This window comes from Streptomyces sp. NPDC093065 (assembly GCF_044754585.1).
GTDB lineage: Bacteria > Actinomycetota > Actinomycetes > Streptomycetales > Streptomycetaceae > Streptomyces.
Map to the genome: position 1 here is coordinate 1 of NZ_JBIVPJ010000002.1, position 224189 is coordinate 224189.

207 protein-coding genes, 3 tRNA genes, 1 rRNA gene, 1 pseudogene and 1 riboswitch (1 of these 213 running past the window's edge) are annotated in these 224189 nt (G+C 71.7%); of the genes and pseudogenes, 133 read left to right on the top strand and 79 right to left on the bottom strand.

The window, feature by feature from the left end; translation table 11 throughout:
• The first annotated feature begins 157 nt into the window (after positions 1-157).
• The 10 genes from rrf to ACIQFU_RS02855 all read left to right on the top strand — a co-directional run bounded on the left by rrf (position 158) and on the right by ACIQFU_RS02855 (position 8089).
• A 5S ribosomal RNA gene (gene rrf / locus ACIQFU_RS02810) occupies positions 158-274 on the top strand.
• Positions 275-337: 63 nt separating this feature from the next.
• Complete coding sequence (locus tag ACIQFU_RS02815) at positions 338-985, top strand: HAD family hydrolase (RefSeq protein ID WP_402548491.1); 648 nt, start codon at positions 338-340, stop codon at positions 983-985.
• Positions 986-1061: 76 nt separating this feature from the next.
• Positions 1062-1787, top strand: coding sequence for a VC0807 family protein (locus ACIQFU_RS02820; RefSeq protein ID WP_402548493.1), 726 nt, complete (start codon positions 1062-1064; stop codon positions 1785-1787).
• A gap of 23 nt (positions 1788-1810) precedes the next feature.
• Positions 1811-3061, top strand: coding sequence for an MFS transporter (locus ACIQFU_RS02825; protein ID WP_402548495.1), 1251 nt, complete (start codon positions 1811-1813; stop codon positions 3059-3061).
• A complete protein-coding gene (locus tag ACIQFU_RS02830) occupies positions 3012-4184 on the top strand; it encodes an acetoin utilization protein AcuC (protein ID WP_402548497.1) in 1173 nt (390 codons plus the stop codon). Before ACIQFU_RS02825 ends, ACIQFU_RS02830 begins: the two co-directional genes overlap by 50 nt.
• A gap of 247 nt (positions 4185-4431) precedes the next feature.
• The gene (locus ACIQFU_RS02835) at positions 4432-5247 is read left to right on the top strand and encodes a phosphatase (RefSeq protein WP_402548498.1); all 816 of its coding nucleotides are present in this window, start codon (positions 4432-4434) and stop codon (positions 5245-5247) included.
• Between the two features lie 129 nt (positions 5248-5376).
• Positions 5377-5589: a helix-turn-helix domain-containing protein gene (locus ACIQFU_RS02840; protein WP_004984898.1), complete on the top strand. Its 213-nt coding sequence runs from the start codon at positions 5377-5379 to the stop codon at positions 5587-5589.
• Between the two features lie 109 nt (positions 5590-5698).
• Positions 5699-5797 carry a 30S ribosomal protein bS22 gene (locus tag ACIQFU_RS02845; RefSeq protein ID WP_003948845.1) on the top strand — a complete coding sequence of 33 codons (99 nt, stop codon included), beginning with the start codon at positions 5699-5701 and terminating at the stop codon, positions 5795-5797.
• Positions 5798-5972: 175 nt separating this feature from the next.
• A complete protein-coding gene (locus ACIQFU_RS02850) occupies positions 5973-7034 on the top strand; it encodes an NAD-dependent epimerase/dehydratase family protein (protein ID WP_402548499.1) in 1062 nt (353 codons plus the stop codon).
• A gap of 14 nt (positions 7035-7048) precedes the next feature.
• A complete protein-coding gene (locus ACIQFU_RS02855; RefSeq protein WP_402548500.1) occupies positions 7049-8089 on the top strand; it encodes a lysophospholipid acyltransferase family protein in 1041 nt (346 codons plus the stop codon).
• Positions 8090-8271: 182 nt separating this feature from the next.
• On the opposite strand, the gene ACIQFU_RS02860 is transcribed toward ACIQFU_RS02855, so the two are convergent.
• The 3 genes from ACIQFU_RS02860 to ACIQFU_RS02870 form a co-directional block, all read right to left on the bottom strand.
• Positions 8272-9519 (bottom strand): DUF5667 domain-containing protein, encoded by a 1248-nt coding sequence (locus ACIQFU_RS02860; protein ID WP_402548502.1) that lies wholly within the window; start codon positions 9517-9519, stop codon positions 8272-8274.
• Between the two features lie 235 nt (positions 9520-9754).
• Positions 9755-10549, bottom strand: a complete 795-nt coding sequence (locus ACIQFU_RS02865) for an ECF subfamily RNA polymerase sigma factor, BldN family (protein ID WP_402548504.1) — start codon at positions 10547-10549, stop codon at positions 9755-9757.
• 314 nt (positions 10550-10863) lie between these two features.
• Positions 10864-11805 carry an HAD family hydrolase gene (locus ACIQFU_RS02870; protein ID WP_402548506.1) on the bottom strand — a complete coding sequence of 314 codons (942 nt, stop codon included), beginning with the start codon at positions 11803-11805 and terminating at the stop codon, positions 10864-10866.
• 129 nt (positions 11806-11934) lie between these two features.
• On the opposite strand from ACIQFU_RS02870, the gene ACIQFU_RS02875 reads away from it, so the two are divergent.
• The 7 genes from ACIQFU_RS02875 to ACIQFU_RS02905 all read left to right on the top strand — a co-directional run bounded on the left by ACIQFU_RS02875 (position 11935) and on the right by ACIQFU_RS02905 (position 19595).
• Complete coding sequence (locus ACIQFU_RS02875; protein ID WP_402548508.1) at positions 11935-12237, top strand: glutaredoxin family protein; 303 nt, start codon at positions 11935-11937, stop codon at positions 12235-12237.
• Positions 12238-12511: 274 nt separating this feature from the next.
• Entirely contained in the window at positions 12512-13282 is a 771-nt protein-coding gene (locus ACIQFU_RS02880; protein WP_402548509.1) for a redox-sensing transcriptional repressor Rex, read from the top strand.
• Positions 13279-15051 carry a glutamyl-tRNA reductase gene (locus ACIQFU_RS02885; RefSeq protein WP_402548510.1) on the top strand — a complete coding sequence of 591 codons (1773 nt, stop codon included), beginning with the start codon at positions 13279-13281 and terminating at the stop codon, positions 15049-15051. The genes ACIQFU_RS02880 and ACIQFU_RS02885 overlap by 4 nt, the downstream gene beginning before the upstream one ends.
• Positions 15048-16007, top strand: a complete 960-nt coding sequence (gene hemC / locus ACIQFU_RS02890) for a hydroxymethylbilane synthase (RefSeq protein ID WP_402548511.1) — start codon at positions 15048-15050, stop codon at positions 16005-16007. Before ACIQFU_RS02885 ends, hemC begins: the two co-directional genes overlap by 4 nt.
• A complete protein-coding gene (locus ACIQFU_RS02895; protein WP_402548512.1) occupies positions 16004-17701 on the top strand; it encodes a uroporphyrinogen-III synthase in 1698 nt (565 codons plus the stop codon). The genes hemC and ACIQFU_RS02895 overlap by 4 nt, the downstream gene beginning before the upstream one ends.
• Before the next feature lie 182 nt (positions 17702-17883).
• Positions 17884-18426 carry a DUF3291 domain-containing protein gene (locus ACIQFU_RS02900; RefSeq protein WP_402548514.1) on the top strand — a complete coding sequence of 181 codons (543 nt, stop codon included), beginning with the start codon at positions 17884-17886 and terminating at the stop codon, positions 18424-18426.
• 263 nt (positions 18427-18689) lie between these two features.
• Positions 18690-19595 carry a nitroreductase/quinone reductase family protein gene (locus ACIQFU_RS02905; RefSeq protein WP_402548516.1) on the top strand — a complete coding sequence of 302 codons (906 nt, stop codon included), beginning with the start codon at positions 18690-18692 and terminating at the stop codon, positions 19593-19595.
• On the opposite strand, the gene ACIQFU_RS02910 is transcribed toward ACIQFU_RS02905, so the two are convergent.
• From ACIQFU_RS02910 to ACIQFU_RS02920, 3 genes are all read right to left on the bottom strand, one after another.
• On the bottom strand, positions 19592-20005 hold the full coding sequence (locus ACIQFU_RS02910; RefSeq protein WP_402548517.1) for an SRPBCC family protein: 414 nt from the start codon (positions 20003-20005) through the stop codon (positions 19592-19594). The two genes, ACIQFU_RS02905 and ACIQFU_RS02910, sit on opposite strands and share 4 nt — an antisense overlap.
• Positions 20006-20079: 74 nt before the next feature.
• The gene (locus ACIQFU_RS02915) at positions 20080-21333 is read right to left on the bottom strand and encodes an MFS transporter (protein ID WP_402548519.1); all 1254 of its coding nucleotides are present in this window, start codon (positions 21331-21333) and stop codon (positions 20080-20082) included.
• A gap of 46 nt (positions 21334-21379) precedes the next feature.
• Positions 21380-21970, bottom strand: a complete 591-nt coding sequence (locus ACIQFU_RS02920) for a malonic semialdehyde reductase (protein WP_402548520.1) — start codon at positions 21968-21970, stop codon at positions 21380-21382.
• Positions 21971-22085: 115 nt separating this feature from the next.
• Between ACIQFU_RS02920 and ACIQFU_RS02925 the strand changes: the two genes are divergently transcribed.
• Complete coding sequence (locus ACIQFU_RS02925; protein WP_402548522.1) at positions 22086-22592, top strand: MarR family winged helix-turn-helix transcriptional regulator; 507 nt, start codon at positions 22086-22088, stop codon at positions 22590-22592.
• A 69-nt stretch (positions 22593-22661) separates the two neighbouring features.
• On the top strand, positions 22662-23654 hold the full coding sequence (gene hemB, locus ACIQFU_RS02930; protein ID WP_402548523.1) for a porphobilinogen synthase: 993 nt from the start codon (positions 22662-22664) through the stop codon (positions 23652-23654).
• Between the two features lie 49 nt (positions 23655-23703).
• On the opposite strand, the gene ACIQFU_RS02935 is transcribed toward hemB, so the two are convergent.
• On the bottom strand, positions 23704-24420 hold the full coding sequence (locus tag ACIQFU_RS02935) for a DUF4232 domain-containing protein (protein WP_402548525.1): 717 nt from the start codon (positions 24418-24420) through the stop codon (positions 23704-23706).
• A gap of 211 nt (positions 24421-24631) precedes the next feature.
• Here ACIQFU_RS02935 and ACIQFU_RS02940 point away from each other — a divergent pair, with 211 nt between their 5' ends.
• From ACIQFU_RS02940 to ACIQFU_RS02950, 3 genes are all read left to right on the top strand, one after another.
• Positions 24632-25942 carry a helix-turn-helix domain-containing protein gene (locus ACIQFU_RS02940; RefSeq protein ID WP_402548526.1) on the top strand — a complete coding sequence of 437 codons (1311 nt, stop codon included), beginning with the start codon at positions 24632-24634 and terminating at the stop codon, positions 25940-25942.
• Positions 25943-26129: 187 nt separating this feature from the next.
• Positions 26130-27365: a PLP-dependent aminotransferase family protein gene (locus ACIQFU_RS02945; protein ID WP_402548528.1), complete on the top strand. Its 1236-nt coding sequence runs from the start codon at positions 26130-26132 to the stop codon at positions 27363-27365.
• 49 nt (positions 27366-27414) lie between these two features.
• Positions 27415-28254, top strand: a complete 840-nt coding sequence (locus tag ACIQFU_RS02950; protein WP_402548530.1) for an arylamine N-acetyltransferase — start codon at positions 27415-27417, stop codon at positions 28252-28254.
• A 6-nt stretch (positions 28255-28260) separates the two neighbouring features.
• Here the strand turns inward: ACIQFU_RS02950 and argS are convergent, their stop codons facing one another.
• Entirely contained in the window at positions 28261-30021 is a 1761-nt protein-coding gene (gene argS, locus ACIQFU_RS02955; RefSeq protein ID WP_402548531.1) for an arginine--tRNA ligase, read from the bottom strand.
• A gap of 174 nt (positions 30022-30195) precedes the next feature.
• Between argS and lysS the strand changes: the two genes are divergently transcribed.
• On the top strand, positions 30196-31971 hold the full coding sequence (gene lysS / locus ACIQFU_RS02960) for a lysine--tRNA ligase (RefSeq protein ID WP_402548533.1): 1776 nt from the start codon (positions 30196-30198) through the stop codon (positions 31969-31971).
• Positions 31972-32050: 79 nt separating this feature from the next.
• Here lysS and ACIQFU_RS02965 read toward each other — a convergent pair whose 3' ends face one another.
• The 3 genes from ACIQFU_RS02965 to ACIQFU_RS02975 form a co-directional block, all read right to left on the bottom strand.
• Positions 32051-33376 (bottom strand): DUF2637 domain-containing protein, encoded by a 1326-nt coding sequence (locus tag ACIQFU_RS02965; protein WP_402548535.1) that lies wholly within the window; start codon positions 33374-33376, stop codon positions 32051-32053.
• An 89-nt stretch (positions 33377-33465) separates the two neighbouring features.
• Positions 33466-34344 (bottom strand): DUF3558 family protein, encoded by an 879-nt coding sequence (locus ACIQFU_RS02970; RefSeq protein WP_402548536.1) that lies wholly within the window; start codon positions 34342-34344, stop codon positions 33466-33468.
• Between the two features lie 117 nt (positions 34345-34461).
• Complete coding sequence (locus ACIQFU_RS02975; RefSeq protein WP_402548538.1) at positions 34462-35343, bottom strand: DUF3558 domain-containing protein; 882 nt, start codon at positions 35341-35343, stop codon at positions 34462-34464.
• A 215-nt stretch (positions 35344-35558) separates the two neighbouring features.
• On the opposite strand from ACIQFU_RS02975, the gene ACIQFU_RS02980 reads away from it, so the two are divergent.
• Positions 35559-36752 carry an RtcB family protein gene (locus tag ACIQFU_RS02980; protein WP_402548539.1) on the top strand — a complete coding sequence of 398 codons (1194 nt, stop codon included), beginning with the start codon at positions 35559-35561 and terminating at the stop codon, positions 36750-36752.
• A 35-nt stretch (positions 36753-36787) separates the two neighbouring features.
• On the opposite strand, the gene ACIQFU_RS02985 is transcribed toward ACIQFU_RS02980, so the two are convergent.
• The gene (locus ACIQFU_RS02985; RefSeq protein WP_402548540.1) at positions 36788-37570 is read right to left on the bottom strand and encodes an SDR family NAD(P)-dependent oxidoreductase; all 783 of its coding nucleotides are present in this window, start codon (positions 37568-37570) and stop codon (positions 36788-36790) included.
• A gap of 56 nt (positions 37571-37626) precedes the next feature.
• The gene (locus ACIQFU_RS02990) at positions 37627-37965 is read right to left on the bottom strand and encodes a YnfA family protein (protein WP_007387504.1); all 339 of its coding nucleotides are present in this window, start codon (positions 37963-37965) and stop codon (positions 37627-37629) included.
• 138 nt (positions 37966-38103) lie between these two features.
• On the opposite strand from ACIQFU_RS02990, the gene ACIQFU_RS02995 reads away from it, so the two are divergent.
• The 4 genes from ACIQFU_RS02995 to ACIQFU_RS03010 all read left to right on the top strand — a co-directional run bounded on the left by ACIQFU_RS02995 (position 38104) and on the right by ACIQFU_RS03010 (position 47670).
• The gene (locus ACIQFU_RS02995) at positions 38104-39216 is read left to right on the top strand and encodes an LLM class flavin-dependent oxidoreductase (RefSeq protein WP_402548541.1); all 1113 of its coding nucleotides are present in this window, start codon (positions 38104-38106) and stop codon (positions 39214-39216) included.
• Positions 39213-39863 carry an FMN reductase gene (locus tag ACIQFU_RS03000; protein ID WP_402548542.1) on the top strand — a complete coding sequence of 217 codons (651 nt, stop codon included), beginning with the start codon at positions 39213-39215 and terminating at the stop codon, positions 39861-39863. Before ACIQFU_RS02995 ends, ACIQFU_RS03000 begins: the two co-directional genes overlap by 4 nt.
• 489 nt (positions 39864-40352) lie before the next feature.
• The gene (locus ACIQFU_RS03005) at positions 40353-42386 is read left to right on the top strand and encodes an SPFH domain-containing protein (RefSeq protein WP_402548544.1); all 2034 of its coding nucleotides are present in this window, start codon (positions 40353-40355) and stop codon (positions 42384-42386) included.
• A 100-nt stretch (positions 42387-42486) separates the two neighbouring features.
• Positions 42487-47670, top strand: a complete 5184-nt coding sequence (locus ACIQFU_RS03010) for a DNA repair ATPase (protein WP_402548545.1) — start codon at positions 42487-42489, stop codon at positions 47668-47670.
• 15 nt (positions 47671-47685) lie between these two features.
• Here the strand turns inward: ACIQFU_RS03010 and ACIQFU_RS03015 are convergent, their stop codons facing one another.
• Positions 47686-49782 (bottom strand): SpoIIE family protein phosphatase, encoded by a 2097-nt coding sequence (locus ACIQFU_RS03015; protein WP_402548547.1) that lies wholly within the window; start codon positions 49780-49782, stop codon positions 47686-47688.
• 130 nt (positions 49783-49912) lie between these two features.
• Here ACIQFU_RS03015 and ACIQFU_RS03020 point away from each other — a divergent pair, with 130 nt between their 5' ends.
• The gene (locus ACIQFU_RS03020) at positions 49913-50680 is read left to right on the top strand and encodes a cobalt-precorrin-6A reductase (RefSeq protein WP_402548549.1); all 768 of its coding nucleotides are present in this window, start codon (positions 49913-49915) and stop codon (positions 50678-50680) included.
• Between the two features lie 27 nt (positions 50681-50707).
• Here the strand turns inward: ACIQFU_RS03020 and ACIQFU_RS03025 are convergent, their stop codons facing one another.
• Positions 50708-51358 (bottom strand): precorrin-8X methylmutase, encoded by a 651-nt coding sequence (locus ACIQFU_RS03025; protein WP_402548550.1) that lies wholly within the window; start codon positions 51356-51358, stop codon positions 50708-50710.
• Positions 51359-51527: 169 nt separating this feature from the next.
• Here ACIQFU_RS03025 and ACIQFU_RS03030 point away from each other — a divergent pair, with 169 nt between their 5' ends.
• Positions 51528-51938 (top strand): four-helix bundle copper-binding protein, encoded by a 411-nt coding sequence (locus ACIQFU_RS03030; protein WP_402548552.1) that lies wholly within the window; start codon positions 51528-51530, stop codon positions 51936-51938.
• A 28-nt stretch (positions 51939-51966) separates the two neighbouring features.
• Here the strand turns inward: ACIQFU_RS03030 and ACIQFU_RS03035 are convergent, their stop codons facing one another.
• The gene (locus ACIQFU_RS03035; protein ID WP_402548553.1) at positions 51967-52473 is read right to left on the bottom strand and encodes a DUF4396 domain-containing protein; all 507 of its coding nucleotides are present in this window, start codon (positions 52471-52473) and stop codon (positions 51967-51969) included.
• 186 nt (positions 52474-52659) lie between these two features.
• Here ACIQFU_RS03035 and ACIQFU_RS03040 point away from each other — a divergent pair, with 186 nt between their 5' ends.
• The 4 genes from ACIQFU_RS03040 to ACIQFU_RS03055 all read left to right on the top strand — a co-directional run bounded on the left by ACIQFU_RS03040 (position 52660) and on the right by ACIQFU_RS03055 (position 56300).
• Entirely contained in the window at positions 52660-54102 is a 1443-nt protein-coding gene (locus ACIQFU_RS03040) for an NAD(P)/FAD-dependent oxidoreductase (RefSeq protein WP_402548554.1), read from the top strand.
• Between the two features lie 64 nt (positions 54103-54166).
• Positions 54167-54451: an acyl carrier protein gene (locus tag ACIQFU_RS03045; protein WP_402548555.1), complete on the top strand. Its 285-nt coding sequence runs from the start codon at positions 54167-54169 to the stop codon at positions 54449-54451.
• 3 nt (positions 54452-54454) lie between these two features.
• Positions 54455-55261, top strand: a complete 807-nt coding sequence (locus tag ACIQFU_RS03050) for an alpha/beta fold hydrolase (protein WP_402548556.1) — start codon at positions 54455-54457, stop codon at positions 55259-55261.
• A gap of 22 nt (positions 55262-55283) precedes the next feature.
• Positions 55284-56300 (top strand): zinc-binding dehydrogenase, encoded by a 1017-nt coding sequence (locus ACIQFU_RS03055; RefSeq protein ID WP_402548558.1) that lies wholly within the window; start codon positions 55284-55286, stop codon positions 56298-56300.
• A 54-nt stretch (positions 56301-56354) separates the two neighbouring features.
• Here ACIQFU_RS03055 and ACIQFU_RS03060 read toward each other — a convergent pair whose 3' ends face one another.
• The 4 genes from ACIQFU_RS03060 to ACIQFU_RS03075 all read right to left on the bottom strand — a co-directional run bounded on the left by ACIQFU_RS03060 (position 56355) and on the right by ACIQFU_RS03075 (position 60460).
• Complete coding sequence (locus ACIQFU_RS03060) at positions 56355-56846, bottom strand: MaoC family dehydratase (protein WP_402548560.1); 492 nt, start codon at positions 56844-56846, stop codon at positions 56355-56357.
• Between the two features lie 15 nt (positions 56847-56861).
• Positions 56862-58880 (bottom strand): acetoacetate--CoA ligase, encoded by a 2019-nt coding sequence (locus tag ACIQFU_RS03065; protein ID WP_402548562.1) that lies wholly within the window; start codon positions 58878-58880, stop codon positions 56862-56864.
• A gap of 5 nt (positions 58881-58885) precedes the next feature.
• Positions 58886-59473: a 4'-phosphopantetheinyl transferase family protein gene (locus tag ACIQFU_RS03070; protein WP_402548563.1), complete on the bottom strand. Its 588-nt coding sequence runs from the start codon at positions 59471-59473 to the stop codon at positions 58886-58888.
• A gap of 192 nt (positions 59474-59665) precedes the next feature.
• The gene (locus ACIQFU_RS03075; protein WP_402548565.1) at positions 59666-60460 is read right to left on the bottom strand and encodes a BTAD domain-containing putative transcriptional regulator; all 795 of its coding nucleotides are present in this window, start codon (positions 60458-60460) and stop codon (positions 59666-59668) included.
• A gap of 558 nt (positions 60461-61018) precedes the next feature.
• Here ACIQFU_RS03075 and ACIQFU_RS03080 point away from each other — a divergent pair.
• On the top strand, positions 61019-62410 hold the full coding sequence (locus tag ACIQFU_RS03080; protein ID WP_402548566.1) for a cation:proton antiporter: 1392 nt from the start codon (positions 61019-61021) through the stop codon (positions 62408-62410).
• A gap of 107 nt (positions 62411-62517) precedes the next feature.
• Complete coding sequence (fabG, locus tag ACIQFU_RS03085) at positions 62518-63315, top strand: 3-oxoacyl-ACP reductase FabG (protein ID WP_402548567.1); 798 nt, start codon at positions 62518-62520, stop codon at positions 63313-63315.
• Between the two features lie 218 nt (positions 63316-63533).
• Here fabG and ACIQFU_RS03090 read toward each other — a convergent pair whose 3' ends face one another.
• Positions 63534-64490 carry a CPBP family intramembrane glutamic endopeptidase gene (locus ACIQFU_RS03090; RefSeq protein WP_402548568.1) on the bottom strand — a complete coding sequence of 319 codons (957 nt, stop codon included), beginning with the start codon at positions 64488-64490 and terminating at the stop codon, positions 63534-63536.
• Positions 64491-64601: 111 nt separating this feature from the next.
• On the opposite strand from ACIQFU_RS03090, the gene ACIQFU_RS03095 reads away from it, so the two are divergent.
• Entirely contained in the window at positions 64602-65933 is a 1332-nt protein-coding gene (locus ACIQFU_RS03095; RefSeq protein ID WP_402548570.1) for a histidine kinase, read from the top strand.
• The gene (locus tag ACIQFU_RS03100; protein ID WP_402548571.1) at positions 65921-66571 is read left to right on the top strand and encodes a LuxR C-terminal-related transcriptional regulator; all 651 of its coding nucleotides are present in this window, start codon (positions 65921-65923) and stop codon (positions 66569-66571) included. Before ACIQFU_RS03095 ends, ACIQFU_RS03100 begins: the two co-directional genes overlap by 13 nt.
• A gap of 58 nt (positions 66572-66629) precedes the next feature.
• Here ACIQFU_RS03100 and ACIQFU_RS03105 read toward each other — a convergent pair whose 3' ends face one another.
• Positions 66630-68462, bottom strand: coding sequence for an alkyl/aryl-sulfatase (locus ACIQFU_RS03105; RefSeq protein ID WP_402548572.1), 1833 nt, complete (start codon positions 68460-68462; stop codon positions 66630-66632).
• A 231-nt stretch (positions 68463-68693) separates the two neighbouring features.
• Positions 68694-69320 (bottom strand): hypothetical protein, encoded by a 627-nt coding sequence (locus ACIQFU_RS03110; protein WP_402548573.1) that lies wholly within the window; start codon positions 69318-69320, stop codon positions 68694-68696.
• Positions 69321-69638: 318 nt separating this feature from the next.
• Here ACIQFU_RS03110 and hemL point away from each other — a divergent pair, with 318 nt between their 5' ends.
• From hemL to ACIQFU_RS03150, 8 genes are all read left to right on the top strand, one after another.
• The gene (hemL, locus tag ACIQFU_RS03115; protein ID WP_402548574.1) at positions 69639-70955 is read left to right on the top strand and encodes a glutamate-1-semialdehyde 2,1-aminomutase; all 1317 of its coding nucleotides are present in this window, start codon (positions 69639-69641) and stop codon (positions 70953-70955) included.
• Positions 70952-71644 carry a histidine phosphatase family protein gene (locus ACIQFU_RS03120; protein ID WP_402548575.1) on the top strand — a complete coding sequence of 231 codons (693 nt, stop codon included), beginning with the start codon at positions 70952-70954 and terminating at the stop codon, positions 71642-71644. Before hemL ends, ACIQFU_RS03120 begins: the two co-directional genes overlap by 4 nt.
• A 173-nt stretch (positions 71645-71817) precedes the next feature.
• Positions 71818-73119 (top strand): hypothetical protein, encoded by a 1302-nt coding sequence (locus ACIQFU_RS03125; protein ID WP_402548577.1) that lies wholly within the window; start codon positions 71818-71820, stop codon positions 73117-73119.
• Positions 73120-73185: 66 nt separating this feature from the next.
• A complete protein-coding gene (locus tag ACIQFU_RS03130; protein ID WP_402548578.1) occupies positions 73186-73845 on the top strand; it encodes a TlpA family protein disulfide reductase in 660 nt (219 codons plus the stop codon).
• 1 nt (position 73846) lies between these two features.
• Complete coding sequence (locus ACIQFU_RS03135; protein ID WP_402548579.1) at positions 73847-74617, top strand: cytochrome c biogenesis CcdA family protein; 771 nt, start codon at positions 73847-73849, stop codon at positions 74615-74617.
• A 3-nt stretch (positions 74618-74620) separates the two neighbouring features.
• Positions 74621-76363 (top strand): cytochrome c biogenesis protein ResB, encoded by a 1743-nt coding sequence (locus ACIQFU_RS03140; RefSeq protein ID WP_402548580.1) that lies wholly within the window; start codon positions 74621-74623, stop codon positions 76361-76363.
• Positions 76360-77499 carry a c-type cytochrome biogenesis protein CcsB gene (ccsB, locus tag ACIQFU_RS03145; protein WP_402548581.1) on the top strand — a complete coding sequence of 380 codons (1140 nt, stop codon included), beginning with the start codon at positions 76360-76362 and terminating at the stop codon, positions 77497-77499. Before ACIQFU_RS03140 ends, ccsB begins: the two co-directional genes overlap by 4 nt.
• Positions 77500-77588: 89 nt before the next feature.
• Positions 77589-78011: a hypothetical protein gene (locus ACIQFU_RS03150; RefSeq protein ID WP_402548583.1), complete on the top strand. Its 423-nt coding sequence runs from the start codon at positions 77589-77591 to the stop codon at positions 78009-78011.
• Here the strand turns inward: ACIQFU_RS03150 and ACIQFU_RS03155 are convergent.
• The 3 genes from ACIQFU_RS03155 to ACIQFU_RS03165 all read right to left on the bottom strand — a co-directional run bounded on the left by ACIQFU_RS03155 (position 78002) and on the right by ACIQFU_RS03165 (position 81641).
• Entirely contained in the window at positions 78002-79429 is a 1428-nt protein-coding gene (locus ACIQFU_RS03155) for a condensation domain-containing protein (RefSeq protein WP_402548584.1), read from the bottom strand. The genes ACIQFU_RS03150 and ACIQFU_RS03155 overlap by 10 nt on opposite strands.
• A 235-nt stretch (positions 79430-79664) precedes the next feature.
• Positions 79665-80888, bottom strand: coding sequence for a hypothetical protein (locus ACIQFU_RS03160; protein ID WP_402548585.1), 1224 nt, complete (start codon positions 80886-80888; stop codon positions 79665-79667).
• A gap of 150 nt (positions 80889-81038) precedes the next feature.
• Positions 81039-81641, bottom strand: a complete 603-nt coding sequence (locus ACIQFU_RS03165; protein WP_402548586.1) for a TetR/AcrR family transcriptional regulator — start codon at positions 81639-81641, stop codon at positions 81039-81041.
• 202 nt (positions 81642-81843) lie between these two features.
• Between ACIQFU_RS03165 and ACIQFU_RS03170 the strand changes: the two genes are divergently transcribed.
• A complete protein-coding gene (locus tag ACIQFU_RS03170) occupies positions 81844-83724 on the top strand; it encodes a protein kinase (protein WP_402548587.1) in 1881 nt (626 codons plus the stop codon).
• On the opposite strand, the gene ACIQFU_RS03175 is transcribed toward ACIQFU_RS03170, so the two are convergent.
• The gene (locus tag ACIQFU_RS03175; RefSeq protein ID WP_402548588.1) at positions 83721-84581 is read right to left on the bottom strand and encodes a LysR family transcriptional regulator; all 861 of its coding nucleotides are present in this window, start codon (positions 84579-84581) and stop codon (positions 83721-83723) included. The genes ACIQFU_RS03170 and ACIQFU_RS03175 overlap by 4 nt on opposite strands.
• A gap of 81 nt (positions 84582-84662) precedes the next feature.
• Here ACIQFU_RS03175 and ACIQFU_RS03180 point away from each other — a divergent pair, with 81 nt between their 5' ends.
• Together ACIQFU_RS03180 and ACIQFU_RS03185 are read left to right on the top strand one after the other, a co-directional pair.
• Positions 84663-85178 (top strand): cupin domain-containing protein, encoded by a 516-nt coding sequence (locus ACIQFU_RS03180; RefSeq protein ID WP_402548589.1) that lies wholly within the window; start codon positions 84663-84665, stop codon positions 85176-85178.
• Complete coding sequence (locus ACIQFU_RS03185; RefSeq protein WP_402548591.1) at positions 85175-85537, top strand: DoxX family protein; 363 nt, start codon at positions 85175-85177, stop codon at positions 85535-85537. The genes ACIQFU_RS03180 and ACIQFU_RS03185 overlap by 4 nt, the downstream gene beginning before the upstream one ends.
• Before the next feature lie 28 nt (positions 85538-85565).
• On the opposite strand, the gene ACIQFU_RS03190 is transcribed toward ACIQFU_RS03185, so the two are convergent.
• Positions 85566-86609 (bottom strand): helix-turn-helix transcriptional regulator, encoded by a 1044-nt coding sequence (locus ACIQFU_RS03190; protein WP_402548592.1) that lies wholly within the window; start codon positions 86607-86609, stop codon positions 85566-85568.
• Between the two features lie 117 nt (positions 86610-86726).
• Here ACIQFU_RS03190 and ACIQFU_RS03195 point away from each other — a divergent pair, with 117 nt between their 5' ends.
• Positions 86727-87134, top strand: a complete 408-nt coding sequence (locus ACIQFU_RS03195; protein ID WP_402548593.1) for a VOC family protein — start codon at positions 86727-86729, stop codon at positions 87132-87134.
• 58 nt (positions 87135-87192) lie between these two features.
• A complete protein-coding gene (locus ACIQFU_RS03200) occupies positions 87193-88962 on the top strand; it encodes a LamG-like jellyroll fold domain-containing protein (RefSeq protein ID WP_402548594.1) in 1770 nt (589 codons plus the stop codon).
• Positions 88963-89116: 154 nt separating this feature from the next.
• Here ACIQFU_RS03200 and ACIQFU_RS03205 read toward each other — a convergent pair whose 3' ends face one another.
• Entirely contained in the window at positions 89117-89500 is a 384-nt protein-coding gene (locus tag ACIQFU_RS03205; protein WP_402548595.1) for a PLD nuclease N-terminal domain-containing protein, read from the bottom strand.
• Positions 89501-89588: 88 nt separating this feature from the next.
• On the opposite strand from ACIQFU_RS03205, the gene ACIQFU_RS03210 reads away from it, so the two are divergent.
• The 11 genes from ACIQFU_RS03210 (at position 89589) to ACIQFU_RS03260 (ending at position 98711) form a co-directional block, all read left to right on the top strand.
• Complete coding sequence (locus ACIQFU_RS03210) at positions 89589-91046, top strand: menaquinone biosynthesis decarboxylase (RefSeq protein WP_402548596.1); 1458 nt, start codon at positions 89589-89591, stop codon at positions 91044-91046.
• A complete protein-coding gene (gene mqnP / locus ACIQFU_RS03215; RefSeq protein ID WP_402548597.1) occupies positions 91043-91948 on the top strand; it encodes a menaquinone biosynthesis prenyltransferase MqnP in 906 nt (301 codons plus the stop codon). The genes ACIQFU_RS03210 and mqnP overlap by 4 nt, the downstream gene beginning before the upstream one ends.
• Positions 91949-92003: 55 nt before the next feature.
• Positions 92004-92654, top strand: a complete 651-nt coding sequence (locus tag ACIQFU_RS03220) for a UbiX family flavin prenyltransferase (protein WP_402549235.1) — start codon at positions 92004-92006, stop codon at positions 92652-92654.
• A gap of 97 nt (positions 92655-92751) precedes the next feature.
• Positions 92752-93207, top strand: a complete 456-nt coding sequence (locus tag ACIQFU_RS03225) for an Lrp/AsnC family transcriptional regulator (protein ID WP_402548599.1) — start codon at positions 92752-92754, stop codon at positions 93205-93207.
• 61 nt (positions 93208-93268) lie between these two features.
• On the top strand, positions 93269-94432 hold the full coding sequence (gene mqnE, locus ACIQFU_RS03230; RefSeq protein WP_087789939.1) for an aminofutalosine synthase MqnE: 1164 nt from the start codon (positions 93269-93271) through the stop codon (positions 94430-94432).
• A gap of 230 nt (positions 94433-94662) precedes the next feature.
• The gene (locus ACIQFU_RS03235; RefSeq protein ID WP_402548601.1) at positions 94663-95304 is read left to right on the top strand and encodes a UdgX family uracil-DNA binding protein; all 642 of its coding nucleotides are present in this window, start codon (positions 94663-94665) and stop codon (positions 95302-95304) included.
• Between the two features lie 16 nt (positions 95305-95320).
• Complete coding sequence (locus ACIQFU_RS03240; RefSeq protein WP_402548602.1) at positions 95321-95845, top strand: GNAT family N-acetyltransferase; 525 nt, start codon at positions 95321-95323, stop codon at positions 95843-95845.
• 101 nt (positions 95846-95946) lie between these two features.
• Positions 95947-96246 carry a DUF4229 domain-containing protein gene (locus ACIQFU_RS03245; protein ID WP_402548603.1) on the top strand — a complete coding sequence of 100 codons (300 nt, stop codon included), beginning with the start codon at positions 95947-95949 and terminating at the stop codon, positions 96244-96246.
• Between the two features lie 140 nt (positions 96247-96386).
• On the top strand, positions 96387-96488 hold the full coding sequence (locus ACIQFU_RS03250) for a putative leader peptide (protein ID WP_402548605.1): 102 nt from the start codon (positions 96387-96389) through the stop codon (positions 96486-96488).
• A gap of 74 nt (positions 96489-96562) precedes the next feature.
• The gene (locus tag ACIQFU_RS03255; protein WP_402548607.1) at positions 96563-97921 is read left to right on the top strand and encodes a dicarboxylate/amino acid:cation symporter; all 1359 of its coding nucleotides are present in this window, start codon (positions 96563-96565) and stop codon (positions 97919-97921) included.
• A 106-nt stretch (positions 97922-98027) separates the two neighbouring features.
• Complete coding sequence (locus ACIQFU_RS03260) at positions 98028-98711, top strand: TetR/AcrR family transcriptional regulator (protein WP_402548609.1); 684 nt, start codon at positions 98028-98030, stop codon at positions 98709-98711.
• A 436-nt stretch (positions 98712-99147) separates the two neighbouring features.
• Here ACIQFU_RS03260 and ACIQFU_RS03265 read toward each other — a convergent pair whose 3' ends face one another.
• Together ACIQFU_RS03265 and ACIQFU_RS03270 are read right to left on the bottom strand one after the other, a co-directional pair.
• On the bottom strand, positions 99148-100020 hold the full coding sequence (locus tag ACIQFU_RS03265) for a MaoC/PaaZ C-terminal domain-containing protein (RefSeq protein ID WP_402548611.1): 873 nt from the start codon (positions 100018-100020) through the stop codon (positions 99148-99150).
• Entirely contained in the window at positions 100020-101315 is a 1296-nt protein-coding gene (locus tag ACIQFU_RS03270) for a 3-oxoacyl-ACP reductase (RefSeq protein ID WP_402548612.1), read from the bottom strand. The genes ACIQFU_RS03265 and ACIQFU_RS03270 overlap by 1 nt, the downstream gene beginning before the upstream one ends.
• A 136-nt stretch (positions 101316-101451) precedes the next feature.
• On the opposite strand from ACIQFU_RS03270, the gene ACIQFU_RS03275 reads away from it, so the two are divergent.
• Complete coding sequence (locus ACIQFU_RS03275) at positions 101452-102738, top strand: acetyl-CoA C-acetyltransferase (protein WP_402548614.1); 1287 nt, start codon at positions 101452-101454, stop codon at positions 102736-102738.
• Between the two features lie 223 nt (positions 102739-102961).
• Positions 102962-104920, top strand: coding sequence for an AMP-dependent synthetase/ligase (locus ACIQFU_RS03280; RefSeq protein ID WP_402548616.1), 1959 nt, complete (start codon positions 102962-102964; stop codon positions 104918-104920).
• On the opposite strand, the gene ACIQFU_RS03285 is transcribed toward ACIQFU_RS03280, so the two are convergent.
• Both ACIQFU_RS03285 and ACIQFU_RS03290 read right to left on the bottom strand, forming a co-directional pair.
• Complete coding sequence (locus ACIQFU_RS03285) at positions 104904-105548, bottom strand: class I SAM-dependent DNA methyltransferase (RefSeq protein WP_402548618.1); 645 nt, start codon at positions 105546-105548, stop codon at positions 104904-104906. The genes ACIQFU_RS03280 and ACIQFU_RS03285 overlap by 17 nt on opposite strands.
• A gap of 131 nt (positions 105549-105679) precedes the next feature.
• Positions 105680-105883, bottom strand: a complete 204-nt coding sequence (locus tag ACIQFU_RS03290; protein WP_003992177.1) for a cold-shock protein — start codon at positions 105881-105883, stop codon at positions 105680-105682.
• A gap of 293 nt (positions 105884-106176) precedes the next feature.
• On the opposite strand from ACIQFU_RS03290, the gene ACIQFU_RS03295 reads away from it, so the two are divergent.
• Together ACIQFU_RS03295 and ACIQFU_RS03300 are read left to right on the top strand one after the other, a co-directional pair.
• Complete coding sequence (locus tag ACIQFU_RS03295) at positions 106177-107025, top strand: menaquinone biosynthetic enzyme MqnA/MqnD family protein (protein ID WP_402548619.1); 849 nt, start codon at positions 106177-106179, stop codon at positions 107023-107025.
• A 91-nt stretch (positions 107026-107116) separates the two neighbouring features.
• Complete coding sequence (locus tag ACIQFU_RS03300) at positions 107117-108862, top strand: serine/threonine-protein kinase (RefSeq protein WP_402548621.1); 1746 nt, start codon at positions 107117-107119, stop codon at positions 108860-108862.
• Here the strand turns inward: ACIQFU_RS03300 and ACIQFU_RS03305 are convergent.
• Both ACIQFU_RS03305 and ACIQFU_RS03310 read right to left on the bottom strand, forming a co-directional pair.
• Entirely contained in the window at positions 108855-109490 is a 636-nt protein-coding gene (locus ACIQFU_RS03305) for a hypothetical protein (RefSeq protein WP_402548622.1), read from the bottom strand. The two genes, ACIQFU_RS03300 and ACIQFU_RS03305, sit on opposite strands and share 8 nt — an antisense overlap.
• Before the next feature lie 3 nt (positions 109491-109493).
• Positions 109494-114068, bottom strand: a complete 4575-nt coding sequence (locus ACIQFU_RS03310) for an FtsK/SpoIIIE domain-containing protein (RefSeq protein WP_402548624.1) — start codon at positions 114066-114068, stop codon at positions 109494-109496.
• A 286-nt stretch (positions 114069-114354) separates the two neighbouring features.
• On the opposite strand from ACIQFU_RS03310, the gene ACIQFU_RS03315 reads away from it, so the two are divergent.
• Positions 114355-114657, top strand: coding sequence for a WXG100 family type VII secretion target (locus tag ACIQFU_RS03315; protein WP_030401685.1), 303 nt, complete (start codon positions 114355-114357; stop codon positions 114655-114657).
• Between the two features lie 544 nt (positions 114658-115201).
• Here ACIQFU_RS03315 and ACIQFU_RS03320 read toward each other — a convergent pair.
• From ACIQFU_RS03320 to ACIQFU_RS03350, 7 genes are all read right to left on the bottom strand, one after another.
• A complete protein-coding gene (locus tag ACIQFU_RS03320; RefSeq protein ID WP_402548626.1) occupies positions 115202-115819 on the bottom strand; it encodes a hypothetical protein in 618 nt (205 codons plus the stop codon).
• A complete protein-coding gene (locus ACIQFU_RS03325) occupies positions 115816-116487 on the bottom strand; it encodes a hypothetical protein (protein ID WP_402548628.1) in 672 nt (223 codons plus the stop codon). The genes ACIQFU_RS03320 and ACIQFU_RS03325 overlap by 4 nt, the downstream gene beginning before the upstream one ends.
• On the bottom strand, positions 116477-116887 hold the full coding sequence (locus ACIQFU_RS03330; RefSeq protein WP_402548629.1) for a hypothetical protein: 411 nt from the start codon (positions 116885-116887) through the stop codon (positions 116477-116479). The genes ACIQFU_RS03325 and ACIQFU_RS03330 overlap by 11 nt, the downstream gene beginning before the upstream one ends.
• Positions 116888-116900: 13 nt before the next feature.
• On the bottom strand, positions 116901-118151 hold the full coding sequence (locus tag ACIQFU_RS03335) for a hypothetical protein (protein ID WP_402548631.1): 1251 nt from the start codon (positions 118149-118151) through the stop codon (positions 116901-116903).
• Between the two features lie 131 nt (positions 118152-118282).
• Positions 118283-118573 (bottom strand): hypothetical protein, encoded by a 291-nt coding sequence (locus ACIQFU_RS03340; protein ID WP_402548633.1) that lies wholly within the window; start codon positions 118571-118573, stop codon positions 118283-118285.
• A 283-nt stretch (positions 118574-118856) separates the two neighbouring features.
• Positions 118857-119372 (bottom strand): hypothetical protein, encoded by a 516-nt coding sequence (locus ACIQFU_RS03345; protein WP_402549236.1) that lies wholly within the window; start codon positions 119370-119372, stop codon positions 118857-118859.
• Positions 119373-119598: 226 nt separating this feature from the next.
• Positions 119599-120378, bottom strand: a complete 780-nt coding sequence (locus ACIQFU_RS03350; protein WP_402548634.1) for a hypothetical protein — start codon at positions 120376-120378, stop codon at positions 119599-119601.
• Between the two features lie 393 nt (positions 120379-120771).
• Here ACIQFU_RS03350 and ACIQFU_RS03355 point away from each other — a divergent pair, with 393 nt between their 5' ends.
• Complete coding sequence (locus ACIQFU_RS03355) at positions 120772-121050, top strand: hypothetical protein (protein WP_402548635.1); 279 nt, start codon at positions 120772-120774, stop codon at positions 121048-121050.
• Here the strand turns inward: ACIQFU_RS03355 and ACIQFU_RS03360 are convergent.
• The 3 genes from ACIQFU_RS03360 to ACIQFU_RS03370 all read right to left on the bottom strand — a co-directional run bounded on the left by ACIQFU_RS03360 (position 121032) and on the right by ACIQFU_RS03370 (position 123845).
• Positions 121032-121697 (bottom strand): hypothetical protein, encoded by a 666-nt coding sequence (locus tag ACIQFU_RS03360; RefSeq protein ID WP_402548637.1) that lies wholly within the window; start codon positions 121695-121697, stop codon positions 121032-121034. The two genes, ACIQFU_RS03355 and ACIQFU_RS03360, sit on opposite strands and share 19 nt — an antisense overlap.
• A 64-nt stretch (positions 121698-121761) precedes the next feature.
• Positions 121762-122499: a hypothetical protein gene (locus tag ACIQFU_RS03365; protein WP_402548639.1), complete on the bottom strand. Its 738-nt coding sequence runs from the start codon at positions 122497-122499 to the stop codon at positions 121762-121764.
• On the bottom strand, positions 122496-123845 hold the full coding sequence (locus tag ACIQFU_RS03370; RefSeq protein ID WP_402548641.1) for a putative T7SS-secreted protein: 1350 nt from the start codon (positions 123843-123845) through the stop codon (positions 122496-122498). The genes ACIQFU_RS03365 and ACIQFU_RS03370 overlap by 4 nt, the downstream gene beginning before the upstream one ends.
• Positions 123846-123949: 104 nt before the next feature.
• Between ACIQFU_RS03370 and ACIQFU_RS03375 the strand changes: the two genes are divergently transcribed.
• On the top strand, positions 123950-124546 hold the full coding sequence (locus ACIQFU_RS03375; protein ID WP_402548642.1) for a hypothetical protein: 597 nt from the start codon (positions 123950-123952) through the stop codon (positions 124544-124546).
• Between the two features lie 4 nt (positions 124547-124550).
• Here ACIQFU_RS03375 and ACIQFU_RS03380 read toward each other — a convergent pair whose 3' ends face one another.
• From ACIQFU_RS03380 to ACIQFU_RS03390, 3 genes and pseudogenes are all read right to left on the bottom strand, one after another.
• Entirely contained in the window at positions 124551-124856 is a 306-nt protein-coding gene (locus tag ACIQFU_RS03380; RefSeq protein WP_402548643.1) for a hypothetical protein, read from the bottom strand.
• A gap of 22 nt (positions 124857-124878) precedes the next feature.
• Positions 124879-125085 (bottom strand): annotated as a pseudogene (locus tag ACIQFU_RS03385) (hypothetical protein); the annotation flags it as partial.
• A gap of 80 nt (positions 125086-125165) precedes the next feature.
• Positions 125166-126029 (bottom strand): hypothetical protein, encoded by an 864-nt coding sequence (locus ACIQFU_RS03390; protein ID WP_402548644.1) that lies wholly within the window; start codon positions 126027-126029, stop codon positions 125166-125168.
• 533 nt (positions 126030-126562) lie between these two features.
• On the opposite strand from ACIQFU_RS03390, the gene ACIQFU_RS03395 reads away from it, so the two are divergent.
• The 11 genes from ACIQFU_RS03395 to ACIQFU_RS03445 all read left to right on the top strand — a co-directional run bounded on the left by ACIQFU_RS03395 (position 126563) and on the right by ACIQFU_RS03445 (position 135023).
• Positions 126563-127282, top strand: coding sequence for a hypothetical protein (locus ACIQFU_RS03395; RefSeq protein WP_402548646.1), 720 nt, complete (start codon positions 126563-126565; stop codon positions 127280-127282).
• An 18-nt stretch (positions 127283-127300) separates the two neighbouring features.
• Positions 127301-128203: a hypothetical protein gene (locus ACIQFU_RS03400; RefSeq protein WP_402548647.1), complete on the top strand. Its 903-nt coding sequence runs from the start codon at positions 127301-127303 to the stop codon at positions 128201-128203.
• Positions 128200-129507, top strand: coding sequence for a CpaF family protein (locus ACIQFU_RS03405; protein WP_402548648.1), 1308 nt, complete (start codon positions 128200-128202; stop codon positions 129505-129507). Before ACIQFU_RS03400 ends, ACIQFU_RS03405 begins: the two co-directional genes overlap by 4 nt.
• Before the next feature lie 61 nt (positions 129508-129568).
• A complete protein-coding gene (locus tag ACIQFU_RS03410; RefSeq protein WP_402549237.1) occupies positions 129569-130570 on the top strand; it encodes a type II secretion system F family protein in 1002 nt (333 codons plus the stop codon).
• Entirely contained in the window at positions 130567-131490 is a 924-nt protein-coding gene (locus ACIQFU_RS03415; protein WP_402548650.1) for a type II secretion system F family protein, read from the top strand. The genes ACIQFU_RS03410 and ACIQFU_RS03415 overlap by 4 nt, the downstream gene beginning before the upstream one ends.
• Positions 131491-131547: 57 nt before the next feature.
• A complete protein-coding gene (locus tag ACIQFU_RS03420; protein WP_402548651.1) occupies positions 131548-131799 on the top strand; it encodes a hypothetical protein in 252 nt (83 codons plus the stop codon).
• A 30-nt stretch (positions 131800-131829) separates the two neighbouring features.
• Positions 131830-132291 (top strand): TadE family protein, encoded by a 462-nt coding sequence (locus ACIQFU_RS03425; RefSeq protein ID WP_402548652.1) that lies wholly within the window; start codon positions 131830-131832, stop codon positions 132289-132291.
• Entirely contained in the window at positions 132292-132792 is a 501-nt protein-coding gene (locus tag ACIQFU_RS03430) for a TadE/TadG family type IV pilus assembly protein (RefSeq protein WP_402548654.1), read from the top strand. It abuts the gene before it with no gap.
• On the top strand, positions 132789-133250 hold the full coding sequence (locus ACIQFU_RS03435; protein ID WP_402548655.1) for a pilus assembly protein TadG-related protein: 462 nt from the start codon (positions 132789-132791) through the stop codon (positions 133248-133250). The genes ACIQFU_RS03430 and ACIQFU_RS03435 overlap by 4 nt, the downstream gene beginning before the upstream one ends.
• Positions 133251-133308: 58 nt before the next feature.
• The gene (locus tag ACIQFU_RS03440; RefSeq protein ID WP_402548657.1) at positions 133309-133974 is read left to right on the top strand and encodes a hypothetical protein; all 666 of its coding nucleotides are present in this window, start codon (positions 133309-133311) and stop codon (positions 133972-133974) included.
• A complete protein-coding gene (locus tag ACIQFU_RS03445) occupies positions 133974-135023 on the top strand; it encodes a hypothetical protein (protein ID WP_402548658.1) in 1050 nt (349 codons plus the stop codon). The genes ACIQFU_RS03440 and ACIQFU_RS03445 overlap by 1 nt, the downstream gene beginning before the upstream one ends.
• Positions 135024-135048: 25 nt before the next feature.
• On the opposite strand, the gene ACIQFU_RS03450 is transcribed toward ACIQFU_RS03445, so the two are convergent.
• Entirely contained in the window at positions 135049-136953 is a 1905-nt protein-coding gene (locus tag ACIQFU_RS03450) for a serine/threonine-protein kinase (protein WP_402548660.1), read from the bottom strand.
• Between the two features lie 254 nt (positions 136954-137207).
• The gene (locus tag ACIQFU_RS03455) at positions 137208-137549 is read right to left on the bottom strand and encodes a hypothetical protein (RefSeq protein ID WP_402548661.1); all 342 of its coding nucleotides are present in this window, start codon (positions 137547-137549) and stop codon (positions 137208-137210) included.
• Positions 137550-137897: 348 nt separating this feature from the next.
• Between ACIQFU_RS03455 and ACIQFU_RS03460 the strand changes: the two genes are divergently transcribed.
• The 4 genes from ACIQFU_RS03460 to ACIQFU_RS03475 all read left to right on the top strand — a co-directional run bounded on the left by ACIQFU_RS03460 (position 137898) and on the right by ACIQFU_RS03475 (position 143594).
• Complete coding sequence (locus ACIQFU_RS03460) at positions 137898-140915, top strand: BTAD domain-containing putative transcriptional regulator (RefSeq protein WP_402548662.1); 3018 nt, start codon at positions 137898-137900, stop codon at positions 140913-140915.
• Complete coding sequence (locus ACIQFU_RS03465; protein ID WP_402548664.1) at positions 140912-141709, top strand: prepilin peptidase; 798 nt, start codon at positions 140912-140914, stop codon at positions 141707-141709. Before ACIQFU_RS03460 ends, ACIQFU_RS03465 begins: the two co-directional genes overlap by 4 nt.
• A gap of 78 nt (positions 141710-141787) precedes the next feature.
• A complete protein-coding gene (mqnC, locus tag ACIQFU_RS03470; RefSeq protein WP_402548666.1) occupies positions 141788-142987 on the top strand; it encodes a cyclic dehypoxanthinyl futalosine synthase in 1200 nt (399 codons plus the stop codon).
• A gap of 7 nt (positions 142988-142994) precedes the next feature.
• A complete protein-coding gene (locus ACIQFU_RS03475; RefSeq protein WP_402548667.1) occupies positions 142995-143594 on the top strand; it encodes a hypothetical protein in 600 nt (199 codons plus the stop codon).
• A 7-nt stretch (positions 143595-143601) separates the two neighbouring features.
• On the opposite strand, the gene ACIQFU_RS03480 is transcribed toward ACIQFU_RS03475, so the two are convergent.
• Positions 143602-144618, bottom strand: coding sequence for a chitinase (locus ACIQFU_RS03480; RefSeq protein WP_402548669.1), 1017 nt, complete (start codon positions 144616-144618; stop codon positions 143602-143604).
• Positions 144619-145420: 802 nt separating this feature from the next.
• Here ACIQFU_RS03480 and ACIQFU_RS03485 point away from each other — a divergent pair.
• The 4 genes from ACIQFU_RS03485 to ACIQFU_RS03500 are packed head-to-tail and all read left to right on the top strand — an operon-like array spanning position 145421 to position 149868.
• Positions 145421-145771: a hypothetical protein gene (locus ACIQFU_RS03485; protein ID WP_402548670.1), complete on the top strand. Its 351-nt coding sequence runs from the start codon at positions 145421-145423 to the stop codon at positions 145769-145771.
• Positions 145768-148032: a bifunctional polysaccharide deacetylase/glycosyltransferase family 2 protein gene (locus ACIQFU_RS03490; protein WP_402548671.1), complete on the top strand. Its 2265-nt coding sequence runs from the start codon at positions 145768-145770 to the stop codon at positions 148030-148032. Before ACIQFU_RS03485 ends, ACIQFU_RS03490 begins: the two co-directional genes overlap by 4 nt.
• Positions 148032-149123 carry an acyltransferase gene (locus ACIQFU_RS03495; protein WP_402548672.1) on the top strand — a complete coding sequence of 364 codons (1092 nt, stop codon included), beginning with the start codon at positions 148032-148034 and terminating at the stop codon, positions 149121-149123. Before ACIQFU_RS03490 ends, ACIQFU_RS03495 begins: the two co-directional genes overlap by 1 nt.
• Before the next feature lie 49 nt (positions 149124-149172).
• Positions 149173-149868 (top strand): demethylmenaquinone methyltransferase, encoded by a 696-nt coding sequence (locus ACIQFU_RS03500; RefSeq protein ID WP_402548673.1) that lies wholly within the window; start codon positions 149173-149175, stop codon positions 149866-149868.
• Here ACIQFU_RS03500 and ACIQFU_RS03505 read toward each other — a convergent pair.
• Together ACIQFU_RS03505 and ACIQFU_RS03510 are read right to left on the bottom strand one after the other, a co-directional pair.
• Positions 149855-150151, bottom strand: a complete 297-nt coding sequence (locus ACIQFU_RS03505) for a PASTA domain protein (protein WP_402549238.1) — start codon at positions 150149-150151, stop codon at positions 149855-149857. The two genes, ACIQFU_RS03500 and ACIQFU_RS03505, sit on opposite strands and share 14 nt — an antisense overlap.
• A 138-nt stretch (positions 150152-150289) precedes the next feature.
• Entirely contained in the window at positions 150290-150814 is a 525-nt protein-coding gene (locus ACIQFU_RS03510; RefSeq protein WP_402548675.1) for a GNAT family N-acetyltransferase, read from the bottom strand.
• 97 nt (positions 150815-150911) lie between these two features.
• Here ACIQFU_RS03510 and ACIQFU_RS03515 point away from each other — a divergent pair, with 97 nt between their 5' ends.
• The gene (locus ACIQFU_RS03515; RefSeq protein WP_402548676.1) at positions 150912-152204 is read left to right on the top strand and encodes a geranylgeranyl reductase family protein; all 1293 of its coding nucleotides are present in this window, start codon (positions 150912-150914) and stop codon (positions 152202-152204) included.
• 33 nt (positions 152205-152237) lie between these two features.
• On the opposite strand, the gene def is transcribed toward ACIQFU_RS03515, so the two are convergent.
• Together def and ACIQFU_RS03525 are read right to left on the bottom strand one after the other, a co-directional pair.
• Positions 152238-152861 (bottom strand): peptide deformylase, encoded by a 624-nt coding sequence (gene def / locus ACIQFU_RS03520; RefSeq protein WP_402548677.1) that lies wholly within the window; start codon positions 152859-152861, stop codon positions 152238-152240.
• 150 nt (positions 152862-153011) lie between these two features.
• Positions 153012-153845, bottom strand: a complete 834-nt coding sequence (locus ACIQFU_RS03525) for a C40 family peptidase (RefSeq protein ID WP_402548678.1) — start codon at positions 153843-153845, stop codon at positions 153012-153014.
• 776 nt (positions 153846-154621) lie between these two features.
• On the opposite strand from ACIQFU_RS03525, the gene ACIQFU_RS03530 reads away from it, so the two are divergent.
• The 14 genes from ACIQFU_RS03530 to nuoN are packed head-to-tail and all read left to right on the top strand — an operon-like array spanning position 154622 to position 170796.
• Positions 154622-154981, top strand: coding sequence for an NADH-quinone oxidoreductase subunit A (locus tag ACIQFU_RS03530; protein ID WP_003974383.1), 360 nt, complete (start codon positions 154622-154624; stop codon positions 154979-154981).
• A 12-nt stretch (positions 154982-154993) separates the two neighbouring features.
• Positions 154994-155548 (top strand): NADH-quinone oxidoreductase subunit B family protein, encoded by a 555-nt coding sequence (locus tag ACIQFU_RS03535; RefSeq protein WP_031035164.1) that lies wholly within the window; start codon positions 154994-154996, stop codon positions 155546-155548.
• On the top strand, positions 155545-156300 hold the full coding sequence (locus tag ACIQFU_RS03540) for an NADH-quinone oxidoreductase subunit C (RefSeq protein ID WP_402548679.1): 756 nt from the start codon (positions 155545-155547) through the stop codon (positions 156298-156300). The genes ACIQFU_RS03535 and ACIQFU_RS03540 overlap by 4 nt, the downstream gene beginning before the upstream one ends.
• Positions 156297-157619 carry an NADH-quinone oxidoreductase subunit D gene (locus ACIQFU_RS03545; protein ID WP_104632443.1) on the top strand — a complete coding sequence of 441 codons (1323 nt, stop codon included), beginning with the start codon at positions 156297-156299 and terminating at the stop codon, positions 157617-157619. The genes ACIQFU_RS03540 and ACIQFU_RS03545 overlap by 4 nt, the downstream gene beginning before the upstream one ends.
• Positions 157616-158488, top strand: a complete 873-nt coding sequence (gene nuoE / locus ACIQFU_RS03550) for an NADH-quinone oxidoreductase subunit NuoE (protein ID WP_402548681.1) — start codon at positions 157616-157618, stop codon at positions 158486-158488. The genes ACIQFU_RS03545 and nuoE overlap by 4 nt, the downstream gene beginning before the upstream one ends.
• Entirely contained in the window at positions 158485-159834 is a 1350-nt protein-coding gene (gene nuoF, locus ACIQFU_RS03555) for an NADH-quinone oxidoreductase subunit NuoF (protein ID WP_402548682.1), read from the top strand. The genes nuoE and nuoF overlap by 4 nt, the downstream gene beginning before the upstream one ends.
• Positions 159831-162362, top strand: coding sequence for an NADH-quinone oxidoreductase subunit G (locus ACIQFU_RS03560; protein ID WP_402548683.1), 2532 nt, complete (start codon positions 159831-159833; stop codon positions 162360-162362). Before nuoF ends, ACIQFU_RS03560 begins: the two co-directional genes overlap by 4 nt.
• Positions 162359-163738, top strand: coding sequence for an NADH-quinone oxidoreductase subunit NuoH (gene nuoH / locus ACIQFU_RS03565; RefSeq protein WP_402548684.1), 1380 nt, complete (start codon positions 162359-162361; stop codon positions 163736-163738). The genes ACIQFU_RS03560 and nuoH overlap by 4 nt, the downstream gene beginning before the upstream one ends.
• On the top strand, positions 163731-164426 hold the full coding sequence (gene nuoI, locus ACIQFU_RS03570; RefSeq protein ID WP_402548685.1) for an NADH-quinone oxidoreductase subunit NuoI: 696 nt from the start codon (positions 163731-163733) through the stop codon (positions 164424-164426). The genes nuoH and nuoI overlap by 8 nt, the downstream gene beginning before the upstream one ends.
• Complete coding sequence (locus ACIQFU_RS03575) at positions 164423-165292, top strand: NADH-quinone oxidoreductase subunit J (RefSeq protein WP_402548686.1); 870 nt, start codon at positions 164423-164425, stop codon at positions 165290-165292. The genes nuoI and ACIQFU_RS03575 overlap by 4 nt, the downstream gene beginning before the upstream one ends.
• Positions 165289-165588, top strand: a complete 300-nt coding sequence (nuoK, locus tag ACIQFU_RS03580) for an NADH-quinone oxidoreductase subunit NuoK (RefSeq protein WP_121405432.1) — start codon at positions 165289-165291, stop codon at positions 165586-165588. Before ACIQFU_RS03575 ends, nuoK (ACIQFU_RS03580) begins: the two co-directional genes overlap by 4 nt.
• Before the next feature lie 14 nt (positions 165589-165602).
• The gene (gene nuoL / locus ACIQFU_RS03585; RefSeq protein WP_402548689.1) at positions 165603-167567 is read left to right on the top strand and encodes an NADH-quinone oxidoreductase subunit L; all 1965 of its coding nucleotides are present in this window, start codon (positions 165603-165605) and stop codon (positions 167565-167567) included.
• 5 nt (positions 167568-167572) lie between these two features.
• Positions 167573-169144: an NADH-quinone oxidoreductase subunit M gene (locus tag ACIQFU_RS03590; RefSeq protein WP_402548691.1), complete on the top strand. Its 1572-nt coding sequence runs from the start codon at positions 167573-167575 to the stop codon at positions 169142-169144.
• Positions 169141-170796 carry an NADH-quinone oxidoreductase subunit NuoN gene (nuoN, locus tag ACIQFU_RS03595; protein ID WP_402548692.1) on the top strand — a complete coding sequence of 552 codons (1656 nt, stop codon included), beginning with the start codon at positions 169141-169143 and terminating at the stop codon, positions 170794-170796. The genes ACIQFU_RS03590 and nuoN overlap by 4 nt, the downstream gene beginning before the upstream one ends.
• 89 nt (positions 170797-170885) lie before the next feature.
• Here the strand turns inward: nuoN and ACIQFU_RS03600 are convergent, their stop codons facing one another.
• Positions 170886-171485, bottom strand: a complete 600-nt coding sequence (locus ACIQFU_RS03600; RefSeq protein WP_402548693.1) for a Uma2 family endonuclease — start codon at positions 171483-171485, stop codon at positions 170886-170888.
• A 232-nt stretch (positions 171486-171717) separates the two neighbouring features.
• On the opposite strand from ACIQFU_RS03600, the gene recQ reads away from it, so the two are divergent.
• Positions 171718-173745 carry a DNA helicase RecQ gene (gene recQ, locus ACIQFU_RS03605; protein WP_402548694.1) on the top strand — a complete coding sequence of 676 codons (2028 nt, stop codon included), beginning with the start codon at positions 171718-171720 and terminating at the stop codon, positions 173743-173745.
• Positions 173746-173784: 39 nt separating this feature from the next.
• Here recQ and ACIQFU_RS03610 read toward each other — a convergent pair whose 3' ends face one another.
• From ACIQFU_RS03610 to fahA, 8 genes are all read right to left on the bottom strand, one after another.
• Entirely contained in the window at positions 173785-176505 is a 2721-nt protein-coding gene (locus ACIQFU_RS03610) for a fumarate reductase/succinate dehydrogenase flavoprotein subunit (RefSeq protein ID WP_402548696.1), read from the bottom strand.
• Positions 176506-176516: 11 nt separating this feature from the next.
• Positions 176517-177407, bottom strand: a complete 891-nt coding sequence (locus ACIQFU_RS03615) for an ABC transporter ATP-binding protein (protein WP_402548698.1) — start codon at positions 177405-177407, stop codon at positions 176517-176519.
• On the bottom strand, positions 177385-178302 hold the full coding sequence (locus tag ACIQFU_RS03620) for an ABC transporter permease (RefSeq protein ID WP_402549239.1): 918 nt from the start codon (positions 178300-178302) through the stop codon (positions 177385-177387). The genes ACIQFU_RS03615 and ACIQFU_RS03620 overlap by 23 nt, the downstream gene beginning before the upstream one ends.
• A complete protein-coding gene (locus ACIQFU_RS03625; RefSeq protein WP_402548700.1) occupies positions 178272-179648 on the bottom strand; it encodes an ABC transporter substrate-binding protein in 1377 nt (458 codons plus the stop codon). Before ACIQFU_RS03625 ends, ACIQFU_RS03620 begins: the two co-directional genes overlap by 31 nt.
• A 14-nt stretch (positions 179649-179662) precedes the next feature.
• Complete coding sequence (locus ACIQFU_RS03630; RefSeq protein WP_030145386.1) at positions 179663-179890, bottom strand: ferredoxin family protein; 228 nt, start codon at positions 179888-179890, stop codon at positions 179663-179665.
• Positions 179891-179932: 42 nt separating this feature from the next.
• On the bottom strand, positions 179933-180721 hold the full coding sequence (locus ACIQFU_RS03635) for a GntR family transcriptional regulator (RefSeq protein WP_402548701.1): 789 nt from the start codon (positions 180719-180721) through the stop codon (positions 179933-179935).
• A 231-nt stretch (positions 180722-180952) separates the two neighbouring features.
• Positions 180953-181891 carry a M56 family metallopeptidase gene (locus ACIQFU_RS03640; RefSeq protein WP_402548702.1) on the bottom strand — a complete coding sequence of 313 codons (939 nt, stop codon included), beginning with the start codon at positions 181889-181891 and terminating at the stop codon, positions 180953-180955.
• 406 nt (positions 181892-182297) lie between these two features.
• Positions 182298-183524, bottom strand: coding sequence for a fumarylacetoacetase (fahA, locus tag ACIQFU_RS03645; RefSeq protein ID WP_402548704.1), 1227 nt, complete (start codon positions 183522-183524; stop codon positions 182298-182300).
• Between the two features lie 423 nt (positions 183525-183947).
• On the opposite strand from fahA, the gene ACIQFU_RS03650 reads away from it, so the two are divergent.
• A complete protein-coding gene (locus ACIQFU_RS03650) occupies positions 183948-184757 on the top strand; it encodes an HAD family hydrolase (RefSeq protein ID WP_402548705.1) in 810 nt (269 codons plus the stop codon).
• A gap of 82 nt (positions 184758-184839) precedes the next feature.
• On the opposite strand, the gene ACIQFU_RS03655 is transcribed toward ACIQFU_RS03650, so the two are convergent.
• Complete coding sequence (locus ACIQFU_RS03655; RefSeq protein WP_402548707.1) at positions 184840-185331, bottom strand: transglycosylase SLT domain-containing protein; 492 nt, start codon at positions 185329-185331, stop codon at positions 184840-184842.
• A gap of 1 nt (position 185332) precedes the next feature.
• A riboswitch (cyclic di-AMP (ydaO/yuaA leader) is annotated at positions 185333-185488 on the bottom strand.
• 707 nt (positions 185489-186195) lie between these two features.
• On the opposite strand from ACIQFU_RS03655, the gene ACIQFU_RS03660 reads away from it, so the two are divergent.
• From ACIQFU_RS03660 to ACIQFU_RS03675, 4 genes are all read left to right on the top strand, one after another.
• Complete coding sequence (locus tag ACIQFU_RS03660) at positions 186196-187206, top strand: polyprenyl synthetase family protein (RefSeq protein WP_402548708.1); 1011 nt, start codon at positions 186196-186198, stop codon at positions 187204-187206.
• A gap of 282 nt (positions 187207-187488) precedes the next feature.
• On the top strand, positions 187489-188712 hold the full coding sequence (locus ACIQFU_RS03665; RefSeq protein ID WP_402548710.1) for an outer membrane lipoprotein carrier protein LolA: 1224 nt from the start codon (positions 187489-187491) through the stop codon (positions 188710-188712).
• A 52-nt stretch (positions 188713-188764) separates the two neighbouring features.
• Positions 188765-189748 carry an ABC transporter ATP-binding protein gene (locus tag ACIQFU_RS03670; RefSeq protein ID WP_402548711.1) on the top strand — a complete coding sequence of 328 codons (984 nt, stop codon included), beginning with the start codon at positions 188765-188767 and terminating at the stop codon, positions 189746-189748.
• A complete protein-coding gene (locus tag ACIQFU_RS03675; RefSeq protein WP_402548713.1) occupies positions 189735-190667 on the top strand; it encodes an ABC transporter permease in 933 nt (310 codons plus the stop codon). Before ACIQFU_RS03670 ends, ACIQFU_RS03675 begins: the two co-directional genes overlap by 14 nt.
• Positions 190668-190686: 19 nt before the next feature.
• Here the strand turns inward: ACIQFU_RS03675 and ACIQFU_RS03680 are convergent, their stop codons facing one another.
• Positions 190687-191220, bottom strand: a complete 534-nt coding sequence (locus ACIQFU_RS03680; protein WP_402548715.1) for a DUF6668 family protein — start codon at positions 191218-191220, stop codon at positions 190687-190689.
• Between the two features lie 269 nt (positions 191221-191489).
• On the opposite strand from ACIQFU_RS03680, the gene ACIQFU_RS03685 reads away from it, so the two are divergent.
• Entirely contained in the window at positions 191490-192794 is a 1305-nt protein-coding gene (locus ACIQFU_RS03685) for a tetratricopeptide repeat protein (protein WP_402548717.1), read from the top strand.
• Between the two features lie 27 nt (positions 192795-192821).
• On the opposite strand, the gene ACIQFU_RS03690 is transcribed toward ACIQFU_RS03685, so the two are convergent.
• Positions 192822-193775 (bottom strand): M28 family metallopeptidase, encoded by a 954-nt coding sequence (locus ACIQFU_RS03690; protein ID WP_402548718.1) that lies wholly within the window; start codon positions 193773-193775, stop codon positions 192822-192824.
• 164 nt (positions 193776-193939) lie between these two features.
• Entirely contained in the window at positions 193940-194410 is a 471-nt protein-coding gene (locus tag ACIQFU_RS03695) for a VOC family protein (protein WP_402548719.1), read from the bottom strand.
• Between the two features lie 90 nt (positions 194411-194500).
• Between ACIQFU_RS03695 and ACIQFU_RS03700 the strand changes: the two genes are divergently transcribed.
• Positions 194501-195130 (top strand): CGNR zinc finger domain-containing protein, encoded by a 630-nt coding sequence (locus tag ACIQFU_RS03700; protein ID WP_402548720.1) that lies wholly within the window; start codon positions 194501-194503, stop codon positions 195128-195130.
• 40 nt (positions 195131-195170) lie between these two features.
• Here ACIQFU_RS03700 and rarD read toward each other — a convergent pair whose 3' ends face one another.
• The 7 genes from rarD to ACIQFU_RS03735 all read right to left on the bottom strand — a co-directional run bounded on the left by rarD (position 195171) and on the right by ACIQFU_RS03735 (position 204318).
• Complete coding sequence (gene rarD / locus ACIQFU_RS03705) at positions 195171-196223, bottom strand: EamA family transporter RarD (RefSeq protein ID WP_402549240.1); 1053 nt, start codon at positions 196221-196223, stop codon at positions 195171-195173.
• 137 nt (positions 196224-196360) lie between these two features.
• A complete protein-coding gene (locus ACIQFU_RS03710) occupies positions 196361-197215 on the bottom strand; it encodes an SDR family oxidoreductase (RefSeq protein ID WP_402548721.1) in 855 nt (284 codons plus the stop codon).
• Between the two features lie 166 nt (positions 197216-197381).
• Positions 197382-198440: a 2-oxoacid:ferredoxin oxidoreductase subunit beta gene (locus ACIQFU_RS03715; RefSeq protein ID WP_402548722.1), complete on the bottom strand. Its 1059-nt coding sequence runs from the start codon at positions 198438-198440 to the stop codon at positions 197382-197384.
• On the bottom strand, positions 198433-200370 hold the full coding sequence (locus tag ACIQFU_RS03720) for a 2-oxoacid:acceptor oxidoreductase subunit alpha (protein ID WP_402548724.1): 1938 nt from the start codon (positions 200368-200370) through the stop codon (positions 198433-198435). Before ACIQFU_RS03720 ends, ACIQFU_RS03715 begins: the two co-directional genes overlap by 8 nt.
• 271 nt (positions 200371-200641) lie before the next feature.
• Positions 200642-201301 carry a response regulator transcription factor gene (locus tag ACIQFU_RS03725; protein ID WP_007443820.1) on the bottom strand — a complete coding sequence of 220 codons (660 nt, stop codon included), beginning with the start codon at positions 201299-201301 and terminating at the stop codon, positions 200642-200644.
• Positions 201302-201610: 309 nt separating this feature from the next.
• A complete protein-coding gene (locus ACIQFU_RS03730; RefSeq protein ID WP_402548725.1) occupies positions 201611-202978 on the bottom strand; it encodes a sensor histidine kinase in 1368 nt (455 codons plus the stop codon).
• Between the two features lie 113 nt (positions 202979-203091).
• A complete protein-coding gene (locus ACIQFU_RS03735) occupies positions 203092-204318 on the bottom strand; it encodes a sensor histidine kinase (RefSeq protein WP_402548727.1) in 1227 nt (408 codons plus the stop codon).
• 204 nt (positions 204319-204522) lie between these two features.
• Between ACIQFU_RS03735 and ACIQFU_RS03740 the strand changes: the two genes are divergently transcribed.
• From ACIQFU_RS03740 to ACIQFU_RS03805, 14 genes are all read left to right on the top strand, one after another.
• A complete protein-coding gene (locus ACIQFU_RS03740) occupies positions 204523-204963 on the top strand; it encodes an NADH-quinone oxidoreductase subunit A (protein ID WP_402548728.1) in 441 nt (146 codons plus the stop codon).
• A complete protein-coding gene (locus ACIQFU_RS03745; RefSeq protein ID WP_402548730.1) occupies positions 204954-205568 on the top strand; it encodes an NADH-quinone oxidoreductase subunit B in 615 nt (204 codons plus the stop codon). The genes ACIQFU_RS03740 and ACIQFU_RS03745 overlap by 10 nt, the downstream gene beginning before the upstream one ends.
• Positions 205568-207064 carry an NADH-quinone oxidoreductase subunit C gene (locus ACIQFU_RS03750; RefSeq protein ID WP_402549242.1) on the top strand — a complete coding sequence of 499 codons (1497 nt, stop codon included), beginning with the start codon at positions 205568-205570 and terminating at the stop codon, positions 207062-207064. Before ACIQFU_RS03745 ends, ACIQFU_RS03750 begins: the two co-directional genes overlap by 1 nt.
• On the top strand, positions 207061-208029 hold the full coding sequence (locus ACIQFU_RS03755) for an NADH-quinone oxidoreductase subunit H (protein WP_402548731.1): 969 nt from the start codon (positions 207061-207063) through the stop codon (positions 208027-208029). The genes ACIQFU_RS03750 and ACIQFU_RS03755 overlap by 4 nt, the downstream gene beginning before the upstream one ends.
• Complete coding sequence (locus ACIQFU_RS03760) at positions 208029-208616, top strand: NuoI/complex I 23 kDa subunit family protein (RefSeq protein ID WP_402548733.1); 588 nt, start codon at positions 208029-208031, stop codon at positions 208614-208616. Before ACIQFU_RS03755 ends, ACIQFU_RS03760 begins: the two co-directional genes overlap by 1 nt.
• Positions 208613-209221 (top strand): NADH-quinone oxidoreductase subunit J, encoded by a 609-nt coding sequence (locus tag ACIQFU_RS03765; protein ID WP_402548735.1) that lies wholly within the window; start codon positions 208613-208615, stop codon positions 209219-209221. The genes ACIQFU_RS03760 and ACIQFU_RS03765 overlap by 4 nt, the downstream gene beginning before the upstream one ends.
• A complete protein-coding gene (nuoK, locus tag ACIQFU_RS03770) occupies positions 209221-209613 on the top strand; it encodes an NADH-quinone oxidoreductase subunit NuoK (RefSeq protein WP_164251126.1) in 393 nt (130 codons plus the stop codon). The genes ACIQFU_RS03765 and nuoK (ACIQFU_RS03770) overlap by 1 nt, the downstream gene beginning before the upstream one ends.
• The gene (locus ACIQFU_RS03775; protein ID WP_402548737.1) at positions 209610-211604 is read left to right on the top strand and encodes an NADH-quinone oxidoreductase subunit L; all 1995 of its coding nucleotides are present in this window, start codon (positions 209610-209612) and stop codon (positions 211602-211604) included. The genes nuoK (ACIQFU_RS03770) and ACIQFU_RS03775 overlap by 4 nt, the downstream gene beginning before the upstream one ends.
• A 6-nt stretch (positions 211605-211610) precedes the next feature.
• Positions 211611-213215, top strand: a complete 1605-nt coding sequence (locus ACIQFU_RS03780) for an NADH-quinone oxidoreductase subunit M (protein WP_402548739.1) — start codon at positions 211611-211613, stop codon at positions 213213-213215.
• Positions 213212-214762, top strand: a complete 1551-nt coding sequence (locus tag ACIQFU_RS03785; RefSeq protein WP_402548740.1) for an NADH-quinone oxidoreductase subunit N — start codon at positions 213212-213214, stop codon at positions 214760-214762. Before ACIQFU_RS03780 ends, ACIQFU_RS03785 begins: the two co-directional genes overlap by 4 nt.
• A gap of 260 nt (positions 214763-215022) precedes the next feature.
• Positions 215023-215886, top strand: a complete 864-nt coding sequence (gene htpX / locus ACIQFU_RS03790; protein ID WP_356366366.1) for a zinc metalloprotease HtpX — start codon at positions 215023-215025, stop codon at positions 215884-215886.
• On the top strand, positions 215883-216296 hold the full coding sequence (locus ACIQFU_RS03795) for a YccF domain-containing protein (protein WP_402548742.1): 414 nt from the start codon (positions 215883-215885) through the stop codon (positions 216294-216296). Before htpX ends, ACIQFU_RS03795 begins: the two co-directional genes overlap by 4 nt.
• 97 nt (positions 216297-216393) lie before the next feature.
• Positions 216394-216963, top strand: coding sequence for an SMI1/KNR4 family protein (locus ACIQFU_RS03800; RefSeq protein WP_402548744.1), 570 nt, complete (start codon positions 216394-216396; stop codon positions 216961-216963).
• Positions 216964-217189: 226 nt separating this feature from the next.
• Positions 217190-217456 carry a GlsB/YeaQ/YmgE family stress response membrane protein gene (locus ACIQFU_RS03805; RefSeq protein WP_402548746.1) on the top strand — a complete coding sequence of 89 codons (267 nt, stop codon included), beginning with the start codon at positions 217190-217192 and terminating at the stop codon, positions 217454-217456.
• Between the two features lie 111 nt (positions 217457-217567).
• Here ACIQFU_RS03805 and ACIQFU_RS03810 read toward each other — a convergent pair whose 3' ends face one another.
• Positions 217568-218056 (bottom strand): YajQ family cyclic di-GMP-binding protein, encoded by a 489-nt coding sequence (locus ACIQFU_RS03810; protein WP_402548748.1) that lies wholly within the window; start codon positions 218054-218056, stop codon positions 217568-217570.
• A gap of 222 nt (positions 218057-218278) precedes the next feature.
• Here ACIQFU_RS03810 and ACIQFU_RS03815 point away from each other — a divergent pair.
• Positions 218279-218360: transfer RNA gene (locus tag ACIQFU_RS03815), tRNA-Tyr, on the top strand.
• Positions 218361-218486: 126 nt separating this feature from the next.
• The gene (locus tag ACIQFU_RS03820; protein ID WP_402548749.1) at positions 218487-218705 is read left to right on the top strand and encodes a hypothetical protein; all 219 of its coding nucleotides are present in this window, start codon (positions 218487-218489) and stop codon (positions 218703-218705) included.
• A 54-nt stretch (positions 218706-218759) separates the two neighbouring features.
• Here ACIQFU_RS03820 and ACIQFU_RS03825 read toward each other — a convergent pair whose 3' ends face one another.
• Positions 218760-219416: an SDR family oxidoreductase gene (locus ACIQFU_RS03825; protein ID WP_402548750.1), complete on the bottom strand. Its 657-nt coding sequence runs from the start codon at positions 219414-219416 to the stop codon at positions 218760-218762.
• A 144-nt stretch (positions 219417-219560) separates the two neighbouring features.
• Positions 219561-220883, bottom strand: a complete 1323-nt coding sequence (locus ACIQFU_RS03830; RefSeq protein ID WP_402548752.1) for a hydrolase — start codon at positions 220881-220883, stop codon at positions 219561-219563.
• A gap of 223 nt (positions 220884-221106) precedes the next feature.
• On the opposite strand from ACIQFU_RS03830, the gene ACIQFU_RS03835 reads away from it, so the two are divergent.
• The 5 genes from ACIQFU_RS03835 (at position 221107) to ACIQFU_RS03855 (ending at position 222651) form a co-directional block, all read left to right on the top strand.
• A tRNA-Thr gene (locus ACIQFU_RS03835) sits at positions 221107-221179 on the top strand.
• A 46-nt stretch (positions 221180-221225) separates the two neighbouring features.
• A tRNA-Met gene (locus tag ACIQFU_RS03840) sits at positions 221226-221298 on the top strand.
• Positions 221299-221387: 89 nt separating this feature from the next.
• Positions 221388-221552, top strand: coding sequence for a 50S ribosomal protein L33 (gene rpmG, locus ACIQFU_RS03845; RefSeq protein ID WP_003948671.1), 165 nt, complete (start codon positions 221388-221390; stop codon positions 221550-221552).
• Between the two features lie 129 nt (positions 221553-221681).
• The gene (locus ACIQFU_RS03850; protein WP_402548753.1) at positions 221682-222134 is read left to right on the top strand and encodes a MaoC family dehydratase N-terminal domain-containing protein; all 453 of its coding nucleotides are present in this window, start codon (positions 221682-221684) and stop codon (positions 222132-222134) included.
• A gap of 7 nt (positions 222135-222141) precedes the next feature.
• The gene (locus ACIQFU_RS03855) at positions 222142-222651 is read left to right on the top strand and encodes a MaoC family dehydratase (RefSeq protein WP_402548755.1); all 510 of its coding nucleotides are present in this window, start codon (positions 222142-222144) and stop codon (positions 222649-222651) included.
• Positions 222652-222756: 105 nt separating this feature from the next.
• Here ACIQFU_RS03855 and ACIQFU_RS03860 read toward each other — a convergent pair whose 3' ends face one another.
• Positions 222757-223590 (bottom strand): class I SAM-dependent methyltransferase, encoded by an 834-nt coding sequence (locus tag ACIQFU_RS03860; protein WP_402548757.1) that lies wholly within the window; start codon positions 223588-223590, stop codon positions 222757-222759.
• A gap of 75 nt (positions 223591-223665) precedes the next feature.
• On the opposite strand from ACIQFU_RS03860, the gene ACIQFU_RS03865 reads away from it, so the two are divergent.
• Positions 223666-224189: the 5' portion of a TetR/AcrR family transcriptional regulator gene (locus ACIQFU_RS03865; protein WP_402548759.1), read on the top strand. 82 nt of this gene lie beyond the right edge of the window; 524 of the gene's 606 nt are visible here — the first part of the coding sequence; the start codon lies at positions 223666-223668; its stop codon lies off the right edge, out of view.

Sequence of the window (224189 nt, forward strand, 5' to 3'; positions counted from 1 at the left end):
GTTGATAGGCCGGATCTGGAAGCACCGTGAGGTGTGGAGGTGACCGGTACTAATAGGCCGAGGGCTTGTCCTCAGTTGCTCGCGTCCACTGTGTTGGTTCTGAAACCACGAACAACCCCACGTCCACAGCGTGGTGCGGTTGAGAGTTTCATAGTGTTTCGGTGGTCATAGCGTAGGGGAAACGCCCGGTTACATTTCGAACCCGGAAGCTAAGCCTTACAGCGCCGATGGTACTGCAGGGGGGACCCTGTGGGAGAGTAGGACGCCGCCGAACAATTATTACGGGAAAGCCCCGCACCGGGAACGGTGCGGGGCTTTCTGCGTTTAGGGTCGAAGTATGCGCTACGACCTGGTTATCTTCGACAACGACGGTGTTCTCGTCGACAGTGAGCCGATCTCCAATCGGCTGCTCGCCGGCTATCTCACCGAGCTGGGGCACCCGACCTCCTACGAGGACTCGCTGCGGGACTACATGGGTGGCGCGATGCACCGCGTGCACGACCTTGTGCTGGAGCGGACGGGGCGGCGACTGCCCGAGGACTTCGACGACGTCTTCCACGGGCGGGTGTTCGCCGCCTTCGAGCGGGAGTTGGAGCCCGTTCCGGGCGCCGTCGGTGTGCTGGAGAAGCTCGCGGCGGACGGGGTGGCGTACTGCGTGGCGTCCTCCGGGAGTCACGAGCGGATTCGGGTGGGGCACCGGAAGGCCGGGCTCGACCGCTGGTTCGACGACGGGCGGATCTTCAGTTCCCAGGACGTGGGGCGGGGGAAGCCCGCCCCGGATCTGTTCCTGCACGCGGCTGAGCGGACGGGGGTGGCGCCGGAGCGGTGTGCCGTCGTCGAGGACAGTCCGCTCGGCGTACAGGCCGCGGTCGCCGCCGGGATGGACGTGTACGGGTTCACCGCGATGACGCCGGCCACGAGGCTCGCCGGAGCCACCCGACTCTTCGCGGACATGGGGGAGTTGGCCGACCTGCTGCGCGGCTGAGGCCTGACAATTGTCATGCGCGGTCCTGGACGGTTGTTTCTACTGCGGGACCCTGCCCCGGCGCGAAGCTGAGTGCATGACCAAGCCTCGTAAGTCCCGTACGTGCGTGTCGCTGCTCCTGGACGTGGGAGTACCCGTCGGGTCGTACTACCTGCTGAAGGGCGCGCTCGGGATGAGCGCGGTCGCGGCGCTCGGCTGGAGCAGCGTCGTGCCCGTGCTGCGGATCGGGTGGGGATTGTGGAGACAGCGGGAGGTGAACGCGCTTCCCCTGCTCATCCTGCTGGCCAACCTGATCGGGCTGCTGCTCGGCTTCGGTACGGGGGACGCCCGGCTGCTGCTGGTCAAGGACAGTGCGGTGGGGAGCCTCGTCGGGTTCGCGCTGCTGGGGTCGGTGGTGCTGGGGCGGCCCATGATGACGGCGACGCTGAAGCCGTGGCTGGTGAAGGGGGACCCGGGCCGGGAGGCGGCCTGGGTGAGGCTGGGGAAGGAGTCGTCGGCGTTCCGGCGGGCGGAGCTGCGGTTCTCCGCGGTGTGGGGGACCGCCTTCGTCGGCGAGTGTGCGCTGCGGGTCGTGGGCGTCTACACCTTCCCGGTCGACACGATGGTCTGGCTCGGGACGGTCGTCATGGTCGCCACGATGGTGTTGGCGTTCGTGGTCAGCGGTGCGCTGGGGGCGGGGCCCATGGCCCACATGATCGGAGCCGCCGTGGCCGCGGACCGCGCCCCCGAGAGCGGCACCGCCGTCGCCGGTCCCCGGGAAGTTGAGAAGAATTCACCTTTGGCTGGATCTACCCACCGGTAAGCCGGGGCCCTACGCTCGCCGCCATGACTGATGTGCTGCGGCGCGGCAGGGCCTCGCTGGCGTTCGGCTTCTTCGCCCAGGGGGTCGCCTTCGCCCTGCTGGTGACGCGTATCCCGGCCATCCAGGACCGGTACGGCGTCTCCGACGCGCTGCTGCCCGTCTTCCTCGCCGCCGTGCCGATCCTGGCCGGGGTCGGGAGCGTGGTGAGCGAGCGGCTGGTGCGGCGGGTGCGGCCCAGCCGGCTGCTGCGCTGGTCCCAGCCGGTGGTGCTGCTGGCGCTGCTCGGCGTGGGGGCGGGGGACCGGGTGGCGGTGCTGGCCGTCGCGCTGGCGGTCTTCGGGCTGTCAGTGGGGGCGCTGGACGCCTCGATGAACATGCTCGGGGTGAGCCTGCAACGGGCCTACGGGCGCAGCATCATGCTCGGGTTCCATGCGACGTACAGCCTCGGCGGGATTCTGGGGGCCTCGCTGGCGTGGGCGGGGGCGCACTGGGACCTGGCGCTGTGGGTGTCGTACCTGCCGGTGGTCGTCGTGCTGCTGCCGGCCGCGCTGGTGGGGAGCCGGTGGTACGTCGACGGGGACGGGGGTGATCCGGCGGAGGCCGCTGACCAGGGCGCGGGCCGGAGGGCGGCCGGGGCCGGGGTCGGCTTCAAGGTGCTGTTGCCGCTGTGTCTGGTGATGACGTTCGCGTACATCGGGGACTCGACCGTCTCCAACTGGAGCGCGAAGTACCTCCAGGACGTGCTGGGGAGTTCGGAGCAGCTGGCCACCGTGCCGTACAACGTCTACATGGTGACCACGCTGGTGGGCCGGGCCCTCGGGGACTTCGGGGTGCGGCGGTTCGGGGCCGTGGCGGTGGTGCGGGGCGGGGCCGTGGTCGCGGCGGGCGGGTTCGCCGTGGTGGCGTCGGCTCCGGGGGCCTGGGTGGGGATGCTCGGTTTCACGCTGCTGGGCCTCGGGCTGTGTGTGCTGGTGCCGCAGACGTTCGCGGCGGCGGGGCGGCTGGCGGCGGAGCGGGGTGGTGGTCCGGGGGCGTCCGACGCGGCGGTGGCGCGGCTCAACGTGTTCAACTACGTCGGTTTCCTGATCGGTTCGCCGCTGGTGGGGGCGCTCGGGGACGCCTGGAGCTATCGCGGGGCGATGCTCGTGCCGATGGTGTTGGTGCTGGTGACGGTCGTGTACGCCAGGTCGTTCGGGGCTCAACCGGACCGATACGGTGGCGGGCATGAGCGGCCGCGCACAGCTGATGTGGGACGAGGCAGTAACGGGCTATGACTTCGGTCCCGAGCATCCGATGGATCCGGTCCGGCTCGCGCTGACGCGAAGCCTGGTCGGTGCCCTCGGGATCGACCGGGAGGTGGAGGTCGTCGCGGCGCGGTCGGCCGGGGAGTCGACGCTGCGGCTCGTCCACCGGGAGGACTACATCGACGCGGTGAAGGCGGCGTCGGCGGATCCGGGCGCGGCCGACGGGTCGTACGGGCTCGGGACCGTCGACGATCCGGCCTTCGCGGGGATGCACGAGGTGTCCGCGCTGATCGCCGGGCAGTCGGTGGGGGCGGCGGAGGCGGTGTGGCGCGGGGACGCGCTGCACGCGGTGAACTTCGCGGGCGGGCTGCACCACGCGATGCCGGGCGCGGCGTCCGGGTTCTGCGTGTACAACGACGCGGCGCTGGCGATCGCGCGGCTCCTTGAGCTGGGGGCCGAGCGGGTCGCGTACGTGGACGTCGACGTGCACCACGGGGATGGGGTGCAGGCGGCGTTCTGGGAGGACCCGAGGGTGCTGACGGTGTCGCTGCACGAGCATCCGCGGACGCTGTTCCCGCAGACCGGGTGGCCGGAGGAGACCGGCGCGGAGTGTGCGGAGGGGACGGCGGTGAACGTCGCGTTGCCGGCGGGGACCGGGGACGCGGGGTGGGTGCGGGCGTTCCACGCGGTGGTGCCGGAGGTGCTCGCGGAGTTCCGGCCGCAGGTGCTGGTGACGCAGCACGGGGCCGACACGCACTTCGAGGATCCGCTGGCGCATCTCGCGGTGTCGCTGGACGCGCAGCGGGCGGTGCAGGTGGCGTGCCACGACTTCGCGCACGAGTACGCCGGGGGGCGTTGGGTGGCGCTGGGGGGTGGCGGCTATGCCGTGGTGGAGGTGGTGCCGCGGTCGTGGGCGCACCTGGTGGGGATCGCCGCGGGGCGGCCGGTGGAGCCGGAGACGGTGATTCCGGAGGGGTGGCGGCAGGAGGTGTACGCGCGGACGCGGCAGCTTGGGCCGATGCGGATGACTGATGGGCGGTGGCCGGTGTCCTGGGCCTCGTGGGAGGCGGGGTACGACCCTGCGGATCGGTTGGATCAGGCGGTGCGGGCTGCTCGGCGGGCGGTGTTTCCGTTGCGGGGGCTTCTGCCGTAGGGGCGGTTTCCTGGTGGTCCGGCGTCGGGGCGCCTCGGGGGTGGGGTGCGCGGCCCGGCGTTGCGGGGTGCCGCTGCGCCCACCCGTGCCCCCCAGCGGCACGACTGCCCGCAGCGGGGGGCGGGGCGGGGGGAAAGAAGGCGTGGCGCGGCTGGCCGCGGCTGGGTGGTTTTTGCGGTTACGCCGACCGTGGGGGGTTGTGCCGTTTGCTGGTCGTTGTGGTGAGGGAAGCGGCAGCATCGGAGGGGTGCTGACCCGTGGAGCTCTTCGGGCTCATCTTCTTGATGTCCGGCTGGCCGGGGTGGTGGCGACCTCCCGGGAGGTGAGTCTGCGGAGTTATCGGTTGTTCGCCGCGCGGGATCCCCGGGTGCTGATCGGGATCGATCCGGGAGGGGAGTGGCGGCAGCGGGAACTGCTCGGGCTGATGGCGGAGAGGTGTGGGGTTTCGGCCGATCCGCGCGACACCTCCGGCCAGGACGTGATCGACCCCGACCGGACCCTCGTGGCCCTGGACGCCTTCGCCGGCCGGCTCGCGGCGGTCGCCGAACGGCGGGCTCCGGTGCTGCTCGGCACCGGGCACCCGCATCGGCTGCTCGGCTTCTACGTCGCCTTGGCCGAGGCGCTGTCGGCGGCGGGATGTACTGTCCTCACCCCTGCGCAGGGTCGCTCTGTCGACATAACGACCCGGTTCGGTCTACGCACGTACAACCTCGACTACGTCCGCGGAGTCGCGTTGGTGCGGGAACCCGGCGCCGGGCACGCCGGTGGTGAGCCCGGCGCACACACGCACTCGCCGCTGCCGGTTCGTACGGCGCTGGAGGCCGCGGCCGAGGGGGGCGGGCCGCTTCCCGAGTTGGTGATCGGAGACCACGGGTGGGCCTGCGGGGCAGGTCAGCTGGGGTTCGAGGCCATCGGTCCGGCCGATACGGACGACCCCGCGCTTTTCGTCGGGGAGGCCGAGGGGGTCGTGTCCGTCGCCGTTCCACTCGATGACGCCGTGCGAGCCGAGTACTACCGACCGCTTACCCGCTACGTACTCAATCGGGCGTGTCTGTCACGGTAGGGAAGCGATGGGTGCACCTCTTCCCCATTCGCATCACCCGCCCCTACATTGGGGAGTGAGCACGCAGCGACGAAGAGTCACCGGAAGGGGAAGCCGGTGGCCGTCGAGTGCGGAAGGTTCAGGTGTGTCATGGCTGCAGCTGGCGAAAGGCCTCTGAACGAGGTTCAGTTCCTTACCGTGGCGGAGGTCGCCTCGGTGATGCGCGTCTCCAAGATGACCGTGTACCGGCTGGTGCACAGCGGTCATCTGCCCGCGATCCGGGTGGGACGGTCGTTCCGTGTCCCGGAGCAAGCGGTTCACGAGTACCTCCGCGAGAGCTACGTGGGGGTGGAAACGGCCTGACGGACCTCGATTACGACCTCAGCGCTCGGACGGGTAGGCTGGCCCCTCGTAGGTCGTGTGGGCCCATGGCGCTCACCAACCGAGTGATGAGAAGTGAGCGAGGATAGTCGTGGGCTCTGTTATCAAGAAGCGGCGCAAGCGGATGGCCAAGAAGAAGCACCGCAAGCTGCTGAAGCGCACGCGCGTTCAGCGTCGCAACAAGAAGTAGGCGACGCCGCGCCGTCAGCGTGGTCTGTGGCCCCCCACCGCATCCGGTGGGGGGCCACAGTCGTAGGGCGGCCCTTTTTCGTCATCCGCCGTGTCCGTCGGTCATCACCGCGCAACACCTACCGGCTAAGTTGGCCGGAGCAGGGCTGGAGCAGGCGGGAAGGAAGGCGCGGATCTTGGGCAAGGTCGTGCTCGTGACCGGAGTGGCCCGGCAGCTGGGCGGCCGGTTCGTCCGGCGCGTCCAGCGTGACCCCGACGTGGAGCGGGTCGTCGGTGTGGACGCCGTCGTGCCCGAGCACCATCTGGGCGGCGCCGACTTCGTCCAGGCGGACATCCGGCAGTCCGCGATCGGCCGGGTGCTCGCCGAGACCCGGGCGGACACGGTCGTCCACCTGGACGTGACGGGGACGCCGCTGGGCAGCGGCAGCCGCACGTCGGTGAAGGAGACCAACGTCATCGGCACGATGCAGCTGCTCGGCGCCTGTCAGAAGTCGCCCACGGTGCAGCGGCTGGTGGTGAAGTCCAGTACGAACGTCTACGGGTCCGCGCCGCGCGACCCGGCCGTCTGCACCGAGACCACCGCGCCCAAGTCCCTGCCCAGCGGCGGCTTCGCCAAGGACGCGGTCGAGGTCGAGGGGTATGTGCGCGGGTTCGCGCGCCGCCGGCCGGACGTGTCGGTGACCGTGCTGCGGTTCGCCAACATCCTCGGTCCGGCCGCGGACACGCCGCTCGCCTCCTACCTCGGACTGCCGGTGCTGCCGACGGTGTTCGGCTACGACCCGCGGCTGCAGTTCGTGCACGAGGACGACGTGATCGAGGTGCTGCGGCTCTGCTCGCACGAGCCGCGGCGGGGCACGCTGAACAGCGGGACGTTCAACATCGCCGGTGACGGTGTGCTGCTGCTCTCCCAGTGCTCGCGGCGGCTCGGCCGGCCCACGGTGCCGTTGCTGCTGCCGGCGGTCACCTGGGCGGGTTCGCTCGTGCGTACGCTGGGGATGACGGACTTCTCCCCCGAGCAGATCCGGCTGCTCACCCACGGTCGGGTGGTGGACACCACGCAGATGCGGGAGACGCTGGGCTTCCGGCCGGCGTACTCGACGGCCGGGGCGTTCGCGGACTTCGCACGCGGCCGGGGCGGTGGGCTGCTGCCGCCCGAGGCCCTCGCGGAGGCCGTCGACCGGATCGCGGAGCTGTCCCGGCGGGGCAGCGGCCACCTCCCGACGCAGAGCGCCAACTGAGGAGCGCAGCAACGATGGCGGACGCCAAGGTCATTCCGTTCGACGACGACCGGTCGCGGGGGAACCGGCGCAGGGCAAAGGCGGAGTCGGCGCCGGCGGGCGAGGTGCAGCCGCTGCCGCTGCGGGGGGCCGCCGCGCGCGGGGACGACCCCGTGGTGCCCGGAGCGCAGGAGGCGTCGGTGGAGCCGTCGACGGGGGACGACGGCGCCGGGGACGGCGCTCTGGAGCGACGGGTCGCGGCCGGGCTGTCCTTCCTGCGCCGCCGCCTCACCGGGGACTACGAGGTCGACGACTTCGGCTACGACGCCGAACTGACCGACCAGGTGCTGATGTCGCTGCTGCGCCCGGTGTACGAGAAGTACTTCCGGGTCGAGGTGAAGGGCGTGGAGAACATCCCCGCCGAGGGCGGAGCGCTGATCGTCGCCAACCACTCCGGGACGCTGCCGCTGGACGGGCTGATGATGCAGGTCGCCGTGCACGACCACCATCCGGCCGACCGGCACCTGCGGCTGCTGGCGGCGGACCTGGTGTTCGTGCTGCCGGTCGTCAACGAGCTGGCGCGCAAGCTCGGGCACACACTGGCCTGCGCGGAGGACGCCGAACGGCTGCTCGCCCAGGGTGAGCTGGTCGGGGTGATGCCGGAGGGCTTCAAGGGCATCGGGAAGCCGTTCGGGGAGCGCTACAAGCTCCAGCGGTTCGGGCGGGGCGGTTTCGTGTCCACGGCGCTGCGGCAGGGGGCGCCGATCGTCCCGTGCTCGATCGTCGGGGCGGAGGAGATCTACCCGATGATCGGCAACTCCAAGACCCTGGCCCGGCTGCTGGGGTTCCCGTACTTCCCGCTCACGCCGACCTTCCCGTGGCTGGGGCCACTGGGTGCGGTGCCCCTGCCGACGAAGTGGACGATCCAGTTCGGCGAGCCGATCCCGACGGACGGCTACGCGCCGGAGGCGGCCGAGGACCCGGTGCTGATGTTCAACCTGACCGACCAGGTGAGGGAGCAGATCCAGCACACCCTCTACAAACTGCTGGTGCAGCGGCGGTCGGTGTTCTTCTGACGCGAAGCGGGGCGTGGCGGCGGCATGTGGTGAGTCGGCGGACGGAGTCCGGCGCAGCTGGCCGAAGCCCGCGAAGCGGTGCGAGGGCAGCAGACAGGGGGGCCAAACTGCTGGTGCAGCGGCGGTCGGTGTTCTTCTGACGCGAGGCGGGGCGCCCCCGGTGATGGGGCGCCCCGTCGTGCTCAGTCCGCGTCCTCCGCCTCGATGCCCAGGCCGGGCAGCAGGCCCGGGAGGAGGGGCGGGAGGGTGACCTCCGGCTCCGCGGGCGGGGTGTTGCCGCCGGTGGGCGGGGAGGTGGTGCCGCTGTCGTCCTTGGGCGGGTCGAGCAGGCCGCCGGTGCCGCCGCCGAGCAGGCCGTCGTTCTCGTCGCCGGAGTGGGCGGACTCGCTGGGCCGGCCGGACTGGGAACGCCCGCGCTCGGACGTGCCGTCGTCGCCGGTACGCGGGGCCGACGGGTGACCGGAGCCGGGGGTGCCGGGGGTCGCCGAGCCGGAACCGCCCGGCCGGCCGCCGTCCCCGCCGTCGTCGTCCTGGGCCGGTGACGAGGGCAGCATGGACTCCAGCGGAGCCACGTCGTCGTCTATGGCGTCGAACACCGACGACACCTGCTCACTGACGTCCCCGAGCTGCACGGGCAGCCGCTCGCGCAGCGCTCCCCAGGTCTCCCGGTGGGACTGGGAGAAGGCCGAGAGCGCCTGCATCGGGGCCAGCGAGTCGGGATCGTGGGCGTAGGCCGCGCTGAGCAGGCGGTGACCCTCGGAGGCGTCGTGCCGCATGCCGGACAGGGCACGCCGGACCTCGCCGAGGGACTCGTGGTCGAGGGGGCCGCTGCGGCCGCGCTCCATCAGCCGGCGTGCCTCGCTCAGCCGGGTCGAGGCGAGGTCCAGGTAGGCCCGGCCCCGCTCGTCGTTGCCGTCGGCGAGGCCGAGGCGGAAGTCCTCTATGCCGCGCTTGAGGCCGTAGAGCGAGTCGCCGGGCAGGGCGTCCGAACTGGCGGCGGCGACTCCGCCGAAGGCTCCCGCGGCCACGCTCACGCTCAGTCCGCCGGCGGTGAGGCCCTTGGCCAGCCGCGAGCGGGGCCGGAACCTGCTCAGCGGGGCCGCGCGATGGGCGCCACGCGCCCGGCGCTGCTCCGGTACCGACGTGTCCGCCGCCCCGCCGCTCGCGGTGCCCTCTTGCAGCATGGCCTCGAAGGCCGCCACGAGCTGGGCCCGCTGGACGACCTTGACCTCGGGATCCAGCTCGGGCCGGGGCAGCGTCTCCAGACCGCGGGCGAGGGCCGTCAGACGGCCCTGCTCGGTCGGTTCCGCGGTGGCCCCGGCGGTCGCCGGCCCTCCGGACTGCTCGGCCGCCGCCCCGGGATCGGACTGCTCCTCCAGAGCCTGGGCGAAGGCGTTCGCCCGCCGGTGCGCCGATACGTTCGCGATCACTGGCGGCACCTCCTCTCGTCATCACGGTCGACTCCCCAGGGGGTCCTGAGGGTTGCACGCCCTGATCGAAACCATCCGATCGGGTGATCGGAGCCGGCCAGGGAGTGACCACAGGGAGCCTGCATCCCGCACAACGAGCGGCGCGGCACTTGGGTTACGGACGGCGGATGATCGGACCGCGGACTCAACAGACTCTCACCGAAGGTGACTTGGGGAATGCGAGAAGTGAACGCCCTCAGCGGGCGTCTTCCGGGAGCAGCCGGGCGAGGGTGCGCACGGCCCGGTACTGGAGCGTCTTGATGGCGCCCTCGTTCTTGCCCATCACGCGGGCGGTCTCGGCGACGGAGAGGCCCTGGAGGAAGCGCAGCGTCACGCACTCCTGCTGCTGCGGGTTGAGCCGTCGTACGGCCTCCAGCAGGGCGGCGTTGGAGAGGGATTCGAGGACGGAGTCCTCGGGGGACCGCTCGACCTCGTTGGCGTCGAGCATCTCGCCGGTGGTGACCTCGAGGCGGAAGCGGCTGGACTTGAAGTGGTCGGCGACCAGGTTGCGGGCGATGGTCACGAGCCAGGCGCCGAAGTCGCGCCCCTGCCAGGTGAAGGTGCCGATGCGCCTGAGGGCCCGCAGAAAGGTCTCGCTGGTGAGGTCCTCGGCGGTGGCCTTGCCGCCCACGCGGTAGTAGATGTAGCGGTACACGGTGTCGCTGTACTGGTCGTAGAGCCGGCCGAAGGCGTCGGCCTCGCCGGCCTGGGCCCGCTCGACCAGCTCCATCATGCGGGCGCTGTCGCTGTCCGCGGCGGGGCGGCGGTGGGTGGTGGCGGCGGCCCCGGACGAGGACGACCGCGCGCGTCTGCCGACGGCGGCGCTTCCTTCGGCCAGTGCGTAGCACGGACCGGCGGGCACGGCGGCCGCGGCGAGGGCGGGGACGGCATACGCGGTGGGGACGAAGCCGCGCAACAGGTCTTGGGCTGATTTGACCGTTGCGCGCAGCGTAGCCAGGCCCGAGGCGTCAACCCCGACGTGTGGGTACACGAGACTCCCAGAGGCAGAGCTTCCATCACGTGCAGTACGGAACCATTCACCCGTCGTAGCGAAGGTGGGGCACCGGAATGCGTCTGAGGAGAATAACGCTTCGTGCAGGCACTGCTACGCCCAGTTGCTCAAATCATCGATTACGTCGCTTCCGTGCCCGATTGACGCCCGGTCAGCTGCCACATAGTGATCGGTAATTGACCGAAACGGTTCGGAATCCGTGTGACTACAGAGCGTGTTGTGGTCGATGTGCGCAAGGGGGACTGGAGAGCCCGTCCCGGGGGTACGTCATCCCGATTGGGGCGACGACCGGATCAACGGCGGCGCCGGTGCAGCGCGATGGCCGCCGCGGTGCCGCCCGCCACCGCGCCGACGCCCGCGGCCGCGGGGATGCCGACCTTGGCCGCCTTGCGGCCGGTGCGGTAGTCGCGCAGCCGCCACTCCAGCTCGCGGGCGTGCTTGCGCAGCTTGGAGTCGGGGTTGATCGCGTACGGGTGTCCGACCAGCGACAGCATCGGGATGTCGTTGTGGGAGTCGCTGTAGGCGGCGCAGCGGGACAGGTCCAGGGCCTCGGCCGCGGCCAGTGCCCGGACGGCCTCGGCCTTCGCGGGGCCGTGCAGCGGTTCGCCGACCAGCTTGCCCGTGTAGACGCCGCCGATCGACTCGGCCACCGTGCCGAGCGCGCCGGTCAGGCCCAGGCGGCGGGCGATCACCTGGGCGATCTCCACCGGGGCCGCGGTGACCAGCCAGACCTTCTGGCCCGCGTCCAGGTGGGCCTGCGCGAGGGCGCGGGTGCCGGGCCAGATCCGCTCGGCCATGTACTCGTCGTAGATCTCCTCGCCGATCGACCTCAGCTCGGAGACGCGGTGGCCCTTGACGATGGAGAGGGCGGAGTCGCGGGCGTCCTGCATGTGCTCCGGGTCCTCGAAGCCGGCCAGCCGGAACCACGCCTGCTGCCAGGCGAAGCGGGCGAGGTCGCGGGTCTCGAAGAACTTCCTCTTGTACAGGCCCCGGCCGAAGTGGAAGATCGCGGCGCCCTGCATGACGGTGTTGTCGAGGTCGAAGAAGGCGGCGGCCCGGTCGTCGCCGTGCACCGGGAACTCCGGCTCCGCGACGGAGTCGGTTTCCTCAAGGATCCCGGCGGTCCCGGCGGCCTCCGCGGACTTGCGTGCCGCCTCCGCGGAGGCCTCGCCTGCCAACACGCTCCGCGCCGTGGCGGAGCGCCTACGGGGAGTGAGCCATCGAAGAGCGGCCATGCCCGTGAGCATAGCCAGTTTGTTCGGGTGCTTCGGAGCCGGGAGGTTTGCGGACTGTGAACTCCGGGCGACCGCACCGTGCGACGTCCTCCCGCCGAAGAGGCGCCCACGCGCGGGAGAATGGCCTGCATGAGCCCCCTGTTCCGCCGGAAACCCGCGCAGCCCGAGCCCCCTGAGCACTCCGAGAACCATCTCGTCACCCTCATCCGCAAACCCGGCTGTCATCTGTGTGATGACGCACAGCTCGTCGTCGAGAAGGTCTGCGCCGAACTCGGCGTCCCCTGGGAGGGGAAGGACATCACCGAGGACCGCCAACTCCACGACCAGTACTGGGAGCAGATTCCGGTCGTGCTGGTCGACGGACGGCAGCACACCTTCTGGCGTGTGAACGAGGAACGGCTGCGCAAGGTACTGACCGATCAGTACAAGTAGTCCGTATGGTCGCTTAGGATCGATGGCGACCAGGTCTCGGGGGCGTTGATCGTGAGGAGTGTGTGCGGCTTTGCCCCCGATGAGTGAGGGACGAAGGTCTGTATGCGCCGGTTCCCGTTCCGTGCGCCGGGGGCGCGTGACCCCGGTCACGTTGGCCGGGCAAATCGGACACCATCTTTGTGCACGCGTTCACAAAGACATAGCCTGCATTCGACGGGGCGGTCATGTAGGGACGTATGACCGCCTACAGCCCCGCTCTACCCGCAGGAGCACCGTGGCAACTGGCCGAGCACACCGACCGGCGACCCGCAGCCGAGGGATTCCCGAGGCCACCGTCGCCAGGCTTCCGCTGTACCTCCGCGCGCTGACCGCGCTCTCCGAGCGCTCGGTGCCCACGGTCTCCTCCGAGGAGCTGGCCGCGGCGGCGGGGGTCAACTCCGCGAAGCTGCGCAAGGACTTCTCCTACCTGGGCTCCTACGGGACTCGTGGCGTCGGCTACGACGTCGAGTATCTCGTCTACCAGATCTCGCGCGAACTCGGCCTCACCCAGGACTGGCCGGTTGTGATCGTAGGAATCGGCAACCTCGGCGCCGCGCTCGCCAACTACGGCGGGTTCGCCTCCCGCGGTTTCCGGGTCGCCGCGCTGATCGACGCCGACCCGGGGATGGCCGGAAAGCCCGTCGCCGGCATCCCGGTGCAGCACACCGACGAGCTGGAGAAGATCATCCAGGACGACGGTGTCTCGATCGGCGTGATCGCGACCCCCGCCGGTGCCGCCCAGCAGGTGTGCGACCGTCTCGTGGCCGCCGGTGTCACCTCCATCCTCAACTTCGCGCCGACCGTGCTGAACGTCCCCGAGGGCGTCGACGTGCGCAAGGTCGACCTCTCCATCGAGCTGCAGATCCTCGCCTTCCACGAGCAGCGCAAGGCGGGCGAGGAGGCCGCGGGCGACACCGGCGCCGTGCCGCCCGTCGCCGCCCGCAAGCAGCAGCCCTCCACGGACCAGGGGCCCGACGGGGACGTACCCGCCGTGATGCCGGCATGAGCCTCCTCGTCGTCGGACTGAGCCACCGCAGCGCGCCGGTGAGCGTGCTGGAGCGGGCGTCCCTGAACGCGGACGCGCAGCTCAAGCTGCTCCAGGACACGGTCGCCGCCGAACCGGCCGCCGAGGCCGCGGTGCTGGCCACCTGCAACCGCATCGAGCTGTACGCCGACGTGGACAAGTTCCACGCCGGTGTCGCCGAGCTGTCCACGCTGCTGGCCCAGCACAGCGGGGTCGGCCTGGAGGAGCTCACTCCCCACCTCTACGTGCACTACGAGGACCGGGCCGTCCACCACCTGTTCTCGGTGGCCTGCGGGCTCGACTCGATGGTGGTCGGCGAGGGCCAGATCCTCGGCCAGATAAAGGACTCCCTGGCCCGCGCCCAGGACCTGCACACCGCCGGACGGCTCCTGAACGACCTGTTCCAGCAGGCCCTGCGGGTCGGCAAGCGCGCCCACTCCGAGACCGGCATCGACCGCGCCGGGCAGTCACTGGTCACCTTCGGCCTGGAGCAGCTGTCCGCCGGGGCCGACGTCCAGCAGTGGGCGCGGGGCAGGAAGGCGCTGGTCATCGGCGCCGGTTCGATGTCCTCGCTGGCCGCCGCGACGCTCGCGCGGTCCGGGGTCGCCGAGATCGTGGTCGCCAACCGCACCTTCGAGCGCGCCGAGCGCCTCGCACAGATCCTTTCCGAGGGCGACGACACGGACGTGCTGGCCCGCGCGGTACCGATGGACGCGGTGCCGGGCGAGCTGACACGTGCCGACGTGGCCGTCTCCTGCACCGGTGCGACCGGGCTGGTCCTCACGGCGGACGCCGTGGCGGCGACGGTGGAGGGGCGCACCGGCGCGCCCGCCGTCGAGTCCGGCGCCGGTTCCGCCGGGGTACGGGACGCCGGTCCGGCCGGTGTACGGGAGGCCGGGCAGGGTGCGGAAACGCCACTGCCGGGCGCCGGTACCGCTGCCGCCACCGGCACCGGTGGCGACGAGAACTGCCCCCTGGACCTGTCCCCGGTGTCCTCCGTCCCGTCCGGCTTCTCCGTCATGGGCGAGGCCGCCGTGGCCGGCATGGACGCGGCGACGCTGGAGCAGCACGGGGCCTGGGCCGCGGGCGGCACGGCGGTGGACCGGCCGCGCGAGACGGGCCGGCCGGGACCCGAGGCGGACGCCGAGCTGATCGGCGCGCTCGCCGCGACGGCGACCCGCGTCGGCCGCATCCCCGAGCGCCGCCGTCCGGAGCCGGTCGCCGAGGTGCCGCGCCCCGAGCCGGTGCTCTTCCTCCTCGACCTGGCGATGCCGCGCGACGTCGACGCCGCCGTGCACCGGCTGGCCGGCGTACGCCTGGTGGACATCGAGTCGCTCGCGGACGCCTCCGCCGACGCACCGATGGCCGCCGACGTCGACATGGTCCGCCGGATCGTCGCCGACGAGGTCGCGGCCTTCGGCGCCGCCCAGCGCGCCGCGCACATCACGCCCACCGTGGTCGCGCTGCGCAGCATGGCCGCGGACGTCGTGGCCGGCGAGATCGCCCGCCTGGAGGGGCGGCTGCCGGGGCTCGACGACAAGCACCGCGCCGAGATCACCCAGACCGTCAAACGTGTGGTCGACAAGCTGCTGCACGCGCCGACGGTGCGGGTCAAGCAGCTCGCCGCCGAACCCGGCGGCGCCGGGTACGCGGACGCGCTGCGCACCCTGTTCGACCTCGACCAGGAGACGGTGGCCTCCGTCTCCCGGGCCGGGAACAGCACCACTGAGAAGAACCGAGGGCCGGCATGACTGAGAAGGCACTGAGGCTGGGGACCAGGCGGAGCAAGCTCGCCATGGCCCAGTCCGGGCAGGTGGCGGACGCCGTGAGCCAGGTGACCGGTCGGCCCGTTGAGCTGGTCGAGATCACCACGTACGGCGACACGTCGCGGGAGCACCTGGCGCAGATCGGCGGCACGGGCGTGTTCGTCGCCGCGCTGCGCGACGCACTGCTGCGGGGAGAGGTGGACTTCGCGGTTCACTCGCTCAAGGACCTCCCCACCGCGCAGCACGAGGGCCTGGTCGTGGCGGCCGTGCCGCTGCGCGAGGACCCGCGGGACGTGGTCGTCGCCCGGGACGCGCGCAAGCTGACCGACCTGCCGCGCGGCGCGCGCATCGGCACGGGCTCGCCGCGCCGCATGGCGCAGCTGAACGCGTACGCCCGTACCCACGGCATGGAGATCGAGACGGTCCCGATCCGGGGCAACGTCGACACGCGCATCGGATACGTCCGCAGCGGCGAGCTGGACGCGGTCGTGCTGGCCGCCGCCGGACTGAACCGGGTGGGGCGCATCGACGAGGTGACCGACTTCCTGTCGGTCGACACGGTTTTGCCGGCCCCCGGCCAAGGGGCACTGGCGATCGAGTGCCCCGCGGACAACGCGGACCTCATCGCCGCGCTCGCCGAACTCGACGACCCGTTCACGCGGGCCGCCGTAACGGCCGAGCGGTCACTGCTCGCCGCCCTGGAGGCCGGCTGCAGCGCACCCGTCGGGGCGCTGGCCGACCTTCTGGCCGACGGGCAGACTGTCAAGGAAATGCGCCTGCGCGGCGTCGTCGGCACGACCGACGGCTCGACGCTGGTGCAGCTGTCCACCACCGGTCCCGTGCCCGAGACGCACGAGGCGGCGCTGGCACTCGGTCGCGAACTCGCCACCGAGATGCTCGCCCAGGGCGCGGCCGGTCTGATGGGGGAGCGAGCACATTGAGCCCCACCACCTTTCCCGCCGGTCCGGAACACGGGCACGTCACCTTCCTCGGTGCCGGACCCGGAGATCCGGGACTGCTGACTCTGCGCGCCGTCGAGGCGCTGGCGCACGCGGACGTCCTCGTCGCCGAGCACGAGGTGCTCGACGTCGTACGCACGCACGCGAGGCAGGGCGTGTCGGAAGTGCACACGGATGCCGATCCGTCGGATCCGGGCACAGGCGCGCCCCAGCTGACGGTTGTTGACGGTGCGTCAACGACCCTCGGCGCCCCCGCTGTGCGGGATGCCGCACATCTTGTCATGGAGGCCGCGCGGGGCGGCAGGCGGGTCGTGCGTGCGGTGACCGGGGATCCCGGGCTCGACGCGTACGCCGCCGAGGAGATGCTGGCGTGCGCCGCGGCCGGGGTGCCCTTCGAGGTCGTCCCGGGCATCGCGAACGCCGTCGGCGTGCCCGCGTACGCCGGTGTGCCGCTGCGGGACGCGGAGGGCGCGGACGTCCGGTTCGTGGACGCCCGTACGGCGTCGGACCGCTGTTGGACCGAGGTGGGCGCGTCCGACGGCACGGTGGTCGTGTCGACGACGCTGGACTCGGTGGCCGCGGCGGCCGGCGAGCTGGTGTCGGCGGGCCGCAAGCCGGACACCCCGCTGACGGTGACGATCGCCGGTACGACGACCAGGCAGCGCACCTGGTCCGCCACGCTCGGCACGGTCGCCCAGACCCTGAAGCAGGCGAAGGTGCTGCCGTCCCCGGACGGCGGCCGCCCGGTGATAGCCGTGGTCGGCGAGCGCAGCGCCTCCGCCCGGCGCGACCAGCTCTCGTGGTTCGAGTCCAAGCCGCTGTTCGGCTGGAAGGTCCTCGTCCCGCGCACGAAGGAGCAGGCGGCGTCGCTCTCCGACCAGCTCAGGTCCTACGGCGCGGTGCCGCACGAGGTCCCGACCATCGCCGTCGAACCCCCGCGCACCCCGCAGCAGATGGAGCGGGCCGTCAAGGGCCTGGTGACGGGCCGCTACGAGTGGATCGCGTTCACGTCGGTCAACGCGGTGAAGGCGGTCCGGGAGAAGTTCGAGGAGTACGGCCTGGACGCCCGCGCCTTCGCGGGCATCAAGGTCGCGGCGGTCGGCGAGCAGACGGCGAACGCGCTGATCGCCTTCGGTGTGAAGCCGGACCTGGTCCCGAGCGGTGAGCAGTCGGCCGCCGGTCTCCTGGAGGACTGGCCGCCGTACGACCCGGTCTTCGACCCGATCGACCGCGTCTTCCTCCCCCGTGCTGACATCGCCACGGAGACCCTGGTCGCCGGTCTGATCGAGCTGGGCTGGGAGGTCGACGACGTCACCGCGTACCGCACGGTGCGCGCCTCGCCGCCCCCGGCCACGACCCGGGAGGCCATCAAGGGCGGCGGCTTCGACGCGGTGCTCTTCACCTCGTCGTCCACGGTCCGCAACCTGGTCGGCATCGCGGGCAAGCCGCACAACGTCACGGTGATCGCCTGCATCGGTCCGGCGACGGCCAAGACGGCCGAGGAACACGGCCTGCGCGTCGACGTGATGTCCCCCGAGCCGTCCGTCACCAAGCTGGCGGAGGCCCTGGCCGACTTCGGCCTGCGGCGCCGGGCGGCGGCCCTGGAGGCGGGGGACCCGGTGACGCGGCCGAGCGAGCGTCGGCCGGGGTCCCGGAGACGGCGGTCCTCGACCTGAGGTGCATGCGGGGCGTCCCTGGTTCCAGGGGCGCCCCGTCGTCGTCTCCGGGCACGCCGCCCAGGTGGCGAAGGGCCCGGAACGCCCTGTACGGAAGCCACTTGGGCAGGGAAAACGCAACTTCGACATGGCCCGCAGAGGCAGCTACCTTCGTCCGGTCTTCGGCGACCAGGGAGCGACACATGCCTCATCTCGCGCTGTACACGTTCGGTGTCCTCAAGGCACCCCTCGCTGATCCCGCACCGCTCACGGTCGACTTCTACGAGACCGGTGAGGCCGTCTACCGGGAGATCAGCCGGCAGCCCGGGTACCTCGGCCATGCCGAAGCGGCGGCCGGCGGCCGGGGCGGACACTTCGACCTGGACTGGGGCGCCTGGGGAGAGTTCGCCGTACCCGCCTGGTACGACAGGGGCCGCACGGCGGAAACCGTCGCCCTGGCCGCGTCCCTCTCCCTGTGGAGCGGCCTGCGCCCGGCCTTCGACGCCGTGTACACGGGGCTGCACCGTCAGGCGCTGAACAGGCGTCACGACTGGTTCGAGAGGACGGAACACCCGGGTCACGTGTTCTGGTGGGTCGCCGAGGGCGTGACACCCACGTGGCGGGACGGCGTCTGCGGACTGGAACACCTCCACGACCACGGCCCCGCACCGCGCGCCTTCACCTTCCAGCACTCCTTCGGCCCGGACGGAACTCCGGCCGGGAGCGGGCGTTCCGGGCCGCGTTGACAGTGCGGCGGGCCGGTGCGTGTAATGAGGGTGGTGCCGCGTGGCGCCGGTCAAAGAGCGGTGGGCCGGCCGGCGATCGGGCGAGCGCCCTTCATTCAAGGGGTACGTGATGCGTTCATACTCCGCGCCCTGATTCCGGGATCCCGAGACTCCGACGCAGCGCTTCCGCACGTCGTGCTCGTGCTCGTCCCGTCCTTCGTTCTTCGCACGCCGTGGCATGAGCCCTTGCCCCGGCCTGCCGTCCTGGAAAGACACAGAACCGTATGCCCACGTCGTTCCATCAGTCCGTCATCGACGAGTTCCGCGCCAACGAGGGGAAGGTCGGCGGCCCCTTCGAGGGCGGTGACCTGCTTCTGCTGACCACCACCGGTGCCCGGTCGGGCGCCTCTCGGACCACGCCCCTCGGTTACGTCCGCCACCACGACTCCCTGCTCGTCGTCGGGTCCAACCTCGGTGGCCCCCGGCATCCCGGCTGGTACCACAACCTGCTCGCCCGTCCCGTGGTCCGGGTCGAGGTGGGCACGTCGAGCTTCGAGGCGCTCGCGGTGCCCGCCGAGGGGGCGCGGCGCGAGGAGCTGTTCGCGCATGTCGTGCGGGCGGCGCCCGGGTACGGCGACTACCAGGCCCGTACCACCAGGCACCTGCCCGTCGTCGTGCTGGAGCGGGCCGAACCCGAGGAGTGGGAGGGGCGGCCCCGGGAGGTGCGGACCCTCGCCGACAAGCTTCTGGAGGTGCACGCCTGGCTGCGGGGGCAGGTGCGGCAGGTGCGGGCCGAGACCGAGGCCCACTTCGCGGCACCGCGGGCGGCGGACGCGGTCCCGGCCCTCGGGCTGCAGATACGGCAGCGGTGCCTGGCGTTCTGCCAGGCGCTGGAGTTCCACCACGACGGCGAGGACGGGCACCTCTTCCCCGGGATCGCCCGTCACCATCCCCACCTGGGCGACGTCTTCGGCCGGCTCGCCGACGAGCACCGCACGGTCGCCCGCATCCAGGGGGAGCTGGCCACCCTGCTGGCGGGCATCGCCGTCGCCGAGCCGAGGCGCTTCCGGGCCGCGCTGGAGGAGATGGCCACGCGGCTCGACGCGCATCTCGACTACGAGGAGGAGGTGCTGCTGCCTCTGCTGGCCGACGTGCCGTGGCCGCCGGCGGGTCCGGCCGGGACGCCCTAGGCGGACTCCAGCAGCTCCTTGAGCCGGGTCAGGTCGGCGGTGACCATGCCGGCGTCGCGCTCGAAGTCGGCGTCGGTCGCCTCCGGCTGCCGGCGGAGGGTGAAGACCACCTCGCACCCCGGGGCGTCGGCGATCACCCGGACGGGGTTGTAGACGGTCTTCCCCGAGGGCAGCGTCACGTAGTGGTCGAGTACGCCCAGGTCGTTGCGCGGGGCGAAGGCGACCCTGACCCGGCCCAGGGGGGAGGAGTCCGCGATCCATGCGCCGTCCGCGGCCTTCTCGACGGAACCGCCGAGACCGTGGGCCCAGGCCGGCAGGTTGGCCGGGTCCGAGGCGTAGGCGTAGACGTCGGTGGCAGAGCGGTCGATGTGGACGCCGAGGTGGCGTGACCCGCCGGCGGTGCTGTTCATGCCGGTGACGGTAGCGGGCGGCCGTCACCGCTTTCTTGAACGAATCGGACATCGCGGGCCGGTGGGCCGGCGGGTCACCCGGTCAGCACCAGGGCCGTGGCGAGGGCCGGGCCCAGGGCACCGCCCAGTTGGTAGCAGAGGGTGAACAGGCCGATGGCCGTGGGGCGGTGGGACTGCGGCACGGCGGAGGCGGCGTCCATGGACTGGGTGCCGTTGGCGCCGGTCGCGCAGAAGACGGCGGCCCCGGCGACCATGAGCAGGAGGGCTCCCGAGCCGGCGAACGCCGCGGTGACCGGGGCCAGGACGCCGACCGTGAGCAGGACCGCGCGGGTCCGGGTCCGGCCCAGCCGCCGGGACAGGGCGGCGAAGAAGAGGGACAGCACGGAGCCGCAGAGCAGGGCGAACAGCAGTCCCGTCGCCACCGGGCCGTCCGCCCAGCCGGCTCGCTGCCCGATCAGCCGGGGCACGGCGAACAGCAGCGTGAAGTACGACGTCGACAGGGCCAGGGTGAGGAGCGTCGCCGTGCGGAAGACGGGGGTGCGCAGGACGGCGACCGGCAGGAAACCTTCCGGGCGGCGGCGTACGTGCAGGGTCAGTGCGGTCGAGGCGAAGAGGGCGGTGGCCGATCCCCACAGGGGTTGGGAAGGCAGCAGGATCACGCCGGTGGCGAGGGCGGTGAGCAGGACCGCGCCGCGGGTGTCGACGCGGTCCCGGGCCGTAGGGGCCGCCGCTCCGGTGTGCCGGGTGACGGCGGGCACCGCCGTCACCGCGACCACGGAGACGGCCAGCGCCACCCGCCAGGACGTGGTGTGGGTCAGGAACCTGCCCAGCAGCGGTCCCACCGCGCCGAGCATGCCGAACCCGGCGCTGATCACGCCCATCCGGCGGGCGTCACCGGCCAGGTTCATCGCCACCGCGATCAGGCCCGCACCGCCCGTCGCCTGGGCGGCCCGGCCGAGGAAGACCAGCGGCAGCCAGGGCGCGGCCGCCACCAGGGCGGTACCGGCGACCACGAGGACGGCGCCGAAGCGCAGCGTGGTCCGGGTGCCGCGGTGCCGCAGCAGGGTCGCGAGGACCGGTCCCCCGACGGCCATCGCCCACGCGAACGCGGTGACCACCCATGCGGCGGTGGCCGTGCCGACCCCGAGGGAGCGGCCCACGTCGTCGAGGATGAGCACCGGGGCGTTGGCGCCCGCGGCGACCGGGGTCGCCAGCAGGGCCAGCCAGGCTATGGGCACCCGGTGACCGGACGATGTGCCGGTGCCGGTGCCGGTGCCGGTGCGTGTGCCGGTCCGCTTCCGAGGGCCGGTGGCGGCGGCTGTGTGCATGGTTCCCCCCAGGGATGGTGTGTGGTGTGCGGCGGCGGGTGCGGGCTCAGAGCGTCGTGACGACCTGCTCGTAGCGCAGCCGCGGCAGCCGCGGGTACCAGGCGTCCGGGCCCGGGCGGCCGATGTTGACGACCATCAGCGGGGTGTGGTCGTCGTCCAGGAACTCCTTGCGCAGGCCCTCGGGGTCGTAGCCGGTCATCGGGCCCGCGGCCAGGCCCGCCGCGCGGATCCCCAGCAGGAAGTAGGCGGCCTGCAGGGCGGCGTTGAGCGAGGCCTCGGTTTCGCGCCGCGGGCGGTCGGCGAAGACGGTGTCCTTCAGCGCGGGGGCGTGCGGCACCAGCTGCGGCAGCTCTTCGTGGAACTCGAAGTCGGCCGCCAGGACGGCCACCAGGGGAGCCGTCGCCGTCTTGGCGCGGTTGCCCTCCGCCAGGTGCGTCAGGAGCCGCTCGCGGGCCTCGGGCGTGCGGATCAGCAGGACGCGCAGCGGGCTCTGGTTGAACGAGGTCGGGCCGTACCGGATCAGGTCGTAGACCGCCTGGACCTGCGCGTCGGTCACCGGCTCGTCGGTGAAGGCGTTCGCGGTGCGGGCCTCGCGGAACAGCAGGTCCTGGGCCGCGGGGGCGAGCAGCAGGGGCATGACGGACTCCCGTGATTTCTCTCAAGGTTGAGTCTCTCAACGTTAAGATAAATCGTCGGCAGCCGGTCCCGTCAAGTGTCTTAACATTGAGATATCTCGTGGAGAGGAACCCGCCATGTCCGACGCCGTGGATCTCATCGTCCAGCAGTGGGAGAAGGAACGGCCGGACCTGGCCGATCAGCTCTGGTCGGTGCAGGTGCTCGGCCGGGTGCAGCGGATGCAGCGCATCATCGAGCGGTCGCTGAAGAGCTTCTGCGCCCAGTACGGCCTGGAACCGGGCGAGTTCGACGTGCTCACCACGCTCCGCCGCTCGGGGCCGCCCTACGCCATGACCGCCGGCGCCTTCCTGAAGGCGGCCATGGTGACCTCCGGGGCGATCACCAACCGCATCGACCGGATGGAGGACAAGGGCCTGGTCCGGCGGGAGCGGGACGGCGCCGACCGGCGCAGCGTCCGCATCTGCCTCACCGAGCACGGCCGGGACCTGATGGAGGCGGTGATGACGGCGCACCTGCGCAACTACGCCGAGATCCTGGGAGCCCTCGACCGCGAGGAGTGCGAGCGGATCGCCGCTGGTCTGCGCAGGGTCCTGGAGGACCACGGAGACGACTCCATCGGCTGAGCCGGACCCGCCGCCGGGCCGACTCCCCGTCGGCAAAGGCACGGTCGGGGCGGGCGTAGCGTAGGTGGTATGACGACGTACGGATCCTTTCCCGGCACCCGGCCCCGGCGGCTGAGGACCACCCCCGTGATGCGTCGGATGGTCGCCGAGACCCGGCTGCACCCCGCCGACTTCATCCTCCCCGCCTTCGTCCGCGAGGGCGTGGGTGAGCCGGTGCCGATCGCCGCGATGCCCGGCGTCGTGCAGCACACGCGGGACACGCTGAAGAAGGCGGCCGCCGAGGCGGTGGAGGCCGGGATCTCCGGGATCATGCTCTTCGGGGTTCCGGAGGACGGGAAGAAGGACGCGGCCGGGACGGCGGGGACCGATCCCGACGGGATCCTCCAGGTCGCGCTGCGGGACGTGCGGGCCGAGGTCGGGGACGAGCTGCTCGTCATGTCCGACCTCTGCCTCGACGAGTTCACCGACCACGGGCACTGCGGAGTCCTCGACGACCAGGGGCGGGTCGACAACGACGCCACCCTCGAGCGGTACGCCGAGATGGCGCAGGTCCAGGCCGACGCGGGCGCCCATGTCGTGGGACCCAGCGGGATGATGGACGGGCAGATCGGGGTCGTCCGGGACGCCCTCGACCAGATCGGGCGGGAGGACGTCGCGATCCTCGCGTACACCGTCAAGTACGCCTCCGCCTTCTACGGGCCCTTCCGCGAGGCCGTCGGCTCCTCGCTCAAGGGGGACCGCAAGACCTACCAGCAGGACTCCGCCAACGCGCGCGACGCGATGCGGGAGCTGGCGCTGGACCTGGAGGAGGGCGCCGACATGGTGATGGTCAAGCCGGCCGGGCCCTACCTCGACATCCTGGCCGAGGTCGCCGAGGTCTCGGACGTGCCCGTCGCCGCCTACCAGATCTCCGGCGAGTACTCGATGATCGAGGCCGCCGCCGAGAAGGGCTGGATCGACCGCGACCGGGCCATCCTGGAGTCCCTCACCGGGATCAAGCGGGCGGGCGCGCGCAACATCCTGACGTACTGGGCGACCGAGGTCGCCCGCACGCTGCGCTGAGCGACCTGTGCCTGCCCTTCGTGCACGGGGTGCGGGTGCGCTGACCCCTTCAGTACTCGAGCGCGTTCGACGCGTCGGTCTGCCAGTAGGTGACCGTCAGCGCGGTGTCGACGTACACGCCGCCGGAGGGCAGCTCGACCCTGGCGATGGAGCCGTCCTCGAAGGGGACCGTGAGGGCGGTCGTCTCGTAGCCGTTCTCGCCGCTGCCGTCGCCCGACGACAGGCGCACGCCGGCGTAGCCGGACTCGCCGGGGGCCAGCGTCGTCAGCGACTGCGGCTTGCTGGACTCCGCGACCGGCGGCACCGCCTGGGCCTCGCCGAACCGCGCCGCCGGGTACGGCGGCAGCGCGCACGTCTTCGAGCCGGTGTTGGTGGCGGTCAGCAGCAGGTGGTTGATCGGGCGGGGCGCCTTCGCCGCGGTGATCCGTACGTCGGACGCGGAGCACTTGCCGGGGAGATCCGAGTCGGAACCCCCGGAGCCGCCGGAGCCGCCGGAGGTACGGGAAGCGTCGTCGGTGCCGGAACCGGAGCCCGGGCTCGACGCGTTGTCGTCTCCGGTGGATCCGGTCGAGCCCGTCGACGCCTTGTCCCCCTTCGCGCCGCCCGCCGGCGCGGGGCTGTTCCCGTCCGCCGACGCGGAGGTGGAGGAGTCGGGCGCCGGGGAGCCCGTGAGCTCGTCGCCCTCGCAGGCCGTCAGGGAGAGCGCGGCCAGCGCGACCGTGGTGGCGGCGAACAGACGGGTACGGGTGAGACGGCGTGCGGACATGGAAGTTCTCCTTCGGATGCGGGAGTCGGGGCGAGCCGCTCGACCGTCGACCGGGAGCGGCTGCTTTGATGACCACAGCATGCGGCCGTGATCGTCCCGGCCGCCGGCATCGGGGGAACATGCGGGACGGTGGGACGCCGGGAACGCCCTGACCTGCGGGAACGATGTCCCTCTGGGATGCGCTACGGGGATGCGAGAAGAGGGAGGAACGGTGGCGGGGGACGACTTCGCGGGACTGCTTCGGGAGCTGAAGGAGCGGTCCGGACTCAGTTACGGGGCACTCGGCAAGCGGCTGCACATGAGCGGCTCGACCCTGCACCGGTACGTCAGCGGAGAGGTGGTGCCGGTCGAGTTCGCGCCCGTCGAGCGGCTCGCCCGCGTGTGCCGGGCGACCCCCGACGAACTGCTCGAACTCCATCGCCGCTGGATCCGCGCGGATGCGCTGCGCGGCGTGAAGAAGGAGGACGACGAGGGCGGCGGCGAGGATGTCGGCAAGGCCGAGGGCACGGAGGGTGTCGAGGGCACGGAGGGTGCGGTCGCGGACAGTGCCCCGCCCGCCCCGTCGGCTTCGGCTTCGGCGTCGCCGGCCCCGGACGCGCCGCCCGCCCTCAACGCACCCGTCCCGCCCCGCCGCCGCGTCCCGCGCGCCGCGCTCTACGCCGCGACCGGTGTCGTCGCCGTCAGTGCCGCCGTGGCGCTCGTGGCGAACCTCGTGTCGTCCCCGGACGGCACCGACGGGAGCCGCGGTCCCGCCGGGGCCGTCGCACGGACCTCCGCGTCGCTGTCCGCGACCGCCACCGCACCGGCGTCCCCGAGCCCGAGCGCGTCGTCACCGTCCGTCTCCGCCTCGCCGTCCGGATCCCCCTTGGCGCCACCGTCGCGTGCGGGCGCCGCCACGCCGAGCCGTCAGGCACCGCCCACCGGGACCCCGTTCACGGTGTCGACCAACCCCTACTACTGGTACCTGCCCTGCGACCACGCCTTCCTGGTCGACCGCAGCCCGGAGAACGTGCCGAAGCCGCCGCCCCAGCAGGGCGCCGTCGGCTGGGCCGTTCCGCTCAAGGCGGTCTCCGCGAACCGGCAGGAGGCCGTCCTCACCGTGCAGGGCACCGGACCGGAGACGGTGATCCTGGAGGACCTGCACGTCCGGGTGGTGAGCAGCGGGCCGGCGCTGGACTGGAACCAGTACGTGATGGGCAACGGCTGCGGCGGCCAGGTGGACACCAAGTCCTTCGACGTGTCGCTCGACCTGGGCACCCCGACGGCGACGCCGATCGGAGGCCAGCGGGACTTCCCGTACAGCGTCACCGAGTCCGACGCGGAGGTCTTCCACGTCACCGCGCACACCAGCGGGCAGGACGTCAGCTGGTACCTGGAGCTGGAGTGGTCCAGCGGCGGCCGGCACGGCATCACGCGCGTCGACGACCACGGCCGGCCGTTCCGCACCAGTGCCTCCCGGGACGCCTCCTATTACGCGTACCCGCTCGGCGGCAAGGGCTGGGAGCTGGTCGAGGGCGACTGAGGGACCGGACAGGTGCGCCGGGTGGTCGCCGAGCAGGCCGGGTGCATTGGTCGTTGGCCGTGCCCCGGCCATCACTCCGGTTCGTTTCGGCGGACGGCGGACGGCGGCCGACGCCCCGGCGGTCGCACGGGTGTCCGGATCGCGGAAAGTCACCTGTAGGCGGCACGTAGTTCTCTACGCTGCGCGCATGACCGTGACCGAGAACGCGTCCGCCGCCACCGCCGTGACCGCTCCGCTGCCGCCGCTCGCCGCGCGGGCCCGCTCGATCGGCGGTTCGCCGGTACGGGACATCCTCGCCGTCACCGCCCGTCCCGAGGTGATCAACTTCGCGGGCGGACTGCCGGCCCCCGAGCTGTTCGACGCCGACGGCATCGCCGCCGCGTACCGGGACGTACTCGCCGAGGCCCCCGCGCGGGCCCTGCAGTACTCCACCACCGAGGGCGAGCCCGCCCTGCGGGCCGCGCTCGCCGCCCGCAACTCGGCGCGCGGACTGGCCACCGAAGCCGACGACATCCTCGTCACGACCGGTTCGCAGCAGGCCCTGTCGCTGCTCGCCACCGCCCTGCTCGAACCGGGCGACACCGTCCTCGTCGAGCGCCCCTGCTACCTGGCCGCGCTCCAGGCCTTCGGTTTCGCGGGCGCCCGGGTGGTGGCCGTGCCCGGGGACGAGGACGGGATCGATCCCCAGGCGCTGGAGGAGCTGGTGGTGCGCGAGCGCCCCAAGCTGCTCTACACGGTCCCCACCTTCTCCAACCCCACCGGCCGCACCATGCCCGCCGCCCGCCGCGCCGCCGTGGCCGAGACCGCCGGACGGTGCGGCCTGTGGATCGTCGAGGACGACCCGTACGGCGAACTGCGCTTCGAGGGCGAGCGCGTGCCGTGGATCGCCTCCTACGAGGGCGCCCGGGACCGGACCGTGCTGCTGGGCTCCTTCTCCAAGGTCATGGCACCCGGCCTGCGCCTGGGCTGGCTGCGGGCCCCCGCCGAGCTGCGCCGGGCCTGCGCGGTCGCCAAGCAGGCCGCCGACCTGCACACCCCCACCGTCAACCAGCTCGCCGCCGCCCGCTACCTCGCCGACCGGGACCTGGACGCCCACGTCGGCCGCGTCGCCGCCGCCTACGGCTCCCGCCGGGACGCCATGCTCGCCGGCCTGGCCGACACGCTCCCGGCGGGCTCGGCGTGGACCCGGCCCGAGGGCGGCATGTTCCTGTGGGTCCGGCTGCCCGAGCCGTACGACACCACCGCCCTGCTCCCCGGCGTCGTCCGGCACGACGTGGCGTACGTCCCCGGCGCTCCCTTCTACGCCGGTGAGCCCGACCGGGCCACGCTGCGGCTCTGCTTCGTCACCCAGACCCCGGACGAGATCGCGGAGGGGCTGCGGAGGCTGGGGGAGGGGCTGGCCGAGGTGCGTCCGGCGGTCTAGGACCAATTGCGGAGGGCGAGGGCGTCGTCGCCGCACGTACGGTGAGGGCATGTCTGACAGTGCACGGACGGCACCCTTCTCCCTGGACGCCTACCTCGAGCGCATCGGCTGGGAGGGCGGGCGGCGGCCCGACGCGGCCACCCTGCGCGGCGTGCAGCTCGCCCACCTGAGGGCAGTCCCGTTCGAGAACCTCGACGCCCTGGGCGGCCGGGCCCCGTCCCTGGACCTTTCCGACCTGACGGCCAAGCTGGTCCAGGGCCGCAGGCGCGGGGGCTACTGCTACGAGCACAACACCCTGTTCGCGGCGGCCCTGGAGGCGCTCGGCGTCCGGGTGACCCGGCTGACCGCACGGGTCGTCGTCGGCGCCGACCGCTTCGAGGACCGCCCGCGCACCCACATGGCCCTCCTCGCCGAGTTGCCCGGCGATCCGCGGCCCCACCTCGTCGACGTCGGTTTCGGTGCCGTCGGCTCGCTGCTGGAACCGGTGCCGCTGATCGTGGACACCGAGTTCCACGACGCCGGACGCCGGCACCGGCTGGTGCACGCGCCGGGCCGGGGGCCGCTGGCGACCTGGGTGCTCCAGGCGTACCTCGCGGGTGGCTGGGAGGCGCAGTACGCCTTCACCGTGGAGCCGTTCGAGCCGCCCGACTACGAGGTGATCAACTGGCACGTCGCCACGAACCCGCGGTCCCCGTTCGCCCGGCGCCTCTACGTGCAGCGCCTCACCCCGGACGCGCACCTGCTCCTCGACGGCGACCACGTCACCGTGACGCGCACCGACGACGGCACGGTCACCGAACGGAAGCTGCCCGACGAGACGGAGGCCCGCCGGGCACTGGCGGACGAGTTCGGCATCGACGCCCCCGAGGGGCTGACGCTGCTGCGGTGAGGGTGCTCAGAGCCGCTCGGGCGTCCGGATGCCCAGCAGGGCCATGCCCCGGTGCAGGGTGCGGGCCGTGAGGTCGCACAGGAACAGGCGGTTCTCCACCTGCGCGGGCGTCTCGGCCTTCAGGACCGGGCACTTGTCGTAGAACGACGTGTACAGCGACGCCAGCTGGTACAGGTACGCGGCGAGCTTGTGCGGGGCGTACTCCGCGGCCGCCTCGAAGACCGTGTCCCCGAACGCGTCCAGGTGCAGGCCCAGCGCGCGCTCCGCCTCGTGCAGCGCCAGCTCCGGGTGGGCGGCGGGGCGGACCTCGCCGGCCTTGCGCAGGATGGACTGGATACGGGCGTAGGCGTACTGGAGGTAGACGCTGGTGTCGCCGTTGAGCGAGACCATCTGGTCCAGGTCGAACTTGTAGTCGCGGTTCGGCGACGTCGACAGGTCCGCGTACTTCACGGCGCCGATGCCGACCTGCACCGCCCGCTCCCGGATCTCGTCCTCGGTGAGGTCCCGCGCCTTCTCCCGCACGACCTGCGCGGCCCGCTGCACGGCCTCGTCCAGCAGGTCCTCAAGGCGTACGGATTCGCCCGCGCGCGTCTTGAAGGGCTTGCCGTCCGCGCCGAGCACCGTGCCGTAGGCCATGTTGTGCGCGGTGACCTCGTCGCCGAGCCAGCCGGCCCGGCGGGCGGTCTCGAAGACCATCCTGAAGTGCAGCGACTGGCGTACGTCGACGACGTACAGCAGCGTGGTGGCGTGCAGGTCCTGGACGCGGCCCCGGATCGCGGTCAGGTCGGAGGCCGCGTAGCCGAAGCCGCCGTCGGCCTTCTGCACGATCAGCGGGACCGGCTGGTCGTCCTTGCCGCGGATCTCGTCGAAGAAGACCACGAGCGCGCCCTCGGAGCGCACCGCGACCCCCATCTCCTCAAGGAGGCGGGCGGTCTCGGGCATGCCGTCGTTGTACGCGGACTCGCCGACGATCTCCTCGTCGCGGATCTCCATGTCGAGCTTGTCGAAGACGGAGTAGAAGTAGACCTTCGACTCGTCCACGAACTGCTGCCACAGCTCCAGCGTCTCCTTGTCGCCGGACTGCAGGGCGACGACCCGCTTGCGGGCCCGCTCCTTGAACGCGTCGTCCCCGTCGAAGAGGACACGCGACGCCTTGTACACCCGGTTCAGGTTCGACATGGCCTGCTCGCCGTCGACGTCCTCGGCCGGGGCCAGCTCGCCGGGGTGCTCGAACAGGTACTGGATGAGCATGCCGAACTGGGTGCCCCAGTCACCGATGTGGTGCCGGCCGATCGTCTTCTCGCCGGTGAAGTCGAGCATGCCGCGCAGCGCGTCGCCGATGACGGCGGAGCGCAGGTGGCCGACGTGCATCTCCTTCGCCACGTTCGGCTGGGCGTAGTCGACGACCGTGACGCCCGCGTCCGCCTTCAGCGGCACGCCGAGGCGCTCGCCGTCCGCGAGACGCGCGGCGAGGTTCGCGGTGATCGCCCGGTCGGCGACGGTGATGTTGAGGAAGCCGGGGCCGGAGACCTCGACGTCCTTGATCAGCTCGTCACCGGTGGTGATCCGCGCGACGACCTCGGCCGCCAGCTCCCGCGGGTCGGCCTTCGCCTTCTTGGCCAGTGCGAGGATGCCGTTGGCCTGGTAGTCCGCCCGGTCACTACGTCGCAGCAGCGGGTCCGCGCCGGCGGCCTCCGGCCGGGTGGCCGTGAGGGCGGACGCGAGGTGCTGCTGGACGGAGTCGCTGAGGGACGTGACCGAGGCCATGGAGTGGCTGCCGTTCTGCTCGGGTTCGTGGAAGGAGTACAGAAACCGAGTATCCCATGCGGTGAAAAGCGGTTTTCGCGGATGCGGGCCGGGCTGGGAGAATGAAGCGGTCAGCCGTGCGACCGTACCGGCTGCCTCCGGAGCAGTTGCCAGAGAAGTTTCAGGGAAGAGGACGTGCCGATCGTGGCTCAGAGCACAGAGACCACCGACTGGGTCTCCCGTTTCGCGGACGAGGTCGTCGCCGAGTCGGAGCGTCGTGCCCCGGGCGCGAAAACATCAGTCGCTACCGCTCCGGGCGGTGTCGTCGTCGCCTCCGGACTCTCCCCCTCCGGCCCCATCCACCTGGGCAACCTGCGCGAGGTCATGACCCCGCACCTGGTCGCCGACGAGATCCGCCGCCGGGGGTACGAGGTGCGGCACCTGATCTCCTGGGACGACTACGACCGCTACCGCAAGGTGCCGGCCGGTGTCCCCGGCGTGGACGAGTCCTGGGCCGAGCACATCGGCAAGCCCCTGACCTCGGTCCCGGCACCCAAGGGCTCCCCGCACCCGAACTGGGCGGAGCACTTCAAGGCCGCGATGGTGGCCTCGCTCGCCGAGATGGGCGTCGAGTTCGACGGCATCAGCCAGACCGAGCAGTACACCTCCGGCGTCTACCGCGAGCAGATCCTGCACGCCATGAAGCACCGGCGGGACATCGACGCGATCCTCGACCAGTACCGCACCAGGAAGGCACCGGCGAAGAAGCCGCAGAAGTCCCAGAAGCCCGTCGACGAGGCCGAACTGGAGGCCGCCGAGGGCTCCGGAGCCGCCGCCGAGGACGACGGCGGCTCCGGCTCCGCCGGGTACTTCCCGTACAAGCCGTACTGCGGCAACTGCGAGAAGGACCTGACGACGGTCACCGCCTACGACGACGACTCGACCGAGCTGACCTACACCTGCACCGCCTGCGGCTTCTCCGAGACCGTGCGGCTGAGCGAGTTCAACCGCGGCAAGCTGGTCTGGAAGGTCGACTGGCCGATGCGCTGGGCCTACGAGGGCGTGATCTTCGAGCCCAGCGGCGTCGACCACTCCTCGCCCGGATCGTCGTTCCAGGTCGGCGGGCAGATCGTCGGCATCTTCGGCGGCAAGCAGCCGATCGGGCCGATGTACGCCTTCGTCGGCATCAGCGGCATGGCCAAGATGTCCTCGTCCAAGGGCGGCGTGCCCACTCCGGCCGACGCGCTCCAGATCATGGAGCCGCAGCTGCTGCGCTGGCTGTACGCCCGCCGCCGCCCCAACCAGTCCTTCAAGATCGCCTTCGACCAGGAGATCCAGCGGCTGTACGACGAGTGGGACCGCCTCGACGCCAAGGTCGCCGACGGCAGCGCCCTGCCCGCCGACGCCGCCGCCCACGCGCGCGCCGTCGGCACCGCCGCCGGCGAGCTGCCGAAGACGCCCAGGCCGCTGCCGTACCGCACGCTGGCCTCCGTGGCCGACATCACCGCCGGCCACGAGGACCAGGCGCTGCGCATCCTCGGCGAGCTGGACCCGGCCGACCCGATCGCGTCGCTGGACGAGGCCCGGCCGCGTTACGACAGGGCCGAGGCGTGGATCAACACCCACGTCCCCGCCGACCAGCGCACCATCGTGCGCAAGGACCCCGACGCCGAGCTGCTGGCGTCCCTCGACGAGCCGAGCCGGCAGTCACTGCGGCTGCTGCTCGACGGGCTGGCCGAGCACTGGTCCCTGGACGGGCTCACCCACCACGTCTACGGCGTCCCCAAGGTCCAGGCGGGCTTCCCCGCCGACGCCACGCCCAAGGAACTGCCGCCGGAGATCAAGACCGCCCAGCGGACGTTCTTCGCGCTGCTGTACCACCTGCTCGTCGGCCGCGACACCGGCCCGCGCCTGCCCACGCTGCTGCTCGCGGTGGGACAGGACCGGGTGCGGACCCTGCTCGGGGAGTAGCAGGCAGTAGCAAGCACGGTCGTACGGCGAAGGGGCGCCCGGTTTCCCACCGGGCGCCCCTTCGCCGTACCCGGCGCCGTCAGGCGATGTGGTCCTCCTCCAGCTCCGCGCTGTGGCGGTTGGTGAACTGGGTGACCAGGCGCTTCGCCTCGTGGTCGGCCAGCGGCGTGCCGTAGGTCGCCTCGACGTTGTCGCCGAACTCCCGCGGGGTCGGATAGCTGCCGTTGATCGACTGCTTGAAGACCTGGTAGTACCCGTCCTCGTCCGGCGCCTGCGGCTGCGCGGGCCCGCCGCCCTCGCCCAGCTCGCGGGTGCGTCCCCCCGGGACGACCGGTATCGGGAAGCTGCCCGTCTCCTCCGGCGAGGGCTCCTGGAGCGGGGGCTCCTCCTCGTACTGGTCCCGGTACTGGTCGGCCTGCTGCTGCTCCTCGTACCACTGGGCGTACTGCTCGGCCGGGTCGTAGGTGGGGTCGTAACCGCCCTGGTAGGCGACCTGGCGGGTGTTGAACCAGGGGCTTTCCTCGGGGCCGCCCTCCTCCCCGGCACCGTGCGGCGGCCGCTCCGCGGTCCCCGGCCGGCCGGCGGGCCCGGACTGGTCCGAGGGCCGGGCCCGGTCCGCCTCGGGGCCCTTGACCAGCTCGGCACGCTGCTCGCCCGCGGGAGCCGCCTGCGGGCCCGCCTCCTGGAACTCCTGGACCGGCGGCAGCAGGGCCGGTTCGATGCCGGCCGCGGCCAGGCCCGACGGGGCGGTCTGCGCCAGCGGGACGCCGTAGCGGGCCAGTCGCAGCGGCATCAGGGACTCGACGGGCGCCTTGCGCCGCCAGGCGCGGCCGAAGCGGGACCGCAGCCGGGCCTGGTAGACCAGCCGCTCCTGCTCCAGCTTGATCACCTGTTCGTAGGAGCGCAGCTCCCACAGCTTCATGCGCCGCCACAGCAGGAACGTCGGCACCGGCGAGAGCAGCCAGCGGGTGAGGCGGACGCCCTCCATGTGCTTGTCGGCGGTGATGTCGGCGATCCGGCCGATCGCGTGCCGGGCGGCCTCCACCGACACCACGAACAGGATCGGGATCACGCCGTGCATGCCCACGCCCAGCGGGTCGGGCCAGGCCGCCGCGCCGTTGAACGCGATGGTCGCCGCGGTCAGCAGCCACGCCGTCTGCCGCAGCAGCGGGAACGGGATGCGGATCCAGGTCAGCAGCAGGTCCAGGGCCAGCAGCACGCAGATGCCCGCGTCGATGCCGATCGGGAAGACGTAGCTGAAGTTTCCGAAGCCCTTCTGCAGGGCCAGCTCCCGCACCGCCGCGTAGGAACCCGCGAAACCGATCCCGGCGATGATGACGGCGCCGAAGACGACCATGCCGATGAGAACGCGATGCGCCCGTGTCAGCTGAAGTGGCGCGGCCACCCGTACTCCCCTCCCAGTGCCTGTTGTTGCGCGCAACAGAGTGGCACATGTGTACGGGGAACGGGCGGCCGGTGGGTCGAAGAGACCTCTCAGCCCGACTTGGCGGGGGACGCGGAGGCCGACTGGGACGCCGCGTCGGAGGGGGACTTCGGGGCCGACGGCGTGCCGCTCGACCTGCCGCCGGGCTGGTCGGAGCCGGTGGTGCCGTTGGCCTTCGTCACCGCGGCCACCGCCTCCTTGGCCGCCTTCTGCGCGTCCTTCACCAGGTCGTCGGCGTCCGGGGTCTTGTCGCCCGCCAGGCCCGCGCCGTTGTAGTCGACGGTGACGACGACGTTCTCGACCCGCGCCACGACCGTCTGCTGCTTGAAGGTGCCTTCCTTCTTCTTCAGGTCGTAGCGCACCACCGACGCCTCGTCGCCCGTGCCGCTCACCGGCGCCGTCTTGACGCCCTTCGCGCCCTCGGTACCCTGCACGTCCCCCAGCTGCTTCTGGTAGTAGTCACGCGCCAGCTTGTCGCCCTCGCCGCGCGTCACGTCCGAATCGAAGCGCAGCATCGACACGCTCAGCCAGCGGAACTGAGAGCCCTTCACGCCGTTGTCGTCGAGACTGTCCCAGGAGCAACTGACCCGGGCCGACGTGTCGTTGGACGAGCCCTCCTTGCCGGAGTCGCCCTTCGGCACCAGGTCGTCCAGCGTCTTCTTCGACACCGCCGAGCACGGCTCGGGAAGCTTCCGGAACGCCGCCGCCCGCACCGTCGGGGACGGACTCGCCGACTTGGACGCCGCGGACTCCTGCGCGCCCTTGTCCTTGCCGTCGCCTGAGCCGGAGTCCGAGGAGCAGCCGGCTGCCACCAGCATCACGGGTACGGCGGCCGCGCCGACAAGGACGCGGGTGAGTCGCTTCGCTCGCTTCGCTCGCGGGTCTCGCTGGTCACGCTGGGCTCGTAGCTGCATGGTTCCTTCACTCATGGCACTCGTGGTTCCTGCGTTCGGAACTGGTCCGAGGGGCCACGGTACGCGGTGAGGAAAACGCGCGGTCCCGCTTCGGGCGCACCGCGCGAGGGCGCGGACGGGCCCGGGACGGGCTCAGCCGCTCAGCGAACCCGCCAGCTGGGAAGCCAGTTTCCGCGCCATGTCCTGCATTTCCTCACTGTCCGGCACGACTCCGAGCGTCGCCGACTGCTCCGCGTACTCGATGGTCACCATGACGTTCGACGTGCGGAACGCCACAGTGACGGTGCGTCGCTTCGCCGTCGAGCCGGAGCTGCTGAGCGCGTCGTCCACGAACGCCTCGTCGCCCAGGTCGTCCAGGAGCCGTGGCTGGACCTCGGCGGGGGACGCGCCGGCCGACGAGGAGGACGAGGACGAGGGGGAGGAGGAGGGCGCGGAGGCCGACGACGAGGGTGTGCCGCCCGCGCCGGCGGCCGGCTCCCCCGATCCCCCGGGTTCCCCCGCGGACGAGGAGGGGCTGCCGGACGGGGAGTCCGAGGCGGGGGACCCGGACCCGGTGACGACCGGTTCGGGCAGGTCGGCCGCCTCCACCTGCTTCGCGAACAGCTGCTCGGCCTCGCTGTCGTCGCTCACGGCGCCGTCGTACGACACCACCCGCTCGAAGTCGACGAAGAGGTGGTCGGTGGCCTCGGCGGACTCCACCTTCCAGCGGCAGCCCACCTTGCGGTCGGTGTCGTAGGCGAGCGTCGGCTCGCCCGCGTACGCCTTCTCGCGCTGCTCCTCGTCGGTGATCTCCTCGATGCCGGGCAGGAGGGTGTCGAGCGTCTTGTGGCCGACCGCGCCGCAGGGCTCGGGGAGGGTGCGGTACTTGCCGGGCTCGGCCGCCTCGGTGGCCACGCCGGGCTGCCCGGGGTTCGAGTCGTCCGCCGTCGCACCGCCCTGCGCGCCGCCGGTGCAGCCGGCCAGCAACGCCGCCAGGAGGGCGGCGACGCCGGGTACGTAGGCCTTGCGCTGCACGGTGCGGCTCCTCTCGCCGGGGTGGCTGTGGTTCGGGAGGGTACGGGATTCCAGTGTCCCCGCTGGTTATTCGCTTGCCGCACGGGGGCGCTCCCTGCAGACAATGTGTATCGCACGCGCTGCCGTGAACGCCGGTCGACCGTCCCTTTGGCCGACTTCGGCGCCGGATCTGCGCTTCGATACTTCTGTATGTTTTCCGGGGGAATGAGGACGATATGTCGTACGTGGAGATACCGGGCGCGAAGGTGCCGATCCGGATGTGGACCGACCCGGCGACGGTCGAGGAGGGCGCGCTCCAGCAGCTGCGCAACGTCGCGACCCTGCCGTGGATCAAGGGCCTCGCGGTCATGCCGGACGTCCACTACGGCAAGGGTGCGACGGTCGGCTCCGTGATCGCGATGCGCGGCGCGGTGTGCCCGGCGGCGGTGGGCGTCGACATCGGCTGCGGCATGTCGGCGGTGAAGACGTCCCTGACGGCGAACGACCTGCCCGGTGACCTGTCCCGCCTCCGCTCGAAGATCGAGCAGGCGATTCCGGTGGGCCGGGGCATGCACGACAGCCCGGTCGACCCGGGCGGCTTCCACGGGCTGGCGACGGCAGGGTGGGACGACTTCTGGGGGCGGTTCGAGGGGGTCGCCGAGGCGGTCAAATTCCGTCATGAGCGGGCCGGGAAGCAGATGGGAACGCTCGGAAGTGGCAACCACTTCATCGAGTTCTGCACGGATACGACCGGTTCCGTCTGGCTGATGCTGCACTCCGGTTCCCGCAACATCGGCAAGGAACTGGCCGAGCACCACATCGGCGTCGCCCGGCAACTCCCGCACAACCAGGGCCTGGTCGACCGCGACCTCGCCGTGTTCGTCGCGGACACCCCGCAGATGGCGGCGTACCGCAACGACCTGTTCTGGGCGCAGGAGTACGCGAAGTACAACCGCACCCTCATGATGGCGCTCTTCAAGGACGTGGTCCGCAAGGAGTTCAAGAAGGCCAAGCCGGTCTTCGAGCCGGAGATCAGCGCGCACCACAACTACGTGGCGGAGGAGCGCTACGAGGGGATGGACCTGCTCGTCACCCGCAAGGGCGCGATCCGGGCCGGGTCCGGTGAGTACGGCATCATCCCCGGCTCCATGGGAACGGGCTCGTACATCGTCAAGGGCCTCGGCAACGCCAAGTCCTTCAACTCCGCCTCCCACGGTGCCGGCCGGCGGATGAGCCGGAGCGCCGCCAAGCGCCGCTTCTCCACCAAGGACCTGGAGGAGCAGACGCTGGGCGTGGAGTGCCGCAAGGACTCCGGCGTCGTGGACGAGATCCCGGGCGCGTACAAGCCGATCGACCAGGTCATCGACCAGCAGCGCGACCTCGTGGAGGTCGTCGCCAAGCTGAAGCAGGTCGTCTGTGTGAAGGGCTGACGTCCTGACGCGGCGGGTGCACCGGGGGAGCGGGCCTACGCCTCCCGGTGCACCTTCGTGTTCGAGGCCTGGGCGCGGGGGCGGACGACCAGAAGGTCGATGTTGACGTGGGCGGGGCGGGTGACCGCCCAGGTGACGGTGTCGGCGACGTCGTCTGCGGTGAGGGGGGCGGCGACGCCCTGGTAGACCTTGGCGGCCTTGTCCTGGTCGCCGCCGAAGCGGGTCAGGGCGAACTCGTCGGTCTTGACCATGCCGGGCGCGATCTCGACGACCCGGACGGGGCGGCCGACGATCTCCAGGCGCAGGGTCTCGGCGAGGACGTGCTCGCCGTGCTTGGCGGCGACGTAGCCCGCACCGCCCTCGTAGGTGGACAGGCCCGCGGTGGAGGAGACGACCACGACCGTGCCGTCGCCGCTCGCCTCCAGCTTGGGCAGCAGGGCCTGGGTGAGGTTGAGGGTGCCGATGACGTTCGTCTCGTACATGCGGCGCCAGTCGTCCGGGTCGCCGGTGGCCACCGGGTCGGCGCCGAGCGCGCCGCCCGCGTTGTTGACCAGGACGCCGACCGTCTTGAACGCGGTCGCGAACTCGTCGACCGCGTCGCGGTCCGTGACGTCCAGGGGGTACGCCGTTGCCTTGTGGCCGGCGGCCTCGATCTCCTCGGCCAGCGCCTCGATGCGGTCCTTGCGGCGCGCGGTGAGGACGACGCGGTATCCGGCCGCGGCGAGCTGCCGGGCCGTGGCGGCACCGATGCCGCTGCTCGCGCCGGTGACGACGGCGATGCGGGATGCGGCGGACGGGGCGGCTGCTGCGGTGGCCATGGGCTGCTCCTCGGTCGGTACGGCGGGTCGCCGCCCAGGGTAGTCAGCCGCCGAGGTCAGCCGCCGTTGCGCGGTGCCCACATGATCACGGCCATCCCGGCGAGGCAGACCAGGGCCCCGGCGATGTCCCAGCGGTCGGGCCGGTAGCCGTCGGCGACCACGCCCCACAGGATCGAGCCGGCGACGAAGATCCCGCCGTACGCGGCGAGGATGCGGCCGAAGTGGGCGTCGGGCTGGAAGGTGGCGACGAAGCCGTAGGCGCCGAGGGCGAGGACCCCGCCCGCCGCCCACAGCCAGCCGCGTTGCTCGCGCACCCCTTGCCACACCAGCCAGGCGCCGCCGATCTCGAACAGGGCGGCGACGACGAAGAGGGCGGCGGAGCGGAGGACGAGCATGCGGGCAGCTTCGCACGCCGTGCACACCCGGTGGCCGCCCCGGGTACCCGCCCGGCGGTGGACCTGCGGAATAACGACCGGGGGCGCTCCGTTCCACGGATATAGTTGAAGCGTCAACAACCTGGAGGTTGAGCGATCATGCAGTTCGGCATCTTCACCGTCGGCGACGTCACGCCCGACCCGACCACGGGCCGTACGCCGACCGAGCGTGAGCGGATCAAGGCCATGGTCGCCATCGCGCTCAAGGCCGAGGAGGTCGGGCTCGACGTCTTCGCCACCGGTGAGCACCACAACCCGCCCTTCGTGCCCTCGTCGCCGACGACCATGCTCGGCTACGTCGCCGCCCGCACCGAGCGGCTGGTGCTGTCCACCTCCACCACCCTGATCACCACGAACGACCCGGTGAAGATCGCCGAGGACTTCGCGATGCTCCAGCACCTGGCCGACGGCCGGGTGGACCTGATGATGGGGCGCGGCAACACCGGGCCGGTCTACCCCTGGTTCGGCAAGGACATCCGTGAGGGCATCAACCTGGCGATCGAGAACTACGCGCTGCTGCACCGCCTGTGGCGCGAGGACGTCGTCAACTGGGAGGGCAAGTTCCGCACGCCGCTCCAGGGCTTCACGTCCACCCCGCGTCCGCTGGACGGCGTCGCGCCCTTCGTGTGGCACGGCTCCATCCGCTCTCCGGAGATCGCCGAGCAGGCCGCCTACTACGGCGACGGCTTCTTCCACAACAACATCTTCTGGCCCGCCGACCACACCAAGCGCATGATCGAGCTGTACCGGGCCCGCTACGCCCACTACGGGCACGGCACGCCCGAGCAGGCGATCGTCGGCCTCGGCGGCCAGGTGTTCATGCGGAAGAACAGCCAGGACGCGGTCCGCGAGTTCCGGCCGTACTTCGACGAGGCGCCGGTGTACGGACACGGACCGTCGCTGGAGGACTTCACCGCGCAGACGCCGCTCACCGTCGGCTCGCCGCAGCAGGTGATCGAGAAGACGCTCGCCTTCCGCGACTACGCCGGCGACTACCAGCGCCAGCTGTTCCTGATGGACCACGCCGGGCTGCCCCTGAAGACCGTCCTGGAGCAGCTCGACCTGCTCGGCGAGGAGGTCGTCCCGGTGCTGCGCGAGGAGTTCGCCAAGGACCGTCCGGCCAACGTCCCGGACGCGCCGACCCACGCGTCCCTGCTGGCCGCGAAGGCCGCCGGCCAGGAGGAGCAGGAAGAGGAAGGAGCGCGCGCATGAAGCTCGTCGTCGTCTCCGCGGGGCTGAGCGTCCCGTCGTCCACCCGGCTGCTCGGCGACCGGCTGGCCGCGGCCGCCGCACCGGCCGCCACCGCGCCCGAGCCCGCTCCGGCCGACGTCCGGGTGATCGAACTGCGCGACCTCGCCGTGGAGATCGCGCACACCTTCACCAACGGGTTCCCGGCGCCCGCGCTCGCGGACGCGTTCGCCGAGGTCGCGGCGGCCGACGGGCTGATCGTCGTCACGCCGGTGTTCTCGGCGTCGTACAGCGGGCTGTTCAAGTCGTTCTTCGACGCGCTGAGCGTCACCGACGAGGACGCCCTCACCGGGAAGCCGGTGCTGATCGCCGCGACCGGCGGCACCGCCCGGCACTCCCTGGTGCTGGAGCACGCGCTGCGGCCGCTCTTCGCCTACCTGAAGGCGGTCGTCGTCCCCACCGGGGTGTACGCCGCCTCCGAGGACTGGGGCGCGGAGGGCCTCGACGCCCGGATCGGGCGCGCCGCGAGCGAGCTGGCCGCGCTGATGGCGGGACTGTCGGGACCGTCCGCCGCGCGCCGCCCGCCCCGGCGGGACTCCTTCGAGGAGGTCACGCCCTTCGAGCAGCGGCTCGCCGCGCTGAGCGTGCCGGGTCCCAGCCCGGCGTCCTGAGAGGGGACCGCCGCACCGCCGCACCGCACATCGAGCGCACGGCACCGTGAGCCGTCGCCGGGTTCCGCACGAGCCCGGCGACGGCTCACCGGCATTCAAGCCCCGGTGAACGCTTCCGGAAACCGGCAATGCGCATAGGTGGCATGTTCACGCATCATGAGTGCACGGGGAGCACTGCGGAAGGGGGCGGACGATGACGACGACGGTGACGACACACAGTCCCTACGTCCGTCCGCTCCACCCGCTCAACCGGCTCCGACCGGACGAACCCGGCCACGCCTCTCGCGTCGCCGGTGCCGCGGCACAGGACCGCCGCGCCGTCTGACACCCGCCTTTCGCCCCCTGCCGGGGCCCGGCGCGGGCGCGGCCGAGACCCGCCCTCCCGGAACCACGCCCGTCCGCACGGGCGTCACCACACCAACAACCGCGGCGGCCGGCCGCGCTCGACCGGCCGCCCGGCAGCCGTCTCATGCCGTAAGGACGTGTCCCATGGAAGTCATCGGTGTCCTCGCCGTCGTCTGCGTGCTCCTGATCGTCATCGTGCTGTTCGGAGTCTCGCGGCTTTTCCGCAAGGTCGAGCAGGGCAAGGCGCTGATCGTCTCCAAGATGCGCAAGGTGGACGTGACCTTCACCGGTCAGGTGGTCCTGCCGGTGCTGCACAAGGCCGAGGTGATGGACATCTCGGTGAAGACGATCGAGATCACCCGGGCCGGCAAGGAAGGGCTGATCTGCCGGGACAACATCCGCGCGGACATCCGCATCACGTTCTTCGTCAAGGTCAACAAGACCATCGAGGACGTCGTGAAGGTCGCCCAGGCGGTCGGCACGGCCCGCGCCAGCGACCGGGACACGCTCCAGGAGCTGTTCCACGCGAAGTTCTCCGAGGCGCTGAAGACCGTCGGCAAGCAGATGGACTTCACCGACCTCTACACCAAGCGCGAGGAGCTGCGGTACCGCATCATCGAGGTCATCGGCGTCGACCTCAGCGGGTACCACCTCGAGGACGCGGCGATCGACTTCCTGGAGCAGACGCCGCTGACCCAGCTGGACCCGGCCAACGTCCTCGACGCCCAGGGCATCCGGAAGATCACCGAGCTGACGGCCGTGGAGCACGTGCGCACCAACGAGGCGCGGCGCACGGAGGAGAAGGAGATCACCCGGCAGAACGTCGACGCGCGCGAGGCCGTGCTGGAGCTGGAGCGCCGGCAGGCGGACGCCGAGATCAAGCAGAAGCGCGAGATCGACACGAGCCGGGCCCGCGAGGAGGCCGAGACGGCACGGGTGGTGGAGGAGGAGCGGCTGCGGGCGCAGACGGCCTTCCTGCGCACGGAGGAGCAGCTCGGCGTGCAGCGCGAGAACCAGGCCCGCGAGGTCGCGGTCGCCGCGAAGAACCGCGAGCGGGTCATCGCCGTCGAGAACGAGCGCATCGAGAAGGACCGCATGCTGGAGGCCATCGGCCGCGAGCGGGAGACCCAGCTGACCCGGATCGCCGCCGAGAAGGAGGTCGAGGCGGAGAAGCGGGACATCGCCGAGGTCATCCGCGAGCGCGTCGCGGTGGACCGTACGGTCGCCGAGCAGGAGGAGTCCATCAAGAAGCTGCGTGCCGTCGAGGAGGCGGAGCGCAACCGGCAGGCCGTTGTCATCGCCGCCGAGGCCGAGGCGCAGGAGCGGCTGGTCAAGGACATCAAGGCCGCCGAGGCGGCGGAGGCGGCGGCCACCCACCGTGCCGCCGAGGAACTCACCATGGCCGAGGCCCGGCTGAAGAGCGCCGACCTGGAGGCGCAGTCCAAGCTGCGGATGGCCGAGGGAATCCAGGCCGAGGCCGCCGCGGAGGGGCTGGCCGCGGTCCAGGTCCGCGACAAGGAGGCCGACGTCATCGAGAAGGCGGGCCGTGCCGAGGCGGAGGCGACCCAGGCCCGGATGCGTGCCGAGGCCGAGGGCGCGCGGGCCAAGGCGCTCGCCGAGGCCGAGGCCATCGGCGGCAAGCTGAAGGCGGAGGCCGCCGGACTCACCGAGAAGGCCGCGGCGATGGCCGCCCTGGACGACGCCTCGCGCGGCCACGAGGAGTACCGGCTGCGCCTGGAGGCGGAGAAGGACATCCGGCTGGCCGGGCTCGACGTGCAGCGGCAGGTCGCCGAGGCCCAGGCCACGGTGCTCGCGACGGGTCTGGAGAACGCGGACATCGACATCGTGGGCGGCGACTCGGTCTTCTTCGACCGCCTGATGTCCTCGGTCGCGCTCGGCAAGGGCGTCGACGGGTTCGTCAAGCACTCCGAGACCGCGCAGGCCCTCGCCGGGCCCTGGCTGGACGGCTCGTCGAACTTCACCGACGACCTGACCCGCGTACTGGGCTCCGTCTCCACGGCCGACGTGCAGAACCTGACGGTGTCCGCGCTGCTGATGAAGCTGATGAAGTCGGGCGGCACGGACGCCGGGCAGGTGCAGCGCCTCCTGGACCACGCGGGTGAACTGGGCCTCGCCGACACGCCGCTCACCGCGCTGAACGGCACGGCCAGGGGCTGACCGGCCACCACGACCGGCCACCACAGACCGGGTGCCGAGGCCGCCGTACGGGGGTCGGCGGCTTCGGCACCCCCCGCTTCCTGGAAGGGACCAACCGCTCATGGGCACCGCTGCGGAGACGGCTACGACGGACACGACGGCTGCGACGGGCCCCACGGGCACGTACGACACCGCCGACGCCGGCGCGTACGAGGTGCTGCGCGACCGCCTCGCCGCGCAGAGCGCCGACCTGGCCCGCCGGGCCGAACTCCTCAACGCCCGCCGGGTCGAGGAGTTCGGGTCGGCCCGGCTCGAACTGGCCTCCACCGAGCGGCTGCGCACCGAGCACCCGGTCGTGCCCTGCGACATCGCCGCCGTCGGCGACGCCCTGCTGCTCGGCTCCACCGGCCGCCCGGGCCACCGCGACCGGACCGCCGTGGCGGACGTCTTCACCCTTTACGACCGCGACCTGAACCCGCTGCCCGAGTCGGCCGTGCCCGGCCTGCTCGACGACCCGTCCTTCGTGCGGGAGTTCACCGACCTGCACCGCTACTACCGGCAGGCCCGGCTGCTGCGGCTGCGTCCCGTCGACGGCAGGCTGCTGGCCGTCTTCCGCACCGGCGAGAAGGCCGACGACATCCGCGTCCTGCGCTGGGAGCTGACCGAGGACGGCCGGGCCGCCTTCCTGGACGCGCGGGGCGAGCGCGACGACGTGTTCCCCCCGGCCCACGACTTCGAATGGACCGCCGCCACCCGCGAGGACCACGTCCTGGGCCGTCACCCGCACGTGTCCGTGCGCGGCGAGTTCCACGTCAGCGCGGTCGGCGGCACCCTCACCGTCAAACTGGACGACGACACCGAGACGGCCGACGGCATCCACTCCGAGCCCGTCGACGAACCCCTCCAGTCCCTGGCCGACGCCGACATCGCGCACGCCCGGGTCGGCGCCCTGATCCTGCTGCGCGTGCGCCCCTACAAGGAGGACACCGACCGCCACCTGGTGTTCAACACCCTCACCAAGTCGGTGGTCCGCCTGGACGGCATCGGGCTCGCCTGCCGTCGCCTGCCCGACGACCAGGGCATCGTCTTCCCCGGCGGCTACTGCCTGGCCACGGGCGCCCACAAGACCTACGAACTCGGCGCGGACGGCCTGGAGTTCGAGCGGGAGATGCGCTCACCCAACGGCGAGGACGTGCTGTACGCCTTCCACGCGCGCGGTGCGAGCCGGCGCCTGCTGCTGTCGTACAACACCATCCGCAAGGAGGTCGCCAATCCGCTGCCCTGCCGGGGCTGGGCCCTGTCCGGGGACGGCACCGTCACGGTGCTGCGCGCGGACGGCGACGAACCGGCCAAGGTGCACCCGGTGCAGCTGTGGCACTCGCCGTACGTCTCCGACACCTACGCGGCGGGCGCCCCGACCGGGAGCGGCCCCCTGGCCCGCGTGGGCAACGCCGACCTCGTGCGCGGCATCTCCGCCTGCCTGTCCGTCGCCGGGGCGGTCGGCGAGGGCATCACGACCGCCGAGGGCTACCGGGCGCTCGCCGCGTCCTGCGTGCGCGCGTCCGACGGCCACCACTGGCTGGACGAGGAGGAGCTGGGCGACCTGGCCGGCGCGCTGGCCGCCGTACGGGAGACCGCCGAGCAGGTGCTGGCCGAGTTCGCGACCGTACGCGACCTGACCCGGCGGGCGGCCGAGGCCCGCGACGAGGCCGCCGAGCGGATCGCGGCGGTGGTGCGGCGGCTGCGCGGCGAGGCGCCCAAGGAGGCCGCCGCCTGGGTGCGCGGCCTGACCGAGCTGCGGCACGCCCACGGGCACCTGCTGAACGTCAAGGAGATGCGGTACGCCGACCTCCCCGGCATCGACGCCCTCGCCGAGGAGGCCGAGGCCTCCCTCGCCGACCTCGGGCGGCGGGCCGTGGCCTTCCTCGCCCGCGAGGACGCCTTCGACGCCCAGCGCGAGGACGTCGAAGCGCTCGTCGCGGACGCCGAGGCCATCGCCACCGTCGCCGAGGCCGGCCCCGTCGCCGCCCGGCTCGACGAACTCGCCGACGGGCTGCGCACGGTCACCGACGTCGTCGCCGAACTCGACATGGGCGACGCCACGGTCCGCACCGCCCTGCTGGAGCGCGTCGCCGGCGTCCTGGGCGGCGTCAACCGTGCCCGTGCCACCCTCGACGCCCGCCGCCGCGCCCTGCTCGACCACGAGGGCCGCGCCGAGTTCACCGCCGAGACGGCCCTGCTCGGCCAGGCGGTCACCGCCGCGCTCGCCGCCGCCGACACCCCCGAGCACTGCGACGACCAGCTGGCGCGGCTCCTCGCCCGCCTGGAGGACCTGGAGTCCCGCTTCGCGGAGTTCGACGGCTTCCTGACCGAACTCGCCGACAAGCGCACCGAGATCTACGACGCGCTCGCCGCCCGCAAGCAGGCCCTCTCCGACACGCGTGCCCGCCGGGCGGAGCAACTCGCCGCCTCCGCCGCCCGCGTCCTGGAGACGATCACCCGGCGGTGCGCCACGCTCGCCGACGCCGACGCGGTCAGCACGTACTTCGCCTCCGACCCCATGCCGGCCAAGGTCCGCCGCACCGCCGACGAACTGCGCGCCCTCGGCGACACCGTCCGCGCCGAGGAACTGGACGGACGCCTCAAGTCGGCCCGCCAGGAGGCCGCCCGCGCCCTGCGCGACCGCACCGACCTGTACGCCGACGACGGCCGCACCCTGCGCCTGGGCGCCCACCGCTTCGCCGTCAACACCCAGCCCCTGGACCTCACCCTCGTCCCCGACGGCGACGGACTGGCCTTCGCCCTCACCGGCACCGACTACCGCTCGCCGGTCACCGACCCGGCCTTCGCGGCCACCCGCCCCCACTGGGACCGCACCCTCCCCTCGGAGTCCCCCGGCGTCTACCGCGCCGAACACCTCGCCGCCCGCCTGCTGCGCCAGTACGGCGCGAACACCCTCGCCACGGCCGACGACCTGCCCGCCCTCGTCCGCGAGGCCGCGCAGGAGGCGTACGACGAGGGGTACGAGCGGGGTGTGCACGACCACGACGCCACGGCCGTCCTGACCGCGCTGCTGCCCCTGTACGAGCGGGCCGGGACCCTCGTCCACGAGCCGGCCGCCCGCGCCGCCGCCCAGCTCTTCTGGGCCCACGGCACCACGCCGGAAGCACGCGAGGCGTGGACCCGGCGCGCCCGCTCCCTGGCCCGGGCCAGGGACACCTTCGGCCTCGCGGGCGCGATCGGCGACCTGGAGGAGGAGCTGGCGGGCGCCGTCGCCGCGTGGACGCGGACGGGGCCGGGGCCGGGTACGGGCCCGGGGTCGAGGTCGGGGTCGGGGTCGGGGGAGACGGTGGCCGGTCGCGCGGGTGCCGCCGGTGGCGGCCTCGCGCGGGCGGCGGGCCCGGCCGACGCCGACGCCGGTCCGGCGACCGGGGCGGCGGGCACGGTCCGCTCCGCCGAAGGCACCGTGGGCACTGCGGGGACCGCCGGCGGCCCTGCGCCGACGGCGACGGGCGGCGGCGAGACGGCCGAGGACACCGCCCGCGCGGGTGCCGCGTACCTCTTCCACGAACTGACCACCGCACCCGACGGCTTCGTCCTCGGCGCGGGCACGCGCACGCTCCTGGAGAAGTTCCGCCGCACGGTGGGCACCCCGGCCTACGACGAGGACCTGGCCGCGCTCGACGACCCGGCCGCCCGCGGGCAGCTCGCCGAGGCGTGGATCTCGTCGTACGCCGCGGCGACCGGTACCGACCTCACCCCGGGCGACCTGGCCGAGGCGGTCGCCGCCGAGCTCTGCCCGGACCTGCCCCGCTACGACGGCGACGCCCCGCCGACGGCCACCGCGGAGGGCCTGCTGGGCACCCACCCGCGCATCACGGGCGGCCGGCTGCCGCTGCGCCTGGACGAGTTCCTCGCCCGCACCGCCCGCTTCGCGGCCGAGGACGTCCCGGCGTTCCGCGCCTACCAACGGCGCCGCACCGCCCTGGTGGGCGCCGAACGCGAGCGCCTGCGCCTGGACGACCACCGTCCGCGCGTCATGTCCGCCTTCGTCCGCAACCGGCTCGTGGACGAGGTCTACCTCCCGCTCGTCGGGGACAGCCTGGCCAAGCAGCTCGGCACCACCGGCGACGGCAAGCGCACCGACACCGGCGGCCTGCTGCTGCTCCTCTCCCCGCCCGGCTACGGCAAGACGACCCTGGTCGAGTACGTCGCCGAGCGCCTCGGCCTGATGCTGGTGAAGATCAGCGGGCCCGCGCTCGGCCACTCGGTCACCTCGCTGGACCCGGCCGACGCCCCGAACGCCACCGCGCGCCAGGAGATCGAGAAGATCAACTTCGCGCTGGCGTCCGCGAACAACACGCTGCTGTACCTGGACGACATCCAGCACACGTCGCCCGAACTCCTCCAGAAGTTCATCCCGCTGTGCGACGCCACCCGTCGCGTGGACGGCGTGCGGGACGGCCGCCCCCGCACCTACGACCTGCGCGGCAAGCGCTTCGCCGTCTGCATGGCCGGCAACCCCTACACGGAGTCCGGCGCCCGCTTCCAGGTCCCCGACATGCTCGCCAACCGGGCCGACGTCTGGAACCTGGGCGACGTACTGACCGGCAAGGAGGAGGCCTTCGCGCTCAGCTTCCTGGAGAACGCGCTCACCGCGAACCCGGTCCTCGCCCCGCTCGCCGGACGCGACCGGGCCGACCTGGAGCTGCTCGTCCGACTCGCCGCCGGGGATCCCACCGCACGCGCCGACCGCCTCGCCCACCCCTACCCGCCGGCCGAGCTGGAGCGCGTCCTGTCCGTGCTGCGCCACCTCGTCGCCGCCCGCGAGACGGTACTGGCCGTCAACGCCGCCTACATCGCCTCCGCGGCCCAGTCGGATGACACCCGTACGGAACCCGCGTTCCGGCTCCAGGGCTCCTACCGCAACATGAACAAGATCGCCCAGCGCATCCGCCCCGTCATGAACGACGCCGAGCGCGCCGCCGTCCTCGACGACCACTACACCGCCGAGGCGCAGACCCTCACCCACGGGGCCGAGGCCAACCTCCTCAAGCTCGCCGAGCTGCGCGGCACGCTCACCCCGGAGGAGGCCGACCGCTGGGCCGAGGTGCGCACCGCCCACGTCCGCGCCCGCACCCTCGGCGGCCCCGACGACGACCCCCTCGTCCGTGCCGTCGCCGCCCTGGGCCTCCTCGCGGACCGCGTCGCCGCCGTGGAGTCCGCCATCACCCGCGCCGCCGACCCCCGTCACCTGCTGGCCAACCCGCAGGCCCGGCACGCCGCGGGCGGACCGGAGCGGTGACGCCCCGGGAGGGCCTCACGGCTCCGCCGCGTCCGGCACGTCGAAGGCGTCCATCAGGTCCGCCGCATCCGCTGCCGAGCCCGCGCCCAGCCGCTGCTCGGACCAGATGGTCTTGGCGTGGCGGCTGTGCCGCACACCCCAGTGGGTGCTGAGCCGCATCACGATGTACAGGCCGCGCCCGCCCTCGTCGTTCTCCCGGGCGCGGCGCAGATGGGGGCTGGCGCTGTTGGCGTCCGTGACCTCGGTCAGCAGCCGCCCCCGGTCGCGGATCAGCCGCAGCCGTACCGGGCCCTTGCCGTAGCGGATGGCGTTGGTGACGAGTTCGCTGACGACGAGTTCGGTGGTGAACACCGCGTCGTCGAGGTCCCAGGCGGCGAGCTGCCGGTCGACGAGCCGCCGCGCGGTGCCCACGACGGAGGCGTCGGCGGGCAGCGTCCAGTCCGCCACGTGTTCCGTGGGCAGGGCACGGGTGCGCGCGAGCAGCAGGACGGCGTCGTCGCGGCGGGAGGGCGCCATGTGGTAGACGGCCGTGTCGCACAGCTCCTGCAACGGCCGCGTGGTGGAGGCGAGGATGTGTTCGAGACGGCGCCGGGCGGCGTCCGGCTCGTCGCCGTCGCCGCTGGTGAGGCCGTTGGTGTGGAGGGCCAGCAGCGTGCCCGGAGCCAGCTCGAGCACGGCCGGGGTGAAGACGTGGCCGCCGCCGGTCCCGAGCGGCGGGCCCTGCGGAACCTCCACGGAGCGGGGGACGCCGTCGGGGTCGATGACGACGGGGGCGGGGTGTCCCGCGCGGACCATGGTGCAGTGCCGGGAGACAGGGTTGTAGACGGTGACCGCACAGCTCGCCACCGGGGTGTTCGGACCCGGCCCGGAGGCGTCGGCCAGCTGGGCGGCGACCTCGTCCAGGTAGGTCAGCAGCTCGTCCGTCTCCAGGTCCCGCAGGGCGAGGGTGCGCAGGGCGAGGCGGAGCTGGCCCATCGTGGCCGCCGCCTCGATGCCGTGGCCGGTGACGTCGCCGACGACGAGGGCGACACGCGTACCGGAGAGGGGGACGACGTCGAACCAGTCGCCGCCGGCGCTCTCGGGCAGGTACACGTGGGCGGTCTCCACCGCCGAGAGCCGGGGGATCTCGCCGGGCTGCAGCCTGCGCTGGAGGGCGGCCGCCGCGGTGTGCTCGCGCCGGTAGCTGTGGGCGTTGTCCAGGTGCACGGACGCGGTGAACGCCGCCTGCCTGGCCACGTCCAGATCGGCCTCCTCGAAGGGGTCGGTCCGGTGCCGGTACAGGGTCAGCAGCCCCAGCACGGTGCCCCGGGCCATCAGCGGGGCGACGATCATCGAGTGCACGCCCGCGCGGACCAGCGGCTCGAAGCCCTCCGGGTCGGTGGACAGCCAGGGGTCGTCGGAGGAGACCCGCACCAGGCGGGCCCGCATGTCGTTGAGGACCTGGGTGTACGGGGTGGGGAAGGGGAACGGACGGCTGTCGCCCTCCCTCCGGCTCACCCGCGCGCTCTGCGGGGCGAAGGACACCCGGCGCAGCGGTACCCCCGTCGGCGGGGGACCGGACGGGCGCTCGGCGGCGACGGTGCCGTCGTCCAGCAGGTCGACGGTGGCCGCGTCGGCCAGGCCGGGCACCAGGGCCCGTACCAGCTCGTCCGCCGTGGTCCGTACGTCCAGCGTGGAGCCGACGGTCGCGTGCACCTCGCTGAGCACGGCGAGCCGGTCCGCGGCGGCCTGCCGCTCGGTCACGTCCTCGACCACGCCCACCAGGCCGGACCGGCCGTCACCGGGTTCGTGCAGCGGGAAGAGGGACACCTCGACGGCGAGGGTGCGGTTCGGGTCGGACGGCGACCTGCCCCGGACCAGGCGGCCCCGCATCGGCTCGCCGGTCGCCAGCACCTCGTCGATCAGGGCCTGGAGTTCGCCCGCCTCGAACCCGAGGGCGAAGTCGGCGATGCCCTGTCCGACGACGTCCTGCTCGGACAGCCCTCGCACGCCCCGGCCGGCGGGGGTGTAGCGGGTGACCTTCTGCTCGGAGCCGAAGACGAACAGCCCCTGGGGCGAGTTGGCGAACAGCGCGTTGAGCACCGCGGTGTCGCCGACGGGATCGCCTGTCACCGCACGCTCCCTTCGCGGCCGGGTCCTTTCCCTCACCTTCTCGCATCGGCTCCGCGCGGCAACTCGGCCGGACGGTGTGCTTGGGTCGACGGGTCCGACGGCGAGAACGCGGGAAGGGAGACGGATTGCCGTGCACGTGCTGATCCTCGGCGGTACCACGGAGGCCCGGCGTCTGGCCGGACTGCTGGCGGCCGGGCCGGTCCCGGTGCCGCGTGTGACGACCTCCCTGGCCGGGCGGGTCTCCGCCCCCAGGACGCCACCGGGCGAGGTGCGCGTCGGCGGCTTCGGCGGCGCCGGAGGACTCGCCGCCTGGCTTCGCGAACACGCGGTCGACCTGCTCGTCGACGCCACCCACCCGTTCGCCGGCACCATCACCCGCAACGCGGCACACGCCGCCGCCACCGTCCGGGTGCCCCTCCTCGTCCTGCGCCGCCCGGGCTGGCGGAGGGGCGAGGGAGACGTCTGGCACGACGCCGGCTCCCTCGCGGAAGCCGCCGCGCTGCTGCCCGCCCTCGCCGCCCGGCGGGTCTTCCTGACCACCGGCCGCATGGGCCTGGCCGCCTTCGCCCCGCTGACGGACCCGTGGTTCCTCGTACGCTCCGTCGACGCGCCCGAGGGGCCCCGCCCGCCCCGCACGGAGGTGCTGCTGGACCGGGGACCCTTCACCCTCGACGGGGAGCGCGAGCTGCTGCGCCGGCACCGGATCGACGTCCTGGTCACCAAGGACAGCGGGGCAGCGGCCACCGCACCGAAGCTGACGGCCGCCCGCGAGGCCGGCCTGCCCGTGATCGTGGTGCGCAGGCCCCCGCTGCCCGAGGGGGTGCCGGTCGTGACGGAACCCGAGCAGGCGGCGCGGTGGATCGCGGAGGCCCGCACGAGGCGCTCGCGGAACCCCTAGATCACGTACGGCCCGCCGCCCCGCGGCTCACTCCTCCTCGCAGGCGAGCGCGTTGATCGCGGCGGCGGCCAGCGCACTGCCCCCGCGACGGCCCCGTACGACGAGGTGCTCCACGCCCGAGGGGTGCGCGGCCAGTGCGTCCTTGGACTCGGCGGCACCGACGAAGCCGACGGGGACACCGATGACGGCGGCCGGACGGGGCGCCCCCTCGTCGATCATCTCCAGGAGCCGGAAGAGCGCGGTGGGCGCGTTGCCGACGGCGACGACGGCCCCTTCCAGCCGGTCGCGCCACAGCTCCAGCGCGGCGGCGCTGCGCGTGGTGCCGAGCCTGGCCGCCAGTCCGGGGACGGCGGGGTCGGACAGGGTGCACAGGACGTCGTTGTCCGCCGGCAGCCGCCTGCGCGTCACGCCGCTGGCCACCATCCGCACGTCGCACAGGACGGGCGCACCGGCCCGCAGGGCCTCGCGGGCACGGGAGACGACGCCGGGAGTCCAGGACAGGTCGCGGACGAGGTCGACCATGCCGCAGGCGTGGATCATCCGGACCGCGACCCGGCCGACGTCGGCGGGCAGACCCGAGAGGTCGGCCTCCGCGCGGATGGTCGCGAAGGACTGGCGGTAGATGGCCGCGCCGTCCTTCTCGTACTCGTACTCGTTCTTGGAGTCGTCCGGGGTCACGGTGCTCTTCTCGCTGCTCTCGGTCGGCTGACGGCCACGGCGGGGAGCTTACCGACAGGGCTCCGGCACCGGTTTGTGGTGTGCCGCACGGTGAAACCCGGCAGGCACCGACGACGTACGGCACAGGACGACGTACGACACCCGTGGAAGCGGAAGGGGAGCGGCCACCATGACGACCACCGTGAACGACCTACTCCGTACCTACCCGGCCGACCTGGGCGGCGTGGACCGGGACGCCATGGCCAGGTGCATCGAGGAGTGCCTCAGGTGCGCCCAGGCGTGCACCGCGTGCGCCGACGCCTGCCTGTCCGAGGAGAGGGTCGCCGATCTGACCAAGTGCATCCGCACGAACATGGACTGCGCCGACGTCTGCGACGCCACGGCCGCGGTCCTGTCCCGGCACACGGGCTACGACGCCAACGTCACCCGGGCCGTGCTCCAGGCCTGCGCGACCGTCTGCCGGGCGTGCGGCGACGAGTGCGCGAGCCACGCCGGCCTGCACGAGCACTGCCGGGTCTGCGCCGAGGCCTGCCGCAGCTGCGAGCAGGCCTGCGGGGAACTGCTCGCCGGCCTGGGCTGAGACCCGGCGAACGGCGTGCCGGGGGCCGTCAGTGGTAGGCGTGGGCGACGGCGTGGCCCCTGCCGCGGCCGATCATCCACTTGTTGACCGGCGTGGTGATCGCGAACGCCACGACGAAGCCCCCGAGCAGGGTGTACCAGAACAGCCCGTCCGACAGGTGTGCGTCGATCGCCCCCGGCACGAGGGCGACGATCCCGTTGTCGACCAGTTCCATCACGGCGATGGAGACGGTGTCGGCGGCCAGCGCGACCTTGACCGCCGCCTTCATGGACACCCCGGCGCGCACCACGGCGAACAGCGTGAAGGAGTAGCCGAAGACGAAGGCCAGGACGATGGCCAGCACCATGGTCGGCGCGTTGCCCCACATCAGCGCGGTGCCGACGACCATGCCGAGGATCTCGCCGACGGCGCACCCGGTGAGGCAGTGCAGCGTCGCCCGCATCGCCGTCCCCCAGGTGGCGCCGTGTCCGTGACCGTCGCCTGCGGGGGCGGAGCCGTGGTGCCCGGTGCCCGAGTGGTGCGCGCTGTGGTCCATGACGCCCACTGTATACCCCTGAGGGGTATCGATCCATGAAACGGACCGCCACGGAATTCGGCCCACCGTGACGAAGGATCGAGATTAAGGGCCCCTTTAGAAGTGATGCGGCCACCCCTTAACCATCGCGTGGTTGTGTGTCGTCGGGGCCCTTCCCGACAGCCATGCGAAGTGAGGGGATCATAGATGTCGAAGGTTCTGGTAATAGGCGGTGGGCCGGGAGGTTCGCTGGCCGCAATGCTGCTGGCCCGCGCCGGTGTCGACGTCACTTTGCTGGAACGGGAGACATTTCCCAGATACCACGTCGGCGAATCGCTCACCTCGTCGTGCAGGGTCATGATGGATATCGCCGGCGTCCTGGACAAGGTGGACGCCGCCGGATTCACCAGTCGCCGGGGTGCCCTGCTGAGGTGGGGCGCCGAGGACTGGACCATCGACTGGGCGCAGCTCTTCGGCCCGGACGTGCGCGGCTGGCAGGTGGAGCGCGCCGAGTTCGACGAGATCCTGCTGCGGCACGCGCAGGAGCAGGGGGTCGAGGTCGTCGAGGGTGCCCACGTCAAGAAGGTGGCCTTCGACGGAGACCGTCCGGTGGCCGCGGAGTGGGTGGACACGAAGCACGGCAACGCCCAGCGGGTGACCGAGTTCGACTTTCTCGTCGACGCCTCCGGCCGCTCGGGAGTCCTCGCCGCGCAGCACTTCCGGAACCGCCGGGCCCACGAGATTTTCCGCAACGTCGCGATCTGGGGCTACTGGGACGGTGGCGAGCTGTTGGAGGGCACGCCCCCGGGCGGCCTCAACGTCGTGTCCACGCCCGACGGCTGGTTCTGGGTCATTCCGCTGCGGGACGGTGCGTTCAGCGTCGGGTTCGTCACGCACAAGACGCGCTTCATCGAGCGGCGCAAGGAATTCACGTCGGACGACGAGATGCTCCTGGCGCTGGTCCAGGAATCCGAAACGGTGCGCGGCCAATTGGCGGACGCCAAATTCACCGGACCCACGCGCGTCGAGCAGGACTACTCGTACGTCGCCGACAGTTTCTGCGGCCCCGGCTATTTCCTGGTCGGGGACGCCGCCTGTTTCCTCGACCCGCTGCTGTCCACCGGAGTGCACCTGGCCATGTACAGCGCGGTGCTCGCGGCCGCGTCCGTGATCGGCGTCGACGGCGGACAGATCAACGAGCGTGAGGCGCAAGGGTTCTACGAGTCCCTGTTCCGCAACGCCTACGCCCGCCTCATCGTGCTGGTGTCCGGCGTCTACGAGCAGTACAAGGGCACCGAGAGCTACTTCTGGCTGGCCCAGCGGCTGGTCAGGGAGAAGGAGCGGTACGACCGCCCGAACGGGGCCTTCGCCGAGATATCCGCAGGGCTCAGCGACCTCAGGGACGCGGCCGACTCGCGGGGCACGAGCGCCATGCCGGAGCTGATCGAGGAGGCGGACCAGGCACGGCAGCGTGCCGACGAGAACGCCCCGGAGGGGCAGACGGCCAATCTCAGTGCCCTGCGCATCGAGCCCAGCGATCTCTACGACGACGCCTCGGGCCTGTACCTGGTCACGCACCCGGCCCTCGGTGTCAAACGCGCGCGGCCGGCCGCCGCGCCCTCCGGCGACCACGCGGAGGCCGGCCGCTGAGCCCCGGCGTCCCGGTAGACCGCCCAGGGGCCGCACCCCCCCGTTCAGACGAAGGAGAACAAGCATGGCTGCGCTGCCACCCGAGGTGTTGACGTGGATCTACGAGCAGAACCCGGACTTCGAGGACATAGACCCCGACCTCGACCTGTTCGACACCCGACTGGTCAACTCCCTCTCGCTGATCGAGTTCGTCGTGGTCATCGAGAGGGCCAGCGGGCAGGTCATCGACCGGCGACAGCTCAAGACCGAGGACTTCCAGACCCTGCGCACGATTCAGGAGAGGTTCTTCGGCGGGCCGGCGGAGTCGGCCACGGCCGCCGCGTCGGCCACTGCGACGGAGGCCGGCTGAGTCGTGCCCACGGCCACAGTCAACGGGATCCGAGTCTCCTACCGCGTTCAGGGTGAGGGCGATCCGCTGCTCCTGATCGGCCCGGCCGCTTCACCGGCGGCCGTCTGGGACCGGCACCAGGTCCCGGATCTCGTACGGGCCGGATTCCGGGTCATCACCTTCGACCTCCGCGGCAGCGCCCCCTCGGACGCCCCGCCCGGCCCCTACGCGCTCGACGACCTCGTCACCGACACGGCGGAGCTGATCCGCCGGCTGGGGATCGCACCCTGCCTGGTGGCAGGAGTCTCGATCGGCGCGATGATCGCCCAGGAGCTGGCCAGGGAGCATCCGGCGCTGGTCGGCGCGCTCGCGCTCCTGGCGACCCGGGGCCGCTCGGACGCCTTCCGGGACGCACTGGCGCGGGGCTGTGCGGACGCCATGCGGGCCGGTGACGCGGTGCCCGTGGGGTTCTCGTCGGTGGCCACGATGAGCCAGTTGTTCGCCGCCGGGACCCTGGCCGACGACAAGTTCACCGACGACTGGCTGACGACCCTCTCCCTCTTTCCGCAGCGGGGAGAGGGGTTCGCGGCCCAGTACGAGGCCACCGTCACCGACGACCGGCTGCCGGGGCTGCGCGGCATCCGGTGTCCGTCGCTCGTCCTCGCGTTCGCCCACGACATCGTCATGCCGCCCGCCATGGGGCGTGCGGTGGCCGGTGCCATCCCGGGCTGTCGCTTCGAACTGCTCGAAGAATGCGGCCATTTCGGGTTCCTCGAGCGCCCCGAGGAGGTCAACCGCATCCTCGTTGACTTCTTCCGCACCGCAGTGTGACGCAGTCTCCCCGGAGGGACCCATGGAACGCCTGTACTCGACACACGCCGTCAGACGCCGGGCCCCCCGCGTGGAGCTGCGTCAACGGCGCCCCGCCGAGCTGGACTTCGAGATGGCCGCGGTCGATCCGGAGCCACCGCGGCCCGGCGAGGTGGCGGTCCAGGTGTTCGCCGCCGGGCTCAACTTCCCCGACGTACTGACGGCGATGGGGCTCTCGGCCGCGTACTTCGAGGACCCGCCGCGGCCGGGCCTGGAGTGCGCCGGCGTCGTCGCCGCGGTCGGGCCGGGCGTGACGGCGTTCGAGGTCGGCGACCGTGTCGCGGCCGTGATCGAGGGGGCCTTCGCGTCCGAGGTCAACGTGCCGACGACAAGCGTCATGCCCGTGCCCGACCACATGGACTTCGCGCAGGCCGCCACGGTGCCCGTCGCGTTCCTCACCGCCTGGTACGGCCTGGTGCGCATGGCCGGCCTCCGGCGCGGTGAGCGGCTTCTCATCCACTCCGCGGCCGGCGGGGTGGGGTCGGCGGCACTGGCGGTCGCGAGGGCACGGGAGGCCGAGGTACTGGCGACCGCCGGAACCCCCGAGAAGCGGACATACCTGCATGAGCGGGGCGTGCGGCACGTCATGGACTCGCACAGCACGAAGTTCGGGGACGAGACTCTCGCCGCCACCGACGGTGAGGGAGTCGACGTCGTCCTCAACTCCCTCACGGGGGAACTGCTGCGCCGCGGCCTGGAACTGCTCCGGGTCCGCGGCAGGTTCGTCGAGATCGGCAAGCGCGACATCATGGCCGACGCCGCGCTCGGACTGGGTCCCTTCCGCAACAGCCTCAGCATGCACAGCGTGGATCTCCGGCTGCTGATGGACCAGTGCCCGGAACTCGTCGGCGAGCTCCTGGGGGAACTGGCGCCGCTGTTCGCCTCGGGCGTCCTGGCGCCGTTGCCCTACACCCCGTTTCCGGCGACCCGGGCCGACGGCGCGTTCCGGAAGATGATGGGCGGACGGCACATCGGGAAGATCGTGCTGACGTTCGCGTAGCGGTGCCGGGGCCGCGGTGGAGCGGACCCGCGGGCCGTGGCGGTGCTCCGGCCGCTACGGCCTGCGCCGCAGCATGTTCATGATGGTCATGGTCAGCACCGGCTCCCCGTGCTGGTTGAGCACTTCCACGTCGGTGTGCACCAGGCCGCGGTCGGGCTTGGACCGGGACACCCGGGCCCCGGTGACCGTCGCCCGGACCGAGAGGGTGTCGCCCGGCCGCACCGGCCGTTGCCAGCGCACTTCGTCCACGCCGGGGGACGCGAGCGACGCGACGCTGCTGAGGTAGTGGTCGGCGTACATGCGCATCATGACGGCAGTGGTGTGCCAGCCGCTCGCGATCAGTCCCCGGAACGGTCCGTCCTGCGCCGCCACCGGATCCGTGTGGAAGCTCTGGGTGTCGAAGCGCCGGGCGAACTCCAGGATGTCCTGCTCGGTGAGGGTGCTGCTGCCGAAGACGTGCACGGTGCCCGGCACGTAGTCCTCGAAGTACCGGTCGTCGATGGGGGTGGCGAACTTGTCGGTGGTGGCCGGGGTGGTCGTCGACACGGGTGCGGTGCCCTCTCACTTGGTTCCACGGCTGGGTCCGGTGAGGCTCTGCGGACGGTGCCGGGTACGGTATCGGACCGCCGCGTCCTGGAAGGCGCCGAGTGATCCGGGATTGGCCAGGGCGCCCCGGGCCACCACGAGTCCGGGATCGGCGCCGGCCAGGATGTGCTTGACCGGGACCTCCAGCTTCTTGCCCGACAGGGTGCGGGGGACGGCCGGAACCTGGACGATGTGATCCGGGACGTGGTGCTCGGACAGCGCGGTGCGCAGCGCACGGCTGATCCGCTCGCGCAGTGGTGCGTCCAGGGTGCTCTCCCCGCGCAGTTCGACGAAGAGCATCAGTTTGTCGGCGCCGGTCTCCGTCCCCTCCACGTGGACGACCAGGGAGTCGGCGACGTCGTCGACCTCCTCCACCACGGCGTAGAACTCCGCGGTGCCCAGGCGTACCCCGCCGCGCTTCAGCGTCGCGTCCGAGCGCCCGCTGATCACGCAGGTGCCCCGGTCGGTGAGGCTGATCCAGTCGCCGTGGTGCCACACCCCGGGGAACCTCGCGAAGTACGATGCGTGGCGCCGCGAGCCGTCGGTGTCTCCCCACAGGGCGACGGGCATGCTGGGCATGGGCCGGGTCACCACGAGCTCCCCGGTGCGGCCGGTGACGGGCTGCCCGGCGGGGTCGTACGCCTCGATCCTCGCCCCCAGGCAGCGGCAGCTGATCTCGCCTTCGACGACGGGCAGCAGCGGGACTCCGCCGACGAATCCGGTGCACACGTCGGTGCCGCCCGACAGCGACGTGAGCATGGGAGCGGGCGCCTTGCCGTCGGCTGCCGCCTCGTACACCCAGCGGAATCCCTCCGCGGGAAGGGGGGCGCCCGTCGAGCCGACGCCGCGCAGCCGGGAGAGGTCCAGGTCCCGCCACGGAGTGATCCCGGCCTTGCGGCAGGCCATCAGGTACGGCGCCGAGGTACCGAGGTACGTCGTCCCGGACTCCGCGGCGAGCCGCCACAGGGCACCGAAGTCGGGGTACGTCGGGTTGCCGTCGAAGAGCACCACCGCGCTGCCCACGGCGAGTCCGGAGACGAGGTAGTTCCACATCATCCAGCCCGTGGTGGTGAACCAGAGGAAGCGGTCTCCCGGTCCCAGGTCGTGGTGCAGGGCCAGCATCTTCAGGTGTTCCAGCAGGATGCCGCCGTGGCCGTGCACGATGGGTTTGGGCAGCCCCGTCGTCCCCGACGAGTACAGCACGTAGAGCGGGTGGCCGAAGTCCACCGGTTCGAAGGCGAGTCCGTCGCTCTCGGCGAGCAGTTCGTCCCAGGACAGCGCGGAGTCGGCGCCGGAACCCGCGTACGGCACGGTCACGGTGTGCGTCAGGCTCGGCAGGGCGGCCCGGATCGCCGCGACCTCCGGCGCGCGGTCGACGAGCCGGTCACCGGAGCGGTAGCCCGTGACGGCCACCAGAACCTTCGGCTCGATCTGGCGCCAGCGGTCCTGCACGGAACGGGCGCCGAACTCCGGGGCGCACGAGGAGAAGACGGCGCCGAGACTCGCGCAGGCGAGCAGCAGCACCAGGGCCTCGGGGATGTTCGGCAGATAGGCGGCCACCCGGTCTCCGCGCCCCACCCCGAGGCCGCGCAGCCCGCGCCGTGCCCGCGCGACCCGGTCGCGGAGCTCGTCGGCGGTCAGCACGACGGGCTCACGCGTCTGCGAGTGCCCGAACACCATGGGAGTCGAGCCCACGGCACCCGGCATGCTCAGGACCCGTTCGGCGTAGTTGAGCCGCGCACCGGGGAACCACTGGACGTCCGGCATGGCGGGCGCGTCGGCGAAGGCGGTGGCCGGGGTCTCCGGCGTCACCTCGAAGTACTCCCACAGGGACGACCAGAAGCCGTCCAGGTCGGTGACCGACCAGTGCCACAACTCGTCGTAGCCCGCGAAGCGGAGCCCGCGGTGGGGGCCGAGCCAGCGCAGGTAGTCGCCGATGCGGGAGTGGTCGAGAACGTCATGGGGCGGGAGCCACAGAGGGGTGTCGGCAGTCATGTTCGTCACCTCGTGCGGAGTGAAGGGCCGGGTGGGCGTGGGCTGACGAGCAGCACCACGCAGCAGGTGTGGCCGGGTTCCGGCTCCAGATGGATGTCGGCCCAGGTCGAGCCGCGGCCGTGGTGGTCGCCGCCGATGTCACGCAGGCCGGCCCCGGTGGCCTTCACGTAGGCCTCGCGCCGGGTCCAGGTGCGGTACCAGAGGGCGGTCCTGTCCGCCGTGCCGGCCGTGGACCAGCGGTCGTACTCGGCCGGTGAGAAGAAGCCCGCCGCGACCCCGTCGAAGTCCCGTTCCACTGTGGTCTGTTCGACGTCGATGCCCACTCGGGCCCCTCGGGTCACCGCGAGTACCGTCAGACGCCCGGAGTGCGAGAGGTTGAAGTCGACCTCCGGGCACGGCGGGTCGGCCAGGAACGGCCGCCCCGTCCCGGTGGTCCCGAGGAGGATGCGCGACATCGGCACCCCGAGCCGGCGGGACAGGGCCCGCCGGGCCAGGGCCCGACCCGTCACGTACCGGGCGCGCGCGGTGCCGGTGGCGATGCGGGCGATCTGCGCACGTTCTTCGGGGGCCAGTTCCGCCGCGTACGCCGCCACGCGGGGATCGTGCGGGAGAGGGGCCTGTGCCGCCCATACCTCCACCGGGTGGCCGAACGGACGGTATTCGCCGAGCAGTCGTGTGCGGCACTTGTCGATGTCCATTGTCGATCGCTTCGGTGTGATGGCGCGTCAAAGGACGGGAGGCGGGGCATGGCGATCGGTCGCTGTGACGCCCGTGTCCGGTGGTGTTCACGAGGCGTATGCGGAGGACAGCGGCCGGCTCGGGTCGTCCAGCCACGGCTCCCGGGCGAGAATCGCGCGATGCAGATTCCGCAGCCGGTTGCAGGGTTCCATGCCCAGGTCGTCGTGGAGAGTGCCGCGGATGCGCTGGTATGCCTCCAGACACTCGGGTATTCGTCCGCTGCGGTACAGGGCGATCATCAGGAAGGCGTGCACGTTCTCCCACATGGGGTGTTCCTGCGCGAGGCCGTAGAGCTCGCCGATGAGCTGACTGTGACGGCCCAGCCGGAGTTCCAGGGTGAGCCACTGTTCGTGCAGGGCGTTGCGCCGCTCGTCCAGTTGCTGGGCGTAACCGTCCAGCGCGGGCGTGGTGCGCACGTCGGCGAGCGCCGGTCCCCGCCAGAGCCTCAGCGACTGGGAGAGCAGCCGGGCGGCCTCCTGGGGCCGGTCGGTGTGGATGGCCTGCTGGGCCATGGCCGCGCTGGATTCGAAGAGGGTGAGGTCGAGGCAGTGCCCGTCGAGCCGCATCCGGTAGCCGGACGATGTGGTGGTGATGAGGGTGGGGCCCGCGCCGGCCTGGGTGAACTGCCCGCGCAGCTTGGAGACATAGACCTGGAGCGCGGTGGCCGCGGTGCGAGGCGGCGTCCCGGCCCACAGGGCGCCGATGAGCCGCGCGGGGGAAATGACGTGGCCCGAGTGCATGCACAGCATGGCCAGCAGCGACCGGATTTTGAGCGCCTGCGGGGTGACTGTCTCGCCGGCGTCCGTCTCCACCTCTACCGGACCCAGAATGCTAAACCTCATACGCCTTCCCGCTTCAATTTCCGGAGGCTATTCCTGTCGAAGTAGTGCGTCACTGCTTGCGAGTGACTTGAATCATGGATGGCGGCTCGGGGAGCGGTCAAGCCTTTAAGGATTGGGTCAGGTTACCTGGCTGAATCCGTTGCGTGGGCTGCTGTATATACAACAGGCAGATCGCTGCGTATAATCGAATCCCAGCCCACCCCTAAATATATTTATATCATGATATCTCGCCAGATTATGCAGCGGAAATCGAGGGGTGTCTTCGTGTGTGATCGCGTGCGGATTCGAAATCAGCACATCCCTACTCCTCGGTAGGTGAAATTGTCGCAAAGGGGAGCGGGGTGGCGGGTGCCGGGCCACGGCTTAAGGCTGGCGCAACGATTCAATGATCCTTAGGCGTGGCTTTAGCTGAGCTTGCCCGCATGCAGGCCTGCGGGCGTGGAGGGTCCAATACGGCGACGGTGTCCGGGGGCCGGCACTTTGGGGATCCTTAGGGGCTTCTTCAGTACGGAGTGGCAGGCTCGTGCGACGTGTCCCACACGCGAGCCAAGGGGTTTCATGCCATATCTTGCCTTCTATTCTCCGAGTGACCCGAACCTCGAACTGACCCTCAAGGTAATACTCGCCATTCTCGCTATTCTCGCCGCATCGGCATGCTGCGGGAAGCTCGCCCTCATGGTTAATCAGCCGCGAGTTCTCGGTGAAATGATCGCCGGTGTTCTCCTCGGTCCCACGCTCCTGGGGCTTCTGCTGCCCGGAGTGCAGAAGTCACTCTTTCCTGCGGATGTGAAGCCGATTCTCTATGTGCTCAGCACTATGGGGCTCACGCTGTACATGTTCCTGGTGGGCGCCGGACTCGATCACGGAAAGAAGGACAAGGGAAGAGGGGACAGGGGCAAGGGTGCGGCCGGCGAGGGCGCCGACGGGCAGGGACGGCACGCGGTGCTGCTCGCCGTGTCGGGCATAGTCCCCTCGCTCGTGCTGGGCATCGGGGCGGGACTGCTGTGGTACCCGCAACTGTCCAGGCATGACGTCTCCCGCATCGAGTTCGCCGTCTTCATCGGCGGCGCGCTGTCCCTGACGGCGTTCCCGATGCTCGCCCGCATCCTGTACGAACGAGGTCTGGAGAACTCGCGGCTGGGCAGGCTGACGCTGATCGCCGCCTCCATGGACGACGTGGCCGCCTGGTGCTTCCTCGCGGTGCTGTCGGCCGTGCACGCCGGCTCGGGTCCCATGAGCGCGCTGCAGAGCATTCTGCTCGCCGGGATCTTCACCGCCGTGATGCTCTTCGGGGTGGCGCGCCTGCTGCGCCCCCTCGGCGACCGGGTGGCGCGGACGAAGAGCTTCACGCCCGGCCAGATGTACGTCGTGGCGTTCGTCGTTCTCGGGGCCGGCTGGTTCACGGACCGCATAGGCATCTACTCGGTCTTCGGGGGGTTCGTCGCCGGGCTCGCGATGCCCCGGGGCGCCGCCTTCCGGGAGGCGCTGCACAGCCGGATGATGGACTTCGTCAGCGTCTTCCTGCTGCCGATCTTCTTCGCGTTCTCCGGTCTGAACACCAAGCTCGACAGTGTGACCGGGGGCGCCACGCTGCTCGCCCTCGGGACCTTCCTGGCCGCCGGGTTCTTCGGGAAGTACGTCGGCTGCGGGCTCGCCACGCGGGCGGTGGGCTTCTCCTGGCGGGAGTCCTGGGCGGTGGGCGGTCTCATGAACGCCCGGGGCCTGATGATCCTGATCTTCATCAACATCGGTCTGAGCCAGCGCATCATCTCCCAGGAGGTCTTCTCGATCCTGGTGCTCGTCGCGGTGGTGACCACGGCCGGAGCTGTGCCGCTCTACCGGTGGGCCCTGCCGCCGGGAGTGGAAGTGCGCCTCGGACTCCGCTCCTCCGGCGCCGTCGGCCCGCCGCGGAACGACCAGGCACGTGAGATGGCGGCCGACGTCTCCTGACAACGGCGTTATTCGGGTGGCGAGTTACCGCCCTTGGGGAATTAAGTGCCCCTTTGGGACCCGATGCTTTCCTGGGGTGCCACAGTGCCGCGACTCGGGGAGAGACCTTGCCCAACGACATCGCTGAGACCGGACCGCACACGACACGGGACACGGAACGCGAGCCGGACGACCGGCGCTGCGCCCTGGTGACCGGGGCGGCCCGCGGGATCGGGCGGAGCATCGCCCTCAGGCTCGCGGCGGAGGGATACGACGTCGTCGGCTGCTACCGCTCCGAGAGCAAGGAGGCGCGGGCGACCCGGGAGGAGATCGAAGCCCTGGGTGCCCGGGCGCTGTTCACGGAGTGCGACGTGCGCGACCGCGACGCCGTCGAGGAGACGGTGGCCCGCGCGGAGGACGAGCTGGGCCCCGTCACGGCGCTGGTGAACAGCGCGGGGATCACCAGGAACGGTCCCATGCCCCTGCTGGCCGGTGAAGCATGGGACGACGTCATCGACACCAATCTCACCGGCACGTGGAACGTGTGCCAGTCCGTCCTGTACCGCTTCCTGCGGCGCAAGTCCGGTGCCTGCGTCAACATCTCTTCGATCGTCGCCCTGAGCGGTTTCGTGACCATGAGCAACTACGCCGCCAGCAAGGCGGGCATCATCGGCATGAGCAAGTCGCTCGCGCGGGAAGTCGCGGGCCACGGTGTCCGGGTCAATGTGGTCGCTCCCGGCATCACCGACACGCAGATGATGGAGGACATCCCCGTACCGATGCGGGAGAAGATGCTGGAGCGCATCCCGCTCAAGCGGTTCGGCCGCCCCGAGGACACCGCCGACCTGGTCGCCTACCTCCTTTCGGACCGTGCGACGTACATCACCGGCCAGGTGATCCGGGTGGACGGCGGGGCGGCGCTGTGACGCACCCGGTGCCACCGGCTTCGACGCCTTGTCCGGCCGGGTCGTCGAGCTCCCGGCCGAGGTAGCGCCTTCCGGTGGGGGATCGCCCCGGACCGGCCGTACGCCACCGTCTGAAGAAGCTCCGCGAGGCCGGCCGTTCGACGCCCCTGACACCCGGCAGCGCGACGGAGGCGGTCGCCGCTCCGCGCCCGGTTCGCAGCCCGTCCGGCTCGCGGCGCCTACGGCAGCGGACGCGTCGAGGCGCGCCCCGGCGGGCGGCGGTCGCGTTCCGTGGCGGAGGCCGGCACCTCCGACGGCGGCGGAGCCACCGGAGCCGAGGGCCCGGTCGCGGCCCCGCGCCGCCGGTGGCCCAGCCAGACGACGAGCACGGCCAGGACGCCGGCCGGCCAGGTGGAGACGCCCAGCGGTCCGGCGAGCAGCGGGTCGACGAGGCGGGCCGAGACGTCGCCCGTCAGCGGCAGCGCGAACTCGTTGAGCGACAGGTGCGCCGCGACGGCCGCCCACACCGACCCGGTGGACAGCCGGACGGCGGCGATCACCGTCCCGAGCAGCGTGGCGGTCACCACGGCGACCGGTATGCCCAGCAGCACCGGATGGCCGGGGTAGCTTCCACCGAGCGCGGTCATCGGGACGTGCCACACCCCCCACACGGCGCCGCCGATCAGCAGGCCGCGGATCCTGCCGTGGCGGAGCAACCGGGGCAGCAGGTAGCCCTGCCAGCCGAGTTCCTCGCCGAAGTACAGCGGGACCGACACCAGCGCGCTCAGCACGAGGGGCGCGATCGTGGCGGGCCCGGGCAGGTGCGCGGGGGTGTACCAGCCGACCGGTGTGGCGAGGGCCAGGCCACATGCGGTGAGGGCCGGCGGGATCGTGAGCGCGACGGCGACGGAGCGGGCTTCGTGCCGCCAGGGGGTGGCCCTGGTGAGCCCGAGGACCCGCACGGCCTCGCGCGGCCCCCGGCTGCGCGCGGTGAGACCGAAGGCGGTCAGCGCCGGCACCAGCATCATGAGGATCATGCACAACGCCGCGAGCCGCGGCGTCCCTTGCCCGGCGCTCGTCCGGCGCAGGCCCTCGAGCCAGAGCGGGAGCATGGCGACCCACGCGCCGACGAAACTGATCACCAGGAAGGGGACGAGACCGGGGCCCGAACGGCCCGCGGGGTTCGTTGGATTCATGGCCGTGACGCTAGGAACCACGCGGTGACCGGGGCGATGGTGCACGCTCGCCGCCCCATGGTGTAGCGGGCTCCACTGCGCCGGGGAGCGGAGGGGGGAAGACTGGCCGTCGTGAGTACCTGGTCGAAACCACGAGCCGGACTGCGAGCCGGAAAGCGAGCCGGACTGCGAGCCGGAAAGCGAGCCGGACTGCGAGCCGGAAAGCGAGCCGGACTGCGAGCGAGCACGGCGCGCTCGGCCCGTGCCGCCGGATACTGCGCGGTCGCGGTCGTCCACGGACTGACCCTGGTCCTGCTGGTGCCCGTGCTGATCTACTCGGCCGTCCTGTGCCTGGTCGGCGTGGGCCTGCTCGTCCTGCCCCTCGAACTGCGGCTGCTGCGCAGGCTGGCCGATCGCGAGCGCGACCGGCTCGGACACTGGGCGGCGGCCCCCACCGCACCGGCCGGTCCGCACGCGCGGCGGCGCCTGACGGCGGTGCTGTCGGACCCGGCGACCGGCCGCGACCTGCGCTGGGCGCCCGGCACGATGGTCGCCGGCACCGTACTCGGGCTCATCGGCGTGTCACTGTTCCTCTTCCCGGCGGCCGTGCTCGTTCTCGTGGCCCTGTGGTGGCTGTTCCCCGCGGACGATCCGGTCCGGCTCATGCTGAACATCCCGATCGACGGCTGGGGTTCGGCGGTGTACGCCGGAGCTCCCCAGTTCCTCCTGAGCGTGCTGTTCGCCCTGTTCGGGCCGCCCCTGCTGGCCAGGGCGGCGGCGTCGGTGAGCCGGTGGCTGCTCGCCCCCTCGGCCGCAGCGGTGCTCGCCGAGCGCGTGGTGACGCTGGACCGGACGCGCACCGGGGCGATCGACGCACACGGCAGTGAGCTGCGCCGCATCGAGCGGGACCTGCACGACGGCACCCAGGCACGGCTGGTGTCCCTCGCCATGCAACTCGGCCTGGCCGAACGGACGCTCGGTACCGACCCCGCCGCCGTGGGTCCGCTGCTGACCCGGGCCCGGGAGGGCGCCGAGGAGGCGATGGCCGAACTGCGCGACGTACTGCGCTCCGTCTACCCGCCGATCCTCGCGGACCGGGGCCTCACCGGCGCGGTCTCGGCGGTCGTGGCACGCTGCCCCGTACCGGCCACCGCGGAACTCGGCGAACTGGCCGACGTACCGGCTCAGGTGGAGGTCGCCGTGTACTTCGCCGTCAACGAGGCGCTCACCAACGCGGTCAAGCACAGCCGGGCCGAGTCCGTGTCGGTCGTCCTGTCCAGGACCGGCGGCGCGGTCCGTGCGGTGATCACCGACGACGGCCGGGGCGGGGCGGCCGAAGGGGGCGACGGCACCGGGCTGCGCGGGATACGGCAGCGCGTCGAGGCGGTCGACGGCGTACTCGGGGTGCGGAGCCCGCCCGGCGGACCCACGGTGATCACGGTGGAGTGCCCGTGCGCATCCTGATCGCCGAGGACAACGCGCTGCTCGCACAGGGACTCTCCGCCATGCTGGAGGCCCTCGGCCACGAGGTGCTCGCCACGGCCGAGGACGCCGAGTCCTTCGTGCCGGCCGCCGTCGCCCACCGCCCGGACGTGTCCGTGGTGGACGTCCGCCTCCCCCCGACCTTCACCGACGAGGGCATCAGGGCCGCGCTGCGCGCCAGACGACGCGTGCCCGGCCTGCCGGTCCTCGTGCTCTCCCAGTACGTCGAGGACACCTACGCCCGCGAACTGCTCGCCGACGGCACCGGCGTCGGCTACCTGCTCAAGGACCGGGTCGCCCGAGTCGACGACTTCGTCGAGGCGCTGCACCGGGTGGCGGCCGGCGGCACGGTGCTGGACCCCGAGGTGGTCCGACAACTGCTCACGACGCGCGGCGACCCCCTGTCCCGGCTCACCGGACGCGAACGCGAAGTACTCGCGATGATGGCCCAGGGACACGGCAACTCCGAGATCGCCGACCGCCTCGTGGTCACCGAGCGGGCCGTGCACAAGCACGTCGGGAACATCTTCCTGAAACTCGACCTCCCACCCGAGGAGAGCGGCCACCGACGGGTCCTGGCGGTCCTCACCTACCTCGGCGCTCCCCAGCGCGAGCCCTGAGGCCCCGGAGAACCGGAGCCCGGACGGGCGGGGCCCGTCCGATCCACGGCGAACGGGCTCACGGGGTGACGATGGGGAAGTTCGGGTCGGGCTCGTCCAGGGCCGACAGCAGGGTCCGGAGCACGGCCGGGTCCCCGGTGTACTCGATGCCGTCGAGGCCGGCCCCGCCCGCGAGCAGGCCCGCCAGCTGGGGCCTGGTCGGGGTGAGCGCCAGGTCGGTGCTCTCGTCGGGGTGCCCGGTGACGTAGTGGACGAGGACGCCGTTGCGAAGGACCACCTGGTGGCGTTCACCGAGGTCGGTGACGTGCCAGTGCGTGGACACGGTGTGCTCCCACGCCTCCGGGCCGTTGACCCGGATGGCGAGCGAGTCGAGGATCTGGTCCACGCTCAGCGCCGACGCCATGCTGCCGGCCGCGATCGGGACCTGCCGCACGCCCTCGCGCAACTCCTGCGCGGCCGTGAGGTAGTTGTTGCGCCATGTCCCGCACTCCGCGCCGTGGCCGAGACGCTCGAAGACCTGCGCCAGCAGCTCCTTGGCCTCGGTACTGTCCGGCGCGGCGAACGTGGCGTGCTTGAGGAGCTGGGCGGCGAAGCGCAGGTCACCGGCGTCGGCGTAGGAGCGGGCCTTGGCCAGGACGGCGTCCGGGCCGCCCATGCAGTCGACGTACCGCTTCGCGCTCGCGGTCGGCGGGTGCTCCCACAGGGAGGACGGGTGGCCGTCGTACCAGCCCATGTAACGCTGGTAGATCGCCTTGACGTTGTGGCTGACCGACCCGTAGTAGCCCCGCGCGTGCCATGACCTCGCGAGTGCGGGCGGCAGCTCGATCATCTCGGCGATCTCGGTGCCGGTGTGGCCCTGGTTGGTCAGCCGCAGGGTCTGGTCGTGCAGATAGGCGTACAGGTCGCGCTGCTCGGACAGGAACCGCTCGATCCGGTCCGTGCCCCAGGTCGGCCAGTGGTGCGAGGCGAACAGGACGTCGGAGCCGCTGCCGAAGAGCTGGATCGCCTCGGTGAGGTAGCGCGACCAGACCCGGGCGTCGCGGACCACGGCGCCGCGCAGGGTCAGGATGTTGTGCAGGTTGTGGGTGGCGTTCTCGGCCATGCACAGCGCACGCCGCTCGGGAAGGTGGAAGTTCATCTCCGAGGGCGCCTCGGTGTCCGGCGTGAGCTGGAACCGGAACAGCACCCCGTCCAGCCGCTCCTCCTGTCCGGTCCGGGTGATCTCCAGCGTCGGCGGCAGCAGGCTCGGCAGCCCCTGCGAGGCGGAGAAGCCCAGCCCGACCCCGATCAGTCCGTCCGGGCCCGCGGGCAGATCGCCGCCGGTGTGGTAGACACCGCGCCGCAGCATGGCCGTCCCCGCGTACACGTTCTCCGCGACCGCGTGCTCCATCAGCCCCTCGGGCGCGACGACCGGCACGTCCGCGCCCTCGTCGACGACGCCGAGGGTGCCGCCGAAGTGGTCGATGTGCGAGTGCGTGAACACCACCGCCGTGACCGGCCGCTCCCCGCGGTGCGTCCGGTACAGCGCCAGCGCCTCGCGCGCGCACTCCGCCGACACCAGCGGGTCGACCACGACGACCCCGCGCTCGCCCTCGATCAGCGACATGTTGGACAGGTCGAAGCCGCGCACCTGGTAGACCCCGTCGGTCACCTCGTACAGCCCCGCGCGTGCGCACAACTGGGACTGCCGCCACAGGCTCGGGTTCGCGGTCCGGGGGCAGTCGCCGTCCAGGAAGCCGGTGGCCCGGAAGTCCCACACCACCCGCCCGTCCGCACCGGTCACCGTCGCACGCGCCGGCGGTGCGACCAGCCCCCGGTCGGCGTCCTCGAAGTCGGTACGGTCCGCGAAGTCGGGCAGCTCGGAGGCGTTGGGCCGACCGGAATCGCTCACGTGGACCTCCTGGAGGCGTGGCCGTCACGGCAGACGGCCGCCGTCACCTTCGTCTTCGTCCGCCCCATCTTCGACACGACGCCCGAGCCCGGCCCGCCGAACGGGGCCGGGTGGGTTACCGGGGGAGAGCGTCAGGCCGCTCTCCGAATACCCCGGCCGCGGGGCCCGGTTTCTCCGCCACCAAAAAGGGCGAGGCCCGAAGACCTCGCCCGATCCGCAAGAAACCCAGGCTCAGGGCCACACCAGGCAGTACGGCTGATGCCCCGCCTCGTGCAGCCGATGGCTGAAGTCCTGCCACTCGTGCAGCAGCTGGTAGACGTTGAACGCGTCCCGCGGGCCGCCCCGGTCAGGGACCGTCGACCAGATGAAGGCGGCCGCGCCGACCGCCTCCTCGCCGATGCCGCGCAGGGGGTCGACGACGGTCATCGGGAGCTTCACGACCGCGTAGTCGGGGTGCAGGACGACCAGTTCCAGCGGGGGCACCTTGTGCAGGGGGACGCCCTCGATGCCGGTGAGGACCATGGCGGCCATCGTCTCCGGCTTGATCTTGGTGAACATGCCGTTCATCCCGAGCTCGTCGCCGCCCAGTTCCTCGGGGCGCATCGAGATCGGGACGCGGGCCGCGGTCGCGCCGTCGGGCGCGCCGAAGTACTTGTAGGTCACCCCCACCCGACCACCATTCCTGCTCCCCGCCCCCGGCCGGTCGGCCCGCCGGTCGAGCCGGTCGGGCTCGCCCGGGGTGCCGTGTCCATGACGTGCTTCGGACGCTTCCTCCGCCTCGCGTCGGTGCCTTCCCCGCCGGGCACGTCGAGGACCCAGGTCGTCGGTCCCCTCGCCCAGTCCGCCACCGCGATGCATATCTCCACCCGACTGCTTTTCTAGGACGCGTGGCCCCCGCCGCGCAACCCGATCATCGTGTCAGTGACCTCCCCCACGGCCGCTCGCCGAAACGTGCGGTGAAACATATGTACGTCATATGTCCGTCGTGCGTTCGCGGGGCGGCCGGCAGTCGCATCCGCGCCGTCCCGGTGAGCTGCGTGGATGGGTTCCAGTCTGGCAGACGGCACGGCATTCGGGGCGGTTGTCTACCCTTGACGAAGTCACCCTGGGCAACAAGAGGCCGCGCAGGGTCCGATACGTCGGAGAAGGTCGAGAAGGTCGGAGAAGTCGCAGGTCATGAGCGAACTGGCATATCCATACGAAGCACCGGCCTCGCAGGCTCTGTTCGACCGCGCGGCGGCCGTCACGCCCGGCGGCGTGAATTCCCCGGTGCGCGCCTTCCGCGCGGTCGGCGGCACGCCCCGGTTCATGGTGTCCGGCACCGGGCCGTACCTGACCGACGCCGACGGGCGCGAGTACGTCGACCTCGTCTGCTCCTGGGGGCCGATGATCCTCGGGCACGCGCACCCCGAGGTGATCGCCGCCGTGCAGGAGGCGGTCGCGCGCGGGACGTCCTTCGGTACGCCCGCCGAGGGCGAGGTCGCGCTCGCCGAGGCGATGGTCGAGCGCGTCGCGCCGCTGGAGGAGGTGCGGCTCGTCTCCAGCGGGACCGAGGCCACCATGTCCGCCATCCGGCTCGCCCGCGGGTTCACCCGGCGCACCAAGGTGATCAAGTTCGCCGGGTGCTACCACGGTCACGTCGACTCGCTGCTGGCCGCCGCCGGTTCCGGCGTCGCCACCTTCGCGCTGCCCGACACCCCCGGCGTCACCGGCGCCCAGGCGAGCGACACGATCGTGCTGCCGTACAACGACCTGGAGGCCGTGCACGCCGCCTTCGCCGCCCACCCCGGCGAGATCGCCTGTGTGATCACCGAGGCGTCGCCCGGCAACATGGGCGTCGTGCCGCCGCTGCCCGGGTTCAACCAGGGGCTCAAGGACGCCTGCGCGGCCAACGGCGCGCTGTTCGTGTCGGACGAGGTCATGACCGGCTTCCGGACGAGTCGCGCCGGGTGGTTCGGGGTGGAGGGGGTCGTGCCCGACCTCATGACCTTCGGGAAGGTGATGGGGGGTGGGTTCCCCGCCGCCGCGTTCGGCGGGCGTGCGGACGTCATGGCGCACCTCGCCCCGGCCGGGCCCGTCTACCAGGCCGGCACCCTCTCCGGGAATCCGGTCGCCACCGCCGCCGGGCTCGCCCAGCTGCGGCTCCTCGACGACGCGGCGTACGAGACCGTCGACGCGGTGTCCGCGCAGATCCAGGGGCTCGTCACGGAGGCGCTCGCCAAGGAGGGCGTCGCGCACACGCTCCAGAACGCCTCCAACATGTTCTCCGTGTTCTTCACCGACCGCCCGGTGCACGACTACGAGGACGCCAAGGCGCAGGAATCCTTCCGGTTCACCGCCTTCTTCCACTCGCTGCTCGCCAACGGCGTCTATCTGCCGCCCTCCTCCTTCGAGTCCTGGTTCGTGTCCACCGCCCACGACGAGCGGGCCGTCCAGCGCATCGCCGACGCCCTCCCGGCGGCGGCCCGAGCTGCCGCGGAGGCCACGGCATGAGCAACCAGGAACGCGACGAAGAGCTGACCGTCGTCCACGTCATGCGGCACGGCGAGGTCGAGAACCCCACCGGCGTCCTCTACGGGAGGCTGCCCGGCTACCACCTCTCCGAGCTGGGCCGGCGCATGGCCGAGCGGGTCGCCGAGCACCTCGCGCCCCGCGACGTGACGTACGTCGTCGCCTCCCCGCTGGAGCGGGCGCAGGAGACCGCGACGCCGATCGCCAAGACGCACGGGCTCGACCTCGACACCGACTCCCGGCTCATCGAGGCGGACAACGTCTTCCAGGGCAAGACCTTCGGCATCGGCGACGGCGCGCTGCGCCGGCCCGCCAACTGGAAGCACGTGGTCAACCCGTTCAAGCCGTCCTGGGGCGAGCCGTACGTCGACCAGGTCGTGCGGATGAAGGGCGCGATCGACGCCGCCCGCGACCGGGCCCGCGGGCACGAGGCCGTGGTCGTCAGCCACCAGCTGCCGATCTGGATCCTGCGGTCCTACGTCGAGCGGCGGCGGCTGTGGCACGACCCGCGCAAGCGGCAGTGCACGCTGGCGTCCCTGACGACGTTCACGTACCGCGGCGACCGGATCGTCTCCGTCGGCTACACCGAGCCGGCCCGAGACCTCGTCCCGGCCCACCTCCTCGCGGGGGCCAAGCCGGTGAAGGGGCAGGGGAAGGCGTACGGAGCCTGACGGCCTGATGACCTGACGGCCCCCTGCCCCCCGCCCGTACCGTCGCCGCGGAACCGTTTCTGTGGGTCCGCTGTCCACTGTTACCCAACCCGCACAAATTTCCGGAACCCGCTCGTTCGTCGCGTCCTCTCACCTAGTGACCACCCAAGGACGACGCGACGAACGAGGTTGCGATGCGCACTACCAACCGCACTCTCACCCGCAGGGGGATGCTCGGACTCGGCGCGGGGGCCGCGGCGGCGGTCGGGCTCGCGGGCTGCGGCACCGGTTCCCACTCCTCGTCGGAGGGCTCGCACCAGGCCGGTGACGGCGGCAAGCCGTCGCCGTCCGGGAGCGGCAAGCCCCCGGCGAAGCCCATCGGCGACGGCTCCACGTCGTACACCGGCAAGCAGCCGCACCAGCCGGACGCCCCCGTGCCGCTGGAACCCTGGCAGACGCCGCCGCAGTTCGTCGTCTTCTCCTGGGACGGGGCCGGCGAGGTCGGCAACGGGCTCTTCCCGCGCTTCCTGGACCTCGCCCAGGAGCACGGTGCGCACATGACCTTCTTCCTCTCGGGCCTGTACCTGCTGCCCGAGTCGAAGAAGCGCCTCTACGACCCGCCGAACAACCCGCGCGGCGCCTCCGACATCGGCTACCTCACCGACGAGCACATCAAGGCGACGCTCACCAACGTCCGCCGGGCCTGGCTGGACGGGCACGAGATAGGCACCCACTTCAACGGCCACTTCTGCGGAGGCGGCGGCAGCGTCGGCAACTGGACGCCCGCGCAGTGGCGCAGCGAGATCGACCAGGCCAAGTCCTTCGTCAAGGAGTGGAAGACCAACAGCGGCTGGACCGACCTGCCCGCCCTGCCCTTCGACTACGACAAGGAACTGGTCGGCGGCCGCACGCCCTGTCTGCTCGGGCAGGACAACCTGCTGCCCACCGCCCGCGAGCTGGGCTGGCGCTACGACGCCTCCTCGCCCGGCGGCCGCCAGGTGTGGCCGGTGAAGAAGGACGGGATCTGGGACTTCCCGCTGCAGCAGATACCGTTCCCCGGCCACTCCTTCGAGGTCCTCTCGATGGACTACAACATCCTCGCCAACCAGTCGGTCAACTCGACCAAGGCGCCCGCGCACAACTACCCGGGATGGCGCGAACAGGCCACGAAGTCGTACATATCGGGCTTTAAGCGGGCGTACGAGACGAACCGGGCGCCCTTCTTCATAGGCAACCACTTCGAGGAGTGGAACGGCGGCATCTACATGGACGCCGTCGAGAACGCCCTCAAGCACATCGCGCGGGAGAAGGAGAAGGGCGAGGACATCCGGCTCGTCTCCTTCCGGCAGTTCACCGACTGGCTGGACGTGCAGAAGCCCGAGGTGCTGGCCAAGCTCCGTACGGTCGACGTGGGGCAGCGGCCCGCCGGCGGGTGGAACGCCCTCCTCAAGGACACCTCCTCCGCGAGCTCGACACCCACCGGGAACGCCGCCTGAAATGCGGGTTTCCGCCCGTGAGGGGGGTGCGCAAGATCCTCGGAACGGACATGCGAAACTTTTCACATGAGTGCCGCCAGCCGCGCCCCCCTGCGCTCGAACCGCACCGCCGCCCGCGCGTCCGGCCCCGCCCGGGCCCGCGTCCGTAGCCGGGCCGTCCTCGCCGTCGGCGCAGCCGCCGCGGCGCTGCTCGTGTCCGCGTGCAGTTCCGGCGGCACCTCGGGCGGCGGCGGTCAGACGGGCTTCATCACCGGCTCGGACGGCATCGCCACCGCGAAGGAGGGCGAGCGCGCCGACGCCCCCGACCTGTCCGGCGAGACCGTCGACGGCGGCCAGGTCGACGTCGCCGACTACAAGGGCAAGGTCGTCGTCCTCAACGTGTGGGGCTCCTGGTGCCCGCCCTGCCGGGCCGAGGCCAAGAACTTCGAGAAGGTCTACCAGGACGTCAAGGACCAGGGCGTCCAGTTCGTCGGCATCAACACCCGCGACACCTCCACCGGCCCGGCCCGCGCCTTCGAGAAGGACTACGGGCTCACCTACCCGAGCCTGTACGACCCGGCCGGCAAGCTGATGCTCCGCTTCGAGAAGGGCACCCTGAACCCCCAGGCCGTCCCCTCCACGCTCGTCATCGACCGCAAGGGCAAGGTCGCCGCGCGCACCCTCCAGGGGCTCAGCGAGGAGAAGCTGCGCAAGATGCTGAAGCCGTACCTCACGGACGGCTCGTGACGTGTCCGCAGTGACCACGCTCGCCGCCGACGGCTTCAACGGAACGGTGCTCAACGGCGCCCTGCTGGTGGCCCTCCCCATCGCACTGCTCGGCGGCCTCGTCTCCTTCTTCTCGCCCTGCGTCCTGCCGCTCGTCCCCGGCTACCTCTCCTACGTGACCGGCGTCACCGGCACCGACCTGGGCGAGGCCCGGCGCGGACGGATGGTCGCCGGTGCCTCCCTCTTCGTCCTCGGCTTCACCGCGGTCTTCGTGTCCAGCGGGGCGCTCTTCGGCTTCTTCGGCTCCACGCTCCAGGAGGAGCGGGGCGTCCTGTCCAAGGTGCTCGGCGCGCTCATGATCCTCATGGGCGTCTTCTTCGTCGGCCTGATGCCCTGGTTCACCCAGCGCGAGTTCCGCTTCCACAAGCGGCCGGTGACCGGGCTGGTCGGCGCTCCCCTGCTGGGCGCCCTGTTCGGCATCGGCTGGACGCCCTGCATCGGCCCCACCCTCGCCTCCGTCCTCGCCCTCTCCGCAGACCAGGGCACCGCCGGGCGCGGCGCCATACTGACGGTCGCGTACTGCGTCGGCCTCGGCGTCCCCTTCGTCCTCGCCGCCGTCGCCTTCCGCAAGGCGCTCGGCGCCTTCGGCTGGATCAAGCGCCACTATGTGTGGGTGATGCGGATCGGCGGCGTCATGATGATCGCGACCGGTCTCCTGCTGCTGACCGGCGTGTGGGACGGCATCGTGCAGGACATGCAGACCTGGTCCAACGGCTTCACTGTGGGGATCTGACCGATGAGCAACACCACGACGGACACGCCCACGACGCCCGACGGCGGCGACCGGGATCTCGGCGCCGCCGGCTCCCAGCTCTCCACCGCCCCCGCGGAGGAGGCCCCGAACCTCCCCTCGCTCGGCGTGATCGGCTGGGCCCGCTGGTTCTGGCGCCAGCTCACCTCGATGCGCGTCGCGCTGGTGCTGCTCCTGCTGGTGTCGCTGGGCGCGATCCCGGGGTCGCTGATCCCGCAGGACGGCGTCGACGCCGTGAAGGTCGAGGAGTTCCGCCAGAACCACGACGTCCTGGCGCCGGTCTACGACAGGCTCGGCCTCTTCCACGTCTACGGCTCGGTGTGGTTCTCCGCGATCTACATCCTGCTGTTCGTCTCCCTCATCGGCTGCATCGTCCCGCGCACCTGGCAGTTCGTCGGCCAGCTCCGCGGCCGGCCGCCCCGCGCCCCCCGGCGCCTGGACCGGCTGCCCGCCTACACCACCTGGCGCACCGGGGCGGAGCCCGAGGAGGTCCGCGAGGCCGCGCGGAAGCTGCTGAAGAAGCGCCGCTTCCGCGTGGACGCCGCCGGTGACGCCGTCGCGGCCGAGAAGGGCTACCTGCGGGAGGTCGGCAACCTCGCCTTCCACGTCGCGCTGATCGTGCTCCTGGTCGCCTTCGCCTGGGGCCAGCTGTTCAAGTACGAGGGCAACAAGCTGATCCTCGAGGGCGACGGCTTCGCCAACACCCTCACCCAGTACGACGACTTCAAGTCCGGGAACCTCTTCGACCCGGACCACGACCTGGCACCCTTCAGCTTCACCCTCAAGGACTTCCACGGCACCTACGAGGCGACCGGCCCCAACCGCGGCACCCCGCGCGTCTACGAGGCCAAGGTCACCTACAGCGAGGGCGCCGACGGCACCGAGAAGTCGAAGACCGTCGAGGTCAACAAGCCGCTGAACATCGACGGCTCCAAGGTGTACCTGGTCAGCCACGGCTACGCCCCGATCCTCACCGTCAAGGACGCCAAGGGCGAGGTGGTGATGGACAAGCAGGCGGTGGCCCTGCTGCCGCTGGACGGCAACGTCACCTCCTCCGGCGCCGTCAAGGTCATGGACGGCTACCGCAACGCCGAGGGGGAGAAGGAGCAGCTCGGCTTCAACGCGTTCTTCCTGCCGACCTACGGCGGCAAGGGCAGCGGCATGCAGTCCACCTTCCCGGCGCTGATCAACCCGATGCTCGCGCTCTCCGCCTACCACGGCGACCTCGGCGTGGACGCGGGCATCCCGCAGAGCATCTACCAGCTGGACAAGACCAACCTGGAGGAGTTCAAGGGTTCCGACGGCAAGCTGTTCAAGCAGCAGCTCAAGGTCGGCGACACCATGACCCTCCCGAACGGCGCCGGTTCGGTCACCTTCGACGGCGTCCAGGAATGGGCCGGCTTCCAGGTCACGCAGCAGCCCGGCAGCGGCTGGGCGCTCGGCGGCGCCGTCGTCGCCATCCTCGGCCTGGCCGGCTCCCTGTTCATCCAGCGCCGCCGGGTCTGGGTGCGGGCCGTGCGGGGTGCCGACGGCGTCACCGTCGTGGAGATGGCCGGCCTCGGCCGCAGCGAGTCCGCGAAGGTCCCCGAGGAACTCGGCGACCTCGCCGGGGTCCTGTACGACCAGGCACCCGACGCACCCGACGCACCCGACGCGCCCGAGAACGACGACACCCCCGATTCCCCCGACACCACCCACGTCGTACCTGCCGAAGGGGCTGAGAAGTGACTCTCGCCGCCGCAACCGAGTTGGCCGCCGCGACCAACGAGCATCTCGCGAACGTCAGCAACACGCTGATCTACTCCGCGATGGCCGTCTACACCCTGGCCTTCTTCGCGCACATCGCCGAGTGGCTCTTCGGCAGCCGCAGCAAGGTCGGCCGTACCGCCGCCGCGCTCACCGCCGCGGGCCGGTCCAAGGCGCGCGCCGGGTCCGGCCCGGCCGTCACCGTGAAGAAGGGCGGCGGCACCGCCGTACTCGAACGCCCCGAGGTCGTCGTACGCGCCGCCTCCGGCTCCCGCGACGTGCCCGACGGGCCGGGCGCACACGGCGGCACCGAGAAGGGCGACCTCTACGGGCGCATCGCCATCTCGCTCACCGTCCTCGCCTTCGCCCTGGAGGCGGGCGGCGTGGTCGCCCGCGCGCTGTCGGTGAAGCGGGCGCCGTGGGGCAACATGTACGAGTTCAACATCACGTTCACGACGGTCGCCGTCGGCGTGTACCTCGTGCTGCTCGCCCTGAAGAAGAACATCCGCTGGCTCGGCCTGCCCCTGGCCACCACCGTCCTGCTCGACCTCGGTCTCGCCGTCACGGTGCTCTACACGGCGAGCGACCAGCTGGTGCCCGCCCTCCACTCGTACTGGCTGTACATCCACGTCTCGACCGCGATCCTGTGCGGGGCGGTCTTCTACGTCGGCGCGGTCGCCACGGTCCTGTACCTCTTCAAGGACAGCTTCGAGGGCAAGCTGGCCTCCGGCGGCAAGCCCGGCCGCTTCGCCAACTCCGTCCTGGACCGGCTGCCCGCCGCCGCCTCCCTCGACAAGTTCGCCTACCGCGTCAACGCCGCCGTCTTCCCGCTGTGGACCTTCACGATCATCGCGGGCGCGATCTGGGCGGGCGACGCCTGGGGCCGGTACTGGGGCTGGGACCCCAAGGAGACCTGGTCCTTCATCACCTGGGTCGCCTACGCCTGCTACCTGCACGCCCGTGCCACCGCCGGCTGGAAGGGCCGCAAGGCCGCCTACCTGGCCCTGGCCGCCTTCGCCTGCTGGCTGTTCAACTACTACGGCGTCAACATCTTCGTCTCCGGCAAGCACTCCTACGCGGACGTCGGCCTGGGCGCCCTGCGGTCGGTCGGTTTCTGAACCCGCACATTTCCCGCCGTGACAGCCGCCGAACCCCTTTGAGAGCCTGAAAGAGCAAGTCCGCAAGGCGTATTGACAGGGGGAAGACGATGCTCTCCGCGCTCTCCGCACGACGCCCGGCGACGGGAGTCGCGGTCGCGGTCACCGCGGCCGCGCTCGCACTGTCCTTCGCACCGGCCGCCGCGGCCGCACCGGCCGGCGGCGGCTCGTGGGACGACCTGGGGACCCGCGACGCGTACTACCAGAGCGAGTACCGGACGAAGACCGTGAAGTCGGCCGGCGGCGACTTCCGGGCCTGCATCACCACGTCGGCCACCACCAAGGAGTCCTACAGCCTGTACGAACAGGACGCCGAGTCCTACAACGCCAAGCGGGTGGCCACCGTCAAGGGCGCCGGCTGCTGGGTCTTCCGCGACATCGGCGACTACGTGGACGGGGACAACAACCGCGCCGAGTTCTACATCGGCACGGAGGACGACCCCGAGATGGTGCGCGTCCACTACTACGACTGAGGCACGTACGACGACCGGGGCACGTCCCCGCGGGCGACGCCCGTGACGATGTCCCGCAGCCGTTCGACGTACAGCCGCAGGTTCTTGTGGGCGACGTCGGTGTCCGGGTAACGGCTCGCGAACCACAGGCCCTCCGGGAGCCGGGTCACCCAGGCGCACACCTGGTCGCCGTAGGAGACCCGGAGCAGCGCGTACGCCGTCCGGTCCGGCCAGCTGTCGGCGCCGGGGACGTCACGGGCGTCGACGTACGACACGATCGAGTACAGGTCGGGTGAGGTCGGCCGGAAATCCGTGCCCAGCAGGCGCAGCACCCGGTCGATCGGCATGCGGGACAGCCGCCGGTTGGCCTGGAGTTCGGCGCGGACGGTGGCGAGGGCGCTGGGGAGGTCGTGGGCCCGGTCCGCCGGGACCTCGATCGGCGCGCCGCCCACGTACCAGCCGACGGACTCCGTCCACAGGGACCGCGACCGGGTGTGGAAGGGCACGACCGTGCGGTAGACGGGCTCGCCGCCGATCTCGTGGACGATCAGCGCGGTCGCGGCCAGGACGCCGACGAGGCTGCCGCCGTAGGGGCGGCAGTACGCCTCGAACGCGGCGGCGTCGGCCGCGTCCACCAACGGCTCGCGCAGCAGCCGCTGTTCGGGCAGCGCGCCGCCGGGCCGGACACCGAGGTCGACGGGGAAGGACGGCAGCCGTCCGTCGCAGCGCCGGATGAACTCCCGCCAGCGGGCGACGATGTCGTGGCCGCCGTCGATCCGGTCCGCGTCCGCCCGCTCCGCCTCGCAGAAGTCGACGTAGGAGCCGACCCGGGGGCGCGGCACGGCCCGCCCCGCGACGCAGGCGGCGTACAGCTCGCCCACCTCGGCGGGGATGCGGTAGATGGAGTAGGCGTCGACGTTGCTGTGGTCGAAGGCCATGTAGACGCTGACGCCGTCGTCGCGGACGACCGCCGTGTAGATGAGGTTGGGCCAGCGCAGGGCGTCCGCGACCCGGTCGAAGCGGTCCTGGAGGTGCCGGGCGAGGTCCGCCGCGTCGGGAAAGTCCCCGACGTCCTCGCGGTGCAGGGCCACGGCGTCCGCGTCGAGCGTGAACCGGCGCATGGTGTCACCGCTTTCGCCGCTCCACCGGAAGCCGCTGCGCAGCGTCTCGTGCCGCAGGGTCCAGGCGCGCAGCGCCTCCTGGAGCACGTCGAGGTCGACCGGGCCCGGGATGTCGAAGGCCGCGCCGAGCCAGGTGGGCACGAACAGCCCGTCCTCGCGCACCGACCGTGCCGTCCGGATGTGCGACTCCTGGATGTACGCGGGCGGCCGCGTGTCCTCGGGCAGCGCCGCCGCGATGTCGAGCGTGCCGGGGCTGAGCGTCCACTCGACGAGGCGCCCGGGACGGATCTCGCAGCGCTGGATGTCGGTCATTCGCACGAGGAGGTCTCCGTTCGCAGATGTACAGACCCGACCAAGGGAATGCCGTCTCCGCGACCGAGCACCGGGTGTGTCGACACTGTTCAACGGAACGGATGGCCTCTCGAACGCCGATCCGCCCCTGCGGCCGGCCGCCCCTTCACCCTTCCCCCCTGCGGCCTTCACCCGTCACTCCTGGTGTGCGCGCAGGGCGCCCGCTCCCGCCGGCCCCGCCGCACCCCGGACCTCGCGGCGATCACCGGGCCGGGGCGTCTCCGCGCCGGGTGTCGACCAAGGACGCGAGGAGGGCGTAGTACGCCGTGGGCCTGGTGGCGAAGTCGGCCCGCGCCGCCAGGCCGTCCGGGTCGGGGTCCCCGCCCCTCAGGAGGTCGACCGAGGCCTGGGCGAACCGCTCGGCCAGGCTCTCCCGTTCGGCCCCGGCCAGCAGCGCGCGCAGCGCGGCCACCGCAGCCGGTACCCGGGCGCGCTCCTCACGTCCCGCCTCCAGCATGTGCCTCCACCCGGCGGCGGGCGCGGCGTCGGCCAGCTCCCGGTCCAGCGCCGCGGCCAGCCGGCCTCCGGCCTCCGCCGCGCTGCGGGCCGCCGGTCCGGCCTCCACGAGGACACGGAGGGCGCCCAGCAGTGCCGCGGTCCGCGGATCGGTGCCGTCCGCGTCCAGCCGTACCGCCGTGTCCCGGTCCACGGCGTCGGCGGCCGACCGCGCGGCCTCCCACGCCTTCTCGCCCTGACGCCGCCTCACCCCGCAGGTGTGGGTCACACCCCAGGCTCCGGCGTCCAGCACGTCGCGCACACTGCGGATGCCGTGCGCCGTCAGCTGCCTGGTCGGCAGGCGGGTCCGGGACGACTTGCGCAGCCGCGCGACCGGCAGCCGGGCCAGCCGCTCACGCACCAGCTCCTCGTGCAGCGGTGCCCACGCCTCCCGGACCGTGTCCTCGGCCCGCGCGCAGTCCTCGGCCACCCCGGCGGCCGCGTCCCGCAGCCGCCGCGCACGACGGACGAGCACGGGACGCGTCCCGCACAGCCGCGCCACGGAACGGATGTTGCCGCCGACGACGCCGACGGTCGTCACGAGCAGGCCGACGGCCACCAGGGCGTCGGACGCGTCGGTCGACGCCTCGATGTCCTCGTCATCGTCCGTCGAGTACAACTCGCCCCGGTGCGGCCCCTCCGCCAGCACGTAACCGGTGTCCCAGCCCGAGGCGGTGCCGGTCTCGCGGGCCGGCCCCTTCAGTGTGGCGGGCCGGTAGGGATCGCACTGGTACGGCCCCGTGCGCTCGGCGAGTTCGTACGGATCCAACCACCGGACTTCGCAGGATCCGTCGGGTTTCTCGTGAACGACGGTCAGTTCGACGACTTCCAGCTCGGGATACTCCGGACTCGCCATGTACACCGCCACCGAACAGCCGATCAGGACCAGACCCACTGCGACGACCCACCTGAAGAACGGTACGTGCTTCACCCCGGGACCCCCTGCCGCTCGTCCGTCGTGCAACCGACCGGCGCCGAGTCTGTCCGCCTCCGGACTCCGCGACAAGGACGGAGACCGGCAACCGCACCGCCGCCGCGGCTTCCGGAACCACGACAGGGACGGGAGGGGACGGCGGCCCTCCTAGGCCCCGTCCGCGCGGATCGACCGCCAGATCCGCTCCGGCAGGATCCGCGCCGCCTCGTCGAGGTCGACGTCCCGGACGCCGGACAGCCGGCGTCGGGCGACCGCGACGACCGGGCCGAGGACCAGCGTCTCCAGCAACGGCATGGGGAGCGGGGCGACTTCGCCCGCGTCGATGCGGGGCTGGATCCACAGGGACATCGCCGAGACGGCCGGTTGCTGCTCGTCCCGCGTCTCCCGGCCCCGGGCCATCAGGCGCCGGTCGGCGCGCGGGGAGTGGACGAGGAGCGCGGCGCCGGGGTGGTCGCGGACGAAGGCCAGATAGGCCTCGACCACGGCCCGGATCCCCTCGCGGGCCGTCTCGGTGCCGGTCAGCGCGGTGACCAGTTGCCCGAGCAGCCGCCCGGTCCAGCGCTCGGTGAGCGCCGTGAGCAGACCGTCGAGGCTGCCGAAGTGGTGGTAGAGGCTGCCGAGGCTGACCCCGCTGGTCCGGGTGACGGCGGTGACGGTGACGCCCTGCTCGCCCGACTCCGTGTACAGGCGGAGCGCGGCGTCCAGGAGGAGATCCGAGGTGACCTCACCGCGGTGCTGTTTGGGGCTCATGGGCAGGCGCGCTCTCGTCGGTCTTCGTCCGGGGTGCTGCTCTTTCCCCGTTTCTAGAACATTTTTCTAGAAGCTCCTTCCAATCCTATGCCCGTCTGGCCCAGACTGACTCCTGCGGGACGCGCGCGTCCGCCCGGACTTCGGAGGGGAGCGGGCGGGCCGCGGGTCCCGGTCGTCGGGGCAACGGGGAGACGGGGCAGACGTGTTGGAGCTGGGCGGCGGCGGAGCGGAACCGCTGGAGGACGGGGACCCGCGGTGGATCGGGCCGGTCCCGCTGGTCGGACGCCTCGGCGCCGGCGGAATGGGCCGGGTCTTCCTCGGCGTCCACGAGGGCCGGTACGCGGCCGTCAAGCAGGTGCTGCCGTCCGTCGCCGCCGAGGACAAGGGCTTCCTGCGCCGCTTCGGGCACGAGCTGGACAACCTCGCCCGGCTGCCCGAGGGCGTGACCGCGCCGCTGCTCGCGGGGGACCGCGAGGCCAACCCGCCCTGGTTCGCCACCACTTACGTACCGGGCATCACCCTGTCCCAGGCGCTGGAGACGCACGGCGGCCCGCTGCCCGCCGGGGCGTTGTGGCTCGTTCTGCGGGAGACCGCCAAGGCGCTGGTGGCGGTGCACGCGTTGAGGATGGTGCACCGGGACCTGAAGCCGTCGAACGTGATGCTGACGGTGGAGGGGCTGACGGTCATCGACTTCGGGGTGGCCAGGGCCGCTGATCAGAGCCAGTTGACGACGGTGGGGAAGGTGGTGGGGACGCCGGCCTACATGTCGCCGGAGCAGGCGTCCGGTAGCCGGACGCCCACGGGGGCGGTCGACGTCTTCGCGCTGGGCGGCGTGCTGGCGTACGCGGCGACGGGGCACCCGCCGTTCGGTGACGACTCGGCGTTGCCGGTGCTGAACCGCATCCTGACGAAGGAGCCCGACCTCCAGTCCCTCAGGGACCTGGACGGCGAACTCGCCGATGTCGTCGCGTCCTGTCTCGACAAGGACCCCGAGGGACGGCCGGGCGCGGCCGAGCTGCTCGCCGTAGCCGAGCGGCACGGACCGTACGAACCGCCGCTCTGGCCGCGCGCCGTGGCCGAGGTGCTGGCCGAACGGGCCGCCTTCGTCACCGGGTTACCCGATCCGGCGGACCTGCCCGCCCCGGAGCCCGGCCGCGCCCCCGAGTCCGGGGCGACGGCTCCGCAGAGCGAGGAGCCCCGACGGCGCGGCAACCGCCGCCGTACCCGGATCTTCCTCGGTGTCGTCCCGGTCGTGGTGGCGACGGGGGCGACCCTCGCCGTCCAGCTCCTGCCGTACGCCACCCACGACAAGGCGGAGGCGGACACCCCCGCGTCACCGTCCGCCTCGGCACCCCCGGACCCGACGGACCCGCCCTCGGCGGCGGCGAAGAACCGGCCGTCCCCGAGCGCGCCGCCGTCGGCCGGCAAGGGCGACGAGAGCGGGAAGGGCGACGAGAGCGGGAAGGGCGGCAAGGACGGAGCGGGCGGCGGGGACGGGGAAGCCGGCCGGGGCGGTGGTACGGCCGCCGGCGGCGCAGGCCAGGACAGCGGCGCCGGCGGCGCGGGCGGGGCAGCCGGCGGGGCAGGCGGCTCCGAAGAGTCCGGCGGGGCGAAGGACTCCGGAGGCTCGGGAGAGTCGTCGGGCTCGGGCGGATCGTCCGGGCCGGGAGACAGCGCGTCCGGTGGCGGTGGCGCGGACACCGGTGCTCCCTCCGGCACGTTCGCCCTCAAGAACGGCGGCAACGGCAAGTGCCTGGTCCCGGACTTCACCGGGTGGGCGGCCACGGGGTCCTGCACGGCGGCGTCGGCCTCCTGGTCGTTCAAGAGCGCCTCCGACGGCAGCGTGAGGATCGTCAACAACTCCTCCGGCAAGTGCCTGACCGCGTCCTTCGTCGGCCAGGTGGCGACGACCGAAAGCTGCGCCCCGATGGGCTTCGAGTCCGCAGTGCTGTGGCGCACCGGGTCGGGCGGGGTGTTGCGGAGCGTCTTCAACGACGGGTGTCTCACCCGGGCCGACGACGGCTCCGTCAGGGCGCAGAGCTGTTCCCCCGGGACGGCGTCGCAGCGGTGGACGCGTACCTAGGGACGGGGACCGTCGAATACGGCGATCGCGGTCCGGACGAACGAGCGGACCAGCGGGGTCGGGTCCGCCCGCGGCCACGCCAGCACCACCCGGCTCGGCGGCAGGCCCGTCAGCGGGACCACGGTGAGCCCTTCGGCCGGCACGTGGGAGGCGAGGGTCATGCCGACGGTCCCGTTCCACAGGACCGCCTGCTGACACTCCCGGACCGTGCGCACCACCGGCCCCGGGCGCGGCTCCCCGCCGTTCCAGTACGCCTGCCACCGGGGATCCGTGCCCTCCGGGAACCGGAACCAGCGGCGGTCGGCCAGCTCGGCCGGGGTCAGGCTCGCGCGGCCGGCCAGCGGGTCGTCGGCGCGCAGCAGGGCGCCCACCGGGTCGGCGCGCAGGGCGTGCGTGGTCAGGCCGGTCGGGTCGAAGGGGCCGCGGGTCAGCGCCACGTCGACCAGTCCGGCGTGTAGCCCGCAGGTCGGGTCGGTCAGGTCGGTCTCGCGGACGGTGACCTCGACGTGCGGGTGGCGCCGGCGGTAGACGTCGGCGAGCCGCAGCACGTCCGGGTCGGCGCTGTCGCCGAGGATGCCGACCGCGAGGGTGGCGGCGCCGGCCGCGGCGGCCACGCGGGCGGGCACCCGTCCGGCCCGGTCGAGCAGGGCGCGGGCCTCGTCGAGCAGCACCGCCCCGGCGTCGGTGAGGGTGACGCCGGCGGAGGTGCGGTGGAACAGCGTGGCGGCGAGTTCCGTCTCCAGCGCCTTGATCGCCCGGCTCAACGGTGGCTGGCTCATGTGCAGCCGGACGGCCGCCCGGCCGAAGTGGAGTTCCTCGGCGACCGCCACGAAGTAGCGCAGCGTACGTAGCTCCATCCTGCGACGATACCCGTACGGTATCGAGCGGGCGGAACAGGTCTTGGACGCCCTCGCCGCCCCGGCGGTGCAATCGGGGGCATGACCGACGAACCGCAGAACGCAGCGCCGTGCGCAGACCCCGCCGTGTCGGTGGTCGGCCCGCACGACGGCGAGACGATCCTGCTCGGCACCACCCGCATGCGCGTCCTCGAGGACGGCAGCCACACCGGCCACCGCCTCGGGATGGCCGAGTCCGTACTCGCCCCGCACACCCCCGGACCGCCCCAGCACCGGCACGCGAGGCACGACGAGGGCTTCTACGTCCTGTCCGGCACGGTGCGTTTCACCGTGGGGGACGAGGACATCGACGCCGTGGCGGGCACGCTCGTGATGGTCCCGCCCGGCGCCCCGCACACCTTCGCCAACACCACCGGCGAACCGGCCCGCATGCTCAGCACGTTCACCCCCGACCTGTACGTGCGGTACTTCCACGACCTGCGCGACCTGTACGCCGACGGCCGCAGCCCGACCCCGCGGGAGAGCCTGCGGACCATGAGCCGCTACGCGACCGAGCCGGCCACCGACTTCGCCCGGCACCGGGGGGCCGGCTCGTGAACGTCGCGTACTGGCTCGTCGCCGGACTCCTCGCCGCCTTCTACCTCTACGGGGGCGGGCTGAAGCTGGTGCGGAGCCGTGAGCGGCTCCGGCCGATGATGGCCTGGGTGGACAGCACCCCGATGCCGGCCGTCCGCGCCGTCGGGCTGCTCGAAGTGCTCGGCGCGGCCGGTCTGGTCCTGCCGCCGCTGACCGGAGTCGCGCCCGTACTGGCCGCGGCGGCCGCCGTCGGTTTCGTCGTCCTGCAGGTCGGCGCGACCGCGGTCCACCTGCGCATGGGGGACCGCCGGGTCGCCCTCAACCTCACCCTCCTGGCCACCGCCGCCGTCACCGCCCGGCTCGCCACGACCTGGCTGTGACCCGCGCCCGTCGTCAGCCGCTCGGCCGTCAGCCGCTCGGTCGTCCGTCGCTCGGTCGCCCGTCGCTCGGCGGGGAGGGCCGGACCGCGTCCAAGAGCCGGTCCGCGAGGTCCGCGACGAGAGCGCGCAGCTCGTCCGGCCGCTCGACGACGAACGGGCGGCCCATTGAGGCGAGCAGCCCCGGCAGCCAGTCGAGGCGCTCGGCCCGGATCTCGACACGGCACCAGGGTCCGGCACCGAGCCCGGCCGGGGGAGGAGCGTCGTCCCCGCCCGCCTCCGCGGCCACGACCGCCACGCTGCCCGGCAGCAGGGCGCGGACCTCCCCTGCCGTCCCCCGCACCCGTACCGTCACCCCGTAGCGGTGAGGGGCCGTGGCCAGCGCCGTCAGCACCCGCTCCGCCGGATCCGGACCGGGCGGCGGTTCGAAGGTGCCGGGCAGCACCCGCGCGCCGGCGATGCGGTCGAGGCGGAACGTCCGGTCGGCGGCGACCGAGAGGTCCCAGCCGGTCACGTACCACCGGCCCCCGTGCGCGACAAGCCCGTACGGGTACAGGGTCCGTTCGCCGCCCCGGCCGCTGCCGCCGGTGTAACGGACCGACACCGGCCGGTGATGGCGCACCGCGTCGGCGATCGGGAGCAGCACCGCGGCCTCGGGCGCGGCGGACTCGGCCGGGGCGGTCGTGAAGGTGAGGGAGCCGAGCACCGCGTCCAGCCGTTGGCGCAGCCGCTCCGGCAGTACCCGCCGGACCTTCGCCGCCGCCGTCTCGCCCGCGGTGCCGGCCGCCGCCGTGATCCCGGTCCGCCGGCCGGCGACCAGGCCAAGGAGTACGGCCAGTGCCTCGTCGTCGCTCAGCATCAGCGGGGGCATGCGGTGGCCGGGGGCGAGCCGGTAGCCGCCGTAGCGGCCGCGCACCGACTCCACGGGGACGTCGAGGTCGACGAGGTGGTCGACGTACCGGCGCACCGTGCGCTCGCCGACGCCGAGCCGGCCGGCGAGTTCGGCCACGGTCCGCACACCGCCCGCCTGGAGCAGTTCGAGCAGGGTCAGCACACGGGACACGGGACGGGACATGCGGGAAAGTCTGCCGCCGATACCGGCCGGATAGTGACCGGTATTGCTCCTAGCGTGAGGCCCGAAGCAGCAGGCCGCATGCGACCCGCGTGCGGCGTCCCGTCAGGAGGAATCCCCATGAACCTCGTCTCGCTCCGCGTCATCACGAGCGACGTCGCCCGTCTCGTCGGCTTCTACGAGCGCGCCACCGGTCTGCGCGCCGCCTGGGCCACCGAGGACTTCGCCGAACTGCGCACCCCCTCGGGCACCCTCGCGATCGGCAGCACCCGCACCGTGCCGCTCTTCGCCCCCGGCTCCGCCCGCCCGGCCGACAACCGCAGCGTGATCGTCGAGTTCCTCGTGGCGGACGTGGACGCCGTGCACCGGAACCTGACCGGGTCCGTCGCGGAGTTCGTCAAGGAGCCCACGACCATGCCCTGGGGCAACCGCGCCCTCCTGTGCCGCGACCCCGACGGCAACCTGGTCAACTTCTTCACCCCGGTCACCCCGGCCGCCGTCGAGAAGTTCGCCGGCGTGGCACGCTGACGGCCCGCCTATGCTGGACCCGCCCGCAGGGGCGAGTACCGCACGCCGGGAGGGATCTGTGTCAGCGCTGGAGCCGGACGACCCGCGCTCCGTCGGGGAGTACCGGCTGCTGGGCCGGCTGGGTGCGGGCGGCATGGGCCGGGTCTTCCTCGGCCGGTCCCCGGGCGGACGGCTCGTCGCGGTCAAGGTGGTGCACGCCGAACTGCTGCGCAGGCCGGAGTTCCGCGACCGCTTCCGGCGCGAGGTGCAGGCGGCCCGCGCGGTCAGCGGCGCCTTCACCGCCCCCGTGATCGACGCCGACCCGGACGCGCCCCTGCCCTGGCTGGTGACCAGCTACATCGCCGGGCCGTCGCTGGAGCAGGCGGTGACCGAGCGCGGCGCCTTCGAACCGCAGGCGGTGCTCACCCTGGCCGCAGGACTGGCCGAGGCCCTGGTCTCGATCCACGCCGCGCACCTCGTCCACCGCGACCTCAAGCCCTCCAACGTGCTGCTCGCCGAGGACGGGCCGCGCGTCATCGACTTCGGCATCGTCCGCAGCGTCGACGCCGACTCCCTCACCGGCACCGGGCACATGGCCGGCTCCCCCGGCTTCATGTCCCCCGAGCAGGTCAACGGGGACGAGGTCACCTGGGCCAGTGACGTCTTCTGCCTGGGCGCGGTGCTGGCCTTCGCGGCGACCGGCGCGGGCCCCTTCGGTGCCGGGCCGACGCCCGCGCTGCTCTACCGCGTCGTGCACAACGCCCCCGACGTGGACGCCGTCGCCGACCCCGCCCTGCGGTCCCTGATCGCCGACTGCCTCGCCAAGGACCCGGCCCGCCGCCCCGCCCCGCGCGAGATCCTGGCCCGCATCGGTCCACTGGGCGGCGACAGCGCGACGGCCCTGCCGCACGCCCACCAGTGGACACCGGCCGGGCGGCCCCGCGCGGACTCCGTGCCCACCCTGGTCGTCCCGCCGCCCGCCGCGCCCCCGGCGCACCCGCGGACCCGGGTCGACACCACACGCCCCCCGGCGCCCGCACCGGCGGACGTACGCCCGACGCGGGCCGGGGGCGACGGCCGCCGCGGCCGACGGGCCTTCCTGCTCTCCGGCGCGGGCGCGCTCGCCGCCCTCGGCGTCGGCACCGGGTTCTGGCTCAACCGCCCGGCCGCCCCGGACCGGTCGGACGGCTCCCCACCCGCACCCTCGCCGTCGCCCTCCTCCGCGACCCCGCCACTACCGGTACCGGTCGGCCGCTGGCCCCTGGACGAGGCCTCCGGCCGGGTGGCGCGGGACACCGCGGGCGGTCACGACGGCACCGCGACCGGCGTCGCCTGGCAGGACGCCGGGGGAGGTGCCCTCTTCGACGGGACCGGCAGCCAGATCGTGACCGACGGCCCGGTGCTGAAGACCGGCGAGGGCCGCAGCTTCACCGTCGCCGCCTGGGTCCGCCTCGCCGTCGTGCCGGGCACCTTCGCCACCGCCGTCAGCCAGGACAGCGCCGACGCCAGCGGCTTTTACCTGCAGTACTCCAGCGAGGACAACGGCTGGGCCTTCTCCCGCCCCGGCCTGCGCGCCGTCGGCCGCACCGCGCCCGCCGCGCACGTCTGGACCCACCTGGCCGGCGTCTGCGACGGCGCGGCCCGCAAGCTGCACCTGTACGTCAACGGTGTCCGGGAGGCGGTCGTCGAGGACACCGCCCCGGCCCCCGCCACCGGCGCCTTCGTCATCGGCCGGGCCTCCTTCGGCGGACGGCCCCGCGACTTCTTCCCCGGCGCCGTCCGCGACGTCCGGGCCTTCGACCGGGCGCTGGGGCCGGCACGGGTCGCCAAGCTCGCCGCCACCGGCTGACGTGACATCACCGGCGTTGCGCGGGCGGCAGTTGGGGCTCCCGTGCCGAAGACGTAGCTTCCGAGGAGTGGCCGCGGCTTCATGATCGACTGACGACCCGACGTGCACCGGCTCCGCCTCCCAGCGCTGGGCCAGGATCTGACGGAGCGGAGCCTCAGGGCTCGTCCCGCCGGCCGCCGCTGCGGTCCTCCTCGTCCTCGGGGCCGCCGCGGCCGGTGTCGTCCCCCGGGCCGTCCCCGGTCCGGTCGTCGGCCGCGCCGCGGGGCTGGTCGCCCAGCGACTTCAGGAAGTCGGGGTTGTCGTCCGGCGCCACCCACTGCCGCCGCCCGCCGCCCTGCCAGGGCGAGGAGCCGGCGGGCTGCCGCTTCTTGCCGGCGATGATCCAGGAGATCGAGCCGACCAGCGGGAAGAGCAGCACGAGGATCGCCCACAGCGGCTTGGGCATGTGGCGGATGTCGGCGTCCTTCGTGCTGATGCAGTCGATGAACGCGTAGACGCTCAAGGCCAGTGGCACGAGGAACATCAGCACCCGGAGCATGGGCTTCTCCAGCTCAAGCGAGGGGGTGGGGACGCGTCAGGGCCCCCAGGTACAGGGCCAGGGTAGCCGCTCGGGGATACTGGACGGCATGGCTTACGACGATCTTCGCTCCCTGCTCAGGGCGCTGGAGCGCGAGGGCGACCTCAAGCGCATCAAGGCCGAGGTGGACCCGTACCTGGAGGTCGGGGAGATCGTCGACCGGGTGAACAAGGCCGGCGGCCCCGCCCTGCTCTTCGAGAACGTGAAGGGCTCCGACCTGCCGCTGGCGATGAACGTCTTCGGCACCGACCGCCGCCTGCTCAAGGCCCTCGGCCTCAAGTCGTACTCCGACATCTCCGACAAGATCGGCGGGCTGCTCCGCCCCGAGCTGCCCCAGGGCTTCGTCGGCGTGCGCGAGGCCTTCGGGAAGCTCGGCACGATGACGCACGTACCGCCGAAGAAGGTGAAGCCGGGCAGCGCGCCCGTCCAGGAAGTCGTCCTCACCGGCGACGACGTGGACCTGGACCGCCTCCCCGCCCTCTTCACCTGGCCGGACGACGGCGGCTCCTTCTTCAACCTGGGCCTGACCCACACCAAGGACCCGGAGACGGGCATCCGCAACCTGGGCCTGTACCGGCTCCAGCGCCACGACAAGCGCACCATCGGCATGCACTGGCAGATCCACAAGGACAGCCGCAACCACTACCAGGTCGCCGCCCGCCGCGGTGAGCGCCTGCCGGTCGCCATCGCCTTCGGCTGCCCGCCCGCCGTGACCTACGCCTCCACCGCCCCGCTCCCCGGCGACATCGACGAGTACCTGTTCGCCGGGTTCCTGCAGGGCAAGCGGATCGAGATGGTCGACTGCAAGACGGTCCCGCTCCAGGTCCCCGCGCAGGCGGAGGTCGTCATCGAGGGCTGGCTGGAGCCGGGCGAGATGCTCCCCGAGGGCCCCTTCGGCGACCACACCGGCTTCTACACCCCGCAGGAGCCCTTCCCCGCCCTGAAGATCGACTGCGTGACGACGCGGAAGCGCCCGCTGCTCCAGTCGATCGTGGTCGGCAGGCCCCCGACGGAGGACGGGCCCCTCGGGAGGGCCACGGAGCGCTTCTTCCTCCCGCTCCTCAAGATCATCGTCCCGGACATCGTGGACTACCACCTCCCCGAGGCCGGCGGCTTCCACAACTGCGCGATCGTCTCGATCGACAAGAAGTACCCCAAGCACGCCCAGAAGGTGATGCACGCCGTCTGGGGCGCGCACATGATGTCCCTGACCAAGCTGATCGTGGTCGTCGACTCCGACTGCGACGTCCACGACCTGCACGAGGTCGCCTGGCGCGCGCTCGGCAACACCGACTACGGCCGGGACCTCACCGTCGTCGAAGGCCCGGTCGACCACCTCGACCACGCCTCCTACCAGCAGTTCTGGGGCGGCAAGGCGGGCATCGACGCGACGCGGAAGCTACCCGAGGAGGGGTACACGCGCGACGGGGGCTGGCCGGACATGGTGCTGTCCGACCCGGATACGGCGGCGAAGGTCGACCGCCGCTGGAAGGAGTACGGACTGTGACGTCGGCTTCCGCCGCCCTGCCGCAGCAGCCGGGGCGCACCAAGGCATTCCTGCGCCTGGTGATGATCGAGCACTCGGTGTTCGCGCTGCCCTTCGCCTACATCGCCGCGCTGACCGCGATGTACCTGTGGGACGGGAACATCCACTGGGGCCAGCTGCTCCTGGTCACGATCGCGATGGTGGGTCTGCGCACCTTCGCGATGGCGGTCAACCGGATCATCGACCGCGAGATCGACGCCCGCAACCCCCGCACCGCCCACCGCGAACTGGTCACCGGCGCCATGTCGGTCAAGCACGCCTGGACCGGCGCGCTGATCGCCCTGATCGTCTTCCTCGGCGCGGCGGCCCTGCTCAACCCCCTGTGCCTGGCCCTCGCCCCGGTGGCCGTCGTGCCGATGGTGGTCTACCCGTACGGCAAGCGGTTCACGAACTTCCCGCAGGCCATCCTCGGCCTCGCCCAGGCCATGGGCCCGATCGGCGGCTGGCTCGCGATCACCGGCTCCTGGTCCTGGGAGGCCGTGATCCTCGGCCTCGCGGTCGGCATCTGGATCGGCGGCTTCGACCTGATCTACGCCTGCCAGGACGTCGAGACCGACCGGCAGGTCGGCGTGAAGTCCGTCCCGGCCCGCTTCGGCGTCCCGGCCGCCGTCTGGGGCGCCCGCGCCTGCCACACGGTCACCACGGCCCTGTTCGTCTGGTACGCCCTCGCCACCGGCGCCGGCGCGTTCTTCTGGCTCGGCCTGGTGATCGTCGCGGGCGCCTTCCTCTACGAGCACACCATCGTGCGACCCACCGACCTGACCCGCCTCAACAGGGCGTTCTTCAGCGTCAACGGCTTCATCGGCATCGCACTGTTCGTGTGCGCGCTGCTGGATCTGCTCGTAAGGGGCCTCACGGTCTGAAAACCCTGAGCCTGCGACTAGGCTCGGCATCATGAAGCCAGGACAGACGCAGCGCGTGCCTTGGATCGTGGGGGTGTCCGGGGCCTCCGGCACCCCGTACGCCGCCGCCGTGCTGCGGGCGCTGCTCGCCGCCGGCGAGAGCGTCGACCTGGTGGTCAGCCGGGCCTCGCGACTCACCCTGCTCGACGAGACCGGCATCTCCTTCCGCGACGCCCACTGGCAGCACGACCTGCGAGAGTGGCTGGCCCGCGGAGCCGACGGAAAGCCGGACACGTTCGACGCGGACGTCTCCGGCGTACGGCACTGGAGCGCGGGCGACCTCGCGGCCGGGCCGTCCTCGGGGTCGTACCCGACGAAGGGCATGCTGATCGTGCCCGCCTCCACCGCCTGCGTCGCGGGCGTCGCGCTGGGACTGTCCAAGGACCTGCTCCAGCGCACCGCGAGCGTGACGCTCAAGGAACGCCGCAGGCTCGTCGTCGCCGTACGGGAGACCCCGCTGGACGGCCGGACGCTGCGGCACCTGGTGACCCTGGACGACGCAGGCGCGAGCGTGGTCCCCGCCTCCCCGGCCTTCTACGCCGGGGCGACGCACATCCAGGACCTGGTGGACTTCATCGCCGGACGCGTACTCGACGCGGCGGGTGTCGGGCACGATCTCTACCGCCGCTGGCGCGGCGACCTCGGCGGGGCCCGGCCCACCGGCTGAGCGGCGCCGCAGCACCGCCTCCCTCCCCCACATTGTTCGTGAACCACACGTTTGTTACCCACATCTTCAGAACTCTTCAGTGGAAGGCTTCGATCGCATGGACGCGGTGGACAGGCAGCTCATCCAGGCCCTGAGGGAGAACGGCCGGGCCTCCTACGCGGAGCTGGGGCGCCTGGTAGGACTCTCCGGACCCAGCGTCACCGACCGCATCAACCGGCTGGAGGCGGCCGGTGTCATCACCGGCTACCGGGCCACCGTCGACTCCGCCTCGCTCGGCCTCGGCGTCACCGCCCTGATCGGCGTCTCGCTCTCCGACGCCGCCGACCACGAGGACGTGGCCCAGCGCCTCAAGGAACTGCGGGAGATCGAGGACTGCTGGTTCATCGCCGGCGAGGACTCCTACATGCTCAAGGTGCGCGCCGCCGACGTGGACGGCCTGGAGAGCATCATCCGGCGGCTGTCGGGCACCAAGGGCGTGTCCCGGACCCGTACCACCATCGTTCTCTCCACCAAGTGGGAGAACCGGGTGGGCGAACTGCCCGAAGAGGTCTAGTCACCGGACCCCGATGGCCGGGGCGTACGGTTTACCCGTCTGTCTCAGAAAGAGGTATCGCATGGACGCCGGGCTCAAGCGCGAGCTGGAGCAGAAGGTCCGCTCCGGTGAGCGGCTGACCCGCGAGGACGGCATCGCGCTGTACGAGTCGGACGATCTCGCCTGGCTCGGCGGCCTCGCGCACGAGGTGCGGACGCGGAAGAACGGCGACGTCGTCCACTTCAACGTCAACCGCCACCTCAACATGACCAACGTGTGCACCGCCTCCTGCGCGTACTGCTCCTTCCAGCGCAAGCCGGGGGAGAAGGACGCGTACACGATGCGCATCGAGGAGGCGGTGAAGCTCGCCAAGGCGATGGAGGGCGAGAACCTCACCGAGCTGCACATCGTCAACGGCCTGCACCCCAACCTGCCGTGGCGCTACTACCCGCGCTCGCTCAGGGAGCTGAAGGCCGCGCTGCCGGACGTCTCGCTCAAGGCCTTCACGGCGACGGAGATCCACCACTTCGAGACCATCTCCGGGATGTCCGCCTCCGACATCCTCGACGAGCTGATCGACGCCGGTCTGGAGTCCCTCACCGGCGGCGGCGCGGAGATCTTCGACTGGGAGGTGCGGCAGCACATCGTCGACCACCGCACCCACTGGGAGGACTGGTCCCGCATCCACCGCCTGGCGCACGAGAAGGGCCTGAAGACCCCGTGCACCATGCTCTACGGCCACATCGAGGAGCCCCGCCACCGCGTGGACCACGTGCTGCGCCTGCGTGAGCTGCAGGACGAGACCGGCGGCTTCCAGGTCTTCATCCCGCTGCGCTACCAGCACGACTTCGTGGACATGAAGGACGGCAAGGTCAGGAACCGCCTCCAGGCGCGCACGCAGATGGCGACCGGCGCGGAGGCCCTGAAGACCTTCGCGGTCTCCCGCCTGCTCTTCGACAACGTCCCGCACGTCAAGGTCTTCTGGGTCATGCACGGCGTCCAGACCGCCCAGCTGGCCCTCCAGCACGGCGCGGACGACATGGACGGCTCGGTCGTCGAGTACAAGATCACCCACGACGCGGACGACTTCGGCACGCCGAACAAGCTGACGCGGGAGGACCTGCTGGACCTGATCCGCGACGCCGGGTTCCGCCCGGTCGAGCGGAACACGCGGTACGAGATCCTCCGGGAGTACGAGGGTCCCGACCCGGCGCGGCGTGAGTCGCCGCAGCCGATGCGGGTGTGACAAGGGGCGGTCCGGTTGTCCGCCGGGCGCGGGCCGGTCGGGGCTGGTCGCGCCCACGCCCCGGAGCCGCACATCGACACAGCCCCGCGCCCCTGAGGGCATGCGCTCACGCCGCCCGAACAGGCGCCGGGGGCTGTCCCGGCCCAGGGGCGCGGGGAACTGCGGGAGCACCGACCCACCCACTCGCACCCGGCACGGGTCCGCAGGGCAACGGCGGGTACCCCCACCGCATGGCCGGTACCGAGGACGCTTACACCGCCGAACCCTTCGTCCCAAGGCGCGGCGGCCTCCCCGCCCTGCGCGAGGCGGCGGCCGGATGCCGCGGCTGCCCCCTGCACCGGGACGCCACCCGGACCGTCTTCGGCGCCGGCGAGGCGTCCGCCCGCGTCATGCTCGTCGGCGAGCAGCCCGGCGACCAGGAGGACCGCCAGGGCGAACCCTTCGTCGGCCCCGCCGGCAAGCTCCTCGACCGTGCGTTGACGGACGCCGGCATCGACCCGGCGGACGCGTACGTCACCAACGCCGTCAAGCACTTCAAGTTCACCCGGGCCGAACCCCGCAAGCGCCGTATCCACAAGGCGCCCACCCTGCGCGAGACGGCCGCCTGCGGCCCCTGGCTGGCCGCCGAGCTGGACCGGGTGGAACCCGAACTGATCGTGGTGCTGGGCGCCACGGCCGGCAAGGCACTCCTCGGCTCGTCCTTCCGGGTCACGCAGGTGCGCGGCACGGTGCTGGAGGAGGAGATCCACGGGCACCCGGAACGCCTCGTGCCGACCGTGCACCCGTCGGCGGTGCTGCGGGCCGACGACCGGGACGGGGCCTACCGGGGGCTGGTCTCGGACCTGAAAGTCGCCGCGGAGAGACTCGCGTAATAGTTACTATTGCACTGTGTCCCTTACTTTCACTTTCGATCCGGCCCTCACCCCCGACCTCCGCGACGGCGTCCTCGACCTGTGGACCGACGTCTCCAACGCCGGCGGCTCCGTGGGCTTCGTGCCGCCGGTCACCCGGGAGGACATCCGCCCCGAGCTGGTCAAGCACATGGTCGGCATGGCCGAAGGGCGTACCCGGCTGCTCGTCGGCCTCGACGGGGAGGGGCGGGTGGCCGCCACCGCGTTCCTCGCCCTCAACACGCACCGGCTGATGAGGCACTGGCTGTGGCTCTACACGGTCATGGTCCACCCGCGCCACCAGGGCCGCGGTTACGGCCGGGACCTGATGGCCGCCGCCGCGGACGCCGCCCGCACCTGCGACGGCATAGAGGCGGTCCGGCTCACCTGCCGGGGCGGGCTCGGTCTGGAGCGGTTCTACGAGTCCTGCGGCTACAAGGAGGTCGGCCGGGTCCCCGGCGCGATCCGGGTCGCGCCCGGCGACGACCGCGACGACGTCGTCATGCTGCTGACCCTGGGCTGACCCCCGGCCCGCCCCCCGGCCCACCCCCCTGCAAGATCGACGGTCCGGCATGTTTCACTGGACAGTGCCTCTTTGTGCCAGAAACGGAAGAGTGGATTGAGATGCTCCGCTACACGCTGATGCGCCTCGGGATCTTCGCAGGCTGCCTCGTGGTCGTCTGGGGGCTCGTCTACGCCGGAGTGTTCCCGCGCGGTCTCGGCGATTCCAACGGCATGTGGATCCTCCTGCTCTCCCTGCTGATCTCGGCCCCCATCAGCTACGTCGCACTGCGCAAGGAGCGGGACCGGGCCTCGGAGCAGGTCTCCGGCCGCGTCACCCGCATGAAGGCCAACCTGGAGGCCAACCGCGGCCAGGAGGACACCGCCGACGACACGGCACGGGCGCAGGGTCAGACCTCGTAACGTCCGTCACGTACGCGCACGCCCCGGCTTCCGAAATCACCGGAAACCGGGGCGCTTTGCATTTCGCGGGCAGTAGTGCACTCCAGCCTCTCAAAGTATGGCTTTGAGTGTCTCAAAGCATGGGTGTTAAAGTCGTGTGCATGAAGCAAGCAGTCGCGCCCTCCACACCGCAGCGCCTCGCGCTCGTGGCGCGCCTGCACGTGGACCTCTGCCGGAACGCGTCCGCGAACTGTCGCCCCTGACGTTCCCCCCCTCATCCAGTCGTCCCCACGTCAGCTCAGCGCGTCCCATCCCGCGTCCCGTCCCCCTACGGAGCATGTCCGTGTCCTCAGAGTCTTCAGCGTCTTCCGCGGCGAAGCCCACGAAGCCCACGAAGTTCCCGCAGTACCTCAAGGTGCCCTTCTGGGCCCAGATACTCGCCGGTCTCGTCCTCGGCGTCCTGCTGGGCTGGCTGGCCCGCAGCCAGGACATATCCTGGCTGGTCACCACCCTGGAGAAGGTCGGTGACACCTTCATCGGCCTGCTGAAGCTGGCCGTCGCGCCGCTGGTCTTCTTCGCGATCCTCGTCTCGATCACCAACCTGCGGAAGGTCAACAACGCGGCCCGCCTGGCCTCGCGCACCCTCCTCTGGTTCATGATCACGTCGCTGATCGCGGTGGCCATCGGCCTCGTCATCGGTCTGGTCACCAACCCCGGCGCGGGCACCGGCCTCACGGCGGCCGACGGCGCCAAGCCCGAGCACACCGGTTCCTGGATCGACTTCCTGACCGGCATCGTGCCGACCGACGTCATCACGCCGTTCACCGAACTGAACGTCCTGCAGATCGTCTTCATGGCCGCCGTCGCCGGTATCGCCGCCCTCCAGCTCGGCGAGAAGGCCCAGCCGATCCTGAACCTGAGCGAGTCGGTCCTCGAACTCCTCCAGAAGGCCCTGTGGTGGGTCATCCGCCTCGCCCCGCTCGGCACCGTCGGCCTCATCGGCAAGGCCATCGCCACCTACGGCTGGGACCTCATCGGCAAGTACGCCACCTTCACCGCCGACATCTACGTCGGCTGCGCCATCGTGATGTTCGTGGTCTACCCGACGCTGCTCGCCACCGTCGCCAAGGCCAGCCCGCTCCAGTTCTTCAAGGGCGCCTGGCCCGCCATCCAGCTGGCCTTCGTCTCCCGCTCCTCGGTCGGCACCATGCCGCTGACCCAGAAGGTCACCGAGCGCCTCGGCGTCCCGAAGGAGTACGCGTCCTTCGCCGTGCCGTTCGGCGCGACGACCAAGATGGACGGCTGCGCCGCGATCTACCCGGCGATCGCCGCGATCTTCGTCGCGCAGATCTTCGACATCCAGCTGGGCATCGGCGACTACCTGCTGATCGCCTTCGTCTCGGTGGTCGGCTCCGCCGCCACGGCCGGCCTCACCGGCGCCACGGTCATGCTCACCCTGACCCTCTCCACCCTGGGCCTGCCCATGGAGGGCGTCGGCCTCCTCCTCGCCATCGACCCGATCCTGGACATGATGCGGACGGCCACGAACGTCGCGGGACAGGCTCTCGTACCGGTGATCGTCTCGGCCCGTGAGGGACTGCTCGACCGCAAGGCGTACGACGAGGCGCACGCCTCGCCGATCGACGAGCCGGAGCGGGACAAGCAGACGCCGGAGCCGGTTCCGGTCGCCGCCTGACCGCCGACCGCTGACCGACGGAACGAAGGACGCCCCGCGCACCTGGTGCGGGGCGTCTTTCAGTTGACGTCCTGGACATCGCCGCACGGACCGTACGCTGATTCGCATGGGTGCAGGGAAGACCAAGCGGATGCCGCGTGCCGTCCGTGAGCAGCAGATGCTGGACGCCGCCGTGAGCGTCTTCGGCAGGCGCGGGTACATGGCGGCGTCGATGGACGAGATCGCCGAGCTGGCGGGCGTGTCCAAGCCGCTGGTGTATCTGTACCTGAACTCGAAGGACGACCTCTTCAGCGCCTGCATCGGCCGCGAGTCCCGCGCCCTCACCGAGGCGGTGCGGGCCGGTGTGCGGCCGGGGCTGCCCGCCGACGGGCAACTCTGGTCGGGGCTGCGGGCGTTCTTCAGCCACACCGCGAGCCACCCGGACGCGTGGCGGGTGCTGCACCTGCACGCCCGTACGCACGGCGAGCGGTTCGCCGCCGAGGTCGCGGCGATGCGCGAGGAGATCGTCGCGTTCGTGACGCAGCTGATCGCCGCCGCGGCCCGCGACGCGCACCGGGACCCGCACCTGCCCGAGGGCGAGGTCGCCGGGCTGGCCGAGGCGCTGGTGGGCGCCGCCGAGTCGCTCGCCGACTGGGCGGGCGGCACCGAGGGGGTCACCGCCAAGCAGGCGGCGGCGACCCTGATGAACTTCGCCTGGGCCGGCCTGGGCGACCTGATGACCGGGCGGCCGTGGTCCCCACCGGAGGAACCCGAGCCGACGGACCAGCCGGTCCCGGCCCAGGCCGGGTAGTTCCCGGCCCAGACCGGGCCGGCTCCGGTTGAGACCGGAGGGGGCTGGCCGTGGCGGACGGGTTCCGGCCCGGGGCGGGTGGGTTCTGGTTCGGGCTGGGTGGGCTCTGGTTGGGCGGGAGGGGGCTGGCCGTGGCGGACGGGTTCCGGCCCGGGTCGGGTGGGTTCTGGTTCGGGCTGGGTGGGCTCCGGTCGGGGCGTGAGAGGGCTGGCCGTGCCGGACGGGCTCCTGCGCAGGTCGGGGAGTTCCCGGCCCAGGTCGGGCAGTTCCCGGCCCAGGTCGGGGACTTCCCGGCCCAGGTCGGGGACTTCCCGGCCCAGGTCGGGCAGTTTCCGGCCAGGCCGGGTTCGGTTCAGGCCGGACGGGTTCTCGTTGAGGCCGTGTGGGTTCCGGCCCACGTCGCGTGGGGACCGGTTCGGGTCGGGTGGGCTTCGGGTCAGGCTGGGCGGGGCTCGACCGTGCCGGACAGGTGCAGTCGGCCGTCGCGGGCGCCGCGCAGTTCGAACCGGCCGCCCTCGCCGGCCCCGTACGTCACCGTCCCCGGCAGCAGCACCGGCGCCCGGAACTCCGCCCGCACCGCCGTCGCGTCCGGCGTCCCGTGCTCGGCGAGGCACCGGGCCACGGTCCACATGCCGTGCGCGATGGCCCGCGGGAAGCCGAACAGGCGGGCGGTGAGCGGGTGCAGGTGGATGGGGTTGCGGTCACCGGACGCGGCACCGTAGCGCCGTCCGGTGTCACCGGCGAGCGGCCACTCGGCGCGGACCGGGAGGGGCTCCCGGTTTCCCGCGGGGGCCTCCTCGGCGGGGGGCCGCGCGGCGGTGCGGTGCCGGGCCAGGTACGTGCTGCGGGACTCCCACACGACGTCGGCTCCGGCGCGCAGCTCCGTGACCACCGACGCCTCGGTGCCGCGCCGGTGCGGGGCCAGCCCGTCGACGTACACGGTGAGTTCGTACTCCGCGGTCGCGGGCATGGCACTCCGCCGGGTGACGGCGATGGAGGTGTGGACGAGCCCGAGCAGGGGCAGCGGGAAGTCCCGGCCGCTCATCAGGCGCATCGCCACCGGGAAGCCCAGCACGTGCGGATACGTCACCGGAAGCGCGTCCGCGCCGGTCGGGAACCCGCACACCCGCTCGTACGCGGCGAGTCGCGCGAGGTCCACGCGCAGGCCGGGCAGGACCAGCCGGGTGCGGGGGAAGTCCGCGTCCGGGCGGGGGCGTTTGAGGGGTGACAGCAGTGCGCCGCGCGCGAGGAGCGGGGCGAGGGCGGGGAGGCCGGTCAGGGTGCCGGTGGTCGGGCTCGCGGTGGTCATCACGCCCCCAGCAGGCTCTGGCCGCAGACCCGTACGACCTGGCCGTTGACCGAGCCGGAGGCCGGGTGGGCGAGCCAGGCGGTGGTCTCGGCGACGTCGACGGGCAGGCCGCCCTGCGCGAGTGAGTTCATACGGCGGCCGGCCTCGCGGATGAAGAGCGGGACCGCCGCCGTCATCTTCGTCTCGATGAACCCGGGCGCCACCGCGTTCACCGTCACCCCGTGCCCGGCGAGCGCGCTCGGCGCCAGGGAGCGGACCAGGCCGACGACGCCCGCCTTGCTCGCGCCGTAGTTGGTCTGGCCCGCGTTGCCCGCGAGCCCGGCGATGGAGGCCGTCGCCACGATCCGGCCGCCCCGGTTGACCGCGCCCGCCGCGAGCAGCGCGTCCGTGGTGCGCAGGACGCTCGCGAGGTTGACGTCGAGCACGGAACTCCAGCGGTCGGCGGGCATGTTGACCAGACGCCGGTCGCGGGTGATGCCCGCGTTGTGGATGAGGACATCGAGCCCGCCGGGCAGCGCGGCGGCGATGCGCTCGCCCGCGTCCGCCGCCGTGATGTCGAGCGCGAGGGCGGTGCCGCCGAGGCGTTCGGCGGCCCGGCGTGCCGCGTCTTCCGCCTGCGGCACGTCGAGGACGACGACGTGGGCGCCCTGTCCGGCCAGCGTCTCGGCGACCGCCGCGCCGATGCCCCGCGCGGCCCCGGTGACCAGGGCGGTGCGCCCGGCGAGCGGCAGCGCCCAGTCGTCGGGGTCGGCGCCTTCGGTCTGCTCGGGCCCGACCTCGATCACCTGGCCGCTGACGTAGGCGGAGGCGGGGGAGAGGAGGAAGCGCAGGGTGGACTCGGCGGGTGCCGGGTCGGTGAGCCGTACGAGGTTGACCGTCCTGCCCCGCCCGATCTCCTTGCCGAGCGAGCGCGTGAACCCCTCCAGGGCCTGCTGGGCGGCGGCCTGGTGGTGGTCGGCCGGGTCGAGCGGGGCGCCGAGCACGACCACGCGGCCGCTGGCGGCGACGGACCGTACGACGGGGTGCAGTGCGGCGTGCACCTCGGCGAGCGTGTCGACGTCCCGTACGCCGGTGGCGTCGAGGACGACGGCGGCGGGGCGGCCGTCCTCGTCCCGGGCCAGGCCCGTGCGGGCCAGGACGGGCGCGAGGTCGAGGTCCGACTTGCCGGCCGTGAGGTGGAGCAGGCCGCCGTCGAGCGCGTCCCGTCGCAGCTCGGCGGGTTGCGGCAGGCCCAGCCGGCGGGTGAGGAATCGGCCGGGCGCGGTGCCGGTGAAGCTGAGGTAGCGGTCGGCCATGTCTGTCTCCCAGGCGGCTGCGACGTGGTCCAGAGGCCGGCTGCGAGGCTCACCGAGCTCACCGTGCCCACAACTGCTTACTCTGGAGTAAGGTTACCGGAGGTAAGCCTATGGCACGGGTGAGGAGCAGGTCGAGATGAGCCCTCTGGCAGCGCAGCCCACGCGCCGCGTCGCGGTCCTCGGCGGCGCGCGCATCCCCTTCGCCCGTTCCGACGGGCCGTACGCCACCGCCTCCAACCAGGAGATGCTCACCGCTGCCCTCGACGGCCTGGTCGAGCGGCACGGGCTCCGGGAGCCGGGCGCGGTGGGCGAGTTCGTGGCCGGCGCGGTCCTCAAGCACAGCCGGGACTTCAACCTCGCCCGCGAGACGGTCCTCGGCTCGGCGCTCGACCCGCGCACCCCCGCCTACGACATCCAGCAGGCCTGCGGGACCGGGCTCCAGGCCGTGATCGCCGCCGCCAACAAGATCGCCCTCGGCCAGACCGAGTCGGCGATCGCGGGCGGCGCCGACACCGCGAGCGACGCGCCGCTCGGCGTCAACGACCGGCTGCGCCGCATCCTCCTGGAGGCCCGCCGGGCCAAGTCCACCGGCGCCCGGCTGAAGGCGCTGGCCAAGGTCCGCCCGGGGCACCTGGTCCCCGACATCCCCCGCAACGCCGAACCGCGCACCGGCCTGTCGATGGGCGAGCACGCGGCGGTCACGGCGCGCGCCTGGGGTGTCTCCCGCGAGGAGCAGGACGCGCTGGCCGCCGCGAGCCACCAGCGGCTGGCGGCGGCGTACGAACGCGGGCTCTTCCAGGACCTGGTGATCCCCTTCCGGGGCCTGGCCCGCGACCAGAACCTGCGCCCCGGCTCGACGGTGGAGAAACTGGCCGCGCTGGGGCCGGTCTTCGGCGTCGACGCCCCCGGTGCCACCATGACGGCCGGCAACTCCACGCCCCTGACCGACGGCGCCGCCACGGTGCTGCTGGCGAGCGAGGAGTGGGCCGAGGCCCGGGGCATCGAACCCCTCGCGTACCTCACGGCGTACGAGACGGCGGCCGTGGACTTCGTCGGCGGGGACGTGGCCGACGGGGAGGACGGGCTGCTGATGGCCCCGGCGTACGCGGTCCCGCGGATGCTGGAGCGGGCCGGGCTGGGAATCGGGGACTTCGACCTCGTGGAGATCCACGAGGCGTTCGCCTCCCAGGTGCTGGCCACGCTGGCCGCCTGGGAGAAGCGGGGCCTGGAGCCGGTGGACCGGGCCCGCCTGAACGTGGCAGGCTCCTCCCTCGCCACCGGCCATCCCTTCGCCGCGACCGGCGCCCGGATCGTGGCGACCCTGGCCACGCTGCTCGCCGAGCGCGAGGGGCCGGGGCACGGCCTGATCTCCGTCTGCGCGGCGGGCGGCCAGGGCGTCACGGCGATACTGGAACGAACATGACTTACCTTCAGGTAACTCCCAAGTTTGCACACACCCGGCCCGGGACCATTCCCGAACACGCACCAACTCCCCACGTGGGCGCCGTACGATCCCGGAACTGACCGCCGGTAACCCCTGTCCGCGGGACCGGTGATGAACGCCTCGGCGCGCGAGGCACGTACGTCATGCAGCAGAGCAGCGACAGCAGAAGCAGTGTCTTTGCTGCACGTCCCAGGAGCCGCCCGTGTCCACCCCGCTTCCCTCCTTCGCCGCGTCCGCCGCCTACGCCGACTCGCCCGGCCCCACCCTGGTGGCGCCCGAGACGCGGATGCTGGACGGGGCCGTACGGGAGGCGTACGTACCGCCCTTCGCACCCCCGGTGCGCCGCGGCTCCCTCGCCGACCTGCCCTTCGACAACGCGGCGGCGGTGCCGGACCAGGTGGTCCTCAGCCGCAGGTCGCCGCAGGGCGACTGGTCCGACGTGACGGCGGCCGGGTTCGCCGGGCAGGTGCTGGCGGTGGCCAAGGGCATGATCGCGGAGGGCCTGACGCCGGGCGACCGCATCGCGATCATGGCGCGGACGACGTACGAGTGGACGCTGCTGGACTTCGCCGCGTGGGCGGCGGGCCTGGTCACCGTCCCCGTCTACCCGACCTCCTCCCTCTTCCAGACCCGCTGGATCCTCCAGGACTCCGGTGCCGTCACCCTGGTCACCGAGACCACCGCGCAGGCCGCCGCCCTCGGCCCCGAGCTGGACCGCATGCCCGATCTCAAGCACCTGTGGGTCATGGAGAAGGGGCACGTGGAGCGGCTCGCGGAGCTGGGCGCGCGGGTGCCCGACGCGGAGGTGGAGGTGCGCCGCGGCATGCTCGGCCCGGGCACGCTGGCCACCCTGATCTACACCTCGGGGACGACCGGCCGCCCGAAGGGCTGCGTGCTCACCCACGGCAACTTCTTCGCCGAGGTCGACAACGCGATCGAGCTGCTCTACCCCGTCTTCAAGGCGGAGACCGGCGAGGAACCCTCGATCCTGCTCTTCCTGCCCATGTCCCACGTCTTCGGCCGCATGGTCGCCGTGGCCTGCGTCCGCGCCCGGGTCCGCCTCGGACACGCGCCCAGCCTGAAGGCTCAGGACCTGCTGCCCGACCTGGCGGCCTTCCGCCCGACCTGCCTGCTGACCATCCCGTACATGCTGGAGAAGGTCTTCAACAGCGCCCGCGCCAAGGCCGAGTCCGGCGGCCGGGCCTCGGCCTTCGACCGGGCGGTCTCGGTGGCGGTGCGCTACGGCGAGGCCAGGGAGGCCCGTCAGACGGGCACCGGCGGCGGTCCCGGCCGGGGCCTGAAGACCGCCCGTTCCTTCTACGACCCGCTGGTCTACCGGAAGATCCGGAGCGCCATGGGCGGCCGGGTGAAGTACGCCATCTGCGGCGGCTCCCCGCTGGGCCGCCGCCTGGCCGCCTTCTACGCCGGGGCCGGCATCGAGATCTTCGAGGGCTACGGCCTCACCGAGACCACCGCCGCGGCCACCGTCACGCCCCCGCTCAAGCCGCGACTGGGCACCGTCGGCTGGCCGCTGCCCGGCACCCGCGTCCGCATCGCCGCCGACGGCGAGATCCTCGTCGCCGGCGAGCAGGTCCTGCACGGCTACTGGGACCCGCAGGCGGGCGGTGTCGTCCAGGCCGCACCCGACGGCTGGTTCGCCACCGGCGACCTCGGCAGCCTGGACGACGAGGGCTACCTGACGATCACCGGCCGCAAGAAGGAGCTGCTGATCACCGCGGGCGGCAAGAGCGTCGCCCCGGCCCCGCTGGAGAACTGGCTGCGCTCCCACCCCCTGATCTCCCAGTGCATGGTCCTGGGCGACCGCCGCCCCTACGTCTCCGCCCTGTTCACCCTCGACCCCGACGGCCTCACCCACTGGCGCCGCATGAACGGCAAGCACCCGGTGCCGCCGGAGCTGCTGACCGACGACGAGGAGGTCCGCGCGGTGCTCCAGCGTGCCGTCGACGAGGCCAACAAGCTGGTCTCCCGCCCGGAGTCCATTCGCCGCTTCGCGATCCTGCCCCGGGACTTCACCGAGTGGGAGGGCCATCTGACCCCGTCCATGAAGCTCCGGCGCGAGGCGATCATGCGGGACTTCGCGGGAGCCGTGGAGGGGCTGTACGAGGGGCGGGACGGCGGGGGGATCAGCGGCGGGCGATGAGGCAGGCCTGCGGGACCTGCGCGGAGGCGTCCGCCTCCTGTACGCGCACCGTCCTGGACAGCACGGTGAACCCGGCCTGCGCCAGCAGCCCGGCCATCGGCTCCGGCTGCCGGCGTTCGAAGTCCAGGGCGACCGGGTGGCCCCACGGCCGGTCGTGGTGGCGGGGCTCGTCGCCCACCTGGAAGCCGAGCAGAAGGTGCCCGCCCGGGGCCAGCACGCGCCGTATCTCGCCGAAGAGGTCCGGCAGCCGCTCCCACGGCGTGTGGATCGACGAGTACCAGGAGACGGCCCCGGCGAGTGCGCCGTCGGGCAGGTCCAGCTCCAGCATGGACCCCTGCTCGAACCGCAGCCCCGGATTCTCGCGGCGCGCGATCGCGAGCATCGAGGCGGACAGGTCGAGGCCGAAGACCCGCAGCCCCAGCGAGGCGAGGTACGCGGTGACCAGGCCGGGCCCGCAGCCGAGGTCGGCCACCTGTCCCCCGGGACCCACCAGCTCGGCGAAGGCACCCATCAGCGCCCGGTCCAGCGGGGCGTCGTCGAGCACGGTGCGGAAGCGGGCGTGGTAGTCCTCGGCGACGGCGTCGTAGAAGGTCCGGGTGGTGGCGACGAAGGCGGGGTCGATGGTCATGGGCGGACCCTAGTGGCAGCCACTGACAGCCGACAGCCCGGCGGCTCCGGCGGGCGAATTCACGGAGCATTCACAAGGGCAGGAGCCCCGTCGCCGAAAACGGCGCGGGGCTCCTTGGGTACTGCTGTCAATCAGACAGGAGTGACATTCTCGGCCTGCGGACCCTTGGGGCCCTGCGTGACGTCGAAGGACACCTGCTGGTTCTCCTCGAGGGAGCGGAAGCCGCTCGCATTGATCGCGGAGTAGTGGACGAAGACGTCGGGGCCGCCGCCTTCCTGGGCGATGAATCCAAAGCCCTTTTCGGCGTTGAACCACTTCACGGTTCCGGTAGCCATAAGCCCTCCTTGGGCCCAAAGGGTTGCCCTGCTCCAGAACCCAGCAAGTGTGAAGACTTTGAATGCCGCACAACTGCATACGTCTGAGAACGACGAGAGCCCGCGGTCACATGCTCCGCAGGCTCTGTACTGCAAGGGAAACCAAACTGCAACTTGCTGTGAGCCTAGCACGCAGGGACCCCGGCGCAACAGAGGTCAAGATCACTTCACCCGGACGTTTGAACACCTGCGCCGTTCGGCTGACGCCGGGGGTCGGCGACGGGCGGACCACGGAGGAGGGCTAGCCTCGCGATGTGGACAATTTTCGCACCCGGCCGCGCGTCGGCCACATCCAGTTCCTGAACTGCCTGCCCCTCTACTGGGGGCTCGCGAGAACAGGCACGCTCCTCGACTTCGAGCTGACGAAGGACACCCCGGAGAAGCTCAGCGAGCAGCTGGTGCGCGGCGATCTCGACATCGGTCCCGTCACCCTGGTCGAATTCCTCAAGAACGCCGACGACCTCGTCGCGCTGCCCGACATCGCCGTCGGCTGCGACGGCCCGGTGATGTCGTGCGTGATCGTCTCCCAGGTCCCGCTGGACCGCCTGGACGGCGCCCGCGTCGCCCTCGGGTCGACCTCGCGCACCTCCGTGCGGCTCGCCCAGCTCCTCCTGGCGGAACGGTTCGGCGTCCAGCCGGACTACTACACCTGCCCGCCGGACCTGAGCCTGATGATGCAGGAGGCCGACGCGGCCGTCCTCATCGGGGACGCGGCCCTGCGCGCCAACATGATCGACGGCCCGCGCTACGGCCTCGACGTGCACGATCTGGGTGCCCTGTGGAAGGAGTGGACGGGTCTGCCGTTCGTCTTCGCGGTCTGGGCGGCCCGGCGCGACTACGTGGAGCGCGAGCCGGTCATCGCCCGCAAGGTGCACGAGGCCTTCCTCGCCTCCCGTGACCTCTCCCTGGACGAGGTGGAGAAGGTCGCGGAGCAGGCCGCCCGCTGGGAGGCCTTCGACGAGGACACCCTCGCGAAGTACTTCACCACGCTCGACTTCCGCTTCGGGGGCCCGCAGCTGGAGGCGGTCACCGAGTTCGCCCGCCGCGTCGGCCCCACCACCGGTTTCCCGGCGGACGTGAAGGTCGAGCTGCTGCGGCCCTGATCCGCACCGGGCCCCTTTCTCCCTGGGGCCTTCCGGGGGCGGCCCACTACCCTGCTGACAGGTATCGGCGTACGGGGGAGGGGTGGGCGCGATGCGGCCGCTCGAAGACGACGAACCCACCGTCGTGGGGCCCTACCGGCTGCTCGGCCGGCTGGGCTCCGGCGGCATGGGCCGGGTGTACCTGGGCCGCAGCGCGGGGGGCCGCACGGTCGCGGTGAAGATCGTGCACCCGCACTTCGCGCTGGACGAGGAGTTCCGGGCCCGGTTCCGGCGCGAGGTGGACGCCGCGCGCAGGGTCGGCGGCGCCTGGACCGCGCCCGTACTGGACGCGGATCCCGAGGCGCGCGTGCCGTGGGTCGCCACGGCGTACGCGGCCGGTCCCTCCCTCACGGCGGCCGTGGCGGACGGCGGCCCGCTGCCCGCCCACTCGGTACGGGTGCTCGGCGCGGGCCTCGGCGAGGCGCTGGCCGCGGTGCACGAGCTGGGCCTCGTCCACCGCGACGTGAAGCCGTCCAACGTCCTGCTCACCCTCGACGGCCCCCTCCTGATCGACTTCGGCATCGCCCGTGCCACGGAGGGCACCGCCTCCCTGACCTCGACGGGCGTCTCGATCGGCTCGCCCGGCTACATGTCGCCCGAGCAGATCCTCGGCAAGGGCGTGACCGGGGCGGCGGACGTCTTCTCGCTGGGCGCGGTCCTGGCGTACGCGACGACGGGGCAGCCGCCCTTCCCCGGGGACTCCTCGGCAGCGCTGCTCTACAAGGTCGTCCACGAGGAGCCCCGGCTGGACGGCCTGGACGGGGAGCTGCGCGAGCTGGTCGCGTCCTGCCTCGCGAAGGACCCGGCCGCCCGTCCCGCCCCCGGCGAGGTGGCCCGGCGCCTGGCCCCCGAGGGCGCGGCCCGCCTGGTGACCGGCGGCTGGCTGCCTGGGCCGCTGGTGGAGCGGGTCAGCCGCGGCGCCGTACAGCTGCTGAACCTGGAGGCGGCGGAGTCGGGGGCGCGTGCGGGGGAGGCGTCGGGGCCGGTGGGGTTCAGCCGGCCGTCGGTCACGGGGGGCGGCGTCCCCGGGGCGGACGCTCCCCGGGAGCCGGAGGGGCAGGCGCCGGTTCACACCGCCGGTGCCTTCGGGCCGCCGCCGGTGATGCCGGCGCCCCCGTCCGTCTCGCCCGCACCCTCGTATCCGCCCTCCTCCGGGAGCGTGCCCTCCTCCCTCCCCGGCCCGAGGGATGCGGAACCCGGCGCGGACCCGGGTGCCACGCATCCTCCGGGCAGGCTCGCGCTCTCCGTCGCGGCGGCCTCCACGCAGGGCGCGGGCGGGCGGGGCCGGCGGCTCAGCTGCACGGTGGCCCTGGCGGTGGCGGGGGCGCTGGCGGCGGTGACGGTCGGTTCGGTGTTCGTCCTGGACCTGCTGCCGGGTTCGGGCAAGGACACGAACAACGCGGGCGGCGACGACGGCTCCCACGAGCCCCCCGCCGCCACCGCCGGCGCCCTGCCCCAGCGTTACGTCGGCACCTGGGAGGGGCAGGCAGCCGCCCTGGACGGCAAGCTGCCGCTGGGCACCTTCCGTATCGGCATCAAGCAGGTGAACGTCGGCGAGGAGCTGGGCCGGCTCCGCCAGACCGATGCGCTGGGCGGCGTCTGCGTCGACGTGATCACGCTCAAGAAGGTGACGGAGAAGCAGATCGTCGCCGGGTCCGTCGGCGCCGAGGGCAACCACGACGGCTGCAACCCCGCGCCCACCACGGTCACCTTCACCCCGGTCGGCGACGACCTCGACTACGCGTCCGAGAGCGAGGAGTCGGGGCGGCCGAAGGCGAGGCTGTCGAAGATCAAGTAGCCGGGCCGGCGCCGGGCGGCACGGACTTTTCGCGCTCCTTGCGCATGACGTGGCGCACGAGCAGCGCGATCAGGACGGCGGACACGGCCACGGTGGCCGCCAGCCCGACGGCCCCCAGGTACGGGAACCGCTCGTGCACCCAGCAGGCGCCGCCCTCGCGGTAGCAGGCCCCGTCCCAGTCCCGGCGCTCCCGGGGCCGCCAGGACGCGCCGATCACGCCGAGCACCAGCCAGCCGGCCGCGAGCCCGGGCAGCGCGGCGAGGACCCGGGCGAGCGAACGGAGCCTGCTCCTGCGCCACTTCATCCGGGTCAGCGGCGCCACGAGCGCGGCGGCCGTCAGGGGCAGCAGTGCGCCGAGGGTCGCGCCGAAGGCGTACACCCCGCCCGGCCAGGCGGGGGCCACGTCGCCCCACGCCCGGTGCCCCCACCGCATGTCGATGGCGACCAGCGGCCCGATGAGGGCGAGGAACGCGGCGACGGAACCGACGACCAGCAGGCAGCCGGACACCACACCCCCACGCCGGGAGCCGGGCGGGCGGACGGACGACCGCCCGTCGCGCCGGTGCTCGTAGCGCAGGGCGGGCCCCGCCGCCCTGCGCCGCCCCGGTTTCGCCGATCCGCCGCCCACCGGTCAGCCCGGCACCACGACGGTGCGCAGTTCCCCGTCGCCGAGGTGCAGCATGCCCTTGCCCGGCGTGACCTGGCCGCCGACCATCTGGCGCGAGATGCGCAGGCCGACGAGGTCGCCGCTGGAGGACTCCTGCGGGGAGAGCAGGATGCCGCGGCGGGCCTTCTTGGCGTCGACCTGCCAGCCGGAGAAGCCGCTGCACACGTCCTCCTCGTCACCGGCGATGACGAGGGCGAGGCCGCGTTCGGCACCCCGCGAGACGATCTTCTTCATGTGACTCTCGGCGTCGCAGTCCTCAAGGATCTCGCCGTCGTCGATCAGGACGGCGATCGGCTCCTCCGGGCTGGCCCGGTCGATCAGTTCCTCGAACTCGTCCTCGTCGATGTCGTCCCCGGTGAAGACCTTCAGCACGCCCTCCACACCGTCCAGTTGACGCACCGGCGACTGGCGGGGCGCCGCGACGACCAGGCGGGTGCCCCGGGCGAGGAGGGACTGCGCGACGTTCATCAGCACCGTGGAGCGGCCCGACTTGGCCGGCCCCGCGATGACGAAGGACGGCACGCCGTCGGCGAGGTCGGGACCGAAGCCGACGATCTCGTCGCCGCCGATGCCGATCAGCGCCCACAGCTTGGAGCGGGACGCCTCCGGATCGCGCATCTCCCACGCCTCGGGGAAGGAGATCCGGCTGGGCAGGCTGTCGACGCGGAACGGACGCCGGGTCCGCGGGACGCCGGCGTCGCGCGCGGTGGCGGCCTCGCCGATCGCGGTGATCGCCGCCGCCTGGCCCTGACCGGTGGTGTCCTCGGAGAGCAGCGCGAACTGCGTCTCCGTACCGGCCTCGTTGCGGAAGGCGCGGCCCGGCGGGATCTCCTCGGGCACCTTGCGGGACGGGATGCCGAGCGAGGCGAAGTCGCTGCGGTCGGCCAGACGCAGGCCGTACTTGTCCTCGGTGAGCGTCGCGATGCGGCCCACGAGCAGCGTGCGGTCACCGGTGAGGACCAGGTGGATGCCGACGCTGGCGCCCTCGCGCATCATCGTCTGCAGCTCGTCGGTCAGCGAACCGTGGTCGACCTCGCCGAGGGTGGGCACCCACCCCTCCCAGCGGTCCAGCAGCACGACGATGTGCGGCAGCCGCTCGTCCTGCGCCACCGAAGCCCGCTGCTCGCCGATGTCCGCGAACCCCGAGTCCGCCAGCAGGTCCTGACGGCGCGACAGCTCGCCCTTGAGCCGGTTCACCAGCCGTACGACCCGCTCGGTCTGGTTGCGGCCCACGACCGCGCCGCAGTGCGGCAGCCGGGTCAGCGCGTTGAGCGCGCCGTTGCCGCAGTCGATGCCGTACAGGTGGACGTCGGCGGTGGAGTGGGTGCGGGCCAGCGAGCCCGCGATGGTGCGCAGTACCTGGGAACGGCCGCTGCGCGGCGCACCGCCGATCATCAGGTGCCCGAAGTTCGAGAAGTCGACGACGACCGGGCGGCGGGCCTGGTCGGAGGGCAGGTCCTCGATGCCGTACGGGGCGGGCGGCAGCTTGCCCGGGGCGGCGCCGGCGAGCGCCGGGACCTCGATCTCGTCCAGCAGCAGCGTCTCGTCCAGCGCCGGCAGCCAGGGGCTGTGCTGGGCGGGGATGCCCATCGACCGGTTGGCGTCGCGCACCGCGTCGACCAGCACCTTGAGGTCGGTGATCTCGTCGTCCTCGCGGGACTGGGTCTTCGGCTTGGTCAGCGCCGCCCGGCCCAGGTCCTCCCAGCCCAGCGGCCCCACCCAGGGTGCGAGTGCGGCGGGGTCGGCGGCGCCGGGCCTGCGGCCACCGACCCGGCCCGACTGGAAGGGAACGAGGGAGGAGTGGCCGAGCCGTACGTAGGCGCGGCCCGGGGTGTTCTTGGAGATGTGCCCGGCCTCGGGCGAGTCGATGACGTCGGACGACTCGCCGCCGTCGGTCACGCGCAGCGCGATCCGGAGGTTGGTGTTGGCGCGGATCTCGGGGGAGACGACACCGCTGGGCCGCTGTGTGGCGAGCAGCAGGTGGATGCCGAGGGAGCGCCCCCGCTGGGCGATGTTGACGAGTCCGGTGACGAAGTCGGGCAGGTCCCGCACCATGGAGGCGAACTCGTCGATGACGATGAGCAGCCGGGGCACCGGAGCATGCGAGGGGTCCCGCCGCACCAGGTCCTGGTAGTCCTCGATGTCCTTGGCGTCGGCGGCGGCGAGGATGTGCTCGCGCCGCTTCAGCTCGGCCCCGAGGGACTCCAGGGCGCGCTCCACGAGGTGCGCGTCGAGGTCGGTCACCATGCCGACGGTGTGCGGCAGCTTCACACAGTCCTTGAACGCGGACCCGCCCTTGTAGTCGACGAGGACGAAGGTCATGTTCTCGGGCGTGTTCGCGACGGCGAGGGCCGCCACGATGGTCTGCAGCAGCTCGGACTTGCCGGAACCGGTGGTACCGGCGATGAGGCCGTGCGGCCCGTCCTTGCGCATGTCGATGCCGAAGGGCCCGTCGTACGACTCGCCGATGACGGCCATCGTCGACTGGCCGCCCATCCGCCACCGCGCGCCGATCGCGTCGGCCGTCGGCGGCTCCAGCTGGAGTACGTCGAGCAGCCGGCTGGCACCGGGCAGCGCGGAGTCCTCGGTCTCGCCGCTGATGTCGCGCAGCGCGGACAGTGAACGCGCCAGCCGCAGGCACCAGGCGGGCGTGACGAAGTCGGGCCGCACGCCGGTGATCCGCTCGACCCCGGCCTCCTCGACCCGCAGCCGCAGCTTCTCGGTACGGGCCTGCTGCTGGGGCTCGGCGGGGGAGTCGGCGTGCCAAGCCTGGAAGGACGGAAACCCTCCGGCGACCTGCCGGACGGGCTGCCGCTCGTCCTGCCCCGCCCGCCCGCTCTCCTCGGCCCTGGGCTCGGCGACGACGAACGCCTGGCACTCACCCGGCAGGAACCGCTCCTCGGCGTCGAGGCAGACGGCGAACACGGACACGGCGGGCCCTTCCCGCAGCAGCCGTACGACGCCCGGCAACGACCGCAGCCGTCGCGACCCGTCCCATACGACGACGATGTCGGGATCGGAGAAACTGGACCCCTGGGCGCCGCCGCCCTTCTGCTCGGCGGCCTTCTTGCGGGCGTCGAGGATCTGCGTCAGCTCGCCGATGCGGGCGCCGACGGTCTCGGCGTCGGTGCCGATCAGTACGTTGACGTCCTGCCCGCCCGAGGGCCGGGAATGCGGCAGCCACCGCATCCAGTCCCACTCGCTCTGCGCGGAGTTCTCGCTCAGCACGTAGAACTGCACGTCCATCGGGCTGTGCAGCGCGGCGGTCTGGGCGACGGCCCAGCGCCCCAGCGACCGTGCCGAGTCCCCGGGCCCGGCGATGCCGACGACCCCGAGCCCGCGCAGTGACAGCGCGACGGGCGCGTCCTCGATCTTCCAGGTGACCTGCCGCCGGTGGTCGTCCTGCTCGGGATCGTCCAGCACGACCTCGGAGGGCAGCCGCCCGGTCCCCACCCGCAGCAGCAGATGGTCCCGATCGGTCCGCCGCCGCTCCCAGAGCCGGGTGCGCGGCCCGGTCCCGACGGACAGCACGACCGCCGGGTCCGGAATGGCCTGCCGCCGCTCGTCCCGCTCGGCGACCAGCGCGTCCTGCGCGTCCTTCTCGATCCGCGCCTTCTGCTCCTCGTACTCCTTGACCTGCTTGGCGTGGGACTTGCGCCCGTGCTTCTTGTCGTTGAAGTAGTTGGCGAACAACAGGATCGGGCTGAGCCCCGCCATGATCAGGTAGTACCAGCGCTGGAACACCAGCACGGCGACCACGGAACCGACGAGCGGCGTCAACGCCATCAGCCAGGGCAGCGGACGGGCCTCGTAGTCGCGGGGCGGCGAGGGCAGGCGGAAGGTGGTCTGCCGCTCCGGCGGACGCAGCCGCGGCGGCCGGTTGTAGTCCAGCCCGACCCCGTCCTCGGACCACTTCAGCGCGGCGTTGGGCGGCGCGTACCGGGCCAGCTCGACGAGCGAGTTCCCGACCGCCATCTGCCCCCCGAGCGGCCAGTCGTCACCCTCCCGTTCCTCGACGGACTCCCCGTCGAGAGTGACGCCCTTCTTGTCCCCGTGTACGGCGACCTTGCAGGTCCCGTCGGTGGCGACGGAGAGGGTGAGGGCACGGGCGTCGACCTCGGGATCCTCGATCCGGACGTACGCGGCCGGCCCGCTCCCGATGTCGTACTTCCCGACCCCGAGCCGGTGCACGAACCCGGCCCCCGGTCCGCCGGCGACCCGCAGCTCCACGAGTCCGGTGGGCTCCCCGGGCAGGCACCCGGACGGGTCCTGGAGACTGACGACGGCGCCCTCGCGCAACGGCGACCCGACGACCGTGGCGGACGGATCGACGGCGTACCCGTCGACGTAGACGAGCGGCGCGCCGCCGGCCCCCGCCTGGCCCTGGTGCCCGATCGGAATGACCTGCGCACCCGCGACCCCGACCTGCTTGGCCAGCTCCTCGGCGATGTCCCCGACGGTGGACTCGGGATCGGCGTCGAGCACGACGTCGGCGGTGCCGCCGCCGTACGGGTCGACGACGGTCAGGGTCAGTCGCACGCTTGTCCTCCCCAGGCGAGCCCCCGCGGCCGCTTCCACAACACGGCTCACAGTCCAGGCGACGATATCCGCTGGGTGTCGCGGTCCGGCAACAGGGCGGTGACCGGACGTTCCCGTTGGCAACGCAGGGATGTGACACCAGTGGCCCCGGCCGTAAGCTGCTGCCTCAAGAGCGGACGATCACACCGGTCGTGACACACGACCGGCCCGACCGGTGCGCCGGTTCGGTCCGCAAACGAGGAGCCACGGGGGTTGGCCCTGCGGCATTGTGAGAGGAAGCGGCTTCATGCCCAAAGATCTTGACATCACATATCAGGACATGCGGGATGCCGCCAAGCATGTCGTGAAGGAGAAGGAAAAGCTCCAGGAGAAGCTCGACGGCCTCCGCAAGTACATCGCGAACCTGGTCGAGTCGGGCTACGTCACGAAGTCCTCCTCCAAGGCCTTCGACGACAACTTCGACGAGTTCACCCGCGGTGCCAAGGACACCCTCGACGGCCTCGACGGCATGGGCGACTACCTGACCACGGCCGCCGACAAGTTCGAGCAGATCGACGACGAACTGGCGAAGCAGGCGCGGAGCAAGTAGCGCCCCACGCCCGTCCGGTGTGCGCGGCTTCACGGGCGTGTGCCGGGCGGGCGGTCACCGGGTGAGTCCTCGGCCGTCCGGAGAAGGCCGTGCTCCCGGCCCCGTGCTCCTGGCGATGCTCCCGGCCACCACGGGTAGTTCGCTGAGGTTCTGGCCGACGGGGGCGTCGATTTGAACAAGCTCTTCCGCAGGCGCAGGTCTCCGACGGACAGGTCCTCCGAGCGATGGCCGTCCATGTCCACCTCTCGCTCGATGCGGTAGCAACCGCGGCCGTTCCCCGACGACCAGCGGAGGTGTGGCGCCAGGGCCGTGTCCGGCCGGGAAGGCCTCGCAGGCCTCACGAAGTGCGGGCGTCGGAGAACCCGGTGGCACGATGGAGGCCGATCGGCGAGTTGGCGCATGGGGGACCCACGCCACAGGGAGGTCCTGACTTCGGCTGGGGAGTGCGGGCCACGATGAGCGCTCCCCTACGGCCAGCCCCGAGATCTCGACGCGGCCGACACCGCTCCGACGCCGGTGGACCGAGATTCCCACGCGGCGTTTCTCAAGGTACGAAGATGGCCAAGGAACGGGCCAATTCCTCCACATCGTCAGCTGCGTTGAGGATGCGAGCGACGTCTTCGGTCCCTGTCCAAATGACGATATCTGCACCGTGCTCTTCCACCTGCCATGCATATCGGACACATGCGGCGAGGTGTGGGGAATCTTCCTGTACAACGTACCGGAATGTTGTTGTGCCCGCTCCTAGACAAGGAGAGATGAAGGATTTCACAACAGGTGGTTCGACGGCTGTGGTGTCGTCGGCCTCAGTGAGCGTTCGCAGAGTGGCCTCGCGTGGATCACGGGCTGGCCCAATGGCCGCGCACACGGGAAGTGGGATATCTGTTGGGTGGTCGAGATGCAGGAACAGCCAGTGCTCCGAGCCCGGAGGGCACAATGCCTCGGCGTAGCGCGCCAGCGTTTCCCCCACGAAAGGAATCCCACCAGGACCGGGAGTCAGCTGCCTGTCCGCCCACAGGTCCTCGGCGCGTTCCAGACACCAGCCATGGATGTCCTCCCACTCTTCGAAAGGGGCGGATATCCCCGCTCGCGGAGGAATAATAACCCACGCGTAGGCGTCGACATACTCGATGTCGATGATCGGCCAGAATGTTTCGCTCACGCATACCTCCAGCGAAAGGTAGCCATGACCGCGTCGAACCATTCCACGAGAGCCTCCGCCAGTTCGTCCCTCGGGTCGCCCCCGCCGACTGTAGAGAACGCTGCAACAAACCATCGGTCAGGATCTCCCGGCACGGAGACCATGTATTCGACGCGACGAGACCCTGCTGCTGCTCCTCGGTCAGGTGCTGCGGCGGCAACGTGTTCACGTCGGACAGCCAGGGCGCCGTCGACCTCGCCGGAGCTGAGGTCGCCGCCCTCCACACCGTTGTTGGTCAGTAGCTGAACGGCTGTCTCGCCGGGGGGCGTCCGAGGCCCGTGAGGGTTACGCACGGGCAACATGGTCTCGGTGACGAGGATCGAAGCGCCCAGGTTGAACTCCTCATCTCCCACAGGTTTTACGGGAAGGTAGAGGTCGAGAGCACTGCGTTCCTGGGCTCCGGCGACCGCTGCGCGGAATCGGCGAGTCAGCTCGCGCTTGTAGGGGCCGATCTTGTCTGGAGGAGCATCCGCGGGGATGCGTGCGTATGCCTCCTGCAGAATTGCCTCGACGGCTTCCTCCGTGCCCTGGCGCAGAGGGATCTGCGCCCACTGGGAAGGGAGGAGTAGGCGGTATCCCGTGGCCGGCGCACCTGCCCGGCCTGCAGCCGCACTCTGCTCAGCTGTCATGGACGGGCTCCTTCCGGTTGAGGAGGTGTATGGCCACAAGGCCGACGAGCCCGGCAAGGACGGACGCCCACAGGACTGCCTTGCCCTGGAGTGCCGCGAACGCCAGGCCGTACACGAGGTAGAAGGTGAGCGCGATGCGCAAGATGGTGAGCTCGCCGGACAGCGCGGACCAGTCGACCGGTCGACGCGCCAGCAGGACGAGCAGCGTAGGGGTCGCGGACGCCAGGGCCCAGTCCCACGTCGGCATCGGCAGCCACTGTTCCCCGAACATCTCCTCGGAGAAGGGCGTGGAGAGGAGACGGAAGACTGCCAGGATGAAGACGATCTTTACCCCTGCGACGCCGTACGGCAACCAGGGGACTGCGTGGCCCGTGCCTTCGGTATCACGGGTTGCGGTCATCGTTCGGTCTCCTTCACCACTGTGAGCCGACAGGTGCGGTCATGCGGTCTTTCATCCGGCTGTATCCGTCGTTCGTAACTGCATCCGCGCTCTTGTCCGCGGCGTCGAGCCCCGTGGAAGCAGCCCACGCCCCCTGGACCGCATCCTTGTGGCGCTGCGCCTGACTGGCGTTTGAGGCGAGCGTAGGGTTGTCGGGGTAGGCGTCCCGCCACTTGTTGATGTCCTTCATCTGTTTGGCCAGGGCCTTGTCTCCAATGGCGCCGGCCTTCTCCGCCGCTGTGATCTGTGGCATCTCGGCGTCGCGGACCTCGTTGGACGCACGCTTGCCTGCCGTCCGATTCTCACCTTCCATGCGAAGCCGCTTCGCCCTGGCGCGCTCGCGATTTTTCCGGGAAGTGCCGCCCCGCTTGCGCTCGGCCCGCACGGCTGTCTTACGAGCACCCGCGTTCGCCCGCCCGGCCTGAGACTTCGCCTGTCCCTCGGCCAGGCCGGCAGCGGTCTTGCGAGAGCTCTTCTGGAGAGCCTTTACGGCTTTTGCTGCCTTCATCCCTGTGCGTGCAAGTTTTAGTGCGCCGAGATCCATGACCACATCGAACCATGAGCCGTTTCCGGTTATGTCCTGCGTGATGTGGATCGCGGCAACGGCAACCGTTAGAGCCAAGGCGATGACGCCTACGGCCGGGAAGAACATGGCCACGACCCCGACGGCGGTCGCTGCCCAACTGGCCCAGTCCGCGATGTCGCCGAGCCAGTCGGCGTCGGCGACCCATCCCTTGAAGTCGTTCCACCAACTGTCCTTCATGTCGTCGTCAATAGACGACCGGATCTTTCCGGCGTAGTGGTTGGCTCGCTCCTGGTAATCGCCCTCGGTTGTATTGAGGCGCCGACGTGCGTCCGCCAGGTCTTCCTTGGCCCGCTTCAGGGCCGGATCCTCGTCGGCCGACGCGTCAGCGTCATCATTCTTTTTGTCGCCAGTGGGCTTTTTACCGCCCTTGCCCGACTGGCTGTCGATGATCCGCTGAGCGTCCTGAGCGTCCTCGAGTGCTTTGTCGGCAGCCTTCTGGAACTCCTCCAATTCGTCTGCCCAACCGGAGAGGTGCCCCTTGACCTCGCGGTACCGGTCTTCCGCCAGGTCGAGTTTGCGGCCCAAACCGCGAGCGTTTTCTGCCAGCTCGTCGGCGTACTTCCCTTTGAGGTTGTCGGCATCTGCCATGGCAGTAAGTGACTTCGCCTGTGTCCGCAAGTATTCGGCGATCTTTTTCATGTGCGTAACTTGGCCGCGGACGCCTACCGGATCGCCGGGTACAGGGTCGCTCTCGCGGAGTGGCTGCCAGTCCCTGGGCCTCACCGTTTCTCCCCCTGGATCATTAACGTGGTACGTGTACTGGTATATAGCTACTTGTGCTTCTTCTTGCCGGACTTGGCCAACTCGTCGTCGAGACCCTTGAAGGCGTCGCGTGTTCCTTCCACCATCTTTCCGACTTCCTCCAGCGATTCAACCAAGCGTTTTCGATTGTCGTCCCAGTTGTCGATGAAGTCCGTCATGGCGCTCCTGAGTTCGGAGGCTCCCACCACTGATGTGATGTCATCTTTCCAATCGTCGAGGTCTTTGAACTCCCTGCGAATTGCATTCAGTTGCTTCGAGGAGGTTTTCAATAGTTCGAAGTCGACAGTCAAGTCCGACATGATCGTTAGTCCCGTCTGTCATGGTCACGAAATGCGTTGCAGTCGATAGCTTGCGAGGACGACTATCAGGTCCGCGGCGCCCATACAGGTTCCTTTCCCCGTGGTTGATCTGGCTGCGTCGTGTGTCGTGCGACGTGAGAAAAGATTCGGTCAAGGCGACTAACGCTAGTGGTCGGGTTATCAGGTTCGCCAGAGTGAACTTTCCAAGAACCAGGACATGTGCGGATGTAAGGTTCGCTCGGTGGGGTGGTTGTGCCCTGTTCGTGTTGCGTACGGCAAGGACTCAGGAGACCGTGCGGAGCCTTCGCATCAGGTGCTTGTGGACCTCGCTGCGTGCTTCGTCCGTGATGACGGTCAGCCATGACCCGTCGGAGAACACGATGCGGAGCCTGTCACTGGGGTGGACGCCGAGGAGTGGGTCCTCAACGCGGGCCTGTGATGCCGGAATGCGGGCGACGACCACCATCCGCTCCGTCTGCCGGACCGACACCCGCTTTGGAGGAGCGGCCAGCGTGATGCCGTCCGGCGTCAGTACGAGCAGGCGCGTGGGGTGCGACGAGTGCCCGTACCAGCGCAGCAGCAACTGTCCGGCCGCCGCCGTCCAGTCCCCGTCGAAGAGCTTGTCCAGCGCATGGGCCCCAACGGCCTCCTTCCGCTCCTCGTCGTCCCGGGCACGAGCACGAGTCCTGGCGCGCTCCTCGGAGCTCAGGAGCCACTCCGCGGCCTCCTCCAGGAAAGCGAGCAAGGCCAGAAGCGCCCCGAGGGGCCAGAGGATCACTGTCAGTGCCACGCCCAGCATGCCGAGCGGGCGGATGTACGCAGGGCGTAGCGGCGCTCCGTCCGGGGCACTCCGTATTTCAGCGGGCGGGTCCGGGATCTTGTCGATTCGGCACCAGGTGGCACAGTCGGCCTCGAGGCCGAGTCGCGTCTTGGCGGTCTTCGAGAGGCCTGTGGATCTCATCGGTGACTGACCGCCCGCGTTCCCAGGAGGGCGAGCGCGGCGGCAGCGGACATGGAGCGGCGCATCAATGTGAGCTCCCTGTGGGACAGAAGGCGGGCCAGGTCCTCTCCTCCGAGATTCTCGCCCGGGCTTCGCGCAGCGCCCACGTGTAGTGCCGCAGCCCCTTGCCCACGCCCCAGAGACCGAGAGCGGCGATCGCGGCGCCCGCCCCTGCCACGGCCACCTGGGCGTAGGCAACGCCGTTCTCCTGGCCGAGGTCCCCCGTCAGGGCGACCAGGGCCAGGACGATCCCGGCCATGAGCGGCGCGACGGGCACCGTCATCCACAGGAGTGACTTGCCGGACAGGAACACCAGGTACCGGCGTCCGTCCACCGGGACGGTGTGCTTCCAGGGCTGCCCCGCGCGCATCAGGTCCCATGTCGTGGCGAGTGACTGCGGGATGGCCCCGGGAGGCAGCGCGCGGGCCGGGGGGAGTCGGTCGAGCGCCGTCCACGCTTCCAGCAGCCGTTGCGTGGAGCGACCCCGCCGGGCCACGCGCCCGAACGCCACGGCGGCCGTTGCCGCTGCCAGGAGCGAGACGATCGCGAGCGCGGCGGCCACGAACAGGTCCGCTTCTCCGGGATCGTCCAGGTCGAGGTACCCGCCGAGCCCCACCCACGCGAGGCACCAGCCGCCCGCAACCACCGCCGTGGCCGGCCAGGTCCACAGCATGTTCCGCAGCGCCATACTGCGCGGGGCCAGGACCTCCAACGCGGCGGCCCGGGCGGTCAGGAGCGCGGCACGGTCGTACCAGCTCAGTGCTCGCGGGTCCGGGGGCAGGCCCGGCCAGGTTTCGGGGTTCACGACGACTCACGGTCCTCGGTCGGTTCCGGCGCCGACGGTCGGCGGTCGGCAATGACGGCCGGCCGTCGTACGGCCCGTCGAAGGGGTCGGGGTCGGCGTACGGACAGGGCTGGTCCAGGTGGTTTGACCGGCAGTGCACAGGCGATGAGTGCGAGGACGAAGCCCGTCCTGATCATCGCGGCGTGTGACAGCTCTTGCCCGGATTCCGAGAGCTTCTTGCTCAGGGAGCGCGCCGCGGAAGAGGTGTTGGGGTTCATGAGTGTTTCGCCGGACTCATGCCACCGGCCTCCGCTTCACCTGGTTCCTGAACACGACCGGGCCGCACCCCCTCCGTGTCGGGTACGGCTCCGTGTACGCTACCCCGCCCCGTGCGAGCCGAAGGAGGAGGCGGTCATGGACGAACGGCGTCTCCTGAACGAGCTGATGAAGGCGGTCGGGGAGGAAGCGGAAGAGTTCTCGGTCAGACCGCGTTTTCCCGGGTTGAACAATCCCCTTTTTCTCTTCCTGCACATGCCCGATGCTCATGAGCGGGCCGACGCAGACAGGACTCCACTGCCGGGAATGCTCCCGGGACTCGGTCTCACGCCGGTTCCGGAAGCGTGGCCCCAGGTGGAAATTCTCTGCTCACGGATGGTCGTCGACGCGAGCGGTCGTCAGTCGGACTCGTCGTGACCCGGCTCCGTCGGGCGAGGCACCTCGCGCGGCTTTCCGTGGTGCTGGGCGAGTGAGGGGTCCGGGGGCCAGTCGACCCTGGAGTCCCGGAGTACGCGGCTGTATTGCGCGTATCGGTGCCGTGCGATGACGAGGCCCGTCAGCCACAGGGCGGCGAAGAACAGCCAGACGGCGCCGCACACGAGCAGCGAGGGGGTGCTGAAGCCGGTCTGGGAGAGGGGGATGAGCATGGCCACCAGGAGGACCAGCAGGGCGGTCAGTCCTCGCCGCCGGTGGGTGCGGCTGTAGTCGACCATGATGCGGGCGTGCAGGAGATCGACGTCGTGCCGCACCTCGGGCAGCGGCCGCAGGCGGCTGCCCCCGGGGCGCATGCCGGGCAGCGGCCCGCTGTCCGGCGCGGCGGTGTGGTGCTGTGCGTTCCACGCCGCCCGCTCCGGCGCGTCCGGCAGCCGGCGGAAGGCGAAGTACGGGTTCGGACTCCCCTCGGGGGAGAGCGGGGACAGCCCGTCGTACCGGTATCCGTACTGCTCGGCGACGTAGGCGAAGGCGGCGAATCTGCGCCACGAGAGCTGAAGGTTGCGGGCGTCATGCTGCTCCAGGCCCTGCGAGCCGTCCCTCAGCAATGCTGCGAGCTGTGGCTTCAGCACATCGGCCGCCTCGGGCGCGGGCCTCGCGTGCTGATGGGACGGCGGCATCGGGGTGGTCGTGTGCTCATCCCGCGTCCTCGGACGGCTCGCCGAATCCGAGTGTGCGGCCTATGTGCGCCAGACGTGCGCTGTAGGAGTCCAGCAGGAAGACGGACGGCGTGGAGATGGTGACGTACACGCAGTAGCTGTGGGGTGCGGGGACGATCAACTGCAGAGCCGCCATGGGAAGCGGAGGTACGGCGATCCCGGCCTCGATGGGAGGCAGCCCAAGTGTGCGCAGGGACGTCGACATCACGCCCGGCCCGCACGGAAGCTTCGTGGCGAGCACCATGTCCTGCGGACCCTGCAGCCCTTCTCCCAGCGGGAAGCTGATCTCTTCCAGGCGGTCCTCGGCGACGTTGCGGAAGAACTTCTTGGCGGTCGCCTGGTAGATGCCCTCAGCGGTGAAGAGGCGCTGGACGGGACTGTGCTCGCTCGGGCGGACGGTAACGGCGAGCAGGCCCATGGACAGGCGCTCACCGCCGTCCACCTCCTCGGTGCCGACGCACATGGCGGTGAGGAGCACGTTCTCCCTGGCGCTCAGCAGGGGCAGCTGGCGGCGAAGTCCCTCGCTGGCGGCGTCCTGTGCCTCCGTGTCCGCTCCCGGCAGCAGTTCCGCCATGGCCTCGCGCCAGCCGTCGGATTCCGTCGGTTCCGGAAGCCTGACGAACTCGTCGGGCACGTCGTGGTGGAAGGCGTAGTGGAAGGGAGCGGTTGTGCTGCGTCCGACGTCTTCGGTCGGGCCGTGGGAGATCGCGCTCATGCGGCCGTACCCAGCTGCGAGGGGTCGAGGTGCTTGGTGAAGGTGCCGCCCGACGAGCTGAGGGCGGTCTGCGTGTCGAAGGTGGGGGACGTCGGCCCGGGTGCCATGACCTCGCGGTCGTCGGTGGGACCGAAGTAGTCCGTGAACGGTCCGACGACCGGAATGTCACCGATCTTGAATTCGCCGTCCGTCCACCGCCCCTGGTCCCACGTGCCGTTGTGCATGTTGGAACCGATCGCCAGCGCGGCACCGGTCCAGGTCGCCGCCTTGTCGACGGCGGTACCGGCGGCGACGAACGACCAGCCCTTGCCGGCCATGCCCAGTCCCCGCGCGGAGTTGGCGACACCGCTGGGCAGTCCGCGCAGGCCGTTGAGGATGTTGCCGAACCGTACGTTGCCCAGTGCCTTCATGAAGCCGGAGGACAGCCGCAGTTCCCGGCCGGCGTTGACCAGGGCACGACCGGACTGCGCGAGCCGGGCGCCGGCCAGGCTGAGACCGCCGGCGAACACACCGACGGCGTCCCAGGCGATGGTCTCCCAGGTCACGTCGGCCCCGCCGGCTTTGGCGGCCAGGTGGAAGGCGAGCGCGAGCCCCGCGATGACGAACGCGGCCATCCCCAGGCCGGAGAAGAAGAGCGCCAGGACGCCGACAACCATGGCGATGTCCGCCAGGATGTCGCCGATCAGCTTCCAGAAGTTCGGGTCCGTGATGGTGTCCCAGGCGTCCGAGAGCAGGTCACCCACCGCGTCCAGCGCCTCCTCGAACCAGCCCGGCTCGGGGGGTGCGTCGTCGGCGGCGCCCTTGACCCGGCGCGTGATGTCCGCCGCGGCCTGCCCGTGCTCGTTCTGGAGCGTGTGCGCCCGGCTGCGGATCGCGGACAGTTCGCCGGTGGCGGTCTCCAGGGACTTCTTCTTCTCCTTGGACTCCTTCTCGTGCTGCTTCACGTCGTCGTCCGACAGCCCCGCGGTAGAAGTAGGCAGCAAATCCACCGCGCTCTGGGCGGAGTTGACCTTGCGAGCCGCTTCCGCCGCCTCTTCCTCCAGCTTCCGCGCCCTGGACTGGAATCCGTCCAGCTGTGTTTCCCAGCTGCTCAGAGCCCGGTGAGCGGTGTCCAGTGATCCCAGGGCCTTCTTCAGATACGGGGGAACGGGAGAGTAGGTGTCCTGGAACGCCGTGGCGGCCTTGCCCGCCCAAATTCCGTCCGCGGTTCCCATCTTGCTCAGCTCCGTCTGGGCCGTGTCACTACCGCTGGTGACACGGCCCACCGCCTTCGCCAGATCCCGGACGGCCTCAAGATCGCCGGGCGCTGGATCGAACCCCAGATTCGGGTACTTTTCGGAACTCATCGGACTTCTCCCCGTGCTTTTGTGCTGGCTGAGCCGGTAAGTTACCAGCGGCGCCCGTGTGTCACGATGGGGCCGCCCCCGTACGAGCCGAGGAGGAGGCGGTCATGGATGAACGGCATCTCCTGAACGAGCTGATGAAAGCTGTCACGGAGGAGGCGCGCGAGTTCACGGTCAGACCGCATTTCCCCGGCCTGAAGAAGTTCGCGGCCTTCGCGTACGTCGCCGAGAGTTTCGGGTATCGCTACGTCGGACACGCTCCCGGTAACGCGGCCCTGAACAATCCGTTCTTCCTGTTCGTCCGCATGCCTGACGCTCGGGAGCGGGCCGCTGCGCTCCAGGCCGCCCAGCAGCAGGCTGCGGGCAGGAGGCCGCTGCCGGGCATGCGGCCGGGGCTCGGTCTCACTCCGGTCCCAGAAGCGCGGCCCCAAGTGGAACTGCTCTACTCGCAGATGGTGGTTGACGCGAGTGGCCGGTACAACCCGCGCGTTCTGAGCAACATCCTCATTCTGCCGGTCGTCATGGCGATCTTCCTCATCTTCCCTGGCTACACGGTGAAGAACGTCCTCATCGCGGCGGGGATCTGGCTCGCGTTCTTCGTCCTTTATCTCGTCGGTCTCGGTGTGGCACGGCAGCGGAGGCGTACGCATTTCAACCGGCTGTCCGCGGCAGGCGTGGAGTGGCCGCCGCGAATCGAGGCGTGAGCAGTCACTTCTTCGCCTTTGCCGCTGACTTCTTCAGCTCGTCGTAGAGCGCCTGGTCCATCTTGAGGAACTCATCGGACGCCTTGTTGGCGAACTTGGAGACACCCTTCGTCAGCTTGGACAGCTGCCCGAAGCCGTAGTCCCAGGAATCGGCGAAGTCGTCGCAGGCCGACTGGAGTTCGGAGTGGCCGACCTGGCTGGAGTCGGCCCGCTTCATTTCCTGCGATGCCTCTTTCATACGGCTTCCGCTGTTCTCGAGAGTCTTCGCCATCTCCTTGACATCGTCGGAGAAGAACTTGAGGAAGGACATGTGCGCCTGCTCTGTGTGGTGGTCAGCGGTTGACGGACTGGATCTCCTGGGCGGTGACGGCCTGTGCGTTCTCGAAGGTGCCGTCTCCGGATGAGCGGAGGTACATGATGCCGCAGGGCGGGGTCCGGTCGGCCCTGCCCTTGGCGTAGGGCTCGCCGATGGACGCCGTGGCCCGGGCCTCGTGGAAGTCGGCGTTGTCGAGCCAGGCCCAGGTCGGCAGGTTGATCTTGGCGGGCATCTCCATCTTGAAGTCCTTGGCACCGAGGTAGGGGGCGTACCAGCAGGGTGGCGGAGACCGGTTGGGCGGGGTCAGTCGCCGTCGACCAGTGCGCGCAGTTGTGGGGACAGCTCCGGTACGTGGGCGCCCGTCGCCTGGGCCTGCTCCAGTGCCTTGACGTACCGCAGGGCCTGCTCCCGCAGCTCCTCCTTCTCGCGGCCCTGGCGACGGCCCGCCAGCCAGATGGACAGGGCCGCGGGAACGAGGAGGAGGGCCGCGTATCCGACCGGGGAGCCCGCCGTCGCGGCCCAGGTCGCGCCGCCGGCGCCGGCGAGGACGAGGAGGCAGCCCGCCTCGTCGTGCCAGCCGCCCGCGTCCGCCATGCGCTCGTAGTGCGCGACGGCCGGGGGCTTCGGAGGTACGGGTGGTACGGATGCGGGGGCGGAGGGTGATGGTGCCGCGTTCGTCTCGGGTGTGGTTTCCGGTGCCGGATCCACCGGTGGGTACGTCGGGACAGGGGCCGCGCCCCTCCCGCCGCCGCTCGTCGTCCGGCCCTCCAGCCACGGCGGTATGTGCGCCAACGGGATGCCGTGGGCGCGCGCGACGCCGAGGACCACGCGGTAGCCGGCCAGGGGGCCGGTGCGCAGGGCGCGCTTCCATTGGGTTCGCGCGTGTACGAGCAGGGCCGCGCCGACGACCGTCAGGCCGCCCGCGGCACCCAGTACGGCGAACTGATGGGCTTCCAGGGCCGGGGAGACCGACAGTCCGAACGGCAGGAACAGGCCCGCCGTCAGCGCCAGCAGGCCCAGCCAGGCCGCCGGTCGGCGTTGCTGTGCCTCCAGGGACTTCCGGCCCTCCGTCAGAAGAGCGGTCACGGCCGCGTCGTCGGTGTAGTCGACGCCGTACCGGACGCCGATGTCCCGCGCGGCCTCCGCCACCCGGGGGTCGGCTCTCAACGCCGCTCCGTTCACCGGAAGTAGACCCATCCCGTATCCCCCGCTCCCGCCGCGTACCCGTCCGGTCACCGGTCCGAGCGAAGATCATGGCACGGGCGGCCGGATCCCTCGTGGGTGAATCGTGCAGGGCCCGTGGGCGCACAGTGACGAATGGCACTGCGGCGACGTCCGGCACTGGCCGGTTTTGATTCGCGCGAGCACAGTGGGAGGGGCTGCCCGGCGAGCGGTGCTCAAGCGGGTTCCACGCGTGCGAAGTTGCAGATGAGTAACGGTGGACGGGGTGAGCGGGCGGGGGGCGGACGTGCCTTGAGGGGCCTATGTGCGGCTGATACGGTGCGATGGCTTGACGCTCGCCTTACTACTGGCTATTCACCCAGGTCGGGCGGGTGCGTCAGGGATTGCCCCGGGACGCCACCGGTCGGGCGGGCGCGGGCGAAGTATCCGAAATTGCAGATGATTCTGCCTACTTGGGCGATCGACGTCCGAGTCGGTACGTGGCAGACAATTCTCTTGGCTGTACGGGGAGCGGTTGCGTGAAGATCCAGGAGCGTACGGGGGCGGGCGCGGGACGTTCCGCGGCTCCGGCTCAGCCGTCGGTCGGCGACCGGCTTCCCAGCCCTCCTCGCGAGCGCAAACCGGCGCTGGCCGCGCTGGCGGTACTGCTGATCCTGCTGGGCGCGCTCGGCGCGACGATGCTCGTGCTGCAGGTCGGTGACCGGGTCGAGGCGATCCAGGTGACCGAGGACGTCAAGCCCGGTGCGTCCATCACCGAGGACAACATCAAGGTCGTCATGGTGAACGACGACTCCGGCGCCAACTTCGTGTCGTGGGACCAGCGCGCGAGCCTGATGAAGCTCCAGGCCAAGTCCACGATCTACAAGGGCACCGTCGTCGTCGGTGAGATGTTCGCCGGCAAGGTGCAGATGCCCGCCGGCAAGGCGTCCGTCGGTCTGGCGCTCAAGGAGGGCCAGTACTACGCCGACATCAAGGGCGGTGACACGGTCGCCGCGTACCGGGTCGGCACGAGTGGCTCCAGTGGCTCCGACGCGTCCGACAAGGACTCCTCGTCCTCCTCCGCCGGCAACGGGTTCATCGCCAACGCCTCGGTGGAGAACGCCAGGGGCGAGGGCGACTCCACCGTGAGCACCGGCAGCAAGTCCATCACCCTCCTCGTCGACGAGGGCGACGCCGCCGCTCTCGCGTCGGCCGCGTCCGCCGGCGAGGTCGCCCTCGTGCGCGTTCCCGCCAAGTAGAAGGCGACCGAAGAAGCCATGGCTCTCATCGCCCTCGCCGCGGACAAGGGTTCCCCCGGCGTCACCACCGCGGCCGTCGCCCTCGCGGCGGTCTGGCCGCGCCGTGTCCTGCTCGCCGAGACCGACCCGGCGGGCGGCGACCTGGTGTACCGGTCCGCCGCCGCGCACGGCGGTCCGCTGAACCCGAACACCGGCATGCTGTCGATCGCCGCTACCGCCCGCCGAGGCCTCGTGCCCGACCAGCTCTGGGACCACGTACAGCCGCTCAGCGGTGGCCTGGAGGTTCTCGTCGGACTCGGCATCTCCGAGCAGGCCGCCGGTCTCGCGGGCCTGTGGCCCACCCTGGGCAGGGCCTTCGCCTCCCTCGCCGACTCCCCGAACGCCCCCGCCGACGTCATCGCCGACTGCGGCCGGGTCAGCGGGGACTCCCCGGCGACCGAGCTGTTCCCGCACGCCTCCCTCGTCCTCCTCCTCTCCCGTACCGAGCCGGAGGCCATCGCCCGGGTCCGGGACCGTGCTGCCGCGCTGTCCAACAAGCTGCACGGCGGAGCGCGCGGCGCCGCGAGCCTCGGCCTGCCGCTGATCGGCGTCGTCCTCGTCGCCGACACCAACAACGCCGCCAAGCTCTCCGGCCAGGTCAACGACATGCTGGTGCACGCCCAGACCGGCGCCCGCGTGGTCGGCACGATCGCCGACGACCCGGCCGGCGCCGACCAGCTGGCCGGGCGCAGGCGCGGGCGGCTGGACAAGTCGCTGCTCATCCGCTCGGCCCGCAAGGTCGCCTCGGACCTGTACCAGCAGTTCGGCGCCGCCTGGTCCGTGCCCACCGCTCCCGGCGCCGCAGGGCCTGCCGGGCCGGCCGGGTTCGCCGGTCCCGCCGGTCCCGCCGGGATGTCCGGTCACGCGGGGGCCGGGCGATGACCGCTGTCGACCACTCGTTGGTCAAGCGGTTCCGGCAGGACGCCGGCGACCGCATCGCCGAGCAGCGCCGCCAGGACCAGGCCGCCGGCGTCACCCCGATGTCCAACGAGGACGAGCGGCACTACGCCCGCGCCGTCATCGCGCAGATACTCGAGGAGTACGCCCGCGCCGAGATCAACGCCGGACGTACGCCGCTGGACGCGGAGACCGAGGAGGCGTACGCGGCGGCCGTGCACGCCGCGCTCTTCGGCGTGGGACGGCTCCAGCCGCTGCTCGACGACCCCGAGGTCGAGAACATCGACATCAACGGCTGCGACCACGTCTTCGTCGGCTACTCCGACGGTCGCGAGGTGCGCGGCGAGCCGGTCGCCGAGACCGACGAGGAGCTCATCGAGCTGATCCAGATCCTCGGCGCCTACTCGGGCCTGTCCTCCCGCCCCTTCGACTCCGCCAACCCGCAGCTGGACCTCAGGCTGCCCGACGGTTCGCGTCTGTCGGCGGTCATGGACGTCGCCCGGCGCCCGGCGCTCTCCATCCGCCGCGCCCGCCTGGGCAAGGTCTTCATCTCCGACCTGGTCGGCAACGGCACCCTCACCCCCGAGCTGGGCCACTTCCTGGCCTGCGCGGTCCGGGCCCGCAAGAACATCATGATCGCGGGTGCCACCAACGCCGGAAAGACGACGCTGCTGCGCGCCCTGGCCAACGAGATCCCGCCGCACGAGCGGCTGATCACGGTCGAGCGGGCACTGGAGCTGGGCCTCGACACCTTCGCCGAACTCCACCCCAACGTCGTTGCGTTCGAGGAACGGCTGCCCAACTCCGAGGGGCAGGGCGCCATCAGCATGGCGGAACTGGTCCGCCGTTCGCTGCGCATGAACCCCTCCCGCGTCATCGTCGGCGAGGTGCTCGGCGACGAGATCGTCACCATGCTCAACGCGATGTCGCAGGGCAACGACGGCTCGCTCTCCACGATCCACGCCAACAGCTCGCACGAGGTCTTCAACCGCATCTCCACGTACGCCCTCCAGGCGACCGAGCGGCTGCCGATCGAGGCCAGCCAGATGCTGGTGGCCGGCGCCGTGAACTTCGTCGTCTTCGTGCAGCGGCGCAACGACTTCCAGAGCGGCGGCCGCCTCCAGCGCACGGTCACCTCGGTCCGCGAGGTCAACGGCGTCGACGGCCGCGTGCTGTCCAGCGAGGTGTTCGCCGAGACCGGCGACGGCCGGGTCGTACCGCACGCCCCCATCGCCTGCCTGGAGGAACTCATCGCCTACGGCTACCGGCCCAACGGAACCTGGGGGTGAGACGGACATGAGCGACCCGAACGGCACGAGCACGCTCGCGGCACTGAACTCGTTCGGCTCCATGAGCGGACTGTTCTCCACCACGGTCCTGTCCGCCCTCGCCTGCGGCGTCGCCGCCGGCGGCGGCCTCGCCCTGCTCCTCGTCGCCGTACGCGGGCTGCCCGCCAAGCCCGAACACGAGAAGCGGCAGGCCGGCGAGCGCGTCAACGAGCTGATCCGCTGGGCGGGCCGGCGCGGCTCCGCCGCGGCACTCGTCGGCCTCGTCGTCCTGCTCCTGACCCGCTGGGCGGTGCTCGGCATCGCGGCCGGTGTCCTCGTCTTCTTCTGGGACCGCCTCTTCGGCGGCGCCGCCGAGGAACGCGCCGCCATGAAACGGGTCGAGGCACTCGCCTCCTGGACGGAGTCGCTGCGCGACACCATCGCGGGCGCGGTCGGCCTGGAGCAGGCCATCCCCGCCTCGGCCCGCGCCGCCGCCCCGGTCCTGCGCCCCCACCTGGACGCCCTCGTCGACCGGCTGCGCTCGCGCACCCCGCTGCCCGACGCGCTCCAGCACCTCGCCGACGAGATCGACGACGCGTCCGCCGACATCATCGTCGCCGCGCTGATCCTCAACGCGCGGCTGCGCGGCCCCGGCCTGCGCCAGGTTCTCGGCGCGCTCGCCAAGTCGGCCCGTGAGGAGGTCGACATGCGCCAGCGCGTGATGGCCCAGCGCGCCTCGACCCGCCGCTCGGTCCAGATCGTCGTGGCGGTGTCGGTGCTCTTCGTCCTCGGCCTTTCCATCTTCAACCGGGACTTCGTCGAGCCGTACGGCTCACCCGTCGGCCAGCTCGTCCTGGCCTGCGTGTGCGGCCTGTTCGCGCTGGGCTTCTGGTGGATGCGCAAGCTGTCGACCATCGAGACGCCGGAACGCTTCCTGGTCCGGGACGGCTCCGACGTCCAGTTCGTACGGCCCCGCCCGCCGGGCCCCTCCGGCCGGCCGGGACAGCCCGTACAGCCCGTACAGCGCCTGCCGCAACCGGCACAGCCGTCACCGGCGTCTGGGGACGAGGGGGTACGACGATGAACCTGACAATGCCGGTCCTGGTCGGCGCCGTCATCGGCCTGGGCATCTACGCCCTGGTCCGCGCCCTGATGCCGAGCAGACGCAGCCCGATCCAGCAGGTCGCCCGGATCGACGCCATGCGGGCGCGCGGGGCGGCGTACGAGTCGTCCTCGCGCAGGGCCGAGGACACCGGCCGTCTCGACTCGCTGCGCGCCCGGGTCGGGGCCCGGGTCGCCGAGCTGTACCTGCAGCAGGGCTGGCAGCAGCGCTCGCTGCGCGCCGACCTGGCGGTGCTCGACCGCAGCTGGGAGAAGTTCCTGGCGACGAAGGTGCTGCTCGCCGTGGGCGGCCTGTTCTTCGGTCCGCTCCTGTTCGCCATCGTCTGGCAGCTGGGCTTCGGCAGCAGCCCGATCATCCCGGTCTGGCTGGCCCTGCTCTGCGCGGTGGTCTTCTTCTTCCTCCCCGACCTGGAGGTACGCCGGGACGCCGCCGACAAACGCCGTGACCTGCGGCGCGTGATCGGCGCCTACCTGGACCTGGTCTCCATGAGCCTGGCCGGCGGCCGCGGTCTGCCGGAGGCCCTGATGGCGGCGGCGGAGGTGTCGGACGGCTGGGCCACCAACCGGATCCGCAACGCCCTGTCCGACGCGCGCATCACGGGCATCAGCCAGTGGCAGGCCCTCGGTCACCTCGGCGAGGAACTGGGCGTCGAGGAGCTCAAGGACCTGTCCACCTCGCTCGCCCTGGTGGCGGACGACGGCGCCAAGGTCCGCGAGTCCCTTGCCTCCCGCGCCGAGACCATGCGGCACCGCGAACTCGCCGAGATCGAGGGCAGCGCGGGTGAGAAGTCCCAGTCGATGCTCGTGGCCCAGCTCCTGCTGTGCGCCGGGTTCCTGGTGTTCCTGATCTACCCGGCGGCGATGCGGGTGTTTCAGGTGTGACTCAGCTCCTCCAGCTCCGAGCCGCTTCCAGAATCTGATTCGAGAGGACACATCACCATGAACGGACGGAACTTCCGCACCGGTATCCCGGCCGTGGACTTCCTGGTCACCTTCCTGCAGGGCCGCGTGCAGCGCGTCCGCTCCGGAGAACTCGACCGCGGCGCGTCCGCCGTCGAGTGGGTCATCATCTCGGCGGTCGTCGTCGCGCTCGTCGGCGTGGTGGCCGCGATCATCACCAAGGCCATGAAGAAGGGCGCCGAAGGCGTCGGCGACTGCATCGAGGGCGCCGACGCGAGCGGCACCTGCTGAGGCCGCTCGGACGTAACGGGGTACACGGGGATGCCGGCAAGCGTACTCGGACGGGTACGCCGCAGGGTGGCGAGCGCGCGTGAAACGGCGGCCACCCGCGGCGATTCCGGCATGACCGCGATCGAGTTCGTGTTCCTCACGCCGGTCCTGTTCTTCATGATCTTCGCGACGGTGCAGTTCGGTCTGTACTTCTTCGCCGACCACGTGGCACAGGCAGCGGCCCAGGCGGGTGCGCGCAAGGCCCGTGCGACGGCGCACGACCAGCCCGGCGGCTGGCGGGGCGAGGCGCGGGACGTGGTCGACAGCTACATCCGCCAGCTGGGCCCCCAGCTGGTCCTGGCACCGGACGTGAAGACCCTCCAGCCCGAACAGGACACGGTCGGCGTGGAGATCACCGCCCGCGTCCCCACGGTCTTCCCCGGCCTGGACCTGACGGTGCACGCGCAGTCGTCGGGGCCGGTGGAGCGTTTCGTGCAGGAGGGGGAGAACTAGATGACCGCCTCCCGCCCTCGCACCGGATTCCCCGCGCGAACGACCGGGACCGGCGCCCTCGGGACCGGCGACTTCCGAACCGGCGACTTCCGAACCGGCGGCCTCGGGACCGACGACCGGGGCCTGTCCACCATCGAGGTGGTGATCCTCGCCCCGGTGATGATCCTCTTCATCCTCGTCCTGGTGGGCTTCGGCCAGCTCGTCGAAGGCCGCGGCGCCCTCGACGGCGCGGCCCGGGACGCGGCACGCGCGGGCTCGATCCAGAAGGACCACGGCACGGCGATGGCAGAGGCGAGGAAGGCGGCCCGGGCCGACCTGGCGGACGTCTGCTCCGGTCCCGTCTCCGTCGTCCAGAAGAGCGCGGGCTTCGAGCCGGACACGCTCTTCACGGTCGAGGTCAGCTGCGAGGTGCGCGGCCTGTCGATGCTCGGCCTCGACATCCCGACCACCCTCTCGGCGAGCTTCAGCTCCCCGCTGGACCCGTACCGGAGGACGGCGTGAGCATCCGTGTCCCCGACCGGCCGGCGAAGCTCCGCGCCCGCCTGGACGACCGCGGCTCCGGCGCCGGCGCGGTCATCGTCTTCGCCCTGGTCTTCCTCGCCCTCTCGGCCTTCGTCGTCGACGGCGGCTTGTCCATCTCCCAGCGCGAACGCGCCGCGGACATCGCCGAACAGGCCGCCCGCTACGCCGCCCAGGACATCGACCGCGAGGCCCTCTACGACGACGTGGGCGGCCCCGCCCCCATCAACTACGGGAACTGCGACGCCCGGGTCAAGGCCTTCGCCGCCGAGATGAACATGACCGGCGGCGACATCGCCGCGACCCACTGTGTGACGGCCGACGCCGGACGGGTGCAGGTCGAGGTCCAGCTCACCTACTCCCCGGTGTTCACGGGGGCGTTCTACGGCGGCGACGTGGTGGTCCACGGTCGGGCGGTGGCGGAGAACGAGGTGGGCTGACCGATGCCGCCCCGCACGTAACCGCCATCCATCCCCCCACAACGGAGGTACGACTCACATGCGCACACGTACGACGACCGCCGCCGCTGCCGCCGCTCTGACGGCGGCGGTGGCCCTGCTGCTCACCGGCTGCGGCGGCGGCTCGGACTCCGACGACTCGGGCAAGGACGAGATCGCGGGCGCGGACACGGGGGCTTCGGCGTCCGCGTCGCCGTCGCCGTCCGCGAGCGAGGACGGTGTGGACCGGCCGGAGGTCAAGCTGCCGAAGGACATCGAGAACGTCTTCGAGGGTGGTGCGACGGGCGATGCGAAGAAGGACGCCGTACTGGCGGACAACGAGAGGCGCGTCAACTCGATCGACGAAGCGATCGTCGTGGACGCCGAAAAGCACCCGGCGCTGGAGTTCTACTCCAAGGACGACGCTCTGATGTCGGCCGCCACCTACATCAAGTCCTTCTACGACAACAACCGCAGCTTCACCGGCAAGACCCGGTACTACGAGCGCGAGGTCACGTTCGCGAAGGACGGGTCGGCGACGGTCTCGTACTGCATGGACAGCACCGACACCTACCCGAAGGACCGCAAGACCGGCAAGGTGGACCGGTCGGTCAAGGCGTCTCCCAACGACTACGTCTTCTACAACACCCGGCTGGAAAAGAGTGCCGAAGGTGTTTGGCAGACCACGAGTGTGTCGTCGACCGAGGCGGCGAAGAGGTGCATGTGATGCTCACCAACGCCTCGAAGCGCCTGCTTGTCGTCCCTGCCCTGGCTCTCGTACTCAGCGCCGTACCGTCCGCGGCCCACGCCGGTGGCGGCCGCACCGCGGGCGGTGGAACGGAGGGCAGTGGCGGGGGCTCCGCCAAGGGTCCCGTCATCACGGCCGAGACCAAGGTCAGGACGACCGTGAACGGCAGCTCCCGGACGGGCGGGACCAGCACACTCACGCCGGAGAACAGTGACTGGACGCCACCCGCCTGCTGGTACGAGCCCGCCTTCTCGCCCAAGGAGATCGAGACCACGGTGAAGTTGTGGCGGAGCATCGACGGCGTGCCCTTCCTGGGCGGTGTCGGGAGGTTCGTCGGTGACACGCTGGACGCGTACTACAAGGACGGGGAGCCGTACAAGGACTACAACCTCGACAAACAGGGCGAGGGGATGTTCTGGGCCGCGGTGAAGAACCCCAACCGCAAGGACGACCCCGAGGCCAACTCCTGCAACAAGCAGCCGTTCTGGGTGGACGAGGGGAACACGCCGGACGAGCCCCTCGCCGTGTCGCCGAAGGTGCTCGCCGAGTACGCCTACGACGAACTCCCCGTCCCCGGCACGGAGATCGAGATGCGGCCCGCCGGAGCCACGAAGGTGAACCTCCCCACCTGGATCTGGCTGGACAGGGCCAGGTTCAAGAAGATCTCGGTCACCGCGAGCCTCCCCGGCACCGGCCTCTCCGCCACCACCACCGCCGAACCCGTCGCCCTGCACGTCGACCCCGGCACGAGCGAGGCACGGACGCACCCCGCCTCGGGCGACTGCCGGATCAACGCCGACGGCAGCATCGGAGAGCCGTACGCGGAGGGCAAGGCGAACAAGACCCCGCCCTGTGGCGTCACCTACCTCCGCTCCTCCGGCACCGACGGCTCGTACCCCTTGCGGGCCACCGTCACCTGGAAGATCTCGTGGACCAGCACCACGGGCGAGGGCGGCGCTCTGCCCGACGGCACGTTCGGCGCGACGCAGGACGTGAAGGTGCAGGAGATCCAGTCGGTGAACCGCTAGAACGCGGTCACGGCCGCGCTCACGGTCACTCGGGCTTCCACTGGGTGGCCGTGAGGACGTACGTGCGCAGGTTGTCGTTCTCGGGGCCCTCGTCGTTGGCCCTGGTGATCCAGAGCTGGGTCACCGCCCCCTGGCCGGACTCGATGCACAGCGCGGTGCCCACCTCGAGCAGCGAGTCGTCCCTGATCCTGCTGAGCGGGATCGGGTTCGGCAGCGTCGCCGCGCGGGCGGCGTCGCGGCACTCGGTGGGTGTGGGGCGGCGCTCGGCCAGCACGCCGAACGATCCGCCGCCGTCGGCGAGGCGGATGCCGTTCACCTTGATCGGGTCGGGGCAGTCCGTGTACGTCAGCCACCGCCCGGAGGTCGGGACGTAGGACCCGTTGGTCTTCAGGTCGAGGTCGTCGACGTCGAGCGTGGTGACGTCGGAGGGGTTGCACAGCGTGCCCGAGCCGACGTCCTGGGCGTTCGCGTAGTACTTGGGCGCCCGCAGGACGAGGTTCTTGTCCCGAACGCTGACCTGCCATCCGGCCTCGGTCTTCGGCGCGTCACCGGCCGAGGACGCACCGGCCCCGGGGTCCTGCTCGACCGCGCCGGCACCGGCGGGCCCGGTCTCGGAGCCGGCGCCGGCATCGGCACCGGAGGAGGCCGGGTCCGTGGCACTGCCGGACGCCGCCCGGTCCTTCCGGCCGGAGTCGTCGTCCGCCGTCAGCTGGTAGGCGAGGACCGAGCCCCCGCCGACGGCGAGAACGCCGACGACGGCGAGAGCGGCGACCAGCGGCCCGCGTCGGCGCCCGGGCGGCGTCCCGGGCCCCTGATGGGCCCGGCCGTCCGGCTGCGGCGGCTGGGCCGGAGCCGGGGGCGCCGAGGCCATGAACGCCTCACCCGGCGCGCCCGCGGGCCGCGTGGGCGCCGCCGCGGCGAACGCGGCCTGCGGGGAGAGCCCGGGCTGCGTCGGCACGGGCGGGGCGGCCGGCATGGGGGCCACGGGGTGCGCGGGCTGCGGGACGGCGTCGGCCGGGCCGGGAGCGGCAGCCGAGTACAGGCGCAGCGTCTGCTCCTGCTGCGCGATCTGCCGGGAAACGGCCGTCGGCAGCCACCACCCCTCCTGGCGGGCCAGCCCCGACGTCCCGGCCAGCGTGTGGCACGCCTCGACGAGGTGCGCGGGAGTCGGCCGCGCGCCCGCCTCCTTCGCGAGACAGGCACCGACGAGACCGCGCAACTCCTCGGGGCAGGCGGTCAGATCGGGCTCGTTGGACACGATCCGGTACAGCAGCGCGTGGGAGGACCCCTCGCCGAAGGGATGCCGTCCGGTGGCCGCGAAGCAGGCGACGAGTCCGAGCGCGAAGACGTCCAGGGCGGGGGTGACGTCACCGCCCACGGCCTGCTCGGGCGCCATGTACGCGGGCGTACCCAGCCGCACGTCCGTCCCGGTCAGCGCGGTGGTGTCGGCGGCGCGGGCGATCCCGAAGTCGATGACGCGGGGCCCGTCCGAGGCGAGGAGCACGTTGGACGGCTTCAGGTCGCGGTGGACGACACCGGCGGCGTGGATGGTCTGCAGGGCCTCGGCGATGCCGGCGACCAGTTGCAGCACCGTGGGCAGCGGCAACGGGCCGTGCTGGTACACGGCGGAGGCGAGGGAGGGCCCGGGCACGTACCCGGTGGCGAGCCAGGGCTCGGGCCCGTCGGTGAGACTGTCGAGCACGGGCGCGGTGTACGGGCCCTGCACCCGTCGGGCCGCCGCCACCTCGTGGGCGAAACGCCTGCGGAACTCGGCGTCCTGGGCGTAGTCACGCCGTACGACCTTCAGCGCGACCGGCTGCCCGCCGCGCGTGTGCGACAGGTACACGACCCCCATGCCGCCCTCACCCAGCCGCGCACGCAGCCGGTAACCGGCTATCTCCCGGACGTCGTCGGCTGACAGGGCTTCCATCGGGGGAGTCCTTCCGCGGGTGGGCTGAGTGAGCCATGGTACGGAAGTGATCGGCCGGCACGGCCGGGCGGGGACGTCGGTCTGTGCGTCCGTCTCGGCCCAGGTTCGGGTGCCTTGCCGGAGACGGCCGACGATCCGGTCCTCGTCGGCGACCGCCGACGGCCTCACCGCATCGGTACCGGACGTAGTCGGCCCACGCGGGAGACCAGACCCGATGACCGTCGGTCACGATGCGAAGGGACCCAGGCCATGGGCTACTTGTCGGCGCCCCTACGGCCCTTGCCGCCCCGCTTGTCCTCCGTCTTCACGGCGTCGTTGACCTGCTTGGTGAGTTCGTCGTCGAGCTTCTTGAACTCGCGGACCACGGCGTCCGACATGCTCGCGAGGGCGTCGAGCTGCTGGGTGATGTCCTCGCGGCCGTCCTCCCAGTTGGACTCGAAGTCGCCGAGGGCGTCGTTGACGCTGCCGTCGCCGATGTCGTCCTTGTAGGACTCGAAGAGCTTCTTGGTGTGGTTCAGCCGCGTCTTGAGTGACCGCAGCCGGCGCCCGTAGTCCTCCAGCTCGGTCAACGGCAGCGCGAGGTCGCTCTTGCCCATGGCCCGAAGTCCTCTCTGCGGATCAGACGACAAGGATGTACGTCTGCGTCAGCACCATACGAAGGGTACGGCTGTCGCCGGGCACGACGGGTACGACAGGGAACGAAGTCGTTCAGGGGTGCCTGCGCGGCCTCTGACCGGTTTTCGGGGATTGTGTGCGGGGTGTGAAGAGGGCGCCCGAGGGAACGGGCAAAGGGGGTGAAGCGGGCGGAAGTTGTGAGGTGGGCCCCTCTTGCCCCTTCGCCGCTGTCGGTGGGAGTCCATAAGATCTCTGTAGGCTCAGCACACCCCTCATACCGGACGCCCCCGCGGCCCCTCCGCCGACGACCACGACCCAGGACTCCGCCCATGCCGCGACGCCGCACATCAAGCTCCTCAAGCTCGACGGCTCCCTCGGCACCCTCTGCTCCGAGGAACCGCACGCCGCAGCCGGTGCGGGTACGGCGGCGGTCGTTCGGGGACTTCGTCAAGGCGTTCCTGGCCTTCGCCGTGCTGCTGGTGCTGGTCGTCGGGGTGCCCCTCGCGCTGGCCACCCAGATCGGCTGGCCGTTCCCCGACGGTGCGCCCGGCCTCGACTGGCTCCAGCGCGAGATCACGGTCCACACCTTCCTGTCCATCCTCACCGTCGTCGTCTGGCTCGCCTGGGCGCAGTTCACCGCCTGTGTGCTCGTCGAGGTCAGGGCCGCGGTGTCCGGTGTCGGCGTGCCGGGGCGGGTGCCGGGGTCCGGGCCCAGTCAGCTGCTGGCCCGGCAGCTCGTCGCCGCCCTGCTCCTCGTCGGTGCCACCGCGGCGAGCCTCACTCCGGGGCTGTCGCAGCTCGGGCAGAGCCTGGAGGGCAACCAGAAGCCGGCCGTGGCCGCCGCCCAGCAGACGCCGGGACTCTTCGCGCAGCAGCAGCAGCAGGAGCAGGCCGCCGCCACCGCGGGCGCCCTCGCCGAGCAGGCGGGTCAGGCCGGGCAGTCCGCGGCCCGGGCCGACGGCGGTGCCGCCGCCGCGCACGGCGACACGAAGTACTACCGGATCCAGCCGCCCGAGGGACGTCACCACGACTCCCTGTGGGAGGTGGCCGAACGGCACCTCGGTGACGGGCGGCGGTACAAGGAGATCTTCGAGCTCAACAAGGACCGTGTGCAGCCGGACGGGTCCCGCCTGTCCGAGGCCTCCCTCATCCGGCCCGGCTGGATCATGGAGATGCCCGGCGACGCCCGCGGCGGCGAGCTGGTCGAGATGCCCGACGAGGCGCCGAGCGTCTCCGAGCAGGTGCGGCAGCAGATCAGCGACTACGCCCGCACCGGCGATCACGCCCAGGGCGGCGGAGCCCAAGGCGGCGGGGACGCCCGGGTGTCCCTCCCCGAGCAGCGGCCGGCGCCCACGCCCGCGAACCCCGTCACACCGGTCACGCCCGCGACCCCGGCGCCCAGCGCGGGCCAGGAGCACGCCGCCCCCGCCGCCGGACGGGCCGAGGACTCCTTCGGGCTGTCCGAGGCGCTCCTCGCCGCGCCCCTCCTCGCCGCCGGGCTCCTCGGCGCCCTCGGGCGCCGGCGCCGGCAGGCGCTGTGGCAGTCGGCGCTCGGCGCGGTCGGCGGACGGCGCGGCATGGAGCCGCCCACGCCGACCGGTGACGCCCAGGACGTGCAGGACGCGCTGCTCGTCGGCGCCGACCCCGAGGGCGTACGCCTGCTCGACCGGTCGCTGCGCGGGCTGGCCGCCTCCCTCGCCGCCGAGTCCCGCCCGCTGCCCGTCGTCTACGCGGCCTGGATGAGCGGTGACGGCGATCTGCACCTCCAGCTCGCCCAGCCAGCCGGGAAGCCGCCATCGCCCTGGCAGCAGGGGCAGGACCAGACCTTCTGGATGCTGGCCCGCTCCGACGCCGGGGGTTACGAGGACGCGGAGACCGCCGCGCCCTACCCCGGGCTCGTGAGCCTCGGCACCATGGACGACTCCCGGCTGCTGCTCAACCTGGAGGCCGTGCCCGGCATCGTCTCGCTCAGCGGGACCGAGGCCGACCGGGCCGCCGTGTTCGCGTCGGTCGCCGCCGAGCTGGCCACCAACGGCTGGTCCGACCGCATGACCATCACCCTGGTCGGGTTCGGGGACGACCTCACCCCGCTCGCGCCGAACCGCATCCGTCACCTCGACGGGTTCGAGGACCTCTTCGAGACCATGTCGGCCGAGACCCGGCAGCGGCGCGGCGCGCTCGGCGCCGCCGGGCACGACTCCGTGCTCACCGGCCGCACCGGGCCCGCCCAGCACACGCGTTGGGCCCCGCACCTCGTCCTGCTCGCCGCCCAGCCGTCCGACGAGGAGGCCCTCCAGCTCGCGGAGCTGGCCGCCGACGCGGGCCGGCTCGGCATCGGCTACCTCGTCGGCACCGAGGGCACCGACCTGCCCGGCGCGGCCTGGGAGATGGAGATCACCGGCGCGGGGCGGCTGCTCGCGCCGCTGCTCGGGCTCGAGCTGGAAGCCCAGCTGCTGCCGACCGCCCAGCAGCGTGCCGTCGTCGAGCTGTTCACCGACGCCGACCCGGAGCGCGGCCCCGGCGGGCCGGGAGGACCGGCCAACACCCCGCCGTTCCTCGTCGACATCAGCGAGCAGGGCCGGCCCGCCGTGTACGCCCGTCTCGTCGGACCGTACGAGATCATCGGCCTGGACGCGCCCGACGGCGAGCGCAGCGTCCTGCTGCACGAGGCGCTGGCGCTGCTCCTGCTGCACCGCGAGGGGGTCCACCCGCGCGTGCTGTCCTCCGCGCTGTGGCCGCGCGGTGTGACGGCGGACGTGCGCGACGCGCTGATGGAGCGGCTGCGGGCCTGGCTCGGCACCGACACCGACGGCACGCCGCGGCTCACCACCGACGCCACCGGCCGGCTCACCCTCGCCAAGTCCGTCGTCTCCGACCTCGACGTGCTGCGCTCCCTCTACCACGAGGCCACGCAGGGCCGCGGCGTGGACAGCCGTCAGGTGCGCGGGCGGCTGCTCACCGACGCGCTGGTGCTGGTGCGCGGACCGCTGCTCGCCGACCGGCCGGAGGGCCGCTACCGCTGGCTCACCCACGAGATCGTCGACGCCCAGCTGCCCCTGCTCGTCGCGGACACCGGGCTCGCGCTCTCCGGGTTCCACCTGGAGAAGGACCGCGCGGAGAAGGCCATCGAGGCGCTGAACGCCGCCCTGCGCACCGCCCCCGCCGACGAGCGCCTGTGGCACGAACTGCTGCGCGCCACGCACAGCACCGACGACCCCGACCGGCTGCGTGCCCTCGCCGCCGACCTCGTCGACCGCAGCGGCGCGCGCGGACTGCCGCCGCGCACCGAGGCGCTGCTCGACGAGCTGCTGCCGGCCTGGCGCGAGGGCGTCGCCGCCACCGGATGAGCATCGACAGCGGCACCGTCATCGGCATCGGCACCGTCATCGGCACCGACCAGGACATCGACGTCGATCTCGTGGTCGTGCTCGTCGGCGCGCTCTGGGGCGCGCTGACGGGCGCGCTGCTGCCGCGGGCCGCCTACCGCTTCTGCGTGCCCGCCGGGGAGGCGTGGCGCGACCTGTGTCCGTGGGAGCACCCCGTCCGGGGCTGGCTCGGCCCGGCCAGGTGCGGGCGGTGCGCGGCCGGCCACACCTCCTACGGCCCCCGTGCCGCGTCCCTCGCCGTCGTCACCGCCCTCGTCTGCGCCGCCCTCGCCGCCGCCACCGGGACCCGCCCCGAGGTCGCCGTCTGGCTGCTGCTCGCCCCGGCCGGCGTGCTGCTGGCCGCCGTCGACCTGAAGGTGCGGCGGCTGCCCGACCCGCTCACCCTGCCGCTGGCCGGCGCCGCGCTCGTCCTGCTCGGGCTGACCTCGCTCGTGCCCGAGCACGCGGGGGAGTGGACCACCGCCCTGCTGGGCGCCCTCGCCCTCGGCGCCGGCTACCTCGTGCTGTTCCTCGTCAACCCGGCCGGCATGGGCTTCGGCGATGTCAAGCTCGCCCTCACGGCCGGTGCCGTCCTCGGCTGGTACGGCTGGCCCACGCTGATGCTGGGCACCTTCGCCGGGTTCCTGCTCGGGGCGTTGTACGGCGGCGCGCTCCTCGTCGCCCGGCGCGCGGACCGCAAGACGGCCATCCCCTTCGGCCCGTTCCTCATCGCCGGTGCCTTCCTCGGCGTCCTGGCCGGGGCCTACGCGGCCTGACCACGAGCGCGTGAAACGCCTGGCGTAGGCTGGGCAGGTCTGTCCACAACCCTTACGAACCTTGCGAAAGGGACGCCGGTGACCGAGAAGGCCGACCTTCAGCCCATCCTCGACCGCGCCGCCGCCGGTGGGCGGATCACCCCCGAAGAGGCGCTCGACCTGTACCGCGACGCCCCGCTGCACGCGCTGGGCGCCGCCGCCGACGCCGTACGCAGGCGCAGGTACGCCGGTACGGAGCACATCGCGACGTACATCATCGAGCGCAACATCAACTACACGAACGTGTGCGTCACGGCGTGCAGGTTCTGCGCCTTCTACGCCGCGCCCAAGGACACCGCCAAGGGCTGGACCCGCGACCTCGACGACATCCTGCGCCGCTGCGCGGAGACGATCGAGCTGGGCGGCACGCAGATCATGTTCCAGGGCGGCCACCACCCGGACTACGGCGTCGAGTACTACGAGAAGCACTTCGCCGCCATCAAGAAGGAGTTCCCCGAGCTCGTCATCCACAGCCTGGGGGCGAGCGAGGTCGAGCACATGGCGCGGATCTCGAAGGTGTCGGTCGAGGAGGCCGTCACCCGCATCCACGCCGCCGGGCTCGACTCCTTCGCGGGTGCCGGCGCGGAGCTGCTGCCCGAGCGGCCGCGCAAGGCCATCGCGCCGCTCAAGGAGTCCGGCGAGCGCTGGCTGGAAATCATGGAGATCGCGCACGGGCTGGGTGTCGAGTCGACCTCCACCATGCTCATGGGCACCGGCGAGACCAACGCCGAGCGCATCGAGCACCTGCGCATGATCCGGGACGTGCAGGACCGCACCGGCGGCTTCCGCGCCTTTATCCCGTACACCTACCAGCCCGAGAACAACCACCTGAAGGGCCGCACCCAGGCCACGCTCTTCGAGTACCTGCGGATGATCGCCATCGCCCGCGTGTTCCTCGACAACGTCGCCCACATCCAGGGCTCCTGGCTGACCACCGGCAAGGAGGTCGGCCAGCTCTCCCTGCACTACGGCGCCGACGACCTGGGCTCGATCATGCTGGAGGAGAACGTCGTCTCCTCCGCCGGTGCCAAGCACCGCTCCAACCGGATGGAGATCATCGACCTCATCCGGAAGGCGGGGCGGGTGCCCGCCCAGCGGGCCACCACGTACGAGCACCTCGTCGTGCACGACGACCCGGCCAACGACCCCGTCGACGAGCGGGTCGTCTCCCACATCTCGTCCACGGCCATCGAGGGCGGCACGGCCCACCCCGAGCTGAAGCTGCTCGCCTCCAACTGACGCCGCCGTGCTGACGATCCACGTCTGTGAAGCATCGCCCGAGGCGGCCGTCGTGGTCGACGGCGCGCATCTCGCCGCCGTCGGCCCGTACGAGGCGCTGGCCGCCGACCACCCGCGGGCACGGGTGCGCCGGTGGCCCGGACTCCTGACGCCCGGACTGCTCAACCCGTACGGTCCGGAACTCCTGGAGCAGGCCTACCACCCCGATCCGCGCGAAGCGGCCCGGCTCGGTACCGAGCCGGTCTTCGGGCCACGCGCGCTCGCGCTCCTTGCCGCTAACCCGTCCGCCCGGGGCGCCAGCGCGCGCCGCGGAGTACAGCGCATGCTGGCGCACGGCACGGTCGCCGTCGCCGGTGAACTGCGGGGCCGCGCGGCCCTGGACGCGGTGCGCGGAGCGGGGCTCGCCCTGGCGGGGCGTCCGGCCGGCCTGCCCGGGCCCGCGTCGTTCTCACCGGTGCCGCTCGTGCTGCTCCCCGGGCTCGCTCCCGGGAAACCCGCGCGATTCGCGGTGTTCGACGTGCCCGACCGGGCCGCGCTCGTGCGGGACGGCGCGGCCACGTGCGTGGCGACCGTCGTAGCGGGCCGGATCGTGTACCGGCGACGCTGAGCGCGCGCTATCCCGCGAACGCCTCCGCGAAAGCGCCGCTCTCCTGCTCCACCCCGCTGCAGTCGGTCAGCGCGTCCTGCGCGGAGGCGTCGTCCCCGCACTGCCGGTCCCGGAACGCCGCCCACATCGACACCCACGCGATGCCCTTCTCCTCGGCGAAGGCGCGGACCTCGGCGGCGTCCGCGAGCGTGAACGTCTCCCCGGCGACGTCGTTGACGCCGAGCATCGAGGTGAGCGCCATGCCCCGCCAGGCGTCCGCGTCGGAGGTGCCGAAGACGGTCCTGAGCTGGGCGTGGGCGGCCTTCGCCGCGGTGAGGGCGTAGTCGCCCATGTCGCCGGTGTACGACTCGCCGTAGTTCATGGTCATCAGGTTGACCGTGGAGACCTGTACGCCGTGATCGTTGGCGGACGCCAGCAGGGCCAGGCCGTCGGTGTCCAGACCGGAGGGCATGACCGGGAGGGTGAAGGAGACCTCCAGGTCCGCCCGTTGCTCCTGGAGCAGCGCGATCGCCTCCGAACGCAGGGCGCGGGACTCGGCGTCGGCCAGTTCGCCGCCCTCGACGTCGAAGTCCGCCCGCGTCGCACTGGCCGCGTCCAGGGCCGCGCCGTACGCCTCGGCCAGCGCCGACGCGCTGTCGCAGGCCGCCGCCAGCTCCGTGCCGGAGGCGCCGCCGAAGGAGACGCGGACGGTGGCGCCGGACTCCTTCAGCTTCCCGGCCCTGGCGGCGACGGAGGCGTCGTCGATGTCCTGGACGCCGTTCCAGCGCGGGACGCAGTCGTCGCCCGAGGAGATGACGAACGCCAGGTTGTACGCCGCCGGGGAGCCCGCCGTGTCGGTGGCGCAGGCGGTGGTGGCGCTGACGTAGGGGGCGTAGGCGGTGGCCGGCGCCGACGACGGCGACTCGGACGGTGCGGCCGGGGCCGCGTCGGTGGTCCCGGCGGAGTCGTCCGTTCCCGCGCAGCCCGCCACTGCCAGGGTGAGCAACAGGGCGCACCCGGCCGCCGCCTTCCGGTAAGCCCTCATGTGCGTACGCTCCCGATCTCGTCGGTCTCTGTGTCCGGAGGAGCGAAGATGGCATGCCGGCCTGGGTCTTCGCTGAGGAAACGGCGGCGTCGGGCGCCATCTCCCAGGAAACGGACAGGATCGGCCGCTTTTCACCGGGACCTCTCAGGAACCTGCCAGGGCGCGGCAGGCAAGGCTCCCTAACGTCCGGGGCATGCACTCCAATCCTGCCTCCGCACCCCGCGACGCACCACCTGCCGCCGGGCCGCCTGACATCGGGTTGCCTGCGGGTGGGGCACTCGCTGCCGGGTCGCCTGGCGTCGGGTTGCCTCGGGCTGGGGCACCCGCCGTCGGGCCGTCCGCTGCCGGCTCGCCTGCGGGTGGGTCGCCTGGCGTCGGGTTGCCTGGCGTCGGGTCGCCTGCGGGTGGGGCACCCGCTGCTGGGTTGTCTGACGCGGGGTCGCCTGGCGTCAGGTTGCCTGGGGCTGCTGGGGCACTCGCTGCCGGGTTGCCTGCCGCCGGGCCGCCTGCGGGTGGGTCGCCTGCCGCCGGGTTGCCTGCCGCCGGGTTGCCTGCCGCCGGGTCGCCTGGCGTCGGGTTGCCTCCGGCTGGGGCACCCGCCGTCGGGCCGCCCGCTGCCGGCTCGCCTGCGGGTGGGCCGCCCGCTGTCGGCTCGCCTGTGGGTGGGTTGCCTGCCGTCGGGGCGCCTGCGGGTGGGTCGCCTGGCGTCGGGGCGCCTGACGCTGGGGCGTCCGCCGTCGGGGCGCCTGCCGTCGCGCGCGGTCGGCGTCGCAGGCGCGGCAAAGGGGCCGCCGAGGGGCCCGTGTTCGTCGACAGCACCGGACGCCGGGCCCGGCTGCTGCGCCGGCTGGGGCTCCTGCTCGGGGCCGTGTGCGTCGGCTACACGGCCGTCCTGGGCCTGGCCTTCATGGGCGTCGGCATCTCGGTCAGCCCCTCCTCGCTGCTGCCCTTTGGCGTCGGCGGCGGGGGTGCGCCCGAGGGCGGCCCCGGTCCGGGGGGCGGCACGCGTCCACAGGGCGGCGACGTCGCCCCCACGGGCGTGCCGCCGGGCCCGGCACCCTCGGTCTCTCCCACCGCGATCCCCAGCACCGATCCCACGGCCGCCGCTCCCACCACCGCCCTCACCGACCGACCGGACGCCCCCACCTCATGACCACGCCCCCCACCCCGCCCGCGCGGGGCCGCCGCCGTGCCCCCTCCCGCATGGAACGGGCCGCAGGCCGGGCCGCTGCGCTGCAACGCCCGCGCGTCCTGCTCGCCCTGCTGCTCCTGCTCGCGCTGACCTGCGTGATGCTCCTCGACGGCTATCTGCGCGCGGAGGTCGGCGGCGACCAGCGCGTGCGCACCGGCGCCTCGGCGAGCGACGTTCCCGACGACGTGCTCGACGGCGGGCCGATCCTCTCCTTCCCCGGCGGACAGGCCACCACCGTCTCCGTGCCCGACAAGACGATCGTGCTGACCTTCGACGACGGCCCGGACCCCACCTGGACGCCGCAGGTGCTGGAGATCCTCGACGAGTACGACGTGCCCGGCACGTTCTTCCTGGTCGGCTCGATGGTCGCGCGCCACCCGGGCATCGTGCGGGACCTGGTCGAGCAGGGCAACGAGGTGGGCGTCCACACCTTCACCCACGTCGACCTCTCCTACCAGAGCCAGGCCCGCGTCACCCGCGAGATCGAGCAGACCCAGCTCGCCCTGGCGGGCGCGGCCGGCATCACCACCACGCTGTTCCGGGCGCCCTACTCCTCCGAGACAAACGCCATCGACAACTACAGCTGGCCCGTCTACGAGAGCCTCGGCGAGGACGGCTACACCAGCGTCTTCATCGACACCGACAGCGACGACTGGAAACGGCCCGGCGTCTCGAAGATCGTCGAGTGGGCCACGCCGGAGGACGACGAGGGTGCGTCCGTCCTCTTCCACGACGCCGGCGGCGAGCGGTCGCAGACGATCGAGGCGCTGCCGAAGTACATCGAGAAGATGAAGGCGAAGGGCTACACCTTCACCACGGTCAGCGGCGTCATGGCCGAGCAGCAGCCCTCCGCGGACGCCCCCGCCGGGGCGGGCTCCGCACCCGGTTCGGCAGCCGGTTCCGCAGCCGGTTCCGAGGGCGGCGGCCTCCAGGCCGCCCACCACAAGGCCACCGGCGCCACCCTCTACGAGGGCAGGGCGCTGATCGCGGCCGTCGCCGTCGCCGAGTGGACGGTGCCGGCGCTGTCGGCCGGGCTCGTGATCGTGGGCGTGGCCGTCATGGGCCGCTTCGCGATGATGCTGGTCCTCGCCCGCCGCCATCACCGGCAGCGCAACAGACGCCGCTTCAGCTGGGGCCCGCCCGTCACCCGGCCGGTGAGCGTGGTCGTCCCGGCGTACAACGAGAAGGAGTGCATCGAGGCGACCCTGAGATCGCTCGCCCGCAGTACGCACCCCATCGAGATCGTCGTCGTGGACGACGGTTCGACGGACGGTACGGCCGAGATCGCCGAGTCCCTGGGACTGCCCGGCGTCCGCGTCGTGCGGCAGGCCAACGCGGGCAAGCCCGCCGCCCTCAACAACGGCGTCCGGCACGCCCGGTACGACATCGTCGTGATGATGGACGGCGACACCGTCTTCGAGCCGGACACCGTACGGCACCTCGTGCAGCCCTTCGCCGACCCGTCCGTCGGCGCGGTCGCGGGCAACGCCAAGGTCGGCAACCGGCGCACCCTCATCGGCGCCTGGCAGCACATCGAGTACGTGATGGGCTTCAACCTCGACCGGCGCATGTACGACCTGTTGCGCTGCATGCCGACCATCCCGGGCGCGATCGGCGCGTTCCGGCGCGAGGCGGTCCTCGAAGTCGGCGGCATGAGCGACGACACCCTCGCCGAGGACACCGACATCACCATCGCCCTGCACCGCGCGGGATGGCGGGTGGTCTACGAGGAGCACGCCCGCGCCTGGACGGAGGCGCCCGGGTCGCTCGGCCAGCTCTGGTCCCAGCGCTACCGCTGGTCGTACGGCACGATGCAGGCGCTGTGGAAGCACCGCCGCTCCCTGACGGACAAGGGGCCCTCGGGCCGCTTCGGGCGGGTCGGGATGCCGCTGGTCGTGCTCTTCCAGGTGGTCACGCCGGTCTTCGCCCCGCTCATCGACGTGTTCACCGTCTACTCGATGCTCTTCGTCGACTTCCGCGCGGCGCTCCTCGCCTGGCTCGCAGTGCTGGGCGTGCAGCTGGTGTGCGCGGCGTACGCCTTCCGGCTCGACCGGGAGAAGTACCGCTACCTGCTGATGATGCCGCTCCAGCAGCTGGCGTACCGGCAGATGATGTACCTCGTCCTCATCCACTCCTGCGTCACCGCACTGACCGGCGGACGGCTGCGCTGGCAGAAGCTCAAACGGACGGGCGAGGTGGGGAACCCCGCGGGGACCGGCTGATGGGGGCGCACAGCAAGGGCGCCGTGCGGGCGGTGCGGGCCGAGGGGGACGCCGTCCCGGCGGCGCGGGACCGGTACTTCGACACCCTGCGCGCCCTCGCCCTCGTCCGGGTCGTCGCCTACCACGCCTTCGGCTGGCCCTGGGCCGGGCTGGTCTTCCCCTCCATGGGGGTCATGTTCGCCCTGGCCGGCACCCTGATGGCCCGGTCGCTGCAGCGGCCCGCCGCGACGGTGCTCCGGAGCCGGCTGCGCCGCCTGCTGCCGCCGTTCTGGTGCTGGGGCCTCTTCGTGGTCGGCGCGATGCTGGTGCGCGGCTGGATGCCGGGGTGGCAGATCGTCTACTGGGTCGTGCCGCTCGGCGACCCGCCGGGCAGCGCCTGGGGCGAGCAGGCCTGGGAGATCCTCTGGTACCTCAGGACGTACCTGTGGTTCGTGCTGCTCTCCCCGCTGCTGCTGCGGGTCTTCCGGCTCGCGCCCGTGCCGGTGCTGCTGCTGTCCCTCGCGCCGATCGTCGCGTTCCAGTTCCTCCGGCAGCCGCCGGAGAACCGCTTCGGCACCGGGCTGCTCGACCTCGCGACGTATCTCTTCTGCTGGATCCTCGGCTTCGCGCACCGTGACGGCGTGCTCGCCCGCCTGCGACCGGCCGCCGTCGTCGCCCTGTCGCTCGCGGCCCTCGCCTGCGGCGCCTGGTACGCCTTCGCGCACCGGGGCGAGTACGGCACCTACGACCTCGACGACATCCCGTTCGCGCAGGCCCTCTGGTCGGCCGGGTTCGTGACGCTGCTGATGTACGCCAAGGCGCGGCTCGGGACCGGCTTCCCGGGGCTGGTCCGGCTGCGGCGGCTGGACCGGCTGGTGACCGTGTTCAACGCCCGCGCGGTGACCGTCTACCTCTGGCACGAATTGGCCCTCGTCCTGGCCGTGCCGCTGATCGACCGGCTCTGGGAGGTGCCCGCCTTCGAGGCGTACCTGCCGCTGGAGAGCCAGTGGTTCCTGCTGGCGGTGGGGTGGGTCCTCGTCGCGTTGTTCGTGCTGCTGTTCGGGTGGGTGGAGGACGTCGCCGCGCGGAGGCGACCGCGGCTGCTGCCGTGAGGTGGGGATGCGACGCGGGATCACGGCACGGTGCTGCAACAATGGGCCCGTGACCCGCGCTTCCCTGAACAAGCAGCCGCACGAAGTCGCCTCGATGTTCGACCACGTCGCGGAACGGTACGACCTGACGAACGCCGTGCTCTCGCTCGGCCAGGACCGGGCGTGGCGCAAGGCGGTCGCCCAGGCCGTCGACGCCCGCCCCGCCCAGAAGGTCCTGGACCTCGCGGCGGGCACGGCGACCTCCTCGCTGCCCTTCGCCCGCACCGGCGCCTACGTCGTCCCCTGCGACTTCTCCCAGGGCATGCTGAAGGTCGGCAAGGAGCGGCACTCCTGGCTGCCGTTCACCGCGGGCGACGCGACCCGGCTGCCGTTCAGGGACGACGTCTTCGACGCCGTCACCATCTCCTTCGGGCTGCGCAACGTGCAGGACACGGACGCCGCGCTGCGCGAGATGTACCGGGTGACGCGGCCCGGCGGCCGGGTCGTCATCTGCGAGTTCTCCCACCCGACCTGGGCGCCGTTCCGCACCGTCTACACCGAGTACCTGATGCGCGCCCTGCCGCCGGTCGCCCGCGCCGTGTCGTCCAACCCCGACGCGTACGTCTACCTCGCCGAGTCCATCCGCGCCTGGCCCGACCAGGCGGCGCTCGCCGCGCGGCTGGGCGGGGCCGGCTGGTCCAGGGTGGCGTGGCGGAACCTGACGGGCGGCGTGGTGACGCTGCACCGGGGGTTCAAGGACAGCTGAGGGTCGCACAGCGCGGCGGCGGGTCCTCGCCGGGCTCGGCCAGCTCCCGCCGGAGCCCGCCGTGCGGCGGCCGGGGCAGCCGGGGCTCGCGGATGCCTCCGCCGCCCTCGCCCTCCCCGAAGTCGAACCACACGTACACCATCGACTCCCGCGGCACCCGCGCGCCGGGCTGCGGGTACTGGCGTACGACGTGGTCGACGAGGGCGAGCCGGAGGTCCGGCCGGTCCGGCGCGTGCAGGGACAGGCCCCGCTCCAGGACCGTCTCCCGCGCGTCCACGGCCATCAGGCCGACCAGGCGCGGTACGCGTACGTCGGATGTGTCGGGTACCAGGCGCACGGACGTCACCCCCCAGCGGTACCGGGCAGAGTAGCCCCGCGGGGCACCGCCGGGAAGCGCCAAGTGGCTTACTGTGACAGTCGACTACTCTCCGTCACGTCTCTGCAGGGGGAGTCGGTAGCAGTGCCCCTGCTGCTGCGAGACCGGGGTCGTGAAGACCTCGGAGAGCCGCATGCCCAGTCGTTCGGTGACCGCGATGGACCGGATGTTGCGCGCGTTGACCATCGCGACCACCTCCGCCACACCCGCGCCGCGCACCCGCTCCAGCGTCTGCCGGGCCGCCGCCGTGACGTACCCCTTGCCCCAGTGCGCCCGTCCGAGCCGCCAGCCGATCTCGATCTCGCCCTTCGGACCCCAGTCGCCCGGCCAGGGCTGGGCGCCGGTGAACCCCACCACCTGCCCGGACTCGTCCACCATGGTCCACAGGCAGAAGCCGTGCTCGGCGTCGTGCCGGCGCTGGCGGGCGGTCAGCTCCTCGTAGACGGACAGCTCCGCGGACCTCCCGCCGTGGAACTCCATGACGTCCGGGTCGTCGAAGATCCGGTGCCAGGCGACGGCGTCCTCGTCGGTGGGGACGCGCAACCGTACAACGGGGAGAGGTCGCTTCACTGGGCAGCCCTTCAGCCGGGTGATCGGTGACGCTGAATAGACTGCCCATGACCAGTGCCGGTCGGCACGCAGATTTCGAACTTGGGGAGATCCCGCCGTGACCGTCGAGACCGAGCCGCTCTCCGAGAACACCGCCGACGTCATCGTCGTGGGCGCGGGGCCGGCCGGCTCCACCACCGCGTACCACCTGGCCAGGTCGGGACTGGACGTCCTGCTCCTCGAAAAGACCGCGTTCCCCAGGGAGAAGGTCTGCGGCGACGGCCTCACCCCGCGCGCGGTCAAACAGCTCGTCGCCATGGGCATCGACATCTCCGAAGAGGCCGGCTGGCTGCGCAACAAGGGCCTGCGCATCATCGGCGGCGGCTCCCGCCTCCAGCTGGACTGGCCGGATCTGGCCTCCTTCCCGGACTACGGACTCGTCCGCAAGCGCGACGACTTCGACGAGCAGCTCGCCCGGCAGGCCCAGAAGGCCGGGGCCCGGCTGTACGAGCGCTGCAACGTCGGCGCGCCGATCGTCGACGACCGCACCGGCCGCATCACCGGCGTCCACGCCAAGCTGGGCGAGGACAAGCGCGAGGTCACCTTCCACGCGCCGCTGGTCGTGGCCGCCGACGGCAACTCCACGCGGCTGTCCCTGGCGATGGGCCTGCACCGCCGCGAGGACCGGCCCATGGGCGTCGCCGTCCGCACGTACTTCACCTCGCCCCGCCACGACGACGACTACCTGGAGTCCTGGCTGGAGCTGTGGGACCGGCGCGGCGCGCAGGACCGCCTGCTGCCGGGCTACGGCTGGATCTTCGGCATGGGCGACGGCACCTCGAACGTCGGCCTCGGCGTCCTCAACACCTCCGCCGCCTTCAAGGAGCTGGACTGGCGCGAGATCCTCAAGGCCTGGTGCGCGTCCATGCCCGAGGACTGGGGCTACACCCCGGACAACATGACCGGCCCGATCCGGGGCGCCGCCCTGCCCATGGCCTTCAACCGCCAGCCCCACTACACCAAGGGCCTGCTCCTCGTCGGCGACGCCGGCGGCCTGGTCAACCCCTTCAACGGCGAGGGCATCGCCTACGCCATGGAATCCGGCCAGATCGCCGCCGACGTCGTCGTGCAGGCCCACGCCCGGGCGACGCCGAGCCAGCGCGAGATCGCCCTGCAGCGCTACCCGCGCGTCCTGAAGGACACCTACGGCGGCTACTACAACCTGGGCCGCGCCTTCGTGAAGCTCATCGGCAACCCGAAGGTCATGCAGATCGCGACCCAGCGCGGCCTCACCCACCCGATCCTGATGAAGTTCACCCTGAAGATGCTCGCCAACCTGACGGACCCCACGGGCGGCGACGCGATGGACCGCATCATCAACGGACTGAGCAAGGTCGCGCCGAAGGCCTGACCAGGCGCCGGCCGTGCCGTCGGCGGCCCGACCTCAGGCGAAGGCCGCGGCGTTGGCGGCCCGGCGCGCGAAGACCTCCTCGCGCCGGGCCGCCGACTGCCGCAGCGCCGCCTTGCGTTCCCGGCCGGAGAGCCGGTCCAGGTAGACCCGTCCGTTCACGTGGTCGGTCTCGTGGGCGAGGCAGCGCGCGAAGTAGCCGGTGCCCTCGACGAGGAGCGGCGCGCCGTCCTTGTCCAGGCCCCGCACGACGGCCCGGTCGGGCCGCGGTACGGCCATGACGGCGCCCGGCACCGACAGGCACCCCTCGCCCTCGTCCAGCAGCCGCCGAGCGGCCGGCGCGAGGGGCTCCAGCACCGGGTTGACGATGTGCCCGACATGTCGGACACCGTCGTCGTCCGGGCAGTCGTAGACGAACAGGCGCAGGCCGACGCCGACCTGACTGGCCGCCAGTCCGGCCCCCTCCGCGACGTACATCGTGCGGAACATGTCGTCGATCAGCGCCGCGAGGTCGGGCCCGAACTCGGTGACGTCCCGGCACGGCTTGTGCAGCACCTCCTCGCCGACCTCGGTGACGCGCCGCACCGATCCCCGTCGGGCCTCGGGCGCGAACGGGGGAAAGGAGGCGGTGGGCCGCCCCTGAACGAACACACTGGGCATGATGTCGGCTCCTTCGGCTCGTGGACGGGCCGGAGGGGACCGGCCCGCGCCCGAGCATGCCAGGAGCCCGCGAAGGGCCGCAGCCCCTGAACGGCTGCGGCCCTCTCGCGCGGACGTGCGTCCGCGTTGTACGTGATGTGCGGGTGCGGGTCAGAGCACGCGCACCGCGCCGCTCGGCGGGTCGTACGACAGCGGCTTCTGGACGACACCGGTGGAGGAGTTCTGCGCGCCGACGAACATGCCGTCGCCGACGTAGACGCCCACGTGGTACGCGCTGCCCGCGCCGCCCCAGTAGAGGATGTCGCCCGGCTGGAGGTTGTCCAGCCCGACCTGGGTGCCGGCCGTCGACTGGGCCTGGGAGACGCGCGGCAGGCTGATGCCGACCTGCTTGAAGGCGGCCTGTACGAGACCGGAGCAGTCGTAGGCGGACGGGCCGGTGGCGCCGGAGACGTACGCCTTGCCGACCTGGGCCTGCACGAAGGAGACGACGGCGGCGGCCGAACCGGTGGCCGTCGAGGTGCCGGTACTGGTGCCGCTGCTCGCACCGGTGGACGAACCGGTGTCCGCGGAGGCGCTCAGGGTGGCGCGCTCGGCGGTGCGGGAGGCGCGCTCGGCGGCCTCCTTGCGCGCGGCCTCCTCTGCCTTCTTCTTGGCTTCCGCGGCCTTCTTCTTGGCCTCGGCGAGGTCCGCCTTGGCCTGCTTGGCGGCCTTGGCGGCCGCCGCGTCACGCTCGGCCTGCAGCTGGTAGCTCGCGGCCGCCTGCTGCGTGACGTCCGCGGACTGGGCGACCTGAGCGGCCAGGTCGGCCGTCAGGGTGGGCAGTTCAAGGGTCTGCGTCACCGGTTCGGCCGCGTGGGCCGCCCCCGACGCACCGGCCACTGCCAGGGTGCTGAGGACGCCACCGGCAACTCCGGTCCGCATCGCGATCGTCGACGCGCTGCGGCGGGGCTTCCGGTGGCTGCGTATGTGAGCGGTGTGGGACATAGGGACAACCGGTATCAGTAGCTCCTCCATACCTTCAAGAAACGTGTGCTGCGCCACAGTTGTTCAATCGGGCCGCCAAATCCCGGGCGTGTCGCTCTTTATTGACGCCGTAACGGACATAGTGGACGGGCCGTAACCGGCCTGTGATCACGGTCTTTGATCGTTACGCCCGAATTGCCCCGCGCTTACCACTTGTTGGGACACTTGGCCAAGCCCGGTTCTCAGACGCCTCTCATGAATGTGGCACAGGTCACGGAACGGTTACCCCGGCCCCCGCGTCCGTCGCGTGCGAGGCGGCCGGTCCGCCGTTGCTCGCGAACGGCCGCGCGCTCGTGAACGCGTGCACGTGTCCACATCGCCTCCGGTGCTCCCTCCGACGTGTGAACGTCTCCTCTATCAAGGGCGTGCGTCCAGCACCAATTTGCATGCAAGGGAACCATCTTGATATTGAGACGCACTTCGCTGAAGTCCTCTGGCCAGCAGTGACGAGCGAAAATGTCACCTCTGGTGATCAGGTGAACGCTTCTTGTGTGAAGATCACTGCTCATCCGACTTCATGATCGTTCGTCAGGTGGTGGAGATCACAAAGCTTGTGCAATACCCCGTGTCGCAGATCACAGAGTGTCGGGCATAGGATGCGAGGCAGTTGGGCTTGTGACCTGCTTCACATGTTCGCGATCTTCGTCGGGACGGGCGGGGCTCGTGGGGCTGTTGGGGCGGCTGTGAGTCCAGTGCAACCGCCAGCAGTCAGTGCCGACTGAGAGGAGCGAGGAGCGGTGAACGCGTATGCGCCCATCCTCGTACTGGGAGCCCTCGGGGCAGGCTTTGCGATCTTCTCCGTGGTGATGGCCACGCTGATCGGTCCGAAGCGATACAACCGGGCGAAGCTCGAGGCCTACGAGTGCGGCATCGAGCCGACCCCCACGCCGGCCGGCGGCGGGCGCTTCCCCATCAAGTACTACCTGACGGCGATGCTCTTCATCATCTTCGATATCGAGATCGTCTTCCTCTACCCCTGGGCCGTCACCTTCGACGCCCTGGGGATTTTCGGGCTCGTGGAGATGCTGCTCTTCGTGCTCACCGTCTTCGTCGCGTACGCGTACGTATGGCGGCGCGGCGGCCTGGAATGGGACTGAGGGGCCTTTGACATGGGACTCGAAGAAAAACTGCCGAGCGGCTTCCTGCTGACCACCGTCGAGCAGGCCGCGGGCTGGGTGCGCAAGTCGTCCGTCTTCCCGGCCACGTTCGGCCTCGCCTGTTGTGCCATCGAGATGATGACCACCGGCGCCGGCCGCTACGACCTGGCGCGCTTCGGCATGGAGGTCTTCCGCGGCTCGCCGCGGCAGGCGGACCTGATGATCGTCGCGGGCCGGGTCAGCCAGAAGATGGCGCCGGTGCTGCGGCAGGTCTACGACCAGATGCCGAACCCGAAGTGGGTCATCTCCATGGGGGTCTGCGCCTCCTCGGGCGGCATGTTCAACAACTACGCCATCGTCCAGGGCGTCGACCACGTCGTCCCCGTCGACATCTACCTCCCCGGCTGTCCGCCGCGGCCCGAGATGCTGATGGACGCCATCCTCAAGCTCCACCAGAAGATCCAGGGCTCCAAGCTCGGTGTGAACGCGGAGGAAGCGGCCCGCGAGGCGGAGGAGGCGGCGCTCAAGGCCCTGCCCACGATCGAGATGAAGGGGCTGCTGCGGTGAGCGACGCGAACAACACCGCGGGTGACTCGGGCGACGTCAACCCCGAGAAGGACCTGTCCGCGGAGAACCTCCCCGGCCAGCGGGGCCAGGGCGGCGAGGAGATCCGCGTCCAGCGCGGCATGTTCGGCGCCAACAACGGCGGCGACACCTCCGGCTACGGCGGCCTGGTCCGCTCCGTGCGGCTCCCCGGACCGGCGGCCCGCCCCTACGGCGGCTGGTTCGACGAGGTCGCCGACGAACTCGAGGGCGCGCTGGAGGAGCAGGGGCTCCTGCCGGACAACGCCATCGAGAAGACGGTCGTCGACCGCGACGAGCTGACCTTCCACATCGAGCGCGAGCACCTGGTCCGCGTCGCCCGCACCCTGCGCGACGACCCGGCCCTGCGCTTCGAGCTGTGCACCGGCGTCAGCGGCGTCCACTACCCGCACGACAAGGGCCGCGAGCTGCACGCCGTCTACCACCTGCGCTCGATCACCCACAACCGGCTGATCCGCCTCGAAGTCAGCGCCCCCGACGGCGACCCGCACATCCCGTCGCTGGTCCCCGTCTACCCGACGAACGACTGGCACGAGCGCGAGACGTACGACTTCTTCGGCATCGTCTTCGACGATCACCCGGCCCTGACGCGGATCATGATGCCGGACGACTGGCAGGGCTTTCCGCAGCGCAAGGACTACCCCCTCGGCGGCATCCCCGTCGAGTACAAGGGCGCCCAGATCCCGGCTCCGGACCAGCGGAGGTCGTACTCGTGAGCACTTCCCACGCCTCCCCCAGGGAGACGACCGAAGGCACCGTCTACACGGTCACCGGCGGTGACTGGGACGAGGTCGTCCAGTCCGCGGCCCGCGCCGACGACGAGCGCATCGTCGTCAACATGGGCCCCCAGCACCCGTCCACGCACGGCGTGCTCCGCCTCATCCTGGAGATCGACGGCGAGACGGTGACCGAGGCCCGCTGCGGCATCGGCTACCTGCACACCGGCATCGAGAAGAACCTCGAGTACCGGAACTGGACGCAGGGCACCACGTTCGTGACGCGCATGGACTACCTGACGCCGTTCTTCAACGAGGCGGCGTACTGCCTGGGCGTCGAGAAACTCCTCGGCATCGAGGACCAGATCCCGGACCGGGCCACGATCATCCGGGTCATGCTCATGGAGCTGAACCGGCTCTCCTCGCACCTGGTGGCCATCGCCACTGGCGGCATGGAGCTGGGCGCCACCACGATCATGATCTACGGCTTCCGTGATCGTGAACTCATTCTCGACATCTACGAGCTGATCACCGGCCTCAGGATGAACCACGCGTACATCCGCCCCGGCGGACTCGCCCAGGACCTGCCGCCGGGCGCGGTGGACCAGATCCGCGAGTTCGTGAAGAAGATGAACAAGAACCTCCCGGAGTACGACAAGCTCGCCACCGGGAACCCCATCTTCAAGGCCCGCATGCAGGACGTCGGCTACCTCGACCTGGCCGGCTGCATGGCCCTCGGCGCCACCGGCCCCGTCCTCAGGTCCACCGGCCTCCCGCACGACCTGCGCAAGACCCAGCCGTACTGCGGCTACGAGACGTACGACTTCGACGTCCCGACCGCCGACACCTGCGACTCCTACGGCCGCTTCCTGATCCGGCTGGAGGAGATGCGCCAGTCCCTCAGGATCGTCGAGCAGTGCCTGGACCGGCTCCAGCCCGGTCCGGTCATGGTCGCCGACAAGAAGATCGCCTGGCCCGCCCAGCTCGCCCTGGGACCGGACGGCCTGGGCAACTCCCTCGACCACATCAAGAAGATCATGGGCACCTCCATGGAGGCCCTGATCCACCACTTCAAGCTGGTCACCGAGGGCTTCCGGGTGCCGCCGGGACAGGCGTACACGGCGGTCGAGTCGCCCAAGGGCGAGCTCGGGGTGCACGTCGTCTCCGACGGCGGCACCCGCCCCTTCCGGGTCCACTTCCGCGACCCGTCCTTCACCAACCTGCAGGCCATGGCGGCGATGTGCGAGGGCGGCCAGGTCGCCGACGTCATCGTCGCGGTGGCGTCCATCGACCCCGTGATGGGAGGCGTCGACCGGTGACCACCTCTTCTTCGGAGCGGGGCGTCAGCCTGGGCATGCCGGAACTGCCCGCGCCCGCCTACCCGGACGACGTCCGCGCCCGGCTGGAGACCGACGCGCGCGAGATCGTCGCCCGCTACCCGGACTCCCGGTCCGCCCTCCTGCCGCTGCTGCACCTCGTGCAGTCGGAGGAGGGACACGTCACGCGCACCGGGATGCAGTTCTGCGCGGACATGCTGGACCTCACCACCGCCGAGGTCACCGCGGTCGCCACCTTCTACACCATGTACCGGCGCAGGCCGAGCGGCGACTACCAGGTCGGCGTGTGCACCAACACGCTGTGCGCGGTGATGGGCGGCGACGCCATCTTCGAGTCCCTCCAGGACCACCTGGGCGTCGGCAACGGTGAGACGACCGAGGACGGCAAGGTCACCCTGGAGCACATCGAGTGCAACGCGGCCTGCGACTTCGCGCCGGTCGTGATGGTCAACTGGGAGTTCTTCGACAACCAGACGCCGGCGAGCGTCAAGGCCCTCGTCGACGACCTGCGCGCGGGACGGCCGGTGACGCCCACGCGCGGTGCGCCGCTGTGCACCTTCAAGGAGACCGCCCGGATCCTGGCGGGCTTCCCCGACGAGCGGGACGGCGCCGTCGCGGCCGGCGGCAGTGCGGGTCCCGCCTCCCTGGCCGGCCTCAAGCTGGCCAAGGGCGAGGCGCCCGCCGCGCGCGTGGTGCACCCGCGGGACGGCGGGCCGCACGACGCGTCGCAGGACCGGGCCGTGCACGACCCGTCCCCGACGGAGCACCTCAGCTCGCACGACGCGCCGCAGGACACGTCGGCATCCGACCCTGCCCACCCGGCAGGGCCCACCGCCGAGGAGGGGGAGTGATGACTGTGGCAGCCGAGATCAAGGGCAGCAGCCCGGAGAAGCTGCTCGCACCCGTGCTGTCGGCCTTCTGGGACGAGGACGAGTCGTGGACTCTCGACGTCTACCGGAGGCACGAGGGGTACGAGGGGCTCCGCAAGGCGCTGGCCATGGCGCCGGACGACCTGATCGCGTACGTCAAGGAGTCCGGTCTGCGCGGACGCGGCGGTGCCGGGTTCCCGACCGGGATGAAGTGGCAGTTCATTCCCCAGGGGGACGGCAAGCCTCACTATCTAGTTGTCAACGCCGACGAGTCGGAGCCGGGGACCTGCAAGGACATCCCGCTCCTCTTCGCGAACCCGCACAGCCTCATCGAGGGCATCGTCATCGCGTGTTACGCCATCAGGTCTTCGCATGCCTTCATCTACCTGCGTGGTGAAGTCGTCCCAGTGCTGCGGCGGTTGCACGAGGCCGTGCGCGAGGCCTACGAGGCGGGCTTCCTCGGCGAGAACATCCTGGGCAGCGGACTCGACCTGACCCTCACCGTGCACGCGGGCGCGGGCGCGTACATCTGCGGTGAGGAGACCGCACTGCTCGACTCGCTCGAAGGCCGCCGGGGTCAACCGCGGCTCCGTCCCCCCTTCCCTGCCGTCGCGGGCCTCTACGCGTGCCCGACTGTGGTGAATAACGTCGAATCCATCGCTTCAGTTCCCGCGATCCTGAACAAGGGCAAGGACTGGTTCAGGTCGATGGGCAGCGAGAAGTCCCCGGGCTTCACGCTCTACTCGCTCAGCGGCCACGTCGCGGGCCCCGGCCAGTACGAGGCCCCGCTCGGCATCACGCTGCGCCAGCTCCTCGACATGAGCGGCGGCATGCGCCCCGGCCACCGCCTCAAGTTCTGGACGCCCGGCGGGTCCTCGACGCCGATGTTCACCGACGAGCACCTCGACGTCCCCCTCGACTACGAAGGAGTGGGCGCCGCCGGTTCCATGCTCGGCACCAAGGCGCTCCAGTGCTTCGACGAGACGACCTGCGTCGTGCGCGCCGTCACCCGCTGGACCGAGTTCTACGCCCACGAGTCCTGCGGCAAGTGCACACCCTGCCGCGAAGGCACGTACTGGCTCGTCCAGTTGCTGCGCGACATCGAGGCCGGCAAGGGACAGATGGCCGACCTCGACAAGCTGAACGACATCGCCGACAACATCAACGGCAAGTCCTTCTGCGCCCTCGGCGACGGTGCCGCCTCGCCGATCTTCTCCTCGCTCAAGTACTTCCGCGAGGAGTACGAGGAGCACATCACGGGCCGCGGCTGCCCCTTCGACCCGGCCAAGTCGACGGCCTGGGCCGACCGCACGGAGGTGAAGGCATGACCGTGACCACCAACACTCCCTCGGGAGGGGGAGCAGCGGCGGTCCCCCCGGAGGATCTCGTCACGCTGACGATCGACGGCGCCGAGATCAGCGTGCCCAAGGGCACCCTGGTCATCCGGGCCGCCGAGCAGCTCGGCATCGAGATCCCCCGGTTCTGCGACCACCCCCTCCTCGACCCGGCCGGCGCCTGCCGCCAGTGCATCGTCGAGGTCGAGGGCCAGCGCAAGCCCATGGCGTCCTGCACCATCACCTGCACCGACGGCATGGTGGTGAAGACGCAGCTCACCTCGCCCGTCGCCGAGAAGGCCCAGCACGGTGTGATGGAGCTGCTGCTCATCAACCACCCGCTGGACTGCCCGGTCTGCGACAAGGGCGGCGAGTGCCCGCTGCAGAACCAGGCCATGTCGCACGGCCAGGCCGACTCCCGCTTCGACGGCAAGAAGCGGACCTACGAGAAGCCCGTACCGATCTCCACGCAGGTTCTGCTCGACCGCGAGCGCTGCGTGCTGTGCGCCCGCTGCACCCGCTTCTCCAACCAGGTCGCGGGCGACCCGATGATCGAGCTGATCGAGCGGGGCGCGCTCCAGCAGGTCGGCACCGGAGAGGGCGACCCCTTCGAGTCGTACTTCTCCGGCAACACCATCCAGATCTGCCCGGTCGGCGCGCTGACCTCGGCGGCCTACCGGTTCCGTTCCCGCCCCTTCGACCTGATCTCCTCGCCGTCGGTGTGCGAGCACTGCTCCGGCGGCTGCGCGACCCGCACCGACCACCGGCGCGGCAAGGTCATGCGGCGCCTCGCGGCCAACGAGCCCGAGGTCAACGAGGAGTGGATCTGCGACAAGGGGCGCTTCGGCTTCCGCTACGCCCAGCAGCGCGACCGGCTCACCACGCCGCTGGTGCGCAACGCGGAGGGCGAGCTGGAGCCGGCCTCCTGGCCGGAGGCGCTGCAGATCGCCGCGCAGGGACTGCTGGCCTCCAGGGGCCGTACCGGCGTCCTGACCGGCGGACGGCTCACCGTCGAGGACGCCTACGCCTACAGCAAGTTCGCGCGCGTGGCGCTCGACACCAACGACATCGACTTCCGCGCGCGCGTGCACAGCGCCGAGGAGGCCGACTTCCTGGCCGCCCACGTCGCCGGCCGCGGCCGGGACCTCGGGGGCACCTCCCGGACGGAGTCCGGGGGAGGCACGGGCGTCACGTACACGTCGCTGGAGAAGGCCCCCGCGGTCCTGCTGGTCGGCTTCGAGGCCGAGGAGGAGGCGCCCGGCGTCTTCCTCCGGCTGCGCAAGGCCTGGCGCAAGCACGGGCAGAAGGTCTTCTCGCTGGCCACGCACGCCACGCGGGGCCTGGAGAAGGCCGGCGGCACCCTGCTCCCCGCCGCCCCCGGCACCGAGACCGAGTGGCTGGACGCCCTCGCGAGCGGTGTCGGCCTTGAGGAGGGCGGCGCCCAGGCGGCCGAGGCACTGCGCGCCGAGGGCGCCGTGATCGTCGTCGGCGAACGGCTGGCCTCCGTGGCCGGTGGCCTCACCTCCGCCGTACGGACCTCGGCGGCGACCGGTGCCCGGCTGGTGTGGATCCCGCGCCGGGCCGGGGAGCGCGGCGCGATCGAGGCGGGCGCGCTGCCGTCGCTGCTGCCCGGCGGACGCCCGGCGACCGACCCGCGCGCGCGTGAGGAGGTCGCCGCGCTCTGGGGCATGGCCGACCTGCCGCACCGCTACGGCCGCGACACCGGCGAGATCGTCGAGGCCGCGGCCCGGGGCGAACTCCAGGCGCTGCTCGTGGCGGGCGTGGAGGTCGCCGACCTGCCCGACCCCACGCGCGCGCGTGCGGCACTCGACGAGGCCGGGTTCGTGGTGTCGCTGGAACTGCGGCCCAGCGAGGTCACCGAACGCGCCGACGTCGTCCTGCCCGTCGCCGCGGTCGCCGAGAAGCCCGGCACCTTCCTCAACTGGGAGGGCAGGGTGCGCTTCTTCGAGGCCGCGCTCAAGCCCGACCAGATGACCCGCCGCCTGGCCCCCACCGACGGCCGCGTGCTGCAGATGCTGGCCGACGCCATGGACGTCCACCTCGGCCTGCCCGATCTGCGCACCACGCGCGCGGAGATCGACCGGCTCGGCGCCTGGGACGGGCCGCGGGCCGGTGAACCGCTGCAGACCGCGAGCGCGCTGCCGCGGCCGGCCGCCGGGGAGGCCGTACTGGCCGGGCACCGGCTGCTGCTCGACCGGGGCCTGCTCCAGCAGGGCGACGAGGCGCTGGCCGGCACCCGGCACGCCGCACGCGCGCGCGTGTCGGCCGCCACGGCCGCCGAGGCGGGCGTCAAGGACGGCGACGTCCTCGCCGTGACCGGACCCGCCGGGTCCGTCGCCTTCCCGCTCCAGGTCACCGAGATGCCCGACCGGGTGGTCTGGCTCCCGCTGAACTCGGCCGGCACCGGCGTCGCCTCCGACGCCGGGGTACTGCCCGGAACCCTCGTCCGCATCGGTCCGGCGACGCCCGAGGGCGCCGCCCCCAAGGAGGTGGAGGCATGAGCCCGTACCTCGCCGCTGAAGACCTCTCGATGTTCGGCACCGACCCCTGGTGGCTGGTCGTCGTCAAGGCGGTCTTCTGCTTCGCCTTCCTGATGGTGACCGTGCTGTTCTCCATCGTGTGGGAGCGCAAGGTCGTCGCCTGGATGCAGCTGCGCATCGGCCCGAACCGGCACGGCCCCTGGGGCATGCTCCAGTCGCTCGCCGACGGCATCAAGCTGATGCTCAAGGAAGACGTCGTCGTCAAGCGCGCCGACAAGGCGGTCTACATCCTCGCGCCGGTCGTGGCGGCCATCCCGGCCTTCATGGCGATCGCGGTGATCCCCTTCGGGCCGGCCGGCAACGAGATCTCGATCTTCGGCCAGCGCACCGCCATGCAGCTGACCGACCTGCCGATCGCCATGCTGTTCATCCTGGCGGTCGCCTCGGTCGGCATCTACGGCATCGTGCTCGCCGGCTGGAGCTCCGGATCGACGTACCCGCTGCTCGGCGGACTGCGCTCCTGCGCCCAGATGATCTCCTACGAGATCGCGATGGGCGCCGCGTTCGCCTCGGTGTTCCTCTACTCCGGTTCGATGTCGACCTCGGAGATCGTCGCCCAGCAGGACGACCGCTGGTACATCGTGCTGCTGCCGGTCTCCTTCATCCTCTACATCGTCACGATGGTCGGCGAGACCAACCGCGCCCCCTTCGACATGCCCGAGTCCGAGGGCGACCTGGTGGGCGGGTTCAACACCGAGTACTCGTCGATCAAGTTCGCGATGTTCATGCTCGCCGAGTACGTGAACATGGTGACGGTCTCCGCGGTCGCCACCACGCTGTTCCTCGGCGGATGGCGGGCCCCCTGGCCGATCAGCACGTTCTGGGAGGGCGCCAACCACGGCTGGTGGCCGCTGCTCTGGTTCGTGGTCAAGGTCCAGTTGCTGCTGTTCTTCTTCATCTGGCTGCGCGGCACCCTTCCCCGGGTCCGCTACGACCAGTTGATGAAGCTCGGCTGGAAGGTCCTCATCCCGGTCTCCCTGGTCTGGCTGATGCTGGTCGCGACCGTGCGGGCCCTCAGGAACGAGAACTACGGCTTCAGCGACATCGCCCTCTACATCGGCGGCGGCGTCCTGGCCCTGCTGCTGTTGTCCTTCGTCGTCGACATCTACCGCGACAAGGGCGCCAAGGCCGCCGAGCCGCCCGCCGAGGCCGAGGCCGCCTTCGACCCGATGGCCGGAGGCTTCCCGGTCCCGCCGATGCCCGGACAGGAAGTGCCGCCGGTGCCCAGGCGCCGCCCCCGCCGGGAGCGGGAGCTGATTGTCAGTGGTGGGCCCGATACTCACAGTGACGGATCTGTGGGCGGATCTACGGATGGAAAGGAGGCGTCCGATGGCTGAGGAACACAAGGAACACGGGGACAGCGCGGAACACGGGGCAAGCACGGAACACGGGGAGCACAAGGGGACCGACCCCGGCTTCATGAACCCCGTGGCCGGCTTCGGCGTGACCTTCAAGGCCATGTTCAAGAAGCGGCTGACCGAGCAGTACCCGGAGCAGAAGAAGACCACCGCTCCCCGCTTCCACGGACGGCACCAGCTCAACCGCCATCCGGACGGCCTGGAGAAGTGCGTCGGCTGCGAGCTGTGCGCCTGGGCCTGTCCCGCCGACGCGATCTACGTGGAGGGCGCGGACAACACCGACGCGGAGCGCTACTCGCCGGGCGAGCGGTACGGCCGCGTCTACCAGATCAACTACGCCCGCTGCATCCTGTGCGGGCTGTGCATCGAGGCGTGCCCCACACGCGCGTTGACGATGACCAACGAGTTCGAGCTGGCCGACTCCAGCCGCGCCAACCTCATCTTCACCAAGGACCAGTTGCTCGCCGGCCTGGAGGAGGGCATGGTCGACTCGCCCCACGCCATCTACCCGGGCACGGACGAGCAGGACTACTACCGGGGCCTGGTCACCGAGGCCGCGCCCGGCACGGTCCAGCAGGTCGCCCATTCCAAGGGCGAGGTCGTCCAGGAGGGCGACTCGACCTTCGGCGCGACCGAGCCGGCGTCGGAGGAGGTGATCCGCCGATGAACGCACAGCTCGCCGCATACTCGACCTCCACCGGAGAGGCCGTCCAGTTCTGGATCCTCGGCACCGTCGCGGTGATCGGCGCCCTGTGCACCGTCTTCATGAGGAAGGCCGTGCACAGCGCGCTGTGCCTCGCCGGGACCATGATCGTCCTGGCGGTGTTCTACCTCGCCAACGGCGCCTACTTCCTCGGCATCGTGCAGATCGTCGTCTACACCGGCGCCATCATGATGCTGTTCCTGTTCGTCGTGATGCTCGTCGGCGTCACCGCGGCGGACTCGCTGAAGGAGACCATCAGGGGCCAGCGCTGGCTGGCCCTGCTGTCCGGGCTCGGCTTCGGCATCCTGCTGATCGCCGGCATCGGCAACGCCTCCGTCACGGAGTTCACCGGCCTCGGACAGGCCAACGCGAACGGCAACGTGGAGGGCCTGGCGTCCCTCATCTTCACCAAGTACGTCTTCGCCTTCGAGATCACCGGCGCCCTGCTCATCACGGCAGCCGTCGGCGCGATGGTGCTCACCCACCGCGAGCGCACCGAGCGCGCACGGACCCAGCGCGAGCTGTCCGAGCAGCGCGTCCGCGACGGCAAGTACCTGCCGCCGCTGCCGGCGCCGGGTGTGTACGCCCGGCACAACGCGGTCGACATCGCGGGCCTGCTGCCCGACGGCACGCCCTCCGAGCTGACCGTCAGCCAGACGCTGCGCGAGCGGGGCCAGATCCGCGACGTGTCGATGGAGGCGTTGAACGACCTGAAGGCGCTGGAGCAGCGGGCCGAGGAGCGCCTGGAGCGCAAGTCCGTCGGCCCGGCGGGCTCCGGGCGGCCCGACAGGCGGTCCGACTCCGATCGGTCCGAGGAGGCGTCGAAGTGAACCCCGTCAACTACCTCTATCTCGCGGCCCTGTTGTTCACGATCGGTGCCACCGGCGTGCTGATCCGGCGCAACGCGATCGTGGTCTTCATGTGCATCGAGCTGATGCTCAACGCCTGCAACCTCGCGTTCGTCGCCTTCTCCCGCCTGCACGGAAACCTCGACGGCCAGATCATCGCCTTCTTCACGATGGTCGTCGCCGCCGCGGAGGTCGTGGTCGGGCTCGCGATCATCGTGTCCCTGTTCCGTTCCCGCCACTCGGCCTCGGTCGACGACGCCAGCCTGATGAAGCTGTGAGGGGTCGCTGAATCGTGGAGAATCTGATTGCGCTGCTGGTGGCGGCGCCCCTGCTCGGAGCGGTGGTCCTGCTGTGCGGCGGACGCCGGCTCGACCACGCCGGCCACTGGATCGGCACCCTGCTGGCCGCCGTGTCCTTCGTGATCGGCGTCGTCCTCTTCGCCGACCTGCTCGGCAGCGGCGCCGAGGACCGCACCCTGACGCAGCACCTGTTCAGCTGGATCCCGGTGGAGGGATTCCAGGCCGACGTCGCCTTCCGGCTCGACCAGCTGTCGATGACGTTCGTCCTGCTGATCACCGGCGTCGGCTCGCTCATCCACCTGTACTCCGTCGCGTACATGGAGCACGACGAGCGGCGCCGCCGCTTCTTCGGCTACCTGAACCTGTTTCTCGCGGCGATGCTGATCCTCGTCCTCGCCGACAACTACCTGCTGCTGTACGTCGGCTGGGAGGGCGTCGGTCTCGCCTCCTACCTGCTGATCGGCTTCTGGCAGCACAAGCCCAGTGCCGCCACCGCCGCGAAGAAGGCCTTCCTGGTCAACCGCGTCGGCGACATGGGCCTGTCCATCGGCATCATGCTGATGTTCCTGTGGTTCGGCACCTTCGCCTTCGGGCCGGTGCTCGGCGGCCACGGGGAGGCCGGGCTCGCGGCGGGGGCGGACGAGGGCAAGCTCACCGCGATCGCCCTGATGCTGCTGCTCGCCGCCTGCGGCAAGTCCGCCCAGGTGCCGCTGCAGTCCTGGCTCGGTGACGCGATGGAGGGCCCGACCCCGGTCTCCGCCCTCATCCACGCCGCGACCATGGTGACGGCGGGCGTGTACCTGATCGTCCGCTCCGGTGCCATCTTCAACGGCGCGCCGGACGCGCAGTTGGTGGTCACCATCGTCGGCGCCGTCACGCTGCTCTTCGGTGCGATCGTCGGTTGCGCCAAGGACGACATCAAGAAGGCCCTGGCAGGGTCGACGATGTCGCAGATCGGCTACATGGTGCTCGCCGCCGGACTCGGCCCCATCGGCTACGTCTTCGCGATCATGCACCTGGTGACGCACGGCTTCTTCAAGGCCGGGCTGTTCCTCGGTGCCGGTTCCGTCATGCACGGCATGAACGACGAGGTCGACATGCGCCGCTACGGCGGCCTGCGCAAGTACATGCCGGTCACCTTCGTCACCTTCGGCCTCGGCTACCTGGCCATCATCGGCTTCCCGGGCCTGTCCGGCTTCTTCTCCAAGGACAAGATCATCGAGGCGGCGTTCGCCAAGGGCGGCACCGAGGGCTGGATCCTCGGCGCCTGCGCCCTGTTGGGCGCGGCCGTCACCGCGTACTACATGACGCGCGTGATGCTGATGACCTTCTTCGGCGAGGAGCGCTGGCGCAACGCCCCGACGCCGTCGCCGGCGAAGCCCGACGTGGAGCCCGCCGCCGAGACCCGCGGTGAGTACGAGCCGCCGCACCCGCACGAGTCGCCGGGGCTCATGACGATCCCGATGATCGTGCTGGCCGTCGGATCCGTCGCGGGCGGTGCCTTCTTCAGCATCGGCGACCGCTTCCTGCACTGGCTGGAGCCCATCACCGGACACAGCCACGGCGACTCGCCGATCAGCGCCGGCGCGGTCACCGGGGCGACCGTGGCCTGCATGGTCGTCGGCGTCGCCATCGCCTGGGCGCAGTACGGGCGCCGTCCGGTCCCTGCCGTCGCCCCGCGCGGGTCGCTGCTCACCCGGGCCGCCCGTCGCGACCTGCTCCAGGACGACTTCAACCACGTGGTCCTGGTCCGCGGCGGCGAGCACCTCACGCGCTCCCTGGTCTACGTCGACCACACCCTGGTCGACGGAGTCGTCAACGGCACGGCGGCCTCGGTCGGCGGCCTGTCCGGGCGGATGCGCAAGCTGCAGAACGGCTTCGCGCGCTCGTACGCGGTCTCGATGTTCGGCGGTGCGGCGCTCCTGGTCGCCGCGACCCTGCTGATGAGGGCGGTCTGATACCGATGTCCTTTCCCCTGCTGACAGTCACGGCGGCCCTCCCGGCCGTCGGGGCGATCGCCACGGCAGCCGTGCCGGCCGCGAAACGCACCGCGGCCAAGTGGCTGGCGCTGCTGGTCTCGCTGGCCACGCTCGCGCTGGCGATCACGGTCCTGGTCCGCTTCGACCCCGACGGCGAGCGCTACCAGCTCACCGAGTCCCACTCCTGGATCGCCGACTTCGGCGTCCGGTACGAACTAGGCGTGGACGGCATCGCGGTGGCGCTGATCGCGCTGACCGCCCTGCTGATCCCGTTCATCATCCTCGCGGGCTGGCACGACGCCGACCCGCTGGAGACCGGCAGCAGCCGGTGGCGGCCGACGCAGGGCTTCTTCGCCCTGATCCTGGCCGTCGAGGCGATGGTGATCATCTCCTTCGAGGCCACCGACGTCTTCCTCTTCTACATCTTCTTCGAAGCCATGCTGATCCCGCTGTACTTCCTGATCGGCGGCTTCGGGGACCGGGCGCACGAGCACGGCGAGAAGACGGCGGCGACGCAGCGGTCGTACGCCGCGGTGAAGTTCCTCCTCTACAACCTGGCCGGCGGCCTGATCATGCTGGCCGCGGTGATCGGCCTCTACGTGGTCGCCGGGAACTTCTCGCTCACGGAGATCGCCGAAGCCCGGGCCAGCGGCTCGCTGGACATGGCGACCAGCACCGAGCGCTGGCTCTTCCTCGGCTTCTTCTTCGCCTTCGCGGTGAAGGCGCCGCTGTTCCCGCTGCACACCTGGCTGCCCAACGCCATGGGGGAGTCGACCGCGCCGGTCGCCGTGCTCATCACGGCGGTCGTCGACAAGGTCGGCACCTTCGCGATGCTCCGCTTCTGCCTCCAGCTCTTCCCGGAGGCCAGCAAGTGGGCGACGCCCGTCATCCTGGTCCTGGCGGTGATCAGCATCATCTACGGTGCGCTGCTCGCGGTCGGCCAGCGCGACATCAAGCGGCTGATCGCCTACGCGTCGATCTCGCACTTCGGCTTCATCGTCATGGGCATCTTCGCGATGACCAGCCAGGGCCAGTCCGGCGCCACGCTGTACATGGTCAATCACGGCATCTCGACCGCCGTGCTGATGCTGATCGCCGGGTTCCTGATCTCGCGGCGCGGCTCGCGGCTCATCGCCGACTTCGGCGGTGTGCAGAAGGTCGCCCCGATCCTGGCCGGCACCTTCCTGATCGGCGGCCTCGCGACGCTCTCCCTGCCGGGGCTCGCGCCCTTCGTCAGTGAGTTCCTGGTCCTGGTCGGCACGTTCACGCGCTATCCGGTGATCGGAATCGTCGCCACCCTCGGCATCGTCCTCGCCGCGCTCTACACCCTCGTCCTCTACCAGCGGACGATGACGGGCCCGGTGAAGCCGGAGGTGTCCGCCATGCCCGACCTGCGGGTGCGGGAGCTGGTGGTCGTGGCACCGCTGGTGGCGCTGCTGATCTTCCTGGGCGTCTTCCCGAAGCCCGTCACGGACATCGTCAACCCCGCGGTGAAACAGACCATGTCCGACGTACACAAGAAGGACCCCCAGCCTGAGGTGGAGGCGGCCAAGTGAGCGCAACAGCCGTCCACAGCCTGTGGACAACGGCGGCGGCGGCCGACCCGATCGCCAAGATCGACGCGCCGAAGATCGAGTACGGGCAGCTGTCGCCCGTCCTCATCGTCATCGGCGCGGCGGTCATCGGAATCCTGGTCGAGGCATTCGTGCCGCGCAGGTCCCGTTACTACGCCCAGATGTTCGTGTCCGCAGTCGCCCTGATCGCGGCGTTCGCCGCGGTCGTCGCGCTCGCGGCACGCGGGTACGGCACGACCAAGGCCGGCATCACGGCGATGGGCGCCGTAGCCGTCGACGGACCGGCCCTGTTCCTGCAGGGCACCATCCTGCTGACCAGCCTGGTCGGCCTGTTCACCTTCGCCGAGCGGCGCCTCGACCCGGAGCAGCACGGCAACCGCGTCGACTCCTTCGCCGCGCAGGCCGCCGCCGTACCCGGCAGCGAGAGCGAGCAGAAGGCGGTCAAGGCGGGCTTCACCACCACGGAGGTGTTCCCGCTCCTGCTCTTCGCCGTCGTCGGCATGCTGGTCTTCCCGGCGGCCAACGACCTGCTGACGCTCTTCGTCGCTCTGGAGGTCTTCTCCCTCCCTCTGTACCTGCTGTGCGCGCTGGCCCGCCGCAAGCGGCTCATGTCGCAGGAGGCCGCGGTCAAGTACTTCCTGCTCGGCGCCTTCGCCTCCGCGTTCACCCTGTTCGGCATCGCCCTGCTCTACGGCTACGCGGGCTCCATGTCGTACGGCACGATCGCGCAGGTCGTCGACGGCACCGTGGCGAACGTAACCCCGGCGCTCGCGAACACCATGGGCAACGACGCGCTGCTGCTCGTCGGCTCCGCGCTGATCGTCATGGGCCTGCTGTTCAAGGTGGGCGCGGTGCCGTTCCACATGTGGACGCCGGACGTGTACCAGGGCGCGCCGACGCCGGTGACCGGCTTCATGGCGGCGGCGACCAAGGTGGCCGCCTTCGGCGCCCTGCTCCGCATCCTCTACGTCGTCCTGCCCGGCCTGCGCTGGGACTGGCGGCCGGTGATGTGGGGCGTGGCGATCGTCACGATGCTGGCCGGCGCGATCGTCGCGATCACGCAGACCGACATCAAGCGGCTGCTGGCGTACTCCTCGATCGCGCACGCGGGCTTCATCCTCGCCGGTGTCATCGCGACCACGCCGGAGGGCATCTCGTCCGTCCTCTTCTACCTGGCCGCGTACTCCTTCGTCACGATCGGCGCCTTCGCGGTCGTCACGCTGGTGCGCGACGCGGGCGGCGAGGCGACGCACCTGTCGAAGTGGGCCGGGCTCGGCCGCAGGTCGCCGCTGGTGGCGGCGGTGTTCGCGGTGTTCCTGCTGGCCTTCGCCGGGATCCCGCTGACCTCCGGGTTCGCGGGGAAGTTCGCCGTGTTCAAGGCGGCGGCGGAGGGCGGCGCGGCCCCGCTGGTCGTGATCGGTGTGATCTCGTCGGCGATCGCGGCGTTCTTCTACATCCGGGTGATCGTGCTCATGTTCTTCAGCGAGCCGCGCCCGGAGGGCCCGACGGTCGCGGTGCCGTCACCGCTGACGATGACGGCGATCGCCGTGGGCGTGGCGGTCACGGTGGTGCTCGGCGTGGCACCGCAGTACTTCCTGGACCTGGCGGGTCAGGCGGGGGTGTTCGTGCGCTGACGCGGCGCTCGCGTCTTCGTGTCCTGGCGGCTGTGGTCCGGCACCTCCTCGAAGAGGTGCCGGACCACAGCCGTTCGCGGGGGAGGGGGCTACTCGCCGCCGCGGCGCGGTTTGACGGCGGTCAGGTCCAGGTCCATCGGGAAGGGGGCACTCACCTTCATGCGCTCGCGGAAGATGCCGACGCTGGTGTACGCACGGGTGGTGGGCTCCAGCTCGAAGGCGTGGACGACAGCGAGGCCCTTCTCGTTCTCCACCCGCCAGTAGTGGGCGATACCGGCCCGGGCGTACTTCAGGGGCTTGGTCTCGCGGTCGCGGGAGACGGACTCCGCGGAGACGACTTCGATGGCCAGGGTGACGGCCTCGGCGGGGTAGCGGGTCTGCTCCGGGTCGTCCACCACGTCGCCTCGCACGACGATCACGTCCGGCTCGGGCCGGTTCTGCCGGTCGATGTCGATGGTGAACTCTCGGACGACCTCGAACTCCGTCGGGGCGAGAGAGTGGAGCTGCCACTCGAAGAAGCTCACAGCGCGTGAGTGGAAGATGGTCTGCGGACTCACGAAGACGAGGCTCCCGTCGAGCAGCTCCGTATGCGGAGGAAGGTTCGGAAGCCGGTCCAGGTCGTCCGCCGTCCAGCCGCCCTCCGGCGGGGTCGGCCAGTCGGGCGTGGACGCCTTCGGTGCGACGCTCATCAGTGCTCCCATGGGACGGAGTCTCGCGGGTGCAATCAGACTATCCGCCGGAAACGGGCGGGTCTCCCGCGAACGTGTGAACGATCGTCGTGTTCTTGACGCGGCCCGCCTCGGGCAGCCTGTGGATAACTCTGAGGCTGTCGGCGCGGACCCCTATCGTTGAGGCAGTGGTCGGGGCAGGACGGACCAGGCAGGCCGGACGGGCGAGGCAGTACGTACGGGGGACGGGACGATGAGCGGGACGGGCGTGATCGGCGAGATGGCGATGACAGAGACGGCGCAGGTGAGGGACCGGGACAGCGAGGCGCTGGCCACCCTGCACCGGGTCTTCGGATACGACGCCTTCCGCGGCGAGCAGGAGGCGATCGTCGAGCACGTGATCGCCGGCGGCGATGCCGTCGTGCTCATGCCGACCGGCGGCGGAAAGTCGCTGTGCTATCAGATCCCGTCCCTGGTCAGGCCCGGCACGGGCATCGTGGTCTCGCCGCTGATCGCGCTCATGCAGGACCAGGTCGACGCACTGCGGGCGCTCGGCGTGCGGGCGGGGTTCATGAACTCCACGCAGGACTTCGACGAGCGGCGGGTGACCGAGGCCGAGTTCCTCGCGGGCGAGCTGGATCTGCTGTACCTGGCGCCCGAGCGGCTGCGCCTGGACAGCACACTCGATCTGCTCTCCCGCGGCAAGATCTCCCTCTTCGCCATCGACGAGGCGCACTGCGTCTCCCAGTGGGGCCACGACTTCCGGCCCGACTACCTCGCCCTGTCGCTGCTGGGCGAGCGCTGGCCGGACGTGCCCCGGCTCGCGCTCACCGCGACGGCCACCGACGCCACCCACCGCGAGATCACCGAGCGGCTGCACATGCCGTCGGCGCGGCATTTCGTGGCCAGCTTCGACCGCCCCAACATCCAGTACCGGGTCGTGCCGAAGTCCGACCCCAAGAAGCAGCTCCTGAGCTTCCTGCGCGAGGAGCACCCCGGCGACGCGGGCATCGTGTACTGCCTCTCGCGCAACTCGGTCGAGAAGACCGCCGAGTTCCTCTCGCGCAACGGTGTCGAGGCGGTGCCCTACCACGCGGGCCTGGACGCGGGCACCCGCGCGGCGCACCAGTCGAGGTTCCTGCGCGAGGAGGGCCTGGTGGTCGTGGCGACCATCGCCTTCGGCATGGGCATCGACAAGCCGGACGTGCGGTTCGTCGCCCACCTCGACCTGCCCAAGTCGGTCGAGGGCTACTACCAGGAGACCGGACGCGCGGGACGGGACGGCCTGCCCTCCACGGCCTGGATGGCGTACGGCCTCAACGACGTCATACAGCAGCGCAAGCTGATCCAGTCCGGCGAGGGCGACGAGGCGTTCCGCCGCCGGGCCCAGTCCCACCTGGACGCCATGCTCGCCCTGTGCGAGACCGCCCGGTGCCGTCGCGGCCAGCTCCTCGCCTACTTCGGGCAGGACCCGGACCGGGCCGGCTGCGGCAACTGCGACACCTGCCTGACCCCGCCCGAGACCTGGGACGGCACGGTGGCGGCGCAGAAGGTGCTGTCGACCGTGGTGCGGCTGAAGAGGGAGCGCGGGCAGAAGTTCGGCGCCGGGCAGATCATCGACATCCTGCTGGGCAAGCGCACCGCCAAGGTGATCCAGTTCGACCACGACCAGCTCTCCGTGTTCGGCATCGGAGAGGAGCTGACCGAGGGCGAGTGGCGGGGCGTCGCCCGGCAGCTGCTGGCGCAGGGCCTGCTCGCGGTCGAGGGGGAGTACGGCACGCTGGTGCTGACCGAGACCAGCGGCGAGGTCCTGCGGCGGGAGCGGGAGGTGCCGCTGCGCAAGGAGCCCAAGAAGCCGGCCGCGGCCAGGTCGGCGGGCGACGGACGCGGCGAGCGCAAGGCGAGGACGACCGCCGCCGAGCTGCCCGCGGAGCTGGCCCCCGCCTTCGAGGCACTGCGCGCCTGGCGTGCCGAGCAGGCGCGTGAACAGGGCGTCCCGGCGTACGTCATCTTCCACGACGCCACCCTGAGGGAGATCGTCACCGTGTGGCCCACCTCGGTCGGGCAGCTCGGGGGCATCAGCGGGGTCGGCGAGAAGAAGCTCGCGACGTACGGGGAGGGTGTGGTCGAGGTGCTTGCGGGGCTGGAGGGACCGGCCGCCGACTCCCCGGCGCCCGGTCCAGCCCCCTCGTCCGCCCCGCGCACGGGTGCGGGATCGCCCTCCGGCGCCGACGACTGGCCGGACCACGAGCCGGAGCCCGAGCCCGACGACTGGATATAGGGGCGCGGGGGAGGGAAGCCTCCGCATCCCTCGACGGCGTCACAACGCCCGTGCCGCGTACGCCCTCACGTCGGCGTCCGTGTCGCCCGTGACCGTCGCGAGCGCCGTCTGGGCGTCCTCGCTGGTGGCAGTGTGCCGGGTCAGGGCCAGGACCGCCGCCTTGCGGACGTCGGCGTTCCGGTCGGCGAGGGCCTTGGCGAGGACGGGCACCGCGCTGTCGGAGCCGGTGGCGGCCAGCGCGGTGGCCGCGCCCGCCCGGACCTGCCAGGCGGGGTCGGACAGCGCGGTGACCGCACGGGCCGCCAACGGGGCGGGGCAGCCCGTGTCCGCCAGGGCCGCGAGGGCGGCGCCGCGGACCAGGGCGTCGGGATCCTCCGTGAGCCGGTCGAGCGCACCGCCGGTGCGGGGCTCCGCCCGCAGCGTCCCCAGCGCCTTGGCGACCGCGACCCGCACCTCGCGGGACGGGTCCTCGGCGGCCGGGGAGAGCGACTCCGCGGCATCCAGCGAGACCAGCCCGCGCACCGCCTCGATGCGCACCGGGGCGTCGGAGTCGAGCAGGGCCGTGGCGAAGGTGCCTGTGCTGCCCAGCCGCAGGATGCGCAGCAGGTCGAGCGCGGTGGCACGGACGACGGGGTCGGCCTGGGCCAGCGCCCCGGCGAGGGTCTCGCCCAGGGCGGGCTCGGGCGTCAGCGTCTCGGCCAGTTCGCGCAGGGAGGCGGCCGCGGCGGCGCGCACCTCGCCGTCGGGGTCGGACAGGGCGGTGGCGAGTGCCGGACCGGTGCCGGCCGGGACGGTCTCCGTGAGCACCGTGACCGCCGTGCGCCGGACGCCCGGCTCGGGATCGGACAGGTAAGGGAGGAGGGCGGAGAGTTCGGGCTCGTTCTCGGCCAGGGCGAGCAGATCCAGCAGCCGGGGGGAACCGGCGGCACTGGAATCGGTGGACCCGCTGACCGGGGCGACCGTGGGGCGGGCCCCGGTGGCGAGGGGCGCGGCATCGCGGTCCCCGGCCGTCGCCACCTGCTCCGGGTGCACCTCGCCGAGGTGCCGGGAGGGACCGCCGACCGGCGTGAACTCGTCGATCGGAATGAGATAGGGAGCCACGGGACGTGCCGTGAACTCCATCGCACCGGAGGGGGACTTGTGCAGATCGAGGTGGTGGAACCAGGACGCGTCGTCGCGCTCGGGGATGTCGACGCGCTCGTGATAGAGGCCCCAGCGGGACTCCGTGCGGGCCAGGGAGGCCCGGGCGGCCATCTCCGCGCAGTCGCGGATGAAGCCGACCTCGGCGCAGCGCATCAGCTCGTGCGGGGTGCGGGCGCCCATGGCCGCGATGTCGGCGCGCATCCGCTCGAAGGACTCCAGGGCGAGCGACAGCCGCGCGCCGGACTTCGGCGGTGCCACGTAGTCGTTGACGAAGCGCCGCAGCTTGTACTCGACCTGGGGCTGGGGCGGTCCGTCGGGGTTGCGCAGCGGGCGGTAGACCAGCTCGTGCGCCTCGCGCAGTTGTTCCGGCGGCAGTTCACCCGCGTAGGCCGTGTACTGCGCGGCGTCCGCGCCCGCCAGGTCGCCGAAGACGAACGCGCCGATCATGTAGTTGTGCGGCACGCAGGCCAGGTCGCCGGCCGCGTAGAGGCGGGGGACGGTGGTGCGGGCGTGGTCGTCGACGCGGACGCCCGAGGCGGAGTGGCCGCCGCACAGACCGATCTCGGAGATGTGCATCTCGACGTCATGGGTGCGGTAGTCGTGCCCGCGTCCCGCATGGAAGGTGCCGCGCGTGGGGCGTTCGGTGGAGTGCAGGATCGACTCCAGGGCGGAGACGGACTCCTCCGGGAGGTGGCTGAGCTTCAGGTACACCGGACCGCGGTCGCTGGCGACCTCCGCGGCGAACTCGGCCATCATCTGCCCCGACCAGTAGTCGGAGTCGACGAAGCGTTCGCCGTGCCGGTTGACCTGGTAGCCGCCGAAGGGGTTGGCGACGTAGGCGCAGGCCGGGCCGTTGTAGTCCTTGATCAGCGGGTTGATCTGGAAGCACTCGATGCCGGTCAGCTCGGCCCCCGCGTGGTAGGCCATCGCGTAGCCGTCACCGGCGTTGGTGGGGTTCTCGTAGGTGCCGTAGAGGTAACCGGAGGCGGGCAGCCCGAGCCGGCCGGCGGCGCCGGTGGCGAGGACCACGGCACCCGCGCGGACGGTGACGAACCGCCCGGTGCGGGTGTTGAAGCCCGCCGCACCCACCGCCCGTCCCTCCGAGGTCAGGATCCGCACCGGCATCACACGGTTCTCGATGCGGATACGCTCGCGCATCTCGCGCCGCCGCAGTTGCCGGTAGAGGACCTTCTTGACGTCCTTGCCCTCCGGCATCGGCAGCACGTAGGAGCCGGACCGGTGCACCTGGCGGACGGCGTAGTCGCCGTGCTCGTCCTTCTCGAACTTCACCCCGTACGACTCCAGCCGCTGGACCATGGCGAAGCCGCGGGTGGCGGTCTGGCGGACGGTGGACTGGTCGACGATGCCGTCGTTGGCGCGGGTGATCTCGGCGACGTAGTCGTCGGGTTCGGCGCGGCCGGGGACGACGGCGTTGTTGACGCCGTCCATGCCCATGGCCAGGGCACCGGAGTGGCGGACGTGGGCCTTCTCCAGCAGCAGTACGTTCGCGCCGTGCTCTGCGGCGGTCAGCGCGGCCATGGTGCCGGCGGTGCCGCCGCCGACGACGAGGACGTCGCAGGAGAGCTCTTCGGCGTCGGTGAGGGCGGGGATCTCCACCAGGGGGCCTTTCAGGTGCCGAGGGATGTGCCGAGGGAGGTCAGGACGTCACGCCGGAGCGCCACGCGGGCCGGATCGTCGTGCGCGGTGCGGTCACGGGGGCGGGGCACGTCGCGCACGCCGGTCAGCCGGCCGGCACCGAGCAGGGCGACGCGGTCGCCGAGGAACAGGGCCTCGTCCACGTCGTGGGTGACGAAGACGACGGTGGCTCCCGTACCGTGCAGCACCTCCACCAGCAGGTCCTGCATGCCGGCCCGGGTCTGGGCGTCGAGGGCGCCGAAGGGTTCGTCCATCAGGACGGCTCGGGGGCGTCCGGCCAGCGCACGGGCCAACTGGGCGCGCTGGCGCTGCCCCCCGGACACGCGGTGCGGCAACTGTCGGACCTGCGCGGCGAGTCCGACCCGTTCCAGCCAGGCCGTCGCCTGTTCCCGGCGCTCGGTGCGGGGCAGGCCCTGGACGGCGAGGGGGAGTTCGACGTTGGCGCGCAGGGTGCGCCAGGGCAGGAGAGCGTCCTCCTGGAAGACCAGTGCCCGGTCCGCGCCCGGACCGTCGATCGAACGCCCGTCCTGTTCCGCGGTTCCGGCCAGTGGCGGCAGCAGGCCGGCCAGCGTGCGCAGCAGGGTCGACTTGCCGCAGCCCGAGGGGCCGACCACGGTGAGGATCTCGCCGGGGGAGACGTCGACGTCCACACCGCTCACCGCGGCCGCGTCCGGACGGCCGAGGGTGGCGCCGCGCAGGGCGAGCCGGGTGCCGCGGCCGGACGTCCCGGCGCCGGTCGGCGGACGGACTCCGGCCTCCGCTCCCGGTCCGGGGACGGTGGCGGCGCTCGTACCGGCCCCGGTGCCCTTCTCGGTGCCGGGCGGGGCGCCGGTGTCCGTCTCAGTCTCGGACGAGGTGCTCATCGCGTGCCTCCTCGGGCTGGGGGACCTTGCGTACGGCGGCGCGGGCGGGCGACGTCGCCGCACCGCCCCGCGCGGGCTTCGGACGGGCGGCGGGGGCGTCCGCCGTGCGCGGCAGCCAGTGGGTCAGACGGCGGCCCAGCAGTTCCACGGCCGTGGAGGTCAGCCAGCCGAGCACGCCGATGGTCACCATGCCGACGAAGACGCCCGGGTAGTCGACGACCGTGTAGTCCTGCCAGGTGCGGTAGCCCACGCCGTACTGACCGGAGATCATCTCGGCGGAGATCACACAGATCCACGAGACGCCGATGCCGACCGACAGACCACCGAAGACACCGGGCAGCGCGCCCGGCAGGACCACCGAGCCGAGGACCCGCCACCGGCCGCCGCCCATGGTGCGGACCGCCTCCTCCCACACGGGGGTCAGCGCGCGGACCGCGTGCCGGGTGGAGACCAGGACGGGGAAGAAGGCGGCGGCGCAGGTGATGAAGACGATGCCCTGCTCGTTGGAGGGGAAGAGGAGGATCGCCACGGGGACGAGGGCGATGGCGGGAATGGGCCGGATCACCTCCAGGACCGGGCCGAGCAGGTCCTCGGCGAGCCGGGAGCGTGCCACGAGCACACCCGTGGCCACGCCCAGGACGGCCGCGAGCAGGAAGCCGGTGAGGATCCGGGTCAGGCTGTCGGTGAGGTCGGTCCAGTAGTCGGGCCCCGCCAGCCGGTCGGCGAAGGTGTGCGCCACGTCGGTGACGGTGGGGAACTGCGAGAAGCGCAGCCACACGTCGATGTCCCGGCTGGTCAGCAGCTGCCACAGGCCCAGGGCGACGGCGAGCGAGGCGATGCGCAGCGTGTAGCGGACGGGGCGGATCACGAGGCACGTTCCAGGGCCTCGGCGTATGTGACCACGCGCGCTCCGCCGTGCCCGGCGACGTATGCCCGTGCGGTCTCCGGTGCGACGAAGGGCAGCAGTTCACCGCCGTCGGCCACCCACACCGACTGGTCGGCGAACCAGAGGGTGCCGGTGGTGGTGTCGGGTACGTAGGCGGCGCGGACCTCGTCGCCGTGTCCGGCCAGGTGCCGCAGCAGCGCGGTGGGGGAGGGGAAGGCGAGCGTCTTCCGCGCGCCCTTGGGCCAGACCTCCCCGGCCGGCTTCGGGGGAGTGGCGGCGAGCCGCCGGGTGTACTCGGCCTGCCCGAGGGCCTTCTTCACGTACCGGTCGTCGACGAAGGCGTCCACATCCACGTCGCCGGTGAGTTTCGCGTCCTTGAGGACCGAGACGTCCTCCTTGAGGGCCGCGACGAGCTGCCGCTTGATCGCGGGGTCGAAGGTGGCGATGCCCTGGGCGCCGTTGTAGAGGTAGACGGTCTCCGCGGGCAGGCCGGTGGCCTTCGCCACCTTCTCGGCGGCGGCCACGGGGTGGGCGTCCAGGTAGTCGGTCGCCTGTTTCTGTGCCTTCAGGAAGGCCTCCAGCACGGCGGGGTGCTTCTTCGCGAAGTCCTCGGCGGCGGTGACCCCGTGGAAGGTGGGCAGGTCCAGCTGCGCTCCGTCGTACAGGGCCTTCGCCTTGCCCTGCCGGGCAAGCAGTCCGGGCCAGGCGACGAACTGCGACAGGGCGTCCGCGCTCCCCGCGTCCAGGGCCGAGGCGCCCACCGCGGGCTGCTGGTTGAGCTTCTCGATGTCCTCGGCGGGGTCGAGGCCGGTGCGCTGCAGGGCGCGTACGAGGGTGCCGTCGGCGGCCGAGCCGACGCTCGTCGAGACCTTCTTGCCCTTGAGGTCCTTCAGGGAGGTGAGGGAGGAACCGGGTGCGACGACGATGGTGTTGAGGCCGCCGCGCAGGTTGTAGCCGGTGACCGAGACGAGGCGGGTCGGCTTGCCGAGCTGCTTGCCGCGGGCCGCGTTGATGAGCAGGGGGAAGTCGCCCATCGAGCCGATGTCGATCTTCCCGGCGGTCATCTGGGCGGTGATGGGCGCGCCGGTGGCGTAGTCCTGCCAGTCGACCTTGTAGGTGACGCCGTCGTTCAGGGAGTTGAGCTGCTTCTCGAAGTAGCCGAGGGAGCGCAGGAGGGTGCCGGCGGTGACCGTGTTGATAGTCCTGGACTGGTAGCCGACGGTCACGGTGACCGTGGAGCCGTTCCCGCCGGCGGACGCGTCGCCGCCGCAGGCGGTGAGGGGGAGGAGCAGGACCACGGCGGCAGCGGTGGCGGGCAAGGCGGGCGAGGAGAGCGCGGGGCGCTTCGGTTTCATGGGGAGTCGGCCTCTCACCGGAGCAGGTAGGGCATGTTGACCGTGACCGCCCCGGTGGGGCAGCGGGCGGCGCACGGGCCGCAGTACCAGCACTCGTCGACGTGCATGTACGCCTTGCCGTTGCGCTCGTCGATGGCCAGGGAGTCCAGCGGGCACATGTCCACGCAGAGCGTGCAGCCTTCGATGCACTTCGACTCGTCGATGGTCACGGGCACGTCGGCCCGCTGGGGCGCCAAGGGCATGGCTGTCTCCAGGAAGGGGTGCGCGAAAGGGGGTTCAGAGGGTCACAGGGACCGGTGCAGCAGACCGCTCATCGCGATGCGGTCACCGCGGAAGCGGACGAACTCCAGGTCGACCGGGCGGCCGTCGGCGAGGTGGGTGAGCCGCTCCAGCATGAGGACCGCGGTGCCGCGCGGGGCCTCCAGTACGGCGGCGGAGTGCGCGTCGGCGGTGACGGCCTCCAGGGTGATCTCGGCGTGGCCGAGCGGCAGGCCCGTGACGGATTCCAGGAGGCGGAAGACGTCGGTGTTCTCCAGGTCGGCGCCGAGCAGGGCGGTGCCGATGTCGAGGGGCACGTAGGTGAGGTCCAGGGACAGGGGGACGCCGCCCAGGCGGCGCAGGCGTTCGATGTAGAGGACGTCGGCGCCGGGCGGGACGCGGAGGCGTTCGGCGACCGGCGCGGGGGCCGGGACGGGGACGGTCGTGCGCACCTCGTTGGTGACGCGGCCGTGTTCGTGCAGGGTCTCCGCGAGGCCCATCAGACGGTCGAGCCCGTGGGCGTACTTGCGGGCCACGACCACGGTGCCGATGCCGGGCTGGCGGGCCACGAGGCCTTCGGCGCGCAGCAGGTCGAGCGCCTCGCGGACGGTGTTGCGGGTGGTGTCGTAGTCGGCGGCGAGGGTGTCCTCGTGGGGGAGGGCGCCGTCGGGGAAGGCGTTGTCGAGGAGCTGGCGGCGGAGCAGGTCGGCCAGTTGACGGGCCCGGTCGGCGCGCAGCCGACGCCGCGTGCGGTGGGCGGTGACGGTGGTCGCGCCCTGGCCGGCGTGGTCTCGGATGCGGTCGGTGGGCGGCATGGCTGGAACCATACCTATCCGGTGGACTTAGTGGTGTTGCTGGAATGTTGCGCCACCCCGGCCTCCGCCGGTTACGGGGTGAGCTGGGGTTTCTCCTGGGAAAGAGGGAGATCTGCCACCGGGCTCCGCGCCGGGTCCGCGCCGGGTCCGCGGGCCGGCCGGGCGCTTACGGGGTGGTGCCGCACCGCTCCCCGTGCCCGCCCGGCGGCACGACCGACCGCAGGCGGGGCGTCATGCCAGTGCCGTCAGGCCCGGGGCGAAGGTGATCAGGAGGGGGATCAGCGGGACCAGGGCGGCGGTCGCCGTGGTCAGGGCGCGGCGGCGGCGGGGCATGCGGGGCCGGGGCTCCAGGAGGCGGTCGACCCGCTCGCCGAGGAGGCGGTGGCTGGAGGCGCAGGAGAGGACGCCGCGGTGCTGGTTCAGCTCGATCAGGGCCAGCGCGGTGGTCAGGTGGCCGCAGCGGCGGGAGGCGGTGTCGTCGGCCGAGAGCTCGACCAGGCGGTGGGTCTGGTCGCAGAAGTGGGCGAAGAGCGGGACGCTCGGGAACCCGGTGGCCAGGGCGGTGGACAGGTGCAGCAGCCAGTCGTGGCGGGCCCGGGCGTGGCCGCGCTCGTGGGTGAGGACGGCGTCCAGCTGGTGGTCGGTGAGCCGGTGCAGGGCACCCGTGGTGACGATCAGCTGGGGCGGGTTGCCGGGCATCCACCAGGCGTCCGGGTACTCCTCCTCCAGCACCAGCAGGGGGCCGCGGGCGGCGGGGAGGCCGGCGGGCAGGTCGGGGGCGCGCTCGCGCAGGTGGGCGCGCGAGCGGGCGCGCCGGCGGCGGGCCTCGACGAGTTCACGGGCGAGCATCGCGGTCGTCCAGGCGGCACCGCCCGCCAGCAGGAGGGTGAGGACGGCCGCCCAGACCGGCCCGGCGGAGAGGTTGTACGCCGCGGTCACCGCGGGCGGCGCCGGAGCGAAGAGCTGGGCGCGGACGGTGCCGAAGACGGCGGTGGCGCCGAGGACGAGGCCGGTCAGACAGCACAGCAGAACGGTGGCGACCAGGCACTGCCACACCCACAGTGCGACCACGGGATCCCGCTCGGGCCACGCGGAGCGGGTCAGCGCGCGAGGCACCGGCACCGCGGCGGTCACGGCGACGACGAACAGCAGGAGCAGGCAGACGGTCATGCCACTGGCTCCGGATCCTGGTCGAAGGATGGGCGGCTCTGGCTGTAAAGGGGTGGTGCGGGCCGGTCCGTGCGCGCACACCGCCCGACGCCAGTATGACGTGGCCGGGCGGTGTGGGTCAGGGGTCGGCGGGCACCGGATCCGGAAACCCGGGCGTGCGGACCTTGGGGCTTCGGATGCCGCAGCCCCGCAGCCCCGCAGCCCGCCCCCGAAGCCCCCGGCCCCAGCCCGCCGTCCGTCCGCCGACGGTCCGTCGTCCGCCGTCCGACCGCCGTCCGTCCGTCGTCCGCCGTCCGACCGCCGTCCGTCCGTCGTCCGCCGTCCGACCGCCGTCCGTCCGTCGTCCGCCGACCGTCCGTCGTCCGACCGCCATCCGCCGACCGTTGGCCGTCAGCCGGCCGTGCCGTCAGGCGTCCCGCCCGACCACCCGCCCCGTGACCTCGCCCAGCCCCACCCGGACGCCGTCCGGACCCGGCGCCCAGGCCGACAGGGTCACCACGTCCCCGTCCTCCAGGAACGTCCGCTTGCCGTCCGGGAGTTCCAGCGGGTCGCGGCCGTTCCAGGTCAGTTCGAGCAGCGACCCGCGCTCCCGCTCGGTGGGCCCGCTCACCGTGCCGGAGCCGTAGAGGTCGCCGGTGCGCAGCGAGGCGCCGTTGACCGTCATGTGGGCCAACTGCTGGGCGGCCGTCCAGTACATGGTGGAGAACGGCGGCTCGGAGACCATGTGGTCGTTGATGGCGACCGAGATCCGCAGGTCGTACCCGCCGGGACCGTCCTGGTCGTCCTTCGTGTCGTCCAGGTAGGGAAGCAGCTCGTGCGTGCGCTCGGGCGGCGCCACCCGTGCCTCGTCCAGGGCGTCCAGCGGGGTGATCCAGGCGGACACCGACGTGGCGAAGGACTTGCCGAGGAAGGGGCCGAGGGGCACGTACTCCCAGGCCTGGACGTCCCGTGCGGACCAGTCGTTGAGCAGGCAGAGCCCGAAGACGTGCTCGCGGAAGTCGCCGAGCCCCACCGTGCTGCCCTGGCCCGACGGCACGCCCACCACGAAGCCGACCTCGGCCTCGATGTCGAGCCGGACGGACGGGCCGAAGACGGGAGCGGCGTCGGCCGGAGCCTTGCGCTGCCCCGACGGGCGTACGACGTCCGTGCCGGAGACGACGACCGTGCCGGAGCGGCCGTGGTAGCCGATCGGGAGGTGCTTCCAGTTCGGGGTGAGGGAGTCGGCGGCGTCGGGGCGGAAGATCTGGCCGACGTTGCGGGCGTGGTTCTCCGAGGCGTAGAAGTCGACGTAGTCGGCGACCTCGAAGGGCAGGTGCAGGGTCACCGACGACAGCGGGTGGAAGAGGGGTTCGAGGGTCTCGCGGTGGGACGGGACCGTCACCCACGCCGTCAGTGCGCGCCGCACGTCCGACCAGGCCGTGCGCCCGGCGGCCAGCAGCGGGTTGAGGGTGGGCCGCGCGAGCAGGGACGCGTACGGCGAGCCGAGCGCGTGGGCCGCCGCGCCCGCGTCGAGGACGTGGTCGCCGAGCCGGACGCCCACCGTCCGGTCCCGCGAACCGGGGATCGAGAACACGCCGTACGGAAGGTTGTGCGGGCCGAAGGGATCGCCCTCGGGGACATCGAAGGGGGGCATCGGGTGCTGCCTCGCTTTCGTGCTCGCCATGTGCGCCGTGCGCGCCGTGTGTGCTGGGTGCTGCGGATGCCCGCGGGTCACGGGGTCGGTGTGTGCCGCGTGACACGTGGTCGGGCCACACGTTACGGGTGACATACCGGTCTTGGGCAGTGCGGCGGGAGGTGGCGCCGCCTGGCGGGGCCCGATCGAGGCGGCGCGGCGGCCGGGGTCCGGGGCGGGGCCGGGGCACCGGCGGGTGGCGGTCCGTTCCGTCGCCAACCGGTGCAGAGGCCCTGAACCGGCTTTAGCCGATGATGTGTCAGGTTTTGGACATGATCGGGCGTCCGCGTGCATCCGCGTGCGGGTTCGAACACGCTCGCTACGTCCTCGTTCGGAAGCGGTCGCGGGTGAGTCGGACGGGTGCGGTGTCCGTATTCTCTGATCATGGACCGCACCGCATATTCACTCGTCGCCACCGACCTGGACGGCACGCTGCTCCGCGGCGACGACACCGTCTCCGAACGGTCGCTGGCCGCGCTGGCGCGGGTCGCCGGGGCGGGTGCGCGGCACCTGGTGGTGACGGGGCGCCCGGCTCCCCGGGTGCGCTCCCTGCTCGACGGCCTCGGCTGCACGGGGCTCGCGGTGTGCGGGCAGGGCGCGCAGGTGTACGACGCCGGTGCGCACCGGATGCTGTGGTCGGTCACCCTGGACCGGGAGCTGGCCGAGACCGCGCTCGGCAAGATCGAGGCCGAGGTCGGCCAGGTGTACGCCGCCGTCGACCAGGACGGCGTCGACGGGCTGACGCTCATCGAGCCGGGCTACCTGATGCCCCACCCCACCCTGCCCGCGGTGCGTGTCGAGCGGCGCGAGGAGCTGTGGAGCATGCCGATCAGCAAGGTGCTGCTGCGCCATCCGGACCTGACCGACGACGAGTTGGCGGCGACGGCGCGTGCGGTGGTCGGTTCCCTCGCGACGGTCACCATGTCGGGGCCCGGCACGGTGGAGCTCCAGCCGTGCGGCATCACCAAGGCGACCGGCCTGGCGCTGGCCGCCGAGCACCTGGGTCTTCAGCGGCGCCGGACGATCGCCTTCGGCGACATGCCCAACGACATTCCCATGTTCCAGTGGGCGGCCCACGGCGTCGCCATGGCCGGCGCCCACCCCGAACTCAAGGCGGTGGCCGACGAGGTCACCACGACGAACGAGGACGACGGCGTGGCCGTCGTCCTCGAGCGGATCTTCGGTACTTCTTAGGACGTCCCGGGCCCACGGCTTGGGACGTCCCGGGCCCACGGCCTCTCAGCGGGGCTCGGGACGCCTTGGTGCCCGGTGCGGCTCAGTACGCGCTGAAGACGTTGTCCATCGAGCCGTAGCGGTCGGCCGCGTAGTTGCAGGCGGCGGTGATGTTGGCGACCGGGTCGTACGGGTCCCAGGAGGTGCCCTCCACGTGGTACGCCTGGAAGGTCGGGTCGATCACCTGGAGCAGGCCCTTGGACGGGGTGCCGTTGACGGCGTTGATGTCCCAGTTGTTGATGGCGAGCGGGTTGCCGGAGGACTCACGCATGATGTTGCGGTGAATGCCCTCGTAGGTCCCGGGGATGCCGTGCTGCGCCATGATGTCGAGCGACTCGCGGATCCAGCCGTCGAGGTTGTCCGGGTACGCCGTGGCCGCCGTGGTGGCGGTCGTGGCGGCGGCCGGGGTGGCCGCGGAGGCGGTGGCGGCGCCGACGAGCGGCAGTGCGAGCACCGCGGCGGCGGTGCCGGCCAGCGTGAGCTTGCGGGCGAGGCGGCCGGTACGGGCGTGACGGTTCTGACCGTTGGCAGACATGTGTCCCTCTCCTTACGCCTGCGAGGTGAGCTGTCGGGTTCGGGCGGGGAGGTGCCCGGCCGCGCCCTGACGGGTACGGCTTCACCCCGAGCCGCTCCGGTGGTGACCGGTGCGGCGACTTACCTGGGTCCCCCGCTCCTGCCGGCGAGTTTGTTGGGTGGATGACTGTGCGACCGGGCGGTGGCAGGATTCGGCGTCCGCCCGACAGGCCGGGAACGTATGCGAGAGCACATGTCCGAAACAAGTGCAGGAATCACCCAACATGCCTGTTGACCTTGGTCTGAGGCGTTTGAGGCTCTTGATCCTTTGCGGTTACCAAGCCCCAACTGGCTTGCGGGGCAAAGGGAGGGCACAGGTTGTGGCGAGGTTGCCCGCGGGTGGACCGGAGTGAGTCAACTCACTGGCCTCAACAAGCGCGGCAAAACGGGCATTAACCTCAATCGTTCGCCAACCGGCCACGGGTGAGGACGGCTTCGGGTGTCGGGCGCAGAGGAAGGGGAAACGGGGGTGGAGGGTGAAGCCGGGAGGCGGGGCGGGAGGCGTGAGGTGCCGGTGCGGGCGCGGCGTCGATCGGGTGACGTTCTCGGAGTGCGGGCCGTTGGGAGGAGTGATGGGATCTTGGACGGTGGCCACCGGCCCGCTCGCCCCCCGGGGTCCGGCTCGTCCCCTCCGGCGATATCAGTCAAAATCTGCTCATATCACCTGATCAAAAACATACCGTTCATGATCTGATACCGACCGGCCTGTAACGGTGGGCGCTAGCGGTGATCGAAACGTGACCGGATACGCTGACTTGAGTGGTGGCAGCGACCTATCGACAAACCAGGTAATCGCCAGTAGACACCAGCAGACAGGAGACCCCTCGTGACCGTCGTCGGGCCGTTCGGGCTGAGCGTGCGGGACCAGGCTCTGGAAGCCGATGTCCAGGCCGGATTGGTTGCTGTCGAGGAAGGGTTGCTTGAGGCAACCAAAAGCGAGGTTCCGTTCATCACAGAGGCCGCCCAGCACCTGGTGCGGGCCGGCGGGAAACGGTTCCGGCCGCTGCTGGTGATGCTCTCGGCCCAGTTCGGCGACCGCTACGCCCCGGGCATCGTGCCCTCGGCCGTGGTCGTGGAGCTGACCCACCTCGCCACGCTCTACCACGACGACGTGATGGACGAGGCCGCCGTGCGGCGCGGGGTGCCCAGCGCGAACACCCGCTGGGACAACTCGGTCGCGGTCCTCACCGGCGACTTCCTCTTCGCCCGTGCCTCCCAGATCCTCGCCGACCTCGGACCCGAGGCGGTCCGGGTCCAGGCCCTCGCGTTCGAGCGGCTGGTCACCGGCCAGATCCTGGAGACGGCGGGACCGCAGGACGGCCGCGACCCGGTCGACCACTACCTCGACGTGCTGGGCGGCAAGACGGGCTCGCTGGTGGCGGTCTCCTGCCGGTTCGGCGCGATGATGTCCGGCGCCGACGAGACGGTGGTGGACGTGCTGACCCAGTACGGCGAGCGGCTCGGCGTCGCCTTCCAGCTCGCGGACGACGTCCTGGACATCGCCTCCGACTCCGACGAGTCCGGCAAGACGCCCGGCACCGACCTGCGCGAGGGCATCCCCACCCTGCCCGTACTGCGGCTGCGCGAGCGGGCGGCCCGGCTGGGGCTCGCCGAGGACGTCGCCCTGTGCGAGCTGCTCGACTCCGACCTGAGCGACGACGCCCGGCACGCCGAGGCGCTGCGTCTGCTGCGCGCCCACCCCGCCCTGGAGCAGGCGCGCCGGGACACCGTCCGCTACGCCGAGGAGGCCCGGGCCGCGCTGGCCCCGCTGCGGGAGTGCGACGCGAAGGCCGCGCTGGTGGAGCTGTGCGACGCGGTGGTCCACCGGGCCGGGTGAGCGCCCTGCCCGCCCGCCTGCCGCGTGCCTCCTGTCACGTGCCGTCCGCCGGGCGCCGGAGACCGGCCCCTACGGGCAGGCGGAGCCACCGCCCCTCCGTGTCATCCCGCAGGAGTACGCGGAGTTGAGCCCGCGGTCTGACGCCTGGGCTCCGCCGATTTGGTCAGATGGACACCACGGAAAAACACCAATCCTCACCGATTCGGGTGAGAATGGCGGCTCACGGGTGAACGAGTGCGAGGTCGCGAGACAGCCGCCGCCGACGACGGAGGTAGGGCACACATGGCACCGATCGATTCCGACGACAACACGACCGCCGGGGAGGGCGAGGAGCTGAGGGCCGGACGGCGCAAGGCCGCGCGGTTCGTCGTCCCGGTCGCGGTGATGGGAGTGGCGGCCGCGACGATCGGGCTCGTCCCCGCGCTCGCCGACTCCGGAGACCCCGACCTGCCGAAGGTCACCGCGGAGCAGCTCATCGAGAAGATCGCCAAGTCGGACACCGAGCAGCTGTCCGGCACGGTGCGCGTCAACACCGACCTGGGCCTGCCGGACCTCGGCGGCCTGGAGAGCGGCCTGATGTCCGGAATGTCCGGTGGTCCGGGCTCCGGCGGGGACGACGAGGGCTCCGCCGCCGACCCGTCGGCCAAGCTCACCGAGCTGGCGTCCGGCAGCCACACGCTGCGCGTCGCGGCCGACGGCCCCGACCGGCAGAAGCTGTCCCTGCTGGAGAACGCCGCCGAGTACAGCCTGATCCACAACGGCCAGGACGTCTGGGGCTACGACAGCAAGTCCGACGAGGTCTACCACTCGACCGCCCCCGACGGCGCCGGGCAGCCGGAGAAGGACGTGCCGGCCACCCCGAAGGACTTCGCCGCCCAGGCGCTCAAGGCGGTCGACGACACCACGTCCGTGACCGTCGGCGGCACCGCGCAGGTGGCCGGCCGGGACGCGTACCGCCTGGTCGTCGAGCCCAAGCAGGACGGTTCCACGGTCGGTGCGATCACCGTGGCCGTGGACGCCGAGACCGGCACGCCGCTGAAGTTCACGCTGACCCCGGCGAGCGGCGGCGCCGCCGTGGTGGACGTGGGCTTCACCAAGGTCAGCTTCGCGAAGCCGGACGCGTCGACGTTCGACTTCACGCCGCCCGAGGGAGCGAAGGTCACCGAGGGCGAGGAGAGCGCCAAGGCTCCGGAGCACTCGCGCGGGACCGGGGGCGACCTCGCCGAGGGTCTGGACGGGCTCAAGGTGATCGGCGAGGGCTGGAGCTCGATCGCCACCTTCGACACCGGAGCCGCGGGCGGCCTGCCCACGGCGGGCACGGGCGGCGACCTGGGCGGCCTCGGCGGCTTCCTCGGCTCCTTCGGCGACCAGGTCAAGGGCGACTTCGGCTCGGGCACGGTCTTCAAGACCCGCCTCGTCAACGCTCTGATCACGGACGACGGCAAGGTCTACGCCGGTGCGGTCACCAAGGACGCCCTGGTGAAGGCGGCCGACGCCGCGCGGTAGGACGTACGCAGCATCCCCATCCGTACGGCGAAGAGGACGAAAGAGGGAGCCGATGGCCGAACCGTCCGCCACGGAGCCGGAGCGCCCGGACGAGGAGAGCGCGGATGACGCCGTCATCGCCACCCGCGCGCTCACCAAGCGCTACCGCGGCGGACAACTCGCCGTCGACGGTCTGGACCTGACCGTCCCGGCGGGCAGTGTCTTCGGCTTCCTCGGGCCCAACGGCTCCGGCAAGACCACCACCATCCGCATGCTGATGGGGCTGATCGAACCCACCTCGGGCAGCGCCAGGGTCCTCGGCCTGCCCATGCCGCGCGCGTCCCGCACCGTGCTGCCCCGGGTCGGCGCCCTCATCGAGGGCCCGGCCCTGTACGGCTTCCTCTCCGGGCGGGACAACCTGCTGCGCTACGACGCCGCCGACCCGACCGCAGACCCGCGCACCCGGCGCGAGCGCGTCGCCGCGGCGCTCGACCGGGTGGGTCTCGCGGCCGCGGCCGGCAAGAGGGCGAGGGCGTACTCGCTCGGCATGAAGCAGCGGCTGGGCCTCGCCGCGGCGCTGCTCCAGCCGCGCCGGCTGCTCGTCCTGGACGAGCCGACCAACGGGCTCGACCCCCAGGGCATGCGCGAGATCCGCGGCCTCGTGCGCGAACTGGCCTCCGACGGCACCACCGTCTTCCTCTCCTCCCACCTGCTGGACGAGATCGAGCAGGTGTGCACCCACGCCGCCGTGATGGCCCAGGGGCGGCTGATCACGCAGGGCGCGGTCGCCGACCTGGCGGCCGGGGCGCGCGGCCGGCTGGTGGTGACCACGCCGGACGCGGGCGACGCCGCCCGGGTGCTGAAGGAGCAGGGGGCCGCGGACGTCGTCGTCGACGGGGAGAGGGTGACGGCCGAACCACCGGAGCGCGACCTCGCGGAGGTGAACGCGGCGCTGGTCGCGGCCCGGGTCCGGGTCCGGGGCTTCGTCGTGGAACGGGCCTCGCTGGAGGACGCCTTCGTGGCGCTGACGGGGGAGGGCTTCGATGTCGCGGGCTGAGGTACGGGGAGAGCCGGTCGAGGAGCCCGCCGTCGCGGTGCCGGGGGCGGTGCCGGGGCCGGACGCGGCACGGACACCGAGTCCGCTGTGGTCGCTCGGGCTGCTCCGCAGCGAACTGCTGACCACGTTCCGCCGCTGGCGCACCCTCGCCCTGCTGGCCGTACTCGCCGCCGTGCCCGTCCTGGTCGGCATCGCCGTGAAGATCGAGACGAGCGACGGCTCCTCGGCCGGCGGCGGTGGCGGCGAGGGACCGGCGTTCATCTCGCAGGTCAGCAACAACGGGCTGTTCCTCGTCTTCACCGCACTCGCCGCGACCCTGCCGTTCTTCCTGCCGATGGCCATCGGCGTCGTCGCGGGCGACGCGATCGCGGGCGAGTCGAGCGCGGGCACGCTCCGCTACCTCCTGGTCGCCCCGGCCGGCCGCTCCCGGCTGCTGCTCACCAAGTACGCGACCGTGATCGCCTTCTGTCTCGCGGCCACCCTGGTCGTCGCCGTCTCGGCGCTCGCGGTCGGCGCGCTGCTGTTCCCGGTGGGCGACCTGATCACCATCTCCGGCACCCGGATCACCTACACCGAGGGCCTGGGGCGGGCGCTGCTGATCGCCCTGGTGGTGGCCGCCTCACTCGTCGGCGTCGCGGCGCTCGGCCTGTTCGTCTCCACCTTGACGGGCAGCGGCATCGCGGCGATGGCGACCACGGTCGGGCTGCTGATCACCGTGCAGATCCTCGACCAGATCCCCCAGCTCGACGCCCTCCAGCCGTACTTCTTCTCGCACTACTGGCTCTCCTTCGCCGACGTGATGCGCGAACCGGTCTACTGGGACGACCTGGTGAAGAACCTGGGCCTCCAGGCCCTCTACGCGGCGGTCTTCGGCTCGGCGGCCTGGGCGCGGTTCACGACGAAGGACATCACCGCGTAGCCGCGGGGCACGGCGGCGTTCAGCGCGCCGGCCGGGTGAGGCGGACCAGCGGCTCGGTCCCGAGGGGCGGTCCGGTGCCGGCCTCGCCCAGGCGCCAGCCGGTGACCCACGGCACGCGGTGGACCGCCACGGCGGATTCGAGCAGTGCCACGCGCTGCGCGAGCGGCCGGGGGAGCCGTCCGGGGGCGTCCGCGACCAGGACGACGGCGTGGAGGTCGAGCCCCGCCGGGGTCCGTCCGCGCCGGAAGTCCTCCACGGCCCGGTCCGCGGCCGCCAGTCCGGCCGCGTGCGTACGGGCCACCACCAGCACGGACGCCGGGTCCGCCGGGCCGGGCCAGCGGCGCCCGCAGTCGTGCCCGCCGTAGACCGCGGCGAGCGTCGAGACGCCCGCGCCGCCGTGCGTGCCGACCCAGGAGAAGCGCCGTGCGCCCGTGCCGGACCGCTCCGGTACGGGCGGCTGCGGTGGGGGTGCCGCGGAGAGGGGCGGCTGTGGCGCGGGTGGCTGCGGCGCGGTCACCGGGCCGCGGATCCATATCTCGGGTCCCTGTCGCATGCCCGTCCGCCTGCCCGCTCGCGTGTGCCGTCACTCTCGCACCGCAGCCGTCCGCGCCCTCCCGCAACCGTCTCGCGCCCACCCGCGCCGACCCCGCCGACACCGGCGTGACCTCCTGGAACGAGCCTGTGACACCCCGGTGACGTGAGAATCGCGAGCGAGCGGAGAGACTCGACGGTAGGTGCACGACAGGCATGACTGGCATGACAGGCTCTGGACGGCAGGGGAACGGAAACCGCCGACGGAAGCCGCCGATGAGTGGGGGAACGATGTCTCGACTCGGCCGCGACGAACAGCGGGAGCACGAGCGCGCCGAGCGCTCGCCCGATCCCGCGACGACGCCGATCGACGTCCGCGTGCCGGCGGAGGAATCCGGCGTACGCGGTGCCTCGGTCGACGGTTCACTGATCGTCGCGGCCCCGGGCGAGGAGATCCAGAACGCCGTCCTGAACCGCCTCCACCGCCTCGCCCTCGCCGCCGGCCGGCCCGTCCTCGCTACCATCCACGACCTGCGCATCGGTTGCTCCGTCCCTCTGCGGGTCGATCCGGACGGCTCCAGCCACCTCGCCGCGGAGCCGGTGCCGGTGCCGGTGCCGACCGATCCTGTGCCCGCCGAGCCCGAGGAGGCACCCGTACGGCAGGACCTGGCCACGCATGTCCTGCGCTCGGTGGCGCCGGCCGGGGACAGCGCGCCGACGTTCACGCTCCGCGCCCTGCCGGAACCGGCCCGGGGGGCGGCTTCGCAGGCCGGGGCGCACAGGGCTGTGCCACCCGGCACGGTGGCGCCCCCGACGGGTGTCTTCGGACCGCCGCCCCGCATGGACGGCGCCGCCACGACCGGCACGCCGGAAGCGGCGGAGCGGCCCCCCGTGCCCGCCCCGACCGCCGCACCGGAGCCGGCCACCGCTCCGGGACCGACCACCGCACCGGAACCATCCGCCGCACCCGCACCCGCACCCGCACCGAAGGCAACCGCCCCCGCCCCGGATCTCGGCCCCCGTCCCGACGCCTACTCCGACCCCGATCCCAAGCCCACCCCCGCCCGTGGCTTCGACGCCGTGGCCGAGGCCGTGCTCGGGGACGCGCCGATCACCGCGCCGGGCGACGCCACCGCCCCCGCGCTGCTCGCGGAGTCGACGGCCCGTATCAACGAGGCCGTCAAGGAGGGCCGTACGGAGGCCGCGGCGCGGCTGGCGGAGCAGACGGTGGCGGATGCCTCGGGCACGCTGGGGCCGGAACACCCGGAGGTGCTCCGGCTCCGTGAACTCACCGCGTACATCGCCTACCTGTCGGGCGACCCGGACCGGGCTTTCCAGCTCTCCCTGGAACTGGCCCGGATACACCGGCGTTCGGGCGACGCCGAGGCCGCGTACGGCAACGTCCAGAGCGCGGCGACCGCCTGGCGCGCCGTACGCGAACCCGCACGGGGTCTGGAGCTGGGGCAGGGCCTGGTCGGCCTGTGGGAGGAACTCGCCGCCGAGGACGGCCCGGCCGCCGAGGACGCCGAGCAACTGGAGTCCGTCCGCACCCGCATGGGCCGCCTCGTCGAACGCGCCCGCGCCCAGGCGGGCTGACCCGGGTCCGGGGCGGGGGCGTCCGCCCTACTGCGACAGTTCCCAGACCGCGTGGGCGATGGCGTCGCTGTTGCGGTCCAGCGCCGTGTCGTCGATGTTGGCGGTCGTGTCGCAGGACGAGTGGTAGCAGGGGTCGAACGGCTGCCCCACCGTGCCGCCCCACTCGGCCGCCTGCGCGGACGTCTTGCGGTAGTCGGCGCCGCTGAAGAGGCCGCCCACGGGGACGCCCGCGTTCTTGAAGGGCGCGTGGTCGGAGCGGCCGTCGCCCTCGGTCTCGATCTCCGTGGGGATGCCGAGGCCCGCGAAGTAGTCCTTGAACGTCTTCTCGATCGTGGGATCGTCGTCGTAGACGAAGTAGCCGGGGTTGGGGGAGCCGATCATGTCGAAGTTCAGATAGCCGCTGATCTTCGCGCGTTCGGCCGCGCCGAGGCTGTTGACGTAGGAGCGGGATCCGACGAGCCCCAGCTCCTCCGCGCCCCACCAGGCGAAGCGCAGGTGCTTGGTGGGCTGGTAGCCGGACCGGGCGACGGCGAGCGCGGTCTCCAGGACGGCGGAGGAGCCGGAGCCGTTGTCGTTGATGCCGGGCCCGGAGGTGACGCTGTCCAGGTGTGACCCGGCCATGACAACCTGATCGGCGTCACCGCCGGGCCAGTCGGCTATCAGGTTGTACCCGGTGCGGCCCGAGGCGGTGAACTGCTGGACGCGGGTGGTGAACCCGGCCGAGTCCAGCTTGGCCTTCACATAGTCGAGCGAGGCCTGGTAGCCGGCGCTGCCGTGGGCGCGGTTGCCGCCGTTGGCCGTGGCGATCGACTGCAACCGCGTCAGGTGGGCCTTGACGTCGGCTATCGATATGTCGGGCGCGGCTGCGGCCGCGTGGTTCGGGGGCGCGGTCGCCGCGCCGGCGGCGGAACCGCCGGTCACCAGTGTGGCGACGGCGACGGCGGCGGCCGTCAGCGCGCGCCCGGAAAGGAGGAGCTTCATGTGGGGGGCTCCGAATTCCTAGGGGGTCCCCGGGGAGGGGACTCCGCAGTGAATGGGGTGCCTGGATGGTGCTGGCGGGACTGACCCGACGTCAAGACCGCTATTCGGCCACGGTGTCGCACATAGCGGAAGCCCCCTGGTGGCGCCCCGGAGCGGGACCGGCCCTAGTGGACGCAGAACTCGTTCCCCTCGGGATCCGTCATCACCACCCACTCTCCGCCCGCTTCCTTCACCTGCCGCTGCACGCTCGCCCCCAGTGTCTGGAGCCTGGCGACCTCCTCCTCGCGCCGCCCGTCGCCCGAATGCACATCGAGGTGGAGCCGGTTCTTGCCGGTCTTGGCCTCCGGCACGCGTTGGAACAGCAGCCGCCGCCCCAGTCCGGTGCCGCTCTCCTCCTGGAACGGGTCGTCGGGGTGCCGTACGGCGGCCAGGTCCCGCCAGGCGCGACGGCCGTGGGACTCGAGGGTCAACTCCTGTGGCACCGCCCCGAAACCCAGCAGCTTCTCGATGAGCGCACTGTTGTCCTCCACCTCGTAGTGGAGGGCCGCGGCCCAGAAGTCCGCCTGCGCGTGCGGGGCGGCCGCGTCGATGACGATCTTGAAGTGCAGGGGGTCGGGCCTTGGGGTCGAAGTCATGTAACCACTTATACTGGTTTCATGAGGGAGCGGGTAGGGGAATCGCCGGAACGGTCTGTACGGCCCGCACGGCCTGAACGGGGGCAGCGGATGGAGCGGGCGTCACCGCCGAAGCGGCCCTCGGGGGGTGCTCCCGGACTGACGCTGGTGTCCCACGAGGGCAAGCCCTACCGCTTCGACCCGGGCGCGCTCTGTCTCGAACTGCTGACGACCGGAGGACCCGGCGCCTTCGCGCGCTGGGAGGTGCTGCACGAGCCCGCCGACCTGGCGGCCTGGGCCGAGCGCAGCCGGCTGCCGGACGGGCTGGACCTCGCCCCGGACCGCGCGGACGTCGCCCGGGCCAGGACTCTGCGCGACGCCCTCTTCCTCCTCACCGCCGACCGTGCCCACGGACGGCCGCTCCACCCCGGCCACCTGGAGACCGTCAACGCCGCGGCGGCCGAGCCCTCGCTCGTCACCCGCCTCGAACCGGACGGCAGCCGCGGCTGGGCCCCGGGAGCGACGGGCGCCCGCCTGCTGTCCACGGTGGCGCGCGACGCGATCGAGCTGTTCACCGGCCCCCACGCGGACCGCGTCCGCGAGTGCGGCGCCCACAACTGCTACCTGCTGTTCGTCGACACCTCACGCCCCGGCCGCCGCCGCTGGTGTGCGATGGAACACTGCGGGAACCGGGAGAAGGTCCGGGCGCACCGCGCGCGGCAGGCGCCGGAGAAGCGCTGACCCGGTTACCCGCGGGGAACTCCCGGTGCCCCGCGGGGAGCTACGGCTTCGCCGCCCCGACGTCGTGCTGCTCGGGCGTTTCGGTGGCAGCGGGTGCCGGTACCCCGGAGGCCACGATCCCCTGCTCCCGTGCGGCGGCGTCCGTCTTGGCCGGCGGTACGCCCGCGCCCGCCCGGTCCAGTTGCTCCCGCAGGGCCCGCGCGGTGCGGCGAGCCGTGCGCAGGGCGTCCCAGGTGAGCATCGTCAGCGCCAGCCAGACCAGCGCGAAGCCGGCCCAGCGCTCGGGCGGCATGGCCTCACCGAAGTACAGGACGCCGAGCAGGAACTGGAAGACGGGCGCCAGGTACTGCAGCAGCCCCAGCGTGGACAGCGGCACGCGGATCGCCGAGGCGCCGAAGCAGACCAGGGGGATCGCGGTGACGATGCCGGTCGCGGCGAGCAGGGCCGAGTGCCCGAGCCCCTCCGTGGTGAAGGTCGACTCGCCCCGCGAGCCCAGCCACAGCAGATAGCCGAGCGCCGGAAGGAACTGGATCGCCGTCTCGGCGGTCAGCGACTCGACGCCCCCGAGGTTGACCTTCTTCTTCACCAGGCCGTACGTCGCGAAGGAGAAGGCGAGGCAGAGGGAGATCCACGGCGGCTGGCCGTAGCCGATGGTGAGGACGAGCACGGCGGCGAAGCCGGTCGCGACCGCCGCCCACTGCGCGGGCCGCAGTCGCTCCTTGAGCAGCAGCACGCCCATCGCGATCGTGACCAGCGGGTTGATGAAGTACCCGAGCGAGGCCTCGACGACGTGGCCGCTGTTCACGGCCCAGATGTAGACGCCCCAGTTGACGGTGATGACCGCGGCGGCCACCGTGACCAGCGCGAGCCTGCGCGGCTGCCGCAGCAGCTCACCTGCCCAGGCCCAGCGCCGTACGAAGAGCAGGGCGACGGCGACGAAGACGAGGGACCACACCATGCGGTGGGCGAGGATCTCGCCGGCCCCGGCGGGCTTGAGCAGCGGCCAGAACAGGGGGACGAGGCCCCACATGCCGTACGCCGCGATGCCGTTCAGCAGGCCTATGCGCTGCTCACTCCTGGACGACCCGGCCACGGGCACCTCCTTGTCGCACATGGCATGCCGGGGACGGGAAGGCATGCCAGGACGACGGTAGCGCCGCACCCGGCCGCGTGTCATGCCCGTATCGGAATACGGTCATGACACGCGGGACGGGAACGCGGGGCCGGAGGTCAGCCCCTGAGGGCGGCGGCGACGGCCTCGGCGACCGGTGTGGTGGGCCGGCCGGTCAGCCGGGACAGGTCGCCGGTGGTGACGAGCAGCTCGCCCTTCTCGATGCCGGCCTCCACGCCCGCGAGGATGGCGGCCATCGGCTCGGGCACCCCGGCCCCGGTGAGGAAGGCGGCGTAGGCGTCGGGGGTGACGGGGGTGTAGACGATCTCCTTGCCGGTCTGCCGGCTCAGCTCGGCGGCGTACTCGGCGAAGCCCCAGGCCTCGTCGCCGCCCAGCTCGTACGCGGTGTTCTCGTGGCCCTCGCCGGTCAGTACGGCCACCGCGGCGGCCGCGTAGTCGGCGCGGGAGGCGGAGGAGATCCGGCCCTCGCCGGCCGCCTGGACGACGGCGCCGTGCTCCAGGACCGGGGCGAGCTGGTCGGTGTAGTTCTCGTGGTACCAGCCGTTGCGCAGCAGCACGTACGGCACGCCCGAGCCGACCAGCACCTCCTCGGTGGCGCGGTGGTCGTCGGCGAGCGTCGCCTTGAGGCTTTCGGGGGCGCTGGTGTAGGCGAGCAGGGCGACGCCGGCCTGCTTCGCCGCGTCGATCACGACCGTGTGCTGCCGCACGCGGCCCTTGTCGAACTCGTTCCCGGAGATCAGCAGGACCCGGTCGCCGGCCGCGAACACGCCGTCGAAGGTCTCGGGGGAGCTGTAGTCGGCGACCGCGAGCCGTACGCCGCGGGCGGCGAGGTCGGCGGCCCTGTCCCGGTCCCGGACGACCGCGGTGACCTGGTCGGCCGGCACCTTCTCCAGCAGTTGCCGCACGACGTGGCGGCCGAGGTGTCCGGTGGCTCCGGTGACGACGATGCTCATGGCTTCAGTGCTCCTAGTGGGGGGTTGCGTTGCCACTAACCCTAGGAGCTGCGCTAACTGAAGGAAAGTGCCCACTTTGAAGTAAGGTACTTACCTTTGGGTAAGCGGCAGGGGCCCGGACGTGATGCGTCCGGGCCCCTGCGGCGTGCCGTGAACGGCGGTCCGGTCAGCCGACGACCGTCCAGGTGTCGGTGCCGGCCAGCAGCGCGGCGAGGTCACCCTTGCCGTTCTGCTCGACGGCGGTTTCGAGCTGCTCGGACATGAGCGTGTCGTAGACCGGCCGCTCGACCGAGCGCAGCACGCCGATCGGCGTGTGGTGCAGGGTGTCCGGGTCGGCGAGGCGGGAGAGGGCGAAGGCCGTGGTCGGGGACGCGGCGTGGGCGTCGTGGACCAGGATGTCCGCCTCGTTGTCCGCGGTGACGGCGACGACCTCCAGGTCACCGGTGCGCGGATTCCGTACGACACCCTTTGCGCCGTCGGCGCCGAAACGGATCGGCTGCCCGTGCTCCAGGCGGATCACCGCCTCCTCGGCCCGCTCCTTGTCCTTGAGGGCGTCGAAGGCGCCGTCGTTGAAAATGTTGCAGTTCTGGTAGATCTCGATCAGGGCCGTACCGGGGTGCTCGGCGGCCTGGCGCAGGACCTCGGTGAGGTGCTTGCGGTCCGAGTCGACGGTCCGGGCGACGAAGGACGCCTCCGCGCCGAGGGCCAGCGAGACCGGGTTGAAGGGCGCGTCCAGCGAACCCATCGGAGTCGACTTGGTGATCTTGCCGACCTCGGAGGTCGGGGAGTACTGGCCCTTGGTCAGGCCGTAGATCCGGTTGTTGAACAGCAGGATCTTGAGGTTGACGTTGCGGCGCAGGGCGTGGACGAGATGGTTGCCGCCGATGGAGAGCGCGTCGCCGTCGCCGGTGACGACCCACACGCTCAGGTCGCGGCGCGAGGCGGCGAGCCCGGTGGCGATGGCGGGGGCGCGGCCGTGGATGGAGTGCATCCCGTAGGTGTTCATGTAGTACGGGAAGCGGGAGGAGCAGCCGATGCCGGAGACGAAGACGATGTTCTCCTTCGCCAGACCCAGCTGGGGCATGAAGCCCTGCACGGCGGCGAGGATGGCGTAGTCGCCGCAGCCGGGGCACCAGCGCACTTCCTGATCGGACTTGAAGTCCTTCATGGACTGCTTGCCCTCGGCCCTGGGAACGAGCTGGAGCAGTGCGTTGGTGTCAGCCATCGATGGCCTCCTTCAGGACCGTGGCGAGCTGTTCCGCCTTGAACGGCATGCCGTTGACCTGGTTGTACGACTGGGCGTCGACCAGGTACTTCGCCCTGATCAGGGTGGCGAGCTGGCCGAGGTTCATCTCCGGGACCACCACCTTGTCGTACCGCTCCAGCACCGCGCCGAGGTTGGATGGGAAGGGGTTCAGGTGCCGCAGGTGGGCCTGGGCGACCTCCTCGCCGGCCGCACGCAGCCGGCGCACGGCCGCGGTGATGGGGCCGTACGTCGAGCCCCAGCCCAGCACCAGCGTCCGCGCGCCGTCCGGGTCGTCGACCTCCAGGTCGGGCACGTCGATGCCGTCCACCTTGGCCTGCCGGGTGCGGACCATGAAGTCGTGGTTGGCCGGGTCGTAGGAGATGTTCCCGGTGCCGTCCTGCTTCTCGATGCCGCCGATCCGGTGCTCCAGACCCGGCGTGCCCGGCACCGCCCAGGGCCGGGCGAGGGTGTGAGGGTCGCGCTTGTACGGCCAGAACACCTCGGTGCCGTCGTCCAGGGTGTGGTTGGGTCCCTGCGTGAACTGCACCGCGAGGTCCGGCAGCTCGTCCGGCTCGGGGATCCGCCAGGGCTCCGAGCCGTTGGCCAGGTAGCCGTCGGAAAGCAGGAAGACCGGCGTCCGGTACGTCAGCGCGATCCGCGCCGCCTCCAGGGCGGCGTCGAAGCAGTCGGCCGGGGTGCGCGGGGCGACGACCGGGACCGGTGCCTCGCCGTTGCGCCCGTACATCGCCTGCAGCAGGTCGGCCTGCTCCGTCTTGGTCGGCAGACCCGTGGAAGGACCACCGCGCTGGATGTCCACCACCAGCAGCGGCAGCTCCAGGCTCACCGCGAGCCCGATCGTCTCGCTCTTGAGCGCCACGCCCGGACCGGAGGTGGTGGTCACCGCCAGCGAGCCGCCGAAGGCCGCGCCGAGCGCCGCGCCGATCCCGGCGATCTCGTCCTCGGCCTGGAAGGTGCGCACGCCGAAGTTCTTGTGCCGGCTCAGCTCGTGCAGGATGTCCGAGGCCGGGGTGATCGGGTACGAGCCCAGGAAGAGCGGCAGGTCCGCCTGCCGGGACGCGGCGATCAGGCCGTAGGCCAGGGACAGGTTGCCGGAGATGTTGCGGTAGGTGCCGGGCGGGAACGCCGTCGCCGCCGGCGCGACCTCGTAGGAGACCGCGAAGTCCTCGGTGGTCTCCCCGAAGTTCCAGCCCGCGCGGTAGGCCGCGATGTTGGCCGCGGCGATGTCGGGCTTCTTCGCGAACTTCGACCTCAGGAACTTCTCCGTGCCCTCGGTGGGCCGGTGGTACATCCAGCTCAGCAGCCCGAGCGCGAACATGTTCTTGGAGCGCTCGGCCTCCTTGCGGCTGAGGTCGAACTCCTTGAGCGCCTCGACGGTCAGTGTGGTCAACGGCACCGGATGCAGGCGGTAGCCGTCGAGCGAACCGTCCTCCAGCGGAGAGGTGTCGTACCCGACCTTCAGCATCGCCCGCTTGGTGAACTCGTCCGTGTTGACGATGATCTCCGCGCCGCGCGGCAGGTCGCCGACGTTGGCCTTCAGCGCGGCCGGGTTCATCGCCACCAGCACGTTGGGCGCGTCGCCCGGTGTGAGGATGTCGTGGTCGGCGAAGTGCAGCTGGAAGGACGAAACGCCCGGCAGGGTGCCTGCGGGTGCCCGGATCTCGGCCGGGAAGTTCGGCAGCGTCGACAGATCGTTGCCGAACGACGCCGTCTCCGAGGTGAAACGGTCGCCGGTGAGCTGCATCCCGTCGCCCGAGTCCCCCGCGAACCTGATGATCACCCGGTCGAGCCGGCGGACGTCCTTCGTTCCGGCCGGTGTGCGCTGCGCTCCCACGACGGTCTCGTCGGTTCCGTCGGTCTGTTCCGCTGGGCTGCTGACCTGGCTGGTCACTTACTGGACCTCCCTCGGGACGGCTGTCCGGGGACTGGTCTCCCAACGACCGTCCCGGGATCAACACTACGTCCGCACGCCATGACTTCCGGTGGACATTCGCATGATGGACACGACTTCGAGATGCCCCGCAGCCCCGGAATCCCAAGGTTTTCCCGTCCTCCGGCACCGGCGAGGACGCACCCGCGCCGTCCTCCGGTTTCTCATTCGTCCGGATGAGCGTCCGCGTCGCCGGGCCGGGCCGGTGCTTCCGAGGCGTGGGCCGCTGATGTCAGGAATTGAGATAGGTGAGCACGGCGAGCACCCTGCGGTGATCACCGTCGCTCGGAGACAGGCCGAGCTTCATGAAGATGTTGCTGACGTGCTTCTCGACGGCCCCGTCACTCACCACGAGCTGCCGGGCGATCGCCGAGTTGGTCCGGCCCTCGGCCATGAGCCCCAGCACCTCCCGCTCCCGCGGGGTGAGCCCCGCCAGCACGTCCTGCTTGCGGCTGCGCCCGAGCAACTGCGCGACCACCTCCGGGTCCAGCGCCGTACCGCCCTGCGCCACCCGCACCACCGCGTCCACGAACTCCCGGACCTCGGCCACCCGGTCCTTGAGCAGATAGCCGACGCCCCGGCTGGAACCGGCCAGCAGCTCCGTCGCGTACCTCTCCTCCACGTACTGGGACAGCACCAGCACGCCGAGACCGGGGTGCGCCTTGCGCAGCCGCACCGAGGCCCGCACCCCTTCGTCGGTGTGCGTCGGCGGCATCCGTACGTCCGCCACCACCACGTCCGGCAGTTCGCCCTGCGCGTCCAGCTCGGTGATGGTCTTGATCAGTGCCTCGCCGTCGCCGACACCTGCCACGACCTCGTGCCCGCGGTCGGTCAGCAACCGGGTCAGCCCCTCTCGGAGCAGCACTGAATCCTCGGCGATGACCACCCGCACCCTGTCCTCCACGATCCTCGGCCCCCCACAGCCCGTGCACCTGCGCGGTCCGCGCGGCCCGCGCCGCGTCCACGAACCGTCCGTGCGACGGGTCCAGCATTCCAGCATCCGGGGCCGGACGCCTTCAGGCAACGGAAAGGGAGCGGGAAGTCCGGGGGCAGGTCCGGGGGGCAACTCCGGGTCCGGCCGTTCGACGGCCGGTTCTCGATCACGCCGTGCCGGCCCCGGCGGCCCGGGGGAGGGGCCGGCCGGACCGGTCGGCGGCACGTGCGTCCGCCCCGGGCGACGCCGGGGCGGACGAGGTGCGGATCAGCCGGTGACCAGCTCGTTCCGCCAGGGCAGCTCCGCCGTGATCCGCGTCGGCCCTCCGGCCGGCGAGTCCACCACGAGAATTCCGTCCACCGCGTCGAGCCGCTCCGCCAGCCCGGCCAGACCGGAACCGGCCGACGCGTTCGCGCCACCCGCGCCGTTGTCCACGACCTGGAGCATCAGCCGGTTCTCCACCCGCCACACCTCCACCGCGGCCGACGTGGCCCGCGCGTGCTTGCTGACGTTCTGGAGCAGCTCCGAGACCGTGAAGTAGGCGATGCCCTCGATCGCCGACGCCGGCCGCTCCGCCAGGTCGACCTCCACCCGCACCGGCACGGTGCAGCGCGAGGCGACCGCCGACAGCGCCGCGTCCAGACCGCGGTCGGTCAGGACCGCGGGGTGGATGCCCCGGGCCAGGTCCCGCAGTTCCTGGAGTGCCGTCTTCACCTCGCCGTGCGCCTCGTCCACCATGACGGCCGCGGCCCGCGGGTCCTCCTTCAGCTTCTCCTTGGCCAGTCCCAGATCCATCGCGAGGCTGACCAGGCGGGCCTGTGCCCCGTCGTGCAGGTCGCGCTCGATGCGCCGCAGGTCGGCCGCGGCCGTGTCGACCACGACGCCCCGGTCCGACTCCAGCTCCACGACCCGCGTCGCCAGTCGCGACGGCCCGAGCAGCCCGTGCACCATGACCCGGTCCACCGTCGTCAGCGCCCGCACCAGCCACGGCGTCGCCAGCGTGAACAGCAGCCCGATCAGCGCCGTCACGGTGATCTCGAAGGGGTTGTCCAGGTAGATCCGGTGCGACTCGTCGCCGTACAGCTGGAGCCCGTCCTGGCCGGCGTACATGGGGAACACCCAGAACCACAGCGGGTACGTCAGCATCGCCCACCCGAACGCCCAGACGTTGACGGCGACGACGAACGAGAACACCGACCACGGGAACTGCAGCAGCGCGTACAGCAGGCTCCGCCAGGAGACGCCGCTCTTGAGCACGGCCCCCATCCAGCCCATCGCGCCCTGCTTCTTCAGCCGCAGCGGTTCCGGGTCGGACACCCGCAGCCCCAGCAGGGCGCGGGCCCTCGCCCGCTCCATCGCCCCGAAGCCCCGGCACCCGGCGAGTGCGGCCGCCAGCACCGGCACACCCAGGAACGTCACGAGCAGGCCCGCCCCCAGCGAGACCATCGTGACGGCGTACGTGAAGAGCAGGATGCCGACCGGCAGGCCCGCCAGGACGTAGCCGAACTCCCGCCAGCTGCGCGCCTCGAACGGCGCCCGCAGACCGGCCGGCAGCCGGTGGCGCCGCGCACCCGTGTCCCCGGGGAAGCCGGACCCGTCCCCGAGCCCGTAACTCTGTCCGTATTCCGTGGCCATCGGTGCCGTCCTTCTCCTCGTCGCCCTACGGCTGTGCTGTCGTAACTCCACCCTCCTCGACCGCACCGCCAGGGCCAATGGAGCCCGTCGGCGTCTGGGAAGGGGGGTTTTCCCTACCTCCTGGGCGCGGAGCCGGCCGCGTCGGCCCCCGTGCGGTCGCGCCAGGGCAGCTCGGCCGTGACCGCCGTCGGGCCGCCCTCCGGCGAGTCCACGACGAAGAGTCCGTCGACGGCGGACAGCCGGTCGGCGAGGCCCTTCATCCCCGTACCGCCGTCGAGGCGCGCGCCCCCGTGGCCGTCGTCCTCCACCTGTATGAGCAGCCGGTCGGACGACCGCCACACCTCCACGGACGCCGACCTCGCCCCGCTGTGCTTGCTGACGTTCTGGAGCAGCTCCGAGACCGTGAAGTAGGCGATGCCCTCGATGGCGGCCGCGGGACGCCCCGCCAGGTCGACGGTCACCTTGACCGGCACGGTGCAGCGGGAGGCGACCGAGGAGAGCGCCGCGTCCAGGCCCCGGTCGGTCAGGACGGCGGGGTGGATGCCGCGGGCCAGGTCCCGCAGCTCCTGCAGGGCCAGCTTCACCTCGCCGTGCGCCTCGTCGACCATGGCCGCCGCCGCGTCGGGGTCCTCCAGGAGCTTCTCCTTCGCCAGGCCGAGACCCATGGCGAGGTTGACCAGGCGGGCCTGTGCCCCGTCGTGCAGGTCGCGCTCGATGCGCCGCAGGTCGGCCGCGGCCGTGTCGACCACGACCCCCCGGTCCGACTCCAGCTCGGCGATCCGCCGCTCCAGCTCGTCGGACGGCGACAGCAGCCCGCGCACCATCGCCCGGTCGACGTTGGTCATGGCCCGCGCGATGAACGGCAGCACCGGCCACAGCACGAACAACGACGTCAGCGTGGTGACGAAGGTGAGGACGCCCCAGGGGAACCGGATGAAGTCGTACAGGACCGTGCGCCAGCCCACCGGGTCCTTCAAGGACATCCACAGCTGTGCGAAGAAGCCCCGCCCGCTGCGCAACGGCAGCGGGCTCGGTTCGTCCACCCGCACCCCGAGCAGCGCCCGGGCCCGCGCCCGCTCCAGCTTGCCCAACTGCCGCGCGCCCAGCAGGCCGGCCGCCAGCAGCGGGAGGCCGATCACCGTGACCGTCAGTCCCACGCCCACGGACAGCATCGTCACGACGTAGACGAATCCGAGCAGCGCCGCCGGAAAGTTCGCCAGCAGGTGGGCGATCTCCTTCCACGTGTGCCGGTCGTAGGCGAAACGGGCCGGCGGCAGGCGGTCGACGGCCGCCGCACCGGTGGTCCGGGTGGAGCTCGATGTCGAGAGACGTTCGGTCATACCCGCCAGCGTGCCGTGCGGCGCGGCGCCGCGCCATGAGGTGCACCGCCGGGACGCACTGAGGAAAACCCCACCCCCGCGTCCCAACGTACGACGGGCTGCTTACCGTCTCTTTATCAGGCTCTAGACTCCCGTGCGTACAGATCGTCGGACGGCAGCGTTCATGACGGTCACGACGTTCACGACAGGGAGCGAGGGGCGCACGTGCCGGATCCGACCGTCGGCGACGCGACCGCCGGCGCCGTGACCAACGCCGACGCCACCGTCGGGCTCGCCGCGGACCACTTCCGGTCCTACTCGGTCGTCGGCCTGCTCGCCGTCGTGGGGGTGCTCTTCGTCGCCGTGGCCTTCGGCGCCGGCCGCCTGCTGCGACCGGTGGTCCCGACGCCCGAGAAGCTGCTCACGTACGAGTGCGGTGTGGACCCCGTCGGAGAAGGCTGGGCACACACCCAGGTCCGCTACTACGTGTACGCGTTCCTCTACGTCGTCTTCGCGGTCGACTCGATCTTCCTCTTCCCCTGGGCCACGGTCTTCGCGGACCCTGGTTACGGGGCCACGACCCTCGTGGAGATGTTCGTCTTCCTCGGCTTCCTGGCCGTGGGTCTGTTGTACGCATACAAGAAGGGCGTCCTGTCGTGGACGTGAACCCCGCCGAACCCGTCCCCGTGCCGCTGCCCGAGCCCAAGAGGCTGGGCACGCTCGCACGCCTCGCCCCGGAGCCGATGAAGGTCGTCCTGAACTGGGGCCGCCGCTACTCGCTCTGGGTCTTCAACTTCGGCCTCGCCTGCTGCGCGATCGAGTTCATCGCCGCGTCGATGGCCCGCCACGACTTCATCCGGCTCGGCGTCATCCCGTTCGCGCCGGGCCCCCGCCAGGCCGACCTTATGGTCGTCTCCGGCACGGTGACCGACAAGATGGCGCCGGCCGTCAAGCGCCTGTACGAGCAGATGCCCGAGCCGAAGTACGTCATCTCCTTCGGCGCCTGCTCCAACTGCGGCGGCCCCTACTGGGACTCCTACTCCGTGACGAAGGGCGTCGACCAGATCATCCCCGTCGACGTCTACGTTCCCGGCTGCCCGCCGCGCCCCGAGGCGCTGCTCCAGGGGATTCTCAAGCTCCAGGAGAAGATCGCGCGGGAGTCCCTGGGGGAGCGGTACGCCGCTTCGCCCCGGCCGTCGACGGCCGCGCTGCGAAGCGGCCTGGTACGCCCGCCCGCCCCCTCCTCCGGCTCCGGCGCGGAGGAGGAATGATGACCGCGGTCGGCTGGCTGCCCGCCGGTGCCGAGGAACTCTTCGGCACGGACGCCACGGCAGCGGAGTCGTACGACCTGCTGACCGTCGACGTGCCGCCCGCGTCGTGGATCACCGCCCTGGAGACGGCGCGTGACCGGCTCGGCTGCACGTACTTCGACTGGCTCAGCGCGGTCGACGAACCGGGCACCGGGTTCCGCGTCGCGGCACACGTCGCCCGGCTCGGGCCGTTGCGCCGGCTGCTGGTGCGTACGACGGTGCCGCACGAGGCCCCGGTCCTGCCCAGCGCCGTGGGGGTGTACGCGGGTGCGGCCTGGCACGAGCGCGAGACCCACGAGATGTTCGGTGTCGCCTTCGAGGACCACCCCGCCCTCGACCACCTGCTCCTGCCGGACGGCTTCGAGGGCCACCCGCTGCGGAAGGACTTCGTCCTCGCCGCACGCGTCGCCAAGGCCTGGCCCGGGGCCAAGGAGCCCGGCGAGTCCGAGCACGGCGGTCCCCGTCGGCGCCAGATGCTGCCGCCGGGCGTGCCCGACCCCAACGAGTGGGGCCCGCTGAAGGGCCAGCTGCCTCCTTCCCCGGCCCGCCCGGCACGAGGCGCGGGGCGTGCGGCGGGGGAGCGACCGGCCCGTGCGGCAGGCGAACGGCCCGCCCGGCGGACCCGTACGGCCGCCGAGGGCTCCGTCGGCCAGCAGACGGAGCCGTCCGGTACCGAGACGCCGGCCGCGCCGCGCCGTTCCCGTACGGCGGCCGAGGGTTCGGCCGGCCAGTCCTCCCCGGGCGGCGAGCCGACGGCCGCACCGGCCCCGCGGCGGTCACGCAGCGCGAGCCAGGGCTCCGCGTCCCAGCGGGCGGCCGGTCCTACGGAAGGTCCTGCCGCCGACCCCGCCGACCCCGCCGACCCCGTCGGCCCCAGCACCGGGCCCGCCGGCGACGCGGCCGCCGGACGGCGGGACGGCGCCGGTACCGCCGGCCCCCGGCGTGCCCGGAGTGCGTCGCAGGGCTCGGCGAGCCAGCGGGGAGACTCGGGCGCAGGGCAGCCGGACGACGCGGGGCCCGGCAGCGGCCCCCGAAGCGGTGACGGGACCGACACCGCCTCTTCGCCCTCCGAGGAACCGGCCCGGAAGCCGGCGCCCTTGACACCGCGCGGCTCGGACGCCCCGTGGCACCACGCCCGCCCGGCGTTCGACGAGCCCGACGCCACCGGGGGGCCGGGAGCGCCCAAGGAGTCACCGGGCGCTTCGGACGGGCCGGAGGACCCCGGCGGGCCGCACATCCCCGAGGATCCGGACGCTTCCGCAGGGCCGGGAAGCCCCGAGAAGCCTCACACCCGTGAGGAGCCCGACACCTCCGAGGGGCCGGACACCTCCGAGGAGCCCGATACCTCCGAGGAGCCGGACACCTCCAACGGGGCGGACACTTCCGAGGCGTCCGACATCGCCGACGACGCCGACGTCCCCCGGAATCCCCCCGACTCTCCAGGAGGCCCGCAGTGAACGACGCGCTCGACGTCACCCTGCGCCTCCTGATCGTCTTCGTCGTCTTCCTCGCCTTCCCGCTGATCGTCGGCCAGACCGAGCACAAGGTGATGGCCCACATGCAGGGCCGGCTCGGCCCGATGTACGCGGGTGGCTTCCACGGCTGGGCCCAGCTGGTCGCGGACGGCGTGAAGTTCGCGCAGAAGGAGGACGTGGTCCCCGCCGACGCGGACCGCCGCATCTTCCAGCTCGCCCCGGCGGTGGCCCTGCTGCCGTACCTCCTGGTCCTCCTGGCCATTCCCGTCGGGCCCGGAGGGGGCGCGGTCGGTCAGGTCGTCGACGCGGGCGTCTTCTTCGTCCTCGCCGTCATGGGCGTGGGCATCCTCGGGTCGCTCATGGCCGGCTGGTCGTCGGCCAACAAGTTCTCCCTCCTGGGCGGTCTGCGCACCGCAGCCCAGCTCCTGGCGTACGAACTCCCGATGCTGCTGACCGCCGCCTCCGTGGCGATGGCGGCCGGCACGGTTTCGCTCGTCGGCATCCTCGACGCCTTCGAGTGGTGGTGGCTGCCCTGGCAGATCGTCGGCGCGATCGTCTTCTTCGTGGCCGGGCTGGCGGAACTGCAGCGGCCCCCGTTCGACATGCCGGTCGCCGACTCGGAGATCATCTTCGGCGCCTACACCGAGTACACCGGCCTGCGCTTCGCCCTGTTCCTCCTCGCCGAGTACGCCGGAATCGTCGTCCTGTGCGGTTTGACCACCGTCCTCTTCCTGGGCGGCTGGCACGGTCCCTGGGGCGCGGACGGCCTCGGCTGGGTGTGGACCCTGCTGAAGGCGGCCGTCCTCGCCTTCGTCGTGATCTGGCTGCGCGTGACCTACCCGCGCCTGCGCGAGGACCAGCTCCAGAGACTGTCCTGGACCCTCCTCGTCCCCCTTTCCCTCGCTCAGATCGCCCTCACCGGCATCGTCAAGGTGGTGATCGCGTAATGGCCCCCGTCCCCGGCAGCGGCCTGGCCAAGGGTCTGGCCGTCACCCTGCGCACGATGACGAAGAAGACCGTCACCGAGCAGTACCCGGACGCCCAGCCGGAGCTGCCGCCCCGGACCCGCGGCGTGATCGGCCTGTTCGAGGAGAACTGCACGGTCTGCATGCTGTGCGCCCGCGAGTGCCCCGACTGGTGCATCTACATCGACTCCCACAAGGAGACGGTTCCGGCGGCCACCCCCGGCGGACGCGACCGCAGCCGCAACGTCCTCGACCGTTTCGCCATCGACTTCGCGCTGTGCATGTACTGCGGTATCTGCATCGAGGTCTGTCCTTTCGACGCCCTGTTCTGGTCCCCGGAGTTCGAGTACGCCGAGACCGACATCCGCGACCTCACCCACGAGCGCGACAAGCTCCGCGAGTGGATGTGGACCGTGCCGGCCCCGCCCGCCCTTGACCCCGGCGCGGAGGAGCCCAAGGAACTCGCCGCCGCCCGCAAGACCGCCGACAAGCTGGCCGCGCAGCAGCAGCCGGACCAGCCGGACCGGCCGGGGCGGTCGGACCGGCCCGGGCAGGAGGACCGGACATGACCCTTGCCGCCGCATCCCACGGATTCCTCTCCCCGACCGGTGTCGAGATCGCCTTCCTCCTCGTCGGCCTGGTCACCTTCGGGGCCGCCGTCGTCACCGTGACCACCCGTCAGCTCGTTCACGCCGCGCTCTGGCTGGTGGTGGCCCTCGGCGGACTGGCCGTCGAATACCTGTTGCTCACCGCCGAGTTCATCGCCTGGGTCCAGGTCCTCATCTACGTCGGTGCCGTCGTCGTCCTCATCCTGTTCGGGCTGATGCTCACCAGGGCGCCCATCGGCCGGTCCCCGGACGCCGACTCCGGCAACCGCTGGGCCGCCCTCAGCGTGGCCGTGGCCTCCGCGGCGGCGCTGGTGTGGGTCGTCGTCGACGCCTTCCGCACCACCTGGATCGACCTGGACGGCCCGGCCGCCGGCTCCACCGCCGTCACCGGGGCGAGCCTCTTCCAGAACTGGGTCCTCCCCTTCGAGGCCCTCTCCGTCCTCCTCCTCGCCGCCCTGGTCGGCGCCATCGTCCTGTCCCGCAGGGCCAAGGCGGCCCGCGCGAGTGAAGCGTCCCGTGCGGGGTCGTCCCCGTCCGGTACCTCCCGGACGGGTGGTGTGCGCTGATGCACCTCGCCTATCCCGCCGTCCTCTCCGCCCTCCTCTTCTGCACGGGCCTCTACGGCGTCCTCGCCCGCCGCAACGCGATCCTGGTCCTGATGTCGGTCGAGCTGATGCTCAACGCCGTCAACCTCAACCTCGTCGCCTTCGACGTCTGGCTCAGCAAGGCCGCCGAAGAGACCCTGCACTCCGGACAGGCACTGACGCTGTTCACCATCGCCATCGCGGCCGCCGAGATCGGCATCGGCCTGGCGATCGTCCTCGCCGTCCACCGCAACCGCGGAACCTCGGACATCGACCGGCTCCGCGACACCGCCGAGGGCCACGAGCCGGACGGCCCCGACACCGACACCCCCGCGACCGGGACGGCCGCCGAGAAGGCTGAGGCCACCGCGTGACCACGACCACCCTCGCCGTACTCGTCCCCCTCCTTCCCTTCCTCGGGGCAGCCGCCGGTCTCCTGCTGGGCCGGTCGGCGCCCGGGTTCGTCCGTCCCCTCGCCGTCCTGCCGACGCTGGCGGCCCTCGTCCTCGCCGTGCTCGTCGCGGTCCGGCAGGGCGGCGGCCGGGCCGTCGACGCCGTCACGGAGCTGACGCCCACCGGTTCGGTCCCCGTCGAACTCGCCCTGCACATCGACGGCTTCGCCGCCCTCGTCGCCGTCCTGGTCGGCACCGTCGCCGCCTGCGTGCAGATCTACTCGACGGACTACCTGCGCGACGACCCGCGCTACGCCTCGTACGCCGCCCTCGTCTCCCTGTTCACCTCCGCCATGTTCCTCGTCGTCTACTCCGGCGACCTGATGGTGCTGCTGGTCGGCTGGGAAGTCATGGGCATCTGCTCGTACTTCCTGGTCGGCCACTACTGGGAGACCCCGGAGGCGCGTGCCGCCTCCCTCAAGGCCTTCCTGGTCACCAAGCTCGGCGACGTCCCCTTCCTGATCGGTCTGCTGGCGCTGGCCACCGAAGCCGGCTCCTTCCGCATCACCGAGATCCTCGGCGCGGTGGCCGACGGATCACTCGACCACCCGACGCTGATCGCCCTGCTCCTCCTGGCCGGTGTGGCGGGCAAGTCGGCGCAGTTCCCGCTGCACACCTGGCTCCCCGACGCGATGGCGGGCCCGACACCCGTCTCGGCGCTGATCCACGCCGCGACGATGGTCGCCGCCGGCGTGTACTTCGTCGCCCGGCTCCTTCCGCTCTTCGAGGCCTCGCGGGCCGCGATGGTCGTCCTCGCCGTCATGGCCGCCGTCACGATGGTCGGCTCCGCCCTCGCCGCCCTCGCCCAGGACGACATCAAACGCGTCCTGGCCTACTCGACGATCGGACAGCTCGGGTACATGACCGGCGCCCTCGCCACGGGCGACCGGGGTGCCGCCGTCTTCCACCTCCTGTCCCACGGCGCCTTCAAGGCGCTCCTGTTCCTCGCCGCCGGCGTGATCATCCACGCCGCCGGCACCAACTCGCTGGCCGCCATGTCCCGCATGCGGGGCCTGCGCGACCGCGTCCCGGACGCCTACTGGACGACGACCGTGGCACTGCTCGCGCTCGCCGCGATCCCGCCGTTCAGCGGCTTCTTCTCCAAGGAGTCCGTCCTGGGCGCCGCGGAGCACGTGGCCACCGGCCACACCGAGCACGCACCGGGCGCCGCTGGCTGGACCGTGCTCGTCGCCGGCCTGGTCACGGCCCTGCTCACCGCCGCCTACGCCACCCGCCTGTGGCTGCTGGCCTTCAACGGACGAGGCACCGAGGCCCCCGACCACGGCAGGCAGCCGGTGGTCATGAACGCCGTGCTCTGGGTGCTCGCCCTCCCCTCACTCGCGCTGGGCGGGCTCACCTTCCGGCTGCTGCCCGACTGGTTCGACGGCCACGACCTCACCCCGACCCTGACCACCTCCGTGCTCGGCACGGGAGTGGCCCTGGTGGGCGGCATCGTCACCTACGCCGCCTGGCGGCACACCACGGCCCTCGCGGGCCGCACTCCGCTGGGCGCGGTCGCGGCCCACCCCGAGGGCGACGCCGCCCTCGTGGAGGCCGAGGCCATCGCCAGCCACCGGCCCGCCTACGGAGACCTCGCCTCCGCGCCCGACCCGTCCGATCCGGGACGTCTCCTGCTGGGCCCGGTGCACCGGCACGCGGCCGTCGGCTTCCACCTGGACGCGGTGTACACGGCCCTCTTCGTCCGTCCGGTCCGGGCCGGAGCGAGCCTCGTCCGGTTCCTCGACCGCGAGGTCGTCGACACCTACGTACGCGCGGCGGGTGCGTTGCCCCGCTTGCTCGGGGCCGCCGTACGACGTGCCCAGACCGGCAATGTGCAGACCTATGTGAGCGCGCTGCTCGCCGGCACCGTCCTCCTCGCGGTCGCCGCCGTCCTCGTCGCCACGGGAGCGTGAGCAGGCGTGATCGATATCAACGAGTCCGTGATGCAGGTCCTTCTCGCGTTCCTCGTCGTCGGCCCGCTTCTCGGCGCCGCCGCGGCTCTGCTCCCTGCCCCGCCCGGGCTGAAGGGGAAGTCGCCCGACCAGGCCGTGCTCCGGCACGGTGTCACCGTCACCGGCGCCGTCCTCGTAGCGGCGATCGTCCTCGTGCTCGGCTTCGACCACGACCATCCGTCGAAGATGCAGGCCAGCACGGACATCAGCTGGATCCCCGCACTCGACGTACGCATCCACCTCGGCATCGACGGCATCTCCCTCCCCCTGCTCGTCCTGACCGCGCTGCTGACCTTCCTCTGCGCGCTCTACTCGTACTTCAAGCAGCGACACGAACGGCTGACGCCGCGGGCTTCGGGCCCGAGCCCGAAGGCGTTCGTCGCGCTGCTGCTCGTCCTGGAGTCCGGCACCCTCGCGACCTTCGCCGTCCTCGATCTGGTCCTGTTCTTCCTCGCCTTCGAGATGGTCCTCATCCCGATGTACTTCCTCATCGCCCGCTGGGGCGGCGAGGGACGGGCCGGGGCCGCCTGGAAGTTCATCCTCTTCACGCTCCTCGGCTCCGTCGTCATGCTGCTCGGCCTGCTCCTGATCGGACTCACGGCGGGCACATTCGACATGGTGGCACTCGCCACTGACAACGGCCGGTCGCTGACCACATCCGTGCAGGTCATCGCCGTTCTGGCGATCGGGATCGGGCTCGCCGTCAAGACCCCGATGTGGCCACTGCACAGCTGGCTGCCGGACGCCCACACCGCCGCGCCGACCGTGGGCTCGGTCCTGCTGGCCGGCGTCCTGCTGAAGATGGGCACGTACGGGTTCGTCCGCATCCTGCTGCCGGTGGCGCCGGACGGCTTCCGCACCTTCGCGCCCTACCTCGCCGCCTTCGCCGTGGTCGGCATCATCTACGGCTCCCTGGCCTGCCTGGCCCTCGCGAGAAGGGGCGCGAAGGGCGACCTCAAGCGCCTCATCGCCTACTCCTCCGTCGGCCACATGGGCTTCGTTCTGCTGGGTGTCGCGACCATGACCCCGACCGGCGTGAACGGCGCGCTCTTCGCCAACATCGCCCACGGCCTGATCACCGGCCTGCTCTTCTTCGTCGTCGGCGCGCTCAAGGACCGCACCGGAACCACCGACCTCGACACCCTCGCCGAGGAGTCCGGGCACGCCCTCTACGGCAAGGCGCCGCGCCTCGGCGGACTGCTGGCCTTCGCCGCGGTCGCGTCGCTGGGCCTGCCGGGCCTGGCCGGGTTCTGGGGCGAGATGCTCGCCCTGTTCGGCGCCTTCGACCCGCACGACGACCTCAGCCGCCCCGCCTTCCTCACCTTCATGTCGATCGCCGCCTTCGGCACCCTGCTGACCGCCGCGTACATGCTGATCGTGGTCCGCCGCGTCTGCATGGGCGCCGTACCGCAGGAGGCGCCGCAGCCGCGGATCGCCGACGTGCGCACGTACGAGTTCGCCGCCTGGGCACCGCTCGTCGCCCTCACCGTCGTCGCCGGACTGTGGCCCAGGACCCTCCTCGGGCTGACCGACCCGGCCGTGCAGCAGCTCCTCTCAGGAGGCACCCGATGAGCTTGTCGGCCCAGCCCTTCGCCGACGCGGCCCTGGCGCAGCCGCTGGCCGAGAACCTCGTCCAGTCCGTCGACTGGCCGGCCATCGCGCCGCCCACCATCACGGCGGTCGTCGGGCTCGTCGTCCTCGTCACCGACCTGTTCGTCAAGGACGCCCGCAAGTCCCTGCTCGGCTGGATCGCGGTCGCCGGACTCGCCGCCTCCGCCCTCACGCTGCTGCCCCTGGTGAACGACGACCGCTCGACGTTCTGCCAGAACGGCGAACCCGGCGTCTGCAGCTACACCGCGGACACCTTCACCCTCGCCATCCAGTTCCTGGTCCTCGGCGGCGCCCTGCTGACCGCCCTCCTGTCGGTCACCGCCGTGAAGGACGCCGACCGGGGACTGCCCGAGGGCGAGTTCTGGTTCCTGCTGCTCTCCTCCGCGGCCGGCGCCGCCCTCCTGCCCGCCTCCCGCGACCTCGCGACGCTGATCGTCGCCCTGGAGGTCGCCTCCCTGCCCGCCTTCGCCCTCGTCGGTCTCCGGCAGGGCGACCGCAGGTCCTCCGAAGCGGCCCTGAAGTTCTTCCTGTCCTCGGTCACCGCGACCGCGGTCAGCCTCATGGGCATCAGCTTCGTCTACGCCACCACCGGCACCCTCTACCTCACCCAGGTGGCCGAGCGCATCCAGCACGTCGACGGGCAGTTCACCACCCTCGCCCAGACCGGCGTCGTCCTCACCCTCGTCGGCTTCGCCTTCAAGACGGCCGCGGTGCCCTTCCACTTCTGGGTGCCCGACACCTACGTGGGTGCGCCCCTGCCGATCGCGGCCTACCTGTCCGTGGTGGGCAAGGCGGTCGGCTTCGGCGGCCTCATCCTCGTCACGGTCGTCGCCCTGCCGTCCTACGCCGACGTCTGGGGCCCCGCCCTCGCGGCGCTCGCCGCGCTCACCATGACCGTCGGCAACGTCGGAGCGCTCCGGCAGCAGGCCACGCGCGCGTACAGCGCGGTACGTCTGCTCGCCTGGTCGTCCGTCGGACAGGCCGGCTATCTCCTGGTGCCGATCGCCGCCGCCGCGTACTCCGACGACCCCGAACGCGCGATCGGCTCCACCGTCGCCTACGCGCTCATGTACGCCGCGGTGAACCTCGGCGCCTTCGCGGTGGCCGCGCTCGTGGGCCGCACGAGGTCCCTGAACCGCGTGGCGGACTACCGCGGTCTGTACTCCTCCAACCCGCTCACCGCCCTGGTCCTGGCGTTCTTCCTGCTCTGCCTCGCCGGGCTGCCGCCCGGCATCATCGGCCTGTTCGCCAAGGTCACGGTGTTCTCCGCGGCCGTCGACGCCGGACTCGGCTGGCTGGCCGTCGTCATGGCCGTCAACGTCGTGATCGCGCTCTTCTACTACCTCCAATGGACGGCTCTGCTGTTCCGGGACCCCGAGGACGCGCCCGCCGGCCACCGCGCCCCCGCCCCCCTCACGGCCGCGATCGCCGTGACCGCGGTCCTCGCCGTCGCCCTCTCCGGAGCACCCCAGCTGATCCTGCGTTTCGCCGACACCGGGCTCTTCTGAGCGCAGCCCCGAGGCACGGGCGCGTGCGGCACCCGGCCTCCACGCGCGTGTGCCCCCCACCACGGCGGTCACCCGTACGGACCACACACGTCGCGCCGGGCACCGGGGAACTGGTGGCCTTCGCCTGGCGTTGACCAGTACGGAAGGGTCCACTGGACGTGTCACCACGGCACCGGTGGCATCGGAGACCAGGAAGCAACCACAGCGAGCGAGACCAGCAAGCAAAGGGTTCCCCTGCTGCACCACTTGGAGGGCGTACCGTGCACCGCCGGCACAACGGGCTCAGGACCGCAGTACTCCTCGGGGGACTGTCCGCGCTCATCATCGTCATCGGCAGCTTCTTCGGCCGAGCGGGGCTCGTCGTCGCCGTCCTCGTCGCCCTGGGCACCAACGCGTACGCGTACTGGAACAGCGACAAACTCGCCCTCCGCGCGATGCGCGCCCGGCCGGTCAGCGAGTTCGAGGCCCCGGCGCTGTACCGCATGGTCCGCGAGCTCTCCACCCAGGCCCGCCAGCCGATGCCCCGCCTGTACATCTCACCGACGGAGGCACCGAACGCCTTCGCGACCGGCCGCAATCCGCGCAACGCGGCCGTGTGCTGCACCGAGGGCATCATGCGCCTGCTCGACGAGCGCGAACTCCGGGGCGTCATCGGGCACGAACTCAGCCACGTCTACAACCGCGACATCCTGATCTCCTCCGTCGCCGGAGCCCTCGCCTCCGTGATCATGTTCCTCGTCAACTTCGCCTGGCTGATCCCCGTCGGCCGGTCCAACGACGACGACGGACCCGGTCTGCTGGGCATGCTCCTCATCATGCTGCTCGGACCACTCGCCGCCACCGTCATCCAACTGGCCATCAGCCGCTCGCGGGAGTACGAGGCCGACGCCTCCGGCGCCCAGCTGACCGGCGACCCGCTCGCCCTGGCCGGCGCCCTGCGCAAACTGGAACTCGGCACCAAGCAGCTCCCGCTCCCCCCGGAGCCCCGTCTCGAGACCGCCGGCCACATGATGATCGCCAACCCCTTCCGCCCGGGGCAGGGACTGTCGAAGATGTTCTCCACCCACCCGCCGATGGCGGAGCGAATCGCCCGACTCGAAAAGATGGCAGGTCGTCAGCAGTGAAGACCATCCTCAACGTCATTTGGCTCGTACTCAGCGGCTTCTGGCTGTTCCTCGGCTACCTGTTCGCGGGCGCGCTGCTCTGCATCACGGTCATCGGAATCCCCTTCGGCATCGCGGCGTTCCGTATCGGTGTCTACGCCCTGTGGCCCTTCGGGTACACGACGGTCGAGCGCCGCGACGCCGGGGCACCCTCCTGCATCGGAAACGTGCTGTGGCTCGTCCTCGCGGGCTGGTGGCTGGCCCTCGGCCACATCGTCACCGGCATCGCGCTGTGCGTCACGGTCATCGGCATCCCGCTCGGCATCGCCAACTTCAAGCTGATCCCGGTCTCCCTGCTCCCGCTGGGACGCGAGATCGTGCGCACGGACCAGCCCTTCACGGCGGGAACGACACAGCGGACCGGCTGGTAAGGACCGCAAAGGGCTCCGCGGCAGCCCAGGTTGTCCACAACATCCGGGTTGTCCACAGACCCGCCCCGATGTCGGTGGCGGCCCGCATCATGAACCCATGACCGAGATCGAGCAGTTGCTGCACCGGGTGGCCGCCAAGGCGCGGAAGGCTCCCCCGTGGGGCTGGGCCTCCCTTCCCGCCCCCGTGGACGGGGCGGCACCGGCCCGCGCCGAGGCCGCTCTGGGCTTTCCTCTCCCCGCACTGCTCGCCGAGCTGTACCTGCGTATAGGGGACGGCGGATTCGGCCCGGAATACGGTCTGCTGCCCCTGCTCGACAGCCCGCCCTCGGGAGAGCCCGCCGCCGTCGCCCAGTACCTCGCCAACCGCGAGAGCGGCGCGAAGGACCCCGACTGGCCCTGGCCCGAGGGCGTCCTGCCGATATCCCACTGGGGCTGCGCGATGTACGCGTGCGTCGACTGCCGCTCCCCGCAGGCCACGGTGCTCCTCTTCGAGCCCAACGCCGGCGACGCCGACCACGCCTGGTACGTCGACGCCCCGAGCCTCACCGACTGGCTGCGCACCTGGGTCGACGGCACGGGCTGGTACGAGGAGACCAACGAGGGTCCGGAACCGACCCCGTGGACCGACTTCCCCATACGTACCGGGAGAGGGCCCGGTACCCGGTAGCCGTTCGCCTGCCGCGGCACCTGCTGCCCCGCACCGACGACGACCGAGCTCACCGGCAGCGAGAAAGCGGGCACCGCACACCCGGCCCGGCCGCACCGTGCTGGTCAACGCAACCATCGAGTGCGGTCGCAACGTCCTGTTCGCCGAGAGGACATGAACATCGCGGAGGGCCGAGCTCACAGCACTGCCACAGTGTGGGCGCGGCAAGAAAGGGCAGGGTCACGGCATGACCGTCATCAGCTGGATCATCCTCGGACTGCTGGCCGGAGCCATCGCCAAGTTCCTGCTGCCGGGCCGCGACCCCGGAGGGTTCATCGGCACCACCCTCATCGGCATCGCGGGCGCGTTCATCGGCGGCTGGATATCGGCCCGCTGGCTGGACCACCCGATCAGCAAGGACTTCTACGACGGCGCGACCTGGGCCGCGGCGATCGGCGGTTCACTGGTGCTCCTGGTCGCCTACCGGCTCCTGTTCGGCAACTCGCGGAACTGAACACGCGCGGACCGGACGAGGCAGGACGGGAAGGGGTGGGCACCGCCGGGTGCCCACCCCTTCCCGTCGTCGGAGGCATGCTTTCCTCCCCCGCGTAGCCGGCTCAGCAGATCACCGGTAGTTCACGAACTGCAGCGCGAAGTCGAAGTCCCGGCCCTTCACCAGGGCGATCACGGTCTGCAGATCGTCCCGGCTCTTCGAGGAGACCCGCAGCTCCTCGCCCTGCACCTGGGCCTTCACGCCCTTGGGGCCCTCGTCGCGGATGAGCTTGGCCACCTTCTTCGCGTTCTCCTGGGAGATGCCCTCCTCGATCGACGCGAAGATCTTGTACTCCTTGCCGGAGAGCTGGGGCTCGCCCGCGTCCAGAGCCTTGAGCGAGATGCCGCGCTTGATCAGCTTGGACTGGAAGACGTCGAGGATCGCGTTCACCCGGTCCTCGGAGTTGGCCTCCATGAGGATCTTCTCCCCGGACCACGAGATCGAGGCCCCCACGCCCTTGAAGTCGTAGCGCTGCGAGATCTCCTTGGCGGCCTGGTTGAGGGCGTTGTCGACCTCCTGCCGCTCGACCTTCGAGACGATGTCGAAACTGGAGTCGGCCATGTCCTGTGGCTCCTTGTATTGGGTGCGTATCGGGTCCGTACCGGCATATGTCGACGGCCGCCGGTCCCGGCAGGGTCCTCGGCCGCATCCGGACAAGCCTAGCCACCCGCCGCGTCCCGAGCGGCGATCAATCGGGTGGCGAAGCACCCCTCCGCATCAGGTATTGTTTACGTCGTTGCCACGGAGCACCGCCCAAAAGCGGTTCGCCGGGCAGCGAACCCCGGCGGTGTGCCCGAGCGGCCAAAGGGAGCAGACTGTAAATCTGCCGGCTCAGCCTTCCCAGGTTCGAATCCTGGCGCCGCCACACGGGAACGAAAGGGCCCCGTGACCTGCATGAACAGCAGGTCGCGGGGCCCTTCGTCATGTGCGGGTACGGACATGCGGCCCGTGGGGCGGCTCTGGGATCGCGGCCGGCGGGCAGACTGGGGCCATGGCCCCGTCCTCCCGTCGCAGAACCTGCCCCGAGTGCCGTCGCGAGATCGCCGTGGTCGCGGGGCGGTACGCGCGCCACGACCCGCCCGGCGCGCGGGAGAGCGGTGAGCTCGTGTCCTGTCCCGGTTCGCGCCGGTCGGCACAACTCGGGGCGGCGCAGCCGTCCTTGGACGGGTACGTCGTCCCCGAATTCCCCGGACAGCTGCCCCTCTTCTGACCGCTGGGTCGCCGGACGCCAGCAGCCCCGCGCCCGCGGGCGTCGCGCCGTGCCTCAGTTCCCGGCCACCGACTTCACCGCCACCGACACGGGCGCCGAGCCGCTGATCAGCTCCAGGGTCAGGCCGTTCGTGGCCGGGGTGTCGACCAGTTCCGCGAGCACCGCTGCGACGTCGTCGCGCGGGACCGGGCCGCGGCCGGTGTGCGCCTCCAGACGTACGAGGCCCGTGCCCGCGTCGTCCGTCAGGGCGCCGGGGCGCAGGATCGTCCAGTCCAAGGCGTCCAGTGAGCTGACGTACGCGTCGGCCTCGCCCTTGGCGCGGAGGTAGACGTCGAAGATCTCGTCGCCCTGGTGCCGGGGGTCGGCGCCCATGGACGACACGACCAGGAAGCGCCGCACGCCCGCCCGGACCGCCGCGTCGGCGAAGAGGACCGCCGCCGCCTTGTCCACCGTGTCCTTGCGGGCCGCCCCGCTGCCGGGGCCGGCGCCCGCCGCGAAGACCACCGCGTCCGCGCCCCGCAGCCGCTCCGCCACTTCGCCGACCGAGGCCGACTCCAGGTCCAGCACGACCGGTTCGGCCCCCGCCGCACGCAGATCGTCGGCCTGCTCCGCCTTGCGGACGATGCCCGCCACCTCGTCCCCGCGCGCGGCGAGCAACCGCTCCAGCCGCAGCGCGATCTGACCATGACCACCAGCGATGACAATGCGCATGTCTTCGACCGTACGCCCCGACGACCGCCCCCGCCGCACGACTTCGCCGCCCCGCCCCACGACTTCGCCGCCCGGCGCCGCGCGTGATCGCCGCCCGCCGCCCCGGTCCGCCGCCCCGGTTCGTCCCCGACTCTCGTCAGGTTCTCAGGCCATGTCCCCACGTCCGTCGGGCCCGCCGTGCCCGTCCCGTCCTCCGCGCCCGCCACGCCCCTGCCGCGGCAGCCCCAGGTCGGACGCGGCGGAGGAGTCGCCGTACTCCCGTACCGCGCTGGTCCGCGCCACCACGCGCCCCCGGTGCACCACGATCCGGCTGTACGCCAGCGACAGCGCCCCCGCCAGCCGGTCCCCGCGTACGGCGAGGAGTTCGGCCGGGAAGCCCGCCTCCACCCGTACCTCGGGCAGCCCGAGGGCCGACCGAGCCGCCGCGCCGACCGCGTCGTACGCCTCCTCGGGGCGCAGTCCGTGCCGCGAGGCCAGCAGGTGGGCGGCCTCCAGGGGGTCGCCCCGCCCGACCGGGTTGGACACGTCCCGCAGTGCGCCGCTCCCGGCGGTGACCCGTACCCCGGCCGCCCGCAGCAGCCGTACGGGAGCCGTGCCGTCGGGGTGGTCCGAGGCCCCGCAGGCGCCCTGCGGCAGGCAGACCACCGTCACTCCGGCCGCCGCGAGCTGGTCCGCGGCCCGGGAGACCACCTCGGCGGGGAGCCGGCCCAGGCCGTCGCAGGGACCGACGGCCACGCCGGGGCGCAGCCCTCCCGCCATGGCCGCCAGGCGTGCCAGCCGCGCCGGATCGGCGGCGTCGGTGTGCAGGTCGACCGGGCAGCCGTGCTCGGCGGCGACCTCCAGGACGGCCTCCACGTACCCGGTCGGGTCGGGGTCCAGGTCCGGGCACCCGCCCACCACGTCCGCGCCCATCTTGACCGCGTCACGCAGCATCGCCAGGCCGTCGGCACCGGCCACCCCGGTGAGCACCCTCGGCATCGCCACCGCGGTCAGTTCGGCGAGCCCGCGCAGCGAGCGCCGGGTCCGCAGTACGGCGGTCAGCGCGCCGAGGCCCGCGACGTCGCCCACCCGCACGTGTGCCCGCAGCGCGGTGGCGCCGTGTCCCAGCTGGAGCAGGGCCGCCTCGGTGGCCCGGCGCTGGACGTCCTCGGGATCGTAGGACACGGGGCCGGGGACGTCGGCCGTGAGCGCCGTGTCGGCGTGGACGTGCGGATCGGCGGGGGCGGGGAGCAGCAGGTAGCCGTCCAGGTCCAGGTGACCGCCCCTGTCCAGCCGGCCGTCGGGGCCGGGTACGCGTCGCGGGGTCAGGCTGCCGGCCGTGCCGACCGCCTCGATGCGCCCGCCGTGGAGCCGTACGTCCACGGTCCGGCCGTCGGTGAGCCGAGCCCCGGAGAGCAGGAGCGAGCCGCGGTCGGCGGGGCCCGAGGGGGAGGGCGAGTGGGGCTGCTGCGGCTGGCTGTCGGGCATCGCGCTCCTCTGGGCTAGGGGCTGCGCAGTGGGGGACGCATGATCACGCAGAGTGAGTCGAGCCTAGGACGGTGATCAGTCCGTGGCGCGGAGGAGCGCAATAGTCGTACCGGTGCCGTCCGCGCGCCCGGGATCGCCCCGCAGCGGGTGGGACGGGACGGGGCAGGGTCGGCGAAACGGATTTGGGCGAACGGCGGGCGACCGTGTAATGTCTTCATCGCTCGCCCCAATAGCTCAGTCGGCAGAGCGTCTCCATGGTAAGGAGAAGGTCAACGGTTCGATTCCGTTTTGGGGCTCTGGTGTGAAAGGTTCCCGTCGCGAGGCGGGGTCCGATCGCATCACAGCGGTGTAGCTCAGTCGGTAGAGCAAGCGGCTCATAATCGCTGTGTCACCGGTTCAAGTCCGGTCACCGCTACTCTCAGTAGCCGATTGCGGGGTCGGTCCTTCAATCGGCTACTCTTTCCTGCGTTAATACCATCAATCCGTTCGTCAAGGAGCACTCACGTGGCTGCCACCGACGTCCGCCCGAAGATCACGCTGGCCTGCGTGGAGTGCAAGGAGCGGAACTACATCACCAAGAAGAACCGGCGTAACAACCCGGACCGACTGGAGATGAAGAAGCACTGCCCGCGTTGCAACGCGCACACCGCGCACCGCGAGACGCGATAAATCAGGCTCGTACACGAGGCCGTCCCCGAAGCTTGGGGGCGGCCTCGTGTCGTTGTGCAGGCAGGCACTCGTCGGCACAGCCGCTCGTTGTCACAGATACGAAGAGCAGCAGCAGGAGGTTGCGAGCCCATGGCGCTCGACCAGTCGTTCGTGGGGCGGAGTTATCCGCCGACCGCGCCCTATGAGGTGGGCCGGGAAAAGATCCGCGAGTTCGCGGAGGCGGTGGGGGACGCCAATCCGGCGTACACCGACGCGGAGGCGGCGAAGGCGCTCGGCCATCCGGATGTGATCGCTCCGCCGACCTTCGTGTTCTCGATCACGTTCAAGGCGGCCGGTCAGGTCGTCGAGGACCCGCAGCTCGGGCTGGACTACAGCCGGGTGGTGCACGGCGACCAGAAGTTCGCCTACGTCCGCCCGGTGCGGGCCGGTGACCGGCTCACCGTCACCTCGACCATCGAGGCGATCAAGTCGCTGGCCGGCAACGACATCCTGGACATCCGCGGCGAGGTCCACGACGAGGCCGGCGAACACGTCGTGACCGCCTGGACCAAGCTCGTGGCCCGCGCGGCCGAGGAGGCGTGAGCACCCCATGACGGATCCCATGACGGCCTCCGTGCCCGGTTCCGTGACCGACTCCGCGAACTCCGCGGCGAACTCCGTCGCGGCCCCTGCGGCGGTGAAGATCGCGTACAGCGACGTCGAGGTCGGGACCGAACTGCCCGCACGGAGCTTCCCCGTGGACCGCGCGGCGCTCGTGCGGTACGCGGGCGCCTCCGGCGACTTCAACCCGATCCACTGGAACGAGAAGTTCGCCAAGGAGGTGGGCCTGCCGGACGTCATCGCGCACGGCATGTTCACCATGGCCGAGGCCATCCGCGTCGTCACCGACTGGACCGGCGACCCGGGCGCGGTCGTGGAGTACGGCGTCCGCTTCACCCGCCCCGTCGTCGTCCCGAACGACGACCGGGGCGCCGTGATCGAGGTCAGCGGCAAGGTGGCGGCCAAGCTCGACGACAACACCGTCCGCGTCGACCTCACGGCCACCAGCGCCGGCCAGAAGGTCCTCGGCATGTCGAGGGCGGTCGTACGACTGGGCTGACGGGTCGGCCCCCCCGGGCCCGCAGCCGCTCCGGCCTGCCCTGACCGACTCGGCCGGGGCAGGCCGGACCCGGCCGGGGCAGACCAGTCCGTCCGGGGGAGCGGGTCAGTGGGTGCCGGCGCGTACCGCCGTGGTCGCCAGCGTCGTGTACTGCATCGTGAAGTGGCCGCCCAGAGCGTCGACGGCGCGGCCGACCGCGCTCAGTACGGCGGCCTGTTGATCGGGGCGGAGCCGGGTGAGGCCGCCGGTGGTGGGGAGCAGATCCAGCCACTGGTCGCGGGTGTACGACCGCTCCCAGTCGAATCGCCACTGCTCCGGTTCGTCGAACCGCCCGGACTCGCGGATGCGGTCGGCGAACTGCGCGTAGCCCGCCTGGTACATCTCGAGCGGACGTCGCGCCGGCTGATCGCTGAACGGAGATTCGGGTGCCGCCCGACGGTAGGCGGCCGCGAACGGCTCGGCCACCTCGGCCGGCGGTTCGAACACGTGCCCGAAGATCGCCAGGCGCCCGTCAGGTCGCAGCACCTGGGCCGCCTTCGCGTCACCGGCGGCCGGGTCCACCCAGTGCCACGACTGGGCGGCGATCACCGCGTCGAAGGCTCGGCCGCCCGGCTCCCAGGCCTCGAAGGCCGCCACCTCGACCGGCAGCCCGCGGGCCCGGGCGAAGCCGGCCATCCGCGCGTCCGGCTCCACACCGAGCACGGCGCAACCGGCGGCCTGGAACTGGCGGGCCGCGATGCCCGTGCCGCAGCCGACGTCGAGGAAGTCGGACCCGGGGCTCCCCGCGACGACCCGCGTCACCAGGTCGTCGGGGTAGGCCGGTCGGGCCCGGTCGTAGCGCCGCGCGTCGGCGCCGAAGGACTCGGCCGTCCGCCGGGCCTGATGCGGTGACGTCGGTTCCGGCTGTTCGGGCTGTTCCGGCGAGGATAGAGTGGGCATGCGTTCACTTTAGTGGGCGAGTGCCCACAAGCCAATGGGCAGCCGATGAGCAAGCGTGTGAGAGAGGAACCGCAAGTGCCGACCGGAGTGCACCTTCGCGATGCGCGGCAGCAGCTGTTCGACGCCGCCGAACGCGTGCTCCTGCGCGACGGCCCGAACGGGCTGACCAGCCGGGCCGTCACGGACGAGGCGGGCTGCGCCAAAGGCGTCCTGCACCGGCACTTCACGGACTTCGACGCCTTTCTCGTCGAACTCGTGCTCGACCGGGCCGCGCAGCTCGACACGCAGGCGCTGGCGCTGAGGGAGGCCGTCGGTCACGGCACCGTGGCCGGCAATCTCACCGGCGCGCTGATCGCCCTGTTCGGGCCGGTCCCCGTGGCGATCATTCCGCTCGTCACCTTCCGGGACGAGCTGCGAGCGCGGCTGCGGCAGGCCGTGCCCGGTGGCGGCATCGCGATCCTCGCCCAAGTCACGGCCGCGGTCTCCGCCTACCTGTCCGAAGAGCGTGCGAGGGGTCGCATCTCGGCCGACGCCGACATCGACTCACTCACCCTCTCCCTCGTCGGCGGGGGTCATCTCCTGTTCGCGGACCGCGACCC

Excerpts from the sequence above, each read along its gene's own strand:
- ACIQFU_RS03315 (WP_030401685.1), top strand. The coding sequence starts at position 114,355 with ATGCCCAAAGATCTTGACATCACATATCAGGACATGCGGGATGCCGCC.
- ACIQFU_RS03365 (WP_402548639.1), bottom strand. The coding sequence starts at position 122,499 with ATGAGCGCGATCTCCCACGGCCCGACCGAAGACGTCGGACGCAGCACA.
- ACIQFU_RS03860 (WP_402548757.1), bottom strand. The coding sequence starts at position 223,590 with ATGCCCACTCTATCCTCGCCGGAACAGCCCGAACAGCCGGAACCGACG.
- ACIQFU_RS03400 (WP_402548647.1), top strand. The coding sequence starts at position 127,301 with ATGGCTCTCATCGCCCTCGCCGCGGACAAGGGTTCCCCCGGCGTCACC.
- ACIQFU_RS03785 (WP_402548740.1), top strand. The coding sequence starts at position 213,212 with ATGAGCTTGTCGGCCCAGCCCTTCGCCGACGCGGCCCTGGCGCAGCCG.
- ACIQFU_RS03450 (WP_402548660.1), bottom strand. The coding sequence starts at position 136,953 with ATGGAAGCCCTGTCAGCCGACGACGTCCGGGAGATAGCCGGTTACCGG.
- ACIQFU_RS03855 (WP_402548755.1), top strand. The coding sequence starts at position 222,142 with ATGACGGATCCCATGACGGCCTCCGTGCCCGGTTCCGTGACCGACTCC.
- ACIQFU_RS02900 (WP_402548514.1), top strand. The coding sequence starts at position 17,884 with ATGCCTCATCTCGCGCTGTACACGTTCGGTGTCCTCAAGGCACCCCTC.
- ACIQFU_RS03260 (WP_402548609.1), top strand. The coding sequence starts at position 98,028 with ATGGGTGCAGGGAAGACCAAGCGGATGCCGCGTGCCGTCCGTGAGCAG.
- ACIQFU_RS03130 (WP_402548578.1), top strand. The coding sequence starts at position 73,186 with ATGAGTGCCGCCAGCCGCGCCCCCCTGCGCTCGAACCGCACCGCCGCC.
- ACIQFU_RS03345 (WP_402549236.1), bottom strand. The coding sequence starts at position 119,372 with ATGCTGGGCGTGGCACTGACAGTGATCCTCTGGCCCCTCGGGGCGCTT.
- ACIQFU_RS03710 (WP_402548721.1), bottom strand. The coding sequence starts at position 197,215 with ATGAGCATCGTCGTCACCGGAGCCACCGGACACCTCGGCCGCCACGTC.
- ACIQFU_RS03445 (WP_402548658.1), top strand. The coding sequence starts at position 133,974 with ATGCTCACCAACGCCTCGAAGCGCCTGCTTGTCGTCCCTGCCCTGGCT.
- ACIQFU_RS03465 (WP_402548664.1), top strand. The coding sequence starts at position 140,912 with ATGAGCATCGACAGCGGCACCGTCATCGGCATCGGCACCGTCATCGGC.
- ACIQFU_RS03245 (WP_402548603.1), top strand. The coding sequence starts at position 95,947 with ATGCTCCGCTACACGCTGATGCGCCTCGGGATCTTCGCAGGCTGCCTC.
- ACIQFU_RS03455 (WP_402548661.1), bottom strand. The coding sequence starts at position 137,549 with ATGGGCAAGAGCGACCTCGCGCTGCCGTTGACCGAGCTGGAGGACTAC.
- ACIQFU_RS03440 (WP_402548657.1), top strand. The coding sequence starts at position 133,309 with ATGCGCACACGTACGACGACCGCCGCCGCTGCCGCCGCTCTGACGGCG.
- ACIQFU_RS03140 (WP_402548580.1), top strand. The coding sequence starts at position 74,621 with ATGAGCAACACCACGACGGACACGCCCACGACGCCCGACGGCGGCGAC.
- ACIQFU_RS03505 (WP_402549238.1), bottom strand. The coding sequence starts at position 150,151 with ATGGCCGTGGACGCGCGGGAGACGGTCCTGGAGCGGGGCCTGTCCCTG.
- ACIQFU_RS03490 (WP_402548671.1), top strand. The coding sequence starts at position 145,768 with ATGACCACGCCCCCCACCCCGCCCGCGCGGGGCCGCCGCCGTGCCCCC.
- ACIQFU_RS03615 (WP_402548698.1), bottom strand. The coding sequence starts at position 177,407 with ATGAGCACCTCGTCCGAGACTGAGACGGACACCGGCGCCCCGCCCGGC.
- ACIQFU_RS03040 (WP_402548554.1), top strand. The coding sequence starts at position 52,660 with ATGTCGAAGGTTCTGGTAATAGGCGGTGGGCCGGGAGGTTCGCTGGCC.
- ACIQFU_RS02990 (WP_007387504.1), bottom strand. The coding sequence starts at position 37,965 with ATGCTCGTCCTCCGCTCCGCCGCCCTCTTCGTCGTCGCCGCCCTGTTC.
- recQ (WP_402548694.1), top strand. The coding sequence starts at position 171,718 with ATGAGCGGGACGGGCGTGATCGGCGAGATGGCGATGACAGAGACGGCG.
- ACIQFU_RS02840 (WP_004984898.1), top strand. The coding sequence starts at position 5,377 with ATGGCTGCAGCTGGCGAAAGGCCTCTGAACGAGGTTCAGTTCCTTACC.
- ACIQFU_RS03635 (WP_402548701.1), bottom strand. The coding sequence starts at position 180,721 with ATGCCGCCCACCGACCGCATCCGAGACCACGCCGGCCAGGGCGCGACC.
- ACIQFU_RS03575 (WP_402548686.1), top strand. The coding sequence starts at position 164,423 with ATGAACGCACAGCTCGCCGCATACTCGACCTCCACCGGAGAGGCCGTC.
- ACIQFU_RS03700 (WP_402548720.1), top strand. The coding sequence starts at position 194,501 with ATGGAGCGGGCGTCACCGCCGAAGCGGCCCTCGGGGGGTGCTCCCGGA.
- ACIQFU_RS03480 (WP_402548669.1), bottom strand. The coding sequence starts at position 144,618 with ATGAGGGCTTACCGGAAGGCGGCGGCCGGGTGCGCCCTGTTGCTCACC.
- ACIQFU_RS03630 (WP_030145386.1), bottom strand. The coding sequence starts at position 179,890 with ATGCCCTTGGCGCCCCAGCGGGCCGACGTGCCCGTGACCATCGACGAG.
- ACIQFU_RS03750 (WP_402549242.1), top strand. The coding sequence starts at position 205,568 with ATGACCGCGGTCGGCTGGCTGCCCGCCGGTGCCGAGGAACTCTTCGGC.
- ACIQFU_RS03805 (WP_402548746.1), top strand. The coding sequence starts at position 217,190 with ATGACCGTCATCAGCTGGATCATCCTCGGACTGCTGGCCGGAGCCATC.
- ACIQFU_RS03065 (WP_402548562.1), bottom strand. The coding sequence starts at position 58,880 with ATGACTGCCGACACCCCTCTGTGGCTCCCGCCCCATGACGTTCTCGAC.
- ACIQFU_RS03415 (WP_402548650.1), top strand. The coding sequence starts at position 130,567 with ATGAACCTGACAATGCCGGTCCTGGTCGGCGCCGTCATCGGCCTGGGC.
- ACIQFU_RS03030 (WP_402548552.1), top strand. The coding sequence starts at position 51,528 with ATGACGACCACCGTGAACGACCTACTCCGTACCTACCCGGCCGACCTG.
- ACIQFU_RS03290 (WP_003992177.1), bottom strand. The coding sequence starts at position 105,883 with ATGGCTACCGGAACCGTGAAGTGGTTCAACGCCGAAAAGGGCTTTGGA.
- ACIQFU_RS03685 (WP_402548717.1), top strand. The coding sequence starts at position 191,490 with ATGTCTCGACTCGGCCGCGACGAACAGCGGGAGCACGAGCGCGCCGAG.
- ACIQFU_RS03640 (WP_402548702.1), bottom strand. The coding sequence starts at position 181,891 with ATGACCGTCTGCCTGCTCCTGCTGTTCGTCGTCGCCGTGACCGCCGCG.
- ACIQFU_RS03405 (WP_402548648.1), top strand. The coding sequence starts at position 128,200 with ATGACCGCTGTCGACCACTCGTTGGTCAAGCGGTTCCGGCAGGACGCC.
- ACIQFU_RS03005 (WP_402548544.1), top strand. The coding sequence starts at position 40,353 with ATGGAAGTCATCGGTGTCCTCGCCGTCGTCTGCGTGCTCCTGATCGTC.
- ACIQFU_RS03665 (WP_402548710.1), top strand. The coding sequence starts at position 187,489 with ATGGCACCGATCGATTCCGACGACAACACGACCGCCGGGGAGGGCGAG.
- ACIQFU_RS03330 (WP_402548629.1), bottom strand. The coding sequence starts at position 116,887 with ATGACCGCAACCCGTGATACCGAAGGCACGGGCCACGCAGTCCCCTGG.
- ACIQFU_RS03205 (WP_402548595.1), bottom strand. The coding sequence starts at position 89,500 with ATGCTCCGGGTGCTGATGTTCCTCGTGCCACTGGCCTTGAGCGTCTAC.
- ACIQFU_RS03010 (WP_402548545.1), top strand. The coding sequence starts at position 42,487 with ATGGGCACCGCTGCGGAGACGGCTACGACGGACACGACGGCTGCGACG.
- def (WP_402548677.1), bottom strand. The coding sequence starts at position 152,861 with ATGCCCAGTGTGTTCGTTCAGGGGCGGCCCACCGCCTCCTTTCCCCCG.
- ACIQFU_RS03600 (WP_402548693.1), bottom strand. The coding sequence starts at position 171,485 with ATGAGCGTCGCACCGAAGGCGTCCACGCCCGACTGGCCGACCCCGCCG.
- nuoI (WP_402548685.1), top strand. The coding sequence starts at position 163,731 with ATGGCTGAGGAACACAAGGAACACGGGGACAGCGCGGAACACGGGGCA.
- ACIQFU_RS03275 (WP_402548614.1), top strand. The coding sequence starts at position 101,452 with ATGAGCCCTCTGGCAGCGCAGCCCACGCGCCGCGTCGCGGTCCTCGGC.
- argS (WP_402548531.1), bottom strand. The coding sequence starts at position 30,021 with ATGGCCTCGGTCACGTCCCTCAGCGACTCCGTCCAGCAGCACCTCGCG.
- ACIQFU_RS03730 (WP_402548725.1), bottom strand. The coding sequence starts at position 202,978 with ATGGCCACGGAATACGGACAGAGTTACGGGCTCGGGGACGGGTCCGGC.
- ACIQFU_RS03430 (WP_402548654.1), top strand. The coding sequence starts at position 132,292 with ATGACCGCCTCCCGCCCTCGCACCGGATTCCCCGCGCGAACGACCGGG.
- ACIQFU_RS03760 (WP_402548733.1), top strand. The coding sequence starts at position 208,029 with ATGGCCCCCGTCCCCGGCAGCGGCCTGGCCAAGGGTCTGGCCGTCACC.
- fahA (WP_402548704.1), bottom strand. The coding sequence starts at position 183,524 with ATGCCCCCCTTCGATGTCCCCGAGGGCGATCCCTTCGGCCCGCACAAC.
- ACIQFU_RS02980 (WP_402548539.1), top strand. The coding sequence starts at position 35,559 with ATGTCGTACGTGGAGATACCGGGCGCGAAGGTGCCGATCCGGATGTGG.
- ACIQFU_RS03270 (WP_402548612.1), bottom strand. The coding sequence starts at position 101,315 with ATGGCCGACCGCTACCTCAGCTTCACCGGCACCGCGCCCGGCCGATTC.
- ACIQFU_RS03090 (WP_402548568.1), bottom strand. The coding sequence starts at position 64,490 with ATGAATCCAACGAACCCCGCGGGCCGTTCGGGCCCCGGTCTCGTCCCC.
- ACIQFU_RS03850 (WP_402548753.1), top strand. The coding sequence starts at position 221,682 with ATGGCGCTCGACCAGTCGTTCGTGGGGCGGAGTTATCCGCCGACCGCG.
- ACIQFU_RS03300 (WP_402548621.1), top strand. The coding sequence starts at position 107,117 with ATGCGGCCGCTCGAAGACGACGAACCCACCGTCGTGGGGCCCTACCGG.
- hemL (WP_402548574.1), top strand. The coding sequence starts at position 69,639 with ATGAGCGAACTGGCATATCCATACGAAGCACCGGCCTCGCAGGCTCTG.
- ACIQFU_RS03625 (WP_402548700.1), bottom strand. The coding sequence starts at position 179,648 with ATGAAACCGAAGCGCCCCGCGCTCTCCTCGCCCGCCTTGCCCGCCACC.
- ACIQFU_RS02825 (WP_402548495.1), top strand. The coding sequence starts at position 1,811 with ATGACTGATGTGCTGCGGCGCGGCAGGGCCTCGCTGGCGTTCGGCTTC.
- ACIQFU_RS03075 (WP_402548565.1), bottom strand. The coding sequence starts at position 60,460 with ATGAGGTTTAGCATTCTGGGTCCGGTAGAGGTGGAGACGGACGCCGGC.
- ACIQFU_RS03410 (WP_402549237.1), top strand. The coding sequence starts at position 129,569 with ATGAGCGGACTGTTCTCCACCACGGTCCTGTCCGCCCTCGCCTGCGGC.
- ACIQFU_RS03425 (WP_402548652.1), top strand. The coding sequence starts at position 131,830 with ATGCCGGCAAGCGTACTCGGACGGGTACGCCGCAGGGTGGCGAGCGCG.
- ACIQFU_RS03820 (WP_402548749.1), top strand. The coding sequence starts at position 218,487 with ATGGCCCCGTCCTCCCGTCGCAGAACCTGCCCCGAGTGCCGTCGCGAG.
- ACIQFU_RS03355 (WP_402548635.1), top strand. The coding sequence starts at position 120,772 with ATGGACGAACGGCGTCTCCTGAACGAGCTGATGAAGGCGGTCGGGGAG.
- ACIQFU_RS03285 (WP_402548618.1), bottom strand. The coding sequence starts at position 105,548 with ATGACCATCGACCCCGCCTTCGTCGCCACCACCCGGACCTTCTACGAC.
- ACIQFU_RS03800 (WP_402548744.1), top strand. The coding sequence starts at position 216,394 with ATGACCGAGATCGAGCAGTTGCTGCACCGGGTGGCCGCCAAGGCGCGG.
- ACIQFU_RS03165 (WP_402548586.1), bottom strand. The coding sequence starts at position 81,641 with ATGAGCCCCAAACAGCACCGCGGTGAGGTCACCTCGGATCTCCTCCTG.
- ACIQFU_RS03250 (WP_402548605.1), top strand. The coding sequence starts at position 96,387 with ATGAAGCAAGCAGTCGCGCCCTCCACACCGCAGCGCCTCGCGCTCGTG.
- ACIQFU_RS02820 (WP_402548493.1), top strand. The coding sequence starts at position 1,062 with ATGACCAAGCCTCGTAAGTCCCGTACGTGCGTGTCGCTGCTCCTGGAC.
- ACIQFU_RS02885 (WP_402548510.1), top strand. The coding sequence starts at position 13,279 with ATGAGCCTCCTCGTCGTCGGACTGAGCCACCGCAGCGCGCCGGTGAGC.
- ACIQFU_RS03125 (WP_402548577.1), top strand. The coding sequence starts at position 71,818 with ATGCGCACTACCAACCGCACTCTCACCCGCAGGGGGATGCTCGGACTC.
- ACIQFU_RS02935 (WP_402548525.1), bottom strand. The coding sequence starts at position 24,420 with ATGTCCGCACGCCGTCTCACCCGTACCCGTCTGTTCGCCGCCACCACG.
- ACIQFU_RS03120 (WP_402548575.1), top strand. The coding sequence starts at position 70,952 with ATGAGCAACCAGGAACGCGACGAAGAGCTGACCGTCGTCCACGTCATG.
- ACIQFU_RS03375 (WP_402548642.1), top strand. The coding sequence starts at position 123,950 with ATGGATGAACGGCATCTCCTGAACGAGCTGATGAAAGCTGTCACGGAG.
- ACIQFU_RS03035 (WP_402548553.1), bottom strand. The coding sequence starts at position 52,473 with ATGGACCACAGCGCGCACCACTCGGGCACCGGGCACCACGGCTCCGCC.
- ACIQFU_RS03810 (WP_402548748.1), bottom strand. The coding sequence starts at position 218,056 with ATGGCCGACTCCAGTTTCGACATCGTCTCGAAGGTCGAGCGGCAGGAG.
- ACIQFU_RS03695 (WP_402548719.1), bottom strand. The coding sequence starts at position 194,410 with ATGACTTCGACCCCAAGGCCCGACCCCCTGCACTTCAAGATCGTCATC.
- hemC (WP_402548511.1), top strand. The coding sequence starts at position 15,048 with ATGACTGAGAAGGCACTGAGGCTGGGGACCAGGCGGAGCAAGCTCGCC.
- ACIQFU_RS02870 (WP_402548506.1), bottom strand. The coding sequence starts at position 11,805 with ATGGCCGCTCTTCGATGGCTCACTCCCCGTAGGCGCTCCGCCACGGCG.
- ACIQFU_RS03680 (WP_402548715.1), bottom strand. The coding sequence starts at position 191,220 with ATGCGACAGGGACCCGAGATATGGATCCGCGGCCCGGTGACCGCGCCG.
- ACIQFU_RS03370 (WP_402548641.1), bottom strand. The coding sequence starts at position 123,845 with ATGAGTTCCGAAAAGTACCCGAATCTGGGGTTCGATCCAGCGCCCGGC.
- ACIQFU_RS02875 (WP_402548508.1), top strand. The coding sequence starts at position 11,935 with ATGAGCCCCCTGTTCCGCCGGAAACCCGCGCAGCCCGAGCCCCCTGAG.
- ACIQFU_RS02855 (WP_402548500.1), top strand. The coding sequence starts at position 7,049 with ATGGCGGACGCCAAGGTCATTCCGTTCGACGACGACCGGTCGCGGGGG.
- ACIQFU_RS03000 (WP_402548542.1), top strand. The coding sequence starts at position 39,213 with ATGAAGCTCGTCGTCGTCTCCGCGGGGCTGAGCGTCCCGTCGTCCACC.
- ACIQFU_RS03675 (WP_402548713.1), top strand. The coding sequence starts at position 189,735 with ATGTCGCGGGCTGAGGTACGGGGAGAGCCGGTCGAGGAGCCCGCCGTC.
- ACIQFU_RS03690 (WP_402548718.1), bottom strand. The coding sequence starts at position 193,775 with ATGAAGCTCCTCCTTTCCGGGCGCGCGCTGACGGCCGCCGCCGTCGCC.
- ACIQFU_RS03495 (WP_402548672.1), top strand. The coding sequence starts at position 148,032 with ATGGGGGCGCACAGCAAGGGCGCCGTGCGGGCGGTGCGGGCCGAGGGG.
- nuoK (WP_164251126.1), top strand. The coding sequence starts at position 209,221 with ATGCACCTCGCCTATCCCGCCGTCCTCTCCGCCCTCCTCTTCTGCACG.
- hemB (WP_402548523.1), top strand. The coding sequence starts at position 22,662 with ATGACGACGTACGGATCCTTTCCCGGCACCCGGCCCCGGCGGCTGAGG.
- ACIQFU_RS03735 (WP_402548727.1), bottom strand. The coding sequence starts at position 204,318 with ATGACCGAACGTCTCTCGACATCGAGCTCCACCCGGACCACCGGTGCG.
- ACIQFU_RS03765 (WP_402548735.1), top strand. The coding sequence starts at position 208,613 with ATGACCCTTGCCGCCGCATCCCACGGATTCCTCTCCCCGACCGGTGTC.
- ACIQFU_RS03335 (WP_402548631.1), bottom strand. The coding sequence starts at position 118,151 with ATGAAAAAGATCGCCGAATACTTGCGGACACAGGCGAAGTCACTTACT.
- ACIQFU_RS03175 (WP_402548588.1), bottom strand. The coding sequence starts at position 84,581 with ATGGAGCTACGTACGCTGCGCTACTTCGTGGCGGTCGCCGAGGAACTC.
- ACIQFU_RS03150 (WP_402548583.1), top strand. The coding sequence starts at position 77,589 with ATGCTCTCCGCGCTCTCCGCACGACGCCCGGCGACGGGAGTCGCGGTC.
- nuoH (WP_402548684.1), top strand. The coding sequence starts at position 162,359 with ATGAGCCCGTACCTCGCCGCTGAAGACCTCTCGATGTTCGGCACCGAC.
- ACIQFU_RS02920 (WP_402548520.1), bottom strand. The coding sequence starts at position 21,970 with ATGCCCCTGCTGCTCGCCCCCGCGGCCCAGGACCTGCTGTTCCGCGAG.
- ACIQFU_RS03670 (WP_402548711.1), top strand. The coding sequence starts at position 188,765 with ATGGCCGAACCGTCCGCCACGGAGCCGGAGCGCCCGGACGAGGAGAGC.
- ACIQFU_RS03825 (WP_402548750.1), bottom strand. The coding sequence starts at position 219,416 with ATGCGCATTGTCATCGCTGGTGGTCATGGTCAGATCGCGCTGCGGCTG.
- ACIQFU_RS02830 (WP_402548497.1), top strand. The coding sequence starts at position 3,012 with ATGAGCGGCCGCGCACAGCTGATGTGGGACGAGGCAGTAACGGGCTAT.
- ACIQFU_RS03525 (WP_402548678.1), bottom strand. The coding sequence starts at position 153,845 with ATGTCCCACACCGCTCACATACGCAGCCACCGGAAGCCCCGCCGCAGC.
- ACIQFU_RS02925 (WP_402548522.1), top strand. The coding sequence starts at position 22,086 with ATGTCCGACGCCGTGGATCTCATCGTCCAGCAGTGGGAGAAGGAACGG.
- ACIQFU_RS02985 (WP_402548540.1), bottom strand. The coding sequence starts at position 37,570 with ATGGCCACCGCAGCAGCCGCCCCGTCCGCCGCATCCCGCATCGCCGTC.
- ACIQFU_RS03590 (WP_402548691.1), top strand. The coding sequence starts at position 167,573 with ATGTCCTTTCCCCTGCTGACAGTCACGGCGGCCCTCCCGGCCGTCGGG.
- ACIQFU_RS03235 (WP_402548601.1), top strand. The coding sequence starts at position 94,663 with ATGGCCGGTACCGAGGACGCTTACACCGCCGAACCCTTCGTCCCAAGG.
- ACIQFU_RS02815 (WP_402548491.1), top strand. The coding sequence starts at position 338 with ATGCGCTACGACCTGGTTATCTTCGACAACGACGGTGTTCTCGTCGAC.
- ACIQFU_RS03380 (WP_402548643.1), bottom strand. The coding sequence starts at position 124,856 with ATGTCCTTCCTCAAGTTCTTCTCCGACGATGTCAAGGAGATGGCGAAG.
- ACIQFU_RS02915 (WP_402548519.1), bottom strand. The coding sequence starts at position 21,333 with ATGCACACAGCCGCCGCCACCGGCCCTCGGAAGCGGACCGGCACACGC.
- ACIQFU_RS03110 (WP_402548573.1), bottom strand. The coding sequence starts at position 69,320 with ATGCATCGCGGTGGCGGACTGGGCGAGGGGACCGACGACCTGGGTCCT.
- ACIQFU_RS03535 (WP_031035164.1), top strand. The coding sequence starts at position 154,994 with ATGGGACTCGAAGAAAAACTGCCGAGCGGCTTCCTGCTGACCACCGTC.
- ACIQFU_RS02905 (WP_402548516.1), top strand. The coding sequence starts at position 18,690 with ATGCCCACGTCGTTCCATCAGTCCGTCATCGACGAGTTCCGCGCCAAC.
- ACIQFU_RS03460 (WP_402548662.1), top strand. The coding sequence starts at position 137,898 with ATGCCGCGACGCCGCACATCAAGCTCCTCAAGCTCGACGGCTCCCTCG.
- ACIQFU_RS03325 (WP_402548628.1), bottom strand. The coding sequence starts at position 116,487 with ATGACAGCTGAGCAGAGTGCGGCTGCAGGCCGGGCAGGTGCGCCGGCC.
- ACIQFU_RS03830 (WP_402548752.1), bottom strand. The coding sequence starts at position 220,883 with ATGCCCGACAGCCAGCCGCAGCAGCCCCACTCGCCCTCCCCCTCGGGC.
- mqnE (WP_087789939.1), top strand. The coding sequence starts at position 93,269 with ATGGACGCCGGGCTCAAGCGCGAGCTGGAGCAGAAGGTCCGCTCCGGT.
- ACIQFU_RS03715 (WP_402548722.1), bottom strand. The coding sequence starts at position 198,440 with ATGGCTGACACCAACGCACTGCTCCAGCTCGTTCCCAGGGCCGAGGGC.
- ACIQFU_RS02945 (WP_402548528.1), top strand. The coding sequence starts at position 26,130 with ATGACCGTGACCGAGAACGCGTCCGCCGCCACCGCCGTGACCGCTCCG.
- ACIQFU_RS03195 (WP_402548593.1), top strand. The coding sequence starts at position 86,727 with ATGAACCTCGTCTCGCTCCGCGTCATCACGAGCGACGTCGCCCGTCTC.
- ACIQFU_RS02910 (WP_402548517.1), bottom strand. The coding sequence starts at position 20,005 with ATGAACAGCACCGCCGGCGGGTCACGCCACCTCGGCGTCCACATCGAC.
- ACIQFU_RS03045 (WP_402548555.1), top strand. The coding sequence starts at position 54,167 with ATGGCTGCGCTGCCACCCGAGGTGTTGACGTGGATCTACGAGCAGAAC.
- ACIQFU_RS02970 (WP_402548536.1), bottom strand. The coding sequence starts at position 34,344 with ATGAGTGAAGGAACCATGCAGCTACGAGCCCAGCGTGACCAGCGAGAC.
- ACIQFU_RS03225 (WP_402548599.1), top strand. The coding sequence starts at position 92,752 with ATGGACGCGGTGGACAGGCAGCTCATCCAGGCCCTGAGGGAGAACGGC.
- ACIQFU_RS03655 (WP_402548707.1), bottom strand. The coding sequence starts at position 185,331 with ATGTCTGCCAACGGTCAGAACCGTCACGCCCGTACCGGCCGCCTCGCC.
- ACIQFU_RS03255 (WP_402548607.1), top strand. The coding sequence starts at position 96,563 with ATGTCCGTGTCCTCAGAGTCTTCAGCGTCTTCCGCGGCGAAGCCCACG.
- ACIQFU_RS03340 (WP_402548633.1), bottom strand. The coding sequence starts at position 118,573 with ATGTCGGACTTGACTGTCGACTTCGAACTATTGAAAACCTCCTCGAAG.
- ACIQFU_RS03420 (WP_402548651.1), top strand. The coding sequence starts at position 131,548 with ATGAACGGACGGAACTTCCGCACCGGTATCCCGGCCGTGGACTTCCTG.
- ACIQFU_RS03560 (WP_402548683.1), top strand. The coding sequence starts at position 159,831 with ATGACCGTGACCACCAACACTCCCTCGGGAGGGGGAGCAGCGGCGGTC.
- ACIQFU_RS03055 (WP_402548558.1), top strand. The coding sequence starts at position 55,284 with ATGGAACGCCTGTACTCGACACACGCCGTCAGACGCCGGGCCCCCCGC.
- ACIQFU_RS02950 (WP_402548530.1), top strand. The coding sequence starts at position 27,415 with ATGTCTGACAGTGCACGGACGGCACCCTTCTCCCTGGACGCCTACCTC.
- ACIQFU_RS03210 (WP_402548596.1), top strand. The coding sequence starts at position 89,589 with ATGGCTTACGACGATCTTCGCTCCCTGCTCAGGGCGCTGGAGCGCGAG.
- ACIQFU_RS03180 (WP_402548589.1), top strand. The coding sequence starts at position 84,663 with ATGACCGACGAACCGCAGAACGCAGCGCCGTGCGCAGACCCCGCCGTG.
- ACIQFU_RS03080 (WP_402548566.1), top strand. The coding sequence starts at position 61,019 with ATGCCATATCTTGCCTTCTATTCTCCGAGTGACCCGAACCTCGAACTG.
- ACIQFU_RS03265 (WP_402548611.1), bottom strand. The coding sequence starts at position 100,020 with ATGACCACCGCGAGCCCGACCACCGGCACCCTGACCGGCCTCCCCGCC.
- ACIQFU_RS03190 (WP_402548592.1), bottom strand. The coding sequence starts at position 86,609 with ATGTCCCGTCCCGTGTCCCGTGTGCTGACCCTGCTCGAACTGCTCCAG.
- ACIQFU_RS03650 (WP_402548705.1), top strand. The coding sequence starts at position 183,948 with ATGGACCGCACCGCATATTCACTCGTCGCCACCGACCTGGACGGCACG.
- ACIQFU_RS02995 (WP_402548541.1), top strand. The coding sequence starts at position 38,104 with ATGCAGTTCGGCATCTTCACCGTCGGCGACGTCACGCCCGACCCGACC.